We start from the raw sequence: 228,830 nt of genomic DNA on the forward strand, positions 1-228,830 counted from the left end.
GCACGGTTCGTTTCACGCAGCTCGTCAACCCGATGCAGGCGATGCCGCTGATGCTCACCGGCAGAACCATCGATGCGCGCAAGGCAAAATCGCTCGGGCTGGTCGATGCGGTAACGCAGGAGCGCCATGTCCTGAACGCGGTGAAGGACGCCGTATCCGGCCGCCTCAAGCGTGCGCGGGCCGGGCTGCTCAACAATTTTCTCAGCCTCGGTCCCGTCAGGGGCTTCCTCGCCGGCCGCATGCGCAGCGAGGCCGCCAAGGCCGCGCCGGAAGCGCATTATCCCGCGCCTTACGCGCTGATCGATCTCTGGGAAAAGCATGGCGGCGACCGTCGGGCAATGCTCAGTGCCGAGAAGACGTCGTTTGCCAAATTGATGGTAACACCAACCGCGCAGAACCTGATCCGCGTGTTCTTCCTGCGTGAGCAGATGAAGAAGCTCGCAGGCGGCGGCAACAAGATCGCGCACGTTCACGTCATCGGTGCGGGCGCGATGGGCGGCGACATTGCCGCCTGGTGCGCCGGCCAGGATTTGCGGGTGACGCTCGCCGACATGAAGCCGGAGCCAATCGCGGGCGCGATCAAACGCGCCGCCGACCTCTACGGCAAGATCCTGCGCAAGCGCACCGCCGTGCGCGATGCGCTCGACCGGCTGATGCCGGACATGCAGGCCGAGGGCGTCCGTAACGCCGATCTCATCATCGAGGCGGTGCCGGAAAAGCTGGAGCTGAAGCAGAAGGTCTATGCCGGGCTCGAGCCTGTCATGAAGCCGGGCGCGATCCTCGCCACCAACACGTCGAGCATTCCGCTGCAGGATCTGCGCACCACCCTCTCGAGGCCCGAGCGGCTGCTGGGGCTACACTTCTTCAACCCGGTATCGCGGCTGCAACTCGTCGAGGTCGTCAGCCATGATGGCACCGATGCGCAACTGCTGAAGGAGGCGCTGGCTTTCGTTGGTGCCATCGATCGCCTGCCGCTGCCTGTAAAATCGTCACCCGGCTTCCTCGTCAACCGCGCGCTGACGCCGTACATGCTGGAAGCGATGGTGATGCTGGATGAGAAAATCGACAAGACCGTCATCGACGCCGCCGCGAAAAAGTTCGGCATGCCGATGGGGCCGATTGAATTGGCCGATCAGGTCGGCCTCGATATCTGCCTCGATGTCGGCGACATGCTGCGCTCGAAGTTTGGCGACATGCTGCCGCCGACGCCGGCGTGGCTGCGCGAAAAGGTCGCCAAGGGCGAACTCGGCCGCAAGACCGGCAAGGGCTTTTACACCTGGAAGGACGGCAAGGCCGACACCGGGGGTATGTCCGCGATCTCGGAACCATCTGCGGAAATGATCGACCGGCTGATCCTGCCGATGTCGAATGTCTGCGTCGCCTGCCTGCGCGAGGGCATTGTCGACAACGCCGACGTGGTCGACGGCGCCGTCATCTTCGGCACCGGCTACGCGCCGTTCCGCGGCGGTCCTCTGAACTATGCGCGAAGCCGTGGGGTGGAGAACGTGGTCTCGACGCTGGACGCCCTGACCGACAAGTTCGGCGGCAGGTTTACGCCGGATGCCGGCTGGGAGACTTTCAAGTGAGCGAAACGCAAGTGCACGCGTTGGTCAACAGCGAGACCGAGCCGGGCGGCGATCTCTGCATCCGCACGCTGGCGATGCCGGCTGATACCAACGCCAATGGCGATATCTTTGGCGGCTGGCTATTGAGCCAGATGGACGTCGGCGGCGGCGTGTTCGCTTCCAAGATCGCGAAATCCCGCACCGTGACGGTCGCGATCGAGGCAATGAATTTCCGCAAAGCCGTCTATGTCGGCGATCTCGTTTCGGTCTACGCCAATCTCGTGCGGGTCGGGCGCACCTCGATCACGGTCCATCTCGAAGCCTGGGTCGTGCGCCGCAAGGAGTTGCAGTCGATCCTGGTGACCGACGGCAACTTCACCTACGTCTCGATCGACGATAACGGCCACCCGCAGCCGGTCAGCCCCGACGGTGTGATTGCGACCTGAATCTTACGGGCAAGGACGCTCGTAACCGTCACGGCCGATGAACGTGCCTCGGCGCGGATCATAGGTCTGCGAGCGCATGCAGCGCGGCGTGTCGTCATAATACCGGGGCGGGGGAGGTGCATATTGCGCCTGGACACCGCAATAGCGCGGCGAAACCTCTTGCCAGCCGCCGGGCTGCTCGACGTAGCAGCCGCCCTGATAATAGCGATAGCCACCGGGCCGCGGTTCGCCCTGGGCGCCGATCGCGGCTCCCGTCGTGGCACCCACGATCGCGCCGACCGCAGCGCCACGGCCGCCGCCGAGTGCACCTCCGACGATGGCCCCCGCGGCACCACCGAACAGCGCGCCCCCGAGCGTGCTTTCCTGCGCCGCCGCCTCCTGGAGCGGTGCGCAGACCGCAAGGGCAACCAGTATCGAGAGCGCGAACTTCGGCATCATGTCAGTTCTCCAGCCATTTGAGCGATTCGCTAGCGTATTCCACGATCAGCTTTGACATAGGTTGGCCTTGCGGCGCAACGCGCGAAAGCAGGGAACGATTTGCCTTGCAACCCGTTGTAGGCCCGGAAGAAATCAGAGGCTGGGCCATGTCGGACACCTATATCATCGAAGTCGGCTCGCAGCCGGCTGGCATTATTGTGCGCGCGCCCGGCGGCTATCGGTTCTTTGCCGCCTCGCACCGTTTCAACCGGCTGGAGGGGCAGATATTCCGCAACGCGCGCGAGGCCGAGCGCGCTGCCCGGCTTCTCGCCAGCGGGATGACGCTGGCAGCGTAACCGCCAGCGCCCGTTTTCCGGGGGTCAGAGCTTGGTGGCCGACCGCGACAGCAGTTTCCAATCCGAGCCCTGCTTCTGCCAGTTCATCAGGATGTGAAGGTTCTGCGGCGTCTTCTTGCCGTCGGTAAACTCCTGCTCGCCGACGAAGTTGAAGCGAACGATGGCGGTCGGGCCGACGACGCGGATCGTGGGATCCTTGTATTCGAGCGACGTCCATTTGTAGTTGGCCTTGGCGATGCCGTCGAGAAGCGACGCCTTGGTGTCGATCTTGGCGTTCGAGTGGCTGTAGCTGAGTTCTTCCGCGCAGAGCGGGGCGATCCCCTCGGCATTGCCAGCCGCCTGCGCCGCACGGAAGGCTTCCACGTTCTTCGCAATGACATCCTCGTCCGCACCGGCAAAAGCCGGGACGACGCTCGTGAGCCCAACCCCAACCCCAAGCCCAATTGCGAGGACAGGCAAGGCCAGCTGACGGCGATCGATCTTCATGGTTTCCTCCATTCGTTTCTGGTTGTGATCATAGTGTTGCAGCCACAAATTGCTTTGTCGAGCGCCCCGCGCATGGTGCGAGCCTGCATGGCTCCGAGCGCGGTCGCCTTAACCAGGATTCGTTGTTTTGCTCCGCCAAATGCCTTTGCGGCCGATCTCCCTCGTTGACCGCGGCCCCAATCAGCCGCACCATAGCGGCAACTTTGTGCCCCGGGCCGATATCTCAAGTCCATATCTCAAGGGTGCCAGCCGTGGCCGGACTGTCCCACCGTCAGACTGAAATTCTCAACATCGCCCGCGCCTTTGGCCGGGTGATGGTGGAAGATCTCGCCAAGCGTTTCGAGGTTTCGGCACAGACCATCCGCAAGGATCTCAACGACCTCTGCGACCAGCGTTCGCTGACCCGCATCCATGGCGGCGCCATCATCGCCTCTGGCGTGGAAAACCTCGCCTATGAGGCGCGACGTTTCGTGGCGGCGGAGGAGAAGCGGGCGATCGGCATTGCCGCCGCGTCGCGGATTCCGAACGGCTGCTCGCTGTTCATCAACATCGGCACCACGACGGAAGAAGTCGCGAGCGCGCTGACCTCGCATGAGGATTTGCTCGTCATCACCAACAACCTCAACGTCGCGATGCTGTTGTATCGCCATCCACGCATCGAGGTGATCGTGGCCGGTGGCGCGGTGCGCCGCGCCGACGGCGCGGTGATCGGCTCGACCGCGATCAGCCTGATCGGCCAGTTCAAGGTGGATTACGCCATCATCGGCGCATCCGCGATCGACGAAGAGGGCGCGCTGCTCGACTTCGACTACCGCGAGGTGCAGGCAGCGCAGGCGATCATCGCCAACGCCCGCAGCGTCATGCTGGTCGCAGACTCGACAAAGCTCCGCCGCAGCGCGCCGGTTCGCATCGCCCATCTCAGCCAGATCCAGACCTTTGTGACCGATGCGCCGCTACCCGCAGGCCTCGCCAGCATCTGCAGCCACCGCGGCATCGAAGTGGTCGAGGCGATGGACAAGCCGGCGGCGGATGTCGACGAGGCGGGCGAGACGGGCGAGCCCGCTTCAGTGGTGCGGTTAAAGTAGAACGGTTGAAGGTTGGGCAACTGCGCACAGGCCCCATAATTGGAACGAGACCGCCGATTTGACGCGGCCTTACTTTTCCGCGTCGTAGTTTCGCGGCGAGCCGTCGGCGTAGACAGTTTCGAGATGCGAAAATCGGAAGGTCCTGAATTTTCGAACGCGGCTCTCAACCCAAACGCACGAACAGTAAACGTCGCCATCTAACAGCCGCATACCATCGGGCGGGGCCGCATCGACCATCATGATCGGTCCGCCGCTCTTATGCTTGACGAGATTACCTACCCTGAGCCTCATAACACCAGACCACCAAACTGATTCTAAGAGTGAATTGCTTTGAGCAAAGAACTCCCTGAGACGAATTAGGACACTGGTAACCGTCGAACTCACGCTGGGCTTGGATCGGCCAGTGTCCCAAAAACGTCAGGCTCCCCGCTTTCGTCTTGCTTTCGTTTTCCTTTGTGATTAACTCCCATCCGAAAGTAAAATCGCCGAAGTGAAGAAGGCGATCGCCGGGGAAGCGTCTGTTGGATCGGATTTTCGACCTCGCCATCATCGGAGGCGGCATCAATGGCTGCGGCATCGCGCGCGATGCCGTGGGCCGGGGCAATTCCGTTTTCCTATGCGAAATGAATGACTTGGCGAGCGGGACGTCGTCCTGGTCGACCAAGCTGGTGCATGGCGGGCTGCGCTATCTCGAATATTACGAGTTCCGGCTGGTCCGAGAGGCGCTGATCGAGCGCGAGATCCTCTGGCAGATCGCGCCCCACATCATCAGGCCTTTGCGTTTCGTTTTGCCGCACCATGCAGGGCTGCGCCCGGCTTGGCTGCTCAGGCTAGGGTTGTTCCTGTACGACCATATCGGCGGCCGGCACCTGCTGCCGCCGACCCGTTCGGTCGATCTCGTCCATGACGAGGTGGGAAAACCCTTGATCGCCAACCGCTACTCCAGGGGCTTTGAATATTCCGACTGCTTCGTCGATGATGCGCGCCTCGTCGTGCTCACGGCACGGGACGCCGCCGATCGCGGCGCCGAAATTCATACCCGCTCGCGCGCGGTCGAGATCCGTCAGGCCGACGGCGTCTGGCAGGTCACCGTCGAGAATACGGTCAGCGCAGAGCGCACGACCATTCGGGCGCGGGCGCTGGTCAATGCCGGCGGCCCGTGGGTCGAACAGGTGCTCTCGTCGGGCTCGGGCGTCAACGCGCGGGCAAAAGTGCGGCTGGTGCAGGGCTCGCACATCGTGGTGCGCAAGCTCTATGAGCACGACCGCGCCTACATGTTCCAGAACGCCGACGGCCGCATCATCTTCGTCATTCCCTACCAGGACGATTTCACCCTGATCGGCACCACCGATCGCGACTACGACGGCGATCCGGCCAAGGTGAAAGCCTCGCCTGAGGAGATCCAGTATCTCTGCGCCTCGGCCAGCGAATACCTGAAAAAACCGGTGCTGCCTGCGGATGTGGTCTGGACCTATTCCGGTGTCCGTCCGCTTTATGACGATGGCGCCAGTGAAGCGAAAGCTGCGACCCGCGATTACGTATTCGAGCTCGATACGCCCGGCGGCGCACCGTTGCTGTCGATCTATGGCGGCAAGATCACGACCTATCGGCGCCTGGCGGAAGAGGCGCTGGAACGGCTCGCGCCCTATCTGCACAGCGCGAAGGAGAAAGAAGGTTGGACCGGCAAGGCGCCGCTACCCGGCGGCGACATGGATGTGTCGGCGGTCGCCGCGCTGACGGCGGAACTGACGCAGGAATATCCGTTCCTCGAGCCGGCCCATGCCAACCGGCTAGCGCATGCCTATGGCACGCGTGCTACAAAACTGCTCGGCAACGCGAAGTCTTTTGCCGATCTCGGTCAATCCTTCGGCGCTACCTTGACGGAAAGCGAAGTCCGCTACCTGATATCGAACGAATGGGCCTGCACCGCCGAAGACGTGGTGTGGCGAAGGTCCAAGCTCGGCTTGCGGCTGTCGGCCGACGAGATCGCCGCCCTCGACGAATGGATCAAGGCCAACAGTGCCCCAGGCGAACGTCCCTTGCGAGAAGCGGGAGGACGGCCATGAGCGTCACGCTCGAACATGTCACGCGGACCGTGGACGGCATCCCGACCATTCGCGATGTCTCGCTGACTCTCGAGCGCGGTACGTTGAGTGTGCTGCTCGGGCCGACGCTGTCGGGCAAGACCTCGATCATGCGTCTCCTCGCCGGCCTCGACAAGCCCGCCACCGGCCGCGTTCTGGTCGACGGCAAGGATGTCACCGGCGCGGACGTGCGACAGCGCTCGGTCGCGATGGTCTATCAGCAATTCATCAACTATCCCTCGCTGACGGTCTATGAGAACATCGCTTCGCCCCTGCGGGTGCAGGGCCGGCCGCGCGAGGAGATCGACCGGCGCGTGCAGGAAGCCGCAAAACTGCTGCGGCTCGAGCCCTATCTGAAGCGTACTCCGCTGCAGCTTTCCGGTGGCCAGCAGCAGCGCACCGCGATCGCGCGTGCGCTGGTCAAGGGCGCCGACCTGGTGCTCTTGGACGAGCCGCTTGCCAACCTCGATTACAAGCTGCGCGAGGAGTTGCGCGCCGAACTGCCGCGCATCTTCGAAGCGTCGGGCGCGATCTTCGTCTATGCGACGACCGAGCCCTCGGAGGCCCTGCTGCTCGGCGGCGACACCGTGTGCATGTGGGAGGGCCAGGTTCTGCAGGCCGGCAACACGTCGACAGTTTATCGCCATCCCGGCACGTTGCGGGTGGCGCAGGTGTTCTCCGATCCGCCGCTCAATATCGTCGGCATCGAGAAGAAAAACGGCTCCGTGCAGTACGCCGGCGGCATTCAGGCGCCGGCAGCCGGCCTCTACGCGCAGCTTGCCGATGGTACCTATCGCGTCGGATTCCGCGCCCATCAGCTCGAAGTGGCCCGCGGTATCGCCGGCCGCCACGCGTTTCACGCCACCGTCACCGTAACCGAGATCACGGGTTCGGAAAGTTTTGTGCATCTCAATCGCGGCACCTCCAACTGGGTTGCAGTGCTGCCGGGCGTGCATGAATACGAGCCCGGCCATTTGCTCGATGCCGTGCTCGATCCAAATAATGTTTTCGTGTTCGACGCCGCCGACCGCCTGGTCGCGGCGCCGGGCCCTAATTGAGGGAGATGCAGCATGGCTCGCATTGACCTCGTCGATCTCGCGCACTCCTACAGCGGCAATGCTGCGCCGGCGGAATCGTTTGCGCTGAAGCCGGTGACGATGACCTGGCGGCAGGGCGGGGCGTATGCACTGCTCGGCCCGTCCGGCTGCGGCAAGACCACGCTGCTCAACCTGATCTCCGGGATCGTCACCCCGTCGCGCGGCAATATCCTGTTCGACGGCGCCGATATCACACCGCTGTCAACCCAGAAGCGCAATATCGCGCAGGTGTTCCAGTTTCCGGTGATCTACGACACCATGACGGTCGGGCAGAACCTCGCATTCCCGCTGCAGAACCGCGGCGTGCCGAAGGCCGAGGTCGAGGCGCGGGTGAAGCAGATCGCCGACCTGCTCGATCTCACACCCTATCTCCGCCGCAAGGCAACGCGCCTGACCGCCGACGCCAAGCAGAAGATTTCGCTCGGCCGCGGCCTCGTCCGTTCCGACGTTGCAGCCGTGCTGTTCGACGAGCCGCTGACAGTGATCGATCCCGAGCTGAAATGGCAGTTGCGCTCAAAACTCAAGGCGCTGCACCGCGAGCTCGATCTCACGATGATCTATGTCACCCATGACCAGACCGAGGCGCTGACCTTCGCCGACACCGTCGTCGTCATGCATGACGGCCGCGTGGTGCAGAGCGGCACGCCGGCCGAACTATTTGACAAGCCCGCGCATACCTTCGTCGGCTATTTCATCGGCTCGCCCGGCATGAACATCGTGCCGGCCGCGGTCAGCGGACACGAGGCGCGCGTCGACGGCCACACCATTGGTCTGCATCGCAATTACGGCGTGCTGCCGGCAGGCGCCAGAATCGAGATCGGCGTGCGGCCGGAATTCCTCAATGTCGCAGCGCCCGCATCCGGTCTGCTGTCGGCGACGATCGAGCGCATTGATGATCTCGGCCGCGCCCGTTTCGCCCGCGTTCGCGTCGGTGATGCAAAGTTTTCCGCGCGTGTGCCGCCGGGATTTTCCGTTCCCGACAACGTGGTCGGATTGGTGTTCGATCCGGCGCATGTTCACGTCTATGCCGACAGCCGCCTGGTCGAGGGGGTTGCCTGATGGACAAGACCATCAACCAGAAAGCCTGGTTCCTGGTGCTGCCGGTATTCGCGGTGGTCGCGTTCTCCGCGGTGCTGCCGTTGATGACGGTCGTGAACTATTCGATGCAGGACACGTTCGGCAACAACCAGTTCTTCTGGAACGGCGTCGGCTGGTTCAAGGAGCTGCTCGATCCGTCGACCGATCTCGGTGGGCGCTTCCTGGCTTCGCTCGGCCGCAACCTGCTGTTCTCCGCCATCATCCTGGCCATCGAGGTGCCGCTCGGCATCGTGGTGGCGCTGTCGATGCCGCGCGAGGGCTGGACCGTTGCCGTATGCCTCGTGATCCTGGCGCTGCCGCTGCTGATTCCGTGGAACGTGGTCGGAACGATCTGGCAGATTTTCGGCCGGCCCGACATCGGCCTGCTCGGCTATACGCTCAACGGTCTCGGCTTCGACTACAATTACGTTTCCAACGAGTTCGACGCCTGGGCTACCGTCATCGTGATGGATGTCTGGCACTGGACCAGCCTCGTTGCGCTGTTGTGCTACGCCGGGCTGAAGTCGATCCCCGACGCCTATTACCAGGCGGCGCAGATCGATGGCGCCTCGCGCTGGGCGGTGTTCAAGGCGATCCAGTTGCCGAAGATGAACCGCGTGCTGCTGATCGCAGTGCTGCTGCGCTTCATGGACAGTTTCATGATCTACACCGAGCCGTTCGTCGTGACCGGCGGCGGTCCCGGCAACTCGACCACCTTCGTTTCGATCGAACTGGTCAAGATCGCGCTCGGGCAGTTCGACCTCGGCAAGGCGGCTGCGTTGTCGCTGGTCTACAATCTGATCATCCTGATCGTGTGCTGGATCTTCTACACCGTCATGACCAACGCCGGGACCGAACGTCCCGCCAAGAAGGGAGGCGCCTGATGCATTCGATTCCCGGACGCCGTCTCATCATCTCGCTGTTTCTGATCTTCCTGCTGTTGCCGATCTACTGGCTCGTCAACATGAGCTTCAAGACCAACGCCGAGATCGTCACCACGATGACGCTGTGGCCGCACCAGCCGACGCTGGAGAACTACAAGCGTATCTTTACCGACGAGAGCTGGTATTCCGGCTACATCAACTCGCTGAAATACGTGATCATCAACACCGTGATCTCGATCGCGGTGGCGCTGCCGGCCGCCTACGGCTTCTCGCGCTACCGTTTCCTCGGCGACAAGCATTTGTTCTTCTGGCTGCTGTCGAACCGGATGGCGCCGGCCGCGGTATTTGCGCTGCCGTTCTTCAACCTCTACTCGGCGATCAACCTGTTCGATACGCCATGGGCGGTCGCGCTGGCGCATTGCATCTTCAACGTCCCGCTGGCGGTTTGGATTCTCGAAGGTTTCGTCTCCGGCGTGCCGCGCGAGATCGACGAGACCGCGTTCCTCGACGGCTATTCGTTCCCGCGCTTCTTCGTCAAGATCCTGGTGCCGCTGATCGCAAGCGGTATCGGCGTCGCCGCGTTCTTCTGCTTCATGTTCTCCTGGGTCGAGTTGCTGCTGGCGCGCACGCTGACGTCGGTCAGCGCCAAGCCGATCTCGGCGATCATGACGCGCACCGTCTCGGCCGCGGGCATGGACTGGGGCCTCTTGGCCGCCGCCGGAGTGCTCACCATCATTCCGGGTGCGCTTGTGATCTGGTTCGTCCGCAACTACATCGCGCGCGGCTTTGCGCTCGGCCGGGTGTAGGGGGCACAGATGGAAAACATCGCATGGATGGCCTGGACGCTGCCGACCGCGATCTTCTTCGTGATGCTGGCGCTGACTTTGGGCGTGATGACATGGCTTGCGGCCGCCTATCCCGAAGCCGAGCGCGTCGGCGTGCTGCGCATTCCGACCACGCGCGGCGACCGGCTGTTCATTTCGCTGGTGCTCGCCGCCGTCATTCATCTTTTGTGGATCGCCTTTGTCGGCACCGACCCGCTTCTGACGCTGCCGATCGGGGAGGGCGTTGAGATTTCGAGCCTGTGGCTCGCAACCCTAATTTCGCTTGTTTCGGCCGTTGCGATTTTCCGCACCGTCTGAGGAGCGAAAAAGAGCAGATCCGGGATCAACCCGGGCCTGAATTTGTGTTTGTCGCTGCAACCGGAGGATCCAACATGCGACGCTTGAGAGGAAGGAATGGTCCGTTGACCAAAGAGAGCTTTCTGACGATGACCAGCGCTGCTGCGCTGATTGCGGCCTCTGTTACGATCGCCGCACCCGCTCGTGCGGACGACGCCGTCAATCAACGATGGATCGACAGCGAATTCCAGCCCTCGACGCTGTCGAAGGCCGATCAGTTGAAGGAGCTGCAGTGGTTCGAAAAGGCCGCTGCACCCTTCAAGGGCATGGAAATCAACGTCGTGTCGGAAACCATCACGACGCACGAATATGAATCGCGGACGTTGGCGAAAGCCTTCACCGAGATCACCGGCATCAAGGTCAAGCACGACCTGATCCAGGAAGGCGACGTCGTCGAGAAGCTGCAGACCCAGATGCAGTCCGGCAAGAATGTCTACGACGGCTGGATCAACGATAGCGACCTGATCGGTACGCATTTCCGCTACGGCCAGACCGTGATCCTGTCGGACTACATGACCGGCGAGGGCAAGGACGTCACCAATCCGCAGCTCGACGTCAACGACTTCATCGGAAAATCCTTCACCACCGGCCCGGACGGCAAGCTCTATCAGCTTCCCGACCAGCAGTTCGCGAACCTCTATTGGTTCCGCTATGACTGGTTCTCCAATCCGGACTACAAGGCCAAGTTCAAGGCCAAGTACGGCTATGAGCTCGGTGTTCCCGTGAACTGGTCGGCCTATGAAGATATCGCCGAGTTCTTCACCAACGACATCAAGGAGATCAACGGCGTCAAGGTCTATGGTCACATGGACTATGGCAAGAAGGATCCCTCGCTCGGCTGGCGTTTCACCGACGCCTGGCTGTCGATGGCCGGCAACGGCGACAAGGGCATCCCGAACGGCCTGCCGGTCGACGAATGGGGCATCCGCATGGAAGGCTGCCGTCCCGTCGGCTCGTCGGTCGAGCGCGGCGGCGACACCAACGGTCCCGCCTCGGTCTACGCCATCGCGAAATATCTCGACTGGCTGAAGAAATATGCCCCGCCGCAGGCGCAAGGCATGACCTTCTCCGAAGCAGGCCCGGTGCCGGCGCAGGGCAACATCGCCCAGCAGATCTTCTGGTACACCGCCTTCACCGCCGACATGGTGAAGCCCGGCATCGCGGTCGTGAATGCGGACGGCACGCCGAAGTGGCGAATGGCGCCGTCGCCGCACGGCTCGTACTGGAAAGAGGGCATGAAGCTCGGCTATCAGGACGCCGGCTCGGCGACGCTGCTGAAGTCAACCCCGCCCGACCGCCGCAAGGCGGCCTGGCTCTATCTGCAGTTCATCAACTCCAAGACGGTGTCCTTGAAGAAGAGCCATGTCGGTCTCACCTTCGTGCGTGAATCCGACATCTGGGACAAGTCCTTTACTGAACGTGCCCCGAAGCTCGGCGGCCTGATCGAGTTCTACCGCTCGCCCGCGCGCGTGCAGTGGACCCCGACCGGCAACAACGTGCCTGACTATCCGAAGCTTGCGCAACTGTGGTGGCAGAACATCGGCGACGCGTCGTCGGGTGCGAAGACGCCGCAGGCGGCGATGGATGCGCTGGCCGCAGCGCAGGACTCGGTGCTCGAACGTCTCGAGAAGTCCGGCGTGCAGGGCGCCTGCGGGCCGAAGCTGAACAAGAAGGAGACGGCCGAGTTCTGGTTCGCCAAGGCGGAAAAGGACAAGACCATCGCGCCCCAGCGCAAGCTGGCGAACGAAAAGCCGAAGGGCGAGACCGTCGACTACGACGCGTTGATCAAGTCGTGGCCGGCGACCCCGCCGAAGCGGGCGGAGGCGAAGTAAGCTTCGCAAATTACGAGTGATGCAACGAGCGAAAGGCCGGGAGCGATCCCGGCCTTTTTTCGTTCTCGTCATTCCGGGGCGATGCGAAGCATCGAGCCCGGAATCCATCGCGACACCAATTCTGCGGTTGGATGAATTCCGGGCCTGCGCCTTGCGGCGCATCCCGGAATGACGTGTTGAGATATTCGGTCCTGTCTCAATCGTCATTGCGAGCGAAGCGCAGCAATCCATCTCGCCGCTTGGTGAGACATGCACTGCGCCCCTTCACTCCGCCGCCTGCGCGGCTGCCAGCGTCGGATAATCCGTATACCCCTTGGCGCCACCGCCGTAGAATGTCGCCTTGTCCCATTCGTTCAGCGGCGCGCCCTTCTTCAGGCGCTCGACCAGATCAGGGTTCGAGATGAACGGTTTTCCGAATGCGATCAAATCGGCCGCGCCGGCCTCGAGCACTTTTGTCGCGAGATCGAAATCGTAGCCGTTGTTGGCGACATAGGCTCCGCTGAAGCGCTTACGCAGGCTCGCGTAGTCGAACGGCGCAATGTCGCGCGGGCCGCCGGTGGCGCCTTCGATGACGTGAATATAAGTGAGCTTCAGCGCGCTGAGCCCATCCACGATGTGATCGAACAGCGGCTGCGGGTTGCTGTCGGAGACGTCGTTGGCCGGCGTCACCGGCGAGATGCGGATGCCGGTGCGCTCGGGGCCCGCCACCGCGGCCACCACCTTGGATACTTCCAGCATCAGTTTGGCGCGGTTCTCGATCGATCCGCCGTAGGCGTCGGTCCGCTTGTTGGTGCCGTCCTTGGCGAACTGGTCGAGCAGATAGCCGTTGGCGCCATGGATCTCGACGCCGTCGAAGCCGGCGGCCAGCGCATTCTCGGTGCCGCGCTTGAAGTCCTCGATAATCCCGGGAATCTCCGACAGCTCCAGCGCGCGCGGCTCGGAGATATCGGTGAAGGTGCCGTTGACAAACGTCTTGCCCTTGGCGCGGATCGCCGACGGCGCCACTGGCTTGCCGCCGTTCGGCTGCAGCGTCGAGTGCGAGATGCGGCCGACATGCCAGATCTGGATGAAGATGCGCCCGCCCTTTTCATGCACGCGGTCGGTGATCTTGCGCCAGCCTTCGACCTGCGCCTTGGAATAGATGCCGGGCGTATCCTGATAGCCCTGGCCCTGCTGCGAAACCTGGCTCGCCTCGGTGATCAGGAGGCCGGCGGAGGCGCGCTGGCCGTAATAGTCGACCGCGAGCGGGCTCGGCACCATGCCCGGAGGCACCGCGCGATTGCGGGTCAGCGGCGCCATCGCGAAGCGGTTGGGCAGCGTGATCGGGCCAAGCTTGAAGGGCTCGAACAGTTTGGTCTGGCTCATGTCTGATATGTCCGGATCGATGATGATAGGGGAGAGTTGGGCATCGCGGGCAATTCTCGCAATCCCGTAAGCCATTCGGCTTGCGCAGACGAGCTGCGCAAGATCCCGCCAGAGGCCGGTGTCGCGCAACAGCGCATGCGCGCGGACATAGGATGATCCATTCGAAATCGGGGACGGCGCAGCATAGGCCGCCTCCCACCCGGTGCCCCGGCGGCCGAACGGCACTGTCCGCGCCCGATCGGAATCGCCCGGCGGCTGGCGCCGCCGCCATTGACGCCGCGAGCTAGTGCGCCGCAAATCCCATTCGCCTGTTGTCCAATTCCGCGACAGGCCCTGCGGAATCGACCTGCAGCAGTTCGAAGGTCAGGCATTCGCAGCCGATGGCGCGAAGCACCTGGTTGGCGGCCTTTTGCGCGCTATTGCTGAAGCTCTGGTGATCCATCTGGATTTCGAGACGGGGTTTTCGGCTGCACACCGCCTTCACGACCGATTGCAGGCGGGCGAAGACCTCGTCCCTGTAGTTCTGGGTGCTCTCGAACGAGGCCCGGGGATCGACGATCTGAGTCCGCGCGACATAGACCAGGTTGACGGCTATCCGGTCCGCGGAAACGGCACCTTGCGTAAATCGAAACACCTCGGGGCGCAGGTCGATCCGCGCCAGTTGGCGGCTGCCGGCGCGGATCCGGTGCCGGCCGGGTGTCAGGGCCTTTTCAAAACGGCCGCTCCGGTAGAGCAGGACGGTTTCAAACTGCTGCACGCAGACCCGCTCGAAGCCGAGCAGCGCCATGACCCCCTTTCTGAGCAGCGTCGAAACCCAGGCCCACGCGCCGGCGATCACGGCGATAACGATCAGAGAAAATGCTATCGAGCCCAGTAGTTCACCCACGTTCTTCCCCTGCCGCGGCTTTTGTCTTTGTTGGCGACGCCGCGATTCCAGCTAATCTCTTGGCTGATCGTACGTCGAAATTAAGTCATCGCAATTTCAATCAGAACGAGTAAACAAAAAATAATCGACTGTTGCCCGACCATTTGCATTTTAGATGGACGGCTTCTCTCTCCCTCGTCATTCCGGGATGCACCTCTTGGCGCAGGCCCGGAATCCATCTCACCATCTATTCTGCGGCCCGATGGATTCCGGGTTCGCGCTGCGCGCGCCCCGGAATGACGGCTGGATACGGTTTCGCGATCTCGCGGCGCTGATCGCCCGAGGCTTGCATCTTCGTTTGCCCTCTTCGAAATAGAGGGCGCAGGGAAGACCGGGTGCTTGCTGCACCCGCGGTCTCGCGTGCGATTTGCGCAAACAAAACTGCACACGAGCATACAGGGCAGCGGGAGCATTCCGGCCTTCCCTGCGCAATGGCTTTACGGCTTACTTCGTGCTCTCCCCGGTGAACGGCTCTTTTGCCACCGTCGCCGCGCAGGGAATGAACCCTGCGCAACTTAATGCCAGCACCGCGACATCAGGACCACACGACTTCGCCGTACGCATCGGGCGCGTACGTCTATCGCGCCCTTCGCGTCCATCGCATCTCACCGCACGTTCGTGACGATGGCCAACGCCCCTCATCCGCCGTGAGACGGGCGGAGTTATGCGGCTGATTTGCCCGACATGTTAAGCGGAATATTTTTGCAAAAGGGGCTGGACAGGTTTTGAGTGATTTGCCCGTCGTGTTGCTTTGTCGCAGGCGCTCAAGCGAGATCGCGCTTGCGCGCGCGGCAAATCAGTCCGCAGAGCGCAGGCCCGTAGGGGTGGGCAAAGGCGCGAAGCGCCGTGCCCACCGACTTACGCCGCTGCCGGTGATGGTGGGCACGCTGTCGCTTTGCCCACCCTACGAAATCACTCTACTTGCTTGTGCCAACATCGGACGGCGCCGCCATTGCGTCTCGCGGGCTCTTGAATAGGATGGCGCGAACATCGCGCCGTGAGAGGTTCACGATGGCCATCAACAGAGACAAGATCGACGACGCAGCATTGGCTCTGCTCTACATAACTCTGCATGACGACTACCGGGCGTGGAAGGGTATGGATTGGGGTGTGCTCGGTCGCCTCTACGAAAAGGGGATGATCCTCGATCCCGTCGGCAAGGTGAAGTCGGTGGTTTTCACTCACGAGGGACTGGAGCGGGCGGAGCGGCTGTTCAAGGAGATGTTCGAGGAATAGGCGGCGAGGGTAGGATGGGTAGAGCGAAGTAGTCGTAGCCCGCACGAGCGGAGCGACATGCGGGTATCTTTCTCTACATAGTCCCGGGTGTCGCTTCGCGAGCGCGGACCCCGGATGACGGCGAAACCTGCTCGGCCTAGCTGTGCGCGGGAATGTCGACGCCGTCAGTCGCATATTGCCGGATCTTGTTCCGCATCGTGCGCACCGAAAGTCCGAGCACGCGGGCTGCGTGGGTGCGATTGCCGTGGCAGCGCGCCAGCGTCTGCAGCACGAGCTCGCGCTCGATCGCCTCGACCGTGGAGCCGATCAGCATCGGTACAATCTCGTGGGGTGAAAGGGCTTGAGATTCCGACAGCGAAATCTCGGCCGCGCGATCGCCCTCCGCGCCAAGGTACACGTCACCAAGATACTCCCGGGGCATCAACACCTCCCGAACAACGCTAGCCCCGAAACGCGGAGCTGAAGCATCAGGAATCAACGGCCCCCTGCCGTAGCGGAGGGTGGTCGCGTTTGGTTAATGAAAGGTTAAGCGGCACGGAAAGGTTCTGATGGCAAGGTTCTGATGGCGCTTTGTCACACCCTGAAGTTTACTCCCAACAGCAGGCATATAAATGTGTCAGCGCGGCCTGGCAGTTTCCCGTCGTCGCCGCCAATGCAGCGCGAAGCTCATCGCCGCTCGCGCCAAATCCGCCGTGCTCTCGTTGCGACGAGGTGACGCTCCCGGCAATCCGCCCTATGTGCTGGCTATCGACAACCGGCTCGTCATCATTTCAACCATTCGTAGCCCGCATGAGCGACGCAATATGCGGATGGCTTAAATCCCGGATGTCGCTGCACTCATCCGGACTTCTTGCTAACGTGCCGGCTCTTTGGTGCGTTCTTCCGTTGCGATCGATTGTGCAGGCTTGGTCGAGCGAACCATCAGAAATGTTCCAGACAGCCCTGGCAGCTTCCAGCGCCCGTCGATTTCCGTCGCCTCGGCATTGACCAAGCCTTCATAAAAGACTGTGTCATAGCCGTGGCCGGGTGGCTCGTAACGCTTGATGAACGAGACGGCGTTGCCGGATCGATGACCTGCAATCGAAGCGCTATGGGTGCTCAACGGGCAACCGGGCGTCATGCAGGGTTCGGTCACATTTCCTGCGAGCGCGCCACCGGACTCGATGAGCGTCACCAGAAATGTGACAATTCCAACTTGCTGCTGAACGAAGGTGCCGTCCCAGACACCGGTCAGATTTTCACTCATTGCGGTCTGGATGAGTGCGCAACCCTCACAACACGCGATTACTCTCCTTCACCTTCTCCGCATCGAGATAGAGATCGCTCCCCATCTCCTTGAACTTCTGCGACATCTTCGCCATGCCATCCTCGATCGTCCCGCTCACCGACATCCCCACCCCCGTCGGATCGTTCAGCGTCGCCGCATAATCCCGCACGTCCTGCGTGATCTTCATCGAGCAGAACTTTGGTCCGCACATCGAGCAGAAGTGGGCGACCTTGTGGGCTTCCTTCGGCAGCGTCTCGTCGTGGAAGCTCTTTGCGGTGTCCGGGTCGAGGCCGAGATTGAACTGGTCGGTCCAGCGGAAGTCGAAGCGGGCGCGGGACAGCGCATCGTCGCGAAGTTGGGCGGCGGGGTGGCCCTTGGCGAGATCGCTGGCGTGGGCGGCGATCTTGTAGGTGATGACGCCGACCTTGACGTCGTTGCGATCCGGGAGACCCAGATGCTCCTTCGGCGTGACGTAGCAGAGCATGGCGCAGCCGAACCAGCCGATCATGGCGGCGCCGATGCCTGAGGTGATGTGATCGTAGCCCGGCGCGATGTCGGTGGTCAGCGGGCCCAAGGTGTAGAACGGAGCCTCGCCGCATTCCTTGAGCTGCTTGTCCATGTTGATCTTGATCTTGTGCATCGGCACATGGCCGGGGCCTTCGATCATCACCTGGCAGCCCTTGTCCCACGCGATCTTGGTCAGCTCGCCGAGCGTCTCCAGTTCGGCGAACTGCGCGCGGTCGTTGGCATCCGCGATCGAGCCGGGGCGCAGGCCGTCGCCGAGCGAGAACGAGACGTCATACTTGCGCATGAGGTCGCAGATCTCGTCGAAATGGGTGTAGAGGAAGCTCTCCTTGTGGTGCGCCAGGCACCACTTCGCCATGATCGAGCCGCCGCGCGACACAATGCCGGTGACGCGGTTGGCGGTGAGGTGGATGTAGGGCAGGCGCACGCCGGCGTGGATCGTAAAATAGTCGACGCCCTGTTCGCACTGCTCGATCAGCGTGTCCTTGTAGAGCTCCCAGGTCAGCTTGACGGGGTCGCCTTCGCACTTCTCCAGCGCCTGATAGATCGGAACGGTGCCGATCGGGATCGGCGCGTTGCGCAGGATCCATTCGCGCGTGGTGTGGATGTTGCGCCCCGTGGAGAGGTCCATCACGGTGTCGGCGCCCCAGCGGATCGCCCACACCATCTTGTCAACTTCCTCCTCGACCGACGACGTCACGGCAGAGTTGCCGATATTGGCGTTGATCTTGGTCAGGAAGTTGCGGCCGATGATCATCGGCTCGAGTTCGGCGTGGTTGATGTTGCAGGGGATGATGGCCCGTCCGCGCGCGATCTCGGAACGGACGAACTCGGGCGTGATGAAGGCCGGGATCTCGGCGCCAAAGCTTTCGCCGTCGGCAAGGGCTGCTTCCGCGCGTTCGAGCTGTGCTTTTCGGCCAAGGTTTTCGCGCTCGGCGACGTAGACCATCTCCTTGGTGACAATGCCGGCGCGGGCGAATTCGAGCTGGGTGATCTTGTGGCCGTCGAGGCCGCGCAGCGGCTTGTGGTGCGCGGTGAAGGCCTTGGCGGCGTGCGACGCGCCGACATTGCCGTTGTCCTCCGGCTTGATCTCGCGGCCCTGATATTCCTCGACGCCGCCGCGCTCCTTGACCCAGGCAAGACGGTTGCGGGCCAGGCCGGCGTTGACGTCGATCACGACGGAAGGATCGGTGTAGGGGCCGGAGGTGTCGTACACCGGCAGGTTCGGCTCGCCGGCGCCTTCGCTGAGGATGATCTCGCGCAGGGGCACGCGCAGGTCGGGTGCGGCGTCGGGGGTGGCGAAGATTTTTCGCGATGAGGGAAGCGGGCCGGTGGTCACGGCGGGAAGGGTGGTGTCGGGGTTGGAGCGAATGTTCATACTGTATCCTCCGTTTTTTATGGGCGTCGTTCCGGACGGGCCGCGAAGCGGACCGATCCGGAACCTCGAGGTAGTTGAGCGAGATTCCGGGTTCGCGCTTGCGCGCGCCCCGGAATGACGCCGGTGGGATTTTCTTCCGTCATTGCGAGGAGCCACCGGGTCGGCGCGAAACGCCGCCCGATAACGGGCTCCGCGACGAAGCAATCCACTGTCACCGAATTCGCGGTGCCAATGGATTGCTTCGCTTCGCTCGCAATGACGGTTGATGGATTCGTCATCATTCTCACGCGGCCTCTGCGCTCTGGCCGAGCCATTGCCGCACCCGCGCGTCGGGGTCGGCGTTCTGGGTGACGTCGCTGACGACGGCGATGGAGTCGGCGCCGGCGGCAAAAATCTCGGCCGCCTGTTCGAACTTGATGCCGCCGATCGCGACCAGCGGGATAGCGCCGATGCGCTTCTTCCACTCGGTGATCTTTGCAATGCCCTGCGGGGCAAAGCGCATCGATTTCAGCGTGGTCGGAAAAATCGGGCCGAGCGCGATGTAGTCCGGCTTCGCGCGAAGTGCGGTCGCCAGCTCCTCGTCGTCATGGGTGGAGATGCCGAGCGTTAGTCCTGCTTTGCGGATTTCGCCAAGATCCGCATCGGCGAGGTCTTCCTGGCCGAGATGCAGGTGCTTTGCGCCGGCGACGATCGCCGCGCGCCAGTAATCGTTGACCACGAGTTTTGCCGGTGTGCCCTTGATGGCCTCGAGCGCGTCGGTCACGATCTGCAGCGCCTCCGACTCATTGAGGTCCTTGGCGCGCAACTGGATGGTGCCGGCGCCGAGCAGCGCCAGCCGCGTCACCCAGGCGACATTGTGAACGACCGGATAGAATTTATCAGGATACGGCATGCCAGAACGGTGTCCCGATCACAGGGGTTGAGGGCGAGGCGAAGTCGCGGGCTTCCATCAGGCCGGCTTCATAGGCGGTGCGGCCGGCTTCCACGCCGAGGCGGAACGCATTTGCCATCGCTATGGGGTCGGCGGCTTTTGCGATCGCCGTGTTGAGCAGCACGGCATCGTAGCCGAGTTCGAGGGCGTGCGCGGCGTGCGACGGCGCGCCGAGGCCGGCGTCGACCACCAGCGTCACATCAGGAAGGCGCTCGCGCATCAGCTTCAGCGCATCGCGGTTGGTGATCCCCTTGGCGCTGCCGATCGGCGCGGCCCAGGGCATCACGACCTTGCACCCCGCATCGACCAGCCGCATCGCGACCGAAAGATCCTCGGTGCAATAGGGAAATACTTCAAAACCGTCCTTGATCAGGATGGCGGCCGCTTCGACCAGGCCGATCACGTCGGGCTGCAGCGTGTCGTTGTCGGCGATCACCTCCAGCTTGATCCAGGGCGTTCCGAACAGTTCACGCGCCAGCTTTGCCGTCGTCACCGCCTCGCGCACGCTGCGGCAGCCGGCGGTGTTCGGCAGCACTGTCACATCAAGCTCGCGGATCAGCGACCAGAACGCATCGCCGGTCTTGCCGCCGGCGGCCTCGCGCCGCAGCGACACGGTGACGATATTGGCGCCGGACGCGCGGATCGCGTCCTGCATGATCGCGGGCGAAGGGTAGAGCGCACTGCCGATCAACAGGCGTGAGGAGAAGGTTTTGCCGTAGAAGTTCAGCATCAGGATTCTCCGTCATTCCGGACGGTCCGCGAAGCGGACCGATCCGGAATCTCGAAGTAAAGGTCGAGTCTGTATCCGCGAGATTCCGGGTTCGCGCTGGACGCGCGCCCCGGAATGACGGGCAAGCCAATCACGCATCACATCACCCTCCCTGCCGCGGCGTGATGATCTCGATCTCGTCGCCGCTCTTCAGCACGGTCTCGGCCCAGCGGCTTTTCGGCAGCACGTCGTAATTCAGCGCAATCGCGAAATGCGTGCCTTCGTATTCGAGTTCGGAGAGCAGGGCGTCGATGCGGGAAGACGTGATCTCCCGCGCTTCGCCGTTGACAGTCACACGCATCGCATCACCTCATTGTCGATCGCGCCGCGTTGCACGTAGCCAAGCGTCAGCTCGGCCAGCGCGGGGGCCAGCAGAAAACCGTGGCGGTAAAGGCCATTTACCGCGATCTTGTTTTTGCTGATCGTGATCCGCGGCAGATTGTCGGGGAAGGCGGGACGCAAGCCTGAGCCGAACTCGACGATGCGCGCTTCGGCAAAGGCCGGATGCACGGCATAGGCGGCGCCTAACAGCTCCAGCGCCGAGCGCACGCTGACGCCGGTATCCTCGGCCTCGATCGAGGTCGCGCCCAGCATGAATTTGTTGTCGCCGCGCGGAATGACGTAGAGCGGCCAGCGCGGATGGATCAGCCGCACCGGACGCGCCAGTTCGACCTCATTCGTCTCAACGATGATCATCTCGCCCTTGACGCCGCGCAGCTCTTTCTGCTCGTCGCGCGCGGACAAGCCGCGGCAGTCGATCACGATGCCGTCGAGATCTTCCGCGTTCATGTCGCAGTCGAACTTGATGGTGCCGCCGGCGGCTTCGATGCGCGCATGCAGTTCGGGCAGTACCTTTCGCGGCTCGACATGGCCTTCATCGACATAGAACAGGCCGTCGCGGAAACGGCCGTCCAGCGACGGTTCGAGGTCGCTTACGCCCCTCGCGTCGAGCCTGACGTGGCCGGTGGTGAGTTTCGCAAAGCGCTCGAAATCGACGCGGTCGCGCGCATGCGCCACGACCAGCGATCCGTTGAACGGCGTATTCGGAAAAAGCTCGCGCCACAGATCAAGCGAACGGATGCCGAGCCGGCCGATCACGGGCTCGGAAGCCTCGGCCTCGCAATGGGGTGCGAGCATGCCGCCGGCCCAGTGGCTGGTGGAGAGCGTCATATCGGCGTCACTGCGCTCATACAAAGTGACGGCGTGGCCGGCCTGGGCGAACAGTAGCGCCTGCCATGCGCCGGCAATGCCCGCGCCGATGATGGAAACGGGAGAATCCCCCCGCGGATCTGACTTCTGGTACATCCCTGTCCCTTCGCCGGCATGACCCGGATCAGGTTCAAAGGGTCACCGCGGTCTCAGGCCTCTACCTTGAAGTAGAATTGCCCAAGCTTGCGGTATCTCAGCTCCTCATCGGAGCACCCCTCGGAACAGGGCTAATGTAGGCAGTTGAGCGGGGGTGTCAACGGACATGAATTCGTCATGCCGGGCTTGACGACTATTGGGCGGGAACCTGCAGCGCGTTGGCGTCGGCCGGCGTTCTCGCCGTTTCGACCGGCCTGGCGACGATTTTCGGCGGCGTACCAGCCGCGAGCACGGGCGCGATCTGCAGGGGCTTTTCATGCCGCTGGCGCTTTGCGGCATAGTAATAGCCGCTGGCATAATAGCGCACGGCCCGGCTGTGATCGCTGTTGGCGGCGCGATAGGCGCCGGCGAGATATTTGATGCCCCAGGCGAGATTGGTGTCGGGATCGCGCAGGCCCGCGGCGTCGCCGGTGTAGCCGAGGCCGCGCGCGGTCGCGAGCTTGATCTGCATCAGCCCGATGGTGCCGCCGCGTCCGACGAGGCCTGGATGATATTTGCTCTCGCGCACGATTATCCGGTGCACCAGCGCTTCCGGCACGTTGTTGGCGCGCGCATGATTTGCGACCATGCTCTCATATTGCGCGCGGCCCTGCGCCATCGCATCGGGCGAAACCATCAGCGCTGCCATGGCAGGTAGCCAGGCAAATTTCAGCAAACTTTTCATAAAATGATCTCGGCGGACGGGCGCGTTAAACGGTCGGCGATTTCGGTAGTTCCATTACGGGGCGCAGGTGTGGCGAAAAACCGACGACATCGCGGCGAGACGTGGCGGCTGGCGCAGTCGTTAACGGAGCAGTCGTTAACGGACTCGGGCGAGCGTGACGCGCAAATTGTCAGTGCAACGCATCGCGTCTGCTACGTGAATCTGCGTCATGCGGCCGCGCATGATTGTCGTGCAAAGGACGCAGTCAAGGTGTAAAGAGACCTCCCGACGAGAAGCATTCATTCCGACAGCAAACCTGTCTCATTCCATTAAATTATAAAACATAACAAAAGTCAGAAGGGAGATGCGCCATGGCTCGACTCGATTCCGGCTATTTACCTCGTGGAAATCCCTGTGCCCAATGCGGCAAGCCGATTGCGCGGCCCGATTGGGTCGAGAGCAGCCCCGGCCGCACGTCGTTCCTGTGGTTCTGCCGTGCCTGCGATTATCGCTTTGAAGCAATCGCGATCTACGAAGAAGCGCATCCGGACGCGCTCGCCGCCTGACGCCGCTGAAATCATCCTCTAGGCTGCAAGCCGTTCGCCTGGCGGGCGAACGGGCAGCCGCATCCGAACCACCAGTCCATGCGGCTGCCGGTCGTGCAGCGACAGCATGCGGCCGTGCGCCAGCACGATGGCGTTGGTGATCGAAAGACCGAGGCCGAAGCCTGCCGCTTCATCCATGTTGCGAGCGTCGTCGCCGCGCACGAATGACTCCAGCATGTTCTGCTTCAACGCATCCGAAATGCCGGGGCCGTCGTCCTCGACGTCAATCGTGAGCTGATCCGGCGCAACGCGAAGGCGGATCACGGCCTCGGCGCCGAATCTCGCGGCATTCTCCACCAAATTGGTGACGGCGCAGTGCAGATCGTCCGGCCGCCACCGTGGCCATCGCATGCGCGGGGGCGTCATAGACGACCTTGCGTCCCATGTCGGCGAACTGGTCGGTGATGAGCTGCAGCGTGCTGGCGATGTCGACCAGCGTCATGGCTTCCAGCCGGCGGCCGTTGCGCAGGATCGACAGCACGGACTCAAGCATCGCGCGCATCTGGTCGAGATCGTCGAGCATGCGGCTGCGATGCGTCCTCGACCGCTGAAGGCAGTCCTCGTCGACGACCTACGGTGTAAACGGCAGTTCGGGCGCGCGCAGCAGCGCTTCCTTCCCGGCTTTGCTGATCGACTATCATGGCTGAACGCGCGAAGCGCATTTTCGCGCGGAAAGCGGACAAGGCTGCGCTGCAACCATCCTACCGAAAGGGAAGGGTGGTTGTCTTATTTCCGGCAATGGAACCTGGCGACGGTTTTCACGTTGGTTCCGACAGATATGTGGAGGGTCCAATGGCAAGTGATGTCATGACCAAGCCGCATCCGCTGATCGCGAGCGACCGTGTCGAGGGGACCGCGGTGCGCCGGCCGAACGGAGACATGATCGGCCATATCGAACGGCTGATGATCGACAAGGTCACGGGTAAAGTATCCTATGCAATCCTCAGTTTCGGCGGGTTTCTGGGCATCGGAGCCAACCTGATTCCGTTGCCGTGGGGACGGCTTCGCTACAGCACGAAGTTCGAAGCCTACGAACTCGACGTCGATGATGAAGAGCTGAAGCGCGCGCCGTCCTTCCGCGCGGACAAGGATTTCGACTGGGGCGATCGCGCGAAGGAAGCCGAGCTGCACCGCTATTACGGCATGCCGCCCTACTGGGGCGGCTTCTGACCGCAGTGCGGCGCACCTGTTCCCTGCGGAATGTGTGGAACACTTGTTGAAGTGACGGGTTTTCCAATAGCGTTTCTGAAATGAGGAGAACCGACATGTTAACCAAAACTGCCGTTGCCGGCATCGCGGCCTCCGCGTTGTTGGCGAGCATTGCGTTCGCGCAAAGTCCTTCGGCAACGACTGACCGCGCCACCACCGCCGCACCTGCGGCGTCGTCCGATACCTCGTCGTTCAAGGGTAACTGGCGGGCCTCGAAACTGGTCGGCCTGAACGTGTACAACGACAGCAACGAAAGCCTCGGATCGATCAACGATCTCTTGGCCGACAAGAGCGGCAATATCAAAGCCGTGGTGATCGGCGTCGGCGGCTTCCTCGGCGTCGGCGAGCATCTGGTCGCGGTGCCCATGGACAAGGTGAAGTTCGTCGATGAGCCGGTTGCCTATACCAGCACCTCGAGCGCGCCCGCCACCGGCGGCGCAAGGCCTGCGACGGGCACGGGTACGACGACGGGCGCGGCGCCGGCTGCGACTCCTCCCAAGAAGAATCCATGGTATCCGGACCACGCCGTGTTCAGCGCAACGAAGGATCAGCTCAAGGCGATGCCGGAGTTCAAGTACTCGATCGAATAAGGCATCGGCCGCGTAGCAACGACTTTCACAAATGGCCGGGCGGCGTAGGCCGCCCGGCCATTGTGCTTAATGGGCGCACGCCGACGTAAACGCTCGTAATGGTGCAGCGCATCCTATTCACGATGCTGCTCCCGATGTTAGGCTGTATCGCGGCAGGCGCGCCTGCGTTCTGCCTTGCACAGACCCCTTGCAGCAGCGGGAGGACGACATGGCTGATAGCGTCTACAAGGTCATCGAGCTGATCGGCACCAGCACGGAATCCTGGGAGAAGGCCGCGGCCGCCGCGGTCAGTCGCGCTGGAGAGTCGCTGCGCGACCTGCGCGTCGCCGAGGTCGTGAAGCTGGATCTGCAACTGGACGCCAGTGGCAAAGTCGAAGCCTACCGCGCCAAGCTGAACCTCTCGTTCAAGTTCGAGGGGTCGTAAAATCCTCAGTTTCGTCACAGCGCCGGCAGCGCGCTCACATAGACGTTGATCGCGCCTTCGGCTTCCGCGATCACGCGCAGCGTTTTCGAGTCGAAGGCGATGTCGGCGAGGCGTAGCTTGTTGATATCGGCCGAGACCCGCAGGCCGTCCTCGTTCTTCTGCAAATCGGCGATCACGGCCGCAATCTTTTTCTGGGCATTGGCGGCGAACGGCTTGAGATCGACGGTCGTCTTTTCCGCCAGCGTCTTCTGCAGATGCGGGATCGCCGCGCGCGCCGCGGCACCCAACAGCCCGAAGGCGGCTTCCGATTCGACGGCGAGCTCGACATCGGTCAGCCGCAGCGTCTGCTCGGCCTGATCGAGCACCGGCCTTCCCCAGATATGCACATTGGCCTCGCCGCCGAGCCCTAAGAAGCTCTTCTTTTCCTTGGCGCTCACCAGCAGTGAAATCAGGAGGCGGTTACCCGACGCCGCGACGCTGGCGCGCTTGACGGTGACGTCGACCGAACCGGACCCATCTTCCGGAAAAGTCTTTCCGGCGAACTGCGCCTCCACGATTCTGTTGATCTCGGTGAACGGCATGTCGATGGGAACGCCGATCGCGACCCGTCCCGGCGTCGGCGGCACGATGGCGATCGTGGCGGGGAACGGGCAGGACGGCTTTGTCTCGGTCGGCGTGATGCGGGTCTCCGCCTCGATGCCGAGCGTCAGCGTAAGGTTCGAAGCGTCGATGCGCGGCTGCGCGGCAATCGCCCGGATGGGGCGCAATTCCAGCCACAGCGTCGGCATCGTCGAGCCCGCCGTCGTGCCCTGCAGCGGGATCGAGCGGCAGGCCTTGGCCCATTGCGCCCGCGCGTTCTGTTCGAAGGCCGGATCGTTGCGCATGCGCGCCTGCACCAGCGCGATTTGCTCGGCGACATTCTTGTCGATCAATGGCTTCACCTGCGCGGGCACGCTGACGCGCGCGCCGGCCACGGCAAGGCTGGTGTCGCCGAGATTGACCTGAGCTGCGAGGTTGGGGTCGATGCGCCAGTTCGCAGCGATCTGCGGCCGCGCTGATATGACGACGTTGCCCTTGATTTCGGCGCTGGCGTTGAGGTTCTTGATGTTCACGCTGCCGATCTGCTTGGCGACGTTGCCGCCGAGCAGGCCGCCGAGCGCGTCGCCGACCGCACCGGTCGCCTTCGCCGACAGCGAGCCTGTGACGTTGAGCACGCCCGTCAGCGGTGTCGTCAGCGACAGCACGTCCTGTGCGCCGGTAGCTGCGATCGGCCCGCGCGAAGCGGTCCAGCCGATATCGGCGTTCTGCAGGATCTGCGATATCGGATTGTCGGCCTTGCCGGTGAAGGAGCGCGGCGCGCCGCGGTCGGCGGCGTCGCGGATCGCCGACAGTGTCACCGCAATCGGCGCCATCACGGTGGATGCGCGCGGCGCCGGCGGCAGCGGCGGCAATTCGGCGAGCGCGGGCGGCCGGTTCGTGGCGCGCGGCGCGACGAAATCCATGACCTTCAGGCTGGCTACAAACGAGACGATGACGACCGCGAGTGCAGTCGAAATTGTCTTGAGATGCATCGGCAGACGCATCGTCCCCCCGGATCCCAAAATGAATCGCCCCACAACGTTCTACAGCGACGGCGAGAGCCACGCCACTGCGCAATAAGGCTGCATCAGATCAATACAAAACGGCCCCGGTGAAGGCCGGGGCCGCATTTCGCATTGAGAAACCCTAATGGCTTAGCGGATGGTTCGCCCGAGATCGGCGCGGCGATCCGTCATCGGCAGCACGATCACCTTGGTTCCGATGCTGACCCGCGAATAGAGATCGCTGACGTCTTCATTGGTGAGGCGGAGGCAGCCCGAGGAAACGCGGGTGCCGATCGTCGAGGGGTCGTTGGTGCCGTGGATGCGGTAGATGGTGCCGCCGAGATACATCGCGCGGGCGCCGAGCGGGTTGCCGGGGCCGCCGGCCATGTGCCGCGGCAGATAGGGCTGGCGGGCGATCATTTCCGGGGGCGGGCTCCAGGCCGGCCATTCGGCCTTGCGGGTGATGGTCTGCGTGCCCGACCAGGTGAAGCCGTCGCGGCCGATGCCGATGCCGTAGCGCATCGCCTGGCCGTTGCCGAGCACGAGGTAGAGATAGGTGTTCGGGGTATCGATGATGACGGTGCCCGGCGCTTCGCGGGTCGGGTAGCTCACGACCTGGCGGCGCAGGCGCGCCGGCAACTCGACCGAGCGGTCTTCTTCATCCCGGGGCACAGCCGCAACCGGCGGCGGGGCGGCTTCGATCTGCGGCAGGAAAAACGGAAACAGCGGCAGCGGAGCCGCGGCGGCGGGTGCGGAAAACGCGGTCGCGCTGATCGCCAGCACGCCAAAGGCGGCGGCCGCGAAGCGGCTCAGTCTGGATGAATTGGACATGATCGTCCCCCTGTTTGTCGCACCAGTTCGGCGCGTCGTTGGGGATACCTCTACAGATGAACCGTTTCAGGACATTTGCACGAAATCGCCAAAATGGTTTCGTGGCGTTAGGGAATTGTTTCATTAAGGTTTCGTTGACGGCCGGGGCGGGGCGGCTCGTCGAGAGGCGTCACCCTCCCCTGGAGGGTAAGAAAACATCCGGGCTTCTGTGGCGACAAGAAAGAGCCGGCCGAACTAATCACGCCTACCCGGCGCGCATTCGCGGCGTCCCGGCAACGCCGGCGCCGAGCACCGTGCGGCGGTCGGCGACCGCGTGATGGAATTGCTCGAGCGCCAAACCGATCACCGACAGGTCGCCGTCCTCGACGGCGCCGTCATCATAGCAATCGAGCGCCTGACGCAATATGCCGTCGGCCGTGTTCTGCATCTGCGCCAGCTCGTCCGGCGTTTCCGCGCGGCGTACCCTGGAGATCAGGTCGAGCAGTTCATCGCGATGGCCGACATACACCTCGCGTTCGTCCCTGTTCCAGTAGTGCTTGAACCACGCGCCGACCGAGCCCAAGCCCGAGACAATCAGGATCGCGCCCCAGATGTAGTCGGTGTATTTTTCGAGGAACGTTCGCTCGTTGCCGTCGATATAGGCCGCCGCGCCCGCATGCGCCGGTAACGCCGCGTCCTTGTCGGTGTCAGGCTTTTCGATCTGCGATGCGGTCGGCAGTTCGCGCGCGAGCTGCTGGCGGTTGGTGAAGAGCTGGCGCGCGAAGGCAGCGACCGCCGTGTCAGACAATGACTTCGGCGCGATGATCAGGTGGTTGACGGCAACCGTGTCGACCTTGTCTTCCGGCCGCTGCGGCGACGAGCCGAAGATGCTGGCGGGAATCTCCTCGGATTCGTAGATCGGGTTTTTCTTTGCGATCGCATCGGCGACGTCGACCGGCAGGAATTTCGGCTCGCCGCGGGCCGCAGCCGTCAACGCGATGGCGTCGACCGTGATCTTGCTCTTGAGCGGGCCGACGGCCATGAACGCGTCGATCGTCTGGTCGCGCGCCATTTCGCCGATCTTGTCAGTGGCGAACTGGCTGATCGTGACCTTGTCGGGATTGATGCCGGACTCTTTCAGAACATTACGCAGCAGCGTGACATTGGCCTGCGTCCGCCCGATCACGCCGACGCGGTGGCCGGCCAGTTCGTCGAGACTCTTGATCTTGGGCGTCGGCTGCTTCTTCGAGCCTTTGGCGGGAAGACCGGATGGCGCCCACAGCACCACGACGTTCTTGCGCAGGATGGCAACCGACTCGGCATTCGTCGGCAGGTTCAGGTCGCCGCGGGCCACCGCGAGGTCGGCCTTGCCGGCTGTGAACAACGCGATGCTCTCCGCCGTCCCTTCTGTCGTGATCGGCGAAAGGCGTACCGAACCGCCCTCGCGCGCAAACGTCTGCGCCATCAGCTGGACCAGCTTCTGGTCCTCGCTGCCGGCGGGCCCGACCGCAATCCGCAGCGTCGTCGGCCGCAGCACGTAATAAAGCGTGCCGGCGACGACGCAGAACGCGAGCATGCCGGCGGCAAGGATAAGAAGCGCATAGCCCTTCTGCTTTCGCCGTCGGCGGGATCGCGCATTATTGTCGTTTGGATCTGACATCTTGCCGTCACGTTACACGAAAATGCATGGAGAAGGGCTTAAAAAACAACCTTACAGAACGATGACGTCATACGCCTGAAATATCCATGTCCCAACGTCGGATTTGAGAATCATTAATCTCGGGTCCGGGACATGAAGATATTGATCGCGACCGACGCGTGGCATCCGCAGGTGAACGGCGTCGTGCGCACACTGACATCGCTGGCGAAGAGCGCCTCAGCACTCGGCGCCGACATCAGCTTCCTCACCCCGGACGGATTTCCGTCGATGCCCTTGCCGACCTATCCCGGCCTGCGCTTCGCGCTGCCGAACCGGCGCGAGATTGCGCGGCGGATCGAGGAGGCTGCGCCGGATGCCGTCCACATCGCGACCGAGGGACCGATCGGCTGGATGGTGCACGCCTATTGCCGCCGCCGCAAGCTCGCCTTTACCACCTCCTATACGACGCGCTTTCCGGAATATATCGCCGTCCGCACCGGGCTTCCCGCGGCGGTCGGCTACGCCGTGCTGCGGCACTTTCATGCCGCGTCGTCCACGACCATGGTCGCGACCGATTCCTTGCGGCAGGAACTCGGCGCGCGCGGCTTTCGCAAGCTCGGCTTCTGGACGCGCGGCGTCGACACTGAACTGTTCAACCCGAATGCGCCTGCGACGCTCGATCTGCCGCGGCCGGTCTTCATGACCATGGGCCGCGTCGCGGTGGAAAAGAATCTCGAAGCGTTTCTATCGCTCGACCTGCCGGGATCGAAAGTGGTGGTCGGCGACGGACCGCAGAAGGCGCAGCTCGCGAAACAATATCCCGGCGTGATTTTCCTCGGCGAGAAGAAGGGCGCGGACCTGACGGCGCATCTTGCGGCTGCCGATGTCTTCGTGTTTCCGAGCCTCACCGATACGTTCGGCGTCGTGCAGCTCGAGGCGCTGGCCTGCGGTACGCCGGTCGCGGCATTTCCAGTCACCGGTCCAAAGGATGTCATCGCCAATCATCCGATCGGCGCAATCGACACCGATCTGCGCAGCGCGTGCCTGCGCGCGCTGACAATGTCGCGCGAGGCGTGCCGGAATTTTGCGCTGTCGCGTTCCTGGGAAAACAGCGCGCGGCAGTTCATCGGCAATCTGACCGCGCTGCAGCCGAGCCGAGCGCTGCGGCCGGTGCGCCGTGCGCCCGCCGCGAGCGCGGTGCAGGGGTGAGTTGCGAAAGTTCGACCACAACAGATCACATGCGCAGGACGAGAAGGCAGAACCATGGCAGACATCATCAAGCTTGACGGCAGCAGGCCCCTGGATTTCGACCGCGAAACGGTCGAGCAGGCCTATGATCGCTGGGCGCCGGTTTACGACCTCGTGTTCGGGGGCGTGTTCTCCAAGGGCCGCAAGGCGGCGATTGCGGCGACCAACAAGATCGGCGGCCGCGTGCTCGAGGTCGGCGTCGGCACCGGCATTTCGCTGCCGCTCTACGGACCGCATCTGCGCATCTTCGGCACCGACATTTCGGAGGCGATGCTGCAGAAGGCGAAGAAGCGCGTCGACGAACTCGGCCTCAAGAACGTCGAAGGCCTTGCGGTGATGGACGCCGAAAATCTTGAATTCCCCGACGATTCGTTCGACGTCGTGATGGCGCAATATGTCGTCACCGCGGTACCGAACCCCGAAAAGGCGCTCGACGAATTCGCCCGTGTGCTGCGGCCGGGCGGCGAACTCATCATCCTGACCCGCGTCAGCGCCGATGCCGGCATGCGCCGCTTCATCGAGCAGCGCCTGCAGCCGGTGGTGCGCCCGCTCGGATTCCGCACCGCTGAATTCGCCTGGTCCCGCTATGCGCAATGGCTGGCGGGCGCGCGCGGCATGGAACTGGCGGAGCGCCGCCTGGTGCCGCCGCTCGGCCATTTCTCCCTGGTGCGTTTTCGTAAAGCCGACATCGCCGCGGCTGCCTGACGCGCAAGCGTTGACGCCCACGTCATCGTGTCGCTGCAAGCCGTCACATGTCAACATCATGATGTCACATGCCGGACATCGAATCCCGATAGACACAAACCCGAAAGAATTTGGGGGTAGAAAATGATCAAGGACTTCCTGCAGGAACTGCGAACCCAGCGCTGGGACGACCACCGCTATTATCACCACAGCCGCATCAACCAGTCGCTGCACTTCGTCAGCGCAGCGAGTTTTCTGTTCGCCTATGCGATGCTGTTCTTCGATCCCGTGGTGTCCGCGCTGGTCGGCTGGCTGGTTTCGATGACGACGCGCCAGGCCGGTCACTTCTTCTTCGAGCCGCGCGGCTACGACCACGTCAACCAGGCGACCCACGAGCACAAGGAAGAGATCAAGGTCGGCTACAATCTGCAGCGCAAAGTCGTGCTGATGACGATCTGGGCGCTGTCGCCGCTGGTCTTGTATCTCGACCCGACGCTGTTCGGGTTGTTTACGCCCTGGACTTCGACGGCGGACTTCATGCGCCAGGTTGCCAAGGTCTGGCTCGCGGTCGGCATCGGCGGGCTGTTGTTCCGCACCGTCCATCTGTTCTTCATCCGAGACATCGAGACCGGTTTGGTCTGGATGACGAAGATCCTCACCGACCCCTTCAGCGACCTGAAGCTGTACTACAAGGCGCCGCTGGCTCTGATGAAGGGCGAGTTGATCGATCCCGGCCTCGAAAAGCACGTCAAGCACGCGTGAGTGTTGGGCTTGATCCAACACCGCCGTCATGGCCGGGCTTGTCCCGGCCATCCACGGCTTCCTGCGACCCGCAGCCAAGACGTGGATGCCCGGGACAAGCCCGGGCATGACGAGAGAGCAAGTCATGGGCAAGCAGTTGTGAAGCCGTCGTTGCGAGCGACAAGCGCTTCGCGTTTGTCGCTGGCAATGACGAATGAGACCAGTCTGGCGACGACAATAGATGGAAGCGCGCCTTCAGCGTCCAAACCGCTTGGCAAGCATCTCTTTCAGGATCTGCCGCTTGATGTTCTTGTTGGTCAACGCGGCATCGTGCCACCACCAGCCGTCGCGCTTCATCTTCTCGGTGGCTGCGACAAAGCGATCGGCCACTTCAGCGAAATCCGCGTCGGTATAGTTGAGGCTGAAGACCAGCCGGCCGGTGCCGACCCAGCTCAGCGCCAGTCCTTCGGCGCGGAGATAATATTGAAGCATCCAGTTGTAGCGGGACGGTTCGGTATATTGCACCATCCAGATCGAGGAGAGATTGCTGACGCGGACGGGCAGGTCGCTTGCCGCGAGCCGTGCGTTCAACGCGGCGGCGCGGCCGTTCCAGGTCTCGTCGAGTCCCTGATAGACCGCATTGAAGTTCGGGCTGGCGAGCCGGCTCAGGAATTCATCCATCGCCGTCATCACGTAAGGATGCGAGTTGAAGGTGCCGCGGGCGAAGCAGACGTCGGCCGGGCGATCGTCGCGGAAGCGGCGCATCAGCTCCTTGCGGCCGCAGACCACGCCGACGGGGAGGCCGCCGGCGAGGCTCTTGCCGTAGGTCACCATGTCGGCGCGCACGCCGAAATATTCCTGCGCGCCTTTGGCGGCGAGGCGGAAGCCGACGAAGATTTCGTCGAAGATCAGGACGATGCCGCGTTGGGTACAGACCTCGCGCAGCTTCTTCAGCCATTCGGTGTAAGCCGCGCGATCGAACGCGCCCTTGCGCGAACTGTCGACGAGCGCGGAATCGCCGGGCGCATTGGCATTGGGATGCAGCGCCTGCAGCGGATTGACCAGCACGCAGGCGATATCCTTGCGCGTGCGCAGCACATGCAGCGTCCGCTCCGACATGTCGGCCAGCGTATAGGTCTCGTGCGGCGAAACTGGATTGCCGACGCCTGGCTGCACGTCGCCCCACCAGCCGTGATAGGCGCCGGCGAAACGAACCAGATGCGTGCGCTTGGTGTGGTAGCGCGCCAGCCGCACCGCCTGCATGACCGCTTCGGTGCCGGACATGTGGAACGAGACTTCGTCGAGGCCGGAAATCTCGCACAGCCGCCGCACATTGTCGGTGATGACGGGATGATAGGGGCCGAGCACAGGGCCCAGCGCGTGGGCGCGCTTTTCGGCTTCCGTGATGCATTCCTTGTAAAAATCATTGCCGAAGATGTTGACGCCGTAAGAGCCGGTCAGGTCGTAGAACACATTGCCGTCGACATCCGTGACGGTGACTCCGGCGGAGGACTGCATGAACGCGCCGGTGCCGAGATTCTCCCGCATCAGGCGGCTGTACTGGAACGGCACCCGGTAGGTCTCGGTGAACTGCAGGTCGGAGATGTGCGTAGCCGCCTCCGCCGTCATCTGCCGGCCCCTGGCGTAGCGCTCCTCATAGAGGCAGGCGAGGCGGAAGAAGGCGTCCTGGCGCTGCATGGCGACGTCGGCGGGCGCACCGTCGGAACAGAAGAAGCCGTCGATATCGAACTCGTAATGCGGCACCAGCCGCGCGACCATTTTGGACATTTTGGAATGTCCGGTCAACGAACGGTGCTTGGCGCGGGACAGCGCCAGCCGCGCCTGTAATTTGGGGAACACTGCCGCTGTAACAGCGACCGCAGCGGCGGACAGCGAAAGAATCGGAAGGGACGAATCCATGCCTGAAGCGCTAGCCAATCCTGCTGACAGATTGATGACAACAAGGGGCCTGATCGCCCGCTTCACCCAGCAGGAAGACCTCAATTTCCTGTTGACCAACCGCATCCCGCGGGCGGCGCTGACGCGCTTCATGGGCTGGTTCAGCAAGATCGAAAACCCTGTGGTGCGCGATGCCTCGATTGCGTGCTGGCGGCTGTTTTCCGACCTCGATCTGTCGGAAGCCAAAAAGACCGAATTCAAAAGCCTGCACGATTGCTTTACGCGCGAACTGCGCCCCGGCCTGCGCCCGGCGGATCCCGATCCGGCTGTTGTGGCCAGTCCCTCCGACGGCATCATCGGCGCCTTCGGCAAGATTGCGGATACCGAGCTGTTTCAGATCAAGGGGGCGCCTTATTCGCTGCTTGACTTGCTCGGCGATCCCGCGCTGGTCGAGCGCCACCGCAACGGCCGCTTCCTCACGCTCAGGCTGACGTCGAGCATGTATCACCGGTTTCACGCGCCATATGACGGCAAGATCGAGCGGGTGACGTTCATCCATGGCGATGTCTGGAACGTCAATCCGATCGCACTGAAGCGGGTGGAGCGTCTGTTCTGCAAGAACGAGCGGGCGGTGCTCGAGATGCGCCTGCCGTCTGGCGAGGCGCTGACGCTGGTGCCGGTCGCGGCGATTTTGGTCGCCAGCATCCGGCTGCATTTCCTCGACGTCACGCTCAATGCGCGGAGCAGGGGACCGACAGTGTTTCCGTGCGATGCAAACGTCCGCAAGGGCGATGAGCTCGGCTGGTTCGAACACGGCTCCACCATCATCGTGCTGGCGCCCGAGCATTTCGAATTCGCCGACCATATTGCGGAGGGGGCGCGCATCCGTGCCGGCGAGCCGCTGTTGCGAAAACCGCAGGTTTAATCTCGATTATCCCGGCGATTATCTCTATATGCTCGCGATCGCGAAAACGCGGGAAACGAGAAATGGCGAGAGCGTCCGTGCTGGCGGCGGGAGGCATTGTGCTGCGGCAGGCGGAGCCGCCGCTGGTCGCCGTGGTACGCCTGCGCAAGCGCAACGAATGGGTTTTGCCCAAGGGCAAGCTCGACGACGGCGAGACGCCGCGCGCCGCCGCGATGCGCGAGGTGATGGAAGAAACCGGGCATGATGTCGCCGTGCACGAATTTCTGGGCACGCTGGCCTACGAATCCCGCGGCGGCGCCAAGGTCGTGCATTACTGGCGCATGGCAGCGGGCAACACGCCCACGCGCCAACTGATGCGAGACGTGAAAGCCGTGGATTGGCTGCCGCTCGGAGAAGCCGTCGAACGGCTGTCGCGCGGTTATGAGCGCGCTTTTCTGGAGAGCGTTGGCCCGATCGCGGTGGCCGCGGCGAATGGTGTCGAAGGCATGGCGTTGCCGGCAGCGGCAGAACCTATGGTTCGTGAGCACAAAGCCGCCCGCGTGGGCTTCCTTCGAAACCTGCTGAGACTCATTGGCATTCGTGTCCCGGGCGCGATGCAGCGCGCCAGCGATGCGCCGCAGAACCGGGACCCACAGTCGCATGGCGGATAGTGGGCCCCGGCTCTGCGGCGCACCACTTTGTGGTGCACCGCGTCCGGGGAACGCAGGCGGAATCCGCTAGCGCAATTGCTTCGGCGGCTTGCCTCGCTGCGGCGCGGGCGCAGGCCGCCGCGGCGCGGCGGGCAATCCCGGACGTTGCAGGGCTGGCGCGCCCTGGACGCCGGGCTGCAGTCCCGGCCGCCCCTGCGGGGCTGCGCCCGGCTGCGCAGGTGCATAGGGTTGTTGCGGTGGGCCTGCGCGTGGCGGCAGGCCGGGCTGCGGTGGCAGGCCGGGTCGTGACGGTTGTCCGGTCCGCGGCGGCGGCACGCCGGGCTGATTTGGCGAGCGCGGCTGCTGCTGTCCTTGGCGGTTCGGCGCGCCCGGCTGTTGCTGCTGCTGCCCGGGCCGGTTCAATTGACCCGGCTGTTGCGGCTGTCCGGGACGATTGAGCCGATCAGGCTGCTGTCCCTGGCGGTTCGGTACGGCCGGCAGTGGCGGCTGACCGGGTTGTCCCGGCAGGCCATTCTGTCGCCGCTGGCCGGGCTGAAGCTGCCGCATCGGCCGGTTCGGATTGACGAAGGTGGGATTGGCGCGGCGGAATTCGCGCTGCTGGAACACGACCTGCCGGCCGAAATTTTGCGTCGAGTGAAGCTGACGCACAAATCCCTGATCTCGCAGCATCACCGCTTGCGGAATCACCAGCGGCACCGCGGCGAAGCGCGCGCCGCCGGCGCCTGGCCGGATGGTGAAGCCGCTCGCGCCCTGCGTCAGAAAACCGAGCCGTGCGCCGGCGCGGTCATTGACCTCGATGCGGCCGACCTTTCCGTCGGCGTCGGGATAGAGCTTGACCGCGACATTCCGCGGATTGTTGGCGGCAGCCCCCTCCGGCACTTCGACGAGGCCGGTGGTGCCGCGAATACCGAGCGTTGCCGTCGGCGTCGTGATCTTCATGTCGCCGGTTTTTGCCACCGAGGCAGCGACGAAAGCGGCGGTACCCTTGGCGACATCGAAGATCGCCGCATTGCTCTTGCCGCCATCCTCATAGACGTAATTGTCGATGGTGATCTTCGTGTTGGCCTTGAGATTGAAGGTGGTGTTGTCGATGAAGGTGATGCCGAGCGCGGCATTGGCGCCGGTCTGCACGACGTCGTTGAGATAGATGTCGTCCTTGACCTTGAGCGGCGTGGTCTTGTCGTCGCGGATCACGCTAGCGCTGCCGGTCACGGTGGCGACATTGCCGATCGGCTCTTCCGGCGCCTGCGCGTCGGTTGTGGGCGTGGTCGCGTCAGGTGTCGATGTCGCCGGTGCGGCGGGCTGCGAAGGATCGATCTGTGCCTGCGCCAGTTGCGTCAGTTCGGAAGCGCCTGCGAAAACTTGTCCCGCGCCGATCAGCGTGCCGCAGGCAAGCAGCACGAGCGCGAAGGAAAGTTGGCGCGACATCGGGATATTTCCGTTCACGGAGGGAAGGCAGCAGGCGGGAATCCGATTTCAGCGCCATCAGGCTGAATGCGGGATGAACGCGGCGCTTGGTGTCGGGGCGAGCGCAAATGATCAAGCGCGCGGGTGTGGCGCTTTCACACCGGAATTTTGGCTCTTCCACTACTTTTCCGTAACCTCGCCCAAGATTGGCAATGTCCCTTCGGCAAGGGTTGGCTATAATCTGATTCTGGCGCGGCCCATGCCTCCCCCCTCCGTCGGGAAAGTATCATTCATGCGGGGCCATTGCGATCATCGAACCAACTGTTCGAGCTACCCAAGCATAAGGAGGGGTTGCGATCATTGCTCGCAATAGGAGGTTCTTTCGATGAAGCTGTCTGCGCCCCTTTATCACTTGAAACGTAAGGCCAAACTTCTATCCCGTGCGGAACATATCCCGCTGCACGAGGCGCTCGACCGCATTGCCAGGCAAGAGGGTTTTGGCGGCTGGAGTTTGCTAGCGGCCAAAGTGACGGCAACCGCGCCCGCCGAAAAACTGTTTGCGCGGCTGGCGCCTGGCGACCTGGTACTGGTCGGTGCGCGTCCGGGCCAGGGTAAAACCCTGATGAGCCTCGAACTCGCCGTACAGGCCATGAAGTCCGGCAGTCGAGGTGTGTTCTTCACGCTGGAGTATACGGAGAGGGACATGCTGGATCGTTTCCGGGCCATCGGCGTGGCGCGGGAAGATTTTGCCGGCCTGTTTGAATTCGACAGCTCCGACGAGATGAGTTCGGATTACATCATCAAGCGGCTGGCCACAGCGGCTCGCGGCACCCTGGTGGTCGTGGACTATCTGCAACTGCTCGACCAGAAGCGTGAAAATCCGGAATTGATGGTTCAGGTTCGCTCGCTGCAGTCATTCGCACGCGATCGCGGGCTGATCTTCGTCTTTATCTCCCAGATCGATCGCTCATACGATCCGTTGAAGAAGCCATGCCCCGATCTGGAAGATGTCAGATTGCCCAATCCGCTGGATCTGAGCCTCTTCACCAAGACATGTTTCCTGAACAACGGCGAGGTCCAGTTCCGGGCGGCAAGCTAAAGCGTTTTCGAGCGAAGCATAAAGAAGGCCCTGTGGCGAACCACAGGGCCTCAAGTCTCGGGAGAAATCGTCAGCTCACGCGCTTCCAGGTCTGGCCGCCGCAGAACATGCCGCCGAAGGCGCAGCCCTGAACCTTGAGCGTATCGGTACCCCTCAGCGCGATCGTCGAGTCGTAGTTGCGGCCGCTGCTGGGGTCGTGGATGCGGCCGGTCCACTTGCTGCCCTGCGGCTTCATGTTGATCAGGATCCGTTCGCCGGTATTGACGGAGTAGCCGCACAGATTGGCGCCGCATTCCTCGATGCGAACGTTGCCCTTGTTCTCTTCCGTCGCCCAGATGCCGAGCGGCGAGTTCGGATCGGACGCGCTTGCCGCGGCAGCCGGCTGCGGCGCTGGCGCTGGTGCAGCCGCGACCGGCGCGGGCGGCGGAGGCGGAGCGGGCGCGGCTTCGGTCCGCGTCGGTGCCGCGGCCACGACGGTGGTTGGAGCCGGGGCGGGCGCAGCGACGGGAGCGGGGGGCTGCGGCGCGGTCGCCTGGGCCGGCGCGGGTGCCGCCGGTGCTGCAGGCGCGGTGTCGGCAACGTCATCGTCCTTGCTCTTGGAGCCCATGCCCTTGAGATCGATATTGCCGAGCGTGCCGTTATAGCCGGGGGCGGTGATCTTGACGCAGGAAATGGCGTTGCAGTTGCGCGGCGCTTCAACGCGGATGCGCTCGCCGTTGATCTGGAGCGTAATGCCGCCGGCACGGGCCGAGGTGGTGGCCATCAACAATGCAGCGAGGACGTAGAGTTTCTTCATGAGAGCCTCCCGAGCGGCTTGAGCGGTGGCGGTGAACTTGGGCGGACCCTACACGGCGCGCGGGGCGCGCTCTGTGATGTACATCACGCGACGGCTGTAATCGCCGCAACGGCGCAAATCGGTGATTCAAATCACATTCAGCCGAGGTTCCCCGCGACTAGTTTTCCGCATCACCCGCGGGAGGCTTCGATGAAACGATTTTGTTTTCTCGCTGTGCTGATGGCGCTCAGTTCTTCCGCCGATGCCGGCGGTTCGATTTCATTCAGCGTCGGCGGCCGTCGGGTGTACGTCGAGTCCTCCAGGCATTGCCGTTTGGGCACGTGCGTCTCGGTGTCCAGAAGCCTCGACTGGCGCCGCAAGCGCGACCGCTATGGCGACGAACGCGACGCGGGAGTGCCGGCGAAGCCCGTGCCGCCAGCACCACAGACGGTTTCGCCCCCCTCGTCCCCCGCACCGCCGGCGACCACAGCGCCTGCCAAGACCATCGTGGCCGCGCCGCCGCCGGCTGTCTACACACCGGCCGCATCGTCAACCCAGATCGTCGCGGCGCCTCCAGCTCCACCGCCGCCCGCGTCGCCGCCGGCTCAGCAGGATTCGATGCCAATGCCGCCGCCCGCCGAGAAACCGGCCGAAGCCGTGCGGCCCGCACCGCAGGTCGAGCGCGTTTCGCAACAGGCCGAGGAAGAGCCGTCGGATTCTCCAATCGGTGATTGGCAGACCGAAGGCAGGGGAACGGTGCGGATCGCAAAATGCGGCAATGCGCTGTGCGGCTATGCGCTCAGTTCATCGTCGAACGAGAAGGGCGAAGCGATCCTGATCAACATGAAGCCGAAGAAGGAGCGGCAATGGATCGGCAGCGTCTACAGCCAAGCCAGCGGCGAGACATATTACGGCACGATGTCGATCAAGGCGATCGACACGCTTCGCGTCGAAGCCTGCGCGCTCGGCCGCTTCTACTGCACGGGCAACAATTGGCGCCGCATCACGCGCCGTGCCGACAGCTTGGTGACGTCGTGGCAGGTGATCGCCGAGCCGCACTCGTAGCGCCGTCATCGGCTCTGGCACGTTCGAAACGTCATGTGCGCTCATAACATGTGCGCTCATGAAAACGCCCAGTGACTCGGTCACCGGGCGTTCAGGTCCATGTCTGGACGGGTAGTCTAAAACACGCCAAGCACAATCGCGCCGACGAAGGCGAATGCAACATACGCGGCTACAACGCTCAGTCTGCTCACGAGAGGACTTACGAAATCCATTGGGAAGGCTCCCTGGGTTCACGTCGTGCGCGCAATAACACCCAAGGCTAGCAAAGCGTTCCCGGCCCAAAAAGTCAGTGTTGCTGTCTATCCCGCCCTTCCCATAGCGGGTGCGGCGCGGCAACGTGGTAAAAAATTCGTTAAATCAACATGTTGAAGAGTCTTTAAATAAATTGGTTGAACGTGCGGGGGATGACGCGCGGAGTTCGTTTGTATCTCGTCGGCTCCTTCGTCCTCGTCTCGCTAGCGGGTTGTGGCCGCGGATTTTTTCAGTCCGCCGAGCGCGAACCATGGCGTGCCGAGGCCGAAATCGCTTGCCTGAAGTCCGGCGCGGTCAAGGAGAGCCCGGAACTGGTCCGGATCGACCCGATCTCCGGTCCGGGCGTGTGCGGCGCGGAATATCCGCTGAAAGTGGCGGCGCTCGGCGAAAACATCACCAGCTTCGGCTTTGCCGATGAAAGCCTTCGGCCGCCCGGCAATATCGGCAATCAGCCACGCTGGCCGATCACGCGCGCGCCGGCGGCAGCGCCGCCCCAGGGGAATTATCAGGGAAGCAATCAAGGAAATTATCCGGGAAGCTATCCGACTCCGGCGCCGCGGCAGCCGAACTATGCCGCGCCGTCGAACGGCCCGATCTCGCTGTCCGCGCCGGGCATCGAGCCTCAGGAGGATGACATCGATCTGCCGCCCCAGGGCATGCCGGCATCGCGCGATGGCGGCTATGTGGCGGCACCATCCTATCCGCCGCGTGACCGCTACACGCCGCCTTCCTCTGCGCCGTATCCGCAGCCATCCTATTCTTCGCCATCGCCGACCGCGTCGCGGCTCGGGCCTGCGCAGGGCAATTCCGTCAGCGCCTTCGGGCAGGTCTCGATGAAGCCCGCGGCGACGCTGGCCTGCCCGATCGTCTCGGCGCTCGACCGCTGGCTCACCGATTCCGTGCAGCCGGCAGCGATGCGCTGGTTCGGCGTGCGCGTCGTCGAGATCAAGCAGATCTCCGCCTATTCCTGCCGCGGCATGAACGGCAATCCGCACGCGCATATTTCCGAGCATGCATTCGGCAACGCACTCGACATCGCGGCCTTCACGCTTGCCGACGGCCGCCGCATCACGGTCAAGGGCGGCTGGCGCGGCATGCCGGAAGAGCAGGGCTTTCTGCGCGACGTGCAGGCGGCCGCCTGTCAGCAGTTCAACACCGTGCTGGCGCCGGGCTCGAATTCCCATCACGAGGATCACATCCACGTCGACCTGATGCGCCGCGCCTCGCAGCGCACGATTTGTCAGCCGGCCGCAGTGTCGGGCGACCAGGTCGCCGCGCGCGCCGGCCAGCGCAATCCTTATGGCTCACGCGATCCCTATTCGACAGGATCGCTCGGAGCCAACAAGAAGTCGGTGTCGCGCTGGTTCAGGGGTAACAGCAAGGTCAACGAGGAAGACGAGTTCGAGGATCATTGAGGCTACGCGGCCTCTTGCGACGTAGCACGACGCGCGAAGGTGGAGGCGCTCCGTCAGACGATACCAATATCGGTCAAGGGAAAGTCGTTTCCCTTGCAAAGTAGTGGGGCACTCATGGCCTTCGCCAGCGCGTAGGAAAAACAATCTCCGTAGTTTAACGCCGCGGCATGGCCGGTTCCCTTTCCAAACCGGCGATGAGCTGAGCGGGCTACAACCGCCTGCTCCCGCGTTACTGGTTCGATCCGGATGCCCGCCGTTTCGATGAATTCATCAAGCCATCGCTCGGCCCTGTCCGGTGCGATTTTCTTCAGACTGCGCAAGACAATCGACGTCTCTACAATATTCGCGGCCGATATGATCGGATCATCGTCAGCCGCAATGCACCGTGCATAATGAGCGGCATCATCTTCTTGCCGGAAAATGGCGATGACGGCTGAACTATCGACCACGATCACGTCGGCAGGCCATGCTCGTCGTAACCGAGAATCTCGTCCGGGCTGCGTCCGCTGTCGGGTAAGGCCGCATATCGGTTGCCGATCTTCAATAACCGTGCGGCGACATCGTCGGTGTTTCGATGTCGGCGTTCCCGCGCCAGGCGTTCGCGCAGCGCCAAGGTTACGGCAGACGTCAGGCTCTCTCCGGTCAGCCGTGCCAACTCGGTCGCCAGTTTGTGCGCTTCATCGTTTTTAATGTTGAGATGCATTTGGCCTGGCCTCATTGATGGTAGATATATAAGAAATATCTACCATCGCTGCAAGAGGCTATCCCGCCAACCGTTCCAGCAGGTCCTGAACGACACCCTTCAACAAATCGAGCTTGTATCCGGTCATCGGCAACGGCTTTGCACCTGATGTCGCTCGTTCCGCCGCACTGGCAATCGCCGCTACATTGACCCGCTTCCCCTGCAACGCCGCTTCCACTGCCGCGAGCCGCAGCGGCACCGGGGCGATGCCGCCGGCCGCGAGGCGGATGAACTGGAACGCACCGTCCTTGACCACTGCGCGGGCGCAGACCTCAACCAGTGGCCATTCGGCATGGGTGCGGCTGATCGCGCGCTTGTACAGCGCGTGCTCACCTTGCAGCGGAACGGACAACTCGATGCTCTTGATCATCTCGCCCGGCTGCAGCGCGTTGTCGGCGCTGCCGTTGGAGCCGTCGCCGAGGAGGTCGACCATCGTCAGCGAGCTCCTGCGGTCGGTGGTCACCTTCGCTTCATAGGCGAGCAGCGCAGCCGCCATCGTTGACGGATGTGGTGCCACGCAGGGGCCGAGGTCGAAGACGACGTGATAAAGATGATTGCCCGATCGCGCCGGACAATCGGACCCGCCTTTCTTCAGGCAGACGATATGCGGATTTCGAAAATACCAGCAGCGCGAACGTTGTGCGAGATTGCCGCCGAGGGTCGCGAGATGACGGATCTGCGGCGTCGCCAGACCTTGCGCGGACGCCGCAATGCCCGGATACGCCGCGGCGAGGCGCGCGTCCGCAGCGATGGCCGCAATGGTGGTGAGGGCGCCGATGCGCAAACTTCCCTCAGTGTCCCAATGCATCCCGATCGTATCAGGCGTGGCTGATATATCGATCAGCGGTCCCGTCGAAATGCCGCTGCGCCGTCGTTCGGAGAGGTCGGTGCCGGCGGCGCGGAATTCCGCGGCTTGCGTGGCGGTCATGGTTGTCGGTGTCATGCGGCGGCCCTCCCTTTGAGCGCGGCGACGAGGCGGTCGGGACGGATCGGCAGTTCGGTCAGCCGAACGCCGGTCGCGTTGTGAATGGCGTTGGCGACCGCGGGCGACGTCGGCACGGTTGCGACTTCGCCGATGCCGACGCTGCCGCCGAGCACGTGATCGAAGCCGCCCTGGTCGAAATGCACGTCGATAACAGGCGTGTCCGCGATTCCCGGAATGCGATAGTCCTCCATGCCGCCGCTGAGCACATCGCCGGTGCGGGAATCGACTTCGCGCGCTTCATAGAGCGCGTAGCCGATGCCCTGGATGACAGCGCCCGCCGCCTGGCTTCGCGCCAGCGCCGGCGCCACGATCCTGCCGACCGCAATGCCGGTGTGAACGTTGACGACGCGCACATGGCCGAGCCAGGTATCGACTTCGACCTCGACGACCTGCACCGAGCTTGGCATGCCGGCGCCGATCGCAAGGTTGGAGAAGCGCCGCATCATCCAACCGAAGATCATCCCCATGAAGCCGGCCTGCTTGAGCGGCGACTGGACGCCCGGTGCCATCTGCCGGGAGTCTTCCGGCCGCACGCTGGAAGCGGAGAGGTCGGGCGAGCCTGCGAGCATTTCGCGCCATGGCGCGTTGGAGCCGGGGACCGGCTGCCGCTTGGCGTTTTGCTGGATCGCGGCTTTCAACTGCTCGATCGCGAGCAGCATCGGCGGGATCACCGACGCGGTGACGCGGCTGCCGCCCGAGCCGGGCCCTTCCGGCAGTTTTGAATCGCCGATCCTGACCTCGATCTCATGCGGCTCGAGCCCGAACTCGCGCGCGACCGTATTGGCGATCACGGTGCGGGTGCCGGTGCCGATATCCTGCGTCGCGGTGCTGGCAACGAGGCGTCCGCCCTTGACAGCGACTTCGACCTTCGAGCCCGGCTGCCACAGATAGAGCCAGTAGCCGGTGGCGACGCCGACGCCGCGGCGATAACGGCCGCTCTGCGACGCCATCGGCTTTCGGTTACGCCAGACGTCCAGGTCCAAGGCCCAATCGTACAGCCGCTGGCGGTTGGGATCGGGATCCCAGCGCTTGCGCAGCGCGATCGGATCGGCATTCATGCGCAGCGCCGCTTCGTCGATCGCCTGTTCCAGCGCAAACGCCATCGGTGGTCCGCCGGGTCCGCGGAAGGGAGCACCGGCCGGCAAATTGCTGATCACGTCGAAATCGGCGAGCTCTTTGCCTTCCGCCGGATAGATCAGGCGGGCGAGTGCGGCGATGGTGGAATTGGTCGCTGCGCCGGTGTCGGCATAGGCGGTGAGCGACAGCGCTTTCAATTCGCCTTGCTCGGAAGGCAGCAGTGCGATCTTCATTTCCGTCGCGGGCCGATAGCCGGTGACCGAAAGCTCCTCGTGCCGGTCATAGACCACGCTGACCGGTGCCCTGGCTTCACGAGCCAGTTCGATCGCGGTGGTCGTTTCGACGCCAAGCGCGGCCTTCGAACCAAAGCCGCCGCCGACATGGTCAGCAATCACGCGCACCTTGTCACGGTCGAGCTTGTAGCGTTTGGCGATCAGCTCCATCAGGTGGAACACCGACTGCGTCGAGACATGCACGGTGAGCCGGTCGCCGTCGAAACGCGCCACCGCCGCATGCGGTTCGAGGCAGGCGTGCTGTTGCGTGCCGGTGCGGAAGGTGCCCTCCACCAGCAGCGGATTGTTTGCCGCGCGCGCACCCTCGATCCAGCTCCGCACTTTTTTCGGTTTTTTGGAGAAAGCCGCCGACGGTCCGCGGATATTGCCTTTCCAGGCGGCCGGCGAACCGCCGCCTTCGGAGACGTTGCCGGCTTTCTTGCGCGCGGATTTTTCGAACACCACCGGTGCATCGGCCTTGCGCGCTTCGTCGAGCCCGATCGCCGACGGCAGTCGTTCGCTGCCGAGTTTGATCCCGGCAATGGCGGCCAGCGCGGTCTTGCGGTCCGTGGCCGCGACGGCGGCGATCGGTTCGCCGACATAACGAACGATGCGGTCGTCGCCGAGCAGCGAGATCACAGCGCTGACACCCGGCATCGCGCGCGCCGCCGCCAGATCGAATTCGCTGATCCGCGCATGCGCAAACGGCGAGCGCAGGATCACGCCTTCGAGCTGGCCGTCATGGTGGATGTCGACGGTATACTTTGCCGATCCCGTCACCTTGTCGCGCGCCTCCATCCGCGGCGGGACGAGTTCGTCGCCGTCGAAGCGGCCGGCACAGGCGTCCGCCACGGCGCGGAAGATGCCGTCATAGGCGCCGCAGCGGCAGAGATGGCCCGACAATGCTGCGCCGATTTCCTCGCGTGACGGCACCGCCGTTCCCTTGGCCGCGCGCCAGGAATCGCAAAACGCCGCGGCCTCGACGATGAAGCCCGGCGTGCAGAAGCCGCATTGCAGGGCGTCGTGCGCCATGAAAGCCTTCTGCACCGGGTGCAGTCTTGCCGCGCCGATGCCTTCTACCGTCGTCACGTTGGTGTTCGCGGCTGATCGAGCCGGCATCAGGCAGCTCACGGCGGGCTCGCCGTCGACCAGCACGGTGCAGGCGCCGCAGACGCCGGCGCCGCACACCAGCTTGGTGCCGGTGAGATCGAGCGCGTCGCGCACGACGTCGACCAGCAGCGCATCGGGATCGTCGGGGAGGGGAGCGAGCTTGCCGTTGATCGTCATGGTGCTCATCTGCGATCTCCAGATTTGCGGGTGGTGGATTTGGGAACTGCTTTCTTCGCGGGCTTCAGCGTGGCGGCGCGCGGCCTCGATGCCGGGCGCACGGCGCCCGCAATCAGCGTGCGCAACATGATTTCCATATCCTTCAGGAAAGCATCGGCCGGCTGCATCGCGGGGTAGGCGGATTTCGTGCCGTTGACGGCCATCTCGACGCAGCGTGCCAGATCGCGCGGCGTCATGCCGGCGTTCAAAGTCAGGCCCTGCTTGCGGCAGACGCGCGCAATCGTCGCAGCAAGCTGCTCCGCATACAAAGTGGTGTATTTCTGGTAGAGGTCGCGCGCCTGCAGGAGATGTTCGGAGAATAGTTCCTCGACGTGGGGCGAGCCGTCGAGCGAGGCGGCCAGTTGTCCGAGCTTGGCGCTGACCGAGGCGACCAGAATATCGGCAAGGCTGCCGCCCTGCTTCTCGGCGGTGCCGGCTGCCGCGATCTCTGCGGCGAGCGCGTCCTCATGCAGCCGTTCGATGACGGCGCGGAACAGCGCCTCCTTGGATTTGAAGTGATGGTAGAGCGCCTGCCGCGTCAGGCCGGCGGCCTCCGCCGCCTGTTCGATCGACGAACGCCGGAAACCCTGCCGGCGGAACACCAGCATCGCGGCATCGAGAATGCGGGTACGCGGGGCCATTTGACGATTTTGACAAAAATAGAAGAATTGTCAAATAACGAGATCGCGAACAGGGACCGCTGCCGCGACGGCACGGCCTGATGTCACTGATAGGACGATACTTTACGTGTCCGGCAGTCGTGCGGGCCGTTCCCGTCGCGGCCAGCCCCCTTGATGTTCGCGATGAAGTACTGGCCCATCGAGGGTGCGTTCAGGAGCGCATCGCGCGCGGCCTCCGGCAGTTCGCAATAATGGTCGTAGATGCCGTTGCGCTGGACGAGCATGTACTGGTTCGCGTCGTCGTAACATACGCGCGCTATGATGCTGCTCCGGGTGACGTCCTGACAGTTGAAGGCCTTGAGGTTGACCGGGCCCCGGTCCCTGACGTCAACGGTTTCGGCTTCCTGCCAGGGGGCGGTGAAGAGCAAAGCGAGGATGAAGACGAGACGGGTCATGTCATCTTGCACCAGCTACGACGCAGGGAATCTGTGCCTTCAGCGAGGAGGCAGCAAGCGCCTGCGCCCGTCAGGCTACACGAACTTGATCCCGATCACCTCGCTCTTTTTTAAGGCGAGTTTGTCTGCCCGGCCGCGCGATGTTCCCGAACTCGCGCGAAATCACGCGTTGCGCGCCACCACAACTGTCGCGTGGTCCGCTTAGATCGATACTAAATTCTAAATTTCGTTCGACCATCGCTGCTCAACCCGTTTGGACAAATACTAGTTCTAAACGGGTGATTGACGCGCCGCTGTATCCTTCACGCACTTCATCGCAATGGTCGCGCTTGTTACTGGTCCCGCGCGAAGCGATGAGGACTGGAAATGAATGCATGCTTGAAGACCGCGGGATGGCTCGGCGCCGCGCTGCCGATGCTCGCCGCGATGATCGATGTGACGCCGGCGCAAGCGCAGTCGTCCGCGCGAGAATTGCCGGCCGTCGTCGTCGACCAGCCCTCGCGTGCTCCGGCCGCGCGGTCGCGCCCTGCACCGAGACGGCAAGCCGCGTCGGCGGCGAGCCGTCGCGCGGCTCAGCGCGCGCAGACGCCTGATGCCGCGGCTGCGACCGGGGCGCGCGCGGAAACGGGAACCGGCCCGGTGCGCGGCTATCTCGCAGGCCAGAGCGGCACCGGCACCAAGACCGACACGCCGCTGCGCGAAACCCCGCAATCGATCACGGTGGTCACCGCCGATCGCGTCACCGACCAGGGCGCGCTCACCGTGCAGGAATCGCTGCGCTACGTGCCCGGCGTGTTCGCCGACGCCTATGGTCCGGATTCGCGCGGCGATTATCCGCGCGTTCGCGGCCAGGATCCCAACATCTATCTCGACGGCACCCGGATGGTGAACACCTTCACCTTCAACGAATGGCGGCCCGAGCCCTATACGCTGGAGCGCATCGAGGTGCTGCGCGGCCCGGCCTCGGTTCTCTATGGCGACACCTCGACGGCAGGCCTCCTGAACCTGATCTCGAAGCGTCCGCAGGCGGAGGCCTTCAACGAGATTGGCGTGCAGTTCGGCAGCTTCAACCGCAAGCAAGTGCAGATGGACTCGACCGGCAAGCTGACCAAGGACGGCGAGTGGCTGTATCGCTTCATCGGCGTATTCCGCGACAGCGGCACACAGACCGATTACGTTCCGGACGATCGCATCGTGCTGGCGCCGTCGCTGACCTGGCGGCCGACCAACAACACCAGTTGGACCGTGCTCGGCACCTATCAGAAGGACACGACCGGCTCCTCCACCGCGTTCCTGCCGCATGAGGGCACGCTGTATCCCGGCCCCAACGGGCTTATTCCAGTACGGCGATTCGCCAGCGAGCCAGGCTTCGACAAATACCAGACCGAAACCGGCGCGGTCTCCAGCCTGTTCGAGCACAGCTTTGGCGACGGCCTGAAGATCCGGCAGAACATGCGCTATGCCCATGTCGAGGGCATCTACCGGACAATGTACCCGGATTGGAGTACTAACCCGGCCGATCCGTTTCTCGATCCCGCCACGCGGCGCACCGTGGCGCGCTGGTTCTCGAGCCGGCAGACGACCAAGGATAGCTTTACCTCTGATACCAACGCCGAACTGAAATTCGCGACCGGCGCGATCACCCACAAGGCGCTGTTCGGCGCCGACTATCGCGCCCTCGGCGAGCGCGCGTCGTCCTCCGGCGAGATCCGTGATCCCACGCCATTCGATCTGTATGCTCCCGTCTACAATGGCATCGTCGCGCCGCCGTTGTCGCCGGAGCCGGACCTGCGCCAAAGTCAGCTCGGGCTCTATGCGCAGGACCAGATGCGGCTCGGGCCGTGGCTGGCGGTCGTCGGCCTGCGCCAGGATTTCGTCAGCAATAATGTGCAGGGGGCGCCGGCGGAAGACACCAGGGCGACCACCGGCCGCGCGGGACTGATGTACGAATTGCCGTTCGGCCTGACGCCCTATGTCACCTATGCGCAATCGTTCACGCCGATTTTCGGCTCCCGCGTTTGCGTCGACGGCACCTGCAAGGCCCAGCAGGGCGAAATGGTCGAACTCGGCTTCAAGTATAATCCGATGCCGGGCACCGCGATTAACGGCGCGATCTTTGACACCATCGAGAAGAACCGGTTGGCGAGCGATCCTGGCGGCTCTCTGCTCTCGGTCCAGACTGGCAAGGTGCGAATTCGTGGCGCCGAGCTTGAGGTGATCACCCGTGTGACGTCGGACCTCGATCTGATCGGCGCCTATTCCTACCTCGATGCCAGGGTGGAAAGCGGCGACAATGCCGGCAAGCGTGTCGAAGTCGTTCCCGAACACCAGGCCTCGCTATGGGCGAAGTACCGGCTCACTGCGCTCGGTCTATCGGGCGTGACGATCGGCGGCGGCGTGCGCTATATCGGCGAGTCCTGGGACGGCGCCGACACCATCCGCACGCCTGACTACACGCTGTTCGATGCGATGATCCGCTACGAGACCGGGCCCTGGCGGTTTCAGGTCAACGCCAGCAACCTGGCCGACAAGCGCCATGTCACCACGTGCCTCGCCCGCGGCGACTGCTTCTTCGGCATCGGCCGCACCGTGCTCGGAAGCGCGACGTACAGGTTCTAATTTAGGACATGATGCGAAAAGGGGGCCGGTCTTACGCCGCCTTCGCCCGGTACGTCTGCAAAAATATCCGCGTCGCGCTGTCGACCACACGCGCGATGCGCTCCGCCGATGGCGCCGGCTCCGCCTGAAACACGAACGGCAGAAACAGCGTCGCCTGGCACATTTGCAGGAATTGCGCGGCCGCGAGGTGGCAGTCGTCGATCGCAAGATCGTCCGGCCCGATCCGGGCCTGTAGATAATCGGCGAGACGGTTGATCGTCTTCGCCAGCACGTTCTCGTAGAACCGGCGGCCGACCTCCGGCATCCGCTCCGCGATCGCCATCACCGTACGGATCGACGATCCGCCGCCGGGCCGGCATATCGAACCGATATAGGTCTGGCCGAATTCCCGCAGCGTGGTTTCGACATCGCGTTTGGGATCGAGATCGTAGGCGATCTTGCCCTTTTCGAGCGCTTCGTCCTCGACGATGGCTCCGAACAGCGCGGCTCTTGTCGGCGAAGTAGACGTAGAGCGTACCTTTGGAAACACCGGCGGCGCGCGCGATCTCGTTCATGCTGGCCCCATCAAAGCCCAGATCCATGAACACCTTTCGCGCACCGTCCAAAATCTGGCGGCGCTTCGAACTATCCTCCTCGCCAAAGGGATGAGTGGTGTTTGATATGGGTGCAACCATTGGTTTATCTTCTCGCGCAACAATTCAACCCGGGATATGACGGGAAGCTTTTCTCGCGCTATGGTCGGTATGGCAGCAATATAGCTTGACCGAACCGTTCGGTCAATGATACTTTTTAGATCGATACGCCAAGGCGGCCGGTTTCCATGCCGGTTTTCTCGGCCTCACGTGCATCGTGGCATTTTGGAACGGGGAGGCCGGCATGGCCGCAGCGAGAGACCAGGCCGCACGCATCGTTCGCGAATCGGCGAACGATGAAGCCGCGCCCGAGGCCGATGCGCAGCTTGCGGACCAGTTGCGGACCCACGTCGCGGAAGAAACCAGGCGCCACCCGGCCGAGGCGCCCGGCGGTCCCGAAGCCGAACGGCCGGGCGTGCCATCCGCTGCCACCGCCGATGCCGCGGCGGCGAAGCCGGCCAAACGCAAATTCATCATGATGGGGGCGCTCGCACTGCTCGCGCTGGCCGCGATCGGTTACGGCGCCTACTTCGTCCTGGTCGGGCGCTTCTATGTCTCGACCGACGATGCCTACGTTCGCGCCAACAACACCATGCTCGGCGCCCGCGTCGCGGGCCATGTCGCGGCAATCCTGCCGCGCGACAATTCGATCGTTCGTGCCGGCGACGTCATCTTCAGGATCGATGACGGCGACTATCGCATCGCGGTGGACGCCGCGCGCAGCAAAATCGCGACCCAGCAGGCCACCATCGATCGCATCGGCCGCCAGGTCACGGCGCTCGAAAGCGCCGTTGAGCAGACCAGGGCGCAGCTCACGTCCGCGGAGGCGGCGCTGAAGCGCGCCGGTCTCGACTTCGATCGCCAGCAGACGCTGAGCACCAAGGGTTTTGCCTCGCGCGCCGCCTTCGAGGTTTCAGAGGCCAGCCGCGATCAGGGCATTGCGGCGGTCAGGTCGGCCCAAGCGGCTTATGACGCCGCGCGCGACAATGTCGAGGTGACGAAAGCGCAGCAGGCGGAGGCCCGCGCGCAGCTTGCGGAATTGCAGACCCAGCTTGCCAAGGCGGAGCGCGACCTTGCCTTCACCTCGGTGCGCGCGCCGGTCGACGGCACCTTCTCCAACCGCCTCGTCAATACCGGCGACTTCATCCAGGCCGGGCAGCGGCTTGCCAACGTGGTGCCGCTCAACGACGTCTTCATCGACGCCAACTATAAAGAGACCCAACTCAAGCGCATCCGCCCCGGCCAGCCCGTGAAGATTTCGGTCGACGCCTATGGCCACCGCAAGTTCGCCGGTGTCGTCGACAGCATTTCGCCGGCGGCGGGATCGGTGTTCACGCTGCTGCCGCCGGACAATGCCACCGGCAATTTCACCAAGGTCGTGCAGCGGCTGCCGGTTCGCATTCGCGTGCCGAAGGACGTCGCCAAGCAGAACCTCCTGCGCGCCGGCATGTCGGTCTATGCCACCGTCGACACCCGCGAGGGCGCGGCCGACGCGGATAGCGAGGCCGACCTCGACGCGCCCGGGATGGTTCAACCGCAGTAATTTTTCTGAAGCCCCCGGGTGAAAGCCCGGTGCCTGTGCCGAGCTGATCATGGCCGACGCCACCGCCGCATCGCCTTCCGCGATGAATGCCGCGAACGACGCCCTCGAGCGCATTCCGCCGCGGCGGCTGTTTGCGTTCCTGATCATGGTGTTCGGGATGTTCATGTCGATCCTGGACATCCAGGTCGTCTCGGCGTCGCTGCAGCAGATTCAGGCCGGCCTTTCGGCGAGCTCCAGCGAAGTTTCGTGGGTGCAGACTTCGTACCTGATCGCCGAAGTGATCGCGATTCCGCTTTCCGGCTTCCTGTCGCGCGCGTTCGGCACCCGCCTGTTGTTTGCGATTTCCGCCTCCGGCTTCACCGTCGCAAGCTTGTTCTGCGGCTTTGCCTCGACCATCGAGCAGATGATCCTGTGGCGCGCGATCCAGGGATTTCTGGGCGCGGGCATGATCCCCACCGTGTTCGCATCCGCCTACACGGTGTTTCCGCGCTCGAAATTCCACATCGTCGGCCCCATCATCGGGCTGGTTGCGACGCTGGCGCCGACCATCGGGCCGACGGTCGGCGGATTCATCACCGACATGATGTCGTGGCACTGGCTGTTCTTCATCAACGTCGTTCCCGGCATCGGCATCACCATCGGCGTGCTGGCGCTGGTCGATTTCGACCGGCCGAACTTTGCCCTGCTCGAGCATTTCGACTGGTGGGGCCTGCTGTTCATGGCGGGCTTCCTCGGCACGCTCGAATATGTGCTGGAAGAGGGACCGCAGTCGCAATGGCTGGAGGACACCTCGGTCGCGGTCTGCGCGGCGATCTGCGCGGTATCGGCGATCGCCTTTTTCTGGCGCGTGCTCACCGCGCGCGAGCCGATCGTCGACCTCAGAACCTTTACAGACCGCAATTTCAGCGTCGGTTGCCTGATCTCGTTCTGCGTCGGCATCGGTCTTTATGGCCTCACCTACATGTATCCGCGCTATCTCGCCGAAGTGCGCGGCTACAGCCCGTTGATGATTGGTGAGACGATGTTCGTCTCCGGCATCACCATGTTCCTGGCCGCGCCGCTCGTCGGACGGCTGATGGTGAAATACGATATGCGCTATTTGATCGCGATCGGCCTCGTGCTGTTTGCGCTCGGCTCCTACCAGATGACGTGGATCACGAAGGAATATGATTTCTACGAATTGCTGCTGCCGCAGATCCTGCGCGGCTCCGGCATGATACTCGTGATTGTGCCGACCAACACGACCGCGCTCGGCACGCTGGCGCCGGAGCGGGTGAAGAACGCCTCCGGCCTGTTCAACCTGACGCGCAATCTCGGCGGCGCGATGGGGCTGGCCGTCATCAACCAGGTGCTGAACGAACGCACCGACCTTCACATCTCGCGCCTGCACGACCGCGTCACCTGGGGCAATGCCACCGCGGTCGAGACGCTCAACATGTTGACCCAGCGCCTGCAGGGCATGGGCGATTCGGCGCTGATGGCGATGAAGCAATTGTCGCAGATCGTGCACCGCCAGGCCGTGGTGATGGGCTATGGCGACGCCTTCTTCATGCTGGCCGTGTTCTATTTCGGCCTCAGCCTGCTCGTGCTGGTCCTGAAAAAGCCGTCTGCGACAGTGGTCGGCGACGACGCGCATTAGCGAGCGTGGCAATACGCGATCACGCTGATGTCATGTTGCAAATCACCCGCGACGCATTTATAAGCAGCGCATTGTCGCTCGAACCGGGGAGATTTGCATGATGTCGATGTATTCGCAGATCGCACCCTCGCGTCCGATGCCCGTGCTGGATTTTCGGTCGCTTGGCTGACCGCGATCACTACCAGCCCTGATCGGGCCTGACGTCCCGATCTCTAAGCTTCCCAACGACTTATCGATATTTTTCCAACGACGCGTGCGTTCGGCTTCCAGCCGCCCGCGCGTCCATTCAGATGGAGCCGGCGTTTGCGTGAGCGCAGCCGGATGACGCCATGACCGCTCTTAAAGACAAGCGTCCCGCCGCGATCCGCGTGGTGATCCCGTTCGTGTTCCGCCACTGGCTGCAACAGCCCGGCCGCGCCGCTGTCGTTGCCGGCGGCCTGCTCGGCGCGACCGCGGCCGACCTGTTCATGCCGGTCTTCTCCGGCCGTCTGGTCGATGCGCTGACGCTGGGCACGTCTGACCCGGCGGCGCGGCAGGCGGCGTTCGCAGCCTTCGGCGGAATCGTGGCGCTCGGCCTGATGTCGATGGTCCTGCGGCTGACCGGCCTGCAGGCGATCGTGCCGTTCACGCTGAAGACGATGTCCGACGTGTCGCGCGACGCGTTCGCGCGCGTGCAGCGCTTCTCCACCGACTGGCACGCCAATTCATTTGCCGGCTCGACCGTGCGCAAGATTACGCGCGGCATGTGGGCGCTCGACCTGCTCAACGACACCATCCTGATGGCGCTGGCGCCCTCGCTGCTGGTGCTGCTGGGCTCGATGATCCTGCTCGGGCTGCACTGGCCCGTGCTCGGCGCGGTCATCGCGGTGGGCACGGTGGTCTACGTGTCGATGACGCTGGCGTTCTCGGTCAACTACATCGCGCCTGCCGCGCGCGTCTCCAATGCCTGGGACACCAAGGTTGGCGGCACGCTGGCGGATGCCCTGACCTGCAACGCGGTGGTGAAATCGTTCGGCGCGGAAGCGCGCGAGGATGCGCGGCTGGCCGGCGTCGTCGGCCGGTGGCGCACGCGCGTGCGGCGGACGTGGTATCGCTACAATTACACGTCGACAGCACAGCTCGCTGTGTTGTTGTGCTTTCGCGCGTCGGTGATCGGCGGCGCAATCCTGCTGTGGATCGCCGGCCGCGCCACGCCGGGTGACGTCACCTATGTGCTGACCAGCTACTACATCATCCACGCGTACCTGCGCGATGTCGGCATGCACATCAACAATCTGCAGCGTTCGGTGAACGACATGGAGGAACTCGTCGCGATCCATGGCGAGCCGATCGGCATTGCCGATGCGTCAGATGCGAAGCCGATCGATATCCAGGGCGGCCGCATCGTCTTCGACGACGTGACGTTCCATTATGGCGGACATCGCGAGCCTCTGTATGACGGCCTGTCGGTGGAGATCCGCGCCGGCGAGCGGGTTGGCCTGGTCGGCCGTTCCGGCTCCGGCAAGACCACCTTCGTCAAGCTGGTGCAGCGGCTCTACGACGTCAGCGGCGGCAAGATCCTGATCGACGGTCAGGACATCGCGCAGGCGACGCAGGATTCGCTGCGCAGCCAGATTGCGATCGTGCAGCAGGAGCCGATCCTGTTTCACCGCACGCTGGCCGAGAACATCGCCTATGGCCGGCCGGGCGCCAGCATGAGTGCGATCGAGCAGGCGGCGCGGCTCGCCAACGCGCATGACTTCATCCTGCGGCTGCCGAAAGGCTACGGCACGCTGGTCGGCGAACGCGGCGTCAAGCTGTCGGGCGGTGAGCGGCAGCGCGTCGCGCTGGCGCGCGCGTTCCTGGCGGACGCGCCGGTGCTGATCCTGGACGAGGCGACCTCGAGCCTCGATTCGGAATCGGAAGGCCTGATCCAGCAGGCGATGGAGCGGCTGATGAAAGGGCGCACCTCGATCGTGATCGCGCACCGGCTGTCGACGGTACGCAGCCTCGACCGCATCCTGGTGTTCGATCGCGGCAAGATCGTCGAGCAGGGCACGCATGCGATGCTGACGGCGCGTCCCGGCGGCGTCTATCGCGGCCTGTTCGAGTTGCAGGCAACCGAGTTCGGTCGCGTCTCGGCGGCGGAATGAGCTTGCGCATTCTTGCTAACCCCATCGATAGCGGAATATATTTCGGCCGTCGATGGGGCGTATGCGATGCGCTGGTTTGGAAAAGAGCGGAAGCCGGACGTCTGGGAAACGGCGGACTTTCAACCGGCCGGGGACATCGAAGCGGCGCACGCCATCCGCGACATTTGCACGTCGGCCGCGGCGATCGTCGAACATATGGCGAGCGTTCGCGGCCACAAGTCGGAACAGGAGCGAGCCTCCGGCGCCGAGCGATACCAGGCCGCCATCAAATGCGCGCTCGAGATCGCACAGAAAATATCCGACGATGCCATGCGTGATGTTGCGGTCAGCCAGATCATCAGTTTATGCATCGAGGTGAATCACCTGAAGACGGCCCGGGTGCTGCTTCGGGCCATTCATTTGGACAAGATGCGAGCCGAACTGGTTGCGGAATATCCGGCGCTGATCGATCAGGACGCAGCCAACTGAGGCGGCTCGCGATCGCGTTGCGGCAGCGACGGCGCGGCCTTGGTGCGCGTGCGTGTCGAGATCGCAACCGTCACCACCACGGCGGTGGCGAACAGCAGGATTTGCAGCGTGATGGTCTCGTCATTGAAGAATGCCGCGAGCGCGAAGGTTACGAAGGGTTGCAGCAATTGTATCTGCGACACCCGCGCGATGCCGCCCATCGCGAGCCCGGCGTTCCATGCGAAGAAGCCGATCCATTGCGAGAACAGCGCGACATAGAGCAGGCCGAGCCACGGCTTCAGCGCGATGTGGCTGATGTCGGCAGGCATGGTCAGCGCGGCCGCGGGGATCGAGAGCGGCAGCGCGATGACCAGCACCCAGCTTATCACCTCCCAGCCCGGCATCTGCGACGTCAGCCGGCCGGAGAATGCGTAGCCGACCGCGGCCACAGTGACGGACGCGAACAGAAACAGGTCGCCGGCCGCGAGCGCGCCGCCGCCTTGACGCAGTGCAAACATGATCACCAGCGCGGCACCGGCGACGGAAGCAATCCAGAACAGCGGCTTCGGCCGTTCATGGGTGATGGCAACGGCGACGAGTGCGGTGGCGATCGGCAGCACGCCCAGCACCACGCCGCCATGCGACGCGTCGACCCGCTGCATCCCGAGCGACATCAGAAGCGGAAACAGGATGGCGACGCAGAGCATGGCGATCACGAGTTGCGGCCACAGCGCACGGGGCGGCAGCGGGCGGCGCAATGCGAGGAGGAGCACCAGCGAGCATAGCCCGGCGATCGCGGTGCGCAGCGATGTCAGTGCAATCGGATCAATTTCCGCGACCGCAATCCGCGTCGCCGGCAGCGTGCCGCCGAAGGTCGCCATGCCGACAAAACCCAGCAGCAGACCGAGACGTTCGCGCGACGAAGGAGAGGACATGATGCGATTGGTTAGCTGCTTTGCTTGCCAGCGTACAGCAATCTACTCGGTGCACATGGCGGCTATGCGCTGCTACCTCGGAGCAATGCTGCTCCACACCAATCCGGCGCCTGACAGAAACAGCAGCGCCAGCACGACGTCGTAGAAGTTTCGGTCGTTCAGGGCGTGGTAGGTGCGCATGCCGAGGCGGGCGCCGATCAGCGTGCCGGGCATTGCCAGCAGCGCGAGCCAGAAGACGTTCAGCTTCACGAAACCGGTGGCGGCTTGCAGGATCAGCGCGGCGCTGAGCACGGTGCCGTTGAATATCTGGAAAACGCCGCGGCGCTGATCCTTGGTCCAGCCGCGGATGCTGGCCCACAGCGTCGGAAGTGGGCCCGACAGCCCGGCCAGGCCGCCGAGTATGCCGCCGGCAAATCCGACGCAGGCGTCGGCGACGCGGCCGCCGAAACGAAAGGCCATTGGCCTGAGGATGAAATAGAGCGCGGTCGGGAACACCAGCAGCATCACGCCGACGCTGAGCTTGAAAACTTGCGGGTCGGCGCGCGCGACCAATAGTGCCCCGATCGGCATGCCGAGGAGCCCGCCGGCCACGAACGGCAACGCCAGCTTGAAGTCGAGCAGCTTCCACATCGACGGCAATGTCGAGATCTGCGAGCTGACCGAACAGATCAGCACCAGCGGCACGGCAATCGCGGGCGGCAGGATGTATAGCCAGATCCCCAGCGCCATCAGTGCCGTGCCGAAACCGGCGAGGCCGGAAACGAAGCCACCGGCGAGCGCGCCAGCAAGCAAAATCGCGTAGGTGGCGACGTCCACTCTTCTCTTCTCCCCGTCGTTCCGGGTTCGCATCTTCGATGCGCCCCGGAATGACGACCTCGAAATTTGTGCTGACGTTTACACGACGCGGCGGACGGGTACTATCGCAATCGAAGCCTTCGACAACAAACCCCGTGGAAGCGGCCCAATGAGAACAACCTCTTCGAAAACCTTTCTCGTCTGTCACGGTGCGTGGTCCGCGGGCTGGGCCTGGAAGAAGATGCATCCGCTGATGCAGGCGGCCGGACATCGGCTGGTTACGCCAACCTACACCGGCCTCGGCGAGCGCGCGCACCTGGCCCATCCGGCGATCAACCTCGATACGCATATCGAGGACATGCTGAACGTCATCAAGTATGAAGACCTGCGCGACATCGTGCTGATCGGCCACAGCTATGGCGGCATGGTCGCCACCGGGGTCGCCGACCGGGCGTGCGACAAGGTCAGGCAACTCATCTATGTCGACGCCTTCGTGCCCGGCGATGGGCAGTCGTTGCTGGATTTGGATGAAGCGGCGGTGCTGCGGATGCAAGAACTGGCAAACTCCGGCGGTTGGCGCGTGCCGCCGAATCCGACGCCATCCGATACCTCGCCCGCCGACCTCGAATGGCTCAGCGCGCGTCGCGTCGACATGCCGATCAAATGTTTCGAGACCAGGCTCAAGCTGCAGGGTGGTGCGTTGACGCTGCCGCGAAGCTACATCTACGCCACGCGGATCACGCCGGCCGATACGTTCGGACCGTTCGCCCGGATGACGAAGGGCGATTCCGCGTGGAGCTATTACGAGATCGACGCCAGCCATTCGCCGAACGTCACGGCGCCGGAGGCGTTGATGGCGTTGCTGCAGAAGATCGCGGCGTAGCCTGGATGTAGCGCAGCGAAATCCGGTACCGGCCGATCAGCGGATGAGAGAATCCCGGATTGCGCTGCGCTCCATCCGGGCTTGTATGGGGTAGTAGTTGTCAAGGGGATTGATCGATCAGGGCATGGCTTTGCCTTTGGCATGTTCGGTGGAGGGCGATGCGCCCTTTGATCCCGATGGATAGCCGCTGCGCCGGACGCAGCCACCGTCAAGGTTGGCCGCAGGCCACCGCCGGAGGCGGCGCGGAGCGGCCTTGACGGTGGCGAGGCCGGAGCAAAGCTTTCGGATCGGGACGTTTCGAGGCGCGCGATTGACGGCTTGACGTGATGTCCGGGACTGGGCCGTGACGTCGTTATGCGGCCAACACCGCATCAACTTGTATCCGGTCGGGTGTGGTGGCCCGAACCCTGATCTTTCATGCACGGGTGAAGGTAAGGCCCAGAAGAGACGGGACCCATCTACGAAAGCGGAATCCGAAGACCCAAGCCCGGGTTCGGTCACACGTCTGTCCTGGGTCACGTCGGTCGTCATTGGCGCACCGGCGTTGCTTAAAAGCTCGGACGCATGACGGCGCCACTCGGCACGAGGCCGGTCTCCAGATAGCGCCAGAGGGCCACCATCAGCTTGCGCGCCAGCGCCACGATGGCGATCTTGCGGATGCGGCCCTTGAGGTTACCAACCCGCTCGCGGAACCAGCGGCTCAGCTCGGTGTCGGGCTGATGCCTCAGCCACAGCCAGGCGAGCTCGATTGCGGTGGTTCGCGCACGGCGGTTGCCAGCTTTGCTGATGCCCTGTTGTCGACGGCGGGCGCCGCTGTCGTAGGGCACGTCGGTTAGTCCGACGCAGCTGCCGAGCTGACGGCGGTTCTTAAAGTCACGGTAGAAGACCTCGTTGGCCAGGAGCTGGGCGATGTGCGGGCCAATCGCCTTGAGTTGGGCAAGCTGAACCGCCTTCGCCTCTGCCGAGTCCTTTGCCGGGGTCCGATGCGCGGCCGCATTCGCTGCCTCGAGCCCCTTGATCTGCTTGTGCACCAATACCAGCCGCTCATGCTCGCGACGGATCTCGTCCTTCAGCCGTGGCGGCAGAACGCGGCCATCGCCGGTTCGCATCGCATCCAGACTCGCCAAGAAGCCCGGCTTCAGGGGCATGGCATCGCGGATGCCCTGGCCATGCAGCAGCCCCTTGATCCGGTTGCTGTGCCCGGTGCGCTCCTGCAGCAGCCGCTCGCGCTCGCGCGTACGCCGCTTGCGATCCTCGTCCTCAGGCGTGGGAACCCGAACCATGCTGCAAACCCGCGGTTCGCCGCGCAGGTAAGCCAGAAACGAGCGCATCAACTGCGCCAAGTCGATCCGATCGGTCTTGGCCCGCCGTGCCCGCCGGTTCACCTCGATGCTCGACGCATCGATCTCGTGATTGAGCACCTCGTTGTCGGCCAGCCAGCGGTGCAGCCAATGACCGTCGAGACCGGCTTCATAGCACGACAGAATACGAACCAGCTTCCCCGTCTGCTCCGCCTTCGATCGAGCCTTGACCAGCAAAGCTGCCAACGCCGCCAAGTCGCCACCGTCAATCCGGTAACGGCTCATCTTCTCGGTACCGGGCAGCATGATGCCTAGCTGCCATTTCGCCTTGCTCAGTTCGAAAACAACGTAAACTGTGGCATACTTGCAGCCGGCGGGTGTGTCAGCGTGATCTGTGCACATCGTGGATCCTCTGGGTGAGTGGGTGGTCGCAAACTCAACTTACCCCCTGACCACCTGCCACCCCATAGGATCTACCGGTTACGCTGGTTGAAATGGCGAGGGGTCCGGCGTGTTTGCGCCGAACCCCTCATTCTAGTAAGACGCGTTTTCTTGGAAAACGCTTCCGTTAGTAAGACGCGTTTTCTTCGAAAACGCTTTCGCTCAAAGCATCAGCCAGCCTGTAAGCCGGGTTCTGTAGGGCACCATTCTTGCGAATGGTACGTGACGGCCATTCCTCTGGGACCATGTTTGCACATGGCCTCGAGCAACCTACCCGGACGGCGAGCCTGACATCGCCCTGCGGTGTTATCGCTTTCGCGAAACTTGCCCGCGTTGCCGTCCCTATTCGGTTTTGCTCCCGGTGTGGTTTGCCATGCCGTTTCCGTTGCCGGATACGCGGTGCGCTCTTACCGCACCTTTTCACCCTTACTCCGTCCGGAGACGGAGCGGTTCGTTCTCTGTGGCACTTTCCCTGGGGTCACCCCCGCCGGACGTTATCCGGCACCGCATGTCGATGGAGCCCGGACTTTCCTCCCCCGCGGCCTTTCGGCCCTAGCGGGAGCGGCCGTCCGGCCGACTGACGCCTTACGAATGGGGGCTCCGGCGCGCTGCGTCAAGCGATCACGATGGTTAATCGGGTTCCATACCTGCAATTTTGACAGAAGCGGCATGGCGGCCTTTGATGTTGGCCCGATCGATTTGAGAATGAGTAGCGGTGACACGCGATGAACATGCCTGCCGGCCTTGGTGAAGCCCTGCTAAACAGCGCTTCCGACGCGATCATCGCAACCGATCGCGACGGACGCATCACATTCTGGAATCCCGGCGCCGAGCGGATCTTCGGCTTCGCGGCCGACGATGCTGTCGGCCGGTCGCTCGACCTGATCATCCCTGAGAATTTGCGTGCCCGGCACTGGCGCGGATTTCGCCACACGATGGAGACGGGAACGAGCCGCTATGGCCACGGCGATTTGTTGTCGGTGCCCGGCCTGACCAGAGAGGGCGCGCGGATATCGGTCGAGTTCACGATTCTGCTGCTGCGCGACAGGATGCAGGCGGTCACGGGCACCGTGGCCGTCATGCGCGACGTGACCAAGCGCTTCGAGGAACTCAGGGAACTGAAACGGCGGCTCGCCGAGGCCGTGGGGCAGTCTTGATAGCCGGCTCCATGATAGCCGCTCCGCCGAAAAAAATTCCCCGACGATGTCGTCTTGCGGGGGGCCCGTTCGACTAGGTGTCGGCGATCCAGCCGATCAAAGGGAGTAATGAGATGCAGTACCTGCTGTTGATCTATCGGAACGAAGCCGAAATCGGCAAAATGGGCCCTGCCGAGCGGAAGCAAGTGACCGCTGACTACGGCGCATTCACCCAGTCCATCGTTCAGAGCGGCCATTTCAAGGCTGGCGACGGCTTGCAGCCGACGACGACCGCGACCACGGTGCGGGTTCGCGACGGCAAGATGCTGACCACGGATGGTCCATTCGCGGAGACGCGCGAGCAACTCGGCGGCTACTATCTGGTCGAGGCCAAGGATCTCGACACGGCCCTCGGCATTGCCGCGCGCATTCCCTGCGCCAAGTCGGGTTCGATCGAGGTCAGGCCGGTCATGATTTATGACTGACGGCGAAGCCGTCATTCCGGGCTTGAAGCGGCAAACCAGATGACGCCCATCGAGATCGAGAAAATTTTCCGCGACGAGGCGGGGCGAGCGCTGGCCACGCTGATCCGCCTCGTCGGCGATTTCGATCTGGCGGAAGATGCGTTGCAGGATGCGGTCGCGGTGGCGCTGCAGCGTTGGCCCGACGCCGGACTGCCTTCCAATCCGCGCGCCTGGCTGGTCAATGTCGGTCGCAACAAGGCGGTCGACCGCGTCAGGCGCAATGTTTCGTTTCGCAGCAAACAGCAACAACTGACACATGAGCTGCTGCTCAACGCGTCCGCGCCGTGCGAGGATTCCGACAACGCGCTCGACGACGATATGCTGCGGCTGATCTTCACCTGCTGCCATCCGTCCTTTGCCGCCGAGGTTCAGGTCGCGCTCACGCTGCGCACGGTGTGCGGGCTGACGACAGCGCAGGTCGCGCGCGCCTTTCTCGCCAGCGAAGACGCGATGGCGCAGCGCCTGTTGCGCGCCAAGCAGAAAATCAGTCTCGCCGGCATTCCCTATGAGGTGCCCGAGCGCGATGCGCTGGAGCCGCGACTGCGCGGCGTGCTCGCCGTGATCTATCTCGTGTTCACCGAAGGCTATGCGGCGACATCAGGCGAAGATCTGATGCGGCCTGATTTGGCGCGCGAAGCGATCCGGCTGGCGCGGCTGCTCGACGCGCTGATGCCGGGACGCGGCGAGATCAAGGGTTTGCTGGCTTTGATGCTGCTGCACGATTCACGCCGCGCCGGCCGCGAGACCGCGGGCGGCGACATCGTGCTGCTGGAAGAGCAGGATCGTACGCTGTGGAATCAGCACCAGATCGCTGATGGCTTGATGCTGGTGGAGGAAGCGCTGCGGATGCCGGGACGGCCGCAATCCTACGCGGTGCAGGCGGCAATCGCCGCGCTGCATGCGCGTGCGCCGAGTTTTGAGGATACCGATTGGCGGCAGATCGCCGGCCTCTATGAAGTGCTGCTGCGGATCTGCCCGTCGCCGGTGATCGAACTCAACCACGCCGCCGCCGTATCGATGGTCGATGGCCCGGCGCGGGCGCTCGACCTGGTCAATGCGCTGGAAGCGCGGGGCGGGCTGAAGGGTTATGAACTGCTGCCGGCCGTCCGCGCCGATTTGCTGCGCAGATTGGGCCGGCGCGACGCGGCGCGTGAGGCGTATCAGGCGGCGACGGCGGCGACCCAACTGGAGCCGCTGCGAAGGTTCTACGCGCGAAGGATCGCGGAGCTAGGTTCGTAGTCGTCATGCCCGGGCAGAAGCGCGTCTTCGCGCTAGATGTCCCGGGCATCCACGTCTTCCTCAAGCCCGGCCATGACGGCAGATACAGATCGGCGCTGAAACTACTTCGCGGCGACCACCGTCGTCATCGCTTCCGGCGGCAGGCTCGTCAGTAGCGCGTGCAGCGTGCTGATGGTCGAGTGATCGGCGATGCCGTCGACGCGCGCGGGACGGAAGTGGCGCTGAAATGCAGTGACCACTTCCATGGTCGGGCCGTCGAACTTGCCGGTGGTCGGAACGTTGTAACCGTATTTGGCGAGCGCCATCTGCAGACCGGCGACGTCGTCGCTGATGCTGCCGAGCTTGAGCGTTTCGCCGCGCACGATCGGCGCCGGCTGCACCCAATGGCCGACGCCGGAATTGGCCAGCGAATGCCACGGAAACTTCTCGCCGGGATCCCTTTTGCGCGCCGGGGCGACATCGGAATGCGCGAGCACGCGATGCGAGGGGATCTTGCGGCGGAGCATGATGCCGCGGCACAGCGCGATCACGGCGGCGATCTGGCGCAGCGGGAAATCCGGATAGCCCCAGTCATGGCCGCGATTGATGATCTCGATCCCGATCGAGCAGGAATTGATGTCTTCCTCGCCGGCCCAAAACGATACGCCGGCGTGCCAGGCACGCTTGGCTTCGGGCACGCATTGCACGATGCGGCCGTCTTCCAGCACGATGTAATGCGCTGACACGTCGGTGCCGGGCGTGCAGAGCTGGGCGATCGCGCCTTCCACATCCGGCATGCCGGTGTAGTGCAGCAGGATCATGTCCGCGAGGCGGCCCTTGTTGCGATCGCCATGGTTCGGTGATGGGATGACGTCGGATGCGATCGAGGAATCTGGGGTAAAGGTCTTCATGTCGGCGTTGGCCCTGGGAATGGGAAGGGCGCGTTGACGCTTCGAATCAATACCAGCAGATGCGAACGAACCAGTAGCCATTTTTTAAACTCAAACCGGGCAGGAGCGCGGCAACATCGTGATTTAAGCGGCAATACCTTTTACTATTCATTTACTTCGTGTGCGCGCAATCCGGTGACCGAGTTCTATCCCGCATTTTGAGCGGGTGTGTGCGGGGCGCATCACCATTTTTCAGCGTCTAGAGCTTCGGTTTTGATTGTGTCGGAACCGAAACTCTAGGTTCTTGTTTTGACGCGTTTTCTTCACGCGAACCGGTACCCACTTCGCTCGAAAACGCTGTAGAAGGCGCGCAAAACCTTAATCGAACCATCAACGCTTTCTTAACGCTAAGTGCCGTTACTAAGTGGTGAAGAGCCGAACCGGGTTGGGGACGGCCGAGGCCCTCTTTCGCGCTCGAAGTGCCATGGCAGCCCAGCAAATTCCGTCTGGAAATGAGGGGGCGCGAGGCCGGGCCAGAGGCAATCGTGCCTGTTCGCGGCTGATGGGCCGGAAAAGCCCGGCGAAGCGCAGAGATTTGAGGCGCAATGGGCCCGTTCGCGTCCAGTTTTCGAACCATCGACTGGAAAACGCCGGAGGACGGCGCATGACCCCGGCTGCGCCACGCCACGTCTCCGTTCTCGGCCGCGAGGCGGTCGCGATGCTCGCGCCCCGGGACGGCGGCATCTATGTCGACGCGACCTTCGGCGCCGGCGGCTACAGCCGCGCGATTCTCGCTGTCGCGGGAACCCGTGTCATCGGCATCGACCGTGACCGGTCAGCCATTGCCGGCGGGTTCGATCTGGTCGACCAATCGGCCGGCCGGCTGACCCTGGTCGAGGACCGATTCGCCAACCTTGCAGACGTCTGCGCGGCGCAAGGCGCGCCTGCGGTAGACGGCGTCGTGATGGACGTCGGCGTTTCCTCGATGCAGCTCGACCAGGCCGAACGCGGTTTCTCGTTCCGGCTCGGCGGTCCGCTCGACATGCGGATGGGCCATGACGGGCCGACCGCGGCAGATGTCGTGGCGAAGGCTTCCGAGGCCGATCTCGCCAACATCATCTATATTTTCGGCGAAGAGCGCCATTCCCGCGCCGTCGCGCGCGCCATCGTGGCGGCGCGGAAAGAGGCGCCAATCACGACGACGCAGGCGCTGGCCGATATCGTCGGCAAGGTGGTGCGCTCCAAGCCGAACGAGATTCATCCGGCGACGCGCACGTTCCAGGGCTTGCGAATCTTCGTCAACGCGGAACTCGACGAACTGCATCTGGCACTGGCGGCGGCGGAGCGGGTGCTCAAGCCCGGCGGGCGGCTGGTGGTCGTCTCGTTCCATTCGCTGGAAGACCGTATCGTCAAGGATTTCCTCAACGCGCGCGGCAAGACCGGCGGCGGATCGCGGCACTTGCCGGAAGTTGCGCAGGCCGCGCCGAGTTTCCAGATCCTGACCAAGCGCCCGCTCACGCCGACTGAAGCCGAAGTGGCCGCCAATCCGCGCGCGCGTTCCGCAAAACTGCGCGCTGCCGAGCGCACCGCGGCGCCGGCGCTTGCGGCAGGCCGCCTGCCGGCGTGGCCCGTTCTTGCCGACGTGATGAGGGGAGGCTGACCATGCGGATCATCCACTTCCTCGTCATCGGCGTGCTGGTGTTCGCAGCGGCCTACGTCTACCGGATCAAGATGGAATCGACCTCGCGCGTCGAGCGCGTGCTGCGGCTGAACGCCGAGATCCGCGAGCAGCGCGATGCCATCGCGGCGCTGCGCGCGGAATGGGCCAAGCTCGATGCGCCGCTGCGGCTGCAAGGGCTCGCCGAGCGCCATCTCGGCCTGAAGCCGCTCAATGCCACGCAATATGATCAGTTGAAGAACCTGCCGGAACGGCCGCCGGCCTTTGCAAGGCCCGGTGCACCCGATCCGATCGGCGCGATGATCAACACCATCGAGGCCGCCGCCGATGCACCACCCACAACCGGGTCCGTGCCCGCACCGGGAGATCAGCAATGACCGGCCGGGCGCTCACCACCATCAAGCGTCCCGCGGAGCCATGGCGGCAGCGGCTGATCCGCAGCCTGCTTTACGGGCGCAACGTCGATCGCGCCGCCAAGGCGCGGGCCCGCGTCGGGCTTGCCATCCTGCTGTTTGCGGCGATCTATGCGGTGCTGGCCGGACGTCTGGTGATGTTCGCGGTCGGCGCCGACAGCCACGGCGCCCGCCGCGCCGGCTCACAGGACGCGATTGCGACCGCGCGGCCCGATATCGTCGACCGCAACGGCGAGGTGCTCGCCACCGACGTCAAGGCGCCGAGCCTGTTCGGCGAGCCGCGGCGCATTATCGACAAGGACGAGGCGATCGAACTCCTGACCGCCGCGCTGCCGGACCTCGACGAAGCGGAGGCGCGCACGCGCCTGTCGTCGCGCAAGGGCTTCGTGTGGCTGAAGCGCGAGATCTCGCCAAAGCAGCAACGCGACATCCACAAGCTCGGCATTCCCGGCATCGGCTTCCTGCGCGAGAACAAGCGGGTCTATCCGACCGGCGCGGCGGTCGCGCATCTGATCGGGCTCGTCAACATCGACAACCAGGGCATCGCCGGGATGGAGAAGTGGCTGGACAATAACGGTCTGGCCGATCTGCACCGCGCCGGCTTTGCCACCGACCGCCTGCAGCGCCCGGTGGAACTGTCGATCGACCTGCGCGTCGAGCATGCGCTGCGCGATGAACTGTTGAAGGCCAAAGAGAAGTACAAGGCCAAGGCGGCGTCCGGCCTCGTCTCCAACGTCCGGACCGGCGAGATCGTGGCGCTGGTGTCGCTGCCGGATTTCGATCCGAACAATCCGAAGGAGGCGCACGATCCCGAGCGCATCAACCGCCTGACCACCGGCGTGTTCGAAATGGGCTCGACCTTCAAGGCGCTGACGCTGGCGATGGCGCTGGACTCTGGCAAAGCCAACCTCAACACGCTCTATGACGGGCGCGGTGCGCTGAAGTTCGGCAAGTTCACCATTCACGACACCCATCCGGTCGGCCGCGCGATCACGCTGTCGGAAGTGTTCACGTTCTCCTCGAACGTCGGCGCAGCCAAGATCGCGCTGGCGCAGGGCGTCGAGGCGCACAAGACGTTCCTGAAGAAGCTCGGCCAGATGGATCGCTTGCGCACCGAACTGCCTGAAAGCGCCTCGCCGATCGTGCCGAAGCGCTGGACCGAACTCAACACCATCACGGCTTCCTTCGGTCATGGTATCGCGGTGGCGCCGCTGCAGGCGGTGATGGGCATCAATGCCTGCATCAATGGCGGTTTCCTGATCCCCCCGACCTTCCTCAAGCGGTCGGAAGAGGAGGCAAGGGCCATCGCCAAGAGGGTGCTCAGGCCCGAAACCTCCGACAAGATGCGCTATCTGATGCGACTGAACGCCGAGATCGGAACCGCCAAGAAGGCCGACGTGAAGGGCTACTATATCGGCGGCAAGACCGGCACCTCGGAAAAGGTGGTCAACGGCCGTTATTCCAAGAAGCAGGTGCTCAACTCCTTCACCGCGATCATTCCGGCCGACAACCCGCAGTATCAGTTGCTGGTCATGCTGGATGAGCCGAAGGCGCTGCCGGAGACGTTCGGCTTCATTACCTCGGGCTGGAACGCGGTGCCGACCGGCGGCAAGGTGATCGCCCGGATCGGGCCGCTTCTGGGCATCGAGCCGCGCTTTGATCTGCCGCCGTCCGACCGCCTTATTCTTGCGGCATCGAGGACAACCCAGTAAGGCGTAGGATCAAGGCGCGCCAAGCTGTGCCGGGCCGGACTGGAGCAAGATGAAACTTCGCGACCTCTTCAGCGATGACGCTGCAATCGAGTTGCAGGCGGAAGCTGTCGATGTGAAAGGCCTTGCGGTCGACAGCCGCGCGGTGAAGCCGGGCGATCTGTTCTTTGCGCTCGCAGGCCACAAGACCGACGGTTCCCGCTTTATCGATGCCGCCATCGGCGCGGGCGCGGTTGCGGTAGCCGGCGACCGCGCTTCGCCTGACCGCCGCGTGCCGTTCGTCGTCACGCCAAACCCGCGCCGCGCGCTGGCGCTGGCGGCGGCGAGATTTTATCCGCGTCAGCCCGCGATTATTGCGGCGGTGACCGGGACCAGCGGCAAGACCTCGGTCGCAGCCTTCACGCGCCAGATCTGGGAGCGGCTCGGCCATGCAGCGGCCAGCATCGGCACCATCGGGCTCGTTTCGCCGAAGCGCACGGTGTACGGCTCGCTGACGACGCCGGACCCGATCGCGCTTCACAAGCAGCTCGACGAGATCACGGGCGAGGGCATCACCCATCTGGCCTTCGAGGCATCCTCGCACGGGCTCGACCAGTTCAGGCTCGATGGCGTGCGTATTGCCGCCGGTGGCTTCACCAATCTTTCACGCGACCACATGGATTATCATCCCGACGTCGCGCATTACCTTGCCGCCAAGATGCGGCTGTTCCGCGATCTCGTTGCGCCTGATGGTGCGGCGGTGATTTCGGCCGATCATCGGTGTTCGCAGGAAGTGATTGACGCAGCGCGCGCGCGAGGCTTGCGGATCGTCGCCGTCGGGCGCAACGCGGATGGCGCCGGTGAAGGCATCCGCCTCGTTGGTGCTACCGTCGAAGGATTTTCGCAGAATCTTGCGCTGACGAATCGCGGACGCAATTACACCGTCAAGCTGCCGCTGGTCGGCGAATTCCAGATCGAGAATGCGCTGGTTGCCGCCGGGCTTGCGATCGGCACCGGCAGCGAGCCGGCCGAGGTGTTCGCTACGCTCGAACATCTCGAAGGCGCCAAGGGGCGGCTGGAGCGGGTCGGCGAGCACAATGGTGCGCCGATCTTCGTCGATTACGCGCACAAGCCGGACGCGTTGGCGAAGGCGCTGCAGGCGCTGCGGCCTTACGCCAAGCGCAAACTCGTCGTCGTCTTCGGCGCCGGCGGCGACCGCGACGCCGGCAAGCGGCCGATCATGGGCGCGATTGCGGCCGAGAACGCCGATCAAATCATCGTCACCGACGACAATCCGCGCAACGAAAATCCGGCAACGATCCGCGCCGCCATACTGGCGGCGGCGAAGGGCGCGACAGAGATCGGCGATCGCGCGGAAGCGATCAGGGCAGGGATAGCGGCGCTGCAGCCCGGCGATGCGCTCTTGATCGCGGGCAAGGGGCACGAGACCGGGCAGATCGTGGGCGACAAGGTTTTGCCGTTCAGCGATCACGAGGCGGTGGCGGCCGCGCTGGCAGCGAGGGTGGCATGAGCGCGGCGCCGTTGTGGACGATTGCCGAAGTCGCGCAGGCGCTCGGGCTTGCGGGCGAGTATCCGGTTACGCCGATTGATTTCATCACGCAGGACAGCCGCCTGGTGAGGCCAGGCTGCCTGTTCGTGGCGTTGAGCGGCACGCCGAGCGGCGGCTTCATCTCCAGCTTTGCCAGCGCGCGCGACGGCTGGGAATTCGCTGACAAGGCGCAAGCCGCCGGCGCGGTGGCGGTGATCGTTCCGCATCGGATTGATGGCGTGAGTGTCCCGCAACTGGTGGTCAAGGACACGCTGATCGACGGCCTGTGGCGGCTGGCGCGCGCCGCGCGGGCGCGCTTTACCGGCCCGGTCATCGGCCTGACCGGCAGCGCCGGCAAGACCAGCACCAAGGAATTCCTCGCCGCGTATCCTGCCGCCTATGCCAGCCCGAGCAGCTTCAACAATTTCTGGGGCGTGCCGCTGACGCTCTGCAATGCCAGCCCCGGCGCGAGCGTGTGGGTCGTCGAAATGGGCATGAACCAGACCGGCGAGATCGCGCGGCTCAGCGAACTGACCCAGCCTACGGTCGCGCTTGTCGTGAACGTGCAGCCGGTTCACCTAGAAAAGCTCGGCAGCCTGGAAGCGATCCGGCGTGAGAAGGTCAGCATCGCGCAAGGCCTGCCAAAGGATGGTGTGCTGGTGTTGCCTGGGGATGTCGAGGCGCCGGAATGGAACGGCAGGGTCGTTCGCTTCGGCGCGGGATCCGGGGTGCGGGAACTGAACCACGCAGCCCAGGGCGAGAGCTGGAACGTCACAGCGCAGGTGAACGGCAAGCCAATCGAATTCGGTCTGACGCCGGGTGCGCCGCATCGCGTGCAGAACGCGTTGGCCGCGCTGGCGTCCATCGATGCCGCCGGGCTCGATCCTGTGGCACTGGCGAAAGAGCTCAGCCATGTCGGCATCATGACCGGCCGCGGCGTGGAACAGGCGGCCCATGGCGTCACCGTGATCGACGATAGTTTCAACGGCAATCCGGCCAGCATGGTCGCCGCGCTCGGCAGCCTGAAAGCGCGGCCGGTGAAGGCCGGCCGGCGCATTGCCATACTCGGCGACATGCTGGAATTGGGCGCTGAAGCGCCCGCCTATCACGAGAAGCTCGCAGGCGACCTGCCGGGCATCGACGGCATCTATTGCGTCGGCCCGCTGATGCGCCATTTATACGGTCTCGTGCCGGCGGAGCGGGCGCTCGGCTGGCATGAAGACCCGGCCACGCTCGATCCCCAGGAAATCGCCGCATTGCTGCGGAGCGGGGACGTGGTGGTCGTTAAGGGCAGCAAAAAGATGTTCTGGGTGAACAAGTTTGTGCCGAGGCTGCTGGCCGCGCTGCAGGCAAAGGCGTAAACTGGCCGTATTGGGCGGGTGCGTTGTTTCCGCGCGGCATGATTCGTCAATACCCGATGCATGACCAAGATTTGCTTGGTTTGAGGACGAAAACGCTTATCAAGGCGTTCCCGGAACGAACGCGTTCCCGGACAGCGCTTCCCGCCAAAGACGGCGCAACCGAGCCGCGTGATAGGGCCGACCTGAATGTTTTACTGGCTGATCGAGCTTTCCAATACCGTCCCGGGTTTTGGCATCTTCCGCGGCGTGTTCAACGTGTTTCGCTACATCACCTTCCGCACCGGCGGGGCGATGGTGACGGGCGCGCTGTTCGTGTTCCTGTTCGGACCCTGGATCATCGATCATCTGCGGCTTCGGCAGGGCAAGGGCCAGCCGATTCGCACCGACGGTCCGCAATCGCATTTGATCTCCAAGAAGGGCACGCCCACCATGGGCGGGCTGATGATCCTCTCGGGCCTCGTGGTCTCGACGTTGCTATGGGCCAATCCGCTCAACCCTTACGTCTGGATCGTGCTCGCGGTGACGCTCGGCTTCGGCTTCGTCGGATTTTACGACGACTACCTGAAGGTGACGAAACAGAGCCATAGCGGCTTCGCCGGCAAGCTGCGGCTGTTGATCGAAGCGGTGATTGCACTGGCTGCCTGCTACGCGCTGGTGCGACTCGGCCGCGATGCGACCTCGACGTCGCTCGCGATACCCTTCCTGAAGGACATGGTGATCAATTTCGGCTGGTTCTTCGTGATCTTCGGCGCCTTCGTCATCGTCGGCGCCGGCAATGCGGTGAACCTGACCGACGGTCTCGACGGGCTTGCGATCGTTCCGGTCATGATCGCCGCCGCCAGCTTCGGCATGATCTCGTACCTGACCGGCAACGCAGTGTTCTCCGACTACCTGCAGATCAGATACGTCGCCGGCACCGGCGAGCTGGCGGTGCTGTGCGGTGCGGTGCTCGGCGCCGGATTAGGCTTCCTCTGGTTCAACGCGCCGCCGGCCTCGATCTTCATGGGCGATACCGGTTCGCTCGCGCTCGGCGGCATGCTCGGCGCGACCGCGGTGGCGGTCAAGCACGAGATCGTGCTGGCCGTGATCGGCGGATTGTTCGTGCTCGAAGCCGTCTCGGTGATCGTGCAGGTGACCTCGTTCAAGCTGACGGGCAAACGCGTGTTCCGGATGGCTCCGCTGCATCATCATTTCGAGCAGAAGGGCTGGACCGAGCCGCAGATCGTGATCCGGTTCTGGATCATCTCGGTGATGCTGGCGCTCGCCGGCCTCTCCACGCTGAAGCTGCGGTGACGACAATGCATCCTTACGGCGGTCATTCCGGGGCGCGCAAAGCGCGAACCCGGAATCTCGAGATTCCGGATAACCGCTGCGCGGTTTCCGGAATGACGGTTGTCCAATCATGATCCCCGTCACGTCATTTGCGGACAAGACGGTCGCCGTCTTTGGTCTCGGCGGTTCCGGCCTTGCGAGCTGCCACGCGCTGAAAGCCGGCGGCGCGGAGGTGATCGCGGGCGACGACAGTGCGGACAATGTCGCCAAGGCGGCGCAGGCCGGTTTCAACACGGCCGATCTGCGCACGGTGTCGTGGGCGAATTTTTCGGCGCTGATCCTCACTCCCGGCGCGCCGCTGACGCATCCGGCGCCGCATTGGTCGGTGCTGATGGCGCGCCAGGCTGGCTGTGAGGTGATCGGCGACATCGAATTGTTCTGCCGCGAGCGCCGCCGTCACGCACCCGACGCGCCGTTCGTCGCCATCACCGGCACCAACGGCAAGTCGACCACGACGGCCCTGATCGCGCATCTGATTGATGTCGCCGGCTACGACACCCAGATGGGCGGCAATATCGGCACCGCAATTCTCTCGCTGGAGCCGCCGCGGATGGGGCGCGTGCATGTGGTCGAGATGTCGTCCTACCAGATCGACCTGGCGCCCTCGCTCGATCCGTCGGTCGGCATTCTGCTCAACGTCAGCGAAGACCATGTCGACCGCCACGGCACGCTGGAGCACTACGCCGCGGTGAAGGCGCGGCTGGTCGCCGGCGTGCAGCCGCAGGGCACGTCCATTGTCGGCGTCGACGACGGCTGGTGCCGAAACATCGCCGACCGCCTCGACCAGGCCGGCAAGCGCGTGGTGCGGATATCAGTGAGAAATCCGCTGCCCGACGGCGTCTATGTTGAACGCGAAACCATCGTGCAGGCCTCCGGCGGCGCGCGCCGCGAGATCGCTAGATTGGGCGGCATTGGTTCGCTGCGCGGGCTGCACAATGCGCAGAATGCGGCCTGCGCCTCGGCCTGCGCGCTGGCAATGGGAATTTCGACCGACATGTTACAAAACGGCCTGCGCAGCTTTCCGGGCCTCGCGCATCGCATGGAGCAGGTCGGCCGCCTCGGCAATGTGCTGTTCGTCAACGACTCCAAGGGCACGAACGCGGACGCCGCCGCGCACGCGCTGTCGTCCTTTGCCGACATCTTCTGGATCGCCGGCGGCAAGCCGAAGCAGGGCGGCATCACGGGTCTCACCGAATACTTTCCGCGCATCCGAAAAGCCTATCTGATCGGCGAGGCCGCGCAGGAGTTTGCGGGAACGCTGGGCGAGCGTGTGCCGCACGAGATTTCCGAAACGCTCGATGTGGCGGTAGCCAACGCCGCGCGCGACGCGGAAGCGTCGGGGATCGCCGATCCGGTCGTGCTGCTGTCGCCCGCCTGCGCCTCGTTCGACCAGTACCGCAACTTCGAGATTCGCGGCGCAAAATTCCGCGATCTGGTGACGGCGATCCCGGGCGTGAAGCCGGTGGTGTGACCGTAGGATGGGTATCGCTCCGCTCCATCCATCCTACACAGCGTCGGCTGATCCCTCAAAAGTTACCGTCTCCATTAACCCCCCATAAACCATCCTGCCCCACCAATGGGCGTTACCTCTGCCATTTTGGGGACGCCCATGCTCGCCCGTGACCAACGCACCCCGTTTTCGGACTGGTGGTGGACCGTTGATAAGTTGCTGCTGGCCGCGATCGCCGCGCTGATGCTGGGCGGCGTTATCCTTTCGCTGGCGGCGAGCCCGCCGGTGGCGACCAGGATCGGGCTCGATCCCTTCCACTTCTTCAGCCGGCATATGTTGTTCCTGCTGCCGTCCTTGATGGTGCTGATCGGGGTGTCGTTCCTGTCGCCCAAGCAGATCCGCCGTCTCGCGTTGCTGGTCTTTGTGGCGAGCATCATCCTCATCGTGGCGACGCTTGTCTTCGGCGCCGAGGTGAAGGGCTCGCGGCGCTGGATCACGCTGCTCGGCGTCAACATCCAGGCCTCCGAATCCGCCAAGCCCGCCTTTGTCGTGATGGCGGCGTGGCTGTTTGCGGAATCGACCAAGCGGCCGGAAATGCCGGCGACCTCGATGGCGATGGTGCTGCTGCTGATGCTGGTGTCGCTTCTGGTGATGGAACCGGATTTCGGCCAGACCATGCTGATCCTGATGGTGTGGGGCGCACTGTTCTTCATTGCGGGCATGCGGATGATCTGGGTGGCCGGCCTTGCCGGCGCCGCAGGCCTCGGATTGTTCGGCGCCTATCTCCTGGTGCCGCACGTCGCGGGCCGCATCAGGCGATTCATGAACCCGGCCTCCGGCGACACCTTCCAGGTCGACATGGCGATGGAAGCCTTCTGGAACGGCGGCTGGTTCGGGCTCGGGCCTGGCGAAGGCATCGCCAAGCGCAGCCTGCCGGACAGCCATACCGACTTCGTGTTCGCCGTGGCGGCCGAAGAATTCGGCATCATCCTGTGCCTGGCGCTGGTTTCGCTGTTTGCCTTTGTTGTGATCCGGACGCTGACGCGTGCCTATGCCAGCGAGGACATGTTCGCGCGCTTTGCGGCCTCGGGGCTGGCGATCCTGTTCGGCGTGCAGGCCGCGATCAACATGGCGGTCAATCTGCAACTGATCCCGGCCAAGGGCATGACGCTGCCCTTCATCTCCTATGGCGGCTCGTCGATCATCTCGTTGGCCTATGGTGTCGGCATGATGCTGGCGCTGACGCGGCAGCGCCCGCGCACCGAGGTGGAATCGATGAACGCGGCTGGCGTAGCGCGCGGCTACGCTTGACCGCACGGACGTGGTGACGGCGGCCCCGTCGTGGGCTATTTGAAGCCATGGACAACGCGCCTCTCATTCTACTCGCCGCCGGCGGCACCGGCGGTCATCTGTTTCCCGCCGAAGCGCTCGGCGTCGAACTCATCAGGCGCGGCCTGCGCGTGCGGCTGGCGACCGATGCCCGCGCGTTGCGCTACAGCGGACTTTTCACCAGAGACAATATCGACGTGGTGCCGAGCGAAACCGTGCGCGGCCGCAATCCGGTAGCACTCGCGCGCACCGGATTCATGCTCGGCTATGGCATGCTGGTTGCGGCCAATCTGGTGCGGCGGCTGAAGCCCTCGGCCGTGGTCGGCTTCGGCGGCTATCCGACGCTGCCGCCGTTGATCGCGGCAAGGCTGCTCGGTGTGCCCGGCATCATTCACGATGCCAACGCGGTGCTCGGCCGCGCCAATCGTTTTCTCTCCAGCCGCGTCAACGCGATCGCGGCCTCGCTGCCCGGCGTGCTCGACCGCGATCCGTCGCTGGCGGGAAAAACCACCACCGTCGGCACGCCGATGCGTCCGGCAATCCTTGCCGCCGCGGCGATGCCGTTTGCGTCGCCCGAACCGAACGGGCCGCTGCGCCTTTTGGTGGTCGGCGGCAGCCAGGGCGCGCGAGTAATGAGCGACATCGTGCCATCAGCCGTCGAACGGCTCGAGCCGGTGCTGTGGAGTCGCCTGGTACTCACGCAGCAGGTGCGTGAGGAGGACATGGCGCGGGTGCGCGCCGTCTATGACCGGCTCAAGATCAAGGCCGACCTCGCGCCGTTCTTCAGCGATCTGCCGGCGCGGCTGGCGTCCAGCCATTTCGTGGTCTCGCGTTCCGGCGCCGGCACCGTAGCGGAACTCGCCGCGATCGGCCGGCCCTCGATTTTGGTGCCGCTGCCCGGCGCAATCGACCAGGACCAGTTTGCCAATGCCGGTGTGCTGGCCCAGGTGAACGGGGCTTTACGGATTCCGCAGGCCGAATTCACGCCCGACCGGCTGGCGGCGGAAATCTCGACATTTGCCGCCGAGCCCGCGCGGCTGACCGCGATGGCGGATGCCGCCCGCAAGGTCGGCCGGCTCGACGCCGCCGAACGGCTGGCCGATCTGGTGATGAAAACCGCCGGAATCTAGGCGGTTGCGCGCAAAATTGCCCCTTGTCATGCCCCGTGAAAGCGGGGCATCCAGTACTCCGCGCGGCTGATCTGAATCTTGGGGCTTCGCGGAATACTGGATCGCCCGCCTTCGCGGGCGATGACGGTCGAGGAACAATCTATGAGACTGCCGCGCGAGATCGGACCCATTCACTTCGTCGGGATCGGCGGCATCGGCATGAGCGGCATCGCCGAGGTGCTGTGCAATTTGGGCTATACGGTGCAGGGCTCGGACGCGTCCGAAGGCGGCAATGTCGCGCGGCTGCGGGAGAAGGGGATTGCGGTTTCGGTCGGTCACAAGGCCGAGAACGTCGACGGCGCTGACGTGGTCGTGGTCTCGACCGCGATCAAGCGCGACAATCCGGAACTGATGGCAGCCCGCGCCCAGCGTATTCCGGTGGTGCGACGCGCCGAAATGCTGGCCGAGCTGATGCGCTTGAAAAGCTGCGTCGCGATTGCCGGCACCCACGGCAAAACCACCACGACGACGATGGTGGCGACACTGCTCGATGCCGGCGGTCTCGATCCGACCGTGATCAACGGCGGTATCATCAATGCCTACGGCTCCAACGCGCGGCTGGGCGCGGGCGACTGGATGGTGGTCGAAGCCGATGAGAGCGACGGCACGTTCCTGAAGCTTCCGTCCGACGTCGTGATCGTCACCAACATCGATCCCGAACATCTCGATCACTTCAAGACTTTCGAGGCGATCCAGGACGCATTCCGCAATTTCGTGGAGAACGTGCCGTTCTACGGCTTTGCCGTGATGTGCACCGATCATCCCGTGGTGCAGACCCTTGTCGGCAAGATCGAGGACCGCCGCATCGTCACCTATGGTGAAAACCCGCAGGCCGATGCGCGGATGGTCGACTTGACGCCGATCGGCGGCGGCTCGAAATTCAAAGTCGTGTTCCGCAACCGCAAGACCGATGCCACGCACGAAATCGCCGACATCATGCTGCCGATGCCGGGACGGCACAACGCCTCGAATGCGACGGCGGCGATCGCGGTGGCGTATGAGCTCGGCATGTCCGACGCGGCGATCCGCAAGGCGATTGCCGGCTTCGGCGGCGTCAAGCGGCGCTTCACCCGGACCGGCGAATGGAACGGCATCACCGTGATCGACGATTATGGCCATCACCCCGTCGAGATCGCGGCCGTGCTGAAGGCGGCACGGGAATCGGCCAACGGCAAGGTCATCGCGGTGGTGCAGCCGCACCGCTTTACGCGCCTGCAATCGCTGTTCGAGGAATTCTGCACCTGCTTCAACGATGCCGACGCGGTTGTCGTCGCCGACGTCTATCCGGCCGGCGAGGCACCGATCGAAGGGATCGACCGCGACAATTTCGTGCTCGGCCTGCGCGCCCATGGCCATCGCGAGGTGATCCCGTTGCCGAGTTCGGCGGAGCTGGCCAAAGTCGTGCACGGCATCGCGGGTTCCGGCGACCTCGTCGTCTGCCTGGGCGCCGGCAACATCACGCAATGGGCCTACGCGTTGCCCGATGAATTGAAGGCGCTGGGATGATGGGGCACTCGCTCTCGATCTCGTCACCTCGACATCGAGAACTCCGTTGGGACGATTGGTCAGAATGTAGACGTATCCACCTGCCATGCCGAGATATTGCAAGACGTGGATCGCCGGACAAGCCCGGCCATGACGAGTTGAGGGAGCTAGCTTGACCTTTCCCGACATCACGCCCGATCTCAAAGCCGCCATGCCGCAACTGCGCGGGCGGCTGCTGGCGAACCAGTCGCTGGCGGAGCTGACGTGGTTTCGCGTCGGCGGGCCAGCGCAGGTCTTGTTTACGCCGGCGGATGAAGGCGATCTCGCCTACTTCTTAAAGCTGCTTTCGAAGGAGTTGCCGGTCTATGTCGTTGGCGTCGGCTCCAACCTGATCGTGCGCGATGGCGGCATGGAAGGCGTGGTGATCCGCCTGTCGCCGCGGGCGTTCGGCGAGACGTCTGCCTCAGGCGATGTGGTCAGCGCAGGCACGGCTGCGCTCGACAAGCGCGTGGCGGAAACGGCGGCGGCCGCCAATATCGGCGGCATGGAATTCTTGTTCGGCATTCCCGGCACCATCGGCGGCGCACTGCGGATGAATGCCGGCGCCAATGGCAGCGAGACCAAGGACGTGCTGGTCGAAGCAACCGGCATCGGCCGCGACGGCACCAAACATATCTTCACCAACGCTGACATGAAGTTCGTCTATCGCAATAGCGGCGTCGATCCTTCGATCATTTTCACCTCGGCGCGATTTCGCGGGCAGGTCGCGGATCCCGAAACCATCCGCACGCGGATGAACCAGGTGCAGACCCATCGCGAAACCGCGCAGCCGATTCGCGAAAAGACCGGAGGGTCGACCTTCAAGAACCCGCCCGGCAACAGCGCCTGGAAACTGATCGACGCCGCCGGCTGCCGGGGCTTGCGTGTCGGCGGCGCGCAGGTCTCGGAAATGCACTGCAATTTCCTCATCAACACCGGCAACGCCACCGGGCATGATATTGAAACGCTGGGTGAAACCGTGCGCGAGCGGGTTAAAGCGAATTCTGGAATCGAGCTACACTGGGAAATCAAGCGGATCGGAATTCCGGTCTAGCCGCCATTTCGTCATTCCGGGGCGATGCGAAGCATCGAACTCGGAATCTCGAGATTCCCCGATGCGCAATTGCGCATCTGAGGTCTGGTCCTTCGGACCATCCCGGAATGACGGATAGGAAGAGGTCGAATGCGGATTACCATTCTCTTTGGCGGCACGAACACGGAGCGACTGGTCTCGGTCGCGAGCGCCCAGGCGCTGCATCGGGCATTGCCGGAAGCCGATCTCTGGTTCTGGGACATTGCCGATACCGTGCATGAGGTCGCGTCGCAGTTGCTGCTCGGGCACGCGCGTCCGTTCGAGGATGAATTCAAACCCGGCAATCGCGGCCTGCCGCTCGAAGCGGCGCTCGACAAGGCGAAGTCCGAGGATCGCGTGCTGGTGCTCGGCCTGCATGGCGGCCGGGCCGAGAACGGCGAATTGCAGGCGATGTGCGAACTGCGGGGGATTCCCTTCACCGGCTCCGGTTCGGCGTCGTCCAACCTCGCCCTGGACAAAGTGGCGGCCAAACGATTCGCGGCGATAGCGGGCGTAGCAACGCCGGCCAGCGTCACCCTGGAACACCTCGACGCGGCGTTCGCCGAATACGGCAAGCTGATTGCAAAGCCGGCGCGGGATGGATCGAGCTACGGCCTGATCTTCGTCAATGCGAAGCAGGATCTTGTCGCCGTCCGCAACGCCGCCAAGACAGAGGAATATCTGATCGAGCCGTTCGTCTCGGGCGTGGAAGCGACCTGCGGCGTGCTGGAGCAGTCGGACGGCTCGATGTTTTCGCTGCCGCCGATCGAGATCGTGCCTGCGGATGGCGCATTCGACTACGCGGCGAAATACCTGCTGAAATCCACCCAGGAGATCTGCCCTGGACGCTTTTCGCCCGAGATCAGCACAGCCCTCATGGACCAGGCGCTGCGGGCGCACCGGGCGCTGTCGTGCAGCGGTTACTCCCGGACCGACTTCATCATCTCGGCGAAGGGGCCGGTTTACCTGGAAACCAATACCCTGCCGGGCCTGACGGCGGCCTCGCTCTACCCGAAGGCGCTCAAGGCCCAGGGCATCGAATTTCCGGATTTTCTGCGTGATCAGATCACGTTGGCTGAACGGCGCAGCCGGGAACGGGCGTGACCGGCCGGACGGCGCGTTAACAGGCCGTTAACCCGGAACTAACCTCGCCACGAGAATTGTTGCTAAAATCCTAAGAATTGTCCGGCAAACCACTCAAAAGACGGGCCAAAGCGCGTCACTGGCCCCCCGTTTTTACACTTTGTTTACCAGGAAGAACGAAGGTTAACGCTGGCGGCGCATGTGGCGCTTGGCTGCCGGGGCGTGCGCTGTTCCGACTTCAGGTCAGCACTTAAGTCCGGCACGGCCGAGACGTCATCTGAGCCAGCGCTCGCAAAAAAGCTTGCGGGAACAACACTTGGACAGGCTCGTGCAATGGATGGTGCAGGACGCCTCGGGCGGTCGCTGAGATCGCGGGGGCCCCAGGCTAACCTGAAAGCAGCCGCTATTGGAGCGGTCGTGCTGCTGCGCGAGCGGCTGGGCCGTCGCGCCCGTGTGCCGGCCAGGCCCGTAATCGATCGCGAGCCGACGAATCGCCTGGTCCTGCTGGTCGAACGTTACCTTCCGAACCGCGCCGGCGTCGCCTTGACCGTGCTGATGCTGCTCGGCAGCGCCGGCCTTGGCATCGTCAAGGGCGGTCATGTCGATGAATTCATGGTCGCGCTCAGTGACACCCGCAATGCGTTGGCCAATTCGGCCGGATTCCGCATCACGACGGTAGCCATCAATGGCCGCAAGCAATTGAGTCAGGACGAGGTGCTCGCGATCGGCGGCGTCAACGGCCGCTCCTCGCTGTTGTTCCTCGACGCCGCCACCGTGCGCGACAAGCTCAAGGCCAATCCGTGGATCGCAGATGCGACCATCCTGAAGCTCTATCCCGGTCAGTTGCAGATCGACATCGTCGAGCGCACGGCGTTCGCGCTGTGGCAGCAGGACGGCCGGCTGTCCGTGATATCGGAGGACGGCGCGGTGCTGGAGCCCTACGTTTCGCGCCGCTTCGTGACGCTGCCGCTGGTGGTGGGCAAGGGCGCCGACGTCAGGGCCCGTGACTTCCTCGCGCTGCTTGACCGCTATCCGCAGGTCCGCATCGTCACCAAGGCTGCGATCTTGGTCGGCGAACGGCGCTGGAATCTGCGGCTGAAGGACGGCCTCGACATTCGCCTGCCGGAGAACGACGTCGGCAATGCGCTTGCCGTGTTGAGCAAGCTCGACAAGGAAGACCGGCTGTTCTCGCGCGACATCGTCGCGGTCGACATGCGCCTGCCGGACCGCTTGACGGTGCAATTGTCTGAAGATGCGGCCAAGGCCCGCGAAGAACTGTTCAAGGACAAGAAACCCAAGAAAAAGGCCGGTGACGCATGACCGGCCTCGATCGCAATCAGACCCCGAAGACGCGCCCCGTCGACCACAAGCGCACGGCGCTGGTGGCGTCGCTTGATATCGGCACCAGCAAGGTCGCCTGCATGATCGCGCGGCTGAAGCCGTCGCCGCCGAGTGAGGCGCTGCGCGGCCGCACCCATGCGGTGGAATTGATCGGCTACAGCCAGATCCAGTCGCGCGGCGTCAAGGCCGGCGCGGTGGTCGATCTTGCCGAATGCGAGCAGGCAGTGCGGCAGACGGTGGCGCTGGCCGAGCGCATGGCCAAGGTCCGCGTTGAGTCAATATTGCTGTCGGTTTCTGGCGGCCGGCTGCAGGGGCAGCTTGTCGAAGCCGCCGCCGATATCAGAGGCGGCTCGGTCACATCAGATGACGTCACCCGGGTGACCTCCACCGGCATGCGCCACGCGACCGGGGAGGGGCGCACGGTGCTGCACGCGCTGCCGGTCGGTTACGCGCTGGATGGGGTCAAGGGTATCCGCGACCCCCGCGGCATGGTTGCGCGGCAGTTTGGCGTCGACATGAATGTGGTGACGGCGGATGCGACGGTCGCCCGCAATCTGATGCTGGTGGTCGAGCGCTGCCACCTCAATGTCGAGGCCATGGCGGCGAGTCCTTATGTCGCAGGCCTGTCCGTATTGACCGATGACGAAGCCGATCTCGGCGCCGCCGTGGTCGAAATGGGCGCCGGATCGACCACGATTGCGACCTATTCCGCCGGCCGTTTCGTCCACGCCTCGGGTTTTGCGCTCGGCGGCCAGCACGTCACGATGGATCTTGCACGCGGCGTCGGCGCATGCATTGCGGATGCCGAGCGAATCAAGACTTTATACGGGACCGTGCTGACCGGCGGGTCTGACGCGCGTGAGTTGATGTCCGTGCCCACCGCGGGTGAGGAACACGACGCTCCGCAGATTGTCTCGCGCGCCACGATCGCGAACATCGTTCGGCATCGCGCCGAGGAGATTTTTGAAATGGTCCGGGACCGGCTCGCGGATTCCCCCTTTGCGGCAGAGCCGCGGGCGCGGGTCGTCCTGAGTGGCGGGGCTTCGCAGCTCACCGGCACCGTGGAACTCGCCACCCGCATTCTCAACCGGCCGGTCCGGATCGGCCGGCCGCTCGGTTTCGGCCGGCTGCCCAACGAGGCCAAGAGCGCTTCGTTCGCGGTTCCGACCGGCCTCCTGGTCTACCCGCAATACGCTCATCTTGAACACGTCGAACCGCGGCATACGCGGCAGCTCAGGACAGGGACTGACGGCTATTTTGGAAAGGTCGGACGATGGCTTCGCGAGGGCTTCTGATGACCGGTCCTGTAACCAAACGAATTTCACCAAATCCCGCGGCCGCCGGCCGGGGCGAACCAACGCGCGCGTCGTAGGAGAGGCAACCATGGCACTCAATCTGACCCCCCCTGACATCAGCGAGCTGAAACCGCGGATTACCGTCTTCGGCGTCGGTGGAGCAGGCGGCAATGCCGTCAATAACATGATCACCGCCGGGTTGCAGGGCGTCGATTTCGTCGTCGCCAACACCGACGCGCAGGCGCTGACCATGTCGAAGGCCCAGCGCATCGTGCAGATGGGCACCCAGGTGACACAGGGCCTCGGCGCGGGGTCCCAGCCTGATGTCGGCGCGGCGGCGGCCCAGGAAGTTATCGACGAGCTTCGCGATCATCTCTCGGGCGCCAACATGGTGTTCGTCACCGCCGGCATGGGCGGCGGCACCGGCACCGGCGCAGCCCCTGTCATTGCCAAGACCGCGCGCGACATGGGCATCCTCACCGTCGGCGTGGTGACCAAGCCATTCCATTTTGAGGGCGCGCGGCGCATGCGCACCGCCGAGTCCGGCATTGCCGAACTCCACAAGGTGGTCGATACGCTGCTGATCATCCCGAACCAGAACCTGTTCCGGGTCGCCAACGAAAAGACCACCTTTGCCGACGCCTTTGCGATGGCCGACCAGGTGCTCTATTCGGGCGTCGCCTGCATCACCGATCTGATGGTGAAGGAAGGCCTGATCAACCTCGACTTCGCCGACGTCCGCGCCGTGATGCGCGAGATGGGCAAGGCGATGATGGGTACCGGCGAGGCGACCGGCGAGAAGCGTGCGCTGACCGCAGCCGAAGCTGCGATCGCCAATCCGCTGATCGACGACTCATCGATGAAGGGGGCGCGCGGCCTGCTGATCTCGATTACCGGCGGCAAGGACCTGACCCTGTTCGAAGTCGACGAAGCCGCCACCCGGATTCGCGAGGAAGTCGATCAGGACGCCAACATCATCGTCGGCGCCACCTTCGACGAGACGCTCGACGGCATCATCCGCGTTTCCGTCGTCGCGACCGGTATCGACCAGTCGCAGATCGCGCGCAACGCCGGCACTCCCGCCGTCGCCGCCCCGGCCACTGCCGCCCCGGCTTCGCCGGACTCCAGGCTGGCCGAACTGACCGCTCGCCTGCGCGCCGACAATGCGCGCCTGGCTGAACGCGCCCAGAAGCTCGAGCCGGCGCCCGGGACGCAGGCGGTTGCTTCTGCGCCAGCCCCAGCGCCCGCGCAACGCTCGTCCAACAATGTCGAGCGTGCCGCACTCGCCGCGATCGCAGCAGCGGTTGACACGCCGCAACAGGCGCCGATCCAGCCGGCGTCATATGGCGACGTCACCGTCCGCCCGATCGCGCAGAAGCCGACGCTGTTCCCGGATCACAAGGAGGCCGCCCGAATCGAGCCCGAGCAGCCGGCGACGCCCGAGACCTTCATCCCGCAGGCGGCCGAACGTCCGCCGGCCCGCACGCCGCGGATGCCCAAGTTCGAGGATCTTCCGATGCCGGCGCAGGCCGAAATCCGGCAGGCCCGCGGCGAGCCCGAGGAGGAACATCCGCAGAAGACCCGACTGTCGCTGCTGCAGCGGCTCGCCAATGTCGGCCTCGGACGCCGCGACGAAGAGACCGAGCCGCCGATCGCAGCGCGTGCCTCCGGCCCTTCGATGGCGCCGCTGCCCGAGCGCAAGCCGCAGCGGACCGTCACCCAGCAGATGGCGGCGAATCACGAACCGGTATCGGAGTACGCAAAACGCTCGGCACCGCAAGGCTTGGACGCCCATGGCCGCCCGGCACCTGTTGCGCCGGCGCCACAGGGTGACGACCATCTTGATATCCCGGCCTTCCTCCGACGCCAGGCCAACTGAGGTTTTGTAACAATTGCGGCAGCCCAAGGGGCTCCGGCTGACCAGCCGGAGCCCTTCTCTTATGCGTAGGGCCGAGCCTCGGCCGACCGCTCAACCAACTGATTTCAAATGATTAATTATTCATTGCGTGATCAGATATGACGGCTGAAACGGCGTCCGGCGGTGCCGGAATTTGGTTAACCCTTGGCGCGATTGCGGCAGAGATAGGGTAACAATCCGTAAAGAAGCGTGAGTTGGCGTGCTTTGGGAAATGACTATGGTCTGCCGTGACTTGGGGATGCCTAGAACGCGAATCGGCGGTCACGCGCGGTTCCCGTCTTTAGGTTAAGTCGGGTAGTGGGCAGTTATCGATGAAGTTCAGCCGTCAAACCACGCTTCGGTCGCAAGCCACCGTAACGGGTGTTGGCGTCCATTCCGGTTTACCTGTCAGCCTTACGCTCGGACCTGCACCTGTGGACGCAGGTTTTATTTTTGTCCGCACCGGCCTTGATGAGGCTGATCGCGAAGTTCCCGCCATCGCGGAATCCGTAACCGCCACCGATCTTGCGACCGTTCTCGGCGACCGCGAAGGCCCGCTGGTCTCCACCGCCGAACATGTGCTCGCAGCCTTGCGCGGCATGGGCGTCGACAATGCCATCATCGAAGTCGACGGTCCCGAAGTTCCGATCATGGACGGCAGCGCCGCTGCCTTCGTTGCCGCGATCGATCAGGCCGGCATCGTCACCCAGTCGGCCTCTCGCCGCTTCATTCAGATCTTGAAGCCGGTGCAGGTTGCGATCGGCGACAGCTTCGGCGAATTGCGCCCGCATGCTGGCGGGTTCCGTGTCGAGGTCGAGATCGACTTCGCCAATCCCGTGATCGGCCGCCAGAGTTTTTCGCTCGATCTCAACCCCGAAAGCTTCCGCCGCGAGGTTTCTCGCGCCCGGACCTTTGGCTTCATGAACGACGTCGCGCGGCTCTGGAGCGCCGGCTTTGCGCGCGGCGCTTCTTTTGAGAATACGGTGGTGCTCGACGACGCTCGTCTGCTCAACACCGAAGGGCTGCGCTTCAGCGACGAGTGCGCCCGTCACAAGGCGCTGGACGCGGTTGGCGATCTTACCCTGGCCGGTTTGCCGCTGCTTGGCGCTTACCGCTCGGTGCGCGGCGGCCACAAGCTGAACCACGCCGTACTGACGGCCCTGCTGGCCGATCGCAGCGCCTGGCGGGTGGTCGAGGCCGAACCGGCACGCCGTCCCCGCGGATATGTCGAGGCAGGCGCGGGCATGGTGGGCGGCTTGATCGCCCCGGCCTATGGTCCGGATGTTTCCTGACTTTCGCTTTGTGAAATGTCCTGACTTTCGCTTCGCTTGCGAAATGCACCGAGTTCGGCTGTGAAGGCCGGGCTTTTGTGTCGTACAGGCGCGTTTTCCGTAATAACCACAATCGGTAACGCTGCCGTCCAGCCGCCTTAATCCGGGCGAATTGGCTGCGTATTCGGTTGGTTGAGGACCATTTTTCGGCTACAGAGGCCCGCGGTTGCACGATAAGCGCCAAGGGCTCTTAAAGAAGTGGGCACGGGGAATATGGCTTCCATGACCGCGGTTCATGGACGGGCGGGCTCAGTCATCAACCGCATCAAAGGCGTCAGGTCACAGATTCCATGTCGGCACAGCGTATGACGCTCGATCCACGCAAATCACTTGGGTCTTCCAGCCTCGCGCGGGCCGGACGGTCGTTGCGGCTGGCGGCGGGCCTGATCGCGCTTGCCATTCCCTTGAGCGGATGCGGCACCGGCGCGCTCTGGGACAAGTTCGCCGCCAAGGACGACACCTTCAACGAGGAACCTGCGGACAAGCTCTACAATGAGGGCTTGTATTTGATGAACCAGCGCAAGGATAACAAGGCGGCGTCGAAGAAATTCGAGGAAGTCGACCGCCAGCATCCTTATTCCGACTGGGCACGCAAATCGCTGCTGATGTCGGCCTATTCCTTCTACAATTCCGGCGACTACGATAGCTGCATCGGCGCGGCGACCCGTTACGTCACGCTGCATCCCGGCAGCCCCGATGCGGCTTACGCTCAATATCTGATCGCGGCCTCGCATTACGACCAGATCCCGGACATCTCCCGTGACCAGGGGCGCACGGAAAAGGCGATCGCCGCGCTGGAAGAGGTGATTCGCAAATATCCGACCTCGGAATATGCCAACTCCGCCAAGGCCAAGCTCGAGGGTGCGCGCGACCAGCTCGCCGGCAAGGAATTGGATGTCGGCCGCTATTATCTGGATAAGCGCGACTTCACCCCGGCGATCAACCGTTTCAAGACCGTGGTCACGCGCTATCAGACCACCCGCCACGTCGAGGAAGCGCTCTACCGCCTCACCGAGGCCTATATGGCGATCGGCATCGTCGGCGAGGCGCAGACGGCGGCGGCCGTACTTGGACACAATTTTCCTGACAGCCGCTGGTACAAGGACGCCTATAATCTTGTAAAGTCGGGCGGTCTCGAGCCGAGCGAGAACAAGGGTTCCTATATTTCCAGGGCCTTCAAGAAATTGGGTCTCGGCTAGGAATTGACTTCGCATGCTGGCGCGTCTGTCGATCCGTGACATCGTCCTGATCGAACGGCTCGATATCGAATTCTCCCGTGGCCTCGCGGTGCTGACCGGCGAAACCGGCGCGGGCAAATCCATCCTGCTCGATGCCTTCGCGCTGGCGCTCGGCGGCCGCGGCGATTCGGGCCTGGTCCGCCATGGCGCGGAGCAGGGCCAAGTGACAGCCACCTTCGACGTCCCCAAGGCGCATCCGGCGGCAAGGATCCTGTCCGAGAACGGCCTCGACGATACCGGGGAAATGATTCTGCGCCGCGTGCAGCTCGCCGACGGCCGCACCCGCGCCTTCATCAACGATCAGTCGATCAGTGTGCAGACCCTCAAGGCCGTGGGCGCAGCGCTGGTCGAGATACACGGCCAGCATGACGAGCGCGCGCTGGTCGACGCCTCGACGCACCGGCAACTGCTCGACGCCTTTGCCGGGCTCGAGAAAGAGGTCGCCGCGCTGGAGACGCTCTGGGAAGCGCGGCGCACCGCCAACACCGCGCTCGACGCGCATCGCGCCAGCATGGAACGGGCCGCGCGCGAGGCGGACTATCTGCGCCACGCTGCCGACGAACTCAAAGCGCTGAAGCCGAAGGACGGCGAGGAGACGGCGCTCGCCGAACGGCGCACCATCATGATGCAGGGCGAGAAGATCGCAAGCGATCTGCGCGAGGCGCAGGAGGCGGTCGGCGGCCCCCATTCGCCGGTGCCGGCGCTGGCTGCCGCCGTGCGCCGCCTCGAACGCCGCGCCGCTAATTCGCCCGCGTTGGTCGAGCCGGCGGTGAAGGCAATTGATATTGCGATCAACGCGCTGGAAGAGGCCGACCAGCATCTCAGCGCAGCCCTGGTCGCGGCTGATTTCGATCCGGCCGAGCTGGAGCGCATCGAGGAGCGGCTGTTTGCGCTGCGCGCCGCCTCGCGCAAATATTCGACGCCGGTTGACGGGCTGGCGGCGCTCGCCGCCAAATTCGTCGCCGACGTGGCGCTGATCGATGCCGGCGCCGATCAGTTGAAGAAGCTGGAAGCCGCCGCCGATGAAGCCGATAGACGCTACGGCGCGGCTGCAGAGAAGCTTTCCGCGGCGCGGACCAAATCCGCCGAGAAGCTCAACAAGGCTGTCAACGCCGAACTGGCGCCGCTAAAACTCGAACGCGCAAAGTTCATGACGCAGGTCGAGAGCGACGCGAAGTCGCCGGGGCCGCAGGGCATCGACCGCGTCGAGTTCTGGGTGCAGACCAATCCCGGCACCAAGCCGGGCCCGCTGATGAAGGTTGCTTCCGGCGGTGAGCTGTCGCGGTTCCTGCTGGCGCTCAAGGTGGTACTGTCGGACCGCGGTTCGGCGCCCACGCTGGTGTTCGACGAAATCGATACCGGCGTCGGCGGCGCGGTGGCGGATGCGATCGGCGCGCGGCTGTCGCGGCTGGCCGGCCAGGTCCAGGTGATGGCGGTGACGCACGCGCCGCAGGTCGCCGCCCGCGCCAACCAGCATCTCCTGATTTCCAAGGACGCGCTCGACAAGGGCAAGCGCGTCGCCACCCGCGTGAACGCGCTCGCCGCCGACCTCCGCCGCGAGGAAATCGCCCGCATGCTTGCCGGCGCCGAGATCACCGCCGAGGCGCGGGCAGCGGCGGAGCGGCTGTTGCGCGCGGCGAGCTAGCTAGCCGTCATTCCGGGGCGATGCGAAGCATCGAACCCGGAATCTCGAGATTCCGGGTCTGGTCCTTCGGACCATCCCGGAATGACGAACTCAGGAGCAGATCGATTCGTATAAGTCATTCCACTGCGGGTTCTCCGCTTCAATCAACTGTATCTTCCAGCTCCTTTTCCACTTCTTGAGTTCTTTCTCGCGCGTAATTGCGGAAACAGGATCAGCGTAGACTTCGAACCAAACAAGCTGTGTAATATTGTATTTGGAGGCGAAGCCGGGGACTGCTTTTGATCGATGCTCGTAAACTCGGCGTACGAGATCGTTGGTTACGCCGATATAGATTGCTCCGTCCCTGCGGCTCGCGATGATATAAACGTAGTAGCTCATGATTGTCGCAAATTGCCTGTTATCAACCAGTCATTCCGGGGCGATGCGCAGCATCGAACCCGGAATCTCGAGCTTCCGGGTTCGCGCTTCGCGCGCCCCGGAATGACGGGGACTTAGTTTCCAGCATGATAGCAAAATCTAAAACAAAAACCCTGACCGACGTCGCAAAACTGACCAAGGCGCAGGCCAAGGTCGAGCACATGCGGCTGGCGCTGGAGCTCGAGGGCCACGACAAGCGCTATTATCAGGAAGACGCTCCTACCGTCAGCGACGCGGAATATGACGCCCTGCGGCAGCGCTATAACGCGATCGAGAAGCGGTTTCCCGAATTCGTCACGGCGGAATCGCCGTCGCAAAAGGTCGGCGCGGCGCCGTCGGGGCGATTCAGGAAGGTCCGGCACGCGGTGCCGATGCTGTCGCTCGACAACGCGTTCGCCGAACAGGACGTGCTCGACTTCGTCGGCCGTATCGAGCGTTTTCTCAAGCTCAGTGACGACAAGATCAATTTCTCGGCCGAGCCGAAAATCGACGGGCTGTCGATGTCGCTGCGCTATGAGGGTGGCGAACTTGTCACTGCCGCCACCCGCGGCGACGGCGCCGTAGGCGAGGATGTCACCGCAAACATCCGGACGCTGGAGGACGTGCCGCAAAAGCTGAAGGGCCGCAACGTGCCTGATGTCTGCGAGGTGCGCGGCGAAGTCTACATGACCAAGCACGCTTTTCTGGCGCTGAACGAACGCCAGAAAGCCGCGGGCGACACCATCTTCGCCAATCCGCGAAATTCCGCAGCCGGTTCGCTGCGCCAGAAGGATCCTTCGATTACCGCTTCGCGGCCGCTCGGCTTCTTCGCCTATTCCTGGGGGCAGATGAGCGCGATGCCGGAAAACACGCAGACCGGCATGATCCACTGGTTCGAGCGATGCGGCTTCAAGACCAACCCACTGACAAAGCTCTGTCACTCGGTCGAGCATCTGATCGCGTTCCATCGCAAGATCGAGGAGCAGCGCGCCGAGCTCGATTACGACATCGACGGCGTCGTCTACAAGATCGACCGGATCGACTGGCAGGAGCGGCTCGGCTTCGTCTCGCGCACGCCGCGCTGGGCCATTGCGCACAAATTCCCCGCCGAGCGCGCCATGACGGTGCTGCGCGACATCGAGATCCAGGTCGGCCGCACCGGATCGTTCACGCCGGTCGGCAAGCTGGAGCCGGTGGGCGTCGGCGGCGTCATCGTGCAGAACGTCACGCTGCACAATGAGGATTACATCAAGGGCATCGGCAACAAGGGCGAGCAATTGCGCGAGGGCCGCGACATCAGGCTCGGCGATACCGTCGTGATCCAGCGCGCCGGCGACGTGATTCCGCAGGTCGTCGATGTCGTGATCGACAAGCGGCCGAAGGGCGCGAAGGAGTTTCACTTCCCGAAGAAATGCCCGTGCCCGCTGCACACCGACGTCGTGCGTGAAGAAACGGCAACCGGGGAGGAGGGGTCGCGCGCCCGCTGCACCGGCGAGTTGGCCTGTCCGTTCCAGAAGATCGAGCACTTGAAGCTGTTCGTGTCGCGCCGCGCCTTCGATATCGATGGTCTCGGCGAGAAGCAGCTTCAGTACTTCTTCGACGAGGGATGGGTGAGGGAGCCTGCGGATATCTTCACGCTGCAAAAGCGCAACAGCAAGCTGAAGCTCGAGGAGATCGAGGGCTACGGCGAAACCTCGGTGCGCAATCTGTTTGCCGCGGTCGAGAGCCGCCGCCGTATCGCGCTGGAGCGCTTCATCTATGCGCTCGGCATGCGCCATGTCGGCGAGACCACCGCGCTGGCGCTGGCGCGCGGCTACGGTTCCTGGGACGCCTTCCACGATGCCTGCCTCAAGGTCGCCAACGGGGACGAGGAAACCATCGCCGAGATGGATGCGCTCGACCAGATCGGCGACACCGTCATCAAGAGTGTCGCCGCCTATTTCGGCGAAAGCCACAATCGCGGCGTCGTCGAGCGGCTGACGAAGGAAGTCACGATTGTCGACGCTGAAAGGCCGAAAAGCAATTCGGCGGTAGCGGGCAAGACGGTGGTATTTACCGGCTCGCTTGAGAAAATGACCCGCGATGAAGCCAAGGCCACGGCCGAGAGGTTGGGCGCCAAGGCGGCCGGTTCGGTGTCGAAGAAGACGGACTACGTCGTCGCGGGGCCCGGTGCCGGTTCAAAGCTTGCGGAAGCCAAGAAGCACGGCGTTGCCGTGCTGACCGAGGACGAGTGGCTAAAGCTGATCGGGGAATGACGAGCTTACAACATCCCCGACTCTTCCTCCTCGGCCTTCTTGATCAGTTCCTCGCTGACCACGACCGTTGGCCGCGGCACGAGAAAGAACATCGCCAACGCACACGCGATCGACAGGGCGAAGATCGCCGCCGTCAACGGCAGCGTGGTCGTGGAGTGGCCGCCGAGATAGGCGCCGAACTGCGAGACCAGCGCGCCGATGCCTTGCTGCAGAAACCCCATCGCGCCTGCGGCGGTGCCGGCGGCCTCGGGCCGCACGCTGATGGCGCCGGCCGCGGCGTTGTTCATCACGAAGGCGTTGGCGACCATCACGATCATCTGGGTGCCGAACAGCCAGAGCGGCGCCTGGTTGATGCCGCCGATGCTGAAGATCAGATTCAGCAGCGCACCGGTGAATTGCAGCGCCAGCCCGAACCAGATCAGCTTCTCCAGCGAATGGCGCGGCGCGAAGCGGACGCAGAACAGGTTGCCGACCAGATACGCAAATCCGGTTGTCGCGAACCAGGCGCCATATTCGGCGGTGGTCCGCCCCATCTGCGTCACCACAATGTAGGGCCCGCCGCCAGCAAAGGTGAAGATGATCTGCGAAGCCAGCACCTGGCACAGCATATAGCCGATGAAGGCGCGGTTGCGGATCAGCTTGCCGACATCGCCGCGGAAGCCGCCACCCGCGATGCGGTCGCCGCGCGTCTCGGGTAGCGCGATGGCGATCAGCACGGCGGTGCCGAGCGAAGCGGCCGTGATGAAATAGAAGATCGCGCGCCAGCCGAACGCGGTTTCCAGCAGGCCGCCGACGAGCGCGCTCAACATCTGCGCCACCATCATGACGGCGATCACGAGGCTGATCATCGAACTGATGCGGTCGCGGCTATAGAGATCACGGATGATGGCGCGGCTCACCACCATGCCGGTGGCGCCGCCGAGCGCCTGCAGGAACCGCGCGGCGATCAACTGCGGCAGCGTCTGCGCCAGCGAGCAGCCGATGCTGGCGGCCACCATCAGGGCGAGGCCCGCGAGCAGCACCGGACGGCGGCCGAACTTGTCCGACAGCGGTCCCATGATGAGCTGCGAGCAGGCGATGCCGACCATGAACAGCGACACCGTCATCTGCGCGACCCCGATGTCGCGGCCGAACGTCGTTGCCAGCACGGGCAAAGCCGGCACCAGCATGTAAAGCGAGATCGGCGCGACGCCGGTCATCGCGACCAGCATCAGCAGCATGGTTTTCGATGTCGCGACGGCGTTATTGTTCGCCGCCGCGCCGGGCGGTTTGCCCGCGACGCCGTGCATTCAGTTCAAATCCCTGTTCTTGGTTGAATCGGACTGTAGCGGGACGGCTCAGCGCGAATAGGGACGTTTCAGCATGCGGCCATGCTGAATTGGGGAGGCGGGTACGAGGCCGGGCCGCTGGATTCTACTTTGCATGGGGTTGTTTTCGCGGTTTTGTGTCCGGCGCCCGCGCCGTATCTCTGTAGCGGGCGGGCCGGCGAATTTCGTCACGCGCAACAAATTCGCTGTCATCACCCGCGAAAGCGGGTGATCCAGTATTCCAGAGACGTCAGTGATGAATCGATGAGCCGCGGCGTACTGGGTCCCCCGCCGGAGCCTGTCATCGGGCGGCGCATCGCGCCGACCCGGTGGCGGGGGACGACGACTGCGCGTGAGTGATCAAAGCGGCAGCATCGCTGCCGTCGCCTCATCCAGCCACAGCTTTGTGGCGCTGTCGTCGAGGTGGGGGCGCACGGCGCGGTTGACCCGCTCATGGTAATCGTTCAGCCATTTCAGCTCTGTCGCGCTCAGCATATTCACGTCGATCAGGCGGCGGTCGATCGGCGCCAGCGTCAGCGTCTCGAAGGCATTCACCGGCTTCTCCGCGCCTGGCACGTCGGTGCCGATGACGAGCTCGAGGTTCTCGATCCGGATGCCATAGGCGTCGGTCTTGTAATAGCCGGGCTCGTTGGAAAGGATCATGCCGCGCTTCAGCGGCGTGGTGCCGAGTTTTGAGATGCGCGCCGGGCCCTCATGCACCGAGAGATAGCTGCCGACGCCGTGGCCGGTGCCGTGCTCGAAATCGAGGCCGGCCTGCCAGAGATATTGCCGCGCAAAGGAATCAAGCTGCGCGCCGGTGGTGCCGTCGGGAAAGATCGCGCGCGCAATCGCGATGTGCCCGCGCAACACGCGGGTGAAGCGGTCGCGCATTTCGTCGGTGGGGTTGCCGATCGCGATCGTGCGGGTGACGTCGGTGGTGCCGTCTTCATATTGCGCGCCGGAATCGATCAGCAGGAGATCGCCGGGCGAAATCCGCCGGTTGCTCTTGCGGGTGACACGGTAATGCACGATCGCGCCGTGCGGCCCGGTCCCGGCGATGGTCGGAAACGAAACATCCTTCAGCGCGCAGGTTTGGCGGCGGAAGGTTTCCAGCGCCTCGACGGTGTCGATCTCCGTCAGCGCGCCTGACGGCGCTTCGCGGTCGATCCAGGCGAGGAAGCGCGTCAGCGCCACCGCGTCACGCTGGTGCGCGGTTCGCGTGCCTTCGATCTCGGTGAGATTCTTCACCGCCTTCAGCAGGCTCACCGGATCGTTGCCACGCACCGGTTTGCCCCCGGCGCCTGCGATCAGCCGGCTCAGCGCATCTGCGGCGGTCGCGCTGTCGAGGGCGATCGCGGCGCCGCTGCGCGCGAGCTCGGTCAGATCAGGCGCCAGCGCGTCGGGCTCCCGGACATCGGCTGCTTGTTCGAGATGGTCGCGCGTCAGGTTCGAAAGCTTGCGATGATCGATGAAGATGGTAGGGCGGCCGTCCTTCGGCACCAGCGCGTAGGACAAAGGCAGCGGCGTGTGCGAGACGTCGGCGCCGCGGATGTTGAAGGTCCAGGCCACCGCGTGGCTATCCGACAGTACCAGCGCCTCGACCCCGAGCTTGGCGATCTCGAGCCGGATCCGCTTGAGTTTTTCGGCTTCGATCTCGCCGGAAAACTGCACGCCATGAAGGGAAACGGGGCCGAGCGGCGGGGCCGGGCGCTCGGTCCACACCTGGTCCAGCGGGTTGCTGTCGACCGCGATCAGTTCCGCGCCGGCGTTGGTGCAGGCGGCGGCCAGGCGCTCGGCTGCCGCAGAAGTGTGCAGCCACGGGTCAAAACCGAGGCGGTCGCCGGCCGAAAGATGCTTGGTCAGCCAGTGTTCCGGCGGCGGATCGGCCAGCGGCTCGATATGCCAGGCCTTGCGGTCGACCTGCTTGGCGGCCTGCAGCGTATAGCGGCCATCGACGAAAACGGCAGCCTCGCGCGTCAGGACGATCGCCATGCCGGCCGAGCCGGTGAAGCCGCTGAGCCAGGCCAGCCGCTCTTCGGAGGCCGCGACGTACTCGTTTTGCTGCTGATCGGCGCGGGGAACCACGAAGCCGGTCAGCTTCCGCCGCGCCAGTTCCTCGCGGAAGCGGGCGAGCCGCGCGGTCAGCGCCACGCCGCCTTCGGGTTCTTCGAATGTCTGGAAATGGGCTTCGAACATCGCCTTGTCACTTTAGAGTTCGGTGGAGCGGTCCGCAATGCGGCCGAGTTGGCCACAATTTGGCATAATCCGTGCTTCACTATATCCGTCCGCGTTAGTCGGATGAACGGTTTTGCGGTGCAGGCTGTTCAGCTCAAGATGCCGGGAGGCCCCAGGAGTGTTTCATCTCAACGAAGAGGGGATACACCATGCCTGCTTTCACGTTTGAGAAAATTTCGCCGCCGGCCAACCGCGGCCCGATCCCGCCGGTCGCCAACAAGAAACAACGCGGCGTCATCGTCCAGATCCTCGACCGGTTCGTGGAAGCGCGCGTCAAACGATCGTTGAAAGAAGAAAAGGGCGTGACCGCCCGCAATCGGCGCAGACCGCCCGCGTAGAAATTTCAGTTCACCTTGCGCAGCAGGAGACTGCTCCAGCCTTCGATGCGAAGGTGCCGCACCGGCACCAGGCCACGGGCGCGATAGGCGGCGATGACGCCGGGCGCTTGAGGCGTCAGCAGGCCCGACAGAATGACCAGCGCCGATGGCGCCAGATGCCGCGCCATCGGCGCTGCCAGTTGCCGCAACGGATTGGCGAGGATATTCGCGAGCACCAGATCGAACGGCGCAGCAGCCACGAATTGCGGCGCGGAAAAGCCGGTGGCACGGATCGCCTGTACCAGATGGCCCGCCACGTTCAGCCGCGCGTTCTCGCGAGCGACCTGCACCGAGGGCGGATCGATGTCGCTTGCCAGCACCTTTTCATGCAGCGCCTTGGCGGCCGCAATCGCCAGCACCCCGGTGCCGGTGCCGAGATCGAGCACGCGGCGCGGCCGCCAGGCTTTCAGGACATGATCGAGCAGCAGCAGGCAGCCGCGCGTGGTGCCGTGATGGCCGGTGCCGAATGCCAGCGCCGCCTCGATCTCGATGCCGAGCTTGTTGGGCGCGACACGGTCGCGGTCATGCTGGCCGTGCACGACGAAGCGCCCGGCGGGGACGGGAACGAGGTCTTCGAGGCTGGCCTTGACCCAATCCTTGGCCTCGACCGTGTCGAAGGCGATGCCTGCGCCGATATCGCTACCTGCAGCATTGGTGACAAGTTCGCGCACCAGCGCCTGATCGGGCGCGTCGGCGAAGTGCATGGTAACGTCCCAGCGGCCATCCGGCCGTTCGAACGCGGCGATCGCGGCCTGGCCCTCAAAAAAAACTTCGGTCAGGACATCGACAACGCCTTTGGCTATGTGCTCGTCACCGATTGCAAAGCTGACGCGGTGTGTAGGGGCTATGGAAGTCATTGAAGGACCTGGAAAAAAGTAGAAAGAGGTGGATCGGGGAGTTGTCGACGAACTTCGTTACGAATCTCGAACTCGCTGAAGTGGGATTTTCGGGACCGGTGCGCCAAGCGCCGGCCCCGTCAATTCTTAGGCCGGGATTTGCGCACGCAATCTCCACCGACTATCCACAGCCGAGCTGGGCATTTGCCAACCCGCTATGCGCGAATCATCCACAGGCGCTGCGGCGAGGTTTCCACAGCCGCCACGGCAAGTTTTCGACAACCAATCCACAGGCTTTTCCTGCCGTTACCCACCGACTTTATACACATTGTCCCCACCCGCCGCATGATTATCCGAACAGCGCGCGATGATCGCGCAGGATGGTCCGCGCGGCGTTGTGGCCGGGGGCGCCAGTGACGCCGCCGCCGGGATGGGCGCCGGAGCCGCAATGGTAGAGCCCCTTCAGCGGCCCGCGATAATCGGCATGACCCAGCATCGGCCGCGCCGAGAACAATTGGTTGAGCGTCAAGGCGCCGTGAAAAATGTCGCCGCCGAGCAGGCCGAACTGCCGCTCGAGATCGAGCGGCGACAGCACCTGACGGCCGATCACGCTGGCCGCAAAGCCCGGCGCGAATTTGTCCACCGTCGCGATCATGAGATCGGCGACCTCCTCGCGATGATCGTCCCACGACTTTCCATCCGGCAATTCCGGCGCGACGTGCTGGCAGAACAGGCTAGCGACGTGCTGGCCTTTCGGGGCGAGCGAATCGTCGAGCGTCGAGGGGATCAGCACCTCCACCACCGGCTCGCGGCTCCAGCCATGGCTGCGCGCGTCCTGCCAGGCGCGATCCATGTAGCCGAGGCTGGGCGCGAGGATGATGCCGGCGGTGAGATGGTCGCCCATGCCGGGCAATGCGGTGAAGGAGGGCAGGGCGTTCAGCGCGACATTCATCCGAAACGTGCCGGAGCCATTGCGCCAGCGCGAGATGCGTTCGAGGAATTCCGGCGTCAGCGCGCCCGACGGCACGAGCCGCGTATACAGCAGTTTCGGATTGACGCCGGAGACGATGTATTTCGCGCGGATGGTCTCGCCATTGTCGAGGATCACGCCCGCGGCGCGACCGCCCTCGACGATCACTTCGCGCACACCCGCTTCCGTTTCGATCTCGGCGCCGTGCCCGCGCGCCGCGCGCGCCATGGCTTGCGTAATCGCGCCCATGCCGCCGATCGCGTGGCCCCATACGCCCTTCTTGCCGTTCACCTCGCCGAACGCGTGATGCAGCATCACATAGGCGGAGCCCGCCGCGTAGGGGCTGGCGTAATTGCCGACGATGGCGTCGAAACCGAACAGCGCCTTCACCAGGTCGTGCTCGAAACGCTCGTCCAGCATCTCGCCGGCCGGGCGCGTGAACAGGTCGAGCAGGTTGCGCTGCTGTTCGAGCGAAAGCTTGCGCAGGATGCCGGCCGTGCCCACCGCGTTGAAGGCTTCGCGGATCGCGCCGATCCCAAAGCCCTCGACGATGTTCGGCGGCGCGCGCAGCACGAATTGCCGCAGCACGTCGGCGATGGCCTCCAGCTCGCGCGAGAAAGCGTCGATACGTGCGGCGTCGCGCGGGTTGAGTTTTTCCACCGACTGTCTTGTGCGGCCCTCGCCGGTCAGAAGATAGCTGCCGTCGGGCGCGGGGAGGAAATTCTGCGCGCGGCGCTCGACGATACGCAGGCCGCGTTCGGCGAGTCTCAGGTCGGCAGCAATCTGTGGATTGAGCAGGCTGACCGTGTAGGCGGCCACCGAATTGCGGAAACCGGGATGGAATTCCTCGGTCACCGCGGCGCCGCCGATCGCCTTGCGGCGTTCGACCACTTTTACGCGCAGGCCGGCCATCGCGAGATAGGCGGCACAGGTGAGGCCGTTATGCCCCGCCCCAATGATGACAACGTCCGTCTCGTTCATGCCAGCTTCAGCTTCAAGAAGGTTTGATCGGGATAGGCGCGGCGCGCCGTATCCGTGCTTTCTTATCCTGCATTGCTCGCCGTGTCGCCCTGTGCTCCATTGCGCTCCTCCGGAGGCCCTGCCGGGCATCCCGCCACCGGCGCCCGCCGGTTTCCAGCCGGAGTTTTGATGACTTCTCCCGATCTGTCCGTTTCAGCGGACCAGCCTTCCGAAAGTCGGAACCGGCTGGTCCTGGTCGTTTACACCGCTGCGATTTTCGTCAGCGCGCTGCTGCTGTTTTCGGTGCAACCCTTGTTCACCAAGATGGTGCTGCCGCGGCTCGGCGGCTCGCCGGCGGTGTGGTCGGTGGCGATGGTGTTCTTCCAGTCGCTGCTGCTCGGCGGCTATGCCTATGCGCATTTCCTGATGCAGCTCCGCAACCGCACCGTTCCCGTCGCGGTCCATCTGGTGCTGCTCGTGGTGGCGATGTTGACGCTGCCGCTGTCGATTTTGAGCGGGTGGGGCGATCCGCCGACGTCAGGCTATGCGCTCTGGCTGCTCGGCCTGTTTGCGGTGTCGATCGGGCTGCCGTTCTTCGCGCTCGCCGCCAACAATCCGCTGCTGCAGGCCTGGTTCGTCCGCACCGGCCACCCCAACGGTCCCGACCCGTACTTCCTCTACGCTTCCTCGAATATCGGCAGCTTCCTGGCGCTGTTGTCCTATCCGGTGCTGCTGGAGCCGATGTTCACGCTGCGCATGCAAAACCTGATCTGGACCGGCGGCTATGGCCTGCTCATCGTGCTGATCGCAACCTGCGGCGTGTTGCTGCTGCGCTCGCCGGCGAAGGCGGCGGAACTGAACATGCCGGCCGACGATAGCGCCGCGCCGGCGCCGTCATGGATTTTACGCGCCCGCTGGATCCTCCTTGCCGCCGTCCCGTCGGGGCTGCTGATCGCGGTGACCGCGCATATTTCCACCGATGTCGCGGCGGCGCCCTTGCTGTGGGTGCTGCCGCTGTCGCTCTATCTCCTGACCTGGGTGCTGGTGTTCCAGTCACGGCCATTGCTCCCTCACAAATGGATGCTGCTGGCGCAGCCTTTGGCGATTGCCGGCGTCGTGGTGCTGCTGGCGGTCGGTGGCGAACAGAATTTGCTGCTGACGCTCGGCGGGCATCAGCTCTGCTTCTTCGTGATCGCGATGGCCTGCCACGGCGAACTGGCGCGGACGCGCCCGGCGGCGAAATATCTCACCGGCTTTTACGTTGCGCTCTCTTTCGGCGGCATGGTCGGCGGCCTCTTTGCCGGCCTGATTGCGCCGTTCACCTTCTCATGGGTTGCAGAGTATCCGATCCTGTTGGCGCTGGCAGCGCTATGCCGGCCGCCGGGCGGCGAACGCCTGCCGCGATGGAGCGCGTGGTACTGGCCGTTCCTCGCGGTGCTGGCGGTGGCATTGATCGCGCCCGCCTGGTCGACTGGAAAATGGTTCAACTGGTTCGAAGATCATCGCGTCTGGGTGATCGGCGCGGTCGGTGTGCTGGCGGCGCTGCTGGCGCTTGCGCTTAACGCCAGCCGCTGGAAGATCTTTGCCACCGTCGTGGTGGCGCTGGTGCTGCTGCGCGCGTATCCCTCCGACGACGGACGGGTCGAGACGGTGCGCAGCTTCTTCGGCGTCCACAAGATCGTGGTGACGTCGAACGGCCAGTATCACGTGCTGATGCACGGCACCACGATCCACGGCGCCGAGAAGTTCAAGAACGACGACGGCACGCCGGTCACCGGCCAGCCGGAGCCGATCACCTACTACCACAAGGACGGCGGCATCGGTCAGGCGATTACGGCGATCCGCGAGCGCAAGGGCGCGCCGTTGCGTGTGGCCGTGATCGGGCTCGGCTCCGGCACGCTGGTCTGCGCCTCCGAGCCCGGCGAGGACTGGAAATTCTTCGAGATCGACCAGTCGATGGTCGATACCGCGCGCGACCCGAAATATTTCACCTACATCCATGTCTGCGAACCGAATCTGGAGCCCGTGATCGGCGATGCGCGGCTGACCTTCGCGCGCGAGCCCGACGGCGTCTACGACCTGATCATCGTCGATGCCTATTCCTCGGATGCGATCCCGATTCATCTGGCGACCGAAGAGGCGATGGAAATCTACAAGTCCAAGCTCGCGCCGCAGGGGGCGGTGGTGATGCACGTCTCCAACCGGCATCTGGAATTGTCGAGCGTGGTCGTCGGCATCGCCGACGCCAACGACCTGAAGAGCTGGGTCTACAGCGAGGATTCCGGCCGCGACAATGAATACATCTTCTCGACCTCGGTCGTGGTCTCGGCGCGGGAAGAGGCCGACGTCGGCAAGCTGGCGTCGTCGGATCAATGGGCGCTGACTGAAGCCGAAGACAACCAGCGGGTCTGGACCGACGATTATTCCAACGTGCTGGGTGCGGTATGGCGGCGGCTGAGAAAGGGCGAGGAATAGACGGGTTGCGATCGGGCAAGCCGCGCCTATGATCGGGCGTGCTCCAATGAACGGAAGTCCGCCATGGCCAATTTCACTCCCGTATCCGCCGCGATCGGCGGCGTGCTGATCGGGCTTTCCGCCGTCCTGCTGATGTTGTCGACCGGCCGGATCGCCGGGATCAGCGGCATCTTCAGTGGCCTGTTGAATGTGCGCGGCGAGGACAAGGGCTGGCGCATCGCTTTCATCGCCGGACTCATTCTCGTGCCAATCCTCGCCGGCCTGATCGGTTACGGAATGGCGCCGCCCAAGCTGCCATCGAACTGGGCCGTCATTGTCGCGGCAGGACTGCTGGTCGGGTTCGGCACCCGGCTTGGCGGCGGCTGCACCTCCGGTCACGGCATCTGCGGAATAGCTCGGTTGTCGCCGCGTTCGATCGCCGCCACGATCGTCTTCATGGTGACGGCGGTCATCACGGTGGCGATCACCCACCACGTGTTGAGAGGTTGAGCCATGTGGATCATCGCTCCCTTGATTTGCGGCCTGATCTTCGGCGCTGGCTTGTTGATTTCGGGCATGGTGCAGCCGGCGAAGGTTTTGGGTTTTCTGGATATCTTCGGCGCGTGGGATCCGAGTCTCGCGGTGGTGATGGCTGCGGCGCTCGCAGTGTCGGTGCCCGGCTTCAGGCTCGCCGATCGCGGTGCGCGGCCCTGGTTTGCCGGAGAGTATTTCCGGCCGGGCAAATCGGGAATCGATCTGCCGCTGCTGGCGGGTGCGGCGATGTTCGGAGTAGGGTGGGGCCTTGTAGGCCTGTGCCCGGGACCGGCGCTGGAAAGCCTTGCGACGCTATCGCCCGGAATCATCGTTTTCGTCGTGGCGATGGCGGCCGGGATGATGGCGCACGACGCCTGGCAACAGTCGCGGCTGACGGCGCAACGCGACCGCATGCTGGCGAGCGCGACTGACGGTTAGGATCGCGGCCGCAAAAAATTCGCCCGGTCAGTCCTGGTAGGTGAACAGCCCGCGCGGCTGATAAGTCTGCCGCGGCTGATAGTAGTAGCCTTGCGGCGCCGGTGCATAGCCGCGGTTGCCGTAATATTGCTGCTGCTGCTGATAGGCCTGGGTGTCGTAGACGCGGCGGCTGGGCGGCGCGGGATAGCGCGCTTCGTTCGAAGAACCATCGGCGGGATAGATATAGCCGTCGTCGGCCCGGGCCTGCGGCGCCACGCGCTGCTGCTGCGGTGTGATCACGACGGGATCGCCGACGGCGTCGTATTGCTGCTCATATTGCGGCAGCGGCGCGCGGCGCGCGACGGCGGTGTTGCCGCGTGGCCGCGGATTGCGCGCCAGCGCGACCTGGGAGGAGCCGGTCAGCGTCACTGTGGTGTTGAGCACACCTTCCTGCTTCACCAGATCCCAGAGCTTTAAGGCATTCTCGCGCGACAGTCGCACGCAGCCGTGCGAGGCAGGGCTGCCGAGACGGTTGACGGAATCGGTGCCGTGAATGGCGTGGCCGATCTTGGTGAAGAAGATCGAATGCGGCATCGGCGCGTCGTCGAATTCCTTGGAGTAGTGGTCTTCTTCCATCCGGAAGGCGCGGAAGCTGCCGCTCGGCGTCTCGTAGGAAGGAAGACCTGACGACACCGGCCACCGGTAGCGCTCGACGCCGTCGACAGCGACGGTCATCTGCTGGTTATCCTTATCGACGGTGATGGCTACTTTGGCTTGGGCTGCGCCCGCGGCAAACAGCGTCAGCGCGGTGACGGCAATGAGGAAGGAACGCATGTTACCGTTGGCCTCCAGGCCCCTGTACTAAAAACCGCCGGCTCTCCGTCCCCCCGGGCATCAATATGCCCGGAAACCGGTACTGGTTCCAGTAGCCTGCGCCTGCAATCGTTAACGCCGCCCGCGGCGCAAACAAGGCGGCAGGACGGCGCAGGCCTGCTGCGACGCTGACTTTTTCGCGAGCGGAGGATGGGGGCCGGGCTACGAGGCAGGTGTCAGTTCTTCAGTCGGTATCCGGTCCGGAAAATCCACCACACCAGGGCCATGCAGATGGCGAGGAAGCCGAGCGTCATGCCGAGGCTTAAGCCCACGCTGACATCGGCGATCTCGTAAAAACTCCAGCGGAAGCCCGAGATCAGATAGACCACGGGATTGAGCAGCGTGATGGTGCGCCAGCCCGAGGGCAGCATGTTCACGGAGTAAAAGCTGCCGCCGAGGAAGGTCAGCGGCGTCACCACCAGCATCGGGATCATCTGCAGCTTCTCGAACCCGTCGGCCCAGATGCCGATGATGAAGCCGAACAGGCTGAACGTCACCGCCGTCAGCACCAGGAAGGTCAGCATCCACACGGGATGATGGATATGCAGCGGTACGAACAGCGCGGCGGTGGCGAGGATGATCAGGCCGAGAATGATCGATTTGGTCGCCGCCGCGCCGACATAGCCGATCACGATCTCGAAATAGGAAATCGGCGCCGACAATATTTCATAGATGGTGCCGACGAATTTAGGAAAATAGATGCCGAACGAGGCGTTGGCGATGCTCTGCGTCAGCACCGACAGCATCACCAGCCCGGGCACGATGAAGGTGCCGTAGCTGACGCCCTCGACCTCGGTGATGCGCGAGCCGATCGCGGCGCCGAACACCACGAAATAGAGCGAGGTGGAGACCACCGGCGAGACGATGCTCTGCAGCAGCGTGCGCCAGGTACGGGCCATTTCGAACAGATAGATGGCGCGGATCGCACGGTAATTCATGGCGCCCTCACCAGGCTGACGAAGATGTCTTCCAGCGACGACTGGCGGGTATCGAGGTCCGAGATACGGATCCCCGCGCTGCGGAGATCGCCGAGCAGGCTGGTGATGCCGGTGCGGTCGCCCTTGGTGTCGTAGTCATAGATGACCGCGTGGCCGTCGTCGCACAGTTCCAGATTGTAGGCCGCGAGCGAGGCGGGGATCGCATCGATCTTGCCTTGCAGATGCACCTTCAGTTCCTTCTTGCCGAGCTTCTGCATCAGCCCGGCCTTGTCCTCGACCAGGATGATCTCGCCCTTGTTGATGACGCCGATGCGGTCGGCCATCTCCTCGGCTTCCTGGATGTAGTGCGTGGTCAGGATGATGGTGACGCCCGAGGCCCGGAGCGCGCGTACCACATCCCACATACCTTTGCGCAACTCGACGTCGACACCTGCGGTGGGTTCGTCCAGGAACAGGATCTGCGGCTCATGCGACAGCGCCTTCGCGATCATCACGCGGCGCTTCATGCCGCCGGAGAGCGTGATGATCTTGGAATCTTTCTTGTCCCATAGCGACAGGTCCTTCAGCACCTTTTCGATATGGGCCGGGTTCTTCGGCTTGCCGAACAGGCCGCGGCTGAAGCTGACGGTCGCCCACACGGTTTCAAAGGAGTCGGTGTGCAGCTCCTGCGGCACCAGCCCGATAAGCGAGCGCGCGGCGCGATAATCCCGGTTGATGTCATGCCCGCCCACCGTAACGCTGCCCTCGCTCAGATTGGCGATGCCGCAGACGATGCTGATCAGCGTGGTCTTGCCGGCGCCGTTCGGACCGAGCAGCGCAAATATCTCGCCGCGCTTGATGTCCAGATTGATTTTGTTCAGCGCCTTGAAGCCGGAGCCGTAGGTTTTTGAGAGATTTGAGACGGATATGATAGGGGGCATCGCGAGCATGGCAGTCTGAAACGGAAAATGGGCGAACGACACAGCGGCACTTCGGCCGGAATCGACGCGGGGAAGGGGTGGGAACCGGGAGATAGGAACGCTATGCCGCTTATGCAATCGCGTGGAGAAAAATTATCGCCCTTAAACCCGCTCCACGAAACTATCGACCACCTTCTTTTCGCCGGCCTTTTCGAATGCGATCGTCAGCTTGTTGCCGTCGATCTTCACCACGTTGCCGTAGCCGAATTTCTGGTGAAACACGCGGTCGTCGAGCGAGAATTCGGAAATGGTGCCGGTGGATTTCGCGACCAGTTCGCCCTCGATCACCATCGGGCCGCGCTTGTTGCGTGAGAAGCCGCCGCCTGAGAAGGCATCGCCGCGCGAGCCTGAAAATGAGGACTGGCTTTCCTCAAAGCCGCCGCGGGCCTGTCCGTTGCGGTTGCCCTGGCCGCGGTTGCGATTGGCCTGCGCGCGCTGCCAGCCCGGCGTGCTGTAGCTGGAGCCGAAGGATTCGACGTTGTCGAAGCGCGAGGGGCCGTAGCCGCCGCTGCCGCCCCAGCCGGAGCCGCCCTTGGACTCGGTGATCTCGACATTGGCTGCCGGCAATTCGTCGAGGAAGCGCGAGGGGATCGTGGTCGACCACGTGCCGTGGATGCGGCGGTTGGTGGCGAAATAGAGTTTGGCGCGGCGGCGCGCGCGGGTCAGGCCGACATGGGCGAGGCGGCGCTCTTCTTCGAGGCCGGCGCGGCCCTGTTCGTCGAGCGTGCGTTGGCTCGGGAACAGGCCTTCTTCCCAGCCGGGCAGGAACACATTGTCGAATTCGAGCCCCTTGGCCGAATGCAGCGTCATAAGCGAGACGGCTTCTTCCTCGGCGCCGCCGTCGCGGTCCATCACCAGCGAGATGTGTTCGAGGAAGCCTTGCAGGTTCTCGAACTCTTCCATCGAGCGCACCAGTTCCTTCAAGTTGTCCAGCCGGCCCGCGGCGTCGGCCGAGCGGTCCTTCTGCCACATCTCGGTATAGCCGCTTTCGTCGAGCACGATTTCGGCCAATTCCGTATGCGCGGTCACCTCGCGCTGCGCGCGCCAGCGGTCGAATTGCGCGACGAGGTCGCGCAAGGACCCGCGCGCCTTCGGCTTCAACTCGTCGGTTTCGACCACGGCGCGCGCCGCTTCGAACAGGGGAATACGACGCTTGCGGGCGTGGTCGTGCAGCATCTGCACGGTGGCGTCGCCGAGTCCGCGCTTCGGTACGTTGATGATGCGCTCGAAGGCGAGATCGTCGGCCGGCGAATTGATCGTGCGCAGATACGCCAACGCGTCGCGGATTTCGGCGCGCTCATAGAACCTGGGGCCGCCGATCACGCGATAGGGCAGGCCGAGCGTGACAAAACGATCTTCGAACTCGCGCATCTGGAACGAGGCGCGCACCAGGATCGCGACCTCGTTGAGGTTTTCACCCGCGCGCTGCAGCTCCTCGATCTCCTCGCCGATGGCGCGGGCTTCCTCTTCCGAATCCCAGGAGCCGGTCACCGTGACCTTCTCGCCGTCGACGTCCTCGGTGCGCAATGTCTTGCCGAGGCGGCCTTCGTTATGCGCAATCAGATGCGAGGCGGCGGCGAGAATGTGTCCGGTAGAGCGGTAATTGCGTTCGAGGCGGATGACCTTTGCGCCGGGAAAATCGTGCTCGAAGCGCAGGATGTTGTCGACCTCCGCGCCGCGCCAGCCATAGATCGACTGGTCGTCGTCGCCGACGCAGCAGATGTTTTTGGGGGGCGAGGAGGGAGACGCAGCCGCCGTCATTCCGGGATGCGCTGAAAGCGCAGACCCGGAATCTCGAGCTGAGTCCTCTTTATCTCCAGATTCCGGGTTCACGCCTTCGGCGTGCCCCGGAATGACGGGGGAGTCGGTGCGCCCTGGAATGACGGGGGTATCGATGCGCCCCGGAATGATCGCCGAAAGCGGCACTCCCGGCCGCGACGGCGCCTGCGACAGCAGCCGCAGCCAGAGATACTGCGCGACGTTGGTGTCCTGATATTCGTCGACCAGAATGAACTTGAACCGGCTCTGGTACTGCCGCAGCACATCGGGGTTTTCGCGGAACAGCCGGATGTTCTCCAGCAAGAGATCGCCGAAATCGGCGGCGTTGAGAATCTTCAGCCGCTCCTGATAGCTGGCGTAGAGCTTGCCGCCCTTGCCGTTGCCGAACATCGCGGCTTCGCCTGATGGCACCTGGCCGGGCGCCAGCCCGCGGTTCTTCCAGCCGTCGATCAATCCGGCCAGCATGCGCGCGGGCCAGCGCTTGTCGTCGATGTTCTCGGCCTGCAGCAATTGCTTCAAGAGCCGCACCTGGTCGTCGACGTCGAGCACGGTGAAATTGGATTTGAGCTGCACCAGTTCGGCATGAATGCGCAGGATACGCCCGCCGATCGAGTGGAAGGTACCGAGCCACGGCATGCCCTCCACGGCCTGGCCGAGCATCTGGCCGAGCCGCAGCTTCATCTCGCGCGCGGCCTTGTTGGTGAAGGTCACCGAGAGGATTTCGTGCGGCCGCGCGCGGCCCTGGCTCAGGATGTGGGCGATGCGCGTGGTCAGCACCCGCGTCTTGCCGGTGCCGGCGCCGGCCAGCACCAGGACCGGCCCATCCAGCGTCACGACGGCTTCGCGCTGCTCCGGATTGAGGCCGTTCAGATATTGCGGACCGGCCGCGGCCCGCGCACGCGCAGCGATGCCGCCAGCCGCAGGCTGGTGCTCGGGGACGCCGTGATGGGGCAGTTTGCTCGGCTCGGTCATGCTCGAATCGTGTTGGCCCCACGATGGCACTGTGAGGCGGTAAAGGGGAGCCTTCTTAGCAGGGATTGAGGGCCATATAGGGCCTCGCCGGCCGTTTTGACAGGTTTTCTGCGATCGCTTTTGCGGGCCGGATATCAGGACCCCGCTGCGATTTTGTTCCGCCGCAATCGTCAAATTTCGCGATTTTGCGGCCCGGAACCATCATTCCCGGGCCGGATTGGTCCTGCAGGCGATGGGCGATGCGTCAGCCGCCGCCATCGCGAGAGCAACAGCCAATCGAGGTCGTGTCATGCTGAGCTGGGTCGTTACGTTTCTGATCATTGCGTTGATCGCGGGTGTTCTGGGCTTTGGCGGCATCGCCGGTGCGTCTGTCGAAATCGCCAAAGCGATCTTCTTTATTGCCGTGATTCTGTTTCTGATCTCGGCCGTAGTTGGACTGGTGCGCGGACGCAGCAACGTCTAGCGACCGGAATGGCTATCCCGAAGGCATCGCCACCTTGCGGCCGATGCCTTCGGGCCGCGGCACGGCGGCATGCTTGTCCACCACCGCCTGGATGCGGGCGCGAATGTCCGGCGGGAAGGGCGCAACCTTCCGCGCCTTCATGTCCATGTGGAGCGTCATGTTTTCCGAGGTGGCGGAGAGCCAGCCTTCGGTCGCGTGCCGCAGTTCCTCGAACGTATGCAGCCGCTTCTCGTCATGACCTAACAAATAAACCGAAATCTGAACGGGATCGCCGAGGTGAATCTCGCGTATGTAGCGTACATGGCATTCGGCGGTGAAGGTCGAGCAGTGGCGTTCCTTCATGTAGGCCGGCCCGATCCCGAGCTGCAGCCACATTTCGTCGATCGCGCGGTCCATCATGACGTTGTAATAGGCCATGTTGAGGTGGCCGTTATAGTCGATCCATTGCGGCTCGATCTGCATCACCGACGATAGGAACGGGGCGGGCGGCAGGCGCATCGTCTTCAGGCGGTCGCCGGCGGCGGCAGCGGTCGTCATCATCCATCCCTTTGTTTTTGCGGGTCTCTTGACCCCCCTTATATCCTTTGCCACGGTCCGCTCAAATCCGGGAGGAATTTAGCGTGGCGACGACGATATCAGGTAGTGTGAAGCGGCCGGAGCCGCAGGGGCTGGCAAGCGCGGTCGAGGCGCTCGCGGCGCGATTCGGCAACCGGCTGATCACCTCGCAGGCGGTGCGCGAGCAGCACGCCCATACCACCACTTGGCTGCCGACGCAGCCGCCCGACGCGGTGGTGATGGCGCAGGAAGCCCAGGACATCCAGGACGTGGTACGGATCTGCGCCAAACACAGCGTTCCCGTGATTGCCTTCGGCACCGGCACGTCGCTCGAGGGCCAGGTCAACGCGCCGGCCGGCGGCGTGTGCATCGACCTGCGCGACATGAACCGGATCCTCGAAGTCCATGCCGAGGATCTGGATTGCGTGATCCAGCCCGGCGTCACCCGCAAGGCGCTGAACGAGCATCTGCGCGACCAGGGATTGTTCTTCCCGATCGATCCCGGTGCCGACGCGTCGCTGGGCGGCATGGCTTCGACGCGCGCCTCCGGGACCAATGCGGTGCGCTACGGCACCATGCGCGACAACGTGCTGGCGCTCAAAGTGGTGCGCGGCGACGGCGACATCATCACAACCGGCACGCGGGCGAAGAAATCCGCGGCCGGCTACGATCTGACGCATCTGTTCGTCGGCGCCGAAGGCACGCTGGGCATCATCTCCGAACTCACCATCAAGCTGCGCGGTATCCCCGAGACGATCGCGGCCGCCGCCTGTTCGTTCGAAACTGTGCGCGGCGCCTGTCAGGCGACGATCCTTGCCATTCAGACCGGCATTCCGCTCGCGCGGATCGAACTGCTCAACGCCGAGCAGGTTCGCGCCTGCAATGCCTATTCGAAGCTGACCTTGCCGGAGACGCCGCTGCTGCTTCTGGAATTTCATGGCAGCGAGGTCGAAGTGGCCGAGCAGTCGAGGAATTTCAGCGAGATTGCCAGGGAATGCGGCGGCGGCGATTTCACCTGGACCACCAAGCCGGAGGACCGCACCAAGCTGTGGCAGGCGCGGCATGACGCCTATTGGTCGGTGAAGGCGCTGCGTCCCGGCGCAGGCGTGGTGGCGACCGATGTCTGCGTGCCGATCTCACGGCTGGCCGATTGCGTCACCGAGACCGAGGACGATCTGAAACGGCTCAATTTGCTGTCGCCGATCGTCGGCCATGTCGGCGACGGCAACTTCCACTGTTCGCTGGTCTGCGACGTCGACAATACCGAAGAAATGGCGCGCGGCGAGGACTTCATGCACCGCCTCGTCGAGCGGGCTCAGGCGATGGGCGGCACCTGCACCGGCGAGCACGGCATCGGGCAGGGCAAGCAGAAATACCTCGAGGCCGAACTCGGCCCCGAGGCGATCGACGCCATGCGCGCGCTGAAGCAGGCGCTCGATCCGCAGAACATTTTCAACCCTGGCAAGATCGTGCCGGTGAACTAGACGCCCAGCGCCTGCCACCTTCGCGCTGAAACCGCTGGTGGTGGGCGCGGACCTGCAACGACGTTGTTCGCTCAAGGGTTGTATATTGTGGCGGCCGTCGCAGTTTGGTTCCAAACATAGCCCTGTTTCAACACGACGCCGCCAGAGTTAAACATTGTCGCGCCCGAACTGCCCTCTTCTGCTTGTTCCCGCAACATGTGTTGCGTGTACGTGCGTGATGAGGTGCGTTGATGCGTTTTGTTCTTTGGGGGATTGTTGCCGCTTGTGGCTTTTTACTGGCAGGACCGGCGGCGAAGGCCGCCGAAATCCGTATTCCGGACTTGCCTTCGCCTCACTATAACTGGACCGGATTCTATGCGGGCGTTTACGGCGGCGGAGCGTATGCGGCGTGGGCCGCCGATTACTGCCGAAATGGTGCTTGCCGTCATACGGAGGGGCAGGCGGGCGGCTTCGCCGCCGGCGTCTATGGCGGCTACAACTATCAGTTCGCCAACCGCTTTGTGATCGGTGGCGAATTCGATTGGGGCAAGTCCACCTCGTCACAGGACGAGCATGTCTTTGGCGACGGCGCGTTGCTGTCGAAGTTCGGCGCATTCGGCTCCGCCCGCCTGCGCGCAGGCTATGCGTTCGACCGCCTGCTGGCGTTTGGTGCGGTCGGTGTCGGCGTGGCCAGCATCAGCAACGGCTATCGCTATACGGTTCAGAAGGGTTGTGACACCGTGGAGCAGGTTGTCTGGGACGGACAGGTCAAGGCCGGGCTGATAGCGGGCGGCGGCGTCGAGTATGCTTTCACCAAGCATTTCGTCGGGCGCGGTGAATATCTCTACGCTAACTATGGCAGCGTTACGCTATCCAGCCGGGACCGCATCCGGACTGAATTCCGCAACGAGATGCATCTTGTGCGCGTGGGCGCCAGCTACCGGTTCTGAAACTTCGTTCGGGATTACTTCGTTCGGGATGGTCCGGCGGCGATTGGCTGCCGGATCATGCTTCTCAGGCGCCTTAGGAGGAATGCGGCGCGGTGATCGCCTTGCGGATCGCCGCGAGCGGCGCGGTGTCGTCGAATTCGATATCTTCGCCAACCCGCTTCAATCCGAGATCGCGCCACAGCGCAGCAAGATCCGGTATCACCGGCCTCGGTCCCATTTCATTGTGGAGACGGGTCAGCACATCGACGCCGACGGCCTTGTCGGCGGTTGCGAGAATGCGCTCGATCGACCAGTCCTGCTCATGACTGCCGCCGGCGGCGAGCACGCCGCGCATCGCGTCCTGCAAGCCGAGGCGATTATTGGTGGCTTTGCGGATTTCGATATCGGCCAGCAGGCAGAACATTGCGCCGCCCCAGTATTTGCGACCCCAGGTGGGCGTGTTGTCGAGGCCCTGGTCGCCGGCCTGCGGCAGACCTTTCGGCATGTCGCGCATCATCGCCTGCCAGATTTCCCGCGCCGGGAGGTCTCCGGCCTGCACCCGCGCGACCGGCTCGACATAGACGGCCAGTCCCTCCGACAGCCACGCGTAGCGATCGGGCATATCGGGCAGGGCAGTATGCACCATCTCGTGCACCATCACCCAGTCGCGCCGCAAAACATCCTCGGTGGAATCGCGGCCGAGCGGAATGCGAATGGCGGCGCCGCGATAGCCCCACGTCGTGCCGCCGCGAATGCGCGCGCCATCGACGGGCACCAGCAAGAGCCGCAGCGAGGTGACGGGAAACCGCCCGTAATAGGTCGTGATGGCCCGGGCGCACATCCTGATCCAGTCGAGCAGTTTTTCTTTTGGCAGCGTGATCTCGCCCGGCGCGAACGCGACGTGGATGGTGCCGCCGGGCACTTCAAGGTCGGTCCTGGGCAGCCGGTCGAACGCATCGTAGGGCATGCGGTTGCCGCGCATATAGTCCGATTGCGCGTCGGCGCGGAACGATAGCGCGCTTGCCAGCATCGCGGCGACGACGGCTACGGTAACGGTCCAGCGAAAGGCGCCGGCGGCTTTCATCGCAGCACGCCTTGGACCGCGGCCGACCGGTGCTCGCCAGGGCCTTGCGAGATGAACGCGGCGGCCTGTTCGTGGAGGTCGTCAAGCATGGCGGCGAGCAAGGCTTCGCCCTTGGCCGCTGTCGCCCGTGTCGGATCGCCATAGCTACCGGAGCGGCTGTAATTCGGCGAATTCGGATCCGACGGCGTCAACGCGCCCGGCATCGCCTGTTTCAGGTCGGGGCTGGCTTCGGCGCGCGCCATGTCGACCAGATGCGGCGCCAGCGCCAGCATCAGCGACGTTTCCAGTTCGTCGGCATGGCTGCCATGGCTCTGCTCGGCCAATTGCCTGGCCACGCGGGGATAGCGCGGACCTTCGTGGATCCACAAATGCTTGACCCGCTCGCTCGCGAGGCGCGTCAGGGCGCGGTCGACCGGCGCCAACGTGCTGATCCCGGTATTGAGCACGAGCAGCTTTAGGCATCCGCTGGCGAGAATTTGTCCCGCAACCTCGCGCACGAGCGCCTCGAAGGTCGAAATCGACAGGCTGCTGCTGCCGGCATACTCGACGAAGGCGGGGTAGTGGCCGTAGGTCAGCGTCGGCCAGATTAGCGCGTCGATTTTTTCCGCCATCCGGCCGGCCAGCCATTCGGCCTGAATGCGGTCGGTATTGAGGGGGAGGTGGAAGCCGTGCTGCTTGGCCGCGGCGCCGATCGGCAATATTGCCACCGCGCCATCACCGATCCGCCGCGCGACTTCGTCCCAATGCATGCGCTCGATGAAATGGCGATCGGTGTCGGTTTCCATTCCCCGGGCGCCCCTCATTATGAGCCGACGGAAACATCCGTCAAAAGTCCTGCGGTGATCCAGCCGTGCAGATAACCCGCACCGCGGCCCGCCGCGCTGTCGGGGTCGTCATAGGTAGCCAGCATTTCGCAGAGCACGCCGAACGGAATGCCGTTCGCGGCCTCGTCCCACATCATCGCTTCCTCCGCCGGAAGCTCGCGGAACATCGGCGTGACGTCCTGGCGCCAGATCAGCAGATGCGCGGGCTGCTCCAGCCCGGTCGCATCCGGCGGCGCTTCATCGTTCTTGAGCGCAAGCCAGATCGCCGCCGCATTGGTCGCAAGCTCAAGCCTGGATGCACTGGGATGCGGCCGGAATCGGAGGCCCGACCAGGCGTCGGGCGCAAAGCCCGCCATCTCGGTCAGCTCGACGACCTTGCCTTCCGCGGCGTCGAAGGCGTCGTTGAGCGCCTTTTCGAGGGCGGCGAGATCGGACAGCTCGGGATGCTCGCGGTAGGGGGCGGTCGATTTCAGGAACTCCGGCAGGCCTTGCGAGAACCAGCGCAGGTTCGGATGGCTGGACGGGCGCGCCTTGACGTAGGCGTGGCCCATCTCGTCGAACATCTCGTCGCCGAGATAAAGATGCAGCAGCTCATGGTCGTTGCGCATGGCTTCGACCAGCCGCGAACCATAGGCATAGCGATAGACGCCGAACAACACCTCGCGCTTCTCTTGCGGGCTATCGAGGATTTCAGCCAGCACTGTATCGTCGCCATCAAGAATGCCGCGCTGAAACTCGGCCTGCTGTCGCGCGAAGTCACTCATTCCGTCTGCTTGCCTGCGGCAAAATTTTCTCGGCCATCTCGCAGGTCCGGGCCACCTCGATCAGCAATTCGTCGAGCGGTGGAATGTTGTCATCGCGCTCGATCATGGTCGAGACCCGGCCGAAGCGTTTCAACGCCGCGGCATAGAGATCCCAGACATCCTCGCACACCGGATGGTCGTGGGTGTCGATGATATGGGTGCCCATGTGGCTGTGGCCGGCCATGTGAAACTGCACCACGCGATCCGCCGGAATTCCGTTGAGGAAGGTCAAGGGATCGTAGCCGTGGTTGAAGGCGCTGACATAGACGTTATTGACGTCGAACAGCAGCCAGCATCCGGAGCGGCGCGACAACTCGGCCAGGAATTCCCATTCCGTCATTTCCGAATTGTTGAACTGGACATAGGTCGAGACGTTTTCGAGCACGATGGCGCGGCCGAGGAAGTCCTGCACCAGTTGCACCCGGCTGACGACGTGATCGAGCGCTTCCCTGGTGTAGGGAATCGGCAACAGATCATGCAGGTTCTTGCCGTGGACGCCGGTCCAGCACAGATGATCCGACACCCATTTCGGCTCGACGCGTTGGGCGAGGTCCTTCAAGGCTTGCAGATATTCGAAATTCGGCGGCGCGGTGGAGGCGATCGACATCGACACGCCGTGCATCACCACGGGATAGCGTTCGCAAATGCGGTCGAGCGTGCGCAGCGGTTGGCCGCCGGGCACCATGTAGTTTTCGCTGATCACCTCGAACCAGTCGATCGGCGGATTGCCGCTAAGAATTTCGTCGTAATGCTGGTGGCGCAGGCCGAGACCGAAGCCGAGGAACGGCGGCTTGGCCGATGTCGCCGGACGGTCTGCAAGCGCGGCCGCCGAGGTGCCTGGCAATCTGCTTGCGACGTTCATGTCATCTCCGCTGGCGCCGCCGAACGAGGCCGTTTCCCAAAACCACGTCGCGAAACTATCATGGAAACGAGGCCCGGCCTACACACCGGACCCCGATCAACCGTAGCTAGGACGGCGTGAACTTGCCCTTGGCGGCGGCGCACTTTTCCTTGGTCATCTCCGAGAAACCCTGGCCCTTGCAGGCGTTCTGACCCTTGCAGGCATTGGACGCACCCTTGCAGGCGCTCTGGCCCTTGCAGGCGTTGGCGCCGACGCACTTGCCTTCGCCGGCGGCGTAGGTCGGGCTCGACATGACGGCGCCGGCCAGGAACAGCGTGGCTGCAGCGGCGGCAATGGTCGCGCCGGATTTGGAAGTCATCTTCATGGGTATCCTCCAATAGAAGTGTGAGGGCGCATCGCCCGCTGGCCGCGACAGTTCCGGCCGACAAACTGCACCCAGCTTTAGCTACGGGATAGGGCCGGACTTAGTTACACGGCGGACCGACTTTATTTTGGCCGCCGGGTCGAAACAACGAGGGCCCGGCACCGCCGGGCCCTCTCGCACGTGATCCGCCGATCAGCCCTTGACGAACTTTGCGCCCATGGCGGCGCACTGCTTTTCGCCAGTCATCGAGAAGCCGGTGCCCTTGCAGGCGTTCTGGCCCTTGCAGGCATTGGCCGAGCCCTTGCAGGCGCTCTGGCCCTTGCAGGCGTTGCCGGCCATGCACTTGCCCTGGGCAGCGTTCGCGGGCGTCGACACCGTCGACACCACCGAACCGGCGAGGAACAGGGTGGCGGCGGCAGCGGCGAGCGTCGCACCGGATTTGGAATTCAACTTCATGACGATCTCCTCGATGATTGTTTGAAGACAATACGCCGTGCGCACCCGCTGATCTCTCGATCACGGACCCCACAACGCAAGCGATGTGACGGATGGCAATCGGGTCACGAAGACTTGCCGGAAACGTCAAGTCTCTGTGACAGAGTGTTCATCCAGACCCAGCTACGGGGCATCAGGCGATTTGGTTACAGAGTTTCAAAAGAAAATTTTCTTTTTTGCATTTGGACATCCCGTCCATGTCTAACCCCAGCGGCTCCAGAGTATTTCGTTGCGCATAGCCGCGACCTGCGCGGCCGCGCGCGGCACAGAAAGCGCAGCGCTTCAACGGATTAGCCGGGATGGCGTTTGGTTGCGTTGCACAATGCTCGACTGAGTTATCCACGCGCTGGTTTCTTCAGCCTGGCCATCTGCGCAACCGTGGCCCGCAACTCCTCGGCATTGAAGGAGGGAAACGAACAGATGCGATTGCTGCAGGCGAACGCTGCGGGTTCGCCGAGATCAGGATACTCAACGTCGGGGTTGGGCAGCTTGCCCTCGCGCAGATCGAGCCACTCCAGGCGCTTGTAACGGGCCGGCAGCGCGCGGGCGAGCGCGTGCAAGGTTTTGGCGCGGGCGTCGTCCTTGTGCCCGACGATTGTCATGTGGGTGGGCTCGACCGCGAGTTCTTCGTCGGCGAGCAGGACCCCGGGTACGGGGCGCATCATCCCGGCTGAGGCGCTGGCGAGATAGCGCATCGCGTGCGCGGCGTGCTCGCGAGAGCTCTCGCTGCCGAAGTAGCGGTTGAGCAAGTTCATGAACCTTGCGACCTGCACCTGGTCGTCGATCAGCTTGGCGGGTTTTGCGAGCGCGCCGGTCTTGCCTTCCGCGGTCTTCGAGGTCGCGAAGCCGCCGGCCTCATCCCGGAAGGTCGCGACGAAATCGCCGGCCTTCGCAGCCGAGGTGAGCCAGTCGCGATTTCCGGTGGCGGCATAGAGATCGAGGAAGGCCTGACCCATCGCGAGCGTATCGCCGAGAAATGGCCCGCCGCGATCCTTCCCGCCATGACGGAAGCCGCCATCCGGCAGCGCGCGGTTGTCGATCACCCATTTCGCGGCGCGTTCCGCGATCGCCAGCACCTTGGGTTCGTTGGTAACGTTGTAGTACGTGGCAAGTCCTGAAATGGCCCAGCCATTTTCGCGCGCATACAGGTTCTTGTCGATGCGCGGCATGCCCAGCTTGCGGCGCTCGCCGTCGGACAACGCGTAGTATGTTTGCCCGTCGGTATCGTGATCGAGATCGGCATCCTGGCTGACATAGAACGCGCCGTCGGGGCTGGTGAGGAAGCTTTCGAGATAGCGTTCGATGTTGCGTGCGGCGGCGAGATATTTCGGATCCTTCCACAGCGCATAGGCCTGGCTGTACTGCCGAAGATACTGCGCCTGGAACGACATGATCTTTTCGAAATGCGCGCGGGTCCAGGAGCCGCCTTCGGAATATTGGTACACGCCGCCCCAGACCGGATCGATCAGCGCAATAGCTGCATCCAGCGTCTGCTTTGCGCGCGTGATCGCGGTGGCGTCGCCGGCCTCGGCGCGGGTGATCGCAAGGTCCATGCTGTCGGCGTCGATGAATTTCTGGTTCTCGCCCCAGCCGCCGAGCTTTTCCTCGTAGGATTCGTCGACATTCTTCGTCAACGCGGCACGCTGCTCCTTGTCGAGGAAGGCCGAGTTCGACGGCTTCACCTCAAAGGCTTCGCCGACCGACGGTCCGGGTGAGGGATCGTCGATGATCGCCTTGAGCAGCGCCTGCATCCGTTCCGGCTCGATATATCCCCTGATCTTGGCGATCTCGGTGCCGTCGGGGCCGAACACGATGGTCGCCGGCCAGCCCCAGTCGCCATAGCGGCTCGACAGATCGGGGTTGGCGTCCTGATCGACCCGCACCGGCAGATATTTCGCGGCCAGCAATGCCCTGACCTCGGGATTGGCATAGGTCGTCTTCTCCATGACGTGGCACCAGTGGCACCACACCGCCTCGAGATCGAGGATAACAAAGCGCTGCTCGGCCTGCGCGCGGGCGAACAGATCGTCGCTCCATTCACTCCATTTGGGCCCGTCCGACGCAAACGACGGAGATGCTGCAAGCGCGGCGAGGGCGAAGGCGACGATGCGGACGAGTTTCATGGCGGCTCCCGGAAACGCTGGCGTTTCGCCAGCTACGCGGTAGGCGAAATCCGGGCTCAGCTTTTCAGCGCTGTCACAGGATTGTGAGTTCAGGTCGATTTCTCGTTGTGGCCGGCCGTGCTCGCCAGCAGCCGGTCCAGCGAGGCCGCGCCGGGGCCTGCGATGGCGAGCCACATGAAGCCGGCGAAGTAGGCCGCTTCCTCGAAGCCGAGCAGGGTCTCCAGTGAATCGACGTCGCCCCATTTTGCCGACCTGATGGCGACGACCATGACCACCGCCAGCATGGCGGCCGGGATTCGCGTGAACAGGCCGAGGATCAGCATGGCACCGCCGAAGCACTCGACGCTGGCGACAAAGGGGGTGAGGATTTTCGGGAACGGGATGCCCCAGCCGACAAAGTTCTCGGTCACCTGCTCAAGATGGGTCAGCTTGCCCCAGCCGGCCAGCATGAAGGTGTAACCGACGATCAACCGCATGATCAGCGGCCCGGCCCAGGAAAAATACGATGCGATTTGCGCGGGCAGCAGGATGAGCAGATGGACAATGAAATACATGCGAACCCCCTTCAAAATATTTGGCGACGTGGCGCGCGCAAAAAGCCGCGGGCCGCGATCTGGTCCTGACAGGAATTTCGTATGGCCCGGCCGCTTGTTACGGCGTCTAACCAAAATTTTGCAGTGCGGGGAAAGTCTCCAGCAGCCAGATGCTGATGCTGGTCACGGAGCCAGTCAGGAAGCCGATGCCGGTAATCACCATCAGGATGCCCATGGCATGCTCGACTTTGCCGAGGTGCCGCTTCATCCGCGCAAACAGCGAGGAGAACTGCTCGATCATGAAGGCCGCCAGCAGGAACGGGATTCCGAGCCCGGCGGAATAGACCGCGAGCAGCCCGGCGCCCTTGGTGACGGTGGCCTCGGCCGCTGCGATCGACAGGATCGCCGCCAGAATGGGGCCGATGCAGGGGGTCCAGCCGAAGGCGAAGGCGAGCCCCATGGCGTAGGCGCCCCACAACCCGACCGGCTTCGGCATCGTCATCCTTCCCTCGCGCATCAACAGGCCGATCCGGGTCAGGCCGAGGAAATGCAGGCCCATGACGATGATCACGATGCCGGCCAGGATCGAGAGCTCTGCCGACCAGGCGCGGATCAGGCCGCCGATCAGGGAGGCGCTGGCGCCGAGCGCCACGAAGACGGTGGAGAAACCCAGCACGAACATCAGCGCCGAAGCCATCACCGCGCGCTTGGAGGCCTGCGTCGGTCCGTCATTGGCGACATGCTCGATGGTCGCGCCGGTGAGATAGATCAGATAGGGCGGCACCAGCGGCAGCACGCAGGGGGACAGGAAGCTGACGAGACCGGCAATCAGGGCAGCCGGGATGGAAACATCGTGCATTGCGAGACCTTCGAGAATTGCCACAAGGCATAGCGCCGTCCTGGCTTGTACGGAACAGCCAATCGATAGTTTCGTCGCCATTACGGCTCAACTGCGGTCACAGAGCCGTGTCCGGGGCGCCGAAATGGCCTCGCGGCTGAAACAGACGCTGCTATGGTCACGTAAAGCCCATCAGCGCCCCCGCAAAACAGGACCCCTGCATGCGCCTCGGCATCCGCACCGCCATTTCCGCCCTCGTGCTGACGTCCATCGTCGTCAGCGCCGTGGGCGTGCATCTGTTGTGGTGGCGCACCGCGCAGCAGGTCAGCCAGACCCTGGCCAACACCATCAACGACCAGATCGTGTCGGCAGTGGGCGACGAACTGCAATCGGTCACGACGGAGGCGCGGTCGTCGATGCTGGCGGTGCGAACGCTGCTGGCCGAAAAAGTGTTCGAGCCGCGCGACGCCCGAAAACGCGAAGTCGTTTTCCGGTCGCAATTGCTGTCGCAGCCGACCATCTCCTGGGTGACGTTCGGATGGCCGGATGGCTCGTTCTTTGCGGGACACAAGGCCGGCGATGGCGTGATCGAAATGCTGGAGATCACCCCGGATCGCAAGCTGCGGACCAACCGGTACGAATTCGCCGGCAACGATCTTCAGCTCAAGAACAGCCATGTCGAGGACACCACATACGCCGTCACCGACCAGGAATGGTTTCGTACCGCCATCGAGACCAACGACGAACTCTGGGCGACCTTCACGACGCATCCCAAGGGCGAGCGGCTGGCGGCGGCCTTCGCAGCGCCGATCGATATCGACGGGAAGCCTGCCGGCGTCATCGCCATCATCATCGAACTGACGCGGGTGTCGAACTTCCTGTCGCAGCTCACCGTCGGAAAATCGGCCGGCGCCTTCATCCTCGAGCGGAACGGAAAGGTGGTCGCCGCCCCCGATCCGAACGCCAACGAGGCGGTGGCGCTGAAAACCGATCATCCGCTGTTTCCGATCGCGGTCGAAGCGATCCAGAATGCCAGCGCCTACGAGCCCGGCGAAGGGCAACCGTTCAACACCACGGTGACGCGGGACGGCAAGGCCTATCAGGCGGTGCTGACTCCGATTTCATTTCCGGGCTGGTCGCTGGTGACGGTGGTGCCGGAATCGGAATTTCTCGGTCCGGTGCAGATGACGATCCGGAATTTGCTGATTGGGCTGGCGGTCCTGATCGTTTTCGCCGGGCTTTTGTCGGCATGGCTCGCCCAGCGCCTGATCGCCGCGCCGCTGATCAAGGTGGTCAACGAGATCAGGCATGTCGAGCGTTTTGACCTCGACAAGGTGCAGCGGCATCCGTCGCGATTGACCGAGATCGGGAATCTTTCCGGCGCGATCGGCGACATGGCGCAGGGGCTTGCCGCGTTTCGGAAATACATTCCGGCCGACCTCGTCAAGCGGCTGATCAGCGACGGCAACGGCGCGCGCCTTGGCGGCGCGGTACGGCCGATGAGCGTGATGTTCATCGATCTCGCCGGGTTTACCGGGATGTCGGAGCGGCTCGGCGACCGCATCATTCCGCTGCTGTCGCGCTATTTCGACAGCGTCTCGGTGCAGATTCAAAACCACAACGGCACGATCGACAAATTCATCGGCGATGCCGTGATGGCGTTCTGGGGCGCGCCATCGCCCAATCCGGATCATGCGATCGACTGCTGCCGGGCGGCCCTGGCGTGCCGGCGTGCGGTGGAGGAGGCCGGCCTCGTCGACGACCACGGCGAGCGCGTCAGGATTCGCATCGGCATCAATTCCGGCGACATGCTGGTCGGCAATATCGGATCGGAAGTGCGGCTGAACTACACCGTGATCGGCGACGCCGTGAATATTGCGAGCCGGCTGGAGAGCACCAACAAGGCCTACGGCTCCACGATCATCATCGGCCCCGAAACACGCCGGCTGGCGGGGAAAGGCATCGTCGTTCGCGAACTCGACCGGCTGGCGGTCTATGGCCGCGCTGGAGGGCTGCAGATTTACGAATTGCTCGATATGGCCGGCGAGCGCGACGGCGCTCCCGATTGGGTGGCCTCGTATGAATCCGGCCTGGCCGCCTTCCGCGCGCGTGATTTCAAGGCCGCGATCACGGCGTTCGAGAACGTGCTGAAAATCCGTAACGATGCAGCATCATCGGCGATGATCGAGCGCTGCCGGCAGCAACTCGAAAATCCTGCCGGCGAAGATTGGGACGGCACCACGGTCGCCCGGACCAAGTAGGCCGACGCCTGTCGCCTTGCGCGACGTGGCGGTTTGGCCATAGATGTACCAGCCAGTATGTTGCATGCCTTGGCGATCGGTAGGGAAGCTGTCCTGCGTTGAAAGTCCTGTTGACCCACACGCCGCAGTCTCGCGCCCAGTATTATGGCGCGCGCAGCCTCAACGGGCTGCAGGCCATCGCGCAGGTGAAGCTGCATGAATCGGACGATGCGCTCGACGCCGCCGGCCTGATCAAGGCCGCAGGCGATGTCGACATCATCGTGGCCGACCGGCTCACGGCGGGACCGGGCGAGATATTTCCGGCGCTGCCGAAATTGCGCGCCTTCGTTCGCTGTGCGGTCGATATCCGCAACATCGATGTCGATGCGGCGTCCGCGGTCGGCGTCCTGGTCACGCGAGCCGGGCCGGGCTTCGTCCAGGCGGTCGCCGAACTGGCGCTCGGCTTCCTGGTCGATCTGTCGCGCGGCGTGTCCCGCGCGACCGCCGATTATCATGCGGCGCGCAACCCCGAGATCATCATGGGCCGGCAACTCGCCGGCAGCCGCCTCGGCATCATCGGCTATGGCAGCATCGGCCGTTATCTGGCCCAGATCGCCATGGTGTTGGGCATGGAAGTTCTGATTGCCGATCCCTTTGCGACCGTCAGCGAACAGGGTCTCCAGCATGTACCGCTCGATGATCTATTGGCGCGCGCCGACTATGTGGTCTGTCTCGCGGTTGCCAACGAGCAAACCGAAAACCTGATCGGGCCGGCGGCGCTGGCGCGCATGCAGAGGCACGCCTTCTTCATCAACCTGTCGCGCGGCAATCTCGTCGACGAGGCGGCGCTATCTGTAGCGTTGCGCGAAAACCGCATCGCCGGCGCCGCGATGGATGTCGGCCGCGCGCCGGACCAGATGCCGTCGCCGGAGCTGGCGAGATTGCCGAACGTCATCGCGACGCCTCATATCGGCGGCCTGACGCCGCCGGCGATCGAGAGCCAGGCGTTGGAAACGGTGCGGCAGGTGGAGGCCATTATCGCCGGCGAGGTGCCTCTTGGTGCTGTCAACGGCGACAGCTGGACGCGTCGGCCCTGACATCACGGGGGCTCTATATTGCCGCCACCGCGCTTCTCAATTTCTACGATGTCGGTCGAAGATGGAACGTTGGTCGGCGGCGGGAAGGGCAATCCACTTGCCGGCTTGGCTACCTGCCGCGCCAGCTGCGGTGCCGCGCGGTACTGGTGCCCGCTAGCCGAAACACGGCGCCGCTCCTGTTGCCCCCGGCACGTATGCCGCCGAGAGCGTAGGACTCGTCGCAGGGCAGCACGTAGTCCGGACCGACGCGGGGACCTCCGCGCGCAGGGCCGGCCGACGCATAAGGCGACTTGCGTCCGTTCGAAAGGATGTAGCCACCGGCAACGTGCACGCTAGGAACGCTGGCGGTGGCAATCCCGTTGAGGTTGCCATTGCGATGGATTAGCGATCCGGCCTTGTCGAACTCCCCATTGCCGTACTTGCATCTGGCCTCGGCAGACCGGGTTCGCTCCCACTCGGCGTCGACAAAATAGGAGCGCCTGGCGCCCGAGCGCACGTCCAAATTCGGGTCGCTGCGGGCCACATAGGCATGGACCTTAGCGTTTACGCCAACGCCATCGACCCGGATCGTCCAATGCCCATGCTCGGGCACGAAACCGGAATGAGCGATGGTGGGCTCGACCGCAAGCAGCCACACCGTGTTGTCACCCCATTCGCGCGGGGCGTACACGCCGGTGAAGGACGGAAAGGGGATGCCGTCGGGCGGGGGAATGGGACCGGTGGTAGATGATGAAGTGAGGCCGCCGGGCGACGTAAGCGTGACGATCACACCGCTCGCGTCGTTCTTTCTCATCCAAACCTCCGCAAAACAGAGCACCGAATTGTCGGGTGGAATGCGCCACGTCCAATCGACGTGGTCGGGCAGCGTTGAAGTCCTCTCGAAAACGACGTGACCTTCACTAAGGTAGGCATTGCCGGCCGGCAGGAAGATCTCGAGCTTGGGCTTTCCAGGAGAGCCGTCGAAAATCGTGACAAGCTCCGTCAGCGCGCTCTCCAGTTCCGCCGTGCCGTCGTGCGGTCCGGTCGTCGGCCCATAGCTGACATTGATGAGCACGTTCCTTGTTATGGTCGGGTCGACAAATGACAGGATGTAGTAGATGCCATGCACGACATACGATTTGAGCCATACCCCCGTCGCGTCACGGATGCAGTCCTCCGAAAATTGAACGAACACCACGTCGGCGCTGGCGGCAGGATCAGTGGCTGATTGCCAGCTTGGCGGATCGCGCCGGCCGATGCGCGACGAGATCGGAACGCGCCCTGCAAGCACATCCATCACATGCGCGCCATGCGAGCGTTGGCGCTTGAGGGTCTTGAATCCTGCCTCGGCGTAACAGCCATCCTCGTTGACGCTGCCCGCCGTCGAATGCAGATTGATCCACTCGTTAAGCCCGATCTTTCGCACACCCGGGCTCGGCGGCTCGGAATCGCGCAGGAACTCGAGGCCATAGTTGAAGTCCGACGACAGGAGTTCGCCAAACTCGGTGTTGCTGTCTACCCGGATCGGATTCCTGTCGGGGTTCTGGTCCCAGATGCCCCGCACCCGCGTGCCCGCCGCCACGCCCAAAATGGATTTGACAAAATGCGCAGCGGCGAAGGGACAGCCATCGTCGATGACGCCGATTAGGAGATCTGTCGGCCGATACACGCTCGCCGTACGGTCGCGCAGAACAGCTCTCCTGATCAGTTGCGGAGCGGTCGGCCTTACCGGGAGCGACAGTTCGACCCGTGAAACATGGTCGTTCCAGCTGCCAAATGTCGGCGGCCCGACCGCCGCCTTGAAGCAGCGGATCGTGGCGTATCGAGATTTCCGATGGGCAGGACCGAATTCGATACCTGGTTTTCCATCATGGTTATCGTCCATTGCTGTCATTTCTTTTTCGAATTGCGCTGCGTGCCTGGCGTCTTTGAACTCCACGAGCAGAAACAGCCTGAAATCGTCATCGTCGAAAGACTCGAAGTACTTGAAGTCCGTCGCGATCGCGTACCGGAGGTACGGTTCAAAGCAGTTCGGGAATTCCATTTCGGCCATGGAACGTTCTCCGCTTCGGGTTGCAGAATGAGGCTTTGCCTAGAGGAATCTGCCTGACCACTCCTGCCGCGCCGCCTGCCACAATTGATACATCAAGAGGGACTGTGTGACGGTCGCTCCCGGAGATTCGGAGTAGAACGTGCCCGCGGAGAGCGTCTGGTTAGGGCTGAACGGATTGAAGTCCGTGTTGGAATGGCTATTGACGTAGCCGGCGTTGAATGTGCGACTCATCGTTGATGTGCTCCCCAGACAACGCCCGACGAAATACTCGCCCAGGGCGACGCCCAACATGCGTCCTGCCATGCTGTCGACCGGGAAGTGGACTCCCGCCACGACCCGGTTGGTCGCGATGCGCGCCGCCTGGCGCTCGAGTTGCTCGATCACCGTCGGGTATCTCGGTGGAGGCGCAGTCGGATTCGGATCAAGGTTCAAGAGCGCTTTCAGCACATGCGCTACCGCATAAGTCTGCGTCGCATGTCCACTCGGGAAGCTTCCATGCCCCGGTGTCGTGATCATCGGCTGCACCTGGGCATTGTATTCGACCGGGCGCCAGCACGCGAGCGCATGCTTGAAACGCATTTCCACGTACACGCAGAACTGCAGCACCATGTTGATGAGTTCGAATGTGCGCCTGGTCCGGTCGGGATGCAGGTAGACGATCGACGACCAGAAAGCGTACGTGGGATCGATCTGCGCCATGATCTCCGTGGCGCGTTCGTCACGCAACTCGGCCCAGCTGAGTACCATCGGAATCTGGTCCTCGAATGTGTTCTGCACCGGACGTCTGATTTCCGCAATCAAGGATGCCGATCCGGAGGTGGATGACAGGACCCGTAATCCATCTTCCACACCCGACGTCGTCGTCTTCTGAAAACTGATCCCCTGCAACATCTCACCGACCGCCGTGTAGGCGCGCACCCACGGCTCCCAGCGTTCCATTTGCGGCGGATGGTCGATGTTCGGTGGCAATGCCGGCGCGTAGTACGTGAACTGTGCGGGCGTCGAATTCTCGGGAATAACGATCGTTCCTTCGCGCCCAAGGATCAGCGCATCCACCATGATCGGATTGGCGTAGGCGTCGGCCATTGTGCCAAGCAGCGCGCCGCCCGCTCCACCGGCGCCGCCGGCCCCACCCGCCCCGCCCGCACCACCGGCACCACCGGCACCACCGGCTCCGCCCGCACCACCTGCTCCGCCCGCTCCGCCCAGTTGAGTCATTCCTGCCTCCTCTGTGAGTAAGTCAGCTTTCCGCCAGTAAGCGCGTCATTGCAATTTGCGCGGTCGTGCTCGTTCCGAATGTGTGTTTCTTCACACGCGCGAGATATTTTTCTCCAGGATCAATGCCGGTTCGAGTTGCCGTTTCCCGACGGCAACCCCGCCATGGCCAGGCAGCGCGCCCATTGCCGGCCGGTTTCGAGCTCAGCATTCGGTATGCGCGCAAGATATCGCTCCACCGTCAACTGCGGCTCGAGCTGTCGCATCCTGGCGAGCGCCTCGCGCGCTTCATCCATTCGCTGCTGCGCGACAAGCGAGATCGTCAGAGCCCGCCACGTGGAAGGGTGCATGCGGTGGTGCACAAGCGATGAGCGCGCAAGTCTTTCGGCATTCTCGTATTGATGCGCGGCAAGCTCTGCTGTCGCGCCAAGGGACTCGAAATAGTAGCGTTGCGGATCGAGCGGAGAGAGCTCCATCGCGCGGCGTGTCGCGTCCACAGCCGCTTTCCCTTCCCCCATGAACGCGTTGACTGTACCGAGGTAGAGCCAGCCGAGGGCGTGGCTGGGGTTGGCATTAACAGCCCCGTTGCAGCGCTTGCGAGCGGTCTCCAAGTCCTTCAACAAGTGGCAGTAGACAAACCCCTCGGTCGCCAGCGCAAGCGCATCCGACGGATCCCGATCGAGGGCGGCGTGGGTTGTGCTCAAGGCTTCGACCGCCTCGCGCTTGCGGTCCCCAGACCAGCCGCGCGTCACCTGCAGAATGTACCAGTTGCCGAGCCACGCGCGCGGGGCCGCGATCCGACTATGCCGGTTAATCAGTTCGTCAAGAATTTTGCGCGTCTGAAGAAACTCCTCCTTGCTGGAGCGGTGCATCAACTTGATGCTGCCAAGCAGCAGCGAGTAGCTCTCGAGAGTTGGCAACGGCTGGGTCAGAATATGCTCGACCTCGGCATCGAGTACGGACAAATGCACTGCTTGGGCGATACGATCCGCCAGTTCGCTTTCCGGCCTCAGCAGATCGCCGATTTCGCCGTTCAATCGATCAGTCCAGACCACTTGGTTGTTGCGCGCTTCGGAGAGTTCGGCGGTCACCATGATCTTGCCTGCATCCGCAACATAGGCGCCGCTGAGGACATAAGTGGCGCCAAGATGCGCCGACACCTCTCCGACATCGTCCGCGCGGCCGCGGAACACGGCCGTCGACAGGCGTGAAATCACCTTCAGGTCCGCCGCCTTCGACAGTCGCCAGATCACGCTGTCGGCAATCAGGTTGCCGATATCGAAAAGTGCTGGGCTGTCGCTCCTCGCAGAGAAGGGGATCACAGCAATGGTCGGCTGCATGGCCGTTCCATAGTCGTGCCGCCGAGTAAGGCTTGGATGCGGACTAGCCGGGCCAACGCGATATGCCCGAACCGGCTTGTCAAAATGCTTGAGAATGCATTCGCCAAGGTCTTCGCACGACGCATCGACCCCGTGCGTTAGTTCGTCGCGCGCCGCGGCGCTGCCGATGGTCTCTCCGGGATTCGCCAGAGTGGCCAGGGCCGCCGCCAGTTGCTCGTGGGCCGACGCGCTGGCAATCGTCTCGCCCGGGCCGGCCAGCGTCGCCAGCCGCGCCGCCAGGTTTACTCCGGTCCCGTAGATATCGATCCCGTCGCTCCACGCCATCGCGGCATTGATTCCGGCGCGCAGGTCGAAATGCTGGTCTTCGGGCAGGCTGGCGTTCTGCGCGGCAAGTGTTCGGTGCATCGCCGCGGCGGCATCAGCGGCGTCAGGCACCGTCTCGAAACGCGCCAGAAGGCCGTCACCCAGACTCTTCACCAGGATACCGTGATAGCGCGGCAGTATCTCAGTAGTGACGACACCGACAAAATCTGCCCATCGGCGAACGGTGAAAGCTTCGTGCTCTCGCATGAGCCGCACCGATTCCACGAGATCAACCAGCAGCACGACGGTTTCTTGGCGCACGAGTGCGACGCCTGCCCCAGGAACAACAAATCGCCCGGTCGTGGCGGCTTGTTCTTCGCCTTTGTCCACCGCCTCATCGTTCATGTTGAACCAATTTCGTGATCCTGGTCCTCCATCTTAGATGGTATGAAACCCCACGCAAGAGCCGCGCGAAAGCACTCGGAATCAAGAGCTGCCGGCCACGGCGGGGCCTTGGCGAGCAAAACCGATCGAGGGCGCGTCGCAATTCTAAAGCGATCAAGCGGTGCCGCGCTGGATAAGGTTGTACATCGAACTCACATATCGGTACGGTCCCGAGAAGAGAAATTGCTCTTATCCTGAGCCGCGGAGGCGAAGGTGATGGCTGATCAGACTATTGCTAAAAACATCGAATTGCCGAGACACCGAAGCAACTCCACACAAAAAATCTCCCGATGCATCTCCCCTTCTTCTACGGCTGGCTGATCGTTGCGGTGACGTTTGTCACCATGGCGATCGGCGTCAATGCGCGGACGGCGTTCTCGCTGTTCTTTCCGCCGATCATCTCCGAGTTCGGATGGGAGCGCGGCGTCACGGCCGGCGCCTTCTCCTTCGGCTTCGTGGTGTCGGGTGCCGTCAGTCCGCTGATCGGGCGCATGATGGATCGCTTCGGGCCGCGCGCGGTGATGGAGCTCGGCGCCGCGCTGATGGGCGGCGGGCTGTTGCTTGCACCGCTGACGACGCAGCCCTGGCATCTCTATCTCACGATCGGCGTGCTGGTCGGCGCGGGGAGCGTGTGCCTCGGCTATTCCGGCCAATCGCTGTTTCTGCCGAACTGGTTCATTCGCCGCCGCGGGCTCGCCATGGGGCTCGCCTTTGCCGGCGTCGGCATCGGATCGGTGACCTTGCTGCCGTGGGTGCAGCATCTGATCGAACAGACCGGCTGGCGCACCGCCTGCACCGCGATGGGCATCCTGGTGCTCGCCGTGCTCGCGCCGATCAACCTCGTGCTGCGCAAGCGCCCGGAGGATATCGGGCTGCGACCGGATGGCGATGCGGCGCCATCGGCGACATCGGCCGCACCTCGCTCGAACGTCGTCGATCCCGTGTGGGCCAATACCGACTGGACGCTGCGCCGCGCGCTGCGCACCGCGCGATTCTGGTGGATTTCGTTCGGTTACTTCTGTGGCCTGTACGTCTGGTACGCGGTGCAGGTGCACCAGACCAAATTCCTGCTCGACATCGGCTTCAGCGCCAACGTCGCGGTGTGGGCGCTCGGTGTCGTCAGCCTGCTCGGCATACCCGGCCAGATCTGGCTCGGGCATCTTTCCGACCGGATCGGGCGCGAATGGATCTGGGCCATCAGCTGCGCCGGCTTTGCGATCTGCTTCGCCGCGCTGATCGCCTTGAAATTCGCAGCCGCATTGCCGCTGGTCTATCTCATGATCTTCACCCAAGGCGTGCTCGGCTACGGGCTGACCTCGGTCATGGGCGCGGTGGTGCTCGAAATCTTTCAGGGCAAGCAATACGGCAGCATCTTTGGCACCATCATGCTGGCGGCGCTGGCCGGCGGCGCGGCAGGCCCGTGGGCGACCGGGCTGCTGTACGATCTTTCAGGCAGCTATACGCTGGCGTTCGCGATCGGCATCGCCATCAGCATCCTGTCGGCGGTTGCGATCTGGCGCGCGTCGCCGGGCAAGGTGAGGGCGGTCGCGGGACAAATGCACAAGGCACATATCAAGAGCGGCGCGGGCTAGCTGCCGTAATTGCAAGGCGCTCGATCGCTGCCCATCGAGGGCCCGCTTCAATGCAGAGCGGTTTCCGCAGCACGCCTCACGCCGCTGAAATTCCCATCGCCCGCTGCAGGTCGCCGATGGCGCGAAAAAAGCTGTCGGGTGACGTGGTCTCGGGATCGATCAGGCGGTGCAGACGGAAACCGTCCTCCAGCGCCAGCACCAGCGCGCCGGCCCATGTCGGATTGAGGATTGTCGTCCTGCCGCTGTTTCTCGCCGTGGTCTCGATGATGTCGGTGACCAGTTTTCGCCGGGCGCGCAGCCGCTTGGCGAGTTCGGGCCGGCGTTTTTCGGCGCGCGCCACGAACAGGATCATTTCCATGTGCAAGAGGGGCGAGCGGCCGAGCGGATCCTGCTGGCTGCGGTCCATGGTCTTCAGCGCATCGATGAAATCCGCAAGGTTCTTGTGCTTCTCGAGCAGATCGCGGATGCGCCCGATGGATTGCTCGACGTGATCCTCGAGCATGGCGATGATCAGTTCGTCCTTGCTCTTGAAGTTCGAATAGAACGCCCCGCGCGTGAAGCCGGCCGCCGCCGCGATCGCCTCGATGCTGGCGCCGCCGATTCCCTGTTCCTCGAACACACGCGCCGCCGCCTCGAACAGCTTTTCGCGGGTATCGTCCCGTGTGGGTCTCGTTCGCACTCTTGACATCCGCCCAGTTTAGGCGAGAATGCAACTCAATACAATAATGTATCGAGTTTCAGTCGACCGGGGGAACGCGCTGAACTGCGCCAGCAACCAGTTGAGGTCACCATGAACGAGCATGTTCAGACTGCCAGTAGCGCGCCGTTGTTCAATCCGCTGTCCCCCGATTTCATTCGCGATCCCTATCCGCATTACGAGCGGATGCGCGCCACCGATCCGGTGCACCTGACGCCGCTCGGCGTGTATGTCTGCAGCCGCCACGCCGAGGCCAGCCTCGTGGTCCGCGACAAACGGTTCGGCAAGGACTATGTCGAGCGCACCATCCGCCGCTACGGTCCGAAGATCATGGACGAGCCGGTGTTCCGCAGCATGAGCCACTGGATGCTGCAGCAGGATCCGCCGGACCACACCCGCCTGCGCGGGCTGGTGGTGAAGGCCTTCACCGCGCGCCGGGTCGAGGATATGCGCCCGCGCATCCAGCAGATCGTCGATGAGACGCTCGACCGCATTATCCCGCAGGGCAAAATGGACCTGATCGAGGATTTCGCGTTCCGCCTGCCGGTCACCATCATCTGCGACATGCTCGGAATCCCCGAGGAGCATCGCGAGGTATTTTATACGAGTTCCCGCGATGGCGGGCGCCTGCTCGATCCAGTGCCGCTGACGCCGGAGGAGATCAAGCAGGGCAACGCCGGCAATGCGATGGCGGCGATGTATTTCCAGCAGATGTTCGAGCTGCGACGGAAGACTCCCGGCGACGACCTGATCACGCAACTGGTGCAGGCGGAGGAAGACGGCAGCAAGCTCTCCAACGAGGAACTGACCGCCAATATCATTCTGCTGTTCGGTGCCGGCCACGAGACCACCGTCAACCTGATCGGCAACGGCCTGCTGGCGCTGCATCGCAATCCCGACCAGCTCGCGCTGCTCAAGGCCAGGCCCGAGCTCATCACCAACGCCATCGAGGAATTCCTGCGATACGACTCCTCGGTGCAGTTGACCGGCCGGGTGGCGCTCGAGGATATCGACGATCTCGGCGGTAAACGCATCCCGAAGGGCGAGAGCGTGCTGTGCCTGCTCGGCTCGGCCAACCACGACCCCGCGGTCTATCCGGACCACCCGGAGCGGCTGGACATCACCCGGCCCAATGTGAAGCCGCTGTCCTTTGGCGGCGGCATCCACTTCTGCCTCGGCGCCCAGTTGGCGCGGATCGAGGCAGAAGTGGCGATTTCGACCCTGCTTCGGCGGATCCCGGACCTGCGGCTCGATGACGCGCTCAATCCGGAATGGCGGCCGACCTTCGTGCTGCGCGGCCTGAAGCGGCTGCCGGCGAGCTGGTAGCCGCCTCGCGGCGGTTTTTAGCCCCGGCGGCGGCCATAGCGTTTTCCAGCGAAACCCTGCCCCGGACCTGATCCGGGGTGGATCCTGGTTCGCGTAAAGAAAACGCGTCAAAACAAAAACCTAGAGCCCGGTTCTGATTTAATCAGAACCGGGGCTCTAGTTGGAGAGCCGGGTGGGGCGCCTGTCAGTATGACGCTGTGACTTCGCCGCACTTCTCTCTATATTCCGGGCTGCTCCGGGGCCGGGTTCGGCGTAGCGCGCCCTGCGCGCCGGGGCGGTTCAAGGGGAGATACCGTGCAGACGACGCTGCTCGGCCTGGCAATCGCCTTCATCATTGCGTTGATTGCCGCGCTTGTCGGGCCGTATTTTATTGACTGGAGCCAGTTCCGGCCGCAATTCGAGGCTGAGGCGACGCGGATCATCGGCGCGCCGGTCCGTGTCGGCGGCAAGCTCGACGCACGGCTATTGCCCGCGCCGTCGCTGCAACTGCACTCGGTCGCGGTCGGCGGCGCCAACGATCTCGGCAAGGTTCGCGCCGACAAGCTCGACGTGGAATTCAGCCTGGGCTCGCTGATGCGCGGTGAGGTGCGCGCGACCGAATTGACGATCAACGGCATGTCGCTCGATCTCGGGCTCGACGCCAAGGGGCGGATCGACTGGCCGGCGACGACCGGGACGGTCAATCTGGGGTCGCTGGCGATCGATCGGCTCAATCTCACTGGCCGCATCGCCTTGCACGATGCGAACAGCCGCAGCACGCTTGAACTCAACGACATCGCCTTTGGCGGCGACGTGCGCTCGCTGGCCGGCTCGATCCGCGGCGACGGCAATTTCATGCTGTCGGGCACGCGCTACCCGTTTCGGGTCTCTTCGGGGCAGGGGCCGGACGGCAACGGCACCCGCGTTCATCTCAATATCGATCCGGGGCAGCGCCCGCTCGCCATCGATCTCGACGGTATCCTGAATTTCGATACCCGCGCCCCGCGCTTCGAGGGCGCGATGACGCTCGTCGCTCCTCCCGGACAGAAGGGCAAGGGCAACGATCCACCGTGGCGTATCGCGGCGAAAGTCAAAACCGATTACTCGGCGGCCAGGCTCGAACAAGTCGAGGTGACCTACGGCGCCGAGGAGCGCGCGCTAAAACTCTCCGGCAACGGCGACATTCGCTTCGGCGCATCGCCGCTGTTGCGTGCGGCGCTTTCGGCGCGCCAGCTCGATGCCGACAGATTCGTCACCAAGGACAATGCCGCCGAACCAGCCCGCGCGTTACCGGCGCTGCGGGCGATCGCTTCGGTTACTCCGCATCTGCCGATCCCCGCGCAGATCGAACTCGCGTCCGAGCAGGTCATGCTGGGCGGACGCCCATTGCAGGACATCGCTGCCGAGCTGGAAGGCGACGCCAAATCCTGGCGCATCCACAGGCTGGAGTTCCGCGCGCCCGGCGCAACCAGGGTTTCGCTCAGCGAGGCCGGTGCGAAGAGCGTTGCGCCGGACCGGTTCAAGGCCGCGCTCAGCGTCGAATCCTCCGATCCCGAGGCGCTGCTGACCTGGCTGCAGGGCCGCGGCGAGATCGCCTATCGCAGCCAGAAGCCGCTTCGGCTGCGCGGCGACGTGACCGTGGCGCCCGAAGGTGTTGCCATCGACACCATGAAGGCTGACATCGAAGGCGGCACGGTGGAGGGGCGGGTGATGGTGTCGCACCGGCAAACCGATCGCGGCTCCCGGATCGATGCGGAACTGAAGGCGGAGCGTCTCGATCTCGATGCCGCCACCGCCTTTGCGCGGTCGCTGGCGGGACCGCAGGGCGAGTGGCCGGACGAGGGAAGGCTTTCCCTTGACATCGGCCAGGCCACCTCGGCCGGCCAGGAGCTTAGTCCGCTGCTCGCCAGATTGGCCTACTCGCCGGCGAAGTTGGCGCTTGAGCAGTTGAAGATCGGCCGGTTTGAGAGCGTGACGCTGGATGGCGCCGGCAATTTCGACCGGGCCAATGCGACCGGGTGGTTCGCGCTCAATTCGAGTGCAGCCTCGCTCGATCGGTTGACCAGCCTGATCGTTCCATTTTCTCCGGCACTGGCGGCGCGCCTCAATGCCATGGGGACCAGCCCGGGCCCGGCGCGCCTGAAACTGGCGCTCGACCTCACCAAGAATGCCGGGCAGTCGGATCGGGTCCAGGCACGCGCCGTCGCCGATCTGGATTCCACGACGCTCAAGGGCGTCACCACGATCACCGCTCAGCCGGCCGTCGCGGCGCTTCAGGGCACCGATTTCGCCGCACTCCGGCACAGTGAAGTCGGAATCGAGGCGAAATGGTCGTCCCAGCAAGGCCGTGCCTTGTTGGCATTGCTCGGCCTCGATCGCGCCGTCACCGCAGGCGATGGACCGGCGCAATTCGAGACTACCGCGACCGGCGCGTGGGGTGCGCCGTTGCGGCTCAAGGCAAAGATCTCGGGAACGGGACTCGATGCCGAAGCGGAAGGCTCCGCCGAACCTTGGGCGCAGGAGGCCAAGGCCAGTCTCTCCTTAAAAGTTCGCAGCGCCGATTTCGGGCCGCTGCTCGATCTCAAGCCGGCGGATACGTTGGCGCAGAACATCGGCCTGTCGTCACGCGTGCAGCTCACCGGCAACCGGCTGACCTTCGACGATCTCGACAGCAGCATCAGTGGTTCGCGCCTGCGCGGCCGCGTCGCGGTGACGCTCGGCGAGAAGGATATCGAGGGTGAAATCGGCGCCGAGCAGCTCGCGCTGGCGCCGGCCTTTGCCCTGGCACTCGGTGCTGCCGGACACGATGCTGCCGAGCCGCTCGGCGCTGGACTGGCGAAGGGCTGGCGCGGCCGGATCGCGTTTCAGGCGTTGCGCGGCGTGCTTCCGGGTGGAAGCGAATTGCGCCCGGTGAGCGGGGTGATCAAGAGCGACGGCCAGTCGCTGACCTTCGATGCCATCAAAGGCAAGATCGGCGGCGGCGATGTCACCGCCAGCATGGATGTCAAGCCAGGCGCGAACGGAATCGTGTTGAACGCGAGCCTCCAGTTCTCCGATGTCGACGGCACGGCGCTGCGCTATCGCAACCTCGCGATGCCCGCCGGCCGCGCATCGATGCAGATGACGCTGACGAGCCAGGGCCGCAGCGCCTCGGCGCTGGCAGGCGCGCTGTCCGGCAGCGGAACGCTGACGCTGGAGGCGGCCAGGATTTCAGGCCTCGATCCGCGCGCTTTCGAAGTAGCGGTCCGCGCCAATGACAGCGGGCAGGCCAAGGACGACGTCCGGCTGAAGCAGATCGTCGAATCCGCTCTTCCGGCCGGCGCGTTTGCGGTTCCTTCTGCGCAAATCCCGTTCACCGTCAGGGACGGCCGGTTTCGCGTGGGCGCCACGACGCTGGACGGCAATGGTGTGCGGGCCACCGTCTCCGGCGGATACGATATCGCCGCCGATCAGGCCGATATCCGCGCCGCGCTTTCCCTGACGATGACGACCGGGCGTCCGGAGATTCAACTGCTTGCCGTCGGCACGCCCGACGCGCTGAGCCGTAGCGTCGACGTTGCGCCTTTGTCTTCGTGGCTGGCGGTGCGCGCGATCGACCACGAAACCCGAAGGCTCGATGCCATCGAACGTGGCGAGCCGCCGCCGCCGGCACCACCGCCAATCGTGCTGCCTGCGGATGGACAATTGCCGATACCGGAGGCGGCGCCGCCGCCCGCGCCGGTGACCCCAAAGGGTCGCGACCCACGGCGGCCTCCGGCGAAGAAGACGACGGCGCCGCGTCCGCCCGTCGTCAATGCGCCGCCTGCGCCCGTCGCGGGCCAACCGCAGGTCGCGCCGTTGCCGCCGCCGATCGATGTGAGGCCCGCGCCGGGCGCCGCCAGGCCGAAGCCACGTCCGCCGCTTGCGCTGACGCCGCAGGTCGCCAATCCGCCGCCGCGTTCCAACTAAAGCGTTTTCAAGCGAAGTGGGAGCCGGTTCGCGTGAAGAAAACGCGTCAATCAGGAATCTAGCGCCTTTTCCGTTTCGATTACGTCGAAACGGAAAGACTCTGGCCGAGCGCAAGCTCCCGCCCGATTCCGATCGCCTGGAGAAATGTCTCGTCGTGGCTGACCACGATCAGCGCGCCGTCGAATCCTTTCAGCGCATTTTCCAGTTCCTCGATCGAGGTAAGATCGAGATGGTTGGTCGGCTCGTCCAGCAGCAGGAGGAACGGCGGCTGCGGGCGTGCGAAGACGCAGGCGAGGCCCGCGCGCAGCCGCTCGCCGCCTGAGAGCGTTGCCGCGATCTGCAGTGCCGCCCGGTTACGGAACGCAAACCGCGCCAGCGCGGCGTGCGCCTCGTTGGCCGAGAGCTCCGGATTCAGGCGACGCAGATTGTCGAGAATGCTCAGCCTGGGATCGAGCAGGCCGATGTGCTGATCGAGCACGGCAATGCGGTCGGTGAGGCAGTTGATGTCGCCGCTCGCGGGTTTCAGCTCGCCGGTGATCAAGCGGAACAAGGTGGTCTTGCCACTTCCGTTGGCGCCGCGGACGGCGATCCGATCGGGCCCGCGAACCCAAAATGACAGCGGTCCGAATAGATGGCGCTCCCCGAAGGCCATCGCCACATCCCTGAAGGCGATGAGTTCGCGCCCGCCGGGCAGATCGGTGCGCGGCAGATCGATCGAAAGCGGCGTCAGGATCTCGACCTGCGCTTTGGCCATCTCCAGCGCCTCGGTGCGCTCGCCGATCAGGCGGCCCGCGAGCTGGCTCTGGCGTGCGGCGCTGTTCTCGGCGCGCTCCTTCTCGCGGTCCATGAACATCTTGTCTTCGATGCCCTTGGCGCGCCAGGCGCGGCCGGCCTTGTCGCGTCGCGCCTTCTTTTCCCGCGCCTTCTGCAAGGCGCGTTCGGTATTGCGTAGGGCGTCCGAAGCGCGCTCGAGGTCCTCGGCGGCGCGGGCCCGGGCCGCCTCGCGCGCCTCGGCAAAGGCCGACCACGCGCCGCCGAATATGCTGATGCCGACCGGCGTCAGCTCGACGATGCGGTCGACGCGTTCCAAGAGCGCGCGGTCGTGGCTGGCGACGAGGACGCCGCCCTGCCAGCGTTCGAGCAACTGCGCCACGGCCTGCCGGCCACAGGTGTCGAGATTGTTGGTGGGCTCGTCCAGCAGCAGCAGGTCGGGCGCCTCGATCAGGAGGCGCGCCAGCGCGACCCGGGTTCGCTCGCCGCCCGCTCAACGAGACGATCGGGCGGTGCAGCGGCAACGACGGCAGTCCGGCTTCGGCCAGCGCCGCCTGTATCCTCGCTTCCAGTGTCCAGTCCGCCTCCGCCGCGTCATCGAGCGAGCCTTCGCCGCGCTCGAGCCGGCGCAGGCGGGCAAGGCCGGCGGCGACGCCGAGTGCTTCGTCGACCGTCAGCCGTTCATCGGTCAGTTGCGCGAGCATGCCGATCGAACCGATGCGTTGCAGCGATCCGCCTGCTGGTTCGATCCCGCCCGCGATCAGGCGAAGCAAGGTGGATTTGCCGCAGCCGTTGCGGCCGACAAGGCCGGTGCGCTCACGCCCCAGGGCGAGCGTCAATCGATCGAACAGCGGGCGTCCGTCAGGCGTGGCGAGGGAGATGGAATCCAGAACGAGAAAGGCAGGCATGGAGAGCTTCCGAAAATGGACTGAGATCGCGAGGCGCGGTCAGCTTTGCGATGTCCATTTCTCTCTCCAGGATTGCGCTGTAGGGCTTCTGTGTGGGGGCTTCTCAGTGCCTTCGTCGGGTTCCGCGCGCCGCTCTTGCGGGGAACCGCAACGCCCATCAATTAGATACGCATTGCCGTCATTCGTCCAGCCTGCCGCAAGGCACAACGTTTGCGCCGGTCCCGCGGGAATACTTGTTGCCCGGCGGGGTCTGTAGCTGCGGCTGGACCATGGATTCGCTCACGCAGGAAAGCCGGAGATTCGCATGATGAAATCAGCAATCAAGCTCGCAATGCTGGCACTGTTTTCAGTGGCTTTGATCGCTTCGCCGCCATTCGTTCCGGCCTTTGCAGCGGGCGGCGGCGGTGATCCACCTTCGGCCAACCCGCCGCCGCCGGACACCAGACCCGCTCCCAGGTCGAGCTCCAAATCCAAGAAGAAGCCCACCAAACAGTCGAGCGCCGACGATGCGGCGTTCCGGCAGGGATACCGTGCCGCGCATGCGACGATCTATGAGCGCAACGATTATGCCGCCGCCATCGGGCAGCTAAAGGCGCTCGGCCGCGATGACAACGCCGGCGTCGCCAATCTGATCGGCTATTCCTATCGCAAGCTCGGCGATTACAAGCTGTCGCAAGCCTGGTACGAGCGCGCGCTGAAGGCAGATCCAAACCACGTGCTGACCTGGCAGTATTACGGCCTGTGGCAGATCGAGCAGGGCAATCGCGACCAGGCGTCGTATCATCTGAGCCGCATCGCGGCGATTTGCGGCACGGGCTGCGAGGAGTATCGCTCGTTGGCCGCGGCGCTCGAAAAGCCGCCCGGCACCGGACTGGTTTATTGAGGTTGCGATCTGACAAGGCGGGCGCGCTTTGCGGCGCGTTCGCCTGAACGGGAAGGCGCCTTACGCTTGCGGCCGCGGCGCGTCCGGCGCGGCGGCCGGCATGGCGCGAGTGCGGAAGTAGTCGAGCACGAAGAGACGGATTGCCGAGGACAGATTGCCCTGCTGGCGATTGCTGTCGATCTCGCCGACCAGCTCAGACAGCGTCATGTTCCGCAGGCCCGAGATTTCCTTCATGCCGTTCCAGAAAGCCTCTTCGAGGCTGACACTAGTCTTGTGGCCGGCAACCACGATGGAGCGCTTGACGACGGGAGACTTCATGACGCGTCTCCATCATTGAGCTTGTGCTGGTCCAAAAGATCGCCGGCGCGATCCTTACGACGTTCATCGAGCGCGCGTTCGGCCTTGGTCCGGCCGAACCGCGCACGATTGGCATCGGCCTGCTTTGCCGATTGTTCCTTCTCGCTGCGCTTCTTGAATCGCTTCAGATTGATCACGTCTGCCATGTTCGCCTCCATCATCCGGCGACTCGAAGGCATGATAATTGATGACTTATGCAAAGGTCTTCGGGCAACGCGCCAGCAAACTCGGTGGTCATTCAGAATCCCCGTGTGGTCCTCTGTGATAACATCAAAAAATAAATTTCGCCCTGCGAAAACCGAATAATTCCTGCTCCTACCATGCGTCGACGCAATCGCGATAGATGATCAACCTCATTCTCTAGGCATGATCCATAATTTATATCTCTCACCCCGTAGTTTCCCGGGGGCAGCCGGCGATCAGCCCGGGTGTGTCATTTTGTCCGGCTGCACCAGTCGTTCGAATTCAGCGGCGTTCACAAAACCGAGGCGCACAGCCTCTTCCTTCAATGTTGTTCCGCGCGCGTGCGCCGATTTGGCGACCTTTGCCGCGTTGTCGTATCCAATCCTGGGAGCCAGCGCGGTGACCAGCATCAGCGAGCGCTCCATCAATTCGCGAATTCGCTTTTCGTCGGCGCGTATGCCCACCACGCAATGTTCGGTGAACGAACGCGCCGCGTCGGACAGCAGTTGGATGGAATTCATCATACAATATGCCAATACGGGTTTGTAAACATTCAATTCGAAATGTCCCTGGCTGCCGGCAACGGTGACTGTTGTCTGGTTACCGAACACCTGACAGCAGACCATGGTCATCGCTTCGCACTGGGTCGGGTTGACCTTGCCCGGCATGATCGACGAACCCGGCTCGTTTTCCGGCAGGATCAATTCGCCGAGACCGGAACGCGGGCCCGAGCCCAGCAAGCGAATGTCATTGGCGATCTTGAACAGGCCGGTCGCCACTGAATTGATCGCGCCATGCACCATGACATAGGCGTCGTTGGAAGCCAGCGCCTCGAATTTGTTGGGCGCGCTGCTGAAGGGCAGTTTTGTGATTTTCGCGACGTGCCTGGCGAACAGCTTTGCAAATCTCGGTTTTGAGTTGAGGCCGGTGCCGACGGCAGTTCCGCCCTGCGCCAGCGGAAACAGCTCTTTCACCGCGCTTCGCAGCCGCGCGATCCCGCTTTCGAGCTGCGCGGCGTAGCCTGAAAATTCCTGCCCCAGCGTCAATGGCGTGGCGTCCTGGGTGTGGGTTCGCCCGATCTTGACGATCTTTGCGAATGCCTTTTCCTTCTTGCGCAGTTCGCGATGCAGTTCGCTCAAGGCCGGAATCAGGTCGGCGATGATGCGCCCCGCAGCGGCGATGTGCATCGCCGTCGGAAATGAATCGTTCGACGACTGACTCATGTTGACGTGGTCGTTGGGATGGACCGGTTTCTTGGCGCCGAGTTCGCCACCGAGCATCTGGTTGGCGCGGTTGGCGATCACCTCGTTGAGGTTCATGTTGGTCTGGGTGCCGGAGCCGGTCTGCCAGACGACCAGGGGAAAGTGATCGTCGAGCTTGCCTTCGATCACCTCGCGTGCGGCGCGGATGATGGCGCCGGCGCGCCGCGCATCGAGCAGTCCGAGCTCGCGGTTGGCTTGTGCGGAGGCGAGCTTGACGATGCCGAGCGCATGGATGATCGCGATCGGCATGCGGTCCTGACCGATCTTGAAATTCTGCCGCGAACGCTCGGTCTGCGCGCCCCAATAGCGGTCGGCGGCAACGTCGATCGGACCGAAGCTGTCGGTCTCGCTGCGGGTGGATTTGTTTCCAGAAGTTTCTGATCGAGCCATGCGTCATGTCCGTTGCGCCGTGAAATGGCGGAACGTGTACATTACAGCGTAGCCGATATTCCCGCGCTTGGATTATTTCTTGCGGAAACGATCCAGCCGAACCACTTCCGCACCTTCGCCCGTCTTCGCCGGCTCATCCTTGCTTTCCTCGGCCGGCTCAGGCGCGGTGACGGGCAGGGCAGATTGAGCCGGAACGGCCGGCAGCTTCGCTGCGGATGCCTCTGTCGCGGTTTCCGACGGCTCGAACTGCAGTCCGAACTGCACCGAAGGATCGAGAAAACTCTTGATCGCCGCGAACGGAACCACCAGCCGCTCGGGGATGCCGCCGAACGACAGGCCGACCTCGAAACGATCCTCCGTCACCACCAGATCCCAGAACTGATGCTGCAGGATGATCGTCATCTCTTCCGGGTATTGCGCCAGAAGCCGCGGCGACAGCTTCACGCCATCGGCGGTGGACAGGAACGTGATGAAGAAATGATGCTCGCCGGGCAGGCCGTGTTCGGCGGCGTCGGTCAGCACGCGGCGCAGCACCCCGCGCAGCGCGTCGCGCGCCAGCACGTCATAACGGATATGATCGGTCGCCATGGTCGTCCTGTTACGTTGGATGGCCGCCGGTCGCCCGACTCGCCCCTTGCCTCTATGCTACCCCGATGGGAGCCGCAGGTCAGCAGCCGCGACGGAGCGAATTTGCGGCAGAATGGCACCGTCGGCCGGAAATGAAGAGAATAAAGTGGAGGCTTCTGTTGCCAGGTGCCTCCGAACCCCGCCTAGCGGAGCTTAACCCACTAGGACTTTAGACTTGGTCTTTCAAACTGCGTTACGCAGCCTGAGCAACCGGAGCATAGTTGTCGTTTGCAACTATTGCATAGCCCGATAACGGCGGAACCATACCGGGAAAAAACTCGCCCTTTACGCCCTCGTCGATCCTGGTTCGCCCCCGCCGAAACCCGCCTCGAAGGCGTGGGCTTGGGTGGAGGCGCCGGGTACTGCCCCCGGGTCCGAATGGTTTATTGCGACGGTCATTTATTTCCATAGCCGGCGAACCGGCACCCCCAATATAGGGTGCAAGTTTGGAGAAAAACAGGGGGCGAAGGCGCTGAACGGGTAGGGAACGCGGGCCCGGACTTTCGGTTTGATGTCGCTCAGTTGCGGTTTCGCCACGGAATCGACCATTCCCGAAATGGACGTTTGCGGTGGTGTCCCGGGCTGCATGAATTTTGACCACGCAAACATGCGGGTCATGGTGCGGATCTGCCATCTGTTCGAGGGTGCTGCGGTGCGCCAATCGAAAAAGTTGCGATCTGAGGCTTTGAGACTTCATTTGCCATCCGGCTCGGAAGCGTTTTTGGTTTTGCTGGCGTTGTCTGGTGAAACTCGCTAGGCAGTTTCCGGGACAAGCATCCAGGTTATCCAAGCAACGGGCTCGAAGCCCGCTTTGGGGGAGGAGTATCCATGAACGACACGCCGGGCCATACGCCGGTTGAATCCATCATGCCGAAATGGGTCCGCGGCCCGCAGGATTTTATCGGCGGCCTTGCGCTGATGGGTATCGCGCTGTTCGCCCTTTGGGCGTCCAGCGACCTGCAGGGCATGCGCGGATTTTCGTTCGGCGCCGGCACGGCGCCCCGGATGTTCGGATTTCTGCTGCTGGGCCTGGGCGCTGCCGTCACCGCTGTCGGTGTTTTGACCGAAGGCGCGCACCTCGCGAAATACCACTGGCGGGGTCCTCTGTTTGTGTCGCTGGCGATCCTGTCGTTTGCCTTCACGATCCGTCCGATGGGAATGATCTTCGCGGCCATGACAAGCTTCGTCATCTCGGCATGCGGAACATCGGAGACACGGTGGACGGAAATGCTGATCGTCGGCGCCTGCCTGACGGCGTTCTGCGCCCTTTTGTTTCCTTATGCGCTCGGCCTGCCTTTGCAGCTCCTGCCGACGTTCATGATCCGGTGAGGGCGTGATGGGTGATATTTTCTCAAACCTTGGCCTCGGCTTCGGCGTCGTTTTCAACCTCGTGCAGTGGACGCCGGCCTTTCTTGGCGGGACCTCCATTCCAATCCCCGTCAACATTCTGCTGTGCCTGATCGGCGCGCTGGTCGGCACGCTGGTGGGCGTGCTGCCGGGCATCGGCACTATCGCCACCGTGGCCATGCTGCTTCCGATCACGTTCGGCCTGCCGCCGGTGGGCGCGCTGATCATGCTGGCCGGCATCTATTACGGTGCGCAGTATGGCGGCTCGACCACGTCGATCCTGGTCAATATTCCCGGTGAGGCCGGGTCTGTGGTCACCGCGCTCGATGGCTTCCAGATGGCCAAGCAAGGCCGCGCCGGTCCGGCGCTGGCGATCGCTGCGATCGGATCGTTCTTCGCCGGCTGCGTCGCGACCGTTCTGATCGCCGTGCTGGGTGCGCCGCTCACCAAGCTCGCGCTGGCATTCGGACCCGCCGAATATTTCTCGCTGATGGTGCTCGGCCTGATCTTCGCGGTCGTGCTCGCAAAGGGCTCGGTGCTGAAGGCAATCGCGATGATCGTGTTGGGATTGCTGCTGTCGATGGTGGGATCCGACATCGAAACCGGCGCATCGCGCATGGCCTTCAACATTCCCGAACTGGCTGACGGTCTCGGTTTCGCCACGGTGGCGATGGGGCTATTCGGTTTTGCGGAGATCATCCGCAATCTCGATACCGGCGGCGAAAGCGATCGCCAATTGGTTCAGCAAAAGGTCTCGGGCCTGATGCCGACGATGAAGGATCTGAAGGATTCGGCTCCCGCGATCGGGCGCGGCACCGTGCTTGGATCGATCCTCGGCATTCTGCCGGGCGGCGGCGCCGTCATCGCATCGTTCGCGGCCTACACGCTCGAAAAGAAGATTTCGAAAACGCCGCAGAAGTTCGGCCGCGGCGCGATCCAGGGCGTTGCGGCGCCCGAAAGCGCCAACAATGCCGCTGCCCAGACCTCGTTCATCCCGCTCCTGACGCTCGGCATTCCGCCGAACGCGGTGATGGCGCTGATGGTCGGCGCGATGACCATTCACGGCATCGTGCCCGGTCCTCAGGTGATGCAGAAGCAGCCGGAGCTCGTCTGGGGCATGATTGCCTCGATGTGGGTCGGCAACCTAATGCTGCTCGTCATCAACCTGCCGCTGGTCGGCATCTGGGTGCGGCTGCTGCGGGTGCCGTATCGCCTGATGTTCCCGTCCATCGTGATCTTCTGTTCCATCGGCATCTATTCGGTGAACAACGCCCCGGTTGACGTCATTCTTGCCGGTGCGTTCGGGCTAGTCGGCTACTGGCTGATCAAGCACGATTTCGAGCCCGCGCCGTTGCTGCTCGGCATGGTGCTCGGGCCGTTGATGGAAGAGAACCTGCGGCGGGCGCTTCTGATCTCGCGCGGCGACTGGTCAGTGTTCCTGACGCGCCCGTTATCGGCGGTGCTGATGGCGATTGCCGCTGCCCTGCTGGTGCTGGCCGTTCTGCCAACGCTGCGCAAGAAGCGCGACGAGGTGTTCGTCGAGTCGGAGAATTGACCTGGAACTAACCTGCGGCGGTGCGCCGCAGGCCGAGGTCTGTTCGACCCCGGGTGAAATGCTAAAGAGCAAATGCCGGCTTGGGAGAGCCGGCATTTGTTTAAGGGCTGAAGGATTTCAACATGAACTGGTATGGACGCTCGCTTGCGAGCGGTTGCCTCGCGGCGCTTGCCGGACTTGCGTTGATGACGACGCAGGCGCTGGCGCAGGCCTATCCGACGCGCAGCATCACCATGATCGTGCCGTTCGCGGCAGGCGGTCCGACCGATGTCATCGCGCGCATCGTCACCGGCCATATGGCGCAGACCCTCGGTCAGACCATCATCATCGAGAACGTGGTCGGTGCCGGCGGCACCACCGCCACCGCCCGCGCGTCGCGCGCCGCCAATGACGGCTATACGCTGATCACCGGGCATATGGGCACGCATGCGGCCTCGGTGCCGCTTTACCCCAAGCTGGCCTATCATCCGGAGAAGGATTTCGAGCCGGTCGGACTGCTCGCCGGCACGCCGATCCTGATCCTGGCGCGCAAGGATCTGGCGCCAAAGGACCTCAACGAATTCATCGCCTACGTCAAAGCGAATGAAACCAAGGTCAACGCGGCGCATGCCGGGGTCGGCTCGGTCTCGAATGTATCGTGCGAGCTGCTGAACTCGGTCCTCGGCGTCAAGCCGATCGGCGTTCCCTTCAACGGCACGGGACCTGCGATGAACGCGCTGGTGGCCGGACAGGTCGATTACATGTGCGACCAGATCGTCAACGCCGTGCCGCAGATCAACGGCGGCACCATCAAGGCCTATGCCGTGGCGACGCCCGAGCGCAATCCGTCCTTGCCCAATGTTCCCACCACGACCGAGGCTGGCCTGCCGGCCTTCCAGGCCCAGGCATGGAACGCGATCTTCGCGCCCAAGGGAACGCCACCGGACGTCGTCGCCAAGCTGAACGCCGCGGTGGTCAAGGCGCTCGATGATGAGGGCGTGCGCAAGCGCCTGCTCGATCTCGGCAGTGTCATCCCGGCTGCCGCGGATCGCACCCCGGCCGCGTTGGGAACCCTGGTGAAGAACGAAATCGTGAAGTGGACACCGGTGCTCAAGCCGGTGAATTGATCCACATAATCAGGCGGATAGGCGAGGGGCGGGACGCAGGTTCCGCCCCTTGTCGTTTGCGCAGGGGATGGTCATTTTTCCGGGTATAATCGGTGTGCGAAGCCGAATCGGCGTGTCGATCGGATGTCCCGGCCGCTAAATTCGCCGTTCTGATAAAGGCCTGAAGCACCAGCCATGAACCAGTACCACGACCTGCTCGAACGGATCCTCTCTGACGGCGCGGAGAAGTGCGACCGCACCGGCACCGGCACGCTGTCGATCTTCGGTCACCAGATGCGGTTCAACCTGTCGGCCGGGTTTCCGATGCTGACCACCAAGCGGTTGCCGCTCAAGGCGATCGTGCACGAGTTGTTGTGGTTTCTCGCCGGCGACACCAACATCAAATATCTCAAGGACAATGGCGTTTCGATCTGGGATGAATGGGCCGACGCCAACGGCGATCTGGGCCCGGTCTACGGATCGCAATGGCGCTCCTGGCCGGCGCCGGATGGGCGCAGCATCGACCAGATTTCCAACGTTATCGACATGATCAGGCGCAACCCGGATTCGCGGCGGCTGATCGTCAGCGCCTGGAATCCGGCCGACGTCGACAAGATGGCGCTGCCGCCCTGTCACTGCCTGTTTCAGTTCTATGTCGCGAACGGCAAGCTGTCCTGTCAGCTCTATCAGCGTTCCGCCGACGTGTTCCTCGGCGTGCCCTTCAACATCGCTTCCTATTCGTTATTGACCATGATGGTCGCGCAGGTGACGGGATTGAAGCCTGGCGATTTCGTGCACTCGCTCGGCGACGCGCATCTGTATTCCAACCACCTCGAACAGGCGCGGCTGCAACTGACACGGCCGACGCGTCAATTGCCGGTCATGAAGATCAATCCGGACGTGAAGGATATCTTCGCGTTCCGTTACGAGGATTTTGCGCTCGAAGGTTACGATCCGCACCCGCACATCAAGGCCGAAGTGGCCGTATGAGCAGCGGTGTGAGCATCTGATGTCCCTTACGATCCGCCGCGCGCGGCCGGGCGAAGCTGGACTTGTCCTGTCCTTCGTGCGCGAGCTCGCCGAATACGAAAAGCTGCTGCACGAAATGGAGGCGACGGAGGCCGATATCGACGCAGCTCTGTTCGGCGCCAATCCACGATTGTTCTGCGAGATTGCCGAATGGGACGGAAGCCCTGCCGGCTTCGCGGTTTGGTTCGTCAACTTCTCGACCTTCAGCGGCCGCTCCGGGATCTATCTGGAAGATCTGTTCGTTCGACCTGCGTTGCGCGGCAAGGGCATCGGCAAGGCGCTCCTGGTGCATCTCGCCAGGGAATGCGTGGCAAACGGCTGGTCGCGTTTGCAATGGTCGGTGCTCGACTGGAACACGCCGTCGATCGAGTTCTACAAATCGCTCGGCGCGGAACTGATGGACGAGTGGACGATTTGCCGGGTCGGCGGTCCGGCGCTGACGACGCTTGCGCAAGGGACGCAATAATGGAAATCGTTCTCATCGTTGCGGTCGCGGAGAACGCCGTCATCGGGGCAGGTGGCGCCATTCCGTGGCGGCTGAAATCCGACATGGCGCGCTTCAAGGCGCTGACCATTGGAAAGCCCGTGGTGATGGGGCGCAGAACCTTCGCCTCGATCGGCCGGCCGCTTCCCGGACGGACCAACATCGTCGTCACCCGCGACCTGAGCTTTCGCGCCGATGGCGTGGTGGTCACCCATTCTTTCACCGATGCGAAGGCGATCGCCACCGGTGATGCGCTGCGGCGTTTCGCCACTGAGATCGCCGTGATCGGCGGCGCGGAAATCTATGCCCAATGGATGGAGGGCGCCGATCGCCTCGAGATTACCGAGGTGCACGCCCGGCCCGACGGCGACACGCGTTTCCCACCCGTCGATCCAACCGCCTGGGAAGAGGTGGCGCGCGTGCGGAATCCGGCCGGTCCCCGCGACAGCGCCGACTTCTCCTATGTGACATTTCGTCGGCGCAGGCAGCGTTAACCTCGCTAACCAATGTTCGCATTGACAATTGTGGCGTCAGGCATAGCTGCTTCGAGCAGTAAGCTTGCGTTGTAAGGGACCTAGCGGTCCCCTATAAAGCCGGGCGGATATGCGAGGCTTAAGGCATCCTGCCCAACAGGCGGACCCGGGTCCCCCGCAGAGGAGAGTTTATATGCCGTGGAAGAATCAAGGCGGAGGCCCATGGGGCCAGGGCCCCAAGGGACCATGGGGCGGCGGTCCGCAATCGGTCGGGCCAAGGCCACCTGACCTGGAGGACCTTCTGCGACGCGGCCAGGACAAGCTGCAGCAGCTTCTGCCGGGCGGCCATTTCAGCGGCATGGGCATCGCGCTGGTGCTGGTCGGCGCGCTGGCGATCTGGGGATTGTCCGGATTCTTCCGCGTGCAGTCGGAAGAGCTCGGCGCCGTGCTGCGCTTCGGCAAGCACGTGCGCACGGTGGATCCCGGCCTGAACTATCATCTGCCCTATCCGATCGAAACCGTGCAGCTCGCGAAGGCGCTGCGCGTGTCCACGATCTCGGTCGGCATGACGCTGATCGACGATCCGGCGCGGCGCGGCCGCACCATGCGCGACGTGCCGGAAGAAAGCCTGATGCTGACCGGCGACGAAAACATAGTCGACGTCGACTTCACGGTGCTGTGGCGGATCAAGCCGAACGGCGTCGGCGATTTCCTCTTCAACATCCAGAATCCCGAAGGCACGGTGAAGGCGGTGGCCGAAAGCGCGATGCGCGAGGTAATCGGGCGTTCGCAGATCCAGCCAATTCTTACCGGCGCCCGCAACCTGACCGAGCAGGCCGTGCATGAGCTGATGCAGAAGACGCTGGATAATTACGGCTCAGGCGTCCAGATCACGCAGGTGCAGATGCAGAAGGTCGATCCGCCGGCGCAGGTGATCGACGCGTTCCGCGACGTGCAGGCCGCGCGCGCCGACTTCGAACGGCTGCAGAACGAGGCGCAGACCTATGCCAACCGCGTCGTGCCCGACGCGCGTGGTCGCGCCGCGCAGATCCTGCAGGTCGCCGAAGGTTACAAGGAACAGGCGGTCGCCGAGGCCAAGGGCCAGAGCTCGCGCTTCCAGAAGGTCTACGATGAATACAAGAAGGCGCCCGACGTGACGCGGCAGCGAATTTACCTGGAGACGATGGAGCGGATTCTCGGCGGGTCCGAAAAGCTGGTCTATGACGGCGGCAACTCGGCACAGAGCATCGTGCCGTATCTGCCGCTCAGTGAGTTGACGCCGCGGCGCCCGCCGCCGACGGCAGGTCAGCAGCAGAGCGGAGGCGCGCGATGAGGTCTCCGGTTGCAGGTATTGTCACCCTGGTCCTGCTATTCATCGTGGTGATCGTGGGCTACAGCTCGATCTTCACGGTGCAGCAGACCGAACAGGCGCTCGTGGTCCGGCTTGGCCGGCCGGTCGACGTCATCTCCGTGCCGGGCCTGAACTTCAAGGCGCCGTTCATCGACACCGTCATCAGCATCGACAAGCGCATCCTCGATCTGGAAAACCCGTCGCAGGAAGTTATCGCTTCCGACCAGAAGCGGCTCGTCGTCGATGCCTTCGCGCGCTACCGGATCAAGAACCCGCTGCGCTTTTATCAGAGCATCGGTTCGATCCAGGCGGCCAACATCCAGCTCACCACGCTGTTGAACGCGGCGCTGCGCCGCGTGCTGGGCGAAGTCGCCTTCATCAATGTGGTGCGCGACGAACGCGAGAGCCTGATGACGCGCATCCGCGACCATCTCGACCGGGAGGCCGATCAGTACGGTATTCAGGTGGTCGACGTGCGTATCCGCCGCGCCGATCTGCCGGAGGCCAACAGCCAGGCGGTCTATCAGCGCATGCAGACCGAACGACAGCGCGAAGCGGCGGAGTTCCGCGCCCAGGGCGGCCAGAAGTCGCAGGAGATCCGCTCCAAGGCCGATCGCGAGGCGACCGTCATCGTTGCGGAGGCCAATTCGACCGCCGAGCAGACGCGCGGCGTGGGCGACGCCGAACGCAACCGCCTGTTCGCCGAGGCCTATGGCAGGGATCCGGAGTTCTTCGCCTTCTACCGTTCGATGTCGGCTTATGAAACCGGGCTCCGCTCCAACGACACCCGCTTCCTGCTGCGGCCCGACTCCGAGTTCTTCCGCTTCTTTGCCAATCCGTCCGGCCATCCGCCGGCGGCTGCGACACCGAAGCCGTAGAAGCCTTAAACGCCCGGCCGGGATTACACGCGTTACGGCGAAGCGGGGACCCTCTTCGCCGGCATAAAAGCAAAAGAGCGCTCAAATAGCGGGGGGTTGCCATCCGATGAGGTCCATAGCGTTTGCCGACTTCCTCATCGGTGTGGGCATCCTGTTTGTGCTCGAAGGTCTGATGTTCGCCGCCAGCCCGGCCTGGATGCGCCGGGCGATGAAGAGCGCGCTGGCAACGCCGGACAATATCCTGCGGATCGTCGGCATCGTCTCGGCGGTTGTGGGTCTGCTCCTGATCTGGTTCGTGCGGCGGTAGGCTTTCACCTTCGAATGCGCCCCGGAATAACCGCAATAAGCGGGTGCAAGTAGCTGTGGCGTCAACGCAATCGTGAGCCGCCCGGGGCCGGTTTTTCGCCCGAATATCAGGTGCAGATGCTTGCGCCTCGGACCCGTTCGGGCGCACTGTGGACCAAATTTCTCTCTTTGGAGACAAGCCGACATGACCGGACCCGCCTTGAGCCGCCGCCTGTGCCTGATGGGGATTGCGATCTCGCTCAGCGCCGCCAGCTTGCTGGCCCCGGTGCCGGCCGGCGCGCGCGGGCCGGACGGCATCGCCGACATCGCCGAGAAGGTGATTGATTCTGTCGTCAATATCTCGACCTCGCAAAGCGTGGAGGCCAAGGGCGGGCGGCAAGGAGGCGATGCCGCAATTGCCGCCGGGCTCGCCGTTCGAGGAATTCTTCGACGACTTCTTCAAGAACCGCCGTGGCGGTGCGCCCAAGGGCGGCGAGCGGGGCGAGATGCAGCCGCCGCGCAAGACCAACTCGCTCGGTTCCGGTTTCATCATCGATGCATCAGGCGTCGTCGTCACCAACAACCACGTCATCGCGGATGCCGACGAGATCAACGTGATCATGAACGACGGCACCAAGATCAAGGCCGAGCTGGTCGGCGTCGACAAGAAGACCGACATTGCGGTTCTGAAGTTCAAGCCGGTGAAGCCGCTGGTCGCCGTCAAGTTCGGCGATTCGGACAAGCTGCGGCTCGGCGAATGGGTGATCGCGATCGGCAACCCGTTCAGCCTCGGCGGCTCGGTTACGGCCGGCATCGTGTCGGCGCGCAACCGCGACATCAGCCAGGGACCGTACGACAACTACATCCAGACCGATGCCTCCATCAACCGCGGCAATTCCGGCGGACCGCTGTTCAACCTCGAAGGCGAGGTGGTCGGCGTCAACACGCTGATCATCTCGCCGACCGGTGGTTCGATCGGCCTCGGCTTTGCGGTGCCGTCGAAGACAGTGGCCGGCGTGGTCGATCAGCTCCGGCAGTTCGGCGAACTGCGCCGCGGCTGGCTCGGCGTGCGGATCCAGCAGGTCACCGACGAGATCGGCGAAAGCCTCAACATCAAGCCTGCCCGCGGCGCGCTGGTGGCCGGCGTCGACGACAAGGGGCCGGCCAAGCCCGCCGGCATCGAGCCCGGCGACGTCGTCGTCAAGTTCGACGGCAAGGACGTCAAGGATCCGAAGGATCTCTCGCGCGTCGTCGCCGATACCGCGGTCGGCAAGGAAGTCGACGTGGTCATCATCCGCAAGGGCAAAGAGGAAAGCCGCAAGGTCACGCTCGGCCGCCTCGAGGATACCGAAAAGGTGCAGCAGGCCGCCGTCAAGAGCAAGGAAGACCCCGTCGAAAAGCCGGTGACGCAAAAGGCGCTCGGCCTCGATCTCGCCGCGCTGAGCAAGGACCTGCGCACCAAGTACAAGATCAAGGACAGCGTCAAGGGCGTGATCGTCACCGGTGTCGATGGCAACTCCGACGCCGCTGAAAAGCGGCTCTCCGCCGGCGACGTCATCGTCGAGGTGGCGCAGGAAGCCGTCGCCAACGCGGCCGACATCAAGAAGCGCGTCGATCAGCTCAAGAAGGACGGCAAGAAGTCGGTGCTGCTGCTGGTGTCGAACGGCGAGGGCGAATTGCGCTTCGTCGCGCTGGGCGTGCAGTAGGACGTCAAGATCGACGTGGCTGTGCTGGCTGCTCCAGATGACGATGTCGTCCCTGCGAAAGCATGCGAAAGCAGGGACCCATACGCCGCGGCGGCAATTGTTTTGGAAGACGTCAGCCATCTGCTTTTGCCGATAGGACAACGCGGTATGGGTCGCTGCGTTCGCAGGGACGACGCAGAATATTATCCCTCCACAAACTCCTCGCGCCGATAGCCCTGCGCGTACAACAGCGCGGTGAGGTCGCCGTAGTCGATCCGCGCGGCGGCGGCAGCCGCAACCGCCGGCTTGGCGTGATAGGCGACGCCGAGGCCGGCCGCCTGGACCATGCCGAGATCGTTGGCGCCGTCGCCGGCCACCAGCGTGTCGATTTCGTCGAGGTCGAAGGATTCGCGAAGCTCGATCAGCGTGGCCAGCTTGGCGGCGCGGCCGAGGATCGGCTCGGCCACTTCGCCGGTGAACTTGCCGTCGCGAACCTTCAGCTCGTTGGCGCGGTTCTCCTGGAAGCCGATTTTCGCGGCGACCGCGTTGGTGAACAGCGTGAAGCCGCCCGAGATCAGGCAGGTATAAGCGCCGTTGGCGCGCATGGTCATGACCAGCTCCCGGCCTCCCGGCGTCGGGGTGATGCGCTTTGCCAGCACCTCGTCGACCACGCCGGCCGGCAGATCCTTCAAGAGCGCAACGCGCTCGCGCAGCGCCGGCTCGAATTCGATCTCGCCGCGCATTGCCCGCTCCGTGATGGCTGCGACATGTGCCTTCAGCCCGGCGAAATCGGCCAGCTCGTCGATGCATTCCTGACCGATCATGGTAGAATCCATGTCCGCCAGAAAAAGCTTCTTGCGCCTGGCCGCGACTGGCTGCACGACAATGTCGATCGGCAAGTCGCCGCGCGCCTGTTGCAGGCGGGTTTCGATCGCCTTGATGTCATCAGGGCTCTTGACCTGTTGGTCGAAGCGAATGTCGACCGCGACCTCGTCGAACAGCCATTGCGCCGTGCCCGGCGAGGGAAGAACGGCCAGCGCGCCGTCGACGATGGTGGTGTCGAGCGCCGGATTGGCCGGGTTGCAGATGAGGGTGGCGACAAGGGACATGCAGGCGTATCAGCTAGATTTGAGCAAGGCCGTGCTTATCGCAGGGCCGACCGCCAGCGGCAAGTCGGCCCTGGCGCTCGAACTGGCGCAAAAGGCCGGCGGAATCGTCATCAATACCGACTCCATGCAGGTCTATCGCGATCTCCGCATCATCACGGCGCGGCCGTCGGCGGAGGAGGAGGCCAGCGCGCCGCACCGGCTTTATGGCCATGTTGACGCCGCGGTGAATTTTTCGGCCGGCGCCTGGGTGGCGGACGCCGCAAAGGTATTGGCGGAGGCGCGGGCGGAACAACGCCTGCCGATCTTCATCGGCGGCTCCGGCCTGTACTTCAAGGCGTTGACGCGCGGCCTTTCCGCGGTGCCGCCGATTCCACCCGAGATACGCGACGCCGTTCGCGCCCGGCTGGACCGCGAGGGCGTCGAGGCGCTGCATGCCGAACTGGCGCGGCGCGATCCGGTGTCCGCCGAACGGCTGAAGCCGCGCGACCGCACCCGCGTTGCCCGCGCGCTGGAGGTCGTCGAAGCCACCGGCCGTACGCTGCCCGACTGGCATCGCGAAGGCCTGCCGCCGCTGCTGCCACCGGGTGAATTCGGTGCACTGTTTCTGGCGCCCGAACGCGAGCAACTCTACGCGCGGATCGATGCGCGGTTCGGCGCGATGCTGGATGCCGGCGCGCTGGAGGAAGTCGCCGCGCTGGCCGCGCGAAAACTCGATCCCCTGCTGCCGGCCATGAAGGCCCATGGCGTGCCGGCGTTGATCCGCTATCTCGCCGGAGAGATCACGCGCGAAGAGGCCGCCGAAATCGGCCGCGCCGACACCCGCCATTACGCCAAACGGCAGTTCACCTGGTTCCGGCATCAATTGCCGGAATTTGAGTGGCTGACGCCGGACGCGGCGAGGCGGTGGGTGGCTGGAACCGAAAATTCCCCCTCGCCGAACCGTCGGAACACGGTTACACTTGCCAAATCGCGCTAAAGGCGTCCTTCCCTTGACTTTCGGGGGCCGGACGGTATAACCCGCGCAACCTTTGGGAAGTCCGAGCCGCCGAATGCGTAATATTATTACCAAACTCCTTATCGTAGTCGTACCCACGCGCACCGCCGGGGGTGGCTGAAGGCCATCCAAATTCAGGCGGTGTGCATGGGGCCTCTCGGGCCCTTTTTTTATTCCCTAGAGCATGATCCGGAAAAGTGGGAGCCGGTTTTCCGAAAAGATCATGCTCAAACAAAAAGACAGAGCGGGATGACGCTTCGAAGAAACGTCATCCACTCTGGAACTCAAAACCGAAGCAAGCCGCTGGCAACAGCGCATCCGGAGCAGACCATGACCGACAAGAGCCACGACCCCAATCAGATGACCGGTGCCGCGATGATCGTGCGCGCGCTCGTCGATCATGGTGTCCAGCACATCTTCGGCTATCCCGGCGGTGCGGTGCTTCCGATCTATGACGAGATTTTCCAGCAGAGCGAGGTCGAGCACATCCTGGTGCGCCACGAGCAGGGCGCTGGCCACGCGGCGGAGGGTTATGCGCGCTCGACCGGCAAGCCGGGCGTGGTGCTGGTGACGTCGGGCCCCGGCGCCACCAACATGGTGACGCCGCTGACGGATGCGCTGATGGATTCGATTCCGCTGGTCTGCATCACCGGGCAGGTGCCGACGCATCTGATCGGCAATGACGCATTCCAGGAATGCGACACCGTCGGCATCACCCGTCCCTGTACCAAGCACAACTGGCTGGTGCGCGACGTCAACGATCTCGCCAAGGTGCTGCACGAGGCGTTCTATGTCGCGACCACCGGCCGCCCCGGACCCGTGCTGGTCGACGTCCCCAAGGACGTGCAGTTCGCGGTCGGCACCTATCATCCGCCGCGCAAGGACGACGTGCACGTTTCCTACACGCCGCGCGTGAAGGGCGATGCGACGCAGATCCGGAAAGCCGTGGCGCTGCTGGCTTCGGCCAAGCGCCCGGTGATCTATTCCGGCGGCGGCGTCATCAATGCCGGACCCGAGGCGTCAAAACTGTTGCGTGAGCTGGTCGAGGTCACGGGATTCCCGATCACCTCGACCCTGATGGGCCTCGGCGCCTATCCGGCCACGGGGAAGAACTGGCTGGGCATGCTGGGCATGCACGGCACCTACGAGGCCAACATGACGATGCATGGTTGCGACGTCATGCTGTGCGTCGGCGCGCGCTTCGACGACCGCATCACCGGCCGTGTCGATGCGTTCTCGCCGGGCTCGAAGAAGATCCACATCGATATCGATCCGTCTTCGATCAACAAGAACATCCATGTCGACGTGCCGATCATCGGCGACGCTGCGAACGTGCTCGGCGACCTGCTGCAGGTATTCAAGGCGGAAGCGAAAAAGCCCGACATCAAGAGCTGGTGGCAGGAGATCGCCACCTGGCGCGCGCGCAATTCGCTCGCCTACAAGAAGAGCAATGACGTCATCCTGCCGCAGCACGCCATCCAGAAGCTGTTCGAGGCGACGCGCGGGCACGATACCTACATCACGACCGAAGTCGGCCAGCACCAGATGTGGGCGGCGCAGTTCTTCGGGTTTGAGGAGCCGAACCGCTGGATGACGTCAGGCGGCCTCGGCACCATGGGTTACGGCCTGCCGGCCGCGCTCGGCGTGCAGGTCGCGCATCGCGACAGCCTCGTGATCGACATCGCCGGCGATGCCTCGGTGCAGATGACGATGCAGGAGATGTCGACGGCGGTTCAGTTTGAACTGCCGATCAAGATCTTCATCCTGAACAACCAGTACATGGGCATGGTGCGGCAGTGGCAGCAGCTTCTGCATGGCAACCGGCTGTCGCATTCCTACTCCGAAGCGCTGCCAGATTTCGTCAAGCTGGCGGACGCCTTCGGCTGCGTCGGCCTGCAGGCGATCAAGCCCGGCGATCTCGACGGCGCGCTGAAGGAGATGATCAAGGTCAAGCGCCCGGTGCTGTTCGATTGCCGCGTCGCCGCGCTGGAAAACTGCTTCCCGATGATTCCGTCCGGCAAGGCGCACAACGAAATGCTGCTGCCGGTGGAAGCAACCGACGAAGCCACCGCCGCGGCGTTTGCCGGCGGCAAGGCGCTAGTGTGAGGTGATGCATTCACATGTTTGATCTCAGGGAGCTCGAACGCGCGCACGAGATCGTGGGGCAGGCGGTGCCGCCGACGGCGGCGCATGCGTGGCCGCTGCTCAGCGACCGGCTCGGCGCTGATGTTGTTGTCAAGCATGAGAACCACACGCCGATCGGCGCCTTCAAGGTGCGTGGCGGGCTGGTCTATCTCGATCGCCTGAAGCGGGAATCGCCGAACACACCCGGAATCATTTCCGCCACCCGCGGTAATCACGGGCAGAGCCTTGCTTTCGCAGCCGGCCGCCACGGCGTTCGTGCCGTCATTTATGTGCCGTCAGGCAATTCGGTCGAGAAGAACCGCGCCATGCGGGCGTTCGGCGCCGAGCTGGTCGAGCATGGTGCGGACTTTCAGGCGGCAGCCGAAGAAGCCCAGCGCCGCGCCCAGTTCGATGGCCTCCACATGGTGCCGTCGTTTCATCCCGACCTCGTGCTCGGCGTCGCGACCTACGCGCTCGAATTGCTGCGCGCGACGCCAGATCTCGACGTGCTCTATGTGCCGATCGGGCAGGGTTCTGGCATCTGCGGCTGCATCATGGCGCGCGATCTGCTCGGGCGCAAAACCGAGATCGTCGGCGTGCAGTCGACCGAAGCGCCGTCCTACGCGCTGTCGTTTGCGGCCGGCACGGTCGTGACTACTGAGTCCAGCAACACGCTGGCCGACGGCATGGCCACCCGCGTTCCCATCGCGGAGGCGCTTGCGGTCATCCGCAAGGGCGCCGCGCGCATCCTGCAGGTCACGGACGACGAGGTCGCCGTGGCGGTGCGCGCTTACTGGACCGACACGCACAATCTTGCCGAAGGCGCGGGCGCGGCTGCGCTCGCCGCCGCGCTGCAGGAGAAGACGAAGCTCGCCGGCAAGCGCGTCGGCCTGATCCTGTCAGGCGGCAATATCGATTTCGATCTGTTTCGGAAATGGGTCGCGCCGGTAGCGGTTGCGGCCGAAGCACGAGCGTTGACGTGATGATTGAGAGTGAGAGAGAAGCCGTCATGGCCGGGCTTGGCCCGGCCATCCACGACTTCTCTCTTGCGAAAATTTTAGACGTGGATGCCCGGGACAAGCCCGGGCATGACGAGTGAGAGATTGATAGGGACGACCATGAACCAGCCCGCATCCGCCTACTTCCTGGAAGAGCGCCACGATCCCAACGAGTCGCACACGCTCTCGGTCTTGGTGCAGAACGAGCCCGGCGTGCTCGCGCGCGTGATCGGTCTGTTTTCCGGCCGCGGCTACAACATCGAGAGCCTCACGGTTTCTGAAACCGAGAGCCAGAAACATCTCTCGCGCATCACCATTGTCACCACGGGCACACCGATGGTGATCGAACAGATCAAGCATCAGCTCGACCGCATGGTGCCGGTCTACCGTGTCGTCGACATGACGATCACCGGCCGCTCGATCGAGCGGGAACTCGCGATGGTGAAGGTGCGCGGCGGCGGCGACCACCGCGTCGAGGCGCTGCGGCTGGCGGATGCGTTCCGCGCCCGCGTGATCGACGCAACGACCGAAAGTTTTGTGTTCGAGATCACAGGCAATTCGTCCAAAATCAATCAATTCATCGATCTGATGCGCCCGCTCGGCCTGGTCGAGGTGTCGCGCACAGGGGTTGCGGCGATCGGGCGCGGGCCCGAGGGGATGTGAACATGCTGGCGCGTGACTGGTATTACACTCAAAGACGGCAGCTCGGGCTCGATTCCGCGGTTGCCTCGATCTACGACCGGCACGACGATAGCGACGATCGGGCGCGCGCTGCGCTGGCCATGCTCGGCGTGCAGCGCGGCTGGCGGGTGGCGGATATCGGTTGCGGCAACGGCGTACTGGCCTGCGAGGCGGCGCTGATGGGCGCCGAAGTCGATGCCATCGACATTTCCCCGGCGATGCTGGCGCTCGCCAATATCCAGGCCCGTGACCGCAAGGTCGCGATCCGCACCCAGCCGGCGGGCCTCCTCAGCTTTACCTATCAGCCGAATTCGTATGATCTGATCGTCAGCGAATTCACGCTGCATCATCTGCCGGATTTCTGGAAGGCGGTGGCGCTGGCGCGGATCTATACCGCGCTGAAGCCCGGTGCGAATTTCTACCTGCGCGACATCGTGTTCGTCAGCATGCCCGACGGCGCTGAGCGCGATGTCGAGCAATGGGCGGATTTCACCATCAAGAACCACGATTTCCAGCGCGAGGGCGTCGTCACCCATATGCGCGACGAATACTCGACCTTCGGCTGGGTGATCGAGCGCATGCTGACCGATATCGGTTTTGTGCTGGAATCGGTCGACTATCACGCCCCGCTGCATGGTACCTATCTCCTGCGCAAACCGAAGCCGGATCAACAGAGCTAGAAAAAAATGAAACCGGCTGATGTCTGCATCGCCGTGCTGGTCGCGGTGATCTGGGGCCTTGCCTTTGTCGCGAGCCGCATCGCGCTGAACGAGTTTTCGCCGGAATTGATGACGACGCTGCGCTTTTCCATCGCCGCCTTGCCCTGCCTGTTCGTGGCGCGGCCGAAGGTTTCATGGACGGTGCTGGCCTCGATCAGCTTCACTTTGTTCCTCGGCCAGTTTCTGGCGCAAGCCTTTGCCATTGCGCACGGCGTTCCCGTCGGCCTTTCCAGCGTGATCGTGCAGAGCCAGGCGCTGTTCACCATCGGCTTTGCCGCGCTGTTGTTCCGCGAGCGGCCGGGCGTGTGGCAGGCCGTCGGCATCGGAGTTGCCACGGCGGGCCTGCTGATGATCTGCGGCACCGTCGGTTACGATTTCAGCATCAGTGCGTTTGCGATCTTGATGATCTCGCCGCTCAGCTTCGCGGCCGGCAATCTGCTGCTGCGGCGCGCGCAGGGCGTGCCGATGTTCGACCTGTTCGCGTGGCTGTGCCTGGTCGCGGCAATTCCGCTGTTGGCGCTGACGCTGGTCAGCAACGGTCCGCAGCCGACCTGGCATGCGCTGACCCATATGTCGCTGACCGGTCTGATGTGCATGATCGGTCTCGGCGGCGTCTCCACCAGCATCGCTTACTGGCTGTGGGGCAGGCTGCTCCGGGATCACCCCGCCGCGCAGGTAGTGCCGTTCGCGCTGCTGGTGCCGTTCGTCGGTTCCGCCGCCTCCAGCGTGGTGTTCGGCGAAACCTTCGGGCCGCTTCGGCTGGCCGGGATGGTCACGGTGGTCGGTGGCATCGCCGTGATGTTGCTGTCGAGGCCACAAGTCCTGCCGAAAATCGCGTGAGCACCTAATGTCGCAGCCGCTCTTTATCGCCTTGGTTGTTTTTGCCGCAGTCATGGCGTTCACGCCAGGGCCCAACAACGTCTTGGTGCTGTCGTCGGGACTCACTTACGGCTTCCGGCGCACCCTTCCGCACATCGCAGGCATCGCGATCGGAGTTTCATTTATGGTGGCGGCCATGGGCCTCGGCCTGGGGACGATCTTCATCGCCTATCCGGTTTTGCAGACCGTTCTGAAATACGCCGGCATCGCCTATCTGATCTACCTGGCCTTTGGTATCGCGATGTCTGCGTCCGTTGCGCGAGGTCAGGACAGCCAGCGCGGCCCCATGACGTTCTGGACTGCGGCGCTATTCCAATGGGTCAACGTCAAGGGCTGGGTGATGGCGATTGGCATCATTACCGCCTATTCCGCGATTGCCAGCTTTCCCTGGAATATCGCGATGCAGGCCGCCCTGATGTTCGTCATGGGAGGGTTATCCTCGCTTGTGTGGGCAGTTTTCGGCAGTTCGCTGCGGCGGATCCTGCCGTCGCCCGGGGCCGTCAGGGCTTTCAATATCCTGATGGCCCTGCTGCTGCTGGCCTCGCTCTATCCAGTCTTGATGGATGCGTGATGCCGCACCGCGCCATGCATAAACGGGTTTTTTCCAGCATCGCCTGCTGGCTGTGGGGCAGGGCCGCTCCGGGATCACCCCGCCGCGCAGGTGGTGCCGTTCGCGCTGCTGGTGCCGTTCGTCGGTTCCGCCGCCTCCAGCGTGGTGTTCGGCGAGACGTTCGGGCCGCTTCGGCTGGCCGGGATGGTCACGGTGGTGAGCGGCATTGCCATCATGCTGCTGTCGATGCGTACCAAGATTTCAGAAGATTCGGCTTCAGAAAAACAAGCTCTGCCAAAGATCGCGTGAGGCCCCATGTCGCATTCGCTCCTGATCGCCTTCGTCATGTTCGCCACCGTGATGTTCTTCACGCCGGGGCCGAACAACATCATGTTGCTGTCGTCGGGGCTGACCTACGGCTTCCGCCCGACCATCCCGCACATCATGGGCATCACGGTGGGCTTCGCCTTCATGGTCGGCGCGGTCGGTCTCGGGCTCGGGACCATCTTCATCGCCTATCCGATTTTGCAGACCATCCTGAAATATGCCGGGGTGGCCTACCTGATCTATCTGGCCGCCCATATCGCAATGTCCGAGCCGCCCTCGGCGGATCCGGACAAACGCCACGGTGCCCGCCCGATGACGTTCTGGGGCGCGGCCATGTTCCAGTGGGTCAATGCCAAGGGCTGGGTGATGGTGATCGGCACTATCACCGCCTATGCGGCGATCGCCGTCTATCCCTGGAACATCGCGATCCAGGTCGGCTTAAGCCTGCTCCTGGGCATCCTGTCCTGCACCGCCTGGGCCCTGTTCGGCAGCGCGCTGCGGCCGGTCCTGACCTCCCGGCGGGCGGTGCGGGCCTTCAACATCGTCATGGCGGTGCTGCTCCTGGCCTCGCTCTATCCGGTCTTCATGGACGCATGATGCCGCACCGGGCCATGCATAAACGGGTTTCCTTTGACGCGGAAAATGCTCTAGACAACGCCGGAAATTCGCGGGCGCCCGGCGGTCCTATTCCCCCAAATGCCTGATTAACCGGCCGTTTTGGCCATCGATTGAGGAAACGACCATGCGAGTTTATTACGATCGTGATGCCGACCTGAACCTGATCAAGGGCAAGAAGGTCGTCATCGTCGGCTATGGCAGCCAGGGCCACGCCCATGCGCTGAACCTGAAGGATTCCGGCGTCAAGGAAGTCGCCATTGCGCTCCGCAAGGGTTCGGCCTCGGCCAAGAAGGCGGAAGCCGCCGGCTTCAAGGTGATGGAAGTCGCCGAGGCCGCCAAATGGGCCGACCTCGTGATGATGCTGACCCCGGACGAGCTGCAGGGCGACATCTACCGCGAGCACCTGCACGACAACATGAAGAAGGGCGCGGCGCTGGTTTTCGCGCACGGCCTCAACGTCCATTTCAACCTGCTCGACCCGCGCGCCGATCTCGACGTGCTGATGATCGCGCCGAAGGGCCCTGGCCACACCGTTCGCTCGGAATACCAGCGCGGCGGCGGCGTGCCCTGCCTGATCGCGATCGCCAAGGACGTCTCGGGCAACGCCCATGACCTCGGCCTCAGCTACGCCTCGGCGATCGGCGGCGGCCGCGCCGGCATCATCGAGACCACCTTCAAGGAAGAGTGCGAGACCGACCTGTTCGGCGAGCAGGTGGTGCTCTGCGGCGGCCTGGTCGAGCTGATCAAGGGCGGCTACGAGACGCTGGTCGAAGCGGGCTACGCCCCCGAGATGGCCTATTTCGAGTGCCTGCACGAGGTGAAGCTGATCGTCGACCTGATCTATGAAGGCGGCATTGCCAACATGAACTACTCGATCTCCAACACCGCCGAGTACGGCGAATACGTAACCGGCCCGCGCATCGTCACATCAGAGACCAAGGCCGAGATGAAGCGCGTTCTCGCCGACATCCAGGGCGGCAAGTTCGCCCGTGACTGGATGCTGGAGAACAAGGTCAACCAGACCTCGTTCAAGGCGACCCGCGCCAAGCTCGCCGAGCACCCGATCGAGGAAGTCGGCGCCAAACTCCGCGACATGATGCCGTGGATCAAAAAGGGCGCGCTGGTCGACAAGACCAAGAACTGAGGGTGGTCGGATCCGGTAGGGTGGGCAAAGCCAACGGGTCGCGCGAATGCGCGCCCGATAACAGGCTCCGCGTGCCCACCGTGCAGGATGACCAAGTGGATAGATGGTGGGCACGGCGCAAAGAGCGCCTTTGCCCACCCTACAAAGCTCGCTCGCGCTGCAACACGAAATCTTAAGCGTTGATCGGCATTATCCGGCGCGATCGCAAACGCGGTCTCGCAGTTTCTTCGAAGAATTGATGGCTCAACCAGATTCTTCAACGCGCCGCGCCGGGTGCGCCGCCCGAGCCGAAACGAAGAGCTGACGCTTCATGCACATTCTTGGTGCGAAGCAATTCAACAAATACATTAGCGACGGAAAAGTCAGCGTTTACTGAGCCAAAGCGCGGTTGCTTAATCTGCGCTCTCATTCGTGAAACGAGTTCGACGGCGCACTGAACACCAGGCTGGTATCGGTTTCTTCATTCCGAACGTCTCACGTGTTGGATCGGCACGCGGCCATCGGCAATCGGAGCTGGCGGCAGACCGGCAGGCGCTGGCCGTTTCCGCCGGCGCGCTTCCCGTGGCTGGATCGCGCGCTGGATGGTCTGTGACCGGTTCGGACTTTGCGCGCGCCGTGACCACGGCGCGCAGGCAAGACTCAATTCGTCCGCTCAATTCGTCCGGATGATCGGTTCTTTCTCGATCTTGTTGTGCAACTGCCAGAAGCGGACGGTGCGCTGGGCCGTTTCCATCGACAGTTTGCGGAAATCACGTTGCGCGATCTCCAGCGTCTGTTCGCTGATCGCAGGCTTGACCGGCCGGTTGCGCAGGATGGACTCGACCGTCGGCCAGTTCAGGCGTGCGGAGCGGCAGGGAATCAGGATCAGGTCGGCCCGCGGCCCTTCCATCAGCCGGGCCGTCATTTCGACCGGCATTTCGTTGAGAACCGCAAGCGCCACGGTGACCTCGTCGAACTTGTTCGACTCGGCGAATTTGTAGACCGCCGCGTCGTCCAGCTCGTTCAGCCCCTTCATCAGCTTCACGAGCTCCTCGGCAACGCCGAAGCTGCGGCTCGGGGGCGGAGCCTCGCGGGCGATCTCGTTCAAGACCCGCTTGATCTCTTCCTGGACGGTGGGCGGCGCGATCGCTAAAAGCCGGGCGCGAACCGCATCCTTGGCGCGGCGCAACAGGTCAGCAATGAACTTTGCCGGAAAATCGGCGCGCAGGCTGAGGATTTCCACCAGTTCGTCGTCCGCGCCGGCGCGGGCGACGATCGTGGAAAAGCCCTGGTCGGAGAACTTGGCGCTGGCGTTGTTGGCGAGTTTTCGGATCACCTGGCCTTCGCCGCGGTCGACGATGACGTCGGTGACGGCGGCGGGCAGTTCGGCACGGCCGGAAATGGCGAGCAGGTGATCCTGCCCTTTGCTGCTGGCGATCTCGACCAGCACGTCGGTCCCGAGCCGGCTGGAATTGGCAAGCACGGTGCCGGCGACTTCGATCTCGTCGTCCCAGGCAAGATGCTGGATGACCTCGAACGGGGCGTAGTCGAGCGGCGCCAGCCGCTTCGAGAGTTCGGCCTTGGCGCGCGTTTCGACGCGCGCGATCAGGAGGCAGAGCACGTCGTCGAAGACCTTGACCTGGTCGTCGCTGAGACGGTCTCCATCATGGAGGAAGAGGTCGGTGACCTGCCGCAGGGTTTCCACCCGCTTGGCAGACGAGCCGCCTCTGACGGCATCTTCGAGTTCGGCAATGATCGAGTGCGCCGGCTGTTGCACCATTGTGGGCAGCCTGTCTGGTTGTTGAAGGGTTGGCGTGCACAATGACGAGCCGAGCCTTACGCTCGCGTTAAAGGCCAGAACCGGTAGAATACAGATCGACTGCACGTGAAACAGGCAAGCGACCGGCTACGGTCGTGGCAGACATACCGGCGTTGAAGCACGCCGCGCATTGCAAACGCCGCGTTCCGAATTGCTTTACCAATGCGATCGGGACGTATGCGGCGATTTCACGCGATAATTCGCCGATGTCGAACCGCATCATGCATGCGCCACCGCTTCCGGTATCCCGGTCCGGCTGCTATCCTCTCTAAACCGTTCCCGGGATAAATCGAATAGCAACTTGCCGAACAAGACACCGTCAAGGCTGGCCGCACCCGCGGAGGAAGCTCACGCAGCCAGCGCTTAAGCATTCCTTCACGACGAACTTCATTAAACCTCTCACAAGGGCTTGGGTCATGAGATCTGTTGTCATCACCGGCGCGTCCACCGGTATCGGCTGGGCCAGCGCGAAACTGCTGCTCGATCGCGGCTTCCGCGTGTTCGGCAGCGTGCGCAAGCAGGCCGACGCCGACCGCCTGAGGAGCGAGTTCGGGGCGAATTTTTCGCCGCTGATCTTCGACGTCACCGATGAAGCCGCCGTGCTGTCCGCCGCGCGCGAGGTCCGTAGCGCCCTCAACGGCGAAACGCTCGCCGGCCTCGTCAACAATGCCGGCATCGCAGTCTCAGGTCCCGTGCTCGAACTCGCCGCCGACGAATTCCGCCGCCAGATGGAGGTCAATTTCATCGGGCCCATCATTGCGACCCAGGCGTTCGGGCCGCTGCTCGGCTCCGATCCGGCCCTGAAGGGACCGAAGGGGCGGATCGTGATGATCTCCTCGGTCGCCGGCAAGAACGGCAACCCGATGACCTCGGCCTATTCCGCCTCCAAGCATGCGATCGAGGGACTGTCGGAGAGCCTGCGCCGCGAACTGATGCTGTTCGGGATCGACGTCATCATCATTGCGCCGGGCGCGGTAAAGACGCCGATCTGGAGCAAGGCCGAGGAAGTCGACATCTCCGCCTACAAGAACTCGCCGTATTTTCCGGCGCTGGAGAAAATCCGCGCCTTCATGCTGGGCCTTGGCGCGACCGGATTGCCGGCGGCGACGATTGCCGAGAAGGTGTTCGGGGCATTGACGCTGCCGAACCCCAAGGTGCGCTACGTGATCGCGCCGGATCCGATGCGCCAGTTGATGGCGGCGGTGCTGCCCAAGCGTACCCTCGACAGGATCATCGCCAAGCGCCTCGGATTGACGCCGCAGGGATGAGTATGACGCAAGCGCGCGCCAAAGAACGCGAAGGCCTCGTCCGCCAGTGACGACGGGAAAGAGCAGAGCGGAGCTGACGCAAATCGCCGACGACGCGCTTCGCAGCCAGCCGGGATGCGAAACGGCATCGGTCCCCGCCGTGCGCGGGCTTCCCAACATCCGCGAGGGCCGGAATTGGGAAATCCCCAACGTGGTGCTTGGCGACAGCCTGATCAGCGACGTCGACCGGGCCGTCATCACCGTGCACCGCCGGCTGGGACGGAAATACCATCTGCTCGGGGATGACTAGCTAGGGCGCGTACTCACAAATTTCGGTCAGGTCCACTTTGCGGCTAAAGCGGCGTGGTTGCTGCGCGGCAGCGAAATGGCGCTTTTCCACAATAGGCGCATGACCATCTATCACCTGCGACCCGTGTCAGGTTTGTAAGTGCCTGACCGGATGGCTGTGGCAGCCACGAATTTATTCTCTAACAAAGATATGAGACTTTATCTTCCACTGTCCGTCGGGTTGGCGTTCAAGGAGTCTCACAGTGCTGCCGGAAATTGACGCCGCCTTCTCATTCACCATTAACGTGGCCGTGAAATGAGACGTGGTATAGGCGTAGTTCCCGATGGGTAGCACATCCACCAGCTCAAGCTTGTGATTTCTGACGCTTCTTCCCCGCCCAGCAAAGAAATCACGGATTGCCAAAGGGCCGGTGACGGGCTGCGCGCCAGGCGGCATCAATCTGCCGTCAGCGGTGTACAATGGTAATAGGGCATCGAAGTCTGCGTTGTTAATGGCGGCATCCCATTGGGCGTTCATCGACGCCACCTTATCTGCGAGCGGATCCGCCAATACTTGACTGGCGTGGCTGACAATCAGAAGAAGGGCGAATGAAATAAGCGAAATGCGAGTCATCTTTGCCTCCTTTTAGCTGAGATGCTTTTCGCGTGAGCGCATTCGCAGCTACTACTGGGGGAAGCGCTAGTCCAAAAACTGGACTGAAGAGGGTGTTCTTAACTGGCTAAGGTTTGATCTGCGGCCCGCAGGCGCCTCATGGCATACTTGCTGCGTGGGAACCAAGCCGGCATGCTCTTCACAAGATGGTTAGGACCGTCGATCTCAATCTTACCGAGCTCACACGCCCGTAGCAGCGGTTGGTCGCCCATGAAAATCTGCACAAGTGTCAGCAGGCTCGAATAGAGGCTGATATCGACCTCGAAGCCGGGATCGTTCCAGCAGAGATCGGCATCCTCCTTCTTCACAACAAACCACCAGCGCTTCGGCCGAGCGTCCGCAATCTCGATGTACAGCACGAAGTCGCATGGAATGTGCTTTAGATCGAACGAACGGCGCATATTCCACATGAGCCGGCCCGCGTGGAGTTCGTCGGGCGTGAGCTGGCTGCGCGCCCACCTGTGGCCCCAATAGCCCAAGGCATCGATAATTGGCCGCGCTTCTCTGGCCGCTTGGGTTGGGTGGTACTCCGAATGCCCATTATCACCTGATTGGCGTGAGATTAGCCCGGCTTCTTCTAGCGTTTGCAGGCGCTTAGAGAGGAGGGTCGGCGACATCTGGGGGATGCCGCGGCGAAGCTGGTTGAAGTGGCGGGACCCTAGCAACAGCTCGCGGAGCACGAGCGGAGTCCACCGCTCAGTGAGAATTTCCGCAGCTTTGGCTACGGGGCAAAATGATCCATAGCCTTTCATGCGAGAATTTTAGCATCACGGGGGTCAGCAAGGTAGTCCAGTTTTTGGACTAATCGCAGGCGCGTCGGTATCGAGGCTCTCCTGCTGCGCGAGATTCTTGAGACAGGTACCAAATGTCGCAGTTTGAGGGGTGGCTAACTCACCCCGTCCGCACGGTCGCCTGCGCGCGCGGCGCCATCGCGATCATCCGCAGCGCGAACACGGCGATCAGCGGAACGAGGAACAACGCATAGAGCGGCATGTCGGGAATTCGCTTGCCGAACGACACCATGAATTGGAACAGCAGGTAATAGCCGCCGACGAGATGCAGCCGGCGCCAGGCGCGTGCGCCGATCGCGGCTGCGGTGCGGTCGAACGAGGTGGCGGTCATCGCGATGATGAAGGCGTAGCCGATGCCGCCGAAAATGTAGGAGGCGGTCGAGGTCGCCGCCGCATAGCCTGCGGGATCCATCACGGCGAAGGCGGCGATGGCGACCGCGTGGATCGCGTGCGAGGCCGCGAAGCTGACGCCGAGATAGCGGCGGTTGCGGCGCAGCCATCGCGTCGACGCATTCGGCCACAGGTGGGCCAGCGCGGCGGCCGAAAAGGCGAGGCAGAACAGCACCAGCGAGGTCCGCGCGGTGAAGCGGATCACCATCCGCACGCCGTCGACCTCGAACGAGCGCATGCCGGCGATCCAGATGCTGAGGACCAGCAGGGTCAGCGCGAGTAGCGCGAACAGCCGCCAGCCATCGAACCAGTTTTGACGTGTCGGCATGTTCGTTTCCCCCATCGATTGCAATGACGCGGATGCGCAATGTAATCGCCAGTTACATATGCCCATGCCGAATGGTCAATCCGTGTAATCGGTGCTTACATTCACAAGGCGGTGATGCTAGGAGAGGGCATGCGCCCAGCCGCCAAATCTCCTGCCGCGAAATCGCCCCCGGCCGAACCGCGCCGCCGCGTTTCGCGCGCGCCTGCGGCAAAGCCGTATCACCACGGCGACCTCCGGCGCGTCCTGATCGACGCCGCGCTGCAACTGGTCGGCGAGGGTGGGGCGGCGGCGGTCAGTGTCCGGGAGGCCGCGCGCCGGGCTGGCGTCTCACCGGGGGCACCGTTCCGGCATTTTCCCAGCCGCGACGCCCTGATGCAGGCGGTGGCGGAGGAGGCGCAGCGGCGGTTCCGCGCCGAGATCGAGGCGGCGTCGGCCGAGGCGCCTCCCGGCGATCCGCTCGGCCGCTTTCGCTGCCTCGGGCTCGCCTACCTGCGCTGGGCGATGCGCAACCCGACCCATTTCGAAATCATTTCCAGCCGCCGCTTGTTCGATCACGACCGGGCGGCCGCCATCAGCCGCGACAATGCCGAACTGATCGCACTGACCGAGCGGACGCTGGCGGAGGCCTTTGCGGCGGGCCAGCTTCGGCCGGCGGACCTCAAGCAGGTTCAGATCGCCGGCCGGGCGCTGGTCTATGGCTTTGCCCGGATGAATATCGACGGCCATTTTCCGCGCTGGGGCGTCGCCGGCTCCGAGGCCGAGCAGACCGCCGAGGCGATCCTCGACCTCTTCATCGAGGGCATTGCCAAGCCCTGATGCCGTCATTCCGGGGCGCGAAGCGAACCCGGAATCTCGAGATTCCGGGTTCGATGCTTCGCATCGCCCCGGAATGACTACCCCGTAAGCGCCCCCGCAGCGGCAAATTCATTGCGCGTTCATGATGATTCCACTACGTTTTTATGACACGGCACAGGTTCCGGCTGGTCGTGCGTCTCCTGGTCTGTTGCCAGCCAAGGCTTTGTATTGCGCCGGGTCATGTTGCGTTGCCTCCCATGGCGCCCGCGCCAAATCCAGGGCCCTCCACTGCCACCCTTGTTGCCGGCTTAGCCGCCATTGGGTTCTGGCGGCTTTCGGCCGTCGCTGCACCGCACATGGCCGCGCTGGCCATCATGCTGCAGACCGAAGCCGATTTCGGCGGCCGCATGGGTTTTGTGCTGGCCTGGGGCATCCTGAACTTCGCCTTTATCGCGCTCCTGCGGCGTCCGGCCTTGTCGGGCGCGCTGTCGCTGACGCTGGTCGTGCTGCTGGTGCTGCTGTCGCGGCTCAAGCACGACGTCGTGCAGATGACCGCGAACTTCGTCGACCTGATGGTGATCGACCGCGACACCGCGGCCTACCTGTTCACGATCTTTCCGAACCTGCGCTGGAGCGTGGTCGGCGCAGCGCTCGGCATCCTGCCGCTGATGTACGCGCTGTGGTGGCTCGATCCGTTCCGCATCCGCCGCCTGCCGGCGGCCGCCGGCCTCTTGGCCTGTCTCGCCGTGCTGACCGGGCAGGCGATGGCCTGGCCGGACGAAGCCTGGCGCGGCTATTACGATGACGGCTATCTCTCCAAATTCGCCCGTTCCGGCGTCACGGCGGTTTCCGACTTCGTCAATTACGGCTTCATGGAATCGGAGGCCGTCACGGCCGAGCGGCTGAAGATGCCGCTGGTCGATTCCTGTCATGTCGCCGGCCGCCGCCCGCACATCATCATGATCCATGACGAGTCGAGCTTCGACATCCGTCAGGCCAACGGCGTCAAGGTGCCGCCGGGCTATGGCAGCCATTTCAAGTCGTTTGATGGCCGCGAGCGCAAGTTCATGGCCGAGAGCAGCGGCGGCGCAAGCTGGATGGCCGAGTACAACGTGCTGGCCGGCCTGTCGTCGCGTTCGTTCGGCCGCTTTTCCTATTTCGTCACCCGCATCGCGTCCGGGCGGGTCGAGCGCGGGCTGCCGCTGGCGCTGCGCCGCTGCGGTTACACCACGATCTCGCTCTATCCGGCCTACGGCGCCTTCATGGGCGCGCGCGGCTTCCAGACTTCCACCGGCATCCAGCATTTCTATGACGCGCGCGCTCTCGGCGCGAAGGGCATCGAGCCGGACAGCTTCTTCTACGACAAGGCCGTGGGGCTGATCGCCGAGCAGCCGGCCAACACGCCGCTGTTCACCTTCGTCTATCTCGCCGCCAACCATTTCCCCTGGGAAACCAAATTCCGCCCGGACCTGCTGCCGTCCTGGCGCAAGCCCGGCAACGAGCCGGTGGTCGACGAATACCTGCGCCGCCAGACCATGAGCGCCGGCGATTACGCGGCGTTCGTCGCCAGCCTGAAGAAGAAGTTCCCGGCGCAGCCGTTCCTGATCGTTCGCTACGGCGATCACCAGCCGGAGTTCTCGTCGAACCTGCTGGATCCCGGCCTGGACGAAGCCAGGCTCGCCCGCAAGTTCGACACCTACGACCCGCGCTACTTCACCACCTATTACGCGATCGACGCCATCAATTTCGAGCCGGTGAAGAGTTCCGCGGTCATGGACAGGATCGACGCGCCCTATCTGCCGCTGGTGGTCCAGGAAGCCGCCGGCATCCCGCTCGACCCGTCCTTCGAGGAGCAAAAGAACATCATGCTCCGCTGCAAGGGTGTATTCTACGCCTGCAAGGATGGCGCCGAGGCGCGCAGGTTCAACCGGTTATTGATCGAGGCAGGTTTCATCAAGGGGCTTTAGAGCATGTCAGTTGTTGCGGGACCCGGAATGGGCGAAAGCCTCCGCGCGGAATCGCGCGGCGTCCGGTTCTTTGCGCTGGCTGGCCTGATCGCTGCCGTGCATCTGGCGGGGCTGGTGGTCCTGCTGACCACCGAATACGGGCCGTTTGCGATCACGCTGTCCGTGCTGGCGTGGGTCTTGGTCAACTGCCTGCTGCTGGTCGTGCTGCAGCGGCCCGGCGTCTGCGCCGCGCTGGCGCTGGCCCTCATCGTGGTTCTGATCGCGCTGTCGCACTTCAAGTTCGGGGTTCTGCAGTTGACGCTGACGTTCCTCGACTTCCTGATCATCGACCGCGATACGTTTTCGTTTCTGTTCTCGGTGTTTCCGCGATTGCAGATGCAGTTGATCGCGGCAGGTCTCGTTGCTGTTCCGCTGTTGTGGCTGATCTGGCGTTTCGATCCGTTCCGCGTACGCCGCCGCTTTGCGTTGACGGGCGTGGCGGCGACGACGCTGCTGATCGCGGTGATGTCGGTCGCATCGCCCGAACTGGCATGGGAACCGTTCCAGGGCGTCAATCACATTTCCAATCTGGCGCGCTCAGGTGTGGTGGCGGTGTCGCGGCTGGCGTCGACGGGATGGATTGAGGCCGATCCGCCGGCGAACGGCCCGCTCAGCCTCGCGCGCGACGCCCACGCCGCCGGCCTGCCTGCGCTGCCGTCAGGCGGGGCCTGCAATGCTACGGCCAAGCGGCCGCACATCATCCTGCTGCTCGATGAGTCGAGCTTCGACGTCACCTCGGCGCCCGGCATCAAGGTTCCGGCCGGATACACCGATTATTTCAAGTCGAGCGACGGCAAGCAGCGGACCATGATCGCGGAGTCGACCGGCGGCCCGACCTGGTACACCGAGTTCAACGTGCTGACCGGCCTGTCGGCGCGCTCGTTCGGCGATTTGAAGTTCTACGTCACGCGCATCACCGCCGGCCGCGTCACGCGCGGACTGCCGCAGGCGTTGCAGAATTGCGGGTACAAGACCGTCTCGCTCTATCCGACCTATGGCGACTTCCTCAGCGCGCGCGCCTTCCAGAAGGGCACAGGCGTCGACCGGTTCATCGACATGGCAGATATGGGCGTGAACGAGGACATGCAGCCCGACAAGTTCTATTTCGATCAGGCCTTGAAGGTGTTTGCGCGCGAGCAGCCGCAGCAATCGCCGATCTTCATGTTCGTATATCTCACCGCCAACCATTTTCCCTGGTGGAACGTCTACCGGCCCGATCTGACCCCTGCGGACTGGACGCCGCCGGGCAACACCGCCGAGGTCGACGAGTACATCCGCCGCCAGGCCATGACGGCCAGCGACTATCGCGAATTCACCGAGCGGCTGAAGCGCGACTATCCGAACGAGTCGTTCCTTGTGCTGCGTTTTGGCGATCACCAGCCGGCCATTTCGCAAAAGCTGCTGGAACCAGGGATCGATCAGAAACTGCTGGCGAAGCGCCTGATGGCGACCGATCCGCGCTATTACTCGACCTATTATGCAATCGACGGCATCAACTATCAGCCACGCAATTTGTCGTCCGCGCTTGAAACGCTCGATGCAGCGTACATCCCGCTCGTGCTCCAGGAAGCCGCCGGCCTCCCGCTCGATCCGTCGTTTGCAGAACAGAAGAGCATCATGGTCCGCTGCAAGGGCACGTTCTACGCCTGCAAGAAAGGCGCGGAGGCGCGCCGGTTCAACCGCCTGCTGATAGATGCCGGGATGATCAAGGGGCTGTGATCCTGCGAGATCTCGTAGGGTGGGCAAAGCGAAGCGTGCCCACCATCTATTCGCCGAATGAACCCTGAATGTTACGCAAATCGCCTCCCCAGTCCGGAGCGAGAATTCCGCGCTCTACATAACGGTGGAAACTGCTGTGCGGCCAGTCGGCTACACGCGTGACGTATCCATGCTTCACTGGATTGAAATGAATATAGTCGATATGGCGTTCGAAATCTGCCTCATCTCTAATGGCATGTTCCCAATAGCGTCGCTGCCAGATGCCTTTTTCTCGCTTGCTGACTTTGCTTGCCGAACGTGTCTGCGCATCGAGGCCTCTTGAAAAGCCGCTCTTGATCGAACTCCAGCGAGTGGCGAAGTTTGCATCGCCTTCCGGCAATGCCCAAAGGGCATGAATATGGTCAGGCAAAATGCAGATCGCGACGGTCTCAAAAGGATGCCGCTGCTGAACGATTTTGTAGATGTGCCGGAGACGATCGATTTCGTCGATCAAGAGCCTGTTGGACCGCTGTGCGAGGACGACGGTGAAAAAGAAAATGCTGCCTTTGGCACGAACATATCGCGGCATAATTTGTGATATCACAACCTTACGTAGCTTGAAAGATGGTGGGCACGCTTCGCTTTGCCCACCCTACGAGATATTCTCGCAAACGACGGCCTCTCCTACCTCTTCCCCACCTTCTCCCACAGCCACTGCGCCACCGCGTCCGGCGAGCTCGTGGCATCATTGCCGGCGGCGCGCAGATTGGCCTCGCGCATCGTGGCGATGTCGATTTTGCCGAGCAGCGGCGCCAGCGCCTTGCGCAAGCCCTCGTCGCTGGCGCGCTTCGGCGCGAGCAGCACCATCGCGTCGTAGGGCGGGATCGCGCGCCTGATGTCGCCGAGAACAACCAGATCGTATTTGGCGATCAGCCCGTCGCTGGTGTAGCCGGCGATGACGTCGACTTCGCCGGAGGCGACCGCTGCATACATGAAGTCCGGCTGCATCTGCCGCTGGGCGCGGAACGACAGGCCGTAGGCCCTGCGCAGCGCGGTCCATTCGGGGCGCGAGAAGAATTCATAGTCGCCGGCGATCGACATGTTCGGCGCGCGCGAGGCGAGGTCGGCGACGGTGCGGATGCCCAATTGCTCGGCGCGCTTGCGCGGCATCACCAGCGCATAGGCGTTCTCGAAGCCGAGTTCGCCGAGCAGCGTGATGTTCTGGTTTGCCAGCATCGTCTTCAATTCGGTCACCAACTCCTGGCGCTGCTTGATGTCGGTGCGGTGAAACTGGTTGGCCCACAGCGTGCCGGAATAGTCGACATAGACGTCGATATCGTTGGCTGCCAGCGCCTCGAAGATCACGTTGGAGCCGAGGCCTTCGCGCGTCGTCGCAGGGAGCGAGGCGGCTTTGAGCCGCTGCGCCATCAAGGCCGACAGCACATATTGTTCGGTAAAGGTTTTTGCGCCGATGACGTAGTTCGTCTGCGCGCGCATCATCGTCGGCACCAGCGTGGCCGCGACCAGCGCCGCGATGCCGGCGCCGCCGACGCCTGCGCGCAGGCGGCTGCGGTCGCGCAGGCCGCTTTCGATCAGCGCCAGCAATTGATCGACGGCCAGCGCCAGCACCGCGGCGGCGAGACAGCCGAACAGCACGAACACCCAGTTCTGGGTCTGCAGCCCGGCAAAGATGTAATTGCCGAGGCTGGTCTGGCCGATCGGCGTCGATAGCGTCGCGGTGCCGATCACCCAGACCGCCGCGGTGCGGATGCCCGCCATCATGACCGGCAGTGCCAGCGGCAATTCCACCGTGAACAGCGACTGCCGCGGCGTCATGCCGACGCCTTGCGCCGCTTCCAGGATCGCAGGCTCGACGCCCTGCAGGCCGGTAATGGTATTGCGCAGCACCGGCAGCATCGAATAGAGCGCCAGCGCCAGCACCGCCGGCAGGAATCCGAACGCGGAAAAACTGACGCCGAACCACGACAGCGAGAGCGCCGCCAGCGCCAGCAGCAGCGGATAGAACAGTGCGAGCAGCGCCAGTCCCGGCACCGTCTGCACGATGCTGGCGAGGCCGAGTAGCGCGCTGCGCGGCACCGGCCGGTGGCGTGAGAGGATGGCAAGCGGCAGGCTGACCAGAAGTCCCAGCGCCAGCGCGGTGACGCTGACGCGGACATGGCTGCCGAGATAATCGGGCAGGTGGCCCAGCGCTTCCGCCCAGCGCGGATCGGCGAAGATGCTCATGCCGTACCGTCCCGCGGCAGCAGCGCGCCGAGCCGTTCGGCCTGCCGCCGCGGGGTGCGCAGCAGTTCGCCGACGTAAGCGTTGCCGCTTTCGGAAAGTTTTGACGGCGTGCCCTGCGCCAGCAGCCGGCCGCCGCCCATCACCGCGATCCGGTCGGCGAGCAGGATAGCCTCCGTCATGTCATGGGTGATCATGACCGTGGTCAGGCCGAGCTTGCGATGCAGCTCGCGAAAATCGTCGCCGAGCGCATCGCGGGTTAAGGGGTCAAGCGCGCCGAACGGCTCGTCCATCAGCACGATGCGCGGCTTTGCGGCAAGCGCGCGCGCCACGCCGACGCGCTGGCGCTGGCCGCCGGAGAGCTCGTGCGGCAGCCGGTCGCGGTATTGCGCCCGGTCGAGCCTGACAAGGTCGAGCAGTTCGTCCACCCGCGCGGAAATCTCGGCGGGCGGAGTGCCCGTTAGCTTCGGCGTGATACCGATATTGTCGGCGACGGTCAGATGCGGAAACAGTCCGCCGCTTTGAAAGACATAGCCGATCCGGCGCCGCAGCAGGATCGGATCGACATTCTGAACGTCCTCGCCTTCGACCGTGATCGACCCGGAATCCGTCTCGATCAGCCGGTTGGCGAGCCGCAGCAGCGTGGTCTTGCCCGAGCCGGAGCCGCCGACGATGGCCAGGAATTCGCCCTCGGCGACGTCGAGCGAGACGTCTTCGACGGCCACCACGCGACCGCCGTCAAAGGTCTTGCCGACATTCGCGTAAGCGATGAGTGGCATGGTCGGCATTCGGTGCGGTCCCAACCCTTGGCTATTCCTCACAGAGACACTGATAGCCGATAAATGGCTGGCCGCGAATGCAGGACTTCATTATTTCGCGCCAGCCCGATCGATCCGCCTGTGCTTATTCGTAGTTCACCTTGGGGAAAAAGTCGCCACGCCCTTCGGGTATCATATCGAGCAGACCCCATAGAGGGTCGACCAGGTCACCGGCGCGATGGTGTTGATTCGGCTCTGTTGGTGCGAAGCTCATCTCCGAGCCCCAGAAGTGATGGATTGCTCCGTTATGTTTCCTGAAGACGTTGAATATCGTTTCGTCCCAGTTCTCGCCGTCTGGAACGCGATGCTGTCTACGCAATCCCTTGGGAAATTTCGACGTGTCGCCAAAATAATCCGCATCGTAGCTATTGCCGGCGGTCGACACGAGCGAGAGATGATCCCATCCGCGTTCATGGGCCCACGCGGCAAGACGTGCGATTGGGGACTTCGCGACAATGTAAAGTGCCGCTCGCTGGCCGGTATGCCTTGCCGCGCCGTCGATCCCATCAAGCAAGTGCGTGCAGCCCGGACACGGCAACTCGCGTTCGGGTCCATACATGAAGCTGTACAGAATGAGCGTGTGGTGCGGGCCAAACAGCTCGGACATCTTCACCTTCTCCGGCGCTGCATTCTTGCCGATCCGTTCGAATACATAGTCCTCCGGCACCTTGCCACCTGGCGGCAGGGTGCGGCGTTTGGCTGCAACAGCTTCGATCTGGGCACGCAGTGCGATCTCGTCGTTCAGAAGCGCGTTTCTTGCGGCACGATACTCGGCGCTTTCGTTCGGATAGCGGAGATGCTCCATGGCTTCCCTCCGGATTGCGTTTTGGACAGTACGGATAAACCTGTCCTGGGCACGCGAGTTCCGGCTTTGTTATCTGTTGATGCGTAGGACCCCTGACCTGTCCCGTGGCGCCATAGGCGATCAGAGGAGCTGCCATGCGATCTCGAATTCTTGTCACCCTCCCCTGGAGGGGCCCTGGAGGGGGAGGGTCGCCGCGTAGCGGCGCGGTGGGGGGTGACGTCGCAGGCCTTCGTTGAACTTCTCCTTTGTACCCGCTAAGGCATCCCTCCAAACCTTGGGGAGAAAACATGGCGGATACCGCAGAGCCCGTGGCGGTCGCCCTTGACGACGCGACGGTGGCGTTTCGCGTGGCCGGGGATCGTGTCTACACAGCCGTGGAGCGGGCCAGCCTGTCCGTCGCCCATGGCGAGTTCGTCGCCATTGTGGGCCCGACCGGCTGCGGGAAATCGACGCTGCTCAACGTGGCGGCCGGGCTTTTGAAGCCCGCCGCGGGATCGGTGAAGATTTTCGGTCAGCCACTGACCGGGCTGAACCGGGATGCCGGCTATCTGTTTCAGGCCGATGCGCTGTTTCCCTGGAAGACCGCGATCGACAATGTCGCCATTGGCCTCGACATCAAGGGCGCGCCGCGCGAGCAGGCGCTGCAGCGCGCGCAGGGCTGGCTCGCATCCGTCGGCCTCGGCGCGTTCGCCAACCGCTATCCGCACATGCTGTCCGGCGGGCAGCGCAAGCGTGTCGGGCTGGCGCAGGTCTTGATCCGCGATCCCAAGATCTTGCTGATGGACGAGCCGTTCGGTCCGCTCGACGCGCAGACCCGGCAGATCATGGGCAATCTGCTGCTGGAGCTGTGGAACGCCGACCGCAAGGCCGTGCTGTTCGTCACCCACGATCTCGAGGAGGCGATCGCGCTGGCCGATCGGGTCGTGATCATGTCGGCGGGGCCGTCGGCGCGCATCATCGGCGACTGGCGGGTGAGGCTGCCGCGCCCGCGCGACATCTCGGAAGTGCGGATGGAAAAGCAATTCCACGAACTGCACCGCGAAATCTGGAGCGTGCTGAAGGACGAAGTGATGAAGGGTTATGCCCAGTCGACGCTAAGTGCGGAGGTCGGCTGATGTCACGCTTCCCTCGTCGTCCCGGCCTAGTGCGCAATTGCGCACGGGCGCCGGGACCCATACGCCGTGTCCCATCGTTTGGGCAATAGGGTAGCGACCTTCTGCAACAATGAACATCAGTGACTATGGGTCCCTGCTTTCGCACGGACGACGTGGAGATAGTTATCGCTCATGTCTCGATTAATGCTTCTTAGCTGCCAGCTTCTAGTCGCCGTGGTCGCACTCTCGCTGTGGCAGCTCCTCGCCACCGTGCCGGTGTTCGGCCGCATCCTGCTGCCGCCGTTCTTCTTCTCCAACCCGGTCGATGTCGGCAGCCAGATCGTCAAATGGTTCTCGTCCGGGGTGATCTGGAAGCATCTGATGATTACGCTGTGGGAGTCGGTGCTGGCTTTCGTGATCGGCTCGGTCGGCGGCGTGCTGGTCGGCTTCTGGTTCGCGCGCCAGCCGCGCGTTGCCGCGGTGTTCGATCCCTACGTCAAGATGGTCAACGCATTGCCGCGCGTGGTGCTGGCGCCGATCTTCACGCTGTGGCTGGGCTTGGGCATCTGGTCCAAGGTCGCGCTCGGCGTGACGCTGGTGTTCTTCATCGTGTTCTTCAACGTCTATCAGGGCGTCAAGGAGGTCAGCCAAACCGTGCTGGACAACGGCCGCATGCTCGGCATGAGCGAGCGGCAATTGACGCGGCATGTGTACTGGCCGTCGGCGCTGTCGTGGATGTTCTCCTCGCTGCACACCTCGGTCGGCTTCGCCGTGGTCGGTGCGGTGGTCGGCGAATATCTGGGATCGGCGGCCGGCCTCGGCTACCTGATCCAGCAGGCCGAAGGCGTGTTCGACGTCGCCGCTGTGTTCGCCGGCATGTTCGTACTGTCGGCTTTCGTCATCCTGATCGACATGGGCGTGACGCTGGCGGAGCGCAGGCTTTTGGTCTGGCGGCCGGCGGCAGCGGAGGGCAGGGGGTAGAGTTCTCTGCCGTCATTGTGAGAGGCAAGCATAACCACTGAGTTCGTAGCGCATGATTTGATGCCCGGTGCGGAGCTTGAATCACGTCCTGGCGGCGGCCATCAAGCCACATGCCCCGTGCACGAACTGATGCTCTGAGTTTACTTCCGCGACCCAACTTCGGAAATCGACCAAGCCAGGCGGTTCGAGCCGCCGTTTCCCTGCGGAATCAGCCGATCCCCAGAGTGCATTACAAGCTGTTTGACATAGGCGCGTAATGTTATAACATTACGCAATGACTGTTGTTTTCTTTCCAAGGTCGCCGCGCCACCAATGGAACGTCGTGCGTGAATTGAAGGAGCATGCCCGGACTGCCATCAACGCCGATGATGAAACAATAATCACCGTAAGCGAACGCGCCGATCCTGGTTGCGGCGGCGCCCGAACCATCGTGCTCATCATGCACCCCGGACGGCCAACCGAGGCCGTCACGATCGACAAGCCGTTTGAGCAGATCACGCAAGCAGACCTTGCGGATGCGCTGGCGCCGTTGGCCATACCAACCGGCCTGCCCGAACCTCCATCGAAACGGAATGACCATCGCTTATCCGCGGATCGACGCTAGCCGGCGCAGACCAATTGCAAACGATTATGATGAGGCTGGTGGGCACGGGCATTGCGTGCCTCTGGCTACCTTACGTTTCTTATCCGCCATAGGAATTGGAGAGTGGGCAAAGCCACCGGGTCGCGCGAACGCGCGCCCGATGACAGGCTCCGCGTCCCTACCATCTGCAGAGACGGCGATGTGGATCGATGGTGTGCACGACGCGATGCGCCTTCCACCCTGCGGCTCTGCCGAAGGCAACACTAGGTGACGACGTCTGATGTCGTTCGAAATTGGGGAACCAGTTTCACGTCAGCGGTGATCGAGTTGGAAATGAAGCAGTTTGCTTTCACCTCGGCCATGATCGTTCGGGCGGCTTCTATATCGGCCTCGCTTTTCAAGACCAGGGTTGGCCGAATGCTGACTTCAACAATCCGATATTTGCCGTCGACGTTTGCCAGCAACCCGTCTGCGGCGCTTTCATAGCCGACAAACTCCAACCGCTTATTCTGAGCGAACGATACAAACGTCAACATCATGCAAGCATTCAGCGCGGCGACCAACATTTCTTCGGGAGCCCAGACGCCCGCCTCTCCCTTGAATTCCGGAGGACTGCCGATTTCGATGTCGGGTTTGCCGGGGGCGGAGGTTCGGCCGCGGCGAGCGGTGTCCCAGACCAGGTTGTTCCTGTACTGAAAGGACTTGTATGTTTTGCTTGTTGCCATGTGATCCTCCACAGAATGTAAGCACGGCACTGCGTGCCTTTGCCCACCCGACGAAGCTGCGACGTGCAGCCTCAGTTCTACATCTTCGTAGTATGAATGACCTGTGCCGTGATGCTCTCGGCGGCAAGCGCCGGGCGCAGCAGATGCGTGACGCCGCAACCGGGGCGAAGGCGGTGGCGAGCGATAGCGTGATGGCCAGGCGATCCATGAGCAGTCTCCCCCTGTGCTGATTATTGTAAGGGCGATGCTATGCCGCCCGCCCTGACCAGCGGGCGGAAAGTCGCCTTCTCAACGTCGGCGCGCTGCTCTATCTTGCCGGCCAACAAACGGAGGAACCCATGAAGAAACTGTTCGGTCGGCTGGCCGCTTCGCTGCTGGCACTCGCGCTGACCTCGGGATTTGCCGCAGCGCAAAGCAAGGTCACCGTCGCGGTCGGGGGCGGCTCTTGCCTGTGCTATCTGCCGACCGTGCTGGCGAAACAGCTCGGCGAATACGAGAAGGCGGGGCTGGCGGTCGAACTGGTCGATCTCAAGGGCGGCTCGGACGCGCTCAAGGCTGTGCTCGGCGGCAGCGCCGACGTCGTGTCGGGCTATTTCGACCATTGCGTCAATCTGGCCGCCAAGAAGCAGGAATTGCAGTCCTTCGTGATCTATGACCGCTATCCCGGCCTGGTGCTTGTGGTGTCGCCCGCACACACCAATGAGATCAAATCGGTCAAGGATCTGGCGGGCAAGAAGGTCGGCGTCAGCGCGCCGGGCTCCTCGACCGATTTCTTCCTGAAATATCTGTTGAAGAAGAACGGCCTTGACCCGACCAGCGCCGCGGTGATCGGCGTTGGCCTGGGGGCCACCGCCGTGGCGGCGATGCAGCAGGGACAGATCGACGCAGCAGTGATGCTCGATCCCTCCGTCACCGTTCTGCAGGGCAGCTATCCGGATTTGAAGATACTCGCCGACACCCGCACGCAAAAGGACACGCTCGCTTTGTTCGGCGGCGAATATCCGGGCGGCGCGCTCTACACCACCACGGCATGGATCAAATCGCACGAAAAGGAAGTGCAGGCGCTGACCACGGCGATCGTCAACACGCTGGCCTGGATCCACGCGCACTCGCCGGAAGAGATCATGGCGAAGATGCCCGATGAAATTGTCGGCAAGAACAAGGAGCTCTATCTCGCCGCGTTGAAGAACACGATCCCGATGTATTCGGAGACCGGCAAGATGGATCCCAAGGGCGCCGACGCGGTGCTCGCCGTATTCAGCGAAGGTTCGCCCGAGGTCGCGAAAGCCAATATCGACGTGACCAAGACCTGGACCAACAAGTACGTCGAGCAGGTCAAGAAGACCACCGGCACGAGCGCGAAGTAAGGGCTGGGCGGGATCGGCGTGATATCAGGCGAAGTCAGGCGATGACTGACGCGAAAGCTCTGGTCATTCACCGCGTCAGCGCGCTCGACCTCGTTGTCGAAGCGTGGCAGTGGCCGTTTGCCGAGGCACGCCGCGCGGAGATTGCGGCGCATTTCGCCGACAAGCAGCGCGAGAAGCCCGCGCTGTGGAACGGCCGCGTCCTGCTCGGGCGCAATCCGGTGTTTGCCGGCGATCGCCTGAGCGCCAGCTATTTCGAAACCGATTTCGCGAGTTTTCTGGCATGGCGCGACTGGGGCTGTCCCGACGCGAGCGTGTTCAACGGTTTCGGCATGGGCGCGCTGCGCTGCGCCGATGGCGCCTTCGTGCTCGGCGAGATGGGCCAGCACACGTCAAACGCCGGGCGCATCTATTTTCCTTCAGGCACACCCGACCTCGACGACATCAGGGACGGCACGGTCGACATATCTGGCAGCGTCGCGCGCGAGCTCGAGGAGGAAACCGGACTGGCGCCCGGCGAATACGACAGCGACCTGCATTGGCACTGCATCTACACCGGACACGCGCTCGCGATGATCCGCATGCTGCGGGTCGACATGCCAGGCGACGCCGTGCGCGAGCGGATCGAGCGCAAACTCACCGCGCAGCATCAGCCGGAATTGTCCGCCATCCACCTCGTGCGCAGCGCGCATGATCTCACCTCCGCAATGCCGCGTTTTGTCACGGCGTTCATCGAGGCGCAGCTCGCTTCCGAGCCCTGACGCCGCAATGCGCTTGACATCTGGTCGCGCTACCAATGTGATAGGCGCCAACAAGAACAAGAAAATGCAGTGCACAAAAAATAATCCAGGGAGGATTCCATGCCGGGGCGCAAAGCTGCACGCCTTCTCGTTGGGCTGTCTGCCGCAATCGCGGTGCTGGGGATGGCGGTTAGCGCCGATGCTCAGGAGAAAAAAATCAAGATCGGCGTGGTTTATGACCTCACCGGGCCGCTCGCAGGCGGCGGTTCGGAACTACAATACATCGGCGCCAAGATCATGCTCGACCAGTACGCCAAGACCGGGGTCGAGGGTTACAAGGTCGAAGCCGTCTATGCCGACGCCCAGAGCAAGCCTGATGTAGCGATCAACGAGGCGGTCCGGCTGATCGAGCAGGAAAAGGTCAACATGCTGCTCGGCTTCTTCTCCTCGGCGCAATGCGTGCCGGTGGCCGCGCGCGTCGAGCAGCTGAAGAATTTCATGTGGATCACCACCTGCATCTCCTCGGCGGTGCTGGCCGACAAGAACTTCAAATACGTGTTCCGACCGCAGGCCTCGGGCGACCAGTTCGGCATGATGACGATGGATTTCATCGCGCAGAATTCCAAGGAAAAGCTCGGCAAGGAGCCGAAGGATTTGCGCGTCGCCATCATCCATGAGGACGGCGCCTATGGCGTCGACGTCTCCAAGGGCAACGAGGCCGGCGCCAAGAAGGCCGGCTTCAACATCGTGATGAAGGAAGGCTATTCCGCCACCGCGCCGGATCTTTCCGCGCTGGTCACCAAGCTGAAGCGCGCGCGGCCCGATGTGATCTTCCACACCGGCTACAACCCGGACATCACTTTGTTCGGCCGGCAGGCGCGCGAGCAGGGCCTGAAATTCGCCGCGCTGGTCGGCCACGGCGCGGGCTATGGCGTCTACGAGAAGCTGAAGGAAGGCTTGGGCGGCGACGTCAATTACGTCTTCAACACCGATCCGATCTCGATCTGGCTCGCCAACCAGAAATCGATGGATCCGAAGCTGCCGCCCGTCATCAAGATGGTCGGCGAGGAGTTCGACAAGGCCAAGCCTGGGGTAGCGATCCGTTCCGCCCATGTCGGCATGGCGGCGTCGAACACCTACCTCTTCCTGACCGACGTGCTGCCGCGCGCGATCAAGAAATATGGCGGCGTCGATCCCGACGCGCTGCGCAAGGCGGCGCTCGAAGTCGACATTCCCGAAGGCGGCACCATGCTCGGCTTCGGTGTCAAGTTCCACGGCGAGGGTACGCAGATGGCCGGCCAGAACGAGCGCTCGTTCCCGGTGGTCATCCAGTACATCGACGACAAGTCCTACGTGGTGTGGCCGAAGAGCCAGGCGCAGCGCGAGGCCGTGCTGCCGCTGCCGAAGGGAACAACGTTCAGCAACCAGTAGGCCGGCACAGACGGGCAAGAGCATGATCCGGCTTTTGCGAGGCGGATCATGCTCCAACGAAAAAGCCAGCGGAGGTTCTGGGGTGCTGACGGTAGAAGGCTTGGTGAAGCGTTTTGGCGGCTTCACCGCTGTCAACAACGTGTCGTTCCGGGTCGAGCAGGGCGAGATTCTCGGCCTGATCGGCCCCAACGGTTCCGGCAAGAGCACGATCTTCAACATGCTGTCGGGCACGCTGGTGCCGACGGCGGGATCGATCCTGTTCGACGGCGCGGAGATCGCGGGCGTGGCCCCGCACCGCATCATCAATAGCGGCATCGGCCGCACCTTCCAGATCCCGCGGCCGTTTCATCGGCTCAGCATGTTCGAGAACGTCGCGCTGGCCGGCTATTACGGCCAGGGCCGCCACAGCCGCGCCAGGGCGGATGAGGCGGCGGAGCGCGCGCTTGGCATGGTCGGCCTGCCGACCGATCGCCACGCCAGCGTCGACGGTCTCGGCGCCGCCGGCCTGAAAAAGCTCGAACTTGCAAAAGCGCTCGCGACGGGGCCGAAACTTCTGCTCGCCGACGAAAGCCTCGGCGGGCTCGACGAGCACGAGATGGATCAGGCGGCCGACATGCTGCGCAAGATCCGCGACGAGCTCGGCATCACCATCATCTGGGTCGAGCACATCATGGGCGTGTTGATGCGGGTGGTCGACCGCGTGATGGTGCTCGATCACGGCGAGAAGATTTCGGAAGGTCTGCCGAGCGCGGTGGCCGGCGATCCCAGGGTGATCGAGGTCTATCTCGGCACGGACGCGGATTCGAGCCAGGCTGCGGCGGCGGAAGCGCGCCGCAAGGCGGGAGTCTAGCGCATGCTCGAATTGAAATCGGTCGACGCGGGCTACGGCACCTTCCAGGCGCTGTTCGGCGTCAATCTGGACGTCAAGGCAGGCGAGGCGGTCGGCGTGATCGGTCCCAACGGCGCTGGCAAGACCACGCTGATGCGCGTGATCTCAGGGCTGATCCGGCCCACCAAAGGCACCATCACGATGGAAGGCCACGACGTGCTGGCGACGCCGGCGCATCGCATCGTCGATCTCGGCATCGCGCATGTGCCGGAAAACCGCCGGCTGTTTCCGCGGCTCACCGTCGACGACAATCTGAAGATGGGCGCCTACATGCCCGGCGCGCGCGCCAAATACGCCGAGCGGCTGGAATTCGTGTTCGACCTGTTCCCGCGCATGAAGGAACGGCGCAGCCAGATGGCCGGCACCATGTCGGGCGGCGAGCAGCAGATGTGCGCGATCGGCCGCGCGCTGATGTCGGACCCGAAATTGCTGCTGCTCGACGAGCCGTCGGCGGGGCTGGCGCCGGTCGTGGTGCAGCAGGTGTTCGAACTGGTGAAGCGTATCCGCGCCAGCGGGCTCACGGTTCTGATCGTCGAACAGAACGTGCAGCAGGTGCTGAAGGTGGTCGACCGCGCCTATCTGCTCGAGGCCGGCAGCATCCGCGCGTCCGGCACGTCGGAAGAGATGTTGTCGACCGACACGATCAAGCAGGCATATTTGGGCGTTTAGGGCAGGGCACAGATGCAGGGATTTCTCGACATCTTCGACATCTATCTGCTGGAAGCCGTGGTCAACGGTATCCTGCTCGGCGGCGTGCTGGCGCTGCTGGCGCTCGGGCTCAATTTGATCTTCGGCGTCATCGACGTCACTTGGATCTGCTACGCCGAGCTGGTCATGATCGGCATGTACGGCATGTATTACATGGTCCAGGTGTTCGGATTGCCGTACTGGGTTGCCGCGCCGTTCGCGATCCTGCTGGTCGCAGCCCTTGGGGCCGCACTGCATTACATCGTCATCGCGCCGCTGCTCACCGCGCCGCCGATCAACCAGTTGCTGGCGACCGGCGGCGTGCTGTTCATCCTGCAGAGCTTTGCCACCGTCGCCTTCGGCATCGACTTCCGCAACCTCGGCATCCGCCTGCCGGTGCTGGCGATCGGCGAGATGCATTTCAGCTATTCACGGCTGCTCGCCTTCGTCGCCGCCTTGGTCGGCATGTTGGTGGTCTACTTCTTCATGACCCGCACCTATACGGGTACCGCGATCCGCGCCATCTCGCAGGACCGCCAGATCATGTCGCTGATGGGCGTCGATACCAAGCGCATCTATCTCATCACCTCGGCGCTCGGCGGAGCGCTCGCCGGCCTCGCCGCCTGCCTGCTGGTGCTGCAATACGACGTGCATCCCTTTGTCGGACTGTCGTTCGGGCCGATCACCTTCCTGATCTGCGTGCTCGGGGGCCTCGGCAATTTCGTCGGCGGCTTCATCGCCGCCTTCGTGTTCGCCGAGATCATTTCGCTGGGCGGCCTGTTCTCCGATCTCGAATGGGGCTACGTGCTGGCGTTCGCCTTCTTCATCGTCATGATGTTCATCCGGCCCGCGGGCCTTTTTGCGAGGCGCTCGTGAATTCCCGCTACATCGCCTGGGGCGTTGGCCTCGCCGCGCTGGTCGCGCTGCCCTTTGTCTATCGCGAGCCCTATCACCTGCACATCCTGGTGCTGATCCTGATCTGGTCGTTCGCCTACACCGCGTGGTCGATCATGGGCCGCTTCGGGCTGGTGTCGCTCGGCCATGGCGGCTTCATGGGCGTCGGCGCCTATGTCACCGCGCTGTTGTGGAACCATCTCGGCGTCTCGCCGTGGATCGGCATTCCCATCAGCATGGTGGCGGCGGGGATACTGGCGCTTATCGTTGCCTATCCCTGTTTCCGCTTTCGCATCACCGGGCATTACTTCGTGCTGGTGACGCTGGCGCTGTCAGGCATCGTGCTGCAGGTCATCACCGCGACGCGCGACTATACCGGCGGCTCGCTCGGCTACACGCCGGACCGCGCCCGCAGCGGCTCAGGCCTGATGGCACTGCAATTCGACGACAAGACGACGTGGTACCTGATCGCGCTGTTCGTCTGGGTGGTGGGGCTATTGATCTGGCGCTGGGTCGATCGCAGCATGAGCCGCTACGCCATGGAGGCGATATCGGAGGACGAGGACGCCGCCGCGGCGGCCGGCGTCAACGTCACGGCCGAAAAACTCAAGATCACGCTGATCTCGGCCTTGATGACCGCGCTTGCCGGTGCGCTGTACTGCCAGTACCAGATGTTCATCTCGCCCGACACCGTCAGCGGCATTGCGGTGTCGCTGCAGATGGTATTTGCCGTCATCGTCGGCGGCCTTTACGTCTCGCTCGGGCCCACTGTCGGCGCCATCATCACCATCCTGCTCGCCGAAGTGCTGCGCATCGGCTTCGGTACCAAGGCGGTCGGCTGGGACAACCTCGTCTACGGCCTGCTGCTCGTCACCTTCATCATATTCCTTCCCAAGGGCATTCTTGGTAGCGTTCTCGACCGATTGAAAACGCAACCCAAGCCCTCCGGAACGAAATGAGCAAAAAATCCTCGCAGTCGCTGGCGAACGAGCTGAAGCCCTATCTCGCCCCGTTCCGCTACGACGGCTCGGGCGAGTTTCACCTGAAGTCGCACAAGACAGGCGCGAAGGGCGGCCTCGACAAGGAGAGCGCGACAAGGATCATCGAGGCCAACCGCGAGCGGCTCAACGATTTCCAGGAGAAGCTCTACGCGCAGGATCGCTGGTCGCTGCTGCTGATCTTTCAGGGCATGGACGCCGCCGGCAAGGATTCCGCGATCAAGAGCGTGTTCGAGGGCGTCAATCCGCAAGGCTGCGAGGTCACGTCGTTCAAGCAGCCTTCGACGAAGGAGCTCGACCACGATTTCCTGTGGCGCAGCATGATCGCGCTGCCGGAGCGCGGTCGCATCGGCATCTTCAATCGCTCCTATTACGAGGAATGCCTTGTGGTGCGCGTGCACCCGGAAATTCTCGCCAGGCAGAAGTTACCGCCGCAATTGGTAGCCAAGGACATCTGGAAGGAACGCTTCGAGGATATCTCCGCCATGGAGCGCCACCTCGCGCGCAACGGCACCGTGATCCTGAAATTCTTTCTCAACGTCTCCAGGGAGGAGCAGCGCGAGCGCTTCCTGGAGCGGCTGGAGGACCCCGCCAAGAACTGGAAGTTTTCGCTGGCCGACATCGGCGAGCGCAAGCTGTGGGCGAAGTATCAGGCCGCCTATCAGGACATGATCCGCCACACCGCGGCGAACGCTGCGCCGTGGTATGTCGTGCCGGCCGACCACAAATGGTTCGCCCGCGTGGTGATCGGCTCGGCCATCGTGGCGGCGCTGGACGAGCTCGACCTGCATTTCCCCAAAGTCGACAAGGCCGACCGCAGCGAATTCAAGCAGGTCCGCGAGGCGCTGTTGGCGGAGGAGAAGGGTGACGGGAAGGCAAAAATGTAGGGTGGGCAAAGGCGCATTTGCGCCGTGCCCACCATTGGCGCCATCCGCGCGGAATGGTGGGCACGCTGCGCCTTGCCCGCCCTACGGGCTGCGTCCGTCATAGGATCCATCATGCCGCGGCCGCTCGCCATCGAGCCTTCGCGCGACATCGCTGGCGCGGCGGAATTGACGAGGGGATTGTGAGCGGCGTCAGCTCGAATGCCTTTGTGCCGAAAGCATCAGCCAAGTCCGGAAACACGGCGAAGCGCACGCAGTCCTTTGCCGCCGCTTTCATGAGCGGCCTTGTCTGCTGATCCTCGCGGCCGACGATAATGCCCGAAGCAAAGGCGCGGGCGCGCCGGTCTTGCGGCGGCGCGTGGAGCGCGGCCTCTGCCGCCATCTTTCGGTCTGCAATGAAGTCGTTGAGCGAACCCAGCGCGTCCTGAATCTTCTTCGCGTGTTTCGATAGACGTGCGAGCGCCTTTCGCTCGCGTTTGCTGCGGAAAAGGCTTTCAAAGAACTGGGCCGCGTATCTGAGCTTTTTCATCCTGATCCGGAATTTGTGCCGCTCGGGTGCCGTCATCTCTTGCAGCTTCGCAGCGTCCTTGTGTGCCTTCCTCAGCCGCCGATCCAGCAGCTCTGCGGCGAACTCGGCAAGTTTACTGTTTGCGACATCGGTCCGGCCGTGCTGCGCCTCGATCCACGCGAGCACATCGACGAGCAGCGCGCGGCATCGCGGCGAATCGACAGCCCTTCTGGCCTCGGCGAGCGCCTCAGCACGTTTCTCGGCAAATTGCTTCGCGATGGCTTTGCCGCCCCGCCGCGGCGTTATTTCGCGGGCGACAGGACCAATCTTCTCCTCCAGGAAGACGTGGAGCTCGCGCGCGGGCGCCAGTTCGTTTGTCAGCCATCTGAGTTCTGTCTTGATCTCCTCAGTCTTCGCAGTCGCCAATGCCTTCGAAAACAACGAGATGGCGGCGCGCAAACGGCGTAGGCCTACGCGCATCTGATGCACGCCTTCCGGATCAAGGTTGCGGACGGCGTCGGCGTTTCCGGAAAAATGGCGAAGGGCGGAACGGGCGATGATCCGGAAGCCTTCGATGGCGGTCATTCGCTTCCCAAGCGCGATTGGCTCGGCAAACACAGCTTGAGCGCGCTTGCCGTTGACGAGATCGTAGCCAAGGTCTGCCTTCGCTTTCAAACAAAGCTCGGCCGCGAGCTTTCGCTCCAGCGCCTTCGCGACGCGAACAGATCGCTCGCTGGACCGCTTTTCAATTCGACTTCAACCTCCTCGATGCGGCTTGTGTGCCCGGCCGCGACGATCCTGCCGTGATCAATGGCAAGTTCCAGTTCGCTGCGTTTGGTGCGGAGCGGCACGGTGATGCGATGTACCGAGGTCTCGAAGATCGGCTTCAACTTGCGCCGCAGCTTGTTCGAGGCCAATCGCTGAAGCGGCGTGCCGTTCGCCCCGTCGAGATCGGGGGTGCGACGCCCTATTTCGGTTTCCCACTCGCCGCGGCCGAGCTGCGCGCCGGACGTCTGCTTGATCGTTTGTACGTGCTTGCCGTCCATCTGCCTCACCCGGAGCAGAAGTCCACGCCGCTTCAGCTTGTGTTTCCGGGTGTCGAAATAGGTCGACACGAGATCGCTCTCCGAGCGCTTGCCAATCTTGCAGCCGGGCACCGCCAATCTGGAAGATGCGCCAAGATTGCGCTTCGGCATGCGAAACTTGATTTCGGTCTCAACGCCCATTTTGATGCCCACGTGAAGCTACGGGTTGGTAACGCCGGGAAGATGTCTACGGTGCCCGCGAAGCCCTTTTCCAACTTGCCGGGCCATTAGGTCACCCTTCCTGACCATCTTTTGGCATTGCGGCGACCCATAATTCTCGTCTAGAACAGGCCCGGAACGCACTCTTGGCAACGAACCGTCAATGGTTTTCGCTGAGGATTTCGCGTCCAAAGGGTCTGGCAATGCTGATTCGCAGCGAAAAGTACGGAGTTCGGGGTGGAGCGGCCAAGGCTGCCCCCGCGCGTCCGGCTGCGTCCGCGCCCACCCTGCTTCTTGGCGGGCTTCTGCTTCTTATCGGCCCCTGAGGGCCGTCTGGGCGGTTTGCGCCTGGGCACTCAGGGGTTCGCGCGAGATCACCAGACCCTTCGGCGCCACTTGAACCGGCGCAATACCCAAAAGGAATTCAGGATATGACCACCGCCAACAAGTCCGAGAAGGACCGCGTCATCGTATTCGACACCACCCTGCGCGACGGCGAGCAGTGCCCGGGCGCGACCATGACCTTTGAGGAAAAGCTCGAGATCGCCGAAATGCTCGACGACATGGGCGTCGACGTCATCGAGGCCGGTTTTCCGATCACTTCGGAAGGTGACTTCCAGGCGGTCAGCGAGATCGCCCGCCGCTCCAAAAATTCCGTCATCGCGGGCTTGTCGCGCGCGCACCCGAAGGACATCGACCGCTGCGCCGAAGCGGTGAAGTTTGCCAGGCGCGGCCGCGTCCACACCGTGATCGCGACCTCGCCGCTGCACATGCGCGTCAAGCTCAACATGACGCCGGAGCAGGTGGTCGAACTCTCGATCGCCAACGTCACCCGCGCCCGCAACCAGATCGACGACGTCGAATGGTCGGCCGAAGACGGCACCCGCAGCGAGATGGATTTCCTGTGCCGCATCGTCGAGGCCGTCATCAAGGCCGGCGCCACCACGGTCAACATCCCGGATACCGTCGGCTACACCGTGCCGGAGGAATACACCAGGTTCATGCGCACGCTGATCGAGCGCGTGCCGAACTCCGACAAGGCGATCTTCTCCGTGCATTGCCATAACGATCTCGGCATGGCGGTGGCGAATTCGCTGGCCGGCATCGCCGGCGGTGCGCGGCAGATCGAATGCACCGTCAACGGCATCGGCGAGCGGGCAGGCAATGCCGCGTTGGAAGAAGTCGTGATGGCGATCAACGTCCGCAACGACGTGTTTCCGTGGTGGAACAAAATCGACACCACCATGCTGACGCGGGCCTCGAAACTGGTATCGGCGGCGACCTCGTTCCCGGTGCAGTACAACAAGGCGATCGTCGGCCGCAACGCCTTCGCCCATGAAAGCGGCATCCATCAGGACGGCGTGCTGAAGGATGCCTCGACCTATGAGATCATGCGGCCCGAGATGATCGGCCTGAAGAAGTCGTCGCTGGTGCTGGGCAAGCATTCCGGCCGCCATGCCTTCGTGCACAAGCTGGAGGAGATGGGCTACAAGCTCGGCGACAACCAGCTCGAAGATGCCTTCGTAAGGATGAAGGCGCTGGCCGACCGCAAGAAGGACATCTACGACGAGGACATCGAGGCGCTGGTCGATCAGGAGATCGCGGCCTCGCATGACCGCATCAAGCTGGTCTCGCTGACGGTGATCGCCGGCACCCACGGCCCGCAGCGCGCGACCATGAAGCTCGACATCGCAGGCCAGATGAAAATCGAGGAGGCCGAAGGCAACGGCCCGGTCGACGCTGTCTTCAACTGCATCAAGGCGCTGGTGCCGCACGAGGCCAGGCTGGAGCTCTATCAGGTCCACGCCGTCACCGAAGGCACCGACGCGCAAGCCGAAGTGTCGGTGCGGCTCGCCCATGAAGGCCGCTCGATGACGGCGAAGGGAGCCGATCCGGATACGCTGGTGGCTTCGGCCAAAGCCTATCTCGGCGCGCTCAACAAGATCGTCATGAAGCACCAGCGCGACATGCCGGCACAGGCGGCGGGCTGATCGCGGCGCGTGACGAGCCAACCTGTGAACGCGGCGCCTTGGCGCCGCGTTTTTCTTGGCGGCCATTCTCTTCCTTTTACCTGGGCACTTGCATCGCCCCGGAATGACGATCCATCGTCGTCCCTGCGAACGCATGCGAACGCAGGGACCCATACGCCGCGGCCGGTGTAATGGGGCAGAAGGGGAGATGGCTTGCTTCAGCAAGCGACTGCGGCAGTTGGCTAACGCAGGGCGTCTGCCACCGCGCTTCATTGATGGATCACGCGGTATGGGTCCCTGCGTTGGTAGGGACGACGAGAGAATTTTCCCACCCACGGACTGCGGACTGATTTGCTTTGCGCGCAAGCGCAATCTTGATGCACAACCGCGACAAACTGGCATGACGGGCAAATCAGTCAAAACCTGTCCAGCCCTGTTGGCAAAAATATTCTGCTTTCGTTCTCACCCAAATCACCGGCATAACTCCGCCCGTCTCACCGCAGATGAGGGGCGCTCGCGATCGTCACGAACGCGCGGTGAGATGCGATGGACGCAGATGGCGCGCTAGACGTACGCGCCGGACGCGTACGGTGAAGTCGTGTGGTTCGGGCGCCGCGGTGCTGGCGCTAAGTTGCGTGAAACTGTTTGCGCAGCGACGGAGGCAACAGAGCCGTTCTCCGGGAAGAGCACGAAGTAAGCCGTAAAGCCATTGCGCAGGGAAGGCCGGAATGCTCCCGCTGCCCTGTATGCTCGTGTGCAGTTTTGTTTGCGCAAATCGCACGCGAGACCGCGGGTGCAGCAAGCACCCGGTCTTCCCTGCGCCCTCTGACAACGAGGGCCGGAAGTTTTCAGGCAAACCTCGGACGCAACGCGCCGCGAGAAGGCGAATCTGTATCAACGTCATTGCGAGCGAAGCGAAGCAATCTACCCCTCCACTTGCGGCGGCATGGATTGCTCGCTGCGCTCGCAATGACGCTGAAAGGCCGCAGCGTACTGGATCGCCCATCCTTGGGCTTGGCGCACGGAATATCGGATTTTGCGGTGCAGCAAAGCTTCGGGAGGGGCCCCTTCTAACGGGCAATGGCAATTCGGCTGGCTTGTCTGTATTGGTGCAACTGGCATGCAAGCTTCGGAACACGCGTTCGTGCGCTCCGGGGAAATAACGGGAGGATACATGCGCAAGCTGATTTTGGCCGCGGCATCGATCGCGGCGCTGACCCTGGTCGGACCCGCCGCGGCGCAATCGCCGATCGTGATCAAGTTCAGCCACGTGGTGGCGACCAACACGCCGAAGGGACTGGCGGCCGAGAAGTTCAAGGAGCTGGCCGAGAAATACACCGAGGGCAAGGTCAAGGTCGAAGTCTATCCGAACTCGCAGCTCTACAAGGACAAGGAAGAGCTGGAAGCGCTGCAGCTCGGCGCGGTGCAGATGCTGGCGCCGTCGAACTCGAAATTCGGCCCGATCGGGGTCAAGGAGTTCGAGGTGTTCGATCTGCCCTACATCCTTCCCGATCTGAAGACGCTGCGCAAAGTGACCGATGGTCCGCTCGGCGCGAAGCTTCTGAAATTGCTCGATGCCAAGGGCATGACCGGCCTTGCCTATTGGGATAACGGCTTCAAGCAGATGAGCGCCAACAAGAAGCTGGTGACGCCTGCCGACTACAAGGGCCTCAAGTTCCGCATCCAGTCTTCCAAGGTGCTGGAAGCCCAGTTCCGTTCGCTCGGCGTGATTCCGCAGGTGATGGCGTTCTCCGAAGTCTATCAGGCGCTGCAGACCGGCGTGGTCGACGGCCAGGAAAATACCTGGTCGAACATCTACACCCAGAAAATGCATGAAGTGCAGAAGTACATCACCAACACCAATCACGGCTACATCGGCTACGTCGTCGTCACCAACAAGAAGTTCTGGGATGGCCTGCCGGCGGATGTACGCGCGGCCTGCGAAAAGGCCATGAAGGAAGCGACCGAGTACGGCAACGGCCAGTCGGCGAAGGAAAACGACGACGCGCTCGGCGAGATCAAGAAGACCGGCAAGAGCGAAATCGTATCGCTGACGCCGGAGCAGGACTCAGCGATGCGCAAGGCGCTCGAACCGGTTTACCAGGATGTGGCCAAGCGCGTCGGTCAGCCCCTGATCGACGAATTCCTCAAGGAGACGAGGGGCGCGACCAACTAGAATGGTGTTGAGGGGGGCTTCCGTGTTGTGGCGCGGAAGCCCCTATTGTTGTCCGATATATGCTATGCGTGCAGTGGGGACTGCGGCTCTAATGGACGCCGCGGGAATAGCGCAGGATCAGGCCGGGACAAAAAAGGCCGATCCTCCAGGGGGACATTGATGCTGCTTCGGATCCTCGATCGGCTTGAGGAGATATTGATCGCGACGCTGATGGCGTTGGCGACGACGATCATCTTTATCGCGGTGATGCACCGCTATCTTATCGGCCTTCCATTCCTCTATCCCATTCTGTTTCCGATCAACCTGTCCTGGGCGCAGGAACTGTGCATCTACATGTTCGTGTGGGTCGCCAAGTTCGGCGCCGCCTATGGCGTGCGCACCGGCATCCATGTCGGCGTCGACGTCGTGGTGAACCAGCTCAGGTCGCCCTGGCGCAATGCGGTGGTGCTGTTCGGGCTGTTCTGCGGGGCGTTTTTCACTGCCGTGATCGGGACGATGGGCGCGAAATTCGTCTATGGCCTGATGCACACCGACCAGGTCTCGCCTGACCTGGAGATCCCGAGCTGGTTTGTCTATCTCTGCATTCCCCTGGGCTCGTACCTGATGTGCTTCCGCTTCCTGCAGGTCGCCTATGGCTATTGGCGCACCGGCGAGCTGCCGCACCATGACCACGCCCATGTCGAAGGTGTCGAAGTCGAAGAGCCCGGCATCGGGGCGGCGGGAGTCACCCGATGAGTGCGCTGATCATTTTCACCCTGCTGATCGCGTTGATGCTGACCGGCATGCCGATCTCGATTGCGCTCGGCATGACAGTTTTGACCTTCATCTTCACGATGACCAACGTGCCGACCGAGTCGGTGGCGCTGAAGCTGTTCACCGGCATCGATAATTTCGAGATCATGGCGATCCCGTTCTTCATTCTCGCCGGTAACTTCCTGACCCATGGCGGCGTCGCGCGCCGCATGATCAATTTCGCGACCTCGATGGTCGGGCACTGGTACGGCGGCCTCGGGCTTGCCGGCCGGCGTGATGGCTTGCGCGCTGTTTGCCGCGGTGTCCGGCTCGTCGCCGGCGACCGTGATCGCGATCGGCGCCATCATGCTGCCGGCGATGGTACGCCAAGGATTTCCCAAGCGCTTTGGGGCCGGCGTCATCACCACCTCGGGCGCGCTCGGGATCCTGATCCCGCCTTCGATCGTGATGGTGATCTATTGCGTCGCGACCGGCGGCAGCATCGCGCTCGATCCCGCCGGGCATCGCGTTTCGTCGGCCTCCGTCGGCCAGATGTTCATGGCGGGCGTCATCCCGGGCATCATGCTGGCGACGCTATTGGGGGTCACGACCTTCTATCGCGCGTACAAGTATGATTATCCGCGGCTGCCGAAGGCGAGCTGGACCGAACGTTTCGTGGCGTTCCGCAAGTGCATGTGGGGATTGCTGCTGATCCTGATCGTGCTCGGCGGCATCTATGCAGGGCTATTCACGCCGACGGAAGCCGCCGCCATCAGCGCGGTCTATGCCTTCGTCATCGCCGTCTTCGTGTATCGCGACATGTCGCTGAGGGATGTGCCGAAGGTGCTGCTCGGCTCCGCCAACATGAGCGCGATGATCCTCTACATCATCACCAACGCGGTGCTGTTCTCGTTCCTGATGGCGAACGAGAATATTCCGCAGCAGATCGCAGCCTGGATCACCTCTGTTGGCGTCGACTGGATCATCTTCCTGTTGATCGTGAACGTGCTGCTGCTGATCGCGGGCAACGTAATGGAGCCGTCTTCGATCGTCCTGATCATGGCGCCGATCCTGTTTCCGGTGGCGGTCAAGCTGGGCATCCATCCGGTGCATCTCGGCATCCTGATGGTCGTCAACATGGAGGTCGGCATGTGCCATCCTCCGGTCGGGCTGAACCTCTACGTGGCGTCCGGCATCGCCAAGATGGGCATCACGGAGCTGACGATCGCGGTGTGGCCGTGGTTGTTGACCATGCTGATCTTCCTCGGCATCGTCACCTACGTGCCGGAGCTGTCGCTGTGGCTGCCGCGTGCACTCGGCATGCTGTAGCTGCCCGTGCATTGCGGTGGGTCAAACGGGATCACATTACATCTTGGTAAGGGAAGCTTCCTTTGCCAACCTTTAAGTTGAAGGCCGGCTGAGGCTAGCCCATCTTCTGGCAACCTTTCGATAGGAGGTTCGCATGAGGAAGTTCGCCATCGCAGCGGTTGCGGTTCTTGCCATCGCCGCTTCGACCGCCGTCTATGCCCAGCACCGCCATTGGGGCCACGGCTTTTCGCGGATGAGTCCGGAGGACAGGTCGGCTTACGCCGATGCGAGGATCGCGGCCGTGCATGCCGGCCTCAAACTGACCGCCGACCAGGAAAAGCTGTGGCCGCCGGTCGAGGCCGCCGTGCGGGAGTTCGCCAAGCTCAGAATCGATCGCGCCAATGCGCGGATGAACCCGCCGCGGGATGATTCCAGCCAGCAGAAGCCGGATGATCCGGTGGCGCGGCTGCGTGACCACGCCGACAACATGGCGGCCACCGCAGCCGCCATGAAGAAGATCGCAGAGGCTGCCGACCCGCTCTACAAGACGCTGGATGACGGCCAGAAGCGCCGGCTCGCCGTCCTGACCCGTTTGGGCCGGTTCGGGGGCTGGGAAGGCTGGGGCCACCGCCGGTTCGAGCGCGGCGAAATGGACCGCGACCCTGACCGGCGCGGCGGCCGCGACCGTTATGACCGGGACGGTGGGCCAGACCGGGGCGGTCCGGAACGGCTCTGATCCGTCCGCCCATCGGGGCCCGACCCGCACACCAGTAGAAGCCGCTGAATTCCAGCAGCTTTTTGCCGTTCCCGCGGTCAGCCAAAGCCCGGGAAAACTCAACTTAGCTTGCTGGACATCCCCGGGTCGCTTTGCTAAACGACGCCCTCTCTCGAGAGCTTGCCGGACCTAAGCATCCGGGCGCATAGCTCAGTTGGTAGAGCAGCTGACTCTTAATCAGCGGGTCCCAGGTTCGAGCCCTGGTGCGCCCACCAAGCCATCTCGTTGAGAATACAGTACCTTTTCCAAAGATCACGCTGACCAGAACGAGAACGTGGCATCGTGCGACGCGGTTTTTGTCGCACGGCGTGCGACGTCGCGTGACGGCACCGAGTGTGGATTCCGTCTCTGGTTGATCGGTGCCATCTTTACGACCGACCACCTCGGGATGTATATTTAGGGAAAGTGCAGCCGGGGCGGGAGCCGCCATGATGGCATCAGCGATGGTATCAGGGCTAAGGCGTGCGGTGGCCTTTCCCGTCTATCTGCTGGCGTTCGCCTGCCATCTTCTGTGCATGTTTTTCACCTGGCTGGCGCAGTACATCTCTGGCGATGATTTTGTGCATCGAAGCCCATGGCCGCCGCTCGGCTTTTTGGTGGCCGTGGCGACAGCACTGCTGGTGGCGTTTGTCGCTCGGGGCATGTCTGTTCGCGACGACTCGCAGTTCGAATTGGTTGCGCCGGTAGGCGAACTGCAAAAGGCGCCCAATTACACCGAGCAGGAGCTTGCGCGCGTCATGCCCCACATCGAGATGACGGCGTGCATCTTTGCCCAGCTCGCGCTGCGTCACTCCCTGCGGCCGCGCAACGTCGCGTTCCTGCCGTGCTCGAACGACGCCAAATTCAAGGTGAAGTTCAGGGAGGACCTGGGTGTTGCCACCGTGGCGGGCCAGCTTGAGATTGATGGCGCCTCGCGCGGCTTTACTGCTGTCCTCAATCACCATCCTGCGGCAACCGAAATCGACGGCTACCGCGCCGTACGGCTCGATGTCGACGGCATAGGTACGTTCACGTCGGCGGCGGCATCACGACCAGCCTGTAATCGCGGCGGCCAGGCCGTTGTGAGCGAGCCTGGTTTCATTGCGGGGCGATTCCGGCTTGCTTGATGATGCGTGACCATTTGTCGGTCTCGGCTCTGAGGAAGGCATCGAGCGCCGCCGGCGTGGCGCGTTGCTCCTCGACCGGCGCCATGCTGAGTTCGGCGAAACGGTTGACCAATGGCGGATCCTTGAGCGCCTTTTGCAGTGCATTCACCAGCGCATCGACGATCGGCTTCGGCGTGTTGCGCGGCGCATACAGGCCGTACCAGGTCGTCACGTCGAACGCCGGCGCGCCGGCTTCTGCCGCGGTCGGCAGGTTCGGCAGCGTCGACACCCGCTTCCTGCTCGTAATGGCATAACCCGGAATGGTGCCGGCCTGAATATAGGGCGTGGGTCCGGTCGCAGGATCGCAATAGACGTCGATGTGGCCTGCGATGATATCGTTCAGCGCCGGTCCGCCACCCTTGTAATAGACCGGCGTGAGCTTGGCTTCGACGGCACTCATGAACATCAGTCCGCAGAGATGCGAGGCAGAGCCAAGGCCGACATTGCCGTAGGTGACCTTGTCGCCCTGGGCGCGAACATGAGCGACCAGCTCCTTGAGGTCCTTGGCGGGAAAGTTCGGACGCGCCACGAGGATCATCGGAACATCGGTGACGAGGCCGATCGGCGCGAAATCGCCGATCGGATCGAACGGCAATTTTGCATAGAGCGCGGGCGCCGTGGCCTGCCCGACATGCATCAACAGCAATGTGTAGCCGTCGGGTGGAGCCTTGGCGACCCTGTTGGTGCCGAGCGTGCCGCCGGCGCCGACGACGTTTTCGATGACGATGGCCTGCTTCAACGTCGCGCTCATCGACGTTCCGAGCAGCCGCGCGATCACGTCGCCTGGCCCACCGGCGGAGAACGGAACGACGAGGGTGATCGGCCGGTTCGGATAATCCTGCGCAAATGCCGGGGTGACCTGCGAAAGCAACAGCAACAACAAAACGCGTTTCATAAATTTCATGGCAGTTTCCTGTGGGGATGAGGTTCGCTCATTCGTTCATTTTTTTCGTCCGGTGCGGATGCCCGCTCGATCATGCTGAGGGCGGCGACTGCCGCCGCCTTCACGTGATCGACGCAGCACTGCTCGGCGAGGTCTGGGTCGCCGCTCTGGATGGCGCGCCAGATCGCCGTGACCTCGCGCAGGCTCTTGTTGATCCGCTTCGGCTGCGACATCGAGGTAATCCGCAACAGCGTGATGCGGTCATGCAGCGGCCGAAGCATGCGTTCGATGAAGGCGTTCTGGCAGCCGCCGATCAGCGCCGCGTAGAACTCCGTCTTGGCCTCGAGCGCCGTCATCAGGTCGGATTCGGCGAACGCGGCCTTCAGCTTGGTCAGAGCGTCGCCGATTCTTCGCACAACGGCGGGGTCACGCAGGCGGGCGCATTCTCGGCCGGCAAACCCCTCCAGAACGGCACGGGCGGCGTATAGCTGCTTGGCTTCCTCGAGGCTGATGGTGCTGACCAGGGGACCGCGATGCGGAACAGTCGTGACGAGCCCGTCGGCTTCCAGTGCCCGAAGCGCCTCGCGGATGGACGGCCGGCTGACACCGGTCATTTCGCAAAGCTCTCGCTCGATCAGGCGCTCGCCCGGCTTGAATCGTCCGGACATGATGGCCTGCCGCAGCTTTTGCGCAACCATCGAGCGGACGGTGGGAACGTCCTCGATTCGCAGCGTGGATTGCAGTTCAGCGCGCTTGTCCATTGCCTACCGCCTTCGTATCGGAGCACCGATTCAGTAGCGATTTACGGGCAGAATCATCGTTTCCGCAATCTGAACATGAGCTGCCCGAGCCAGGGCAAACACGGTCGATCGGGTCGTATCGCCAGTATGGCGCGCGGGCGCTCATGCGATGGACCAGCCTCCGTCGATAGGCAGCGTTGCGCCCGTGATGTCCTGTCCCGCCTGGCTGGACAGGAAGACAACCATGGCGCCAACGCTTTCCATGGCGACAAAGCGCCCGGTCGGCTGCCGCGCCATCAGGTAGTCGCGCGTCGCCTCGTCGACGGCGCGGCCCTCGCTCGCCGCGATCGATGCAATCTTGCCCTGGATGGCCGGTGTCGGCAGGACGCCTGGGCACAGTGCGTTGCAGGTGATGCCGTCGCTTGTCGTCTCGATCGCGACCGCCCGGGTCATGCCGAGGATGGCGGTTTTCGTGGTCACGTAATCGATACGGTCCGCAACGGCGCGGCTCGAATAGATCGAGGCCATGTTGATGATGCGGCCCCAGCCGCGCTTCTTCATGGCGGGCAAGGCGAGGCGGATCAGATGAAAGGGCGCCGACAGGTTGACGGCCAGCGCCTCTTCCCAATGTTCCGATGCAAATGTCTCGACCGGCGAGAAATGCCGGACCACCGCGTTGTTCACCAGGATATCGATGGCTTCGAGGCGGCCGAGCAGTTCGCCCATCATGGCTTCGATCGATGAACGTTGCGACAGGTCGGCGGCCGCGCTCACGGCATCGACACCGAAACGGGAACGAAGGCGATCCCTGGCCTCCCGGGGCTCAATCAGATCGTGCAGGACAATATTGGCACCCGCGCCGGCCAGGCTTTCCGCCACGGCCAGCCCAAGGCCAGCCGTTGCGCCGGTGACGAGTGCCCACTTGCCCTGCAGCATCGGATCGGACTCCCCGGCTATTTCTTCTGGTCCAGCTCGGCGAATACTTCCCGCGCATTGCGGAAGGCATCGACGCCGGCCGGCACGCCGCAATAGATGGCGACCTGCATGAACACCTCGCGTATTTCCTCGCGCGTGGCGCCGTTGGTGAGGGCGCCGCGAACGTGGGTCTTGAGTTCATGCGGCCGGTTCAGCGCGCACAGCATCGCCAAATTGAGAAAGCTGCGAGTCTTATGGGTGAGGCCATCGCGGCCCCACACATAACCCCAGCAATATTCCGTCGTGAGGTCCTGCATCGGCCGGTTGAAGTCGTCGGCCGAAGCGATTGCTTTGTCGACGAATTCATCGCCCAGGACGCTCTTGCGGATCTTGAGGCCTCGATCGTATGTCGTCTTGTCCATATCGGTATCCAATGTGTTGTGGTTATTGCGCTAGCTCTTGGGCCAGAACGGTTGGGCCAGCGCCAGTTGCGGAGGAAACACTGTGACAGGCACACCGGATTGCCACTGCACGATGGTCATGCCCGCGCCGACGCGGCGGCCCTTTTCATCGAACTTGATTTCGCCGAGCGGGTAGTATTTGGAGGGACCGCCATCCATGGCGCGCAGGGCGTCGGCCACCGCGACGCGGTCAGCCTTGCCGGCCTTTTCGAGCGCGTCCTTGATCACCCACATGTCGCCGTAGGTGGAGATCGCATTCTGCGTCATCCAGGGCTCCTTGTAGCGAGTTTTGAGCTCGGCAATGAGCGCCTCGTGACCCTTGGCGCCCCAGCTTGCGACACAGGTGAGCAGGCCCTGCAGCAATTCGGGGCTGACGGTCTGCAGCATGTCGGGCTCCGCGATGGCGATGCCGAATGAGATCGTTGGAATCTTGCCTTGCCCCAAACCGAACTCGTTCATCTTCTCGAGCAGTAGCTTGGCGTCGGAAATGACGGTCGGCAGGAAGAACAGCAGGTCCGGTCTGGCCGAGCGGACTTTCTGAACCAGCGAGGTGGCGTCGGCGAGTGGCGGGGTAAAGGTTTCGTCGACGATCAGTTGGAGCCCGTTTTCGGCAAGCAGGCCGTCCCGCATCGCCTTTGCCGAGGACACCGATGCCGCCGTGTTGTCCGTGACGATCGCAACCGTCTTTGGCTTCTTCCCGGATGCCGTCTCCGCAAGCTTCACGATCTGCGGCAAGGCCTGCTTTGCCTGCGAGCCTGCCGTTGCCGACGTCTGGAAGACATATTTGAAGCCCCGATCGGTAATCAGATCGGAATAGGAGAGGGTGAGGACCGGCAGGTTGGCGCGCTCGGTCACCTCAGTGACGGCAAGCGTGAATGAACTGAGGTAGGAACCGCTCGCCGCCACAAGGTCGGGCTCCTGGGCGACCATCCGTTGCGCCGCGTTCTTGGCTTTCTCCGTCGTGTCGCCGGAATCGAGCACGACCAGTTTTAGCCTGGCGCCACCGAGCGACTTGATGCCGCCTTGCGCGTTGATGTGGTCCACCGCCATCTCGGCACCTTGCCGCATGACCGTACCGGGGCGGGCATAGAGGCCGGAAACCGGGACCAGCAATCCGACCTTGACCTCGGAAGGCTGCTGCGCCCACGCGCGTGAACAGATCAAGCCGGCGGATGCGCCGGCGAGCAGGCTGCGCCGCGTCAATGCGGCCCGGGTAGCTCTTGTCATCTCAATTCCTCCCTGAATTTTTGAGCGTGTTGCGGTCAGGATTTCTTCGGCCAGAATGGCGCAGCCAATGCGAGATCGGACGGGTAGACGGTGACGGGCACGCCGGACTGCCACTGCACGATCACCACGCCAGCGCCGACACGGCGGCCCTTCTCGTCGAACTTGAGCTGGCCGCCCGGGTAATGTTTCGATGGACCGCCATCCATGGTCCGGAATGCCTGCGCCACGGCAAGGCGGTCGGCTTTTCCGGCCTGTTCGAGCGCCGTCTTCATCAGCCACATATCGCCATAGGTCGAGATGACGTTCTGCGTCATCCAGGGCTCCTTGTATTTTGCCTTCAACTCGGCGATCACGGCTTCGTGGCCCTTCGAACCCCAGTTGGCGACCACCGTCATGATGCCCTGAACGGCTTCCGTGCTGACGCTTTGCAGCATGTCGGGCTCGGCGATCGTGATGCTGAAGGAGACGGTCGGAATCTTGCCTTGGCCAAGCCCGAACTCGTTGATCTTCTCCAGGCCGAGCTTGGCGTCGGAAATGGCATTGGGCATGAACAGCAGCAGATCCGGACGCGCCGACCTGACCTTCTGGATCAGCGGCGTCGCGTCGGAAAGCGGCGGCGTCCAAACCTCTTCCACGACGAGCTGAAGGCCTTCCTGCGCGAGGATCTTCTCCTTCAGCGCCTTGGCTGTCGCAACTGACGTCGCCGTATTGTCCATCAGCATCGCAACCGTCTTCGGTCGTTTGCCGGACGCGGCTTCGGCAAGCTTCATCAGTTCAGGCAAGCCGAGTTCCGACTGCCGGCTCGCGGGCGCTGCGGTCTGGAAGATGAATTTGAAGCCGCGCTCGGTCAGCAGGTCCGAATAGGACAGGGTGAGCATCGGCAGCTCGGCGCGTTCGGTCACCTCGGTCACCGCCAGCGTGAAGGAGCTGAGATACGAGCCGCTCGCCGCAACCAGATCAGGCTCCTGCGCCACCATGCGCTGCGCCGCGTTCTTGGCCTTTTCGGTGGTATCGCCGCAATCGATCACGACCAGCTTGAGCTTGGCGCCGCCGAGCGACTTGATGCCGCCCTGCGCGTTGATGTGCTCGATGCCCATCTCTGCGCCCATGCGCATCACCTGGCCCGGCCGGGTGTAGATGCCCGATAGCGGCACGATCAAGCCGACCTTGACTTCGGCAGGTTGCTGCGCGCGCGCCATCGTCGACAGTCCCATGGCGGCGGCACCGGAGAGCACGGTTCGCCGCGTCAACGAGGTCTTCGCGTTTTTGTTCTGGCCCATTTTCGTTCTCTCCCAGTGGTGTTGTTGATCGTTGTCGGTTACATGCCGAGATAGGCCTTGCGGATGCGGTCGTCCGCCCGCAGGGTTTGATTGTTGCCTTCGAGTGCGACGCGGCCTGCTTCGAGAACGTAGCCGTGGTCGGCCGATTCCAGCGCCTCCGCGACGCGCTGTTCGACCAGCAGGATGGTCAAGTTCGATTGTCGCCGGATCTCGATCAGTCGTTCGAAGATGAAATCCGCGGTGGTGGGCGCCAGGCCCATCGAAGGCTCATCCAGCATCAGGAGTTTCGGCGAGGAGGCGAGCCCGCGGCCGATCGCCAGCATCTGCTGCTGTCCGCCGGACAGTGTGCCCGCGAACTGGCCGCGGCGCTCGGCCAAAATCGGCAGCCATTCGAAGATGCGCTCGATGTTGTGCTTCCAGTCGCGTTGGCCGGCCTCGGTCATCGCGCCCATTTCGAGATTTTCCATCACCGTGAGGGAAGGGAAAACCTGGCGGCCTTCCGGGACATGGGCTATGCCGAGATGCGCGCGCTGCGCGGGCCGGATCGACAGCAGGTCTTGATTGGCGAACCTGATAGTGCCGGTACTTGGACGCACGATGCCGGAAATCGTCTTGAACAGGGTGGTCTTGCCGGCGCCATTCGGTCCGACGATGGCGACGAACTGGCCTTCTTCGACCTTGATCGAGACGCCGTTCAAGACCGGGATCGCGGAATAGCCTGATGTCAGCCCTTCAATGTGGAGCATGGGCCATCCATTTCTTGCCGAGATAGGCTTCGATGACGCGACGGTCGCGGGTGACCGCTTCCGGTTCGCCCTCGACGATAACCGCGCCATGGTCGAGCACGAGGAAACTGTCGACCAGGCGAACCATGGCCTGCATGGTGTGCTCTATGATGGCGATCGTCATGCCGTCGCGGGCCAGCCGCTGGATTGCGGCTACGACCTCGTTTGCCTCGTCATGGCCGAGGCCCGCGAGCGTCTCGTCGAGCAACAGGATGCGCGGCTGTCCGGCCAACGCGCGGGCGAGCTCCATGAGCCGCAATTCCTTGGTCGTGAGCTCGCCGGCGATGCGGTTGGCGATCCCGGACAGGCCGACACGGGCAATCGCATCAGTTGCCAGTTGCCTTGCCTCGGCATCGGTCTTGGCTCGGACATAGGCCCCGACCACGACGTTGTCCGAGATCGACATGCGCAGGAACGGGCGCATGATCTGGAAGGTTCGGCCGATGCCGGCCTCGCATAGTTCATGCGGCTTGCGGCCGGACATCTCGCGTCCGTCGAGCAGGATCTCGCCGGTACCAGGCCGCAGGAATCCGTTCAGCAGGTTGAACAGGGTGGTCTTGCCGGCGCCGTTGGGACCGATGATCCCGAGGATCTCGTTTTGTCGCAGCTTGAAGCTGACACCCTGGACGGCCTTCAATCCACCGAAGGAGCGCGACAGGTTGCGCACTTCGAGGACCACTTCGCCCGTTCCGCGCGACCGTTCCGGACGCGATGCCACAGGTGCGGAGGCGACGGCGGCGACCACGATATCCGGACCGCTCGGTGTTGTCGCGACCTGACATACCCACCGCTTGCGCAGGAAATCGCGCACCTTCCAGAATAGGCCCTCAGGCGCGAGAAGGATGACGCAAATGATGGCGAGGCCGTAGATCACCCCCTGAATGCCGGGAAAGCGCGAGCCTGCTTCGGCGTTGAGCGTCTCGGCCAATGGGATCAGGATCACCGATCCGATCACCGGACCCCAGACCGTTCCGACACCGCCGAACATGGCGACCGTCAACGCCTGCGCCGATACCAGCATGCCGAAGACGGATTGCGGGGTCACCACCAGCAGCACGACAGCGTAAAATCCGCCGACCGCTCCCGCGATGGCGCCGCTGAGCGTGACGGCACGGAGCTTCCAGGCCAGCGTGTCGATCCCCGCGGCTTCCGCGGCGGCTTCGTTCTGTTTGATCGCAAGCAGCGCCATGCCGAAGCGCGACCGTTCGATCGCCCGCGTCAGCAGGATCGTGGCGAGCATCATCGCCAGCGCCAGCAGCGTGTAGAGACGGTGATCGGCAAATTGCATGTAGGCGATCGGATTGTCGCGCTTGATCGGCAGCGTGACTTCCTGAAGGCCGAGCCATTCGAATACGTAGAGAATGGCAAGCGGGTAGGCGAGCATCGCGAGCGCGAAGTAGTGGCCCTGCAGGCGGAAAGTCGGAAAGCCGATCAGCAATCCGGCGATGCCGCCAAGTATCGCTGCAATCGGAATCATGATCCACGGCGACAGATCGAAATGGATCTGGCCGAGCACGACGGCATAGGCCCCGACGCCGAAGAAGGCGGCGTGGCCAAACGAGATCAATCCGGTGTATCCGCTCAGAAGATTCCACGACAGGCCGAATATCGCCCAGACCGGGACCAGCGTCATGACGAGCTGATAATAGGAATTGGTCACGCTCAGCGACACCGCCGCATAGAGCGCGGTGAAGACGAGGATAGGCAGCAGCGATCGCCATCGACGCATGGTCATGTCCTCTCGACCATGCGCCCGAAGAAACCTTGCGGACGGAAAAAGATGATCAGGAGAAACACGACGAAGATCGCGGCGTTCTGCAATTGTGTCGGCAGGATCAGCGTCGACATCTGCTGGACCAGGCCGATCGTCATGCCGCCCCAGAATGCGCCGATGATGCTGCCCATGCCGCCGAGCACGACGCCGGCATACATGACGATGACGTATTCGACGCCGACGAAGGGATGAAATGGATAGTTGGTGGCGAGCAGCCCGCCGGCGATCGCGGTGATACCGCTACCGAGCGCGAAGGCAATGCGGTGCGCGCGGTCGACGTCGATACCCATATAGGTCGCCGCGGTAGGGTTATCGGCGGCGGCCCGCAGCGATTTTCCGAGCCGCGAGCGCGTGATCAAGAGCGTCAACAGTATCATCGTTGCCAACGAAACTATGGCATCTATCCCGCGCGCCTTGTTGATGAAGACGCTGATGTCATTGAACAGTGGTCCAAGCTCCCAGGCTGAGCTCGATAGCGGCGTCCGGATCGAGGCCAATACCGAACCGAACACGAGCAGTCCGCCATTCTGCAGGATCAGCGCGATCCCCAGCGTCAGAATGAGCTGGGCATAGTGGCCTTCGCCCTCGAGCGAGGAGGTGCGCGTGCCCGATACACGCGAGATCAAGGTGAGGTGGACGAAGTAACCGAAGACAGCCAGCACCGGACCGGCCAGCAGGATCGCGACGAATGGCCCGAAAGTGTTGCCGAAAATGGCCTGAACGCCGAGCGCGGTGAAGAAATAAAACGCCGCATACATGCCGAGCATCATGAAATCGCCCTGCGCGAAGTTGATCACCCGCATGACGCCGAAGATCAGCCCGAGCCCGACGCACATCAGGCCGTAGACCGCACCGATCAGGAGGCCGGCGGACAATGCTTGCAAGAAACCTTCCAGCGCCTGTGTCACCGATGACCTCGTGCGGAGCTCGTATTCAACTTCGGTTCGTTCGCTGGCGTCGAGGCCGTCTCAGGTTTGAACATTCCGCCCCGCATTTTTTTGCTTTCTCGTATGGATCATGACGCCGGCCGTAACAGCCGTTCGGTCGGCTCGAGCCGGCAGCAGGCGGCGATGACACGGCTGTCCGGAAGTGACATGCATTTGTCGACAAGTTCTTCGAGAAGCAGCGCGCGCTTGCTGCCGATGACATCGGTCGCGGCCGTGCGAAAGCGCGTGCGGATTTCCTCAGGCGTTGCGGCAATGACATTGTCGAGGCGCTGATCGACGGCGTTTCCGTCGCGCAAGGTAATGTGTATCTCGGCGCCCTGCTTGGTCGGGAACGCGGCGGTGAGGTGCGGCTCGCTCTGAAGGGTGGTGCGCTCGACGAGGCGGAGAATCCTGATATCGTCGATGTCAGCGTAATTGTCTTCTTCGAGCGCGCCGCGTGCGAGTACGGCAGCGACGCTGAACGGAATGCTCATCTTCGCCTGCAACGCATTGCGGAAAGGCCCTTTGGAATCGCAGCCGGGGTAGCGGGCCGCAGCCGCCGGGACTCGGATCGAAACCGTCGCGATGTCCTCCGATGTCCCGAGTTCGCGCGCGATCGGCAACGCTGCCTGTGCCGCGGTTTGCGCGAAATTGCAGGCGGGAGCGGGCTTGTTGTAGACGGCCATGATTTCCGGTTCTGCGCCGGCAAACAATCGGATCTCGGCAGGGGCGGGCTGGCGGCGGAAGGCGGCGAACAATCCGGCCTCACCCTCAAGGATCGTTTCGGAGGCGCACGCGCCGGCTTCGGCCAGTTCGACCGCGGCAATTGCGTTGCGCGCCGCAAAGCCTGGATGGAAATACATTTCGGAACCGCCGGCACGCGGCCATTCGTTCAGGCCGGACGACGTGTTGGCGGCGATGGCAATTGCGCTGGTTGCGGCATCTTCGGTGAGACCGAGGGCGTAGCTTGCCGCCAATGCTGCGCCGAGCGGAGCCACGAGACCGGTTGGCCGGTAGAGGCGGGCGAGGTCGGCGGTAACGAGCGCGCGGCCGATCTGCGCGCCGGCCTCATAGCCGATGACCGCGGCGCCAAGCAATGTCGCGCCGGACAGCGGTGTCCGCTCCGACAGCGCGAGCAGGGTCGGCCAGATCACCACGCCGTGGTGCGAGACGCTGGCAGCATGCATGTCTTCGCGTACCAGGCCGTGGCCCATGGTCGCGTTGGCGAAGGCGGCGTCGCCCGGCGCGGCAAGGGTGCGGGCGCCGATGACGGTGGCGCCGTTTCCGACCTCGCGCGCGATGCCGATTGCCTGGCGGCTCCACGGATGGTTCCTCGCCTCGAAGGCACAGGAAAGAAAATCCAGCAGGCAGATCTTTGCCTTGGCAACGACGTTTCCATCGAAACGGCCGGGATCGACAGTAAGCGCGGTGCGTGCCAGCGCCCGCGCCAACGACACCTCGCTTGATCCGGTCGATCCGATTGTCATGGCAATCGCCCTCGCGCGCGGGGTGGGTCCAGGTCTAGCCGCGCATTTCCACGCCGGCCCACTCCTCCAGCACTTTCGCAATCGACGTGAAGTCGGATGACGCGCCATATTTGGCATTAGTGATCGCCAGCATCTGCCGCACCACGGAGCCGCAAACCATCGGAACGCCCATGGCTTCGGCTTCGTCGACGCAGAGCCGCACGTCCTTGTAGGAGAGGCCGGTGGTGAAGCCGAAATCGAACGTGCCGGGAAGCACCGCGCGGGGAAACTTGTCTTCCGAGGCGCTGTTGCGGCCGCTGCTGGCGTTGATGATGTCGATCAGCACCTTGGCATCGACGCCGCCCTTGACGCCCATTGCCACCGCTTCGGAGGTGATGACCAGTGCCGCCGCCGCCATCAGATTATTGGCGAGCTTTGCGGTCTGCGCCGTGCCCGGCTTGTCGCCGGTGTAGAACAGCTTGCCAAAATGCTTCAGGATGGGGTGGACCCTGTCATAGGTCGCCTGCGGGCAGGAGACCATCACGGCGAGCGTACCGTTCACCGCACCCTTGATGCCGCCGCTGACGGGGGCATCGACCAGCGTGATGTTTCTGGCTTCGAATCCCTTGGCGATCGCCTTGGCGGCGCCGGGCCCGGTGGTGGACAGGTCGATCAGGATGGTGGCGCGGTTTCCGGCAACGATTCCATCAGGGCCCAGCGCCACGGCCTTGACGATGTCGGGAGTCGGCAGGCTGGCCAGCACGATATCTGCGCTCGATGCGACTTCGGCGGGCGACTTCGCCAGCCGTGCGCCGCGCGCAACCAGCGCCTTGGTCGCCTCGGCTTGCGAATCGTAGACGCATAGCGAATAGCCGGCGTCGAGCAGGCGCCCGGCCATCGGTCCGCCCATGCGGCCCGTTCCGACAAAGCCGATTGTTTCTGCTGCCATGGTTCGCTCCCTGACGCGCGCAAGCGCTTTCTTGTTCTTAGTCTTGTTCTCGGCGCCGCCGGGTTCCGGCCGCGTCTGCTCAAATCTCCAGATTGTCAGTTAATCTGTCAAGCATAAGATTCCTGTCGACAGGGCTCGACGCACCGGAATAGGATTGGAAAAACAGCCTCCGGGGAATTCGCTCAGTGCGGCAAGATGAAGCGCAAGGCGTCGGCATAACGCTCGCCGATTTCGTTGCCGGTACGATGTGGGCAGATGTCGCGGGGCAGAGCGACGAAGCGAAGCGCTCGATTCTGAACTTCTTTGCGACCGCCCTGGGTTCAGCCCACGACCCCGCGGTTGGCGCTGCCTTGCGCGTGCTGTTGCCGTTCAGCGGCGCTGCGACATCGGCGATCATCGGCCGCTCCGAACGGCTCGATGCGATGGGCGCGGCGTTCGTCAACGCGGTTTCGGCCAACCTGCTCGATTTCGACGATACCCACCTGGATACGATCATTCATCCGGCCGCTCCGGTTGCGGCGCCGGTCCTGGCATTGGCGCAGGCGCGCGGATTTTCGGGGCGCGACGTTCTCACCGCATTCATTCTCGGCGTGGAGATCGAATGCCGCGTCGGCAACGCGGTATCTCCCGGACACTATGCGCGCGGCTGGCATATCACCTCGACCTGCGGGGTGTTCGGCGCCGCCGCGGCCTGCGCCAAATTGCTCGGCCTTCCGGCGGACCGGATTTCCAATGCGATTGGAATCGCGGCAAGCCAATCGGCAGGCATCGTCGAAAATCTCCCGAGCGCCGCCAAGAACGTCAGCGTCGGCAATGCGGCGCGCAACGGCCTGTTTGCGGCACTGCTTGCGGCTGAAGGCTATTCCGCGTCGCCCCGCGCGATTGAAGGCCCGCTCGGCTGGGCGCGCGCCATGGGAGATGAGCCCGATCTTGCGCGGCTGACGGGAGATCTCGGCAAGACCTGGGAGATCGCCAGGAACACCTACAAGCCCTATCCGGCGGGCATCGTGTTTCACGCGGTGATCGACGCCTGTTTCGCGTTACGGGAAAGGCTGGGCCCGCGCATCGCAGGTATCGCGGCGATCACGGTGCAGGGTTCGGCGCTTCTGCTGGCGCGCGGCGATCGGCCGGTGCGCAACGAACGCGACGCAAGGGTCTCTATTCACCACTGCGCCGCCTGCGCCTTGCTGCTGGGCAAGGCCGGTGTGGCGGAATTCTCCGAGGCCGCCGTATTTCGGCCGGACATAGTGTCCTTGCGCCAGAAGGTGAGGGCGGAGCTTGATGGCTCACTTCCGGACGGCGCCGCGCGCGTCGTGATTCAATTGACGTCGGGAGAGACGTTCGAGGAAATCGTAATGGCTGCAAAGGGCAGCGTTGCCGATCCGCTGTCGGACCGTGCCATCGAAGCCAAGCTGCGTGATTGTGCACGACTGGACGAAAGCGATTGGGATATCGATCGCATCATTGACCATGTCTGGCGTATCGATACGCTGGACGACGTCTCAAGCTTGATGCGGGCGTAGCGCCGCGCCCGATCAGGCAGAACTCAAACGAGCGAAAGGAAACGACGATGAGCGAGTTGTTCGACAAGGGATTGAAGATCCGCAAGGAAGTGCTCGGTGAGGACTACGTCAATAAATCCATCGCAGGCGCCGACGAATTCACCCGGACGATGGCAGAATGGTCGACCGAATTTTGCTGGGGGGCATTGTGGGCCCGGCCGGGGCTTGATCGCCGGACGCGGAGCATCGTCAATCTTGCGATGCTTGGCGCGCTCAACCGGCCCCATGAGTTGAAGCTGCATGTCAAGGGTGCGCTCAAAAACGGTCTCACCAAGGACGAGATCAAGGAGATCCTGCTTCAGGTCGCCGTATACTGCGGCGTGCCGTCGGGGATCGACGCATTCCGCAACGCGCGCGAGGCGTTCAACGAGGTCGAAACCAAGCCGTGAACCGTTAGCCTGTCGGGGGATCGCATGGCCGAGCCGGAATACGAACTGTTCGCCATCCGCTACGCTACGCGCGATGCGCGGCGGAGCGATCATTTCATTGGCGGCGACCCGCACGACGGCCCGATGCCGATGGACTATTTCATGTGGCTGGCAAGAGGAGGAGGCCGCACCTTCGTCATCGACACCGGGTTCAACGCGGAAGTAGCACACAAGCGGAAGCGGACGTTCCTGCGCTGTCCGGTGGAGACGCTCGGTGCGTTCGGCATCGATGCGGGCGCGGTCGAGGATGTCATCCTCACCCACCTGCATTACGACCATGTGGGCAATTTCGACCGGTTTCCAAACGCGCGTTTCCATCTCCAGGAGCGCGAGCTTGCCTATGCCACGGGGCGCTTCATGCGGTATCCGCGGCTGTCGCATTCATTCGAGGTCGAGGACGTCTGCGGGATTGTACGGCTCAACTACGCGCGCCGTGTCTTGTTCTACGACGGCGACGCGGAGCTTGCTCCCGGCCTTTCGGTGCATGCGGCAGGCGGCCATTCGGCCGGGCTTCAATTCGTTCGCGTCAGGACCCGCCGGGGATTTGTCGTGCTCGCCTCCGATGTCAGCCATTTTTACGAGAACATGGCGAGCGAACGTCCGTTCACCACCGCGCTTCATATCGGCGAAATGCTTGAGGGGTTCGATCGGCTGCGGGCGTTGGCGCCGGATGAGAGCCATATCGTCCCGGGGCATGATCCGCTGGTCATGAAGCTTTATCCGGCGCCTGATCAGGAGCTGGAGGGCATTGCCGTGCGCCTCGACGTGCCGCCATCGGGCGCCGCGCCGGTTCGCGCTGACTATGCGTCGGGGCACTAACCGATCCCGTTGGAAGCCAACGGATTCGAATGACCGATCCATTCGCCGCACCTATTTCTCCATCGCAGCTCTTAGGATCGGCATCAGCCTCGCGGACTCGCTTCTGATCAGGTCGGCGAGGGGCTTCGGTCCGCGGCGGCCCGGCTCCACGATATCGGCGCCGAGATCTGCCAGCCGCTTTTGCACCGGCTCTTCGCTGAGACCTTTGTTCAAGGCGTCCGCGAGTTTCTCGATGACCGGTTGCGGCGTGCCGCTTGGCACGAACACCCCGTAAAACGGCGCGCAGTCGAATTCGGGCAGGCCCTGTTCGTGAGACGTCGGCACATCCGGCAGCATTGGACTGCGTTTCCTGGCGGCGATTGCCAGGGCCTTGACGGCGCCAGCCCGTACCTGGCTCAACGTTCCGAGTACGGGATCGCATTCATAGTCGATCTCGCCTGCCAGCATTGCAGTCAACACCGGCGCGGTGCCGGTAAAGGGGACCATGGTCGGCTTGATGCCGATCGCCGTATTGAGAAGGAGGCAGCCGATGTAGGACACAGAGCCAAGCCCTGCGTGCCCGGCATTGAGCTTGCCCACGTTGGATTTCGCATAGGCGACAAATTCGCTCAGATTATTGGCGGGAAAGTCTTTGCGGACGACCAGCAATTCGGGGTACTCGGCGCTTAGGCCGATCGGCTCGAAATCCTTTTGCGGATCATAACCCAGATTTGGGTAAAACGCCGGCGCCAGCGCATTGGTGCCGAGATGCCCGGAAAGAATGGTGTAACCGTCGGCCGCAGCGCGAGCGGCGCGAAGCGCGCCGATGGTGCCGCCGGCACCGCCGACATTTTCCACCACAAATTTCTGATTGAGATGACGGGTAAAGATATCAGCGACGATCCTGGCCGTGATATCGGCCGGCCCGCCGGCTGCAAAGGGAACGATGATCGTGACGGGTCTAGCCGGATAATCCTGGGCAGTTGCGTCGTTCATTCCGATCGTTGCCAGAAGAGCAGCCGCTGCGATCAAACGCTTTGCCACCTGTCGCCTCCCTGACGTCATTCTTGCTGTGACCATAGGCTGGTTTCGCCGACGGGCAAGTTGCGTTGGCAACATTCCGCGAACAGTCTTGCTGCGCGTGCGGCCCCGGACCTCGGCAGCCGGGCAGCCAGGCCGGTAAAGAAAAAAGCCATTCCGCAACCGGTTCGCACGGAAATACGCTTCCATTCCACGGTTCGAAAAGGCAAATCGCTTCCATTGCCCCATCGGCCGGAAACGACGACATTTGCTTTGCAGATCAACAGATTGGCCGCGCAATGGAACGCTTGAGATACGAGCCGTTTGGCGAACGCCTGGCGCCCGAAGGGGAAGCAGGGCCGCGCTCACGCGCGTCCAAATATCTGTTGTGGACGGGCACAGGCCTGTTCTGGTCGCTGGTTGCGGCCATCGTGATCGCCCGCGCCGTCTTCTTCGAGCCGGGCGTCTTTGACGAATTCAGCCGCGTTGCGGCGCTCGCCAAGGACCTGATCTTCTAAAAGGACCTGATCTTCTAAAAGGCCCTGATCTTCTAAGCCACCTCCGCAACCGGCCTGTCCTGCCAGATGATCCGCTCGAACGCGGTCGCCGCAGGAATTTCTATTCGCCCGGGCACCCTCAGTTGCCACAGCGTGCGCTCGATCTGCAGGTCGCGCATTGGCACGACCTTGAGCCGGCCCAGCGTGACCTGATCGGTAATCGTCGCGCTGGAGACGATGGCGACGCCGAGGCCGGCGGTTACCGCCTGCTTGATCGCCTCGGTGCTGCCGATCTCCAGCGTGCGCCTGGGTTCAATGCCCCCAGCAGCCAGCGCCTGCGCCACCACCTCGCGCGATCCGGAACCGGGCTCGCGCACGATCAGCACTTCATCGCAAAGCGCCGCGCCGTCGATGGTGCGCTCGGCCGCCGCGAAACGGTGCTGCGGATCGACGATCAAGCTCATCACGTCGGTGTGCCAGGCATGGCTCTCGAGCTCATCATCTTCGACCGGACCCTCCACCAGCGCGATCTCGATATCATGCGCCAGCATGAGATCGGCGATGTCCCTGGTATTCGCGATCACGAGATGCAGGTCGATCCCGGGATATGTCTGGTGAAACGTTCCGAGATAGTTCGATATCATGTAAGTCGCGATCGTGGTGGACGCGCCGATGCGCAGCGATCCGCTGTCGAGATTGCGCAGCGACAACAATTCGTCCTCCGCCGCGCGCTCGGCCGCAAACAGCGCCTCCGCATGCCGCGCCAGCGCCAGTCCCTCCCGTGTCGGCCGCACACCTTTCGGCGTCCGGTCGAGCAGGCGGCAGCCGACCTGAAGCTCGAAATCCCGCACCCCCTTTGAGATCGCGGGCTGGCTGATATGGAGGGCGTCGGCCGCGCGCGAGAAGCTTCCGGTTCTCACCACTGTGGTGAACAGGCGCAGCAAATGCAGGTTTAAGGACATAACTTCCCTTTATCGGGTCAGATCGAAAATATATTACCCAACTATCGCGATCTGGCGCATAGATTTTTCTCCCCGGGAGAAATTAGTGCCGCAGGACGAGGAATTTTCCGCCCCAGGAAATGGGCCGGCTAGCATCAGCCGTGTTGCAGCGCTCATTCCCGGCGTTCTCCTTTGCATCGTGGTCGCCGGCATCTCGGCTACCCTCGAAGCCGCGGAACGGCGCCTGTTTGCGCACCCCTATGTGGAGGCGCTGGTCCTGGCGATCCTGCTCGGCATGGCCGTGCGCAGCTTCTGGAATCCGTCCGAGCGCTGGCAGGCTGGCATCGCCTTCAGCGCCAAGCAGCTGCTCGAGGTAGCCGTGATGCTGCTCGGCGCATCCATCAGCTTTGCCGCGATCGCGGCGTCCGGCGCTGCCTTGCTTGGCGCGATTGCCGCGACTGTCGTCGTGACGCTCGGCCTCAGCTTCGGCGTCGGCCGCATGCTCGGACTGTCGACGCGGCTTTCGATCCTGATCGCCTGCGGCAACTCGATCTGCGGTAATTCGGCGATTGCCGCAGTTGCGCCGGTCATCGGCGCCGATGGCGACGATATCGCGTCCTCGATCTCCTTCACCGCGATACTCGGCGTGATGATGGTGCTGGGGCTGCCGCTGCTCATTCCGCTCTTGCACTTGTCCGCAACGCAATATGGAATTCTCGCCGGCCTCACGGTCTACGCCGTCCCGCAAGTGCTTGCCGCAACCGTGCCTGCAGGCCTCGTCAGCACGCAGGTCGGCACGCTGGTGAAGTTGGTGCGCGTATTAATGCTGGGGCCGATCGTGGTGGGACTTTCGCTGCTCGCCCCGCGTCTGCATGGCGGAGGGCACGGCAGGACGACGGTCGGCTTCTTCCGGCTCGTGCCCTGGTTCATTCTCGGTTTTCTCGCACTTTCCGTTTTGCGCTCGCTCGATATCGTACCCGCAACGGTGATCGGTCCGCTGACGGCGGTCACTGGCTTCCTCACCGTCGTGTCGATGGCGGCACTCGGCCTTGGCGTCGACGTTCGCGTTCTCGCCACCGTCGGCGGCAGGGTGACAGCGGCCGTGACATTGTCGCTCATGCTCCTGCTCGCGATCAGCATCGGCCTGATTCATATGTTCAACTAAAGCCTGCACGGCATCGGTCGAGCTGATCAGTCCAGTCTGAAACCGATGCGTCTCACATAGGCGCCGAAGTCCGCGCGCTCGGGGCGCGCATATTGCCGCGCCTTGTCCTCCGACCAGCCATAGGTTTCGGCCGATCCGAACTCGCTGGCATAGCGCTGAGCCGCATAGGGCTGGGCTGCCGCGCGGCGTCGATCGTAGGCCTCGATGGCATCATCGAGCCCGTCTTCCAGAAACGTGTTGTGGTGCACGGTCACGGACAGCGGAAGCCGCATGCTGAGCTGCGGCGCCTCGGCAGGATATCCCACGGCTAGGCCCGCTACCGGGAAAACATGGTCGGGAAGTTTCAGGAGTTTTGACAGCGCGTCGGAGTGATTGCGGACCGCGCTGATCGGGCAGACACCCAGGCCTTCAGCCTCGGCCGCGATTACGAACGCGGACAGGGCGATCGCCGCATCGACGGCGGCATTGAAGAACGCGTCAAGGTGATCATTGGCAAAATGCCGGTCGCGCAAGCTGTGGATTCGACGCTGCCGCCGATTATTGCCGCAGAAGATGAGAAGGTTAGGAACGTTCGCGAGCCATTTCTGGCCCAGCGGCCCGTCTGCCAGCAGCGCGCCGATCTGTGATTTTAGGGATGGTGCGTCGATGATGATAATGTCGCGCTGCTGGAGATCGCTTTTGGTCGGCGCGCATAGTGCCAGGGCGCATAGCCGCCGCAAGGTCAGGTACGGAATGGTGTCGGATCGGAATTTTCGTACCGAGCCGCGAGCGGCCAACTGATTGAGGAGGGACGGGGCGTCGCCGGCGAATTCCACGTCCGCAGCATCAGGACCGAAGCGATCGACAAGCGGGGTTCTCGAATTGGACATCTCGAAGGTCTCCACGGGTGCCGCGCAATAACGTCAGGTCCGCACGCGATAGGCAAGGCTGGGAGGAGTGCCGAACCCGGCCGGCGTCAAGACGAGACACAAATTATTCGTTTGCCTTTTGTACTGCTTCGGAGCCGAATGATCGAAAAGCGATACCGTTCCCGGGGAGAAGGTTCCGATGGATATGAAACTGTCGCCCGAGCAAATGAAGCTCCGCAGCGCGGCGCGTGAATTGGCCGAATCCGAATTCGCGCCGAAGGCGGCGGAGGTCGATCGAACCGAAGCCTACCCTTTCGACAACGTGGCCGCTCTGAAGGCCGCGGGCTTCATGGGCTACACAATTCCGGAATCCTATGGCGGCCGGGGCGGCAGTTACTTCGAGGCCGCCCTGATCATCGAAGAAATGGCGCGGGTATGCGGGGCGACAGGCCGCATTACGGTCGAGGCCAACATGGGCGCCATCTCTGCGGTCATGCAGTATGGCACCGAGAAGCAGAAGCGGCTGGGAGCCGATCTCGTTCTTTCCGGCGACAAGCCGGCGATTTGCATCACCGAGCCGGAAGCCGGATCGGCGGCGACCGAGATGACGACGCGCGCAGACAAGCATGGCAACACCTACGTGATCCGAGGCAAGAAGCACTGGATCACGGGGGGCGGGGTCTCCAGGCTGCATCTGATTTTCGCCCGGGTATTCGACGAGCGGGGCGAAGAGCAGGGGATCGGCGGCTTCCTCGCCCTCAAGGGGGCGCCCGGCCTGATCATCGGCAAGCGCGAGCCCGCAATGGGCCTTCGCGGCATCCCCGAGACAGAGATCATTTTCGAAGACCTGGAAATCCCTGAGGATATGCTGGTGCTGCCGCCGCGCGGGCTTCGGCGCGGATTTGCGGACCTCATCGACGCTTATAACAGCCAGCGGGTGGGCGCCGGAACGGTCGCGCTCGGGCTCGCACAGGGGGCGTTCGAGAAGGCCATGACCTTCGTGAAGGAGCGCAAGCAGTTCGGACGGCCGATCGCCGAATTTCAGGGCCTGCAGTGGATGCTGGCCGACATGGCGGTAGCGCTCAATGCCGCGAGGCTGTCGCTTCACCAGGCTGCGCTTAGCGCCGATCCGTTCCCGGATCCTCTGCTCGCGGCGCAGGCGAAGATCATCGCATCCGAGACGGCCAACGCGGTTACGAACCAGGCACTGCAGCTCTTCGGCGCCAGGGGCTACTCGCGGGATTATCCGCTCGAACGCATGGTTCGGGATGCCCGCATGTTCACGATTGCCGGCGGCACGGCGCAGGTGCTGAGGACATTGGTGGCGTCAAGGATTCTCGACACCAAAATCCCGCAGACCCGCAACGGATATTTGGAGGCGGTTCATGCTCCGTCCCTCGCGGCGAAGTAATCGCCGCGGGTTCACACCGCGCGGCTATGCGTTGCGGCGGAATGCGCAAGATGGGCGTCGAACGCCGACGCGACACTGCGTACCAGAAATTCCGCGCCATCGCTGATCGAAAGCCAGTCATCGATCATCGTCACGGCGCCGTCGGCGATGAGGCTCTCGATCCGTCGCCGATCGACGATCGCGGATCGAAGGTCGCGGCCGTGTAGCCGGCCATCGCATGCTCGACGTAGAGAAGGAAGCGCTGCTCGTCCTCGCCCGTGGGCTTTCCGCCTGCAGGGACCATCACAGCATCCTGACTTTTACCTCGCGACGGCGCTCCTGGGTACGCGTCGAGACCGTCAAGTCGTTCGAGGAGCCGATGGGAGTTGCCGTCGAGCGACGCATCGGCGCGCTCAAGCCGGGCTACTACACGCGCATCGGCGCGGCGGTGCGCCATGCCGCTGCCCAACTCGCCAGTCAGCCGCAGCGCAAGAAGCTGCTGCTGGTGCTGACCGACGGGAAGAGCGCCATTACTGATGCAAACTCATCCATCGGCTAGATTTCTACCGTCTTGGATTGAAACATCTGTGAACCTTTTGGCGATGTGCCGCCCGCCCGCTCTTGTAAACGCTTCCCTCACGATTGCGGTAGTTTCGCCAGCGTGTGATCGCCTTTGCGCGGCTGCACCAAAAAGAGTATAAGCAATGATACGCGAGTCTTCGATGCCATCCCAGGGTCGAGGGTTTTCGCTTGATAAAGGTATTCGCTGCGGTAGGGCCCGATGCCTGCCGTCCCGGACCCACCGGGCGTCCGGCCGCTTAACGAGATCGTGCATGAAGCTTCGCCAGGTTCTCTTTTTATGTACAGGAAATTACTATCGAAGCCGCTTCGCAGAAGAGATGTTCAATCACGAAGCGCGCAGAACTGGCCTGAACTGGCGGGCGTCTTCACGGGGTCTCGCCCTCGAGCCGTCGCCTGAAAACGTCGGTGCGATCTCAATGTTCGCGCTCCAAGCACTGAACGATCGCAGTATCTCACCAGCCGAACGGTTTCCGGTCGTTTGTATGATCGACGATTTAGAATCGGCTGATCGCGTAATCGCATTAAAAGAGGCGGAGCATCGCCTCATTCTTGAGAAGAGATTTCCAGGGTGGGAGAACCGAACGTCATATTGGCATGTCGACGATATCGATGTGGCCGAGCCAGCCGATACGATCGCAACGATCGATCAACTCGTGCATGAACTGATTAAGGACTGTCAAAAAGACAATGGATAAAGCAACAAACCGCGGGCATGGATACCCTCCCTCAAGCTTCTGAAAAAGCGGAACGTGCCGCCGAAGGTTTGCTCCACTCTCGACAGTTTATTCCGACCGCCCGTCAGCCTTCCGGCGATCGCCAGCCGACCTGCCCGGCCCTGGCGGATGAACGCGGTGACCCCGCCCGCTACAGCAGCCCAGGGACACGATCCATCTTTTCAGAGCGGAACCTATTTATTCGCGAACCGTTCTTGGTAATCCGCCCAAGGAGAGCTCTACTCATGCGTATCGTGACAACTGCAGCATTGCTGGGCCTGCTTCTGATCTCAAATGCCTCGGCGCAAACGTCGACAACGCCTTCGCCCGATCCGAGGGTTTCTGCCGCTGGAACAGCACCTGAGCCCGGCAGTCCATTAAACCCGCAATCGGACGGGGGTCTGGCAAAAGAAGCCGCTGACGGCTCAACCAAGATGGTACCAGCCGTCCCATGTAGCACTGCAGCTCGTGAGACGGACGGGACGACGACGTGCGTTGGTATCAGCGGTCCGGTGTATCGTACCCGTCGGCCCGGCTTGCCCTCGGACACGACTGTCGGGCGGGCTCGCTGAGTTCTGCCGTACAAGCTGTTGCAAGTTTCTCTGCGCATCGGCTCGCATGATGCGCGGGAGCCTCACTGAGCTGCGTATCGCCACGGGAAGGCTCATTCTGCTTCGCGGACAGCCGCGTGGTCCTTTTGCAGAATGATTGCCGGCATCTGCCCGTACCGGCCCCAGTAGGAGGGCGCGATCTGCTGCAGCGCGAACACGCCTTCAAGGAACAGCTTCCCGGTCCAACCATCGCTAACACAGGAACGCATGAAGGTGTTGCCGATCACGCGGAAACGGCTCGATCTGATAGCGGAGGGCCAGTCCTGCGTCTCGAACCACTGCAACGAATGCGGAAAATGGCTCGGCGTTGGAGCCGCGTCGCCCAGCGAACATGCCTGCGGATACATTTACGGGAAAAAGAAAACGGCACTTCCTGCGTGTCTACGAACGCCCGAGTGGTCGCCAAAGACGCCATCGGAGTCGCGCTTCCAGCCTTCCTTCTCATAGAAGATACGAACCACGTGCGTTTCGCTTGCATGCGATTGGTTGTCCAAGAAATGTGCGATGTCGCCAATGATGGGATAGGACGAGACCGCCTGACGGCGGTGATGAGCTGTGCGCCATCGAATTGCAGAATGGATCGGGTCCGAGGACCGCGCAGAATTTCCAGCGAAAGGTGCAATCGTCCGGCGTCGTCTGGCCGGCCTAGGCTCGAACTTGCGGCCTCGTTATGAGCCACGAATACGCATTTATCCCTTTTCAATGGCCCCCGACATGCCGCGGTCCCTTTGTTCAGACTGGGCAACCAGCCATCTTCGCACGGGTTGCTCGAGAGTTCGCCACGAGGCGAAAGCCAGCATGACGGTCGCAGCCAGGTCGGCCAACATGGTCAATGAGCGGCGAATATCGACGTGGTAGCCAAGATAATCTGCCAATTCAGACAGATTGATCAACGGATGAAACAAGTATGCGGCGTAGCTGATGATGCCCAATTGCTGGATTGGATATAGATCAAGAATCCTCGTGATATGTCCGTTCTGCCGTTGGTAGATTTGCACCAGCAGCAGTCCGTTGAGGACACAACTCAAGCGCCCAAAATGTATCCAGGCCGCGGTCGAGCTGAACAAGACGGGCATCGCGAGGATAAGCGCAAGCGTGAGTGCCAGCGGTCCGTCTCCTCTCAGGAGCCGGGGCAGCGGTCTGTCGGCCGAGAGCCCCGCCAGACCGCCAATGGCCATCAATCCGAAGTTGACAAAAGAGTCCGTGTCGAACTTCGCATCTGAGGCGCCCGTGAAAAGAAAGTAAGCATGCGCCGCAAAGCTGGCGCCAAGGATCGAGAAGCAGGCAACATGCAATTGACGCGACGGGCAGGCGAGCGCGAGCGGTGCAAACAGAAGGTAGAATTGCTCCTCGACGGCCAGACTCCACAAGTGTCCCAGCCGTGTCTCCCAGCCATTCAGCCCGATGTAGATATTCGACAGATAGAACCAATTAGACAACTGGCGCGCAGGACTGCCAACTTCCACCAAACCCCACAGGCTCGCCACCGTTACAACGGCGAGGAGCACATAATATACCGGAAAAATTCGCGCGGTTCGCCTGACGTAAAACCGAGAAAGGCTGGAGCGGAAATTGCTTCGTCCGACGTCGATTCTTCCGCGCGTCTCAGCCAATATCCGTACGATCAGGAATCCGCTGAGCACGAAGAAGACCCAAACGCCGGCCGTTCCGTATCGATCGCTGACGGGCGAGGGCGCCTTGTGACTGATGAATACGAGCAAAAACGACAGCGCCCTAAGGCCATCAAAACCGCGGATGCGAGAGCTTTTCATCGCATACAGAGCTGCACTTCTCGAAAAGTCGAACCTGACAGCGGTCAGGACGACGTGATGGCGGCGCCGACAGTCCTTGGTGAGAACGCGTGCCGAGTTACTTTATCAGAAAACTGCTTAATTCCGCAATTGAGGATCTACCAGGAGAAACTCCTTCTGCAGCTGTTCAACGATACGGGCGAGAGTCTCGTCGACGATCCGTCTGTCGGCCTTTCCGAACTTTACTCCGCGAATGCCCCAATTCGGATCGCGATATTGCCTCGGCTTCTTGTGATGAACGATTACTCCGACAAAGTTCTTGCATCCCGGCGCACTTTTTCTAATCGCCTCGGCGATCGTCAATTCAAGTTCTGCAGGGGTAATCTGCGCTCGTCGGTCCCTGCGCCACCACGTTTTTTTGGAAGGCTCTGTCGCCTGCGACTGGATAGTTGCTAGACTCGTTTGAGCGGGAGCTTCGGACGGGCCAGCCTTGGGCGAGGTCGCGTAACGCCTAAGTTTGCGCAGCCTTCTCCATCCTTTTGCGGCAGTAAACAGCGCGTTTCGTGATGCAACGGAAACAGCACTGCCACCATCGGCATCCCTGGTTGCGTCATGTAAAATGAGCAAAAGCAACCCGGCCCAACACGCTGAAATCAAAATCCAGACTAGCATTGCATCCACCGCAGGTGAAAACACTATTGCCAATGACAGATGCTTCCGCAACCCGATCGCGCGCGCAAGCAGTTTTTGCCATATCCTAGATCGGTTTGCCTCTTCTGAACGAAAATTGCCGTGGCGGACGTGGAACCGAGGCGCGGCAGCCAAAGGCGGGACGTTAACCATTTCGGCTACTTGTTCGGAACGGAGCGGGCGATTGGCGTCGGCTATCGGCTCGTAGCTTCCCCCTGCAATCTGTTTTCTACGCGGTGCTTTGCATCGCGCGCCCGGAGGGAGCTGCTTGCAATGTCAGCGTGACTGCGTGGTGGCTGTGAACGGACAGTCCTTAATCAGATGTCAGGTCAGAGGATGGCTTTTCTGATGGTATGATGGTCGGCTTGGTAAACGGCTGCCCTTGAGTTCGTGCTCCTCGACGACGCATCCTCGGGCGTAATTCCGCGGGCTAACGGCTCCATTTTAACCGCGTTCGGATCCTCCTATTGCACACAGGTGTCGGCCCGCTAGAACTGGCTGATTGGAAGCTCCGCTAGATATTGTCGATATTGTCAGCTGCATGTCGGCAGTGATCATGCCGGGGAAGAATACATTGCGCAGGATTTCTGAAACGACCTCAACCTATCTGAACATTCTGCGGTTCCTGACCGCAACTGGCGTCGTCCTCTTTCATTTTCGTGACAAGGATTTTGGCCCCGCGTGGTTGACCGGCTTTTTCCCTTCTCAGGGGCAGTCTTTCGTCATCGTGTTCTTCGTCCTCAGCGGCTTCTTCGTGACCATGCTGGCCGAACAAAAGAGCCTCGGGGAATTTGCTCTCGATCGCGTGATACGAATTTACATCGTCGCGCTTCCCATCCTGTTATTTACAAGCGTTCTTTCAGCTGTCGCACCTTCAATTTCCACCACCGATGAATATGGGTTTGCGCTCCAACACCCTGCCGCTACGTTTTTTCTCAATCTGTTTTTCCTTAGCCAATCCTGGTGGCTGCACGTCTTACCCTTCGTGGATGGCCCGTATTGGTCGCTTCCTTTCGAAGTGTTCTATTACTTCATCTTTGCGAGCTTCACCTATGCCAGCGGGTGGCGCCGGTGGGTGCTGCTGGCCGTCATTTTTCTGATTGCCGGTCCCAAGATCCTGCTTCGGTTTCCCTGCTGGATCGCGGGCGCTGTGGCTTACAAGTATCGCGGCGCCTCCACCAATGGATGGGCATGGGCCATCCTGGCACCGATCGTCCTGTTTGCCGGATTCCGGTTTGGCCTGAAGGATGCTTCCAATCATCTGAATGACTACTTGTTGTTCGAAGGCGACGCGACTCTAAGAGGCCTGTTTCCCGAAGGCTTCATCAGGAACTGGTTTGTAGCAGGCGCGTTCGCGGTGCATATTTGGGGTGTGTGCAGCATCAAGCAGAATTTCCCGGCCATTGTGTCGCGATGGGCAGACGAAATGGCTGGCATGTCTTATTCGCTTTACTTGCTGCACATGCCGTTGTTGTATCTTCTGGGTGCAATTGTGCTGTCAGATCAGCGCTCGCTGGCATTCTGCGTCATTGCGCTGCCGGCGATATATTTTGGTAGCTATTTGCTTTCAGTTTGCACCGAAGCCCAGCGCGGGAAGGTCAAGCAACGATTTCGAGTGATCTTGAATGGCTTGCCTGCCAATCGATCGAGCCAGGGCTGCTGAGGTGTCTCGAGCCAGCATCGAAGGTCAGGCTTTGATAATCCTGGTGTCAGCGCTCGCCCTTTGCGCCTACAGGGAAATGTGTGGGAGTTTCGATTGGTAGCAAAAAGCACAGGCGCGCGCACGGCGTCGCTGTCGGGTTTGAGGGATGGATGGTGGCTGGCGATTGGCCTTGCGCTGATTTCGGTCGGAATTGTCCTGATGGGTAGAAAAATCTATCTGGACCCGACCTGGCCGGCAGGGACCGACATCTCTGTGTACCTTTCGGCAGTCAGGAATATCGCGGCTGGATTGAATCCATACGGTGATGTGCATGCGCATCCGTTCGCTTATCCACCGTTGTTTGCGGAGTTTCTTTCACTGTTGTTTCCGTTCTTCTCTGACGGAAAACTGTGGGCGGTGTGGTCATCACTCACGTTTATTCAACTCATCGCAGCCCTCATCATCATGATGCGAGGCTTCGGAGAGAAGCTGTCCTGGGGTGCTGTCGCGCTGATTTGCGGCGTGATCTCGCTAAGTCATCTCACGCGGAGCGAGGTGTTTCATGGGCAGGCTGACTTTACTATCCTGCTTCTTCTCGTTCTTGGCCTGCGCTTTTCCACATTGCAGCGGCCATTCGCTACCGCTGTCGCGTGGTCGATCATGATCAATATCAAACCCTTCCTGGGGATCGTGGTCGTCCACCAACTAATTACACGCAGATACAAGGAAGCGGTCTATACCTTAATCGCGAGCGGATCGATCTTCGCCCTTAGTTTCGCTGCATTCGGTGCCGATGCGATAAATGCATTCCTGAAATGGCGCGCGAGCGCTGCATGGTACACATCAGTCCCGGAGATTGCGCGGTTCGACAATCAGTCATTCTATGCGTTTTTTTCGCGAATTTGTAACGCGACCGATTACGGAGTTCCTCTCGCCAATTGCCAAAGCGCAGTGCCGTTCCTCATGATCCCGGTTATTGCCGCGGCATCTGTCGCGCTTGTTCTCACTGCTCGATCAATGATGGTCCTGTCGCGTGAAAATTGCCTCAAGCCGATACATGAACTGCTGGCAGCGGGCGTCGTTATAGCCGCGATCATGTCGTGTGGTCCGACGTACTACGGCGATTATATCTATCTACTTCTTCCCGGGGCTTTGGGAGCGTACTTCATCGCGTCGGACGGGCAGGATCGAACTGGATGGCTTGTTGTGACCGCCATCTGGTGCGTGGCACTTTATTCGTTGGCTCTCCCGATCAGCATCCGTCTGACAGACACATACCGCTGGTCACAGCTACACGGCATTTCGCATTTGGCGGGAATTCAAAACGGAACGGTTGCCATGGTTTGTGCCATCGTTTCGAGTGCTTTCCTTTATAGGTCCGCGAGCCGGCAAACCCAGCAAGGCTCTGGGCGCGGCGTCGCACCGCGTGAATTTCGTCAGCGGGCAGGGTAGGGGCAAACGGGCCTCAGGTGTGATTGGGTCCTCGGCTAGCACACCCCTGTTGCCCAAATGCCGCTAAAGTGGCTTGGGAACGCCGTGGATACGGTCTTGCTGGCAGTTGGGCACCCGCCCGGGAAGGCTGCCGCCCAAGGATCGCGAGGCTCTGTTTGTGGCGCGCGAGATGACATCCGAAGGTAGTATAATAATACCTTTATAATGTAGTAGCTCGGCCGCATGCCCGTTCTAGCCAACAACTGATTTTTACTTGGCTTCTCTGGCACTTGCCGCCTACGCGTTGGTTTTTGCCGATTAACCCTAAGCCGCGCGGGCGACCTTCCGGTTCCTTGATCACGTCAAGCGTGTGCGCTACGATTTTTGTTGATTTAATTCCAGTGTTCGCTTCGGAGAACCGTTTGAGTTTTTCGGACTTTGCAAGCGCCGAGGTCGTTGATGGCATCGCGGTCAGAAGTTTCAGTTAGTCCAGAACTCGGAGAGTTGCTTGAACTGCTCAATGCATTTGAGGCTCAAGACAGCCGTCCGCTCGAGAACTTTGCGACATTGGAACGTCTTCTGGCCACAGGAAAGATCGGTCCCGCTGAATCGTCTTTTGACGATCATCAGTCCGAAGTAGGCGGCGGTATTTCAGACGCAGAGGAGCAGACGTCAAGCAATGAGCGGATCGCGCAGCCCCGCCCGAGCCGGCGCGAAGACGAACGGTCCGAAGCCGAGATTGAAAACAGGTTTGCGGTGCATATTGTTCAAGGCATGCGTAAAAGCATAAAGGATTGGACTTCGTAGGCGGAACGTCTACCTGGCCGAAGGTTGCGCTGATAGCGCGTCCAGCGGCTCTTGAAGGCATTCTGGCGTAGTGGGCCAGGATAACTTTCGCGACCCCGACCGCGGCTACTTTTCCTTCCGTAGCAGGCATGTCACGCGTCCCATCGTGGCTACGCGTTGCTGTCCGGGAAACGGAACGTCGATTTCGGTTCTGATGGCATCAGCTGCCCTTTTGCAAAGCTCCTCTGATGCAAACGGCTCGATGAGCAGCGTGTTGGGCGGAGTTGGACTTCCGAACACCACCCATTGCAACGAAACGAAGAGAACCCACTCCATTCAGAACTCCATATCTGGCACTAGCCGCAAGGCAGAGAGGCGCGTCACTCGGACTGAAAGTTCGACAGGAACTGGTCGCGTCGGCCTCGCGATCCTGCTATTCTTCTGAACCTGACCCTGAGGCTATTATGAAAACAACTGTCACTATTGTGTTCCTGCTGGTCGGCGCTGGCTCGGCGCTAGGCCAAACGGGCGTTTCCAATCAGCGAGACATGTACGGCAATCTGGTCCGCGACGGTAGCAACTATTCGCCTCGCGGTGTCAATCAAGGACCACAAAACAATGGTCCGGTTAGAAGCATGCCGACGCAACCTGCGACCGCAAACGTCGGCAGAATTAGAGCGCAGAGCCGATAGCATCGTCGTTGGTCGATGAGCCGCTGCGATGACGTCTCACCACCACCAGATCATCTCTCTGTCGGGCGCTCCACAGACGATGGTTTTGCGACGTTTCGGGCCGCGTGGAGTGTCGACAACGACTGTTTTGATACAGCCGGGGTAGATAGCTAGGTTATAATGAAACGGAGTATCGGCAAAATGACCACGCAAAGGGCATAGATAAGCGAGATCCGGACCGCAACGTGTGAGCGGGTATAGCCGACTATGGGCCGAGGCGGGGGTAAATGCGCCCGCAAGCATTATGACGATTCCGGCAAGCGCGATCTTCGTAGCGTGCGGCATACCCTTGTCCTTCTCCAAAAACGATGACTATTCTAATGGCGAACACAATAGACTGTAACTGAAGTTCTCGCCAAGCGGTTGAGGCGACCGATTGGAAAAGCTCCCCGACAAAGGGCCTGGCCTCCCGCGTCTTGCCTGAATCAGTCAACAAGCGGCGAGCAATTTCAAGAATGGCTCTGTTGCTCAAGTGATTGCATTTGTTGATCGTTTTGCGTCAAGGGCGGATTGATGCGGTTATGACGGGCGAGCTCCCGAAAATCGAACAGGACCAAACGACTGCGCCGTATGCGCAGGAGATCGAATACGCCCTGACGCTGCAGCGAATGATCAATGCGGTAAGTCAAGATCCCGCCCAGATGCGGATGGCGATTTACGGTCTCGCTCGCGCTCGCATGAAGACCGATACTGCGCGGCTCGAGGGAGCCGAACGGGAGCGCCTTCTGAGTTCACTTGAAACGGCCATACAGGGTGTCGAGAACTTCTCGCAGCGCCGCGACGACATCGAACGGCTTTCCCCACCCTCCGCAGAGTCCAAAATAGGGCAGCTGCGTCACGCTTCTACAGCCGTGACTCGCGTCGAACCGATCGATTCCAAATCGCGAGATATTCTCGTTCCGAACGAGGCGTATCCAACCTCCGAGATTCAGGTTGTGGAGGTTCGTAGCGCCTCTCGGTTGCCGCTGATTTTGTCCGCCTTCGCTCTCGTGCTCACGGGCGCCATGCTTGGCCTGGGCTATTACCACGAGCGACTCTCTCGGCTGTCTAGTCAGATCGGACTTTCCTGGAAGCCCGGCGAGGTGCGAGATGTTGCGCCGCCCACAGCGAGCGAAGCTCCTGCCTCCGCAGCACCCAAGGAACCCGGTTTTCCGAAGCCAACCAACTACGGTGTCTACGCACTCAATGGCGACACGTTAAGTGAGCTTTCGATAGTGTTGGAGCGAGCACCGGATAAGCGGATTGCGATGTCGACGCCCATCAACGAACCGAGTCGCACCAACGTCGCCGACGGAAAGGTCAGATTTATTCTGTTCAGGCGTGACCTTGTCGGCAATGCACCCGAACGTATCGACGTCCGGGTCGTCGCCCGCGTCGTCCGCGCCTTGAAATTCGATTCGAAAGGCAAGCCGAACTTCACATCGGTGTCAGACTCATGGAATATTCGTAACATCTCATACGAGTTGAGGGTGCGCCCCATTTCTGACAATCCTGAAATGCTGCTCGTACAGTCTGAGAAGCCTGATTTCGAACTTTCTCCGGGGCGCTACGTTCTCGTGTTGAAAGAGCAGCCTTATGATTTCATGGTGGCCGGGAAAATAACGGACGCCGCTCAATGTCTTGAGCGGACGGATGCGATGAACGGCTCGTTCTACTCAGAGTGCCAAAAGCCCTGATCTCTCACCGCGTCAGAGCGTGTACCGCAATCCATTTCCTGAAAAAAAATTACGCACCACCAATCCCACAAAGTAGCTGCCCTGCAGGATGGCCTCTGCAGTTATTATGTTCAGGAACGTGCTGAAAAAGCCAAGGCCCGCATCAATCGAATAGACGATTGACGCGATCAAGACCAATCCCACGAATAACAGAAGCGTCCTCAGGCGGAGCGTGAGCCCGACCACAAATCCGACCACGCTGAGACCGACGGCGGTATATCCAATCATGCCGGTGCCCTCTGCTCGATAGTTCGCTATTCCCGGGTCGCCACGCGGAAGAAACTCCAATGCAATAATTCCGCGCAACTCTCTGCTCGCCTTTGCGCTTCAACGAAGACCCAACAACACAACGAATCAGCAGGTAGCAAGCAGATCATGCCACGTTTGCAAACTTAGTGGCCATCTTGCTTCAGTGGGGTTCTCCGGCCTGCTCGATCCCTGACTCAGCCGGCAACGGAGTTCTGACCCGGCATGTTTGCGAAGCGTAACTTGCCGGCCACACCCTCGGGGAATGTGCGTTTGCTCAGGGGCGAACGCTGGTTTGTCTTAAAACAAAGTAAGGTCATTGGGCTGAATTTTGTCCCTCGACCCACTGTGGCGCAATTGCAACGGAGGCCGCAAAACGCCTGTTAGTAGGTCGTTGACCTCTTTGACGCGGGAGTGCCGCCCTATAGGGTTCCGATGTGGATGGGGTTGCAACTACTGTTTCTGGCCGATTGATGTCGGGAAAGTCACCAAAGGTGGCTCGAAACTTGCGCAACAAAAGGCCGGACTTGAGCATAATGACTCCCGCGGAATTTGTCGAAGCGCTGGTCCGGTTCACAGTTCGTGGGCGGTCCGTTATGACGCCGCTATCCAAACGTGCTTCGTTCGGCGGACTACGATCTGGCTTTGCCGTTGTGGTGGCCGGAGCATTCTTGTCAGCCTGCGCTGCGTTGCCGGCCACCGGGCCCAAAAGCGAGGCCATTCAAGCGGCCGCAACTGCGGGTTTGAAGTCAAACAATGCGTTGCCTTATGCGCTGGTCGATGTCAGCGCGGATACGATCGGCTTTCTGTCCCAGCCAAACCTGATCACCTTCCAGGGCCAGTTTCACGACAAGCGGCCTAAGCCGGAGCAAGTCGCCGGTGTTGGCGACGTCTTGAACGTATCAATCTTCGAAGCGGCCCCCGGTGGCCTCTTCACGCCGGCAACCGCTGCAGGTGCTCGCCCCGGCAACTTTGTGGATCTGCCAGCGCAGGCTATCGATCAAAAGGGCAACATATATGTTCCCTATGCCGGCGAGATTCCTTCCGCTGGTCGTACATTGCCAGACATCCAGCAGGCTATTGTGGCCAGGCTGCGTAATCGCGCCATCGAGCCTCAAGTCGTTGTCAGCCTGAACCAGCAACACTCCAGCGTGGTCAGCGTCCTAGGCGATGTAAACACGCCAGGTGTGCTTGCTCTCAACAGCGTCGGCGAGCGGTTGCTTGCGCTCATTGCGCGGGCCGGTGGTCCAAAATACGAAGCGATCGAAAGCTACGTGACGCTGCAACGCGATGGCAGAAAAGTGAAGGTGCTGCTGTCTCGCGTTGTGCACGATCCGCGAGAGAATATTTTCATCCGACCGAATGACGTCATTTTCATCACCCGTGAATCGCCATCATTTACGGCGCTTGGGGCGCTGAATCAGAATGTCTTCGGCTTCAACTCCGAAATCCCATTCGACACAGAGACATTGACACTGGCGCAGGCCATCGGAAAGGCAGGCGGACTAAACGATAACCAGTCCGATCCGGCCGAGGTGTTTGTCTATCGTTATCAGAGCAGAGAGCTTCTGCAGAAGATGGGCGTCGACACGACCAGGTTTGTATACGACCGGATACCAACCATCTATCATGTCAATCTGCGCGATCCCTCAGGCTACCTGCTGGCCGCTGGCTTCCAGATGCAGACCAAAGACGTTATGTTTGTGGCCAACGCCAAGGTGGTCGACTACTACAAGCTTCTGACGCTGATCAACAATACCGCGTCAACGGTCGGTAACACTGCCGCTACGGTCACCACCGTGAACACTGCCGTCAAGACCAGGTGGTAGGTGCCGACCCTACCGCGCAAGCGGCGCGATGACGCGCATCCTGCGATTTGCGGGGGCGACTGAGAAACTCAGATCGATCCAGCTGTGGGCAACCGCCTTCGTGCTGGTTTTGGCGCCGTTGTTTTTTGGGTCAGTCGACCAATTTTGGATTGCCGTTTGGATCGTCGTCCTGTCGATCACGACGATTCTCGGTGTGTCCGTCCCCCTCAACATTGTTCAGGTCCGGGTCGTTTGGGCCTTTTTGAGTGTATGCTTGATCTACGCAATCGTTGCGGTGATCCAGGTCGCTCCGCAGTTGCTTACAAGTCTGGACGATTCAATCTGGCAGCGGGCAAATGACGTCCTTGGCACACGTGTCGAGCCCCGAATCTCCAGCACCGCTGAAATCCCGCCCCTGGCAATCGGGCACTTTCTGCTAATCGTAACAGCTTTCTTGAGTGGCTTCTTTGCCGGTACCTCCAAGCGCGGCGTCAGCCGCATCATTTTCATGGCCAGAACTGCCATACTGATTTACGCAGTCTACGGATTGGTGGCGCTGGCTGTCACGCCGAACCTGCTATTGTGGGTCCCCAAAGTCGCGTATCGCGGCAGCCT

At 63.0% G+C, this 228,830-nt stretch carries 204 protein-coding genes, 1 tRNA gene, 2 other RNA genes, 7 pseudogenes and 1 riboswitch (2 of these 215 cut by a window edge); of the genes and pseudogenes, 124 read left to right on the forward strand and 90 right to left on the reverse strand.

Going from position 1 to position 228,830, the window contains the following annotated elements:
• Together V1288_RS18885 and V1288_RS18890 are read left to right on the forward strand one after the other, a co-directional pair.
• Window positions 1-1,586: the 3' portion of a 3-hydroxyacyl-CoA dehydrogenase NAD-binding domain-containing protein gene (locus V1288_RS18885; protein ID WP_334358466.1), read on the forward strand. It extends 508 nt beyond the left edge of the window; the window shows 1,586 of its 2,094 coding nt (coding positions 509-2,094); its start codon lies beyond the left edge, outside the window; the stop codon is at window positions 1,584-1,586.
• Window positions 1,583-2,011, forward strand: coding sequence for an acyl-CoA thioesterase (locus tag V1288_RS18890; RefSeq protein WP_334358467.1), 429 nt, complete (start codon window positions 1,583-1,585; stop codon window positions 2,009-2,011). Before V1288_RS18885 ends, V1288_RS18890 begins: the two co-directional genes overlap by 4 nt.
• A gap of 138 nt (window positions 2,012-2,149) precedes the next feature.
• Here V1288_RS18890 and V1288_RS18895 read toward each other — a convergent pair.
• Window positions 2,150-2,449 (reverse strand): annotated as a pseudogene (locus tag V1288_RS18895) (glycine zipper domain-containing protein); the annotation flags it as partial.
• Between the two features lie 146 nt (window positions 2,450-2,595).
• On the opposite strand from V1288_RS18895, the gene V1288_RS18900 reads away from it, so the two are divergent.
• Window positions 2,596-2,784, forward strand: coding sequence for a hypothetical protein (locus tag V1288_RS18900; protein WP_334358468.1), 189 nt, complete (start codon window positions 2,596-2,598; stop codon window positions 2,782-2,784).
• Between the two features lie 24 nt (window positions 2,785-2,808).
• On the opposite strand, the gene V1288_RS18905 is transcribed toward V1288_RS18900, so the two are convergent.
• A complete protein-coding gene (locus V1288_RS18905) occupies window positions 2,809-3,270 on the reverse strand; it encodes a nuclear transport factor 2 family protein (RefSeq protein ID WP_334358469.1) in 462 nt (153 codons plus the stop codon).
• Window positions 3,271-3,521: 251 nt separating this feature from the next.
• On the opposite strand from V1288_RS18905, the gene V1288_RS18910 reads away from it, so the two are divergent.
• From V1288_RS18910 to V1288_RS18945, 8 genes are all read left to right on the forward strand, one after another.
• A complete protein-coding gene (locus V1288_RS18910; protein ID WP_334358470.1) occupies window positions 3,522-4,355 on the forward strand; it encodes a DeoR/GlpR family DNA-binding transcription regulator in 834 nt (277 codons plus the stop codon).
• 521 nt (window positions 4,356-4,876) lie between these two features.
• Complete coding sequence (gene glpD / locus V1288_RS18915) at window positions 4,877-6,421, forward strand: glycerol-3-phosphate dehydrogenase (protein ID WP_334358471.1); 1,545 nt, start codon at window positions 4,877-4,879, stop codon at window positions 6,419-6,421.
• Window positions 6,418-7,497, forward strand: a complete 1,080-nt coding sequence (locus tag V1288_RS18920) for an ABC transporter ATP-binding protein (RefSeq protein WP_334358472.1) — start codon at window positions 6,418-6,420, stop codon at window positions 7,495-7,497. The genes glpD and V1288_RS18920 overlap by 4 nt, the downstream gene beginning before the upstream one ends.
• A 12-nt stretch (window positions 7,498-7,509) precedes the next feature.
• Window positions 7,510-8,595, forward strand: a complete 1,086-nt coding sequence (locus tag V1288_RS18925; RefSeq protein ID WP_334358473.1) for an ABC transporter ATP-binding protein — start codon at window positions 7,510-7,512, stop codon at window positions 8,593-8,595.
• Window positions 8,595-9,497: a carbohydrate ABC transporter permease gene (locus tag V1288_RS18930; RefSeq protein ID WP_334358474.1), complete on the forward strand. Its 903-nt coding sequence runs from the start codon at window positions 8,595-8,597 to the stop codon at window positions 9,495-9,497. The genes V1288_RS18925 and V1288_RS18930 overlap by 1 nt, the downstream gene beginning before the upstream one ends.
• A complete protein-coding gene (locus tag V1288_RS18935; protein WP_334358475.1) occupies window positions 9,497-10,303 on the forward strand; it encodes a carbohydrate ABC transporter permease in 807 nt (268 codons plus the stop codon). The genes V1288_RS18930 and V1288_RS18935 overlap by 1 nt, the downstream gene beginning before the upstream one ends.
• Before the next feature lie 9 nt (window positions 10,304-10,312).
• On the forward strand, window positions 10,313-10,639 hold the full coding sequence (locus tag V1288_RS18940; RefSeq protein ID WP_334358476.1) for a DUF2160 domain-containing protein: 327 nt from the start codon (window positions 10,313-10,315) through the stop codon (window positions 10,637-10,639).
• 128 nt (window positions 10,640-10,767) lie between these two features.
• Window positions 10,768-12,510: an ABC transporter substrate-binding protein gene (locus V1288_RS18945; RefSeq protein WP_334361349.1), complete on the forward strand. Its 1,743-nt coding sequence runs from the start codon at window positions 10,768-10,770 to the stop codon at window positions 12,508-12,510.
• A 264-nt stretch (window positions 12,511-12,774) separates the two neighbouring features.
• On the opposite strand, the gene V1288_RS18950 is transcribed toward V1288_RS18945, so the two are convergent.
• Window positions 12,775-13,875 (reverse strand): alkene reductase, encoded by a 1,101-nt coding sequence (locus tag V1288_RS18950; protein WP_334358477.1) that lies wholly within the window; start codon window positions 13,873-13,875, stop codon window positions 12,775-12,777.
• A 283-nt stretch (window positions 13,876-14,158) separates the two neighbouring features.
• Entirely contained in the window at window positions 14,159-14,761 is a 603-nt protein-coding gene (locus V1288_RS18955; RefSeq protein ID WP_334358478.1) for an SPFH domain-containing protein, read from the reverse strand.
• 1,050 nt (window positions 14,762-15,811) lie between these two features.
• Here V1288_RS18955 and V1288_RS18960 point away from each other — a divergent pair.
• Window positions 15,812-16,036 carry a DUF6429 family protein gene (locus V1288_RS18960; protein ID WP_334358479.1) on the forward strand — a complete coding sequence of 75 codons (225 nt, stop codon included), beginning with the start codon at window positions 15,812-15,814 and terminating at the stop codon, window positions 16,034-16,036.
• A 136-nt stretch (window positions 16,037-16,172) separates the two neighbouring features.
• Here V1288_RS18960 and V1288_RS18965 read toward each other — a convergent pair whose 3' ends face one another.
• The 8 genes from V1288_RS18965 to V1288_RS19000 all read right to left on the reverse strand — a co-directional run bounded on the left by V1288_RS18965 (window position 16,173) and on the right by V1288_RS19000 (window position 22,935).
• Window positions 16,173-16,457, reverse strand: coding sequence for a helix-turn-helix domain-containing protein (locus V1288_RS18965; protein WP_334358480.1), 285 nt, complete (start codon window positions 16,455-16,457; stop codon window positions 16,173-16,175).
• Window positions 16,458-16,889: 432 nt separating this feature from the next.
• Window positions 16,890-17,282: a hypothetical protein gene (locus tag V1288_RS18970; RefSeq protein WP_334358481.1), complete on the reverse strand. Its 393-nt coding sequence runs from the start codon at window positions 17,280-17,282 to the stop codon at window positions 16,890-16,892.
• A 25-nt stretch (window positions 17,283-17,307) separates the two neighbouring features.
• Window positions 17,308-19,206 carry a phosphomethylpyrimidine synthase ThiC gene (gene thiC, locus V1288_RS18975; protein WP_334358482.1) on the reverse strand — a complete coding sequence of 633 codons (1,899 nt, stop codon included), beginning with the start codon at window positions 19,204-19,206 and terminating at the stop codon, window positions 17,308-17,310.
• 283 nt (window positions 19,207-19,489) lie between these two features.
• Window positions 19,490-20,098 carry a thiamine phosphate synthase gene (gene thiE, locus V1288_RS18980; RefSeq protein ID WP_334358483.1) on the reverse strand — a complete coding sequence of 203 codons (609 nt, stop codon included), beginning with the start codon at window positions 20,096-20,098 and terminating at the stop codon, window positions 19,490-19,492.
• Window positions 20,085-20,867 (reverse strand): thiazole synthase, encoded by a 783-nt coding sequence (locus tag V1288_RS18985; protein ID WP_334358484.1) that lies wholly within the window; start codon window positions 20,865-20,867, stop codon window positions 20,085-20,087. The genes thiE and V1288_RS18985 overlap by 14 nt, the downstream gene beginning before the upstream one ends.
• A 142-nt stretch (window positions 20,868-21,009) precedes the next feature.
• A complete protein-coding gene (gene thiS, locus V1288_RS18990) occupies window positions 21,010-21,207 on the reverse strand; it encodes a sulfur carrier protein ThiS (RefSeq protein ID WP_334358485.1) in 198 nt (65 codons plus the stop codon).
• A complete protein-coding gene (locus tag V1288_RS18995) occupies window positions 21,198-22,211 on the reverse strand; it encodes an FAD-dependent oxidoreductase (protein WP_334358486.1) in 1,014 nt (337 codons plus the stop codon). Before V1288_RS18995 ends, thiS begins: the two co-directional genes overlap by 10 nt.
• Window positions 22,199-22,342: riboswitch (TPP riboswitch) on the reverse strand. (Overlaps the previous gene by 13 nt.)
• A gap of 62 nt (window positions 22,343-22,404) precedes the next feature.
• A complete protein-coding gene (locus V1288_RS19000) occupies window positions 22,405-22,935 on the reverse strand; it encodes a transglycosylase SLT domain-containing protein (RefSeq protein ID WP_442893967.1) in 531 nt (176 codons plus the stop codon).
• Between the two features lie 350 nt (window positions 22,936-23,285).
• Between V1288_RS19000 and V1288_RS19005 the strand changes: the two genes are divergently transcribed.
• Window positions 23,286-23,480 carry a hypothetical protein gene (locus V1288_RS19005; RefSeq protein WP_334358487.1) on the forward strand — a complete coding sequence of 65 codons (195 nt, stop codon included), beginning with the start codon at window positions 23,286-23,288 and terminating at the stop codon, window positions 23,478-23,480.
• A gap of 18 nt (window positions 23,481-23,498) precedes the next feature.
• On the opposite strand, the pseudogene V1288_RS19010 reads toward V1288_RS19005, so the two are convergent.
• Window positions 23,499-24,054: pseudogene (locus tag V1288_RS19010) on the reverse strand (sensor histidine kinase); the annotation flags it as partial.
• A 257-nt stretch (window positions 24,055-24,311) separates the two neighbouring features.
• Between V1288_RS19010 and V1288_RS19015 the strand changes: the two are divergent.
• The 3 genes from V1288_RS19015 (at window position 24,312) to V1288_RS19025 (ending at window position 25,742) form a co-directional block, all read left to right on the forward strand.
• Entirely contained in the window at window positions 24,312-24,689 is a 378-nt protein-coding gene (locus tag V1288_RS19015) for a PRC-barrel domain-containing protein (RefSeq protein WP_334358488.1), read from the forward strand.
• A 95-nt stretch (window positions 24,690-24,784) separates the two neighbouring features.
• Window positions 24,785-25,318, forward strand: coding sequence for a PRC-barrel domain-containing protein (locus V1288_RS19020; protein ID WP_334358489.1), 534 nt, complete (start codon window positions 24,785-24,787; stop codon window positions 25,316-25,318).
• Window positions 25,319-25,526: 208 nt separating this feature from the next.
• Window positions 25,527-25,742 carry a dodecin family protein gene (locus V1288_RS19025; protein WP_275187376.1) on the forward strand — a complete coding sequence of 72 codons (216 nt, stop codon included), beginning with the start codon at window positions 25,527-25,529 and terminating at the stop codon, window positions 25,740-25,742.
• A 14-nt stretch (window positions 25,743-25,756) separates the two neighbouring features.
• Here V1288_RS19025 and V1288_RS19030 read toward each other — a convergent pair whose 3' ends face one another.
• From V1288_RS19030 to V1288_RS19040, 3 genes are all read right to left on the reverse strand, one after another.
• Window positions 25,757-27,325, reverse strand: a complete 1,569-nt coding sequence (locus V1288_RS19030) for a DUF4403 family protein (protein WP_334358490.1) — start codon at window positions 27,323-27,325, stop codon at window positions 25,757-25,759.
• A gap of 150 nt (window positions 27,326-27,475) precedes the next feature.
• On the reverse strand, window positions 27,476-28,156 hold the full coding sequence (locus tag V1288_RS19035) for a L,D-transpeptidase (protein WP_334358491.1): 681 nt from the start codon (window positions 28,154-28,156) through the stop codon (window positions 27,476-27,478).
• 244 nt (window positions 28,157-28,400) lie between these two features.
• A complete protein-coding gene (locus V1288_RS19040; RefSeq protein WP_334358492.1) occupies window positions 28,401-29,795 on the reverse strand; it encodes a TAXI family TRAP transporter solute-binding subunit in 1,395 nt (464 codons plus the stop codon).
• A gap of 132 nt (window positions 29,796-29,927) precedes the next feature.
• Between V1288_RS19040 and V1288_RS19045 the strand changes: the two genes are divergently transcribed.
• The 3 genes from V1288_RS19045 (at window position 29,928) to V1288_RS19055 (ending at window position 32,468) form a co-directional block, all read left to right on the forward strand.
• The gene (locus tag V1288_RS19045; protein ID WP_334358493.1) at window positions 29,928-30,983 is read left to right on the forward strand and encodes a glycosyltransferase family 4 protein; all 1,056 of its coding nucleotides are present in this window, start codon (window positions 29,928-29,930) and stop codon (window positions 30,981-30,983) included.
• 54 nt (window positions 30,984-31,037) lie between these two features.
• On the forward strand, window positions 31,038-31,727 hold the full coding sequence (locus V1288_RS19050; protein WP_334358494.1) for a class I SAM-dependent methyltransferase: 690 nt from the start codon (window positions 31,038-31,040) through the stop codon (window positions 31,725-31,727).
• Window positions 31,728-31,850: 123 nt separating this feature from the next.
• Window positions 31,851-32,468 carry a hypothetical protein gene (locus V1288_RS19055; RefSeq protein WP_334358495.1) on the forward strand — a complete coding sequence of 206 codons (618 nt, stop codon included), beginning with the start codon at window positions 31,851-31,853 and terminating at the stop codon, window positions 32,466-32,468.
• 234 nt (window positions 32,469-32,702) lie between these two features.
• Here V1288_RS19055 and V1288_RS19060 read toward each other — a convergent pair whose 3' ends face one another.
• Window positions 32,703-34,367 carry an aminotransferase class III-fold pyridoxal phosphate-dependent enzyme gene (locus tag V1288_RS19060; RefSeq protein WP_334358496.1) on the reverse strand — a complete coding sequence of 555 codons (1,665 nt, stop codon included), beginning with the start codon at window positions 34,365-34,367 and terminating at the stop codon, window positions 32,703-32,705.
• A gap of 34 nt (window positions 34,368-34,401) precedes the next feature.
• Here V1288_RS19060 and asd point away from each other — a divergent pair, with 34 nt between their 5' ends.
• Together asd and V1288_RS19070 are read left to right on the forward strand one after the other, a co-directional pair.
• The gene (gene asd, locus V1288_RS19065; RefSeq protein ID WP_334361351.1) at window positions 34,402-35,271 is read left to right on the forward strand and encodes an archaetidylserine decarboxylase; all 870 of its coding nucleotides are present in this window, start codon (window positions 34,402-34,404) and stop codon (window positions 35,269-35,271) included.
• A 77-nt stretch (window positions 35,272-35,348) separates the two neighbouring features.
• A complete protein-coding gene (locus V1288_RS19070; RefSeq protein WP_334358497.1) occupies window positions 35,349-35,921 on the forward strand; it encodes an NUDIX hydrolase in 573 nt (190 codons plus the stop codon).
• 66 nt (window positions 35,922-35,987) lie between these two features.
• Here the strand turns inward: V1288_RS19070 and V1288_RS19075 are convergent, their stop codons facing one another.
• On the reverse strand, window positions 35,988-37,349 hold the full coding sequence (locus V1288_RS19075) for a FecR family protein (protein ID WP_334358498.1): 1,362 nt from the start codon (window positions 37,347-37,349) through the stop codon (window positions 35,988-35,990).
• 364 nt (window positions 37,350-37,713) lie between these two features.
• Between V1288_RS19075 and V1288_RS19080 the strand changes: the two genes are divergently transcribed.
• Window positions 37,714-38,427, forward strand: a complete 714-nt coding sequence (locus V1288_RS19080; protein WP_334358499.1) for a DNA helicase — start codon at window positions 37,714-37,716, stop codon at window positions 38,425-38,427.
• Window positions 38,428-38,497: 70 nt separating this feature from the next.
• On the opposite strand, the gene V1288_RS19085 is transcribed toward V1288_RS19080, so the two are convergent.
• Entirely contained in the window at window positions 38,498-39,223 is a 726-nt protein-coding gene (locus tag V1288_RS19085) for a DUF2147 domain-containing protein (protein WP_334358500.1), read from the reverse strand.
• 189 nt (window positions 39,224-39,412) lie between these two features.
• Here V1288_RS19085 and V1288_RS19090 point away from each other — a divergent pair, with 189 nt between their 5' ends.
• Window positions 39,413-40,267: a DUF2147 domain-containing protein gene (locus tag V1288_RS19090; RefSeq protein ID WP_334358501.1), complete on the forward strand. Its 855-nt coding sequence runs from the start codon at window positions 39,413-39,415 to the stop codon at window positions 40,265-40,267.
• A gap of 404 nt (window positions 40,268-40,671) precedes the next feature.
• Window positions 40,672-41,934, forward strand: a complete 1,263-nt coding sequence (locus tag V1288_RS19095) for an extensin-like domain-containing protein (protein WP_334358502.1) — start codon at window positions 40,672-40,674, stop codon at window positions 41,932-41,934.
• A gap of 53 nt (window positions 41,935-41,987) precedes the next feature.
• Here the strand turns inward: V1288_RS19095 and V1288_RS19100 are convergent, their stop codons facing one another.
• The 6 genes from V1288_RS19100 to V1288_RS19125 form a co-directional block, all read right to left on the reverse strand.
• Window positions 41,988-42,389 carry a type II toxin-antitoxin system VapC family toxin gene (locus V1288_RS19100; protein ID WP_334358503.1) on the reverse strand — a complete coding sequence of 134 codons (402 nt, stop codon included), beginning with the start codon at window positions 42,387-42,389 and terminating at the stop codon, window positions 41,988-41,990.
• Window positions 42,386-42,637 (reverse strand): type II toxin-antitoxin system VapB family antitoxin, encoded by a 252-nt coding sequence (locus tag V1288_RS19105; RefSeq protein ID WP_334358504.1) that lies wholly within the window; start codon window positions 42,635-42,637, stop codon window positions 42,386-42,388. Before V1288_RS19105 ends, V1288_RS19100 begins: the two co-directional genes overlap by 4 nt.
• Before the next feature lie 58 nt (window positions 42,638-42,695).
• Window positions 42,696-43,619 (reverse strand): FAD binding domain-containing protein, encoded by a 924-nt coding sequence (locus V1288_RS19110; RefSeq protein WP_334358505.1) that lies wholly within the window; start codon window positions 43,617-43,619, stop codon window positions 42,696-42,698.
• Window positions 43,616-46,306, reverse strand: coding sequence for a molybdopterin-dependent oxidoreductase (locus V1288_RS19115; RefSeq protein WP_334358506.1), 2,691 nt, complete (start codon window positions 46,304-46,306; stop codon window positions 43,616-43,618). The genes V1288_RS19110 and V1288_RS19115 overlap by 4 nt, the downstream gene beginning before the upstream one ends.
• The gene (locus V1288_RS19120) at window positions 46,303-46,977 is read right to left on the reverse strand and encodes a TetR/AcrR family transcriptional regulator (RefSeq protein WP_334358507.1); all 675 of its coding nucleotides are present in this window, start codon (window positions 46,975-46,977) and stop codon (window positions 46,303-46,305) included. Before V1288_RS19120 ends, V1288_RS19115 begins: the two co-directional genes overlap by 4 nt.
• Window positions 46,978-47,060: 83 nt before the next feature.
• Window positions 47,061-47,411 carry a KTSC domain-containing protein gene (locus V1288_RS19125; RefSeq protein ID WP_334358508.1) on the reverse strand — a complete coding sequence of 117 codons (351 nt, stop codon included), beginning with the start codon at window positions 47,409-47,411 and terminating at the stop codon, window positions 47,061-47,063.
• Between the two features lie 366 nt (window positions 47,412-47,777).
• Between V1288_RS19125 and V1288_RS19130 the strand changes: the two genes are divergently transcribed.
• The gene (locus tag V1288_RS19130; RefSeq protein WP_334358509.1) at window positions 47,778-50,030 is read left to right on the forward strand and encodes a TonB-dependent siderophore receptor; all 2,253 of its coding nucleotides are present in this window, start codon (window positions 47,778-47,780) and stop codon (window positions 50,028-50,030) included.
• 31 nt (window positions 50,031-50,061) lie between these two features.
• On the opposite strand, the pseudogene V1288_RS19135 reads toward V1288_RS19130, so the two are convergent.
• Window positions 50,062-50,704: pseudogene (locus V1288_RS19135) on the reverse strand (TetR/AcrR family transcriptional regulator).
• A 202-nt stretch (window positions 50,705-50,906) separates the two neighbouring features.
• Here V1288_RS19135 and V1288_RS19140 point away from each other — a divergent pair.
• From V1288_RS19140 to V1288_RS19155, 4 genes are all read left to right on the forward strand, one after another.
• On the forward strand, window positions 50,907-52,205 hold the full coding sequence (locus V1288_RS19140; protein ID WP_334358510.1) for an HlyD family secretion protein: 1,299 nt from the start codon (window positions 50,907-50,909) through the stop codon (window positions 52,203-52,205).
• A 49-nt stretch (window positions 52,206-52,254) separates the two neighbouring features.
• A complete protein-coding gene (locus V1288_RS19145; protein WP_334358511.1) occupies window positions 52,255-53,844 on the forward strand; it encodes a DHA2 family efflux MFS transporter permease subunit in 1,590 nt (529 codons plus the stop codon).
• A gap of 329 nt (window positions 53,845-54,173) precedes the next feature.
• A complete protein-coding gene (locus V1288_RS19150) occupies window positions 54,174-55,976 on the forward strand; it encodes an ABC transporter ATP-binding protein (RefSeq protein WP_334358512.1) in 1,803 nt (600 codons plus the stop codon).
• A 66-nt stretch (window positions 55,977-56,042) separates the two neighbouring features.
• Entirely contained in the window at window positions 56,043-56,444 is a 402-nt protein-coding gene (locus tag V1288_RS19155) for a hypothetical protein (RefSeq protein WP_334358513.1), read from the forward strand.
• Here the strand turns inward: V1288_RS19155 and V1288_RS19160 are convergent.
• Together V1288_RS19160 and V1288_RS19165 are read right to left on the reverse strand one after the other, a co-directional pair.
• Window positions 56,426-57,358 carry a DMT family transporter gene (locus V1288_RS19160; protein WP_334358514.1) on the reverse strand — a complete coding sequence of 311 codons (933 nt, stop codon included), beginning with the start codon at window positions 57,356-57,358 and terminating at the stop codon, window positions 56,426-56,428. The two genes, V1288_RS19155 and V1288_RS19160, sit on opposite strands and share 19 nt — an antisense overlap.
• Before the next feature lie 72 nt (window positions 57,359-57,430).
• Window positions 57,431-58,174 (reverse strand): sulfite exporter TauE/SafE family protein, encoded by a 744-nt coding sequence (locus V1288_RS19165; protein WP_334358515.1) that lies wholly within the window; start codon window positions 58,172-58,174, stop codon window positions 57,431-57,433.
• A gap of 148 nt (window positions 58,175-58,322) precedes the next feature.
• On the opposite strand from V1288_RS19165, the gene V1288_RS19170 reads away from it, so the two are divergent.
• Complete coding sequence (locus tag V1288_RS19170; protein ID WP_334358516.1) at window positions 58,323-59,036, forward strand: alpha/beta fold hydrolase; 714 nt, start codon at window positions 58,323-58,325, stop codon at window positions 59,034-59,036.
• Between the two features lie 548 nt (window positions 59,037-59,584).
• Here V1288_RS19170 and V1288_RS19175 read toward each other — a convergent pair.
• Window positions 59,585-60,739: an IS110 family transposase gene (locus V1288_RS19175; RefSeq protein ID WP_334358517.1), complete on the reverse strand. Its 1,155-nt coding sequence runs from the start codon at window positions 60,737-60,739 to the stop codon at window positions 59,585-59,587.
• A gap of 205 nt (window positions 60,740-60,944) precedes the next feature.
• An RNA gene (gene rnpB / locus V1288_RS19180) (RNase P RNA component class A) lies at window positions 60,945-61,359 on the reverse strand.
• A 144-nt stretch (window positions 61,360-61,503) separates the two neighbouring features.
• Here rnpB and V1288_RS19185 point away from each other — a divergent pair.
• From V1288_RS19185 to V1288_RS19195, 3 genes are all read left to right on the forward strand, one after another.
• Window positions 61,504-61,935: a PAS domain S-box protein gene (locus V1288_RS19185; RefSeq protein WP_334358518.1), complete on the forward strand. Its 432-nt coding sequence runs from the start codon at window positions 61,504-61,506 to the stop codon at window positions 61,933-61,935.
• A 113-nt stretch (window positions 61,936-62,048) separates the two neighbouring features.
• Window positions 62,049-62,399 carry a YciI family protein gene (locus tag V1288_RS19190; RefSeq protein ID WP_334358519.1) on the forward strand — a complete coding sequence of 117 codons (351 nt, stop codon included), beginning with the start codon at window positions 62,049-62,051 and terminating at the stop codon, window positions 62,397-62,399.
• A 39-nt stretch (window positions 62,400-62,438) separates the two neighbouring features.
• A complete protein-coding gene (locus V1288_RS19195; protein ID WP_334358520.1) occupies window positions 62,439-63,677 on the forward strand; it encodes an RNA polymerase sigma factor in 1,239 nt (412 codons plus the stop codon).
• Window positions 63,678-63,778: 101 nt separating this feature from the next.
• Here V1288_RS19195 and V1288_RS19200 read toward each other — a convergent pair whose 3' ends face one another.
• On the reverse strand, window positions 63,779-64,567 hold the full coding sequence (locus V1288_RS19200; RefSeq protein WP_334358521.1) for an N-acetylmuramoyl-L-alanine amidase: 789 nt from the start codon (window positions 64,565-64,567) through the stop codon (window positions 63,779-63,781).
• A 643-nt stretch (window positions 64,568-65,210) separates the two neighbouring features.
• Here V1288_RS19200 and rsmH point away from each other — a divergent pair.
• From rsmH to recN, 18 genes are all read left to right on the forward strand, one after another.
• Entirely contained in the window at window positions 65,211-66,206 is a 996-nt protein-coding gene (gene rsmH / locus V1288_RS19205; RefSeq protein WP_334358522.1) for a 16S rRNA (cytosine(1402)-N(4))-methyltransferase RsmH, read from the forward strand.
• 2 nt (window positions 66,207-66,208) lie between these two features.
• Window positions 66,209-66,601, forward strand: a complete 393-nt coding sequence (gene ftsL / locus V1288_RS19210; protein ID WP_334358523.1) for a cell division protein FtsL — start codon at window positions 66,209-66,211, stop codon at window positions 66,599-66,601.
• Entirely contained in the window at window positions 66,598-68,349 is a 1,752-nt protein-coding gene (locus V1288_RS19215; RefSeq protein WP_334358524.1) for a peptidoglycan D,D-transpeptidase FtsI family protein, read from the forward strand. Before ftsL ends, V1288_RS19215 begins: the two co-directional genes overlap by 4 nt.
• A 49-nt stretch (window positions 68,350-68,398) precedes the next feature.
• On the forward strand, window positions 68,399-69,856 hold the full coding sequence (locus V1288_RS19220) for a UDP-N-acetylmuramoyl-L-alanyl-D-glutamate--2,6-diaminopimelate ligase (protein ID WP_334358525.1): 1,458 nt from the start codon (window positions 68,399-68,401) through the stop codon (window positions 69,854-69,856).
• Window positions 69,853-71,235: a UDP-N-acetylmuramoyl-tripeptide--D-alanyl-D-alanine ligase gene (locus V1288_RS19225; RefSeq protein ID WP_334358526.1), complete on the forward strand. Its 1,383-nt coding sequence runs from the start codon at window positions 69,853-69,855 to the stop codon at window positions 71,233-71,235. Before V1288_RS19220 ends, V1288_RS19225 begins: the two co-directional genes overlap by 4 nt.
• 186 nt (window positions 71,236-71,421) lie before the next feature.
• Complete coding sequence (gene mraY, locus V1288_RS19230) at window positions 71,422-72,528, forward strand: phospho-N-acetylmuramoyl-pentapeptide-transferase (protein ID WP_334358527.1); 1,107 nt, start codon at window positions 71,422-71,424, stop codon at window positions 72,526-72,528.
• 109 nt (window positions 72,529-72,637) lie between these two features.
• Window positions 72,638-74,038: a UDP-N-acetylmuramoyl-L-alanine--D-glutamate ligase gene (murD, locus tag V1288_RS19235; protein ID WP_334358528.1), complete on the forward strand. Its 1,401-nt coding sequence runs from the start codon at window positions 72,638-72,640 to the stop codon at window positions 74,036-74,038.
• Between the two features lie 138 nt (window positions 74,039-74,176).
• Entirely contained in the window at window positions 74,177-75,328 is a 1,152-nt protein-coding gene (gene ftsW, locus V1288_RS19240; protein ID WP_334358529.1) for a putative lipid II flippase FtsW, read from the forward strand.
• A gap of 47 nt (window positions 75,329-75,375) precedes the next feature.
• Window positions 75,376-76,476: an undecaprenyldiphospho-muramoylpentapeptide beta-N-acetylglucosaminyltransferase gene (gene murG, locus V1288_RS19245; RefSeq protein ID WP_334358530.1), complete on the forward strand. Its 1,101-nt coding sequence runs from the start codon at window positions 75,376-75,378 to the stop codon at window positions 76,474-76,476.
• Between the two features lie 141 nt (window positions 76,477-76,617).
• On the forward strand, window positions 76,618-78,021 hold the full coding sequence (murC, locus tag V1288_RS19250) for a UDP-N-acetylmuramate--L-alanine ligase (protein WP_334358531.1): 1,404 nt from the start codon (window positions 76,618-76,620) through the stop codon (window positions 78,019-78,021).
• A 151-nt stretch (window positions 78,022-78,172) separates the two neighbouring features.
• Window positions 78,173-79,093 carry a UDP-N-acetylmuramate dehydrogenase gene (gene murB, locus V1288_RS19255; protein WP_334358532.1) on the forward strand — a complete coding sequence of 307 codons (921 nt, stop codon included), beginning with the start codon at window positions 78,173-78,175 and terminating at the stop codon, window positions 79,091-79,093.
• 129 nt (window positions 79,094-79,222) lie between these two features.
• Complete coding sequence (locus tag V1288_RS19260) at window positions 79,223-80,215, forward strand: D-alanine--D-alanine ligase family protein (protein WP_334358533.1); 993 nt, start codon at window positions 79,223-79,225, stop codon at window positions 80,213-80,215.
• 312 nt (window positions 80,216-80,527) lie between these two features.
• Window positions 80,528-81,514 (forward strand): cell division protein FtsQ/DivIB, encoded by a 987-nt coding sequence (locus V1288_RS19265; protein WP_334358534.1) that lies wholly within the window; start codon window positions 80,528-80,530, stop codon window positions 81,512-81,514.
• Entirely contained in the window at window positions 81,511-82,830 is a 1,320-nt protein-coding gene (ftsA, locus tag V1288_RS19270; RefSeq protein WP_334358535.1) for a cell division protein FtsA, read from the forward strand. Before V1288_RS19265 ends, ftsA begins: the two co-directional genes overlap by 4 nt.
• An 88-nt stretch (window positions 82,831-82,918) precedes the next feature.
• Window positions 82,919-84,709: a cell division protein FtsZ gene (gene ftsZ, locus V1288_RS19275; RefSeq protein WP_334358536.1), complete on the forward strand. Its 1,791-nt coding sequence runs from the start codon at window positions 82,919-82,921 to the stop codon at window positions 84,707-84,709.
• 350 nt (window positions 84,710-85,059) lie between these two features.
• Complete coding sequence (lpxC, locus tag V1288_RS19280; protein ID WP_334358537.1) at window positions 85,060-86,019, forward strand: UDP-3-O-acyl-N-acetylglucosamine deacetylase; 960 nt, start codon at window positions 85,060-85,062, stop codon at window positions 86,017-86,019.
• A 329-nt stretch (window positions 86,020-86,348) separates the two neighbouring features.
• Window positions 86,349-87,257: an outer membrane protein assembly factor BamD gene (locus V1288_RS19285; RefSeq protein WP_334358538.1), complete on the forward strand. Its 909-nt coding sequence runs from the start codon at window positions 86,349-86,351 to the stop codon at window positions 87,255-87,257.
• A gap of 13 nt (window positions 87,258-87,270) precedes the next feature.
• Window positions 87,271-88,941, forward strand: a complete 1,671-nt coding sequence (gene recN, locus V1288_RS19290) for a DNA repair protein RecN (protein WP_334358539.1) — start codon at window positions 87,271-87,273, stop codon at window positions 88,939-88,941.
• A 90-nt stretch (window positions 88,942-89,031) separates the two neighbouring features.
• Here recN and V1288_RS19295 read toward each other — a convergent pair whose 3' ends face one another.
• Complete coding sequence (locus V1288_RS19295; RefSeq protein ID WP_334358540.1) at window positions 89,032-89,319, reverse strand: GIY-YIG nuclease family protein; 288 nt, start codon at window positions 89,317-89,319, stop codon at window positions 89,032-89,034.
• 125 nt (window positions 89,320-89,444) lie between these two features.
• On the opposite strand from V1288_RS19295, the gene ligA reads away from it, so the two are divergent.
• Window positions 89,445-91,592, forward strand: coding sequence for an NAD-dependent DNA ligase LigA (gene ligA, locus V1288_RS19300; RefSeq protein WP_334358541.1), 2,148 nt, complete (start codon window positions 89,445-89,447; stop codon window positions 91,590-91,592).
• A 5-nt stretch (window positions 91,593-91,597) separates the two neighbouring features.
• On the opposite strand, the gene V1288_RS19305 is transcribed toward ligA, so the two are convergent.
• On the reverse strand, window positions 91,598-92,881 hold the full coding sequence (locus tag V1288_RS19305; protein ID WP_334358542.1) for a multidrug effflux MFS transporter: 1,284 nt from the start codon (window positions 92,879-92,881) through the stop codon (window positions 91,598-91,600).
• 378 nt (window positions 92,882-93,259) lie between these two features.
• Window positions 93,260-95,095 (reverse strand): aminopeptidase P family protein, encoded by a 1,836-nt coding sequence (locus V1288_RS19310; protein WP_334358543.1) that lies wholly within the window; start codon window positions 95,093-95,095, stop codon window positions 93,260-93,262.
• Between the two features lie 188 nt (window positions 95,096-95,283).
• Here V1288_RS19310 and V1288_RS19315 point away from each other — a divergent pair, with 188 nt between their 5' ends.
• Complete coding sequence (locus tag V1288_RS19315; protein WP_334358544.1) at window positions 95,284-95,472, forward strand: hypothetical protein; 189 nt, start codon at window positions 95,284-95,286, stop codon at window positions 95,470-95,472.
• Between the two features lie 5 nt (window positions 95,473-95,477).
• On the opposite strand, the gene V1288_RS19320 is transcribed toward V1288_RS19315, so the two are convergent.
• Together V1288_RS19320 and V1288_RS19325 are read right to left on the reverse strand one after the other, a co-directional pair.
• A complete protein-coding gene (locus V1288_RS19320; protein WP_334358545.1) occupies window positions 95,478-96,368 on the reverse strand; it encodes a 50S ribosomal protein L11 methyltransferase in 891 nt (296 codons plus the stop codon).
• Window positions 96,369-96,696: 328 nt separating this feature from the next.
• Window positions 96,697-98,298 (reverse strand): phytoene desaturase family protein, encoded by a 1,602-nt coding sequence (locus V1288_RS19325; protein WP_334358546.1) that lies wholly within the window; start codon window positions 98,296-98,298, stop codon window positions 96,697-96,699.
• A gap of 168 nt (window positions 98,299-98,466) precedes the next feature.
• Here V1288_RS19325 and V1288_RS19330 point away from each other — a divergent pair, with 168 nt between their 5' ends.
• From V1288_RS19330 to V1288_RS19340, 3 genes are all read left to right on the forward strand, one after another.
• A complete protein-coding gene (locus tag V1288_RS19330) occupies window positions 98,467-100,752 on the forward strand; it encodes a spermidine synthase (RefSeq protein ID WP_334358547.1) in 2,286 nt (761 codons plus the stop codon).
• Window positions 100,753-100,815: 63 nt separating this feature from the next.
• Entirely contained in the window at window positions 100,816-101,241 is a 426-nt protein-coding gene (locus V1288_RS19335) for a YeeE/YedE family protein (RefSeq protein ID WP_334358548.1), read from the forward strand.
• Between the two features lie 3 nt (window positions 101,242-101,244).
• Window positions 101,245-101,703 (forward strand): DUF6691 family protein, encoded by a 459-nt coding sequence (locus tag V1288_RS19340; protein WP_334358549.1) that lies wholly within the window; start codon window positions 101,245-101,247, stop codon window positions 101,701-101,703.
• A gap of 27 nt (window positions 101,704-101,730) precedes the next feature.
• Here V1288_RS19340 and V1288_RS19345 read toward each other — a convergent pair whose 3' ends face one another.
• The 4 genes from V1288_RS19345 to V1288_RS19360 all read right to left on the reverse strand — a co-directional run bounded on the left by V1288_RS19345 (window position 101,731) and on the right by V1288_RS19360 (window position 107,203).
• Window positions 101,731-102,516: a L,D-transpeptidase gene (locus tag V1288_RS19345; protein WP_334358550.1), complete on the reverse strand. Its 786-nt coding sequence runs from the start codon at window positions 102,514-102,516 to the stop codon at window positions 101,731-101,733.
• A 215-nt stretch (window positions 102,517-102,731) separates the two neighbouring features.
• A complete protein-coding gene (locus V1288_RS19350; protein ID WP_334358551.1) occupies window positions 102,732-103,493 on the reverse strand; it encodes an ABC transporter permease in 762 nt (253 codons plus the stop codon).
• Entirely contained in the window at window positions 103,490-104,413 is a 924-nt protein-coding gene (locus tag V1288_RS19355) for an ABC transporter ATP-binding protein (protein ID WP_334358552.1), read from the reverse strand. Before V1288_RS19355 ends, V1288_RS19350 begins: the two co-directional genes overlap by 4 nt.
• A 141-nt stretch (window positions 104,414-104,554) precedes the next feature.
• Window positions 104,555-107,203: an ATP-dependent helicase gene (locus tag V1288_RS19360; protein WP_334358553.1), complete on the reverse strand. Its 2,649-nt coding sequence runs from the start codon at window positions 107,201-107,203 to the stop codon at window positions 104,555-104,557.
• Window positions 107,204-107,492: 289 nt separating this feature from the next.
• Here V1288_RS19360 and V1288_RS19365 point away from each other — a divergent pair, with 289 nt between their 5' ends.
• Window positions 107,493-107,666, forward strand: coding sequence for a DUF1328 domain-containing protein (locus V1288_RS19365; protein WP_028350352.1), 174 nt, complete (start codon window positions 107,493-107,495; stop codon window positions 107,664-107,666).
• A 12-nt stretch (window positions 107,667-107,678) separates the two neighbouring features.
• Here the strand turns inward: V1288_RS19365 and V1288_RS19370 are convergent, their stop codons facing one another.
• Entirely contained in the window at window positions 107,679-108,203 is a 525-nt protein-coding gene (locus tag V1288_RS19370; RefSeq protein ID WP_334358554.1) for a thioesterase family protein, read from the reverse strand.
• A gap of 83 nt (window positions 108,204-108,286) precedes the next feature.
• Here V1288_RS19370 and V1288_RS19375 point away from each other — a divergent pair, with 83 nt between their 5' ends.
• Entirely contained in the window at window positions 108,287-109,705 is a 1,419-nt protein-coding gene (locus V1288_RS19375) for an FAD-binding oxidoreductase (protein ID WP_334358555.1), read from the forward strand.
• 230 nt (window positions 109,706-109,935) lie between these two features.
• Window positions 109,936-110,634, forward strand: a complete 699-nt coding sequence (locus tag V1288_RS19380) for an outer membrane protein (protein ID WP_334358556.1) — start codon at window positions 109,936-109,938, stop codon at window positions 110,632-110,634.
• A gap of 73 nt (window positions 110,635-110,707) precedes the next feature.
• On the opposite strand, the gene V1288_RS19385 is transcribed toward V1288_RS19380, so the two are convergent.
• From V1288_RS19385 to V1288_RS19425, 9 genes are all read right to left on the reverse strand, one after another.
• On the reverse strand, window positions 110,708-111,697 hold the full coding sequence (locus V1288_RS19385) for a hypothetical protein (RefSeq protein ID WP_334358557.1): 990 nt from the start codon (window positions 111,695-111,697) through the stop codon (window positions 110,708-110,710).
• Window positions 111,694-112,482, reverse strand: coding sequence for a creatininase family protein (locus V1288_RS19390; RefSeq protein WP_334358558.1), 789 nt, complete (start codon window positions 112,480-112,482; stop codon window positions 111,694-111,696). Before V1288_RS19390 ends, V1288_RS19385 begins: the two co-directional genes overlap by 4 nt.
• Before the next feature lie 17 nt (window positions 112,483-112,499).
• Window positions 112,500-113,285, reverse strand: a complete 786-nt coding sequence (locus V1288_RS19395) for a DNA-binding domain-containing protein (RefSeq protein ID WP_334358559.1) — start codon at window positions 113,283-113,285, stop codon at window positions 112,500-112,502.
• Complete coding sequence (gene bufB / locus V1288_RS19400) at window positions 113,278-114,186, reverse strand: MNIO family bufferin maturase (protein WP_334358560.1); 909 nt, start codon at window positions 114,184-114,186, stop codon at window positions 113,278-113,280. Before bufB ends, V1288_RS19395 begins: the two co-directional genes overlap by 8 nt.
• Window positions 114,187-114,292: 106 nt before the next feature.
• Window positions 114,293-114,550: a BufA2 family periplasmic bufferin-type metallophore gene (gene bufA2 / locus V1288_RS19405; protein WP_334358561.1), complete on the reverse strand. Its 258-nt coding sequence runs from the start codon at window positions 114,548-114,550 to the stop codon at window positions 114,293-114,295.
• Between the two features lie 192 nt (window positions 114,551-114,742).
• Complete coding sequence (gene bufA2 / locus V1288_RS19410) at window positions 114,743-115,006, reverse strand: BufA2 family periplasmic bufferin-type metallophore (RefSeq protein WP_334358562.1); 264 nt, start codon at window positions 115,004-115,006, stop codon at window positions 114,743-114,745.
• A gap of 374 nt (window positions 115,007-115,380) precedes the next feature.
• A complete protein-coding gene (locus V1288_RS19415; protein WP_334358563.1) occupies window positions 115,381-117,168 on the reverse strand; it encodes a thioredoxin domain-containing protein in 1,788 nt (595 codons plus the stop codon).
• Between the two features lie 89 nt (window positions 117,169-117,257).
• Window positions 117,258-117,722: a DoxX family protein gene (locus tag V1288_RS19420; RefSeq protein ID WP_334358564.1), complete on the reverse strand. Its 465-nt coding sequence runs from the start codon at window positions 117,720-117,722 to the stop codon at window positions 117,258-117,260.
• A 106-nt stretch (window positions 117,723-117,828) separates the two neighbouring features.
• Window positions 117,829-118,560, reverse strand: a complete 732-nt coding sequence (locus tag V1288_RS19425) for a cytochrome c biogenesis CcdA family protein (protein WP_334358565.1) — start codon at window positions 118,558-118,560, stop codon at window positions 117,829-117,831.
• Window positions 118,561-118,760: 200 nt separating this feature from the next.
• Here V1288_RS19425 and V1288_RS19430 point away from each other — a divergent pair, with 200 nt between their 5' ends.
• Window positions 118,761-120,800: an adenylate/guanylate cyclase domain-containing protein gene (locus V1288_RS19430; RefSeq protein WP_334358566.1), complete on the forward strand. Its 2,040-nt coding sequence runs from the start codon at window positions 118,761-118,763 to the stop codon at window positions 120,798-120,800.
• A 98-nt stretch (window positions 120,801-120,898) separates the two neighbouring features.
• A complete protein-coding gene (locus V1288_RS19435; RefSeq protein ID WP_334358567.1) occupies window positions 120,899-121,876 on the forward strand; it encodes an NAD(P)-dependent oxidoreductase in 978 nt (325 codons plus the stop codon).
• A gap of 109 nt (window positions 121,877-121,985) precedes the next feature.
• Here the strand turns inward: V1288_RS19435 and V1288_RS19440 are convergent, their stop codons facing one another.
• The 3 genes from V1288_RS19440 to V1288_RS19450 form a co-directional block, all read right to left on the reverse strand.
• Entirely contained in the window at window positions 121,986-123,908 is a 1,923-nt protein-coding gene (locus V1288_RS19440) for a hypothetical protein (RefSeq protein WP_334358568.1), read from the reverse strand.
• Window positions 123,909-123,947: 39 nt separating this feature from the next.
• On the reverse strand, window positions 123,948-125,126 hold the full coding sequence (locus tag V1288_RS19445; RefSeq protein ID WP_334358569.1) for a phosphatase PAP2 family protein: 1,179 nt from the start codon (window positions 125,124-125,126) through the stop codon (window positions 123,948-123,950).
• 119 nt (window positions 125,127-125,245) lie between these two features.
• Window positions 125,246-127,171, reverse strand: a complete 1,926-nt coding sequence (locus tag V1288_RS19450) for an adenylate/guanylate cyclase domain-containing protein (RefSeq protein WP_334358570.1) — start codon at window positions 127,169-127,171, stop codon at window positions 125,246-125,248.
• A gap of 329 nt (window positions 127,172-127,500) precedes the next feature.
• On the opposite strand from V1288_RS19450, the gene V1288_RS19455 reads away from it, so the two are divergent.
• The gene (locus tag V1288_RS19455) at window positions 127,501-128,802 is read left to right on the forward strand and encodes an MFS transporter (RefSeq protein ID WP_334358571.1); all 1,302 of its coding nucleotides are present in this window, start codon (window positions 127,501-127,503) and stop codon (window positions 128,800-128,802) included.
• A 76-nt stretch (window positions 128,803-128,878) separates the two neighbouring features.
• On the opposite strand, the gene V1288_RS19460 is transcribed toward V1288_RS19455, so the two are convergent.
• Window positions 128,879-129,490 carry a TetR/AcrR family transcriptional regulator gene (locus V1288_RS19460; protein WP_334358572.1) on the reverse strand — a complete coding sequence of 204 codons (612 nt, stop codon included), beginning with the start codon at window positions 129,488-129,490 and terminating at the stop codon, window positions 128,879-128,881.
• Window positions 129,491-129,592: 102 nt separating this feature from the next.
• On the opposite strand from V1288_RS19460, the gene V1288_RS19465 reads away from it, so the two are divergent.
• Complete coding sequence (locus V1288_RS19465) at window positions 129,593-130,825, forward strand: cytochrome P450 (protein WP_334358573.1); 1,233 nt, start codon at window positions 129,593-129,595, stop codon at window positions 130,823-130,825.
• Between the two features lie 294 nt (window positions 130,826-131,119).
• The gene (locus V1288_RS19470) at window positions 131,120-134,752 is read left to right on the forward strand and encodes an AsmA family protein (protein WP_334358574.1); all 3,633 of its coding nucleotides are present in this window, start codon (window positions 131,120-131,122) and stop codon (window positions 134,750-134,752) included.
• Between the two features lie 79 nt (window positions 134,753-134,831).
• Here V1288_RS19470 and V1288_RS19475 read toward each other — a convergent pair.
• Window positions 134,832-136,431 (reverse strand): annotated as a pseudogene (locus V1288_RS19475) (ABC-F family ATP-binding cassette domain-containing protein).
• A gap of 304 nt (window positions 136,432-136,735) precedes the next feature.
• On the opposite strand from V1288_RS19475, the gene V1288_RS19480 reads away from it, so the two are divergent.
• Window positions 136,736-137,314, forward strand: a complete 579-nt coding sequence (locus tag V1288_RS19480) for a tetratricopeptide repeat protein (RefSeq protein ID WP_334358575.1) — start codon at window positions 136,736-136,738, stop codon at window positions 137,312-137,314.
• A gap of 60 nt (window positions 137,315-137,374) precedes the next feature.
• On the opposite strand, the gene V1288_RS19485 is transcribed toward V1288_RS19480, so the two are convergent.
• From V1288_RS19485 to ssrA, 5 genes are all read right to left on the reverse strand, one after another.
• Window positions 137,375-137,632: a ribbon-helix-helix domain-containing protein gene (locus tag V1288_RS19485; RefSeq protein WP_028350320.1), complete on the reverse strand. Its 258-nt coding sequence runs from the start codon at window positions 137,630-137,632 to the stop codon at window positions 137,375-137,377.
• A complete protein-coding gene (locus V1288_RS19490; RefSeq protein ID WP_334358576.1) occupies window positions 137,629-137,817 on the reverse strand; it encodes a DUF4169 family protein in 189 nt (62 codons plus the stop codon). Before V1288_RS19490 ends, V1288_RS19485 begins: the two co-directional genes overlap by 4 nt.
• A 273-nt stretch (window positions 137,818-138,090) precedes the next feature.
• The gene (gene fumC / locus V1288_RS19495) at window positions 138,091-139,506 is read right to left on the reverse strand and encodes a class II fumarate hydratase (RefSeq protein ID WP_334358577.1); all 1,416 of its coding nucleotides are present in this window, start codon (window positions 139,504-139,506) and stop codon (window positions 138,091-138,093) included.
• A 72-nt stretch (window positions 139,507-139,578) separates the two neighbouring features.
• Complete coding sequence (locus tag V1288_RS19500) at window positions 139,579-140,094, reverse strand: SspB family protein (RefSeq protein ID WP_334358578.1); 516 nt, start codon at window positions 140,092-140,094, stop codon at window positions 139,579-139,581.
• 144 nt (window positions 140,095-140,238) lie between these two features.
• Window positions 140,239-140,596, reverse strand: a transfer-messenger RNA (tmRNA) gene (gene ssrA / locus V1288_RS19505).
• 45 nt (window positions 140,597-140,641) lie between these two features.
• Between ssrA and V1288_RS19510 the strand changes: the two genes are divergently transcribed.
• From V1288_RS19510 to V1288_RS19560, 11 genes and pseudogenes are all read left to right on the forward strand, one after another.
• Entirely contained in the window at window positions 140,642-140,890 is a 249-nt protein-coding gene (locus tag V1288_RS19510) for a hypothetical protein (protein ID WP_334358579.1), read from the forward strand.
• Window positions 140,891-140,961: 71 nt separating this feature from the next.
• Window positions 140,962-141,462 carry a tripartite tricarboxylate transporter TctB family protein gene (locus tag V1288_RS19515; RefSeq protein ID WP_334358580.1) on the forward strand — a complete coding sequence of 167 codons (501 nt, stop codon included), beginning with the start codon at window positions 140,962-140,964 and terminating at the stop codon, window positions 141,460-141,462.
• A gap of 7 nt (window positions 141,463-141,469) precedes the next feature.
• Window positions 141,470-143,035 carry a tripartite tricarboxylate transporter permease gene (locus tag V1288_RS19520; RefSeq protein ID WP_334358581.1) on the forward strand — a complete coding sequence of 522 codons (1,566 nt, stop codon included), beginning with the start codon at window positions 141,470-141,472 and terminating at the stop codon, window positions 143,033-143,035.
• A 122-nt stretch (window positions 143,036-143,157) separates the two neighbouring features.
• Window positions 143,158-144,141 carry a tripartite tricarboxylate transporter substrate binding protein BugD gene (locus V1288_RS19525; RefSeq protein ID WP_334358582.1) on the forward strand — a complete coding sequence of 328 codons (984 nt, stop codon included), beginning with the start codon at window positions 143,158-143,160 and terminating at the stop codon, window positions 144,139-144,141.
• Between the two features lie 174 nt (window positions 144,142-144,315).
• Window positions 144,316-145,110 carry a thymidylate synthase gene (locus tag V1288_RS19530; RefSeq protein ID WP_334358583.1) on the forward strand — a complete coding sequence of 265 codons (795 nt, stop codon included), beginning with the start codon at window positions 144,316-144,318 and terminating at the stop codon, window positions 145,108-145,110.
• A 19-nt stretch (window positions 145,111-145,129) separates the two neighbouring features.
• The gene (locus V1288_RS19535) at window positions 145,130-145,615 is read left to right on the forward strand and encodes a GNAT family N-acetyltransferase (protein ID WP_334358584.1); all 486 of its coding nucleotides are present in this window, start codon (window positions 145,130-145,132) and stop codon (window positions 145,613-145,615) included.
• Entirely contained in the window at window positions 145,615-146,127 is a 513-nt protein-coding gene (locus tag V1288_RS19540) for a dihydrofolate reductase (RefSeq protein ID WP_334358585.1), read from the forward strand. The genes V1288_RS19535 and V1288_RS19540 overlap by 1 nt, the downstream gene beginning before the upstream one ends.
• 172 nt (window positions 146,128-146,299) lie before the next feature.
• Window positions 146,300-147,439, forward strand: coding sequence for an FtsH protease activity modulator HflK (gene hflK / locus V1288_RS19545; protein WP_334358586.1), 1,140 nt, complete (start codon window positions 146,300-146,302; stop codon window positions 147,437-147,439).
• Window positions 147,436-148,335, forward strand: coding sequence for a protease modulator HflC (gene hflC, locus V1288_RS19550; RefSeq protein ID WP_334358587.1), 900 nt, complete (start codon window positions 147,436-147,438; stop codon window positions 148,333-148,335). Before hflK ends, hflC begins: the two co-directional genes overlap by 4 nt.
• 106 nt (window positions 148,336-148,441) lie before the next feature.
• A complete protein-coding gene (locus V1288_RS19555; protein ID WP_028350308.1) occupies window positions 148,442-148,642 on the forward strand; it encodes a DUF2065 domain-containing protein in 201 nt (66 codons plus the stop codon).
• Between the two features lie 219 nt (window positions 148,643-148,861).
• A pseudogene (locus V1288_RS19560) lies at window positions 148,862-150,326 on the forward strand (Do family serine endopeptidase).
• A gap of 182 nt (window positions 150,327-150,508) precedes the next feature.
• Here V1288_RS19560 and serB read toward each other — a convergent pair.
• On the reverse strand, window positions 150,509-151,414 hold the full coding sequence (serB, locus tag V1288_RS19565) for a phosphoserine phosphatase SerB (protein WP_334358588.1): 906 nt from the start codon (window positions 151,412-151,414) through the stop codon (window positions 150,509-150,511).
• On the opposite strand from serB, the gene miaA reads away from it, so the two are divergent.
• The 10 genes from miaA to ilvC all read left to right on the forward strand — a co-directional run bounded on the left by miaA (window position 151,413) and on the right by ilvC (window position 160,448).
• A complete protein-coding gene (gene miaA / locus V1288_RS19570; protein WP_334358589.1) occupies window positions 151,413-152,390 on the forward strand; it encodes a tRNA (adenosine(37)-N6)-dimethylallyltransferase MiaA in 978 nt (325 codons plus the stop codon). The genes serB and miaA overlap by 2 nt on opposite strands.
• A 348-nt stretch (window positions 152,391-152,738) precedes the next feature.
• Complete coding sequence (locus V1288_RS19575) at window positions 152,739-154,514, forward strand: acetolactate synthase 3 large subunit (protein WP_334358590.1); 1,776 nt, start codon at window positions 152,739-152,741, stop codon at window positions 154,512-154,514.
• Between the two features lie 14 nt (window positions 154,515-154,528).
• Window positions 154,529-155,515, forward strand: coding sequence for a threonine dehydratase (locus tag V1288_RS19580; RefSeq protein ID WP_334358591.1), 987 nt, complete (start codon window positions 154,529-154,531; stop codon window positions 155,513-155,515).
• Window positions 155,516-155,650: 135 nt separating this feature from the next.
• A complete protein-coding gene (ilvN, locus tag V1288_RS19585) occupies window positions 155,651-156,193 on the forward strand; it encodes an acetolactate synthase small subunit (protein WP_334358592.1) in 543 nt (180 codons plus the stop codon).
• A gap of 2 nt (window positions 156,194-156,195) precedes the next feature.
• Entirely contained in the window at window positions 156,196-156,891 is a 696-nt protein-coding gene (locus V1288_RS19590) for a class I SAM-dependent methyltransferase (protein WP_334358593.1), read from the forward strand.
• Window positions 156,892-156,897: 6 nt separating this feature from the next.
• On the forward strand, window positions 156,898-157,770 hold the full coding sequence (locus V1288_RS19595; protein ID WP_334358594.1) for an EamA family transporter: 873 nt from the start codon (window positions 156,898-156,900) through the stop codon (window positions 157,768-157,770).
• A 7-nt stretch (window positions 157,771-157,777) separates the two neighbouring features.
• Window positions 157,778-158,380: a LysE family translocator gene (locus V1288_RS19600; protein WP_334358595.1), complete on the forward strand. Its 603-nt coding sequence runs from the start codon at window positions 157,778-157,780 to the stop codon at window positions 158,378-158,380.
• A gap of 93 nt (window positions 158,381-158,473) precedes the next feature.
• A complete protein-coding gene (locus V1288_RS19605; RefSeq protein ID WP_442894184.1) occupies window positions 158,474-158,668 on the forward strand; it encodes a hypothetical protein in 195 nt (64 codons plus the stop codon).
• 6 nt (window positions 158,669-158,674) lie between these two features.
• On the forward strand, window positions 158,675-159,283 hold the full coding sequence (locus V1288_RS19610; protein WP_334358596.1) for a LysE family translocator: 609 nt from the start codon (window positions 158,675-158,677) through the stop codon (window positions 159,281-159,283).
• Window positions 159,284-159,428: 145 nt separating this feature from the next.
• Entirely contained in the window at window positions 159,429-160,448 is a 1,020-nt protein-coding gene (gene ilvC / locus V1288_RS19615) for a ketol-acid reductoisomerase (protein WP_334358597.1), read from the forward strand.
• A gap of 652 nt (window positions 160,449-161,100) precedes the next feature.
• Here ilvC and V1288_RS19620 read toward each other — a convergent pair.
• Entirely contained in the window at window positions 161,101-162,207 is a 1,107-nt protein-coding gene (locus V1288_RS19620; protein WP_334358598.1) for a DUF2336 domain-containing protein, read from the reverse strand.
• Window positions 162,208-162,662: 455 nt separating this feature from the next.
• Here V1288_RS19620 and V1288_RS19625 point away from each other — a divergent pair, with 455 nt between their 5' ends.
• Both V1288_RS19625 and V1288_RS19630 read left to right on the forward strand, forming a co-directional pair.
• The gene (locus tag V1288_RS19625) at window positions 162,663-163,514 is read left to right on the forward strand and encodes an SDR family oxidoreductase (protein ID WP_334358599.1); all 852 of its coding nucleotides are present in this window, start codon (window positions 162,663-162,665) and stop codon (window positions 163,512-163,514) included.
• Between the two features lie 46 nt (window positions 163,515-163,560).
• Entirely contained in the window at window positions 163,561-163,803 is a 243-nt protein-coding gene (locus V1288_RS19630) for a hypothetical protein (protein ID WP_334358600.1), read from the forward strand.
• A gap of 171 nt (window positions 163,804-163,974) precedes the next feature.
• Here V1288_RS19630 and V1288_RS19635 read toward each other — a convergent pair whose 3' ends face one another.
• The 3 genes from V1288_RS19635 to V1288_RS19645 form a co-directional block, all read right to left on the reverse strand.
• Complete coding sequence (locus tag V1288_RS19635) at window positions 163,975-164,415, reverse strand: YybH family protein (RefSeq protein ID WP_334358601.1); 441 nt, start codon at window positions 164,413-164,415, stop codon at window positions 163,975-163,977.
• A gap of 98 nt (window positions 164,416-164,513) precedes the next feature.
• Window positions 164,514-165,206 (reverse strand): winged helix-turn-helix transcriptional regulator, encoded by a 693-nt coding sequence (locus tag V1288_RS19640; RefSeq protein WP_334358602.1) that lies wholly within the window; start codon window positions 165,204-165,206, stop codon window positions 164,514-164,516.
• Window positions 165,207-165,345: 139 nt separating this feature from the next.
• On the reverse strand, window positions 165,346-165,963 hold the full coding sequence (locus V1288_RS19645) for a hypothetical protein (protein WP_334358603.1): 618 nt from the start codon (window positions 165,961-165,963) through the stop codon (window positions 165,346-165,348).
• A 129-nt stretch (window positions 165,964-166,092) separates the two neighbouring features.
• On the opposite strand from V1288_RS19645, the gene V1288_RS19650 reads away from it, so the two are divergent.
• The 3 genes from V1288_RS19650 to V1288_RS19660 all read left to right on the forward strand — a co-directional run bounded on the left by V1288_RS19650 (window position 166,093) and on the right by V1288_RS19660 (window position 170,483).
• Window positions 166,093-166,779: a TetR/AcrR family transcriptional regulator gene (locus V1288_RS19650; protein WP_334358604.1), complete on the forward strand. Its 687-nt coding sequence runs from the start codon at window positions 166,093-166,095 to the stop codon at window positions 166,777-166,779.
• 236 nt (window positions 166,780-167,015) lie between these two features.
• Window positions 167,016-168,725 (forward strand): sulfatase-like hydrolase/transferase, encoded by a 1,710-nt coding sequence (locus V1288_RS19655; protein ID WP_334358605.1) that lies wholly within the window; start codon window positions 167,016-167,018, stop codon window positions 168,723-168,725.
• 27 nt (window positions 168,726-168,752) lie between these two features.
• Complete coding sequence (locus V1288_RS19660; RefSeq protein WP_334358606.1) at window positions 168,753-170,483, forward strand: sulfatase-like hydrolase/transferase; 1,731 nt, start codon at window positions 168,753-168,755, stop codon at window positions 170,481-170,483.
• Between the two features lie 46 nt (window positions 170,484-170,529).
• Here V1288_RS19660 and V1288_RS19665 read toward each other — a convergent pair whose 3' ends face one another.
• From V1288_RS19665 to V1288_RS19680, 4 genes are all read right to left on the reverse strand, one after another.
• Complete coding sequence (locus tag V1288_RS19665) at window positions 170,530-171,051, reverse strand: REP-associated tyrosine transposase (RefSeq protein ID WP_334358607.1); 522 nt, start codon at window positions 171,049-171,051, stop codon at window positions 170,530-170,532.
• 95 nt (window positions 171,052-171,146) lie between these two features.
• Window positions 171,147-172,706, reverse strand: coding sequence for an ABC transporter permease/substrate-binding protein (locus tag V1288_RS19670; RefSeq protein ID WP_334358608.1), 1,560 nt, complete (start codon window positions 172,704-172,706; stop codon window positions 171,147-171,149).
• Complete coding sequence (locus V1288_RS19675; protein ID WP_334358609.1) at window positions 172,703-173,491, reverse strand: ATP-binding cassette domain-containing protein; 789 nt, start codon at window positions 173,489-173,491, stop codon at window positions 172,703-172,705. The genes V1288_RS19670 and V1288_RS19675 overlap by 4 nt, the downstream gene beginning before the upstream one ends.
• 115 nt (window positions 173,492-173,606) lie before the next feature.
• Entirely contained in the window at window positions 173,607-174,326 is a 720-nt protein-coding gene (locus tag V1288_RS19680; RefSeq protein ID WP_334358610.1) for a DUF899 family protein, read from the reverse strand.
• 287 nt (window positions 174,327-174,613) lie between these two features.
• On the opposite strand from V1288_RS19680, the gene V1288_RS19685 reads away from it, so the two are divergent.
• The 3 genes from V1288_RS19685 (at window position 174,614) to V1288_RS19695 (ending at window position 177,005) form a co-directional block, all read left to right on the forward strand.
• Window positions 174,614-175,441, forward strand: a complete 828-nt coding sequence (locus V1288_RS19685) for an ABC transporter ATP-binding protein (RefSeq protein ID WP_334358611.1) — start codon at window positions 174,614-174,616, stop codon at window positions 175,439-175,441.
• A gap of 171 nt (window positions 175,442-175,612) precedes the next feature.
• A complete protein-coding gene (locus V1288_RS19690) occupies window positions 175,613-176,401 on the forward strand; it encodes an ABC transporter permease (protein ID WP_334358612.1) in 789 nt (262 codons plus the stop codon).
• A 274-nt stretch (window positions 176,402-176,675) separates the two neighbouring features.
• Complete coding sequence (locus V1288_RS19695) at window positions 176,676-177,005, forward strand: hypothetical protein (RefSeq protein WP_334358613.1); 330 nt, start codon at window positions 176,676-176,678, stop codon at window positions 177,003-177,005.
• 242 nt (window positions 177,006-177,247) lie between these two features.
• Here V1288_RS19695 and V1288_RS19700 read toward each other — a convergent pair whose 3' ends face one another.
• Complete coding sequence (locus V1288_RS19700; protein WP_334358614.1) at window positions 177,248-177,709, reverse strand: OsmC family protein; 462 nt, start codon at window positions 177,707-177,709, stop codon at window positions 177,248-177,250.
• 338 nt (window positions 177,710-178,047) lie between these two features.
• Between V1288_RS19700 and V1288_RS19705 the strand changes: the two genes are divergently transcribed.
• The 8 genes from V1288_RS19705 (at window position 178,048) to V1288_RS19740 (ending at window position 185,599) form a co-directional block, all read left to right on the forward strand.
• Window positions 178,048-179,076, forward strand: a complete 1,029-nt coding sequence (locus V1288_RS19705) for an ABC transporter substrate-binding protein (RefSeq protein WP_334358615.1) — start codon at window positions 178,048-178,050, stop codon at window positions 179,074-179,076.
• A gap of 41 nt (window positions 179,077-179,117) precedes the next feature.
• Window positions 179,118-179,834: an NUDIX hydrolase gene (locus V1288_RS19710; protein WP_334358616.1), complete on the forward strand. Its 717-nt coding sequence runs from the start codon at window positions 179,118-179,120 to the stop codon at window positions 179,832-179,834.
• A 99-nt stretch (window positions 179,835-179,933) separates the two neighbouring features.
• The gene (locus tag V1288_RS19715; protein ID WP_334358617.1) at window positions 179,934-181,244 is read left to right on the forward strand and encodes an ABC transporter substrate-binding protein; all 1,311 of its coding nucleotides are present in this window, start codon (window positions 179,934-179,936) and stop codon (window positions 181,242-181,244) included.
• Between the two features lie 82 nt (window positions 181,245-181,326).
• Window positions 181,327-182,094, forward strand: coding sequence for an ABC transporter ATP-binding protein (locus V1288_RS19720; protein ID WP_334358618.1), 768 nt, complete (start codon window positions 181,327-181,329; stop codon window positions 182,092-182,094).
• A 3-nt stretch (window positions 182,095-182,097) separates the two neighbouring features.
• On the forward strand, window positions 182,098-182,802 hold the full coding sequence (locus V1288_RS19725; RefSeq protein WP_334358619.1) for an ABC transporter ATP-binding protein: 705 nt from the start codon (window positions 182,098-182,100) through the stop codon (window positions 182,800-182,802).
• A gap of 12 nt (window positions 182,803-182,814) precedes the next feature.
• On the forward strand, window positions 182,815-183,696 hold the full coding sequence (locus tag V1288_RS19730) for a branched-chain amino acid ABC transporter permease (protein ID WP_334358620.1): 882 nt from the start codon (window positions 182,815-182,817) through the stop codon (window positions 183,694-183,696).
• Window positions 183,693-184,673 (forward strand): branched-chain amino acid ABC transporter permease, encoded by a 981-nt coding sequence (locus V1288_RS19735; protein ID WP_334358621.1) that lies wholly within the window; start codon window positions 183,693-183,695, stop codon window positions 184,671-184,673. Before V1288_RS19730 ends, V1288_RS19735 begins: the two co-directional genes overlap by 4 nt.
• Window positions 184,670-185,599: a polyphosphate kinase 2 family protein gene (locus tag V1288_RS19740; RefSeq protein WP_334358622.1), complete on the forward strand. Its 930-nt coding sequence runs from the start codon at window positions 184,670-184,672 to the stop codon at window positions 185,597-185,599. Before V1288_RS19735 ends, V1288_RS19740 begins: the two co-directional genes overlap by 4 nt.
• 109 nt (window positions 185,600-185,708) lie before the next feature.
• Here V1288_RS19740 and V1288_RS19745 read toward each other — a convergent pair whose 3' ends face one another.
• The gene (locus tag V1288_RS19745) at window positions 185,709-186,779 is read right to left on the reverse strand and encodes a CHAD domain-containing protein (protein WP_334358623.1); all 1,071 of its coding nucleotides are present in this window, start codon (window positions 186,777-186,779) and stop codon (window positions 185,709-185,711) included.
• Window positions 186,776-187,261 (reverse strand): CYTH domain-containing protein, encoded by a 486-nt coding sequence (locus V1288_RS19750; protein WP_334361352.1) that lies wholly within the window; start codon window positions 187,259-187,261, stop codon window positions 186,776-186,778. Before V1288_RS19750 ends, V1288_RS19745 begins: the two co-directional genes overlap by 4 nt.
• Window positions 187,262-187,779: 518 nt before the next feature.
• Here V1288_RS19750 and V1288_RS19755 point away from each other — a divergent pair.
• From V1288_RS19755 to V1288_RS19785, 7 genes and pseudogenes are all read left to right on the forward strand, one after another.
• Complete coding sequence (locus V1288_RS19755) at window positions 187,780-189,339, forward strand: 2-isopropylmalate synthase (protein WP_334358624.1); 1,560 nt, start codon at window positions 187,780-187,782, stop codon at window positions 189,337-189,339.
• A 1,153-nt stretch (window positions 189,340-190,492) separates the two neighbouring features.
• On the forward strand, window positions 190,493-191,494 hold the full coding sequence (locus V1288_RS19760) for a TRAP transporter substrate-binding protein (RefSeq protein ID WP_334358625.1): 1,002 nt from the start codon (window positions 190,493-190,495) through the stop codon (window positions 191,492-191,494).
• Window positions 191,495-191,653: 159 nt separating this feature from the next.
• Window positions 191,654-192,229, forward strand: a complete 576-nt coding sequence (locus V1288_RS19765; protein ID WP_334358626.1) for a TRAP transporter small permease — start codon at window positions 191,654-191,656, stop codon at window positions 192,227-192,229.
• Window positions 192,226-193,555 (forward strand): annotated as a pseudogene (locus V1288_RS19770) (TRAP transporter large permease). Before V1288_RS19765 ends, V1288_RS19770 begins: the two are co-directional and overlap by 4 nt.
• A 133-nt stretch (window positions 193,556-193,688) precedes the next feature.
• Window positions 193,689-194,270, forward strand: coding sequence for a Spy/CpxP family protein refolding chaperone (locus V1288_RS19775; RefSeq protein ID WP_334358627.1), 582 nt, complete (start codon window positions 193,689-193,691; stop codon window positions 194,268-194,270).
• A 178-nt stretch (window positions 194,271-194,448) separates the two neighbouring features.
• Window positions 194,449-194,524 (forward strand) — tRNA-Lys (locus V1288_RS19780).
• Between the two features lie 213 nt (window positions 194,525-194,737).
• A complete protein-coding gene (locus V1288_RS19785; RefSeq protein WP_334358628.1) occupies window positions 194,738-195,415 on the forward strand; it encodes a hypothetical protein in 678 nt (225 codons plus the stop codon).
• Here V1288_RS19785 and V1288_RS19790 read toward each other — a convergent pair.
• The 11 genes from V1288_RS19790 to V1288_RS19840 all read right to left on the reverse strand — a co-directional run bounded on the left by V1288_RS19790 (window position 195,387) and on the right by V1288_RS19840 (window position 206,959).
• Complete coding sequence (locus V1288_RS19790) at window positions 195,387-196,358, reverse strand: tripartite tricarboxylate transporter substrate-binding protein (RefSeq protein WP_334358629.1); 972 nt, start codon at window positions 196,356-196,358, stop codon at window positions 195,387-195,389. The two genes, V1288_RS19785 and V1288_RS19790, sit on opposite strands and share 29 nt — an antisense overlap.
• A complete protein-coding gene (locus V1288_RS19795) occupies window positions 196,355-197,098 on the reverse strand; it encodes a GntR family transcriptional regulator (protein WP_334358630.1) in 744 nt (247 codons plus the stop codon). Before V1288_RS19795 ends, V1288_RS19790 begins: the two co-directional genes overlap by 4 nt.
• Window positions 197,099-197,239: 141 nt before the next feature.
• A complete protein-coding gene (locus V1288_RS19800; RefSeq protein WP_334358631.1) occupies window positions 197,240-198,013 on the reverse strand; it encodes an SDR family oxidoreductase in 774 nt (257 codons plus the stop codon).
• A gap of 17 nt (window positions 198,014-198,030) precedes the next feature.
• Window positions 198,031-198,414 carry a 4-carboxymuconolactone decarboxylase gene (gene pcaC / locus V1288_RS19805; RefSeq protein ID WP_334358632.1) on the reverse strand — a complete coding sequence of 128 codons (384 nt, stop codon included), beginning with the start codon at window positions 198,412-198,414 and terminating at the stop codon, window positions 198,031-198,033.
• 30 nt (window positions 198,415-198,444) lie between these two features.
• Window positions 198,445-199,680, reverse strand: a complete 1,236-nt coding sequence (locus tag V1288_RS19810) for an ABC transporter substrate-binding protein (protein ID WP_334358633.1) — start codon at window positions 199,678-199,680, stop codon at window positions 198,445-198,447.
• A gap of 35 nt (window positions 199,681-199,715) precedes the next feature.
• Complete coding sequence (locus V1288_RS19815; protein ID WP_334358634.1) at window positions 199,716-200,960, reverse strand: ABC transporter substrate-binding protein; 1,245 nt, start codon at window positions 200,958-200,960, stop codon at window positions 199,716-199,718.
• 38 nt (window positions 200,961-200,998) lie between these two features.
• On the reverse strand, window positions 200,999-201,706 hold the full coding sequence (locus V1288_RS19820; RefSeq protein ID WP_334358635.1) for an ABC transporter ATP-binding protein: 708 nt from the start codon (window positions 201,704-201,706) through the stop codon (window positions 200,999-201,001).
• Entirely contained in the window at window positions 201,693-203,480 is a 1,788-nt protein-coding gene (locus tag V1288_RS19825) for a branched-chain amino acid ABC transporter ATP-binding protein/permease (protein ID WP_334358636.1), read from the reverse strand. The genes V1288_RS19820 and V1288_RS19825 overlap by 14 nt, the downstream gene beginning before the upstream one ends.
• The gene (locus tag V1288_RS19830; RefSeq protein ID WP_442894035.1) at window positions 203,477-204,415 is read right to left on the reverse strand and encodes a branched-chain amino acid ABC transporter permease; all 939 of its coding nucleotides are present in this window, start codon (window positions 204,413-204,415) and stop codon (window positions 203,477-203,479) included. The genes V1288_RS19825 and V1288_RS19830 overlap by 4 nt, the downstream gene beginning before the upstream one ends.
• Window positions 204,416-204,534: 119 nt before the next feature.
• Window positions 204,535-205,932 carry an MmgE/PrpD family protein gene (locus V1288_RS19835; protein ID WP_334358638.1) on the reverse strand — a complete coding sequence of 466 codons (1,398 nt, stop codon included), beginning with the start codon at window positions 205,930-205,932 and terminating at the stop codon, window positions 204,535-204,537.
• A 34-nt stretch (window positions 205,933-205,966) separates the two neighbouring features.
• Window positions 205,967-206,959, reverse strand: a complete 993-nt coding sequence (locus V1288_RS19840; RefSeq protein ID WP_334361353.1) for an NAD(P)-dependent oxidoreductase — start codon at window positions 206,957-206,959, stop codon at window positions 205,967-205,969.
• 86 nt (window positions 206,960-207,045) lie between these two features.
• Between V1288_RS19840 and V1288_RS19845 the strand changes: the two genes are divergently transcribed.
• The 3 genes from V1288_RS19845 to V1288_RS19855 are packed head-to-tail and all read left to right on the forward strand — an operon-like array spanning window position 207,046 to window position 209,669.
• The gene (locus V1288_RS19845) at window positions 207,046-208,383 is read left to right on the forward strand and encodes an MmgE/PrpD family protein (protein WP_334358639.1); all 1,338 of its coding nucleotides are present in this window, start codon (window positions 207,046-207,048) and stop codon (window positions 208,381-208,383) included.
• A 47-nt stretch (window positions 208,384-208,430) separates the two neighbouring features.
• Entirely contained in the window at window positions 208,431-208,811 is a 381-nt protein-coding gene (locus V1288_RS19850; protein ID WP_334358640.1) for a carboxymuconolactone decarboxylase family protein, read from the forward strand.
• A 24-nt stretch (window positions 208,812-208,835) separates the two neighbouring features.
• On the forward strand, window positions 208,836-209,669 hold the full coding sequence (locus V1288_RS19855; RefSeq protein ID WP_334358641.1) for an N-acyl homoserine lactonase family protein: 834 nt from the start codon (window positions 208,836-208,838) through the stop codon (window positions 209,667-209,669).
• A gap of 51 nt (window positions 209,670-209,720) precedes the next feature.
• Here the strand turns inward: V1288_RS19855 and V1288_RS19860 are convergent, their stop codons facing one another.
• Entirely contained in the window at window positions 209,721-210,968 is a 1,248-nt protein-coding gene (locus tag V1288_RS19860) for a Bug family tripartite tricarboxylate transporter substrate binding protein (RefSeq protein ID WP_334358642.1), read from the reverse strand.
• On the opposite strand from V1288_RS19860, the gene V1288_RS19865 reads away from it, so the two are divergent.
• Window positions 210,968-211,186, forward strand: coding sequence for a hypothetical protein (locus V1288_RS19865; RefSeq protein ID WP_334358643.1), 219 nt, complete (start codon window positions 210,968-210,970; stop codon window positions 211,184-211,186). The two genes, V1288_RS19860 and V1288_RS19865, sit on opposite strands and share 1 nt — an antisense overlap.
• Before the next feature lie 32 nt (window positions 211,187-211,218).
• Here V1288_RS19865 and V1288_RS19870 read toward each other — a convergent pair whose 3' ends face one another.
• The gene (locus tag V1288_RS19870; RefSeq protein ID WP_334358644.1) at window positions 211,219-212,127 is read right to left on the reverse strand and encodes a LysR family transcriptional regulator; all 909 of its coding nucleotides are present in this window, start codon (window positions 212,125-212,127) and stop codon (window positions 211,219-211,221) included.
• An 85-nt stretch (window positions 212,128-212,212) separates the two neighbouring features.
• On the opposite strand from V1288_RS19870, the gene V1288_RS19875 reads away from it, so the two are divergent.
• On the forward strand, window positions 212,213-213,271 hold the full coding sequence (locus V1288_RS19875) for a YeiH family protein (protein WP_334358645.1): 1,059 nt from the start codon (window positions 212,213-212,215) through the stop codon (window positions 213,269-213,271).
• Between the two features lie 26 nt (window positions 213,272-213,297).
• On the opposite strand, the gene V1288_RS19880 is transcribed toward V1288_RS19875, so the two are convergent.
• Window positions 213,298-214,155: a nitroreductase family protein gene (locus V1288_RS19880; protein WP_334358646.1), complete on the reverse strand. Its 858-nt coding sequence runs from the start codon at window positions 214,153-214,155 to the stop codon at window positions 213,298-213,300.
• Window positions 214,156-214,318: 163 nt separating this feature from the next.
• Between V1288_RS19880 and acdA the strand changes: the two genes are divergently transcribed.
• The 4 genes and pseudogenes from acdA (at window position 214,319) to V1288_RS19900 (ending at window position 216,786) form a co-directional block, all read left to right on the forward strand.
• Window positions 214,319-215,530 carry a 3-sulfinopropanoyl-CoA desulfinase gene (acdA, locus tag V1288_RS19885; RefSeq protein ID WP_334358647.1) on the forward strand — a complete coding sequence of 404 codons (1,212 nt, stop codon included), beginning with the start codon at window positions 214,319-214,321 and terminating at the stop codon, window positions 215,528-215,530.
• Between the two features lie 50 nt (window positions 215,531-215,580).
• Window positions 215,581-215,736, forward strand: coding sequence for a hypothetical protein (locus V1288_RS19890; protein ID WP_334358648.1), 156 nt, complete (start codon window positions 215,581-215,583; stop codon window positions 215,734-215,736).
• A gap of 2 nt (window positions 215,737-215,738) precedes the next feature.
• A pseudogene (locus V1288_RS19895) lies at window positions 215,739-216,032 on the forward strand (protein norD); the annotation flags it as partial.
• Window positions 216,033-216,342: 310 nt separating this feature from the next.
• A complete protein-coding gene (locus tag V1288_RS19900; RefSeq protein ID WP_334358649.1) occupies window positions 216,343-216,786 on the forward strand; it encodes an arsenate-mycothiol transferase ArsC in 444 nt (147 codons plus the stop codon).
• 682 nt (window positions 216,787-217,468) lie between these two features.
• Here the strand turns inward: V1288_RS19900 and V1288_RS19905 are convergent.
• The 3 genes from V1288_RS19905 to V1288_RS19915 all read right to left on the reverse strand — a co-directional run bounded on the left by V1288_RS19905 (window position 217,469) and on the right by V1288_RS19915 (window position 219,871).
• Complete coding sequence (locus V1288_RS19905) at window positions 217,469-217,642, reverse strand: hypothetical protein (protein WP_334358650.1); 174 nt, start codon at window positions 217,640-217,642, stop codon at window positions 217,469-217,471.
• 462 nt (window positions 217,643-218,104) lie between these two features.
• Entirely contained in the window at window positions 218,105-219,187 is a 1,083-nt protein-coding gene (locus tag V1288_RS19910; protein WP_334358651.1) for an acyltransferase family protein, read from the reverse strand.
• A gap of 117 nt (window positions 219,188-219,304) precedes the next feature.
• Complete coding sequence (locus V1288_RS19915) at window positions 219,305-219,871, reverse strand: hypothetical protein (protein ID WP_334358652.1); 567 nt, start codon at window positions 219,869-219,871, stop codon at window positions 219,305-219,307.
• Between the two features lie 526 nt (window positions 219,872-220,397).
• Between V1288_RS19915 and V1288_RS19920 the strand changes: the two genes are divergently transcribed.
• The 4 genes from V1288_RS19920 (at window position 220,398) to V1288_RS19935 (ending at window position 226,122) form a co-directional block, all read left to right on the forward strand.
• The gene (locus V1288_RS19920; RefSeq protein ID WP_334358653.1) at window positions 220,398-221,519 is read left to right on the forward strand and encodes an acyltransferase family protein; all 1,122 of its coding nucleotides are present in this window, start codon (window positions 220,398-220,400) and stop codon (window positions 221,517-221,519) included.
• A 93-nt stretch (window positions 221,520-221,612) separates the two neighbouring features.
• Entirely contained in the window at window positions 221,613-222,950 is a 1,338-nt protein-coding gene (locus V1288_RS19925; protein WP_334358654.1) for a glycosyltransferase family 87 protein, read from the forward strand.
• Window positions 222,951-223,388: 438 nt separating this feature from the next.
• Window positions 223,389-223,736: a hypothetical protein gene (locus V1288_RS19930; RefSeq protein ID WP_334358655.1), complete on the forward strand. Its 348-nt coding sequence runs from the start codon at window positions 223,389-223,391 to the stop codon at window positions 223,734-223,736.
• Window positions 223,737-224,967: 1,231 nt separating this feature from the next.
• Window positions 224,968-226,122: a hypothetical protein gene (locus V1288_RS19935; protein ID WP_334358656.1), complete on the forward strand. Its 1,155-nt coding sequence runs from the start codon at window positions 224,968-224,970 to the stop codon at window positions 226,120-226,122.
• A 12-nt stretch (window positions 226,123-226,134) separates the two neighbouring features.
• Here the strand turns inward: V1288_RS19935 and V1288_RS19940 are convergent, their stop codons facing one another.
• Complete coding sequence (locus tag V1288_RS19940; RefSeq protein ID WP_334358657.1) at window positions 226,135-226,467, reverse strand: hypothetical protein; 333 nt, start codon at window positions 226,465-226,467, stop codon at window positions 226,135-226,137.
• Between the two features lie 536 nt (window positions 226,468-227,003).
• Here V1288_RS19940 and V1288_RS19945 point away from each other — a divergent pair.
• The gene (locus tag V1288_RS19945) at window positions 227,004-228,236 is read left to right on the forward strand and encodes a polysaccharide biosynthesis/export family protein (protein ID WP_334358658.1); all 1,233 of its coding nucleotides are present in this window, start codon (window positions 227,004-227,006) and stop codon (window positions 228,234-228,236) included.
• 28 nt (window positions 228,237-228,264) lie between these two features.
• Window positions 228,265-228,830: the beginning of an O-antigen ligase family protein gene (locus V1288_RS19950; RefSeq protein WP_334358659.1), read on the forward strand. Its footprint extends 883 nt past the window's final position; the window shows 566 of its 1,449 coding nt (coding positions 1-566); it begins with the start codon at window positions 228,265-228,267; its stop codon lies off the right edge, out of view.

This window comes from Bradyrhizobium sp. AZCC 2176 (genome assembly GCF_036924645.1).
In the GTDB taxonomy this organism is placed as follows: Bacteria; Pseudomonadota; Alphaproteobacteria; order Rhizobiales; family Xanthobacteraceae; genus Bradyrhizobium.

Excerpts from the sequence above, each read along its gene's own strand:
- V1288_RS19945 (WP_334358658.1), top strand. The coding sequence starts at position 227,004 with ATGACGCCGCTATCCAAACGTGCTTCGTTCGGCGGACTACGATCTGGC.
- V1288_RS19680 (WP_334358610.1), bottom strand. The coding sequence starts at position 174,326 with ATGGAGCATCTCCGCTATCCGAACGAAAGCGCCGAGTATCGTGCCGCA.
- V1288_RS19380 (WP_334358556.1), top strand. The coding sequence starts at position 109,936 with ATGCGTTTTGTTCTTTGGGGGATTGTTGCCGCTTGTGGCTTTTTACTG.
- serB (WP_334358588.1), bottom strand. The coding sequence starts at position 151,414 with ATGTCCCTTGTCGCCACCCTCATCTGCAACCCGGCCAATCCGGCGCTC.
- V1288_RS19215 (WP_334358524.1), top strand. The coding sequence starts at position 66,598 with ATGACCGGCCGGGCGCTCACCACCATCAAGCGTCCCGCGGAGCCATGG.
- V1288_RS18920 (WP_334358472.1), top strand. The coding sequence starts at position 6,418 with ATGAGCGTCACGCTCGAACATGTCACGCGGACCGTGGACGGCATCCCG.
- V1288_RS19740 (WP_334358622.1), top strand. The coding sequence starts at position 184,670 with ATGAGCAAAAAATCCTCGCAGTCGCTGGCGAACGAGCTGAAGCCCTAT.
- V1288_RS19035 (WP_334358491.1), bottom strand. The coding sequence starts at position 28,156 with ATGTCCAATTCATCCAGACTGAGCCGCTTCGCGGCCGCCGCCTTTGGC.
- V1288_RS19485 (WP_028350320.1), bottom strand. The coding sequence starts at position 137,632 with ATGAAGTCTCCCGTCGTCAAGCGCTCCATCGTGGTTGCCGGCCACAAG.
- V1288_RS19600 (WP_334358595.1), top strand. The coding sequence starts at position 157,778 with ATGTCGCAGCCGCTCTTTATCGCCTTGGTTGTTTTTGCCGCAGTCATG.
- V1288_RS19715 (WP_334358617.1), top strand. The coding sequence starts at position 179,934 with ATGCCGGGGCGCAAAGCTGCACGCCTTCTCGTTGGGCTGTCTGCCGCA.
- ftsA (WP_334358535.1), top strand. The coding sequence starts at position 81,511 with ATGACCGGCCTCGATCGCAATCAGACCCCGAAGACGCGCCCCGTCGAC.
- V1288_RS19655 (WP_334358605.1), top strand. The coding sequence starts at position 167,016 with ATGGCGCCCGCGCCAAATCCAGGGCCCTCCACTGCCACCCTTGTTGCC.
- V1288_RS19105 (WP_334358504.1), bottom strand. The coding sequence starts at position 42,637 with ATGCATCTCAACATTAAAAACGATGAAGCGCACAAACTGGCGACCGAG.
- V1288_RS19800 (WP_334358631.1), bottom strand. The coding sequence starts at position 198,013 with ATGCTGCAGGGCAAGTGGGCACTCGTCACCGGCGCAACGGCTGGCCTT.
- V1288_RS19420 (WP_334358564.1), bottom strand. The coding sequence starts at position 117,722 with ATGTATTTCATTGTCCATCTGCTCATCCTGCTGCCCGCGCAAATCGCA.
- V1288_RS19760 (WP_334358625.1), top strand. The coding sequence starts at position 190,493 with ATGCGCAAGCTGATTTTGGCCGCGGCATCGATCGCGGCGCTGACCCTG.
- V1288_RS19690 (WP_334358612.1), top strand. The coding sequence starts at position 175,613 with ATGTCTCGATTAATGCTTCTTAGCTGCCAGCTTCTAGTCGCCGTGGTC.
- bufA2 (WP_334358562.1), bottom strand. The coding sequence starts at position 115,006 with ATGAAGTTGAATTCCAAATCCGGTGCGACGCTCGCCGCTGCCGCCGCC.
- V1288_RS19345 (WP_334358550.1), bottom strand. The coding sequence starts at position 102,516 with ATGCGTTCCTTCCTCATTGCCGTCACCGCGCTGACGCTGTTTGCCGCG.
- V1288_RS19085 (WP_334358500.1), bottom strand. The coding sequence starts at position 39,223 with ATGAAGAAACTCTACGTCCTCGCTGCATTGTTGATGGCCACCACCTCG.
- V1288_RS19790 (WP_334358629.1), bottom strand. The coding sequence starts at position 196,358 with ATGAAATTTATGAAACGCGTTTTGTTGTTGCTGTTGCTTTCGCAGGTC.
- V1288_RS19465 (WP_334358573.1), top strand. The coding sequence starts at position 129,593 with ATGAACGAGCATGTTCAGACTGCCAGTAGCGCGCCGTTGTTCAATCCG.
- V1288_RS19190 (WP_334358519.1), top strand. The coding sequence starts at position 62,049 with ATGCAGTACCTGCTGTTGATCTATCGGAACGAAGCCGAAATCGGCAAA.
- V1288_RS19870 (WP_334358644.1), bottom strand. The coding sequence starts at position 212,127 with ATGTCCTTAAACCTGCATTTGCTGCGCCTGTTCACCACAGTGGTGAGA.
- V1288_RS19175 (WP_334358517.1), bottom strand. The coding sequence starts at position 60,739 with ATGTGCACAGATCACGCTGACACACCCGCCGGCTGCAAGTATGCCACA.
- hflC (WP_334358587.1), top strand. The coding sequence starts at position 147,436 with ATGAGGTCTCCGGTTGCAGGTATTGTCACCCTGGTCCTGCTATTCATC.
- V1288_RS19200 (WP_334358521.1), bottom strand. The coding sequence starts at position 64,567 with ATGAAGACCTTTACCCCAGATTCCTCGATCGCATCCGACGTCATCCCA.
- V1288_RS18960 (WP_334358479.1), top strand. The coding sequence starts at position 15,812 with ATGGCCATCAACAGAGACAAGATCGACGACGCAGCATTGGCTCTGCTC.
- V1288_RS19430 (WP_334358566.1), top strand. The coding sequence starts at position 118,761 with ATGCGCCTCGGCATCCGCACCGCCATTTCCGCCCTCGTGCTGACGTCC.
- V1288_RS19355 (WP_334358552.1), bottom strand. The coding sequence starts at position 104,413 with ATGCCCCCTATCATATCCGTCTCAAATCTCTCAAAAACCTACGGCTCC.
- V1288_RS19765 (WP_334358626.1), top strand. The coding sequence starts at position 191,654 with ATGCTGCTTCGGATCCTCGATCGGCTTGAGGAGATATTGATCGCGACG.
- V1288_RS19855 (WP_334358641.1), top strand. The coding sequence starts at position 208,836 with ATGGCCGAGCCGGAATACGAACTGTTCGCCATCCGCTACGCTACGCGC.
- V1288_RS19115 (WP_334358506.1), bottom strand. The coding sequence starts at position 46,306 with ATGAGCACCATGACGATCAACGGCAAGCTCGCTCCCCTCCCCGACGAT.
- V1288_RS19090 (WP_334358501.1), top strand. The coding sequence starts at position 39,413 with ATGAAACGATTTTGTTTTCTCGCTGTGCTGATGGCGCTCAGTTCTTCC.
- V1288_RS19835 (WP_334358638.1), bottom strand. The coding sequence starts at position 205,932 with ATGACAATCGGATCGACCGGATCAAGCGAGGTGTCGTTGGCGCGGGCG.
- V1288_RS19650 (WP_334358604.1), top strand. The coding sequence starts at position 166,093 with ATGCGCCCAGCCGCCAAATCTCCTGCCGCGAAATCGCCCCCGGCCGAA.
- V1288_RS19675 (WP_334358609.1), bottom strand. The coding sequence starts at position 173,491 with ATGCCGACCATGCCACTCATCGCTTACGCGAATGTCGGCAAGACCTTT.
- V1288_RS19705 (WP_334358615.1), top strand. The coding sequence starts at position 178,048 with ATGAAGAAACTGTTCGGTCGGCTGGCCGCTTCGCTGCTGGCACTCGCG.
- V1288_RS19315 (WP_334358544.1), top strand. The coding sequence starts at position 95,284 with ATGCCTGCTTTCACGTTTGAGAAAATTTCGCCGCCGGCCAACCGCGGC.
- V1288_RS19170 (WP_334358516.1), top strand. The coding sequence starts at position 58,323 with ATGAGAACAACCTCTTCGAAAACCTTTCTCGTCTGTCACGGTGCGTGG.
- V1288_RS19525 (WP_334358582.1), top strand. The coding sequence starts at position 143,158 with ATGAACTGGTATGGACGCTCGCTTGCGAGCGGTTGCCTCGCGGCGCTT.
- asd (WP_334361351.1), top strand. The coding sequence starts at position 34,402 with ATGACAACAAGGGGCCTGATCGCCCGCTTCACCCAGCAGGAAGACCTC.
- V1288_RS18970 (WP_334358481.1), bottom strand. The coding sequence starts at position 17,282 with ATGAGTGAAAATCTGACCGGTGTCTGGGACGGCACCTTCGTTCAGCAG.
- V1288_RS18995 (WP_334358486.1), bottom strand. The coding sequence starts at position 22,211 with ATGTACCAGAAGTCAGATCCGCGGGGGGATTCTCCCGTTTCCATCATC.
- V1288_RS19045 (WP_334358493.1), top strand. The coding sequence starts at position 29,928 with ATGAAGATATTGATCGCGACCGACGCGTGGCATCCGCAGGTGAACGGC.
- V1288_RS19425 (WP_334358565.1), bottom strand. The coding sequence starts at position 118,560 with ATGCACGATGTTTCCATCCCGGCTGCCCTGATTGCCGGTCTCGTCAGC.
- V1288_RS18965 (WP_334358480.1), bottom strand. The coding sequence starts at position 16,457 with ATGCCCCGGGAGTATCTTGGTGACGTGTACCTTGGCGCGGAGGGCGAT.
- V1288_RS19310 (WP_334358543.1), bottom strand. The coding sequence starts at position 95,095 with ATGTTCGAAGCCCATTTCCAGACATTCGAAGAACCCGAAGGCGGCGTG.
- ilvC (WP_334358597.1), top strand. The coding sequence starts at position 159,429 with ATGCGAGTTTATTACGATCGTGATGCCGACCTGAACCTGATCAAGGGC.
- V1288_RS19640 (WP_334358602.1), bottom strand. The coding sequence starts at position 165,206 with ATGAAAGGCTATGGATCATTTTGCCCCGTAGCCAAAGCTGCGGAAATT.
- V1288_RS19330 (WP_334358547.1), top strand. The coding sequence starts at position 98,467 with ATGACTTCTCCCGATCTGTCCGTTTCAGCGGACCAGCCTTCCGAAAGT.
- V1288_RS19775 (WP_334358627.1), top strand. The coding sequence starts at position 193,689 with ATGAGGAAGTTCGCCATCGCAGCGGTTGCGGTTCTTGCCATCGCCGCT.
- V1288_RS19055 (WP_334358495.1), top strand. The coding sequence starts at position 31,851 with ATGATCAAGGACTTCCTGCAGGAACTGCGAACCCAGCGCTGGGACGAC.
- pcaC (WP_334358632.1), bottom strand. The coding sequence starts at position 198,414 with ATGGACAAGACGACATACGATCGAGGCCTCAAGATCCGCAAGAGCGTC.
- V1288_RS19080 (WP_334358499.1), top strand. The coding sequence starts at position 37,714 with ATGAAGCTGTCTGCGCCCCTTTATCACTTGAAACGTAAGGCCAAACTT.
- V1288_RS18925 (WP_334358473.1), top strand. The coding sequence starts at position 7,510 with ATGGCTCGCATTGACCTCGTCGATCTCGCGCACTCCTACAGCGGCAAT.
- thiE (WP_334358483.1), bottom strand. The coding sequence starts at position 20,098 with ATGCCGTATCCTGATAAATTCTATCCGGTCGTTCACAATGTCGCCTGG.
- V1288_RS19455 (WP_334358571.1), top strand. The coding sequence starts at position 127,501 with ATGCATCTCCCCTTCTTCTACGGCTGGCTGATCGTTGCGGTGACGTTT.
- murG (WP_334358530.1), top strand. The coding sequence starts at position 75,376 with ATGGACAACGCGCCTCTCATTCTACTCGCCGCCGGCGGCACCGGCGGT.
- V1288_RS19625 (WP_334358599.1), top strand. The coding sequence starts at position 162,663 with ATGAGATCTGTTGTCATCACCGGCGCGTCCACCGGTATCGGCTGGGCC.
- V1288_RS19795 (WP_334358630.1), bottom strand. The coding sequence starts at position 197,098 with ATGGACAAGCGCGCTGAACTGCAATCCACGCTGCGAATCGAGGACGTT.
- V1288_RS19285 (WP_334358538.1), top strand. The coding sequence starts at position 86,349 with ATGTCGGCACAGCGTATGACGCTCGATCCACGCAAATCACTTGGGTCT.
- V1288_RS18900 (WP_334358468.1), top strand. The coding sequence starts at position 2,596 with ATGTCGGACACCTATATCATCGAAGTCGGCTCGCAGCCGGCTGGCATT.
- thiC (WP_334358482.1), bottom strand. The coding sequence starts at position 19,206 with ATGAACATTCGCTCCAACCCCGACACCACCCTTCCCGCCGTGACCACC.
- ligA (WP_334358541.1), top strand. The coding sequence starts at position 89,445 with ATGATAGCAAAATCTAAAACAAAAACCCTGACCGACGTCGCAAAACTG.
- V1288_RS19520 (WP_334358581.1), top strand. The coding sequence starts at position 141,470 with ATGGGTGATATTTTCTCAAACCTTGGCCTCGGCTTCGGCGTCGTTTTC.
- murC (WP_334358531.1), top strand. The coding sequence starts at position 76,618 with ATGAGACTGCCGCGCGAGATCGGACCCATTCACTTCGTCGGGATCGGC.
- V1288_RS19050 (WP_334358494.1), top strand. The coding sequence starts at position 31,038 with ATGGCAGACATCATCAAGCTTGACGGCAGCAGGCCCCTGGATTTCGAC.
- V1288_RS18930 (WP_334358474.1), top strand. The coding sequence starts at position 8,595 with ATGGACAAGACCATCAACCAGAAAGCCTGGTTCCTGGTGCTGCCGGTA.
- ftsW (WP_334358529.1), top strand. The coding sequence starts at position 74,177 with ATGCTCGCCCGTGACCAACGCACCCCGTTTTCGGACTGGTGGTGGACC.
- murD (WP_334358528.1), top strand. The coding sequence starts at position 72,638 with ATGATCCCCGTCACGTCATTTGCGGACAAGACGGTCGCCGTCTTTGGT.
- V1288_RS19075 (WP_334358498.1), bottom strand. The coding sequence starts at position 37,349 with ATGTCGCGCCAACTTTCCTTCGCGCTCGTGCTGCTTGCCTGCGGCACG.
- ftsZ (WP_334358536.1), top strand. The coding sequence starts at position 82,919 with ATGGCACTCAATCTGACCCCCCCTGACATCAGCGAGCTGAAACCGCGG.
- V1288_RS19890 (WP_334358648.1), top strand. The coding sequence starts at position 215,581 with ATGGGCGTCGAACGCCGACGCGACACTGCGTACCAGAAATTCCGCGCC.
- V1288_RS19755 (WP_334358624.1), top strand. The coding sequence starts at position 187,780 with ATGACCACCGCCAACAAGTCCGAGAAGGACCGCGTCATCGTATTCGAC.
- V1288_RS19645 (WP_334358603.1), bottom strand. The coding sequence starts at position 165,963 with ATGCCGACACGTCAAAACTGGTTCGATGGCTGGCGGCTGTTCGCGCTA.
- V1288_RS19415 (WP_334358563.1), bottom strand. The coding sequence starts at position 117,168 with ATGAAACTCGTCCGCATCGTCGCCTTCGCCCTCGCCGCGCTTGCAGCA.
- fumC (WP_334358577.1), bottom strand. The coding sequence starts at position 139,506 with ATGGCTCGATCAGAAACTTCTGGAAACAAATCCACCCGCAGCGAGACC.
- V1288_RS19530 (WP_334358583.1), top strand. The coding sequence starts at position 144,316 with ATGAACCAGTACCACGACCTGCTCGAACGGATCCTCTCTGACGGCGCG.
- V1288_RS19450 (WP_334358570.1), bottom strand. The coding sequence starts at position 127,171 with ATGAACGATGAGGCGGTGGACAAAGGCGAAGAACAAGCCGCCACGACC.
- V1288_RS19710 (WP_334358616.1), top strand. The coding sequence starts at position 179,118 with ATGACTGACGCGAAAGCTCTGGTCATTCACCGCGTCAGCGCGCTCGAC.
- V1288_RS19335 (WP_334358548.1), top strand. The coding sequence starts at position 100,816 with ATGGCCAATTTCACTCCCGTATCCGCCGCGATCGGCGGCGTGCTGATC.
- V1288_RS19225 (WP_334358526.1), top strand. The coding sequence starts at position 69,853 with ATGAGCGCGGCGCCGTTGTGGACGATTGCCGAAGTCGCGCAGGCGCTC.
- V1288_RS19060 (WP_334358496.1), bottom strand. The coding sequence starts at position 34,367 with ATGGATTCGTCCCTTCCGATTCTTTCGCTGTCCGCCGCTGCGGTCGCT.
- V1288_RS19700 (WP_334358614.1), bottom strand. The coding sequence starts at position 177,709 with ATGGCAACAAGCAAAACATACAAGTCCTTTCAGTACAGGAACAACCTG.
- V1288_RS19395 (WP_334358559.1), bottom strand. The coding sequence starts at position 113,285 with ATGAGTGACTTCGCGCGACAGCAGGCCGAGTTTCAGCGCGGCATTCTT.
- V1288_RS19595 (WP_334358594.1), top strand. The coding sequence starts at position 156,898 with ATGAAACCGGCTGATGTCTGCATCGCCGTGCTGGTCGCGGTGATCTGG.
- V1288_RS19365 (WP_028350352.1), top strand. The coding sequence starts at position 107,493 with ATGCTGAGCTGGGTCGTTACGTTTCTGATCATTGCGTTGATCGCGGGT.
- V1288_RS19730 (WP_334358620.1), top strand. The coding sequence starts at position 182,815 with ATGCAGGGATTTCTCGACATCTTCGACATCTATCTGCTGGAAGCCGTG.
- V1288_RS19370 (WP_334358554.1), bottom strand. The coding sequence starts at position 108,203 with ATGACGACCGCTGCCGCCGCCGGCGACCGCCTGAAGACGATGCGCCTG.
- V1288_RS18905 (WP_334358469.1), bottom strand. The coding sequence starts at position 3,270 with ATGAAGATCGATCGCCGTCAGCTGGCCTTGCCTGTCCTCGCAATTGGG.
- V1288_RS19580 (WP_334358591.1), top strand. The coding sequence starts at position 154,529 with ATGTTTGATCTCAGGGAGCTCGAACGCGCGCACGAGATCGTGGGGCAG.
- V1288_RS19140 (WP_334358510.1), top strand. The coding sequence starts at position 50,907 with ATGGCCGCAGCGAGAGACCAGGCCGCACGCATCGTTCGCGAATCGGCG.
- V1288_RS19440 (WP_334358568.1), bottom strand. The coding sequence starts at position 123,908 with ATGGCCGAAATGGAATTCCCGAACTGCTTTGAACCGTACCTCCGGTAC.
- V1288_RS18945 (WP_334361349.1), top strand. The coding sequence starts at position 10,768 with ATGACCAGCGCTGCTGCGCTGATTGCGGCCTCTGTTACGATCGCCGCA.
- ilvN (WP_334358592.1), top strand. The coding sequence starts at position 155,651 with ATGAACCAGCCCGCATCCGCCTACTTCCTGGAAGAGCGCCACGATCCC.
- V1288_RS19920 (WP_334358653.1), top strand. The coding sequence starts at position 220,398 with ATGTCGGCAGTGATCATGCCGGGGAAGAATACATTGCGCAGGATTTCT.
- V1288_RS19660 (WP_334358606.1), top strand. The coding sequence starts at position 168,753 with ATGGGCGAAAGCCTCCGCGCGGAATCGCGCGGCGTCCGGTTCTTTGCG.
- V1288_RS19040 (WP_334358492.1), bottom strand. The coding sequence starts at position 29,795 with ATGTCAGATCCAAACGACAATAATGCGCGATCCCGCCGACGGCGAAAG.
- V1288_RS19500 (WP_334358578.1), bottom strand. The coding sequence starts at position 140,094 with ATGGCGACCGATCATATCCGTTATGACGTGCTGGCGCGCGACGCGCTG.
- V1288_RS19360 (WP_334358553.1), bottom strand. The coding sequence starts at position 107,203 with ATGACCGAGCCGAGCAAACTGCCCCATCACGGCGTCCCCGAGCACCAG.
- V1288_RS19575 (WP_334358590.1), top strand. The coding sequence starts at position 152,739 with ATGACCGACAAGAGCCACGACCCCAATCAGATGACCGGTGCCGCGATG.
- V1288_RS19095 (WP_334358502.1), top strand. The coding sequence starts at position 40,672 with ATGACGCGCGGAGTTCGTTTGTATCTCGTCGGCTCCTTCGTCCTCGTC.
- V1288_RS19020 (WP_334358489.1), top strand. The coding sequence starts at position 24,785 with ATGTTAACCAAAACTGCCGTTGCCGGCATCGCGGCCTCCGCGTTGTTG.
- V1288_RS19220 (WP_334358525.1), top strand. The coding sequence starts at position 68,399 with ATGAAACTTCGCGACCTCTTCAGCGATGACGCTGCAATCGAGTTGCAG.
- V1288_RS19725 (WP_334358619.1), top strand. The coding sequence starts at position 182,098 with ATGCTCGAATTGAAATCGGTCGACGCGGGCTACGGCACCTTCCAGGCG.
- V1288_RS19030 (WP_334358490.1), bottom strand. The coding sequence starts at position 27,325 with ATGCGTCTGCCGATGCATCTCAAGACAATTTCGACTGCACTCGCGGTC.
- V1288_RS19785 (WP_334358628.1), top strand. The coding sequence starts at position 194,738 with ATGATGGCATCAGCGATGGTATCAGGGCTAAGGCGTGCGGTGGCCTTT.
- V1288_RS19260 (WP_334358533.1), top strand. The coding sequence starts at position 79,223 with ATGCGGATTACCATTCTCTTTGGCGGCACGAACACGGAGCGACTGGTC.
- V1288_RS19185 (WP_334358518.1), top strand. The coding sequence starts at position 61,504 with ATGAACATGCCTGCCGGCCTTGGTGAAGCCCTGCTAAACAGCGCTTCC.
- V1288_RS19350 (WP_334358551.1), bottom strand. The coding sequence starts at position 103,493 with ATGAATTACCGTGCGATCCGCGCCATCTATCTGTTCGAAATGGCCCGT.
- rsmH (WP_334358522.1), top strand. The coding sequence starts at position 65,211 with ATGACCCCGGCTGCGCCACGCCACGTCTCCGTTCTCGGCCGCGAGGCG.
- V1288_RS19665 (WP_334358607.1), bottom strand. The coding sequence starts at position 171,051 with ATGCCGCGATATGTTCGTGCCAAAGGCAGCATTTTCTTTTTCACCGTC.
- mraY (WP_334358527.1), top strand. The coding sequence starts at position 71,422 with ATGTTTTACTGGCTGATCGAGCTTTCCAATACCGTCCCGGGTTTTGGC.
- thiS (WP_334358485.1), bottom strand. The coding sequence starts at position 21,207 with ATGCGTGTGACTGTCAACGGCGAAGCGCGGGAGATCACGTCTTCCCGC.
- V1288_RS19155 (WP_334358513.1), top strand. The coding sequence starts at position 56,043 with ATGCGCTGGTTTGGAAAAGAGCGGAAGCCGGACGTCTGGGAAACGGCG.
- V1288_RS18935 (WP_334358475.1), top strand. The coding sequence starts at position 9,497 with ATGCATTCGATTCCCGGACGCCGTCTCATCATCTCGCTGTTTCTGATC.
- V1288_RS19145 (WP_334358511.1), top strand. The coding sequence starts at position 52,255 with ATGGCCGACGCCACCGCCGCATCGCCTTCCGCGATGAATGCCGCGAAC.
- V1288_RS18950 (WP_334358477.1), bottom strand. The coding sequence starts at position 13,875 with ATGAGCCAGACCAAACTGTTCGAGCCCTTCAAGCTTGGCCCGATCACG.
- V1288_RS18985 (WP_334358484.1), bottom strand. The coding sequence starts at position 20,867 with ATGCTGAACTTCTACGGCAAAACCTTCTCCTCACGCCTGTTGATCGGC.
- V1288_RS19295 (WP_334358540.1), bottom strand. The coding sequence starts at position 89,319 with ATGAGCTACTACGTTTATATCATCGCGAGCCGCAGGGACGGAGCAATC.
- V1288_RS19635 (WP_334358601.1), bottom strand. The coding sequence starts at position 164,415 with ATGACTCGCATTTCGCTTATTTCATTCGCCCTTCTTCTGATTGTCAGC.
- lpxC (WP_334358537.1), top strand. The coding sequence starts at position 85,060 with ATGAAGTTCAGCCGTCAAACCACGCTTCGGTCGCAAGCCACCGTAACG.
- V1288_RS19130 (WP_334358509.1), top strand. The coding sequence starts at position 47,778 with ATGAATGCATGCTTGAAGACCGCGGGATGGCTCGGCGCCGCGCTGCCG.
- V1288_RS19850 (WP_334358640.1), top strand. The coding sequence starts at position 208,431 with ATGAGCGAGTTGTTCGACAAGGGATTGAAGATCCGCAAGGAAGTGCTC.
- V1288_RS19540 (WP_334358585.1), top strand. The coding sequence starts at position 145,615 with ATGGAAATCGTTCTCATCGTTGCGGTCGCGGAGAACGCCGTCATCGGG.
- V1288_RS19110 (WP_334358505.1), bottom strand. The coding sequence starts at position 43,619 with ATGACACCGACAACCATGACCGCCACGCAAGCCGCGGAATTCCGCGCC.
- V1288_RS19620 (WP_334358598.1), bottom strand. The coding sequence starts at position 162,207 with ATGGTGCAACAGCCGGCGCACTCGATCATTGCCGAACTCGAAGATGCC.
- miaA (WP_334358589.1), top strand. The coding sequence starts at position 151,413 with ATGCAGGCGTATCAGCTAGATTTGAGCAAGGCCGTGCTTATCGCAGGG.
- bufB (WP_334358560.1), bottom strand. The coding sequence starts at position 114,186 with ATGAACGTCGCAAGCAGATTGCCAGGCACCTCGGCGGCCGCGCTTGCA.
- V1288_RS19695 (WP_334358613.1), top strand. The coding sequence starts at position 176,676 with ATGACTGTTGTTTTCTTTCCAAGGTCGCCGCGCCACCAATGGAACGTC.
- V1288_RS19555 (WP_028350308.1), top strand. The coding sequence starts at position 148,442 with ATGAGGTCCATAGCGTTTGCCGACTTCCTCATCGGTGTGGGCATCCTG.
- V1288_RS19000 (WP_442893967.1), bottom strand. The coding sequence starts at position 22,935 with ATGAAAAGTTTGCTGAAATTTGCCTGGCTACCTGCCATGGCAGCGCTG.
- V1288_RS19590 (WP_334358593.1), top strand. The coding sequence starts at position 156,196 with ATGCTGGCGCGTGACTGGTATTACACTCAAAGACGGCAGCTCGGGCTC.
- V1288_RS19810 (WP_334358633.1), bottom strand. The coding sequence starts at position 199,680 with ATGACAAGAGCTACCCGGGCCGCATTGACGCGGCGCAGCCTGCTCGCC.
- V1288_RS19305 (WP_334358542.1), bottom strand. The coding sequence starts at position 92,881 with ATGCACGGCGTCGCGGGCAAACCGCCCGGCGCGGCGGCGAACAATAAC.
- acdA (WP_334358647.1), top strand. The coding sequence starts at position 214,319 with ATGGATATGAAACTGTCGCCCGAGCAAATGAAGCTCCGCAGCGCGGCG.
- V1288_RS19515 (WP_334358580.1), top strand. The coding sequence starts at position 140,962 with ATGAACGACACGCCGGGCCATACGCCGGTTGAATCCATCATGCCGAAA.
- V1288_RS19930 (WP_334358655.1), top strand. The coding sequence starts at position 223,389 with ATGGCATCGCGGTCAGAAGTTTCAGTTAGTCCAGAACTCGGAGAGTTG.
- V1288_RS19195 (WP_334358520.1), top strand. The coding sequence starts at position 62,439 with ATGACGCCCATCGAGATCGAGAAAATTTTCCGCGACGAGGCGGGGCGA.
- V1288_RS19460 (WP_334358572.1), bottom strand. The coding sequence starts at position 129,490 with ATGTCAAGAGTGCGAACGAGACCCACACGGGACGATACCCGCGAAAAG.
- bufA2 (WP_334358561.1), bottom strand. The coding sequence starts at position 114,550 with ATGAAGATGACTTCCAAATCCGGCGCGACCATTGCCGCCGCTGCAGCC.
- V1288_RS19935 (WP_334358656.1), top strand. The coding sequence starts at position 224,968 with ATGACGGGCGAGCTCCCGAAAATCGAACAGGACCAAACGACTGCGCCG.
- V1288_RS19265 (WP_334358534.1), top strand. The coding sequence starts at position 80,528 with ATGGATGGTGCAGGACGCCTCGGGCGGTCGCTGAGATCGCGGGGGCCC.
- V1288_RS19340 (WP_334358549.1), top strand. The coding sequence starts at position 101,245 with ATGTGGATCATCGCTCCCTTGATTTGCGGCCTGATCTTCGGCGCTGGC.
- V1288_RS19160 (WP_334358514.1), bottom strand. The coding sequence starts at position 57,358 with ATGTCCTCTCCTTCGTCGCGCGAACGTCTCGGTCTGCTGCTGGGTTTT.
- V1288_RS19120 (WP_334358507.1), bottom strand. The coding sequence starts at position 46,977 with ATGGCCCCGCGTACCCGCATTCTCGATGCCGCGATGCTGGTGTTCCGC.
- V1288_RS19005 (WP_334358487.1), top strand. The coding sequence starts at position 23,286 with ATGGCTCGACTCGATTCCGGCTATTTACCTCGTGGAAATCCCTGTGCC.
- V1288_RS19125 (WP_334358508.1), bottom strand. The coding sequence starts at position 47,411 with ATGACCCGTCTCGTCTTCATCCTCGCTTTGCTCTTCACCGCCCCCTGG.
- V1288_RS19490 (WP_334358576.1), bottom strand. The coding sequence starts at position 137,817 with ATGGCAGACGTGATCAATCTGAAGCGATTCAAGAAGCGCAGCGAGAAG.
- V1288_RS19320 (WP_334358545.1), bottom strand. The coding sequence starts at position 96,368 with ATGACTTCCATAGCCCCTACACACCGCGTCAGCTTTGCAATCGGTGAC.
- V1288_RS19150 (WP_334358512.1), top strand. The coding sequence starts at position 54,174 with ATGACCGCTCTTAAAGACAAGCGTCCCGCCGCGATCCGCGTGGTGATC.
- recN (WP_334358539.1), top strand. The coding sequence starts at position 87,271 with ATGCTGGCGCGTCTGTCGATCCGTGACATCGTCCTGATCGAACGGCTC.
- V1288_RS19535 (WP_334358584.1), top strand. The coding sequence starts at position 145,130 with ATGTCCCTTACGATCCGCCGCGCGCGGCCGGGCGAAGCTGGACTTGTC.
- V1288_RS19865 (WP_334358643.1), top strand. The coding sequence starts at position 210,968 with ATGGAACGCTTGAGATACGAGCCGTTTGGCGAACGCCTGGCGCCCGAA.
- V1288_RS19390 (WP_334358558.1), bottom strand. The coding sequence starts at position 112,482 with ATGGAAACCGACACCGATCGCCATTTCATCGAGCGCATGCATTGGGAC.
- V1288_RS19685 (WP_334358611.1), top strand. The coding sequence starts at position 174,614 with ATGGCGGATACCGCAGAGCCCGTGGCGGTCGCCCTTGACGACGCGACG.
- V1288_RS19825 (WP_334358636.1), bottom strand. The coding sequence starts at position 203,480 with ATGACCATGCGTCGATGGCGATCGCTGCTGCCTATCCTCGTCTTCACC.
- V1288_RS19610 (WP_334358596.1), top strand. The coding sequence starts at position 158,675 with ATGTCGCATTCGCTCCTGATCGCCTTCGTCATGTTCGCCACCGTGATG.
- ftsL (WP_334358523.1), top strand. The coding sequence starts at position 66,209 with ATGCGGATCATCCACTTCCTCGTCATCGGCGTGCTGGTGTTCGCAGCG.
- V1288_RS19670 (WP_334358608.1), bottom strand. The coding sequence starts at position 172,706 with ATGAGCATCTTCGCCGATCCGCGCTGGGCGGAAGCGCTGGGCCACCTG.
- V1288_RS19910 (WP_334358651.1), bottom strand. The coding sequence starts at position 219,187 with ATGAAAAGCTCTCGCATCCGCGGTTTTGATGGCCTTAGGGCGCTGTCG.
- V1288_RS19025 (WP_275187376.1), top strand. The coding sequence starts at position 25,527 with ATGGCTGATAGCGTCTACAAGGTCATCGAGCTGATCGGCACCAGCACG.
- V1288_RS19815 (WP_334358634.1), bottom strand. The coding sequence starts at position 200,960 with ATGGGCCAGAACAAAAACGCGAAGACCTCGTTGACGCGGCGAACCGTG.
- V1288_RS18940 (WP_334358476.1), top strand. The coding sequence starts at position 10,313 with ATGGAAAACATCGCATGGATGGCCTGGACGCTGCCGACCGCGATCTTC.
- V1288_RS19445 (WP_334358569.1), bottom strand. The coding sequence starts at position 125,126 with ATGACTCAACTGGGCGGAGCGGGCGGAGCAGGTGGTGCGGGCGGAGCC.
- hflK (WP_334358586.1), top strand. The coding sequence starts at position 146,300 with ATGCCGTGGAAGAATCAAGGCGGAGGCCCATGGGGCCAGGGCCCCAAG.
- V1288_RS19385 (WP_334358557.1), bottom strand. The coding sequence starts at position 111,697 with ATGAAAGCCGCCGGCGCCTTTCGCTGGACCGTTACCGTAGCCGTCGTC.
- V1288_RS19820 (WP_334358635.1), bottom strand. The coding sequence starts at position 201,706 with ATGCTCCACATTGAAGGGCTGACATCAGGCTATTCCGCGATCCCGGTC.
- V1288_RS19900 (WP_334358649.1), top strand. The coding sequence starts at position 216,343 with ATGAAGCTTCGCCAGGTTCTCTTTTTATGTACAGGAAATTACTATCGA.
- V1288_RS19325 (WP_334358546.1), bottom strand. The coding sequence starts at position 98,298 with ATGAACGAGACGGACGTTGTCATCATTGGGGCGGGGCATAACGGCCTC.
- V1288_RS19480 (WP_334358575.1), top strand. The coding sequence starts at position 136,736 with ATGATGAAATCAGCAATCAAGCTCGCAATGCTGGCACTGTTTTCAGTG.
- V1288_RS19015 (WP_334358488.1), top strand. The coding sequence starts at position 24,312 with ATGGCAAGTGATGTCATGACCAAGCCGCATCCGCTGATCGCGAGCGAC.